Below are 229,481 nucleotides of genomic sequence, written 5' to 3' on the forward strand. Positions count from 1 at the left end.
CGCGGATTTCTCGCCCGGCTTCTCCGTCCAAACTTTCCAGACAAGGCCGGGTTGCTTGTCGATTTCGGCAGCCAGCGGCGCGAAGGCAGTTGCCATGTCAGCGCCGAAGGGGCCCTCAAAGGGGAAGTCAAAGATGACGAGGTTCAACATGAGGAATTTCCTTCTTTCCGGAGCCCCACGTTGGGGTTCCCACTTGGAAAGACGCTGGTATCAGCAAAGTGTGACATCGGTTCGGAGATTATCTTGCCGGGACAGCTCGGCGGCAGTGGGATCATGCGTCGCGAGCTTGGCTCGTTGTGAATGCGAAAGGACATATCCGGTGCCTTGAACGCCGCAAGTTCCTGGGTGCGCAAAGATCTACCCGCGCCGCCTCGCCGGGGCTATTGTGTGAACATGAGCAAGAACTCCGATTATGACGACAAAGACTTGATCAACGAGCCCTCCTCCGCCGATCCCCTGGCTGAGGTCTACTCCGAGATGGTTTCCCCGGACATCGAGGAAATCAACGAGCACGCAGCTGCGCTGGAAGAAGAAGCCGAGATCGAGCCGGACTCACTGTAAGAGTCAGGACCCGACCACCGCCGCTTGTTAGCTGGCCTTGAGCCGTGACTTTGTGATGCTCGCCGGGTCGGCCAGGAGCGGGGCGAATGCCAGCTGTGCCGCGCCAATCATGAGCAGGTCCAGGCCTAGCTCGGCGCGAGCAAACCTGACGTCTTCGCGCGGCCCCATGAGCACGCGGCCGCGAACACCCGATTCCAATAGCTTCGGCGCCACCGCATACAAAAGTCCGAGGAAGCCACCCAAAATAACCAGTTCCGGGTTGAAAATGTTGACGGTTCCCCGCAGGGCCTCAGCCAGGAACCCCACCTGCCGGGTGACAAGTTCCAAGACGGCAGGCTCTGCACCTTCCTGTCGAGCAAATTCGGCCAGCAAAACGCTCTCCAGCTGCTCGCTTTCGGCAGCGTCCAAGCCAACTGCGGCAAGCAGTGCCGACTGCCGAACCTCGGTTTCCAGGCAGCCGTGCGCCCCACAATGACACAACATCCCGGCTGAATTCACCAGAGTATGTCCAAACTCGCCTGCGAATCCACTCAGTCCCCGGTAGAGCTCGTTGTTGATGACAATGCCGCCACCAATACCGCTGGCACCGCCGTTGAGATAAATATGCTGGCGTGCCCCGCGGCCGGAGCCAAAGGTACTTTCCGCCGAAATTGCGGCGGATGCATCGTTGGCGGAGACAACGGGAAGACCCAACGCGTCACCGAGCATCGCCGAGAAAGGCACGTTGTGCCAGTCGAGGTGAGGCGCCACAACAACCTCGCCGTCGGTTCCGCGAACCAGTCCCGGCACGGCAACTCCCACACCCACTGTGCGGTAGGAACTATCCAGTTCTCCCCGCATTCCGGCCACCACGGCGCCAACAATATTGACCACTTCATCAGGGGTGGGGACGCGGGCGGTGTCATAGCGGATACGTTTGAGCACCTGGCCGGAGAGTGAAACCAGCCCAATGGTCACGGCATCGACCTCAGGGTTAACTGCGATGGCCACGATGTCTTCTCGGGGCACGATGATGGCGCTGGGCCGGCCGGCATGGCTGCTAGCGCCGGGTTCGCGTTCATCGACCAGGCCAAGCTCCACCAGCTCAGCAACCAGCCCGCCAACGGTTGAGCGGTTCAGTCCGGTCATCTTGGTGACCTCCGCACGGGAAACCCTCCCCCGGACATGGGCCAGCCCCAGCACGATCGCGAGATTGTTGCGCCTCACATCATCGAGGTTGTTGCCTCTTTGCCCCGGACGCGTCTGTTCCATGGTTGCCACTGAACTCACCTCTTTCACTGCCAATAAGCGTACTGTGCTGCACTCGATCAGGCCCTTCGCCGCCTGCGCAAGGTGCTGGGCAGCCGCCGGTCGCCACCTGAGCCGTGGTCCGGCGTCGTTCTTGAAGGACGTTGGCGTGACACATTTGATTACATTAGCAACTTAATGCCCGCTTTACACCGAGTATGGCACTTTGTTCAAGAATTTACCGGAACTCAGCTCACGGCAATTCCCATGGCAATTCGCTTGACGTAGGCCACTTCCTGCAATATGTTCTTACTCAGAACTTATTTATTTGAGACTCACATCACCCCGGAGGTAACCCATGGCATTGCAGCCAACCCGCGAAGACAAATTCTCATTCGGTCTCTGGACCGTCGGATGGGAAGCACAGGACCAGTTCGGATCGGCAACACGCCCCAAGCTGGACACCGTTGAGGCCGTCAACCGTCTCAGCGATCTGGGCGCCTATGGCCTGACGTTCCACGACAACGATCTGTTCCCGTTCGATGCCACGGCAGCAGAGCGCCAGCACGAGATCGACCGCCTCAAGGGCGCCCTGGACTCCACCGGCATGATCGTGCCGATGGTGACTACCAACCTCTTCAGCCACCCTGTCTTCAAGGACGGCGGATTCACCTCCAACGACCGCGGCGTGCGTCGCTATGCCATCCGCAAGGTCATCGAGAACATTGACCTGGCCGCCGAGCTGGGCGCGGAAACGTTCGTCATGTGGGGCGGTCGCGAAGGCAGCGAATACGATTCCGCCAAGGACATCCGAGGCGCCCTGGAGCGTTACCGCGAGGCCGTGAACCTGTTGGGCGATTACGTCACCGACAAGGGCTACAACATCCGCTTCGCGATTGAGCCCAAGCCGAACGAACCCCGCGGCGACATCCTCCTGCCCACCCTTGGCCACGCCATGGCGTTCATCGAAACGCTCGAACGCCCCGAAATGGTGGGCATCAACCCGGAAACCGGCCACGAGCAAATGGCAGGACTGAACTTCACCCACGGCATCGCCCAGGCGCTTTATCAGGGCAAGCTGTTCCACATTGACCTCAACGGCCAGCGCTCCATCAAGTTTGATCAGGACCTGGTATTCGGCCATGGCGATCTGCAAAACGCGTTCTCCCTGGTTGACCTGCTTGAAAACGGCGGCCCCAACGGTGGCCCGTCCTACACCGGCCCGCGCCACTTTGACTACAAGCCCTCACGCACCGAAGACATCAACGGCGTTTGGGATTCGGCCGCCGCCAACATGCAGACCTACCTGCTGCTCAAGGAACGCGCCACAGCATTTCGCGCCGATCCCGAGGTTCAGGCCGCGCTGCTCGCCTCCCGCGTGGATGAAATCAACGAGCCCACCCTGAACCCGGGTGAGACCTGGGAAGCCCTCCGCGCCGACAAGGCCTCCTACGAGGAATTCGACACAGAATCGTACTTCGGCGGCAAGGGCTTCGGCTTCGTCAAGCTGCAGCAGCTCTTCATTGAGCACCTGCTGGGCGCCCGGTAACCCCATGGCACTGGTTGCCGGGATCGATTCCTCGACCCAAAGCTGCAAGGTTGTCATTCTCGATTCCGACACCGGAGCCACCATCCGCACCGGCCGGGCACCCCACCCGGACGGCACGGAAGTCAGCCCCACCTTCTGGTGGACTGCGTTGTTAGAAGCCATGCACGACGCCGGAGGGCTGGCTGATGTTTCCTCCCTCGCCATCGCTGGACAACAGCATGGAATGGTCCTGCTGGACGCAGAGGGTCGTGTGATTCGCGACGCCCTGCTGTGGAACGATACCCGTTCTGCGGTGTCCGCCGAGGCCCTCATTGCCGAGTTTGGTGCCGCAACATTGGTTGAGCGTGCCGGCTCGGTACCTGTTGCCTCGCTGACCATCACCAAGGTTCGCTGGGTGCGTGACAACGAAGCGGCCAACGCAGCACACGTGGCCGCCGTTGCGCTCCCCCACGATTGGCTGTCCTGGCGTTTGCGTGGCTATGGCCCCGCAGATGAAAGTCCGCTGGGTCCGGACCTTGAGCAATTGGCAACCGACCGTTCCGATGCCAGCGGCACAGGCTATTGGTCTCCAGCGCGGGGGGCCTATGACCTTGAGCTGTTCGAGGCTGCCTTTGGGCGGCCCGGCCGCGAAGCCGGCTCCCCCAGCCAGGCTGGAACGCACGTTGTGCTGCCCAAGGTGGTGGCACCGTCGGACGTTATGGGCACGGTGCACGCCGACCATTCAGGCGGCAATGAGATTGTGATCGGCGCCGGGGCAGGCGACAACGCAGCGGGCGCCCTGGGACTGGGGATCACCGCCGGGGACGTTGTCATTTCCCTGGGTACCAGCGGCACGGTGTTCGCTGCGGCAACGGCCGCCGTGAACGACCCCTCGGGGACGGTTGCAGGATTTGCCGACGCAGCCGGTGCGTACCTGCCGATCGCCGTCACCTTGAATGCGGCGCGAATCCTCAGCTCCGTGGCCGATCTACTGGATGTGTCCTTTGACGACTTCGCGGAGTTGGCCCTGGCTGCGAATCCCGGCAGTGACGGGGTGGTGCTGGTTCCCTACTTTGAGGGCGAACGCACCCCCAACCTGCCAAACGCCAAGGCAAGTTTCCATGGTCTTTCAATCGCCTCAACAACTCGGGCCAACACGGCCCGGGCCGCAATCGAAGGAATGCTCTGCGGCCTGGCTGATGGGCTCGACGCTGTGACGGCCTCCGGAGTCAACGCCCAGCGATTGCTGTTGATTGGCGGCGCAGCGCAAAACCCTGCCGTGCAGGCAGTGGCGGCACAGGTGTTTAGCGTGCCGGTGATCGTCCCGGCGCCCGGCGAATACGTGGCTCGGGGCGCGGCTGTCCAGGCAGAGTGGGCGCTGAATGGCGTACGTCCAGATTGGGAACTGGAACTCGATGCCGCTCCGTCAGCGGACCATCATCCGATTATTAGAGAACAGTACGGCAGCTATTCAGGTTCCTGATTTTGATTGGGCACCACTCAGCGATCCCGGCGGGCCTCACCACCTTTTATAGGTGACGGGGCCCGCCGGGATCTATTTTTTGCCTACGTGAGCGCACACAATGTTTCGCACCAGAAACGCCCTGCCGAGGTGCCCCAAACGCCGTTGGGTCAGTTTCAATCTAGTAGTTGACAGCTTTCATGTGTCGTGAGTTACACTTGTCACGAATGTTAGCGCTAACAATGTTGATCGGCGCAACTTCCCTTGTTGGGACTCTTCGTCAACAACTCGCTGAACCTACTATCCCGTGGCAATGACGCTCACAGGGCGTAAAGGAATTCACCATGAAATTCAAGACACTAATCGTTGGTGCCCTGGCACTCGGGCTGGCACTCGGTGCCACAGGTTGTGGAACCCGCGGCGGCGGAGCAGCAGATGCCAACGCGGCAGGCGATAACAGCGGAGCACTCATTGGCATTGCGATGCCCACGAAGACCTCAGAACGCTGGATCAAGGACGGCACCGCCATCCAGGAATCACTGGAGAAGTTGGGCTACAAGACCACTCTTGAGTACGCCGATGACAAGATCCCGCAGCAGGTCCAGCAGGTCAGCAACATGATCACCAAGGGTGCCAAGGTTCTGATCATTGCCTCGATCGACGGAACCGCTTTGAGCGATCAGCTGGACGACGCAGCGAAAGCCGGAATCAAGGTCATTGCTTATGACCGTCTGATCAACGGCAACGCCAACGTGGATTTCTACACCACCTTCGACAACGAAAAGGTGGGTGTTGATCAGGCCACGTCACTGTTGACCGGTTTGGGCATCCTTGACGATGCCGGCAAGGAAACCGGCAAGACCGGCCCCTTTAACGTTGAACTGTTCGCGGGCAGCCCTGATGACAACAACGCCACCTTCTTCTACGACGGCGCCATGAAGACGCTCAAGAAGTACATCGACAACGGCACCTTGGTTGTCAAGAGTGGCCAGACCGGCTTCACTCAGATCGCAACCCTGCGCTGGGACCCGGCCACGGCTCAGAAGCGTATGCAGAACCTGATCGCCAGCGCCTACTCCGGCGGCGAAAAGGTTGACGGCATTCTCTCCCCCTACGACGGAATTTCCATCGGTATCATTTCCGCCCTTGAAGCCTCCGGCTACGCAGCCAGCGCCCTCCCGGTCATCACCGGTCAGGATGCCGAGGCTGCGTCAGTCAAGTCCATCATTGCCGGCCAACAGTACTCCACGATCTACAAGGACACCCGCAAGCTGGGCGACCAGGCCGTGACCATGGCGGACGACCTTCTCAAAGGCAAGACCCCCGAGGTCAATGACACCACCAGCTACAACAACAAGATCAAGGTTGTTCCGACCTTCCTTCTGCAGCCTGTAGTCGTCACGAAGGCCAACTACTCGAAGGAACTCATCGACAGCGGCTACTACACCGCCGACGACCTCAAGTAGCGAGACCTTTCGGTGGGGGCGGCAGGAGCTGCCCCCACCGAAACGAATGACATTCCCATCACGAACGCGAAATGAAGGTCCATCGTGACATCAACGATCCTTGACATGCGTGCCATCACCAAGACATTTCCAGGGGTCAAGGCCCTCCAGGATGTTTCGCTCGAGGTCAAACGCGGAGAAGTACACGCCATCTGTGGCGAAAACGGTGCCGGCAAATCCACTCTCATGAAGGTGCTCTCCGGCGTATACACGGCAGGCAGCTTTGACGGAGAAATCTGGTTTGAGAACCATCTCTGCCAGTTCAAGGACATCAAGTCCTCAGAGGCTGCCGGCATTGTCATCATTCACCAGGAACTGGCACTAAGCCCGTTTCTTTCCATTGCCGAGAACATTTTCCTGGGCAACGAACTCGCCAAGAATGGCTTCGTTGACTGGAACAAGACCAATCTTGAAGCATCAAAGCTACTGGCCCGGGTAGGGCTGAACGATCACCCCACCACCAAAGTTTCTGAATTGGGTGTTGGCAAGCAGCAGCTCGTGGAAATCGCCAAGGCGCTCTCCAAAGAGGTCAAGCTACTCATTCTGGACGAGCCCACGGCAGCCTTGAATGACAGCGACTCAGAGAATCTCCTGAATCTGATCAAGCATCTGCAGGGCCAGGGCATTACCTCGATCATGATCAGCCACAAGCTCAATGAGATCAAGGCCGTTGCCGACAAGGTGACCATCATTCGAGATGGCCAAACGATTGAAACATTGGACATGCACGCTGATGACATTTCCGAGGAGCGGATCATCAAGGGCATGGTGGGGCGCGATCTGAACAGCCGCTACCCCGATCACACCCCGACGATCGGTGAGGAACTCCTGCGCATTGAGGACTGGACCGTCCATCACCCGGTGGATCAAAGCCGCCAGGTGGTCAAGGCTGCAAACCTTAAGATTCATGCTGGAGAAATTGTTGGCATCGCCGGACTCATGGGCGCCGGGCGAACCGAGCTTGCCATGAGCGTTTTCGGTCGCACCTACGGAACTAATATCAGCGGAACCGTGTACAAAAACGGTGTCGCCATTGAGACAAAAACCGTCGCCGCAGCCATCAAGCACGGCATCGCGTACGCAACTGAGGACCGTAAACACTATGGTCTGAATCTTTTGGACAACATCCGGCGCAACGTTTCCGGCGCCGCCCTCGCCAAACTGGCCCGCTGGGGTTGGGTGGACCGCCACAAGGAACATGTTGTCGCGGAGGGGTTCCGCAAGAGCATGAACATTAAGGCGCCCGGCGTTGGTTCCATCACTGGAAAGCTCTCGGGCGGAAACCAGCAAAAAGTTGTTCTTTCAAAATGGATGTTCGCCAACCCGGATGTCCTCATCCTGGATGAACCCACGCGTGGCATCGATGTTGGTGCCAAATACGAGATCTACGGCATCATCAACCAACTGGCTGACCAAGGTAAAGGCATCCTTGTCATTTCCTCTGAGCTGCCCGAACTGTTAGGTATCTGCGACAGGATTTACACCCTGGCCGAAGGCCGTATCACGGCCGATGTACCCAGAGCCCAAGCAACAGCAGAATACCTAATGCGTTTCATGACCCAAGCAAAGGAGCAGGACATCTGATGACTGCCGTAAATTCCGCCCTTCAATACCTCACCGGACAACTCCGGCAGGTGGGGCTCTTCATCGCCTTGATCGTGATCATCATCTTCTTCCAGATCACCACCAACGGCATCACCCTGGCACCCATCAATGTCTCCAACCTGATCGTTCAAAACAGCTACATCCTCATCTTGGCTGTTGGCATGGTCATGGTCATTATTGCCGGGCATATTGACCTTTCAGTTGGCTCCGTGGTGGCGTTTGTTGGCGCCATGGCCGGCGTCATGATTACCCAGTGGCACATGCCTTGGTGGCTTGCGATCATCGCCTGCCTCGTACTCGGTGGCCTGGTTGGTGCGTGGCAGGGCTTCTGGATTGCTTATTTCGGCATACCGTCCTTCATCGTCACTCTTGCCGGCATGCTCACGTTCCGTGGATTGGCGCAGATCGCCCTGCAGAACCAGCAGATTTCACCTTTCCCAGATGAATTCCGGGCTTTGGGCAGCGGCTTCCTCCCCGATCTTGGCGGCGGAACATCATTCCTTGAACCGCTCACCATGGTGCTCGGCATTCTTGCCGCCGCAGCGTTTGTCATCGCCGGAATCAAGCAGCGCTCAAACTTGAAGAAGTACAACCTGGCCGACGAGCCCACCGCATGGTTTGTTGCCAAGCTGGCCTTCACGGCTGCCTTGATCTTGCTCATCGCATTCCTGCTGGCCAGCTACCGCGGCACACCGATCGTCCTGCTGGTCATGGGCGTGCTCATGGTGGGTTACTCGGCCGTCATGGCAAACTCCATTTGGGGCCGTCACATCTACGCGGTTGGTGGCAACGCCCACGCAGCCGAACTCTCCGGTGTGAACACCAAGCGCGTGACATTCACCTTGTTCATCAACATGGGTGTTCTGGCAGCCCTGGCCGGGCTCGTCTTCACCGCCCAGCTCAACCTGGCCAACCCGAAGGCCGGTGAAGGTTTTGAGCTAGATGCCATCGCCGCTGTCTTCATTGGTGGCGCGGCCGTGACAGGCGGCGTCGGAACCGTGATCGGTGCCATCATTGGTGGCCTGATCATCGGTATCTTGAACAACGGCATGTCCATCATGGGTGTTGGTACCGAGTTCCAGCAGCTCATCAAGGGGTTGGTCCTGCTTGCAGCCGTCGCGTTTGACGTCTTCAACAAGCGCAGGGCCAAGGCAACCCTCAAATAGTTTCAAGACGCGCAAAGAACTGTGTGGTTCCGAGGAAACTTCGGAACCACACAGTTTTTTCTTGCCCAAAATTGCGGCTCTCAGCTCTGGGCGGGCGGGGCCGTTGACGCACGGATAATGAGTTGGGGCTCCACAACAGCAGTCTGAGCGGGTGACGCAGTTTCAAGCTGGCTCACCATGATCTCAAGACAGCGCAGGCCCAGCTCCTGAAATCCTTGCCGGACCGTTGTCAGCGGAGGCACAAGGTAGGCGCCCTCTGGCAGGTCATCAACACCAACAAGTGACATATCGAACGGGACGCGGATTCCTTGCTCCGTGAACGCCCGCAACAATCCCACCGCCATTTGATCGTTCGCCGCGAACACGGCAGACGCATCTGAGCGTCTGGCCAGCTCCAGCCCGGCCAGGTAACCCGAAGCTGCGGTCCAGTCCCCCGTGATGAGCGGACCCTCCTCCAGTCCTGCCTGAGCAAGAACGTGGCGCCAACCCGCTACCCGTGCCGCTGAATCGATGAACCGGTCAGGGCCGGCAACGTGGGCGATTCTGGTGTGGCCAAGATCCACGAGGTGCTGAACGGCGTCGCGGGCGCCTTTTTCCTGGTCAACCATGACGCCGCTGAGCCGTCCGTCCGCGGCTGTTCCAACAATGACAACAGGCACTCCCAAATTGAGCTCCTGAAGCATGGCGGGAATATCTGCATGGGGGACCTGCACAACGATCCCGTCCACGCCCTGGTCCAGGAAGCGTTGCAGAGATTCGGCAATGCCCTCTTGTGAAATTTCTCGAATGCCCGCAATGCTCACGAAGTATCCGGCCTCACGGGCGGCTTCTTGGACGGCCAGCAGAATGTTGGACGGCCCATATTCGTTCATGCCGTTGGCCAGCAGCCCGATGGTCTGGGATCTGCGTGTCACCAAGGCCCGGGCTGCGGTGTTCCTGCGATATCCCAGCTCCAGTATTGCCTGCCGAACTTTCTCCCTGGTCTTCGGGCTGACGCTGGGGCTGTCATTGAGAACCCGGGACACGGTTTGATGCGAAACTCCGGCACGTCGAGCCACATCCTCCATGACGGGGGCACGGTGTTGATCCGTTGGCGGGGGAGGCATGATTTAAACCCTATGTCCACGAATCAGGGGCAGACCCCGCGACACTGCTTCGAGAACAAGAATCCAGCAGATAGAGAAGGTCAAAGATGTCGGGGTCATGCGGGTATTCGTTCTGCTGTAGGGGCAAGACTGCCTCTAGCGGAGTGCCTGGTAGCCGACCAGCACAGAAAACAAGGCCAGCCGGCTTCATCCATTGAAGCTGGTATTGGGGTATTTAGCTGTCGATGCTGGCCATATTCGCGTCGTCATGGCGGGCACCGGCTGCAGGCGTGAGATCGTTCAGGCGCTCAATTTGTGCCGCGCCAAGTTCGATACCGTCAGCTGCTGTGTTTTCCTCTACGCGGGCGACTCGCTTGGTACCGGGGATCGGGGCGATATCGTTGCCTCGGGTCAGAAGCCACGCCAGAGCAGTCTGAGCGGGGGTTGCCCCAGTTTCAGCGCCGATGGCCCGGACTTCGTCTACGATCCGCAGATTTCGCTGGAAGTTCTCGCCGGTGAAGCGCGGGTTGGTTTTACGCCAGTCATCATCTGCAAAGTCGTCAATGGTGCGGATCTGTCCTGTCAGGAGTCCGTGCCCGAGTGGAGAGTAAGGCACGAGGCCGATGCCGAGCTGGCGAAGAAGCGGGAGGATCTCTGCCTCGGGATCGCGTGTCCACAGGGAGTATTCGGTCTGCAAGGCTGCCAGTGGGTGGATGGCATGGGCACGGCGGATGGTGCTGGGGCTAGCCTCCGACAGACCGATGTGGAGGATTTTTCCTTCGGCGACGAGCTCGGACAGGGTGCCGACGGTGTCCTCGATGGGGATGTTCGGGTCCACACGGTGCTGGTAGTAGAGATCGATATGATCTGTACCGAGGCGCTTGAGGGATCCTTCAACCGCGATTCGGAGGTTGGCCGGGCTGCTGTCGATGAGTCGGCGTCGTTCGGAGTGTGAAAACAGGCCAAACTTTGTGGCTACGACCACTTCATCACGGCGGCCCTTGATCGCGCGGCCAACGACTTCCTCGCTGTGGAACGGTCCATAGATTTCTGCTGTGTCGATGTGAGTGGCGCCGAGTTCAATCGCGCGGTGAATGGTGCGGATCGACTCGTCGTCGTCGTCGAGCCCGCGACCTGTGGTGTAAGTCCCGGCCATGGTCATGGCGCCTAGCCCGATACGGGAGACGCTCAATGCGCCAAGTGCTGCATTCTTCATGGGTTATCTCTCTTCTGTGGCGAAGGTACTGGTGTTATGCGCCGTTGTGGGCAAGGTTGGTGGATAGTTGGCGATAGGCGTCGGACTGGCTGATCAGGTCCTTGGCCTTCAACTCGAAAGTTTCTACTGCATCGGCACCGGCGGCGAAGTGCAGGGGCGGATTGTCCAGCTCAGCCAGTTCAATGAGAGCCTCGGCGAGTTTGGCCGGGTCCCCACCCTGTTGTCCGTTCATGCTGCGCCAGCCCGTGATGGTCTGTTCAGCACGCGGGGCATAGTCCTCGATGGTGGGTGCGGCGTAACGGGTGGATTCCGGGCTGAGTAGCTCGGTGCGGAAGAATCCTGGCTCAACGAGCATCGTGCGAATGCCGAACGGTGCGATTTCCGGGGCCAGGGATTCCGCCCAGCCCTCCACCCCGAACTTCGAGGCTGCGTAAGCGGAGCAGAATTCTTGTCCAGTGATGCCGGCTGTGGAGGAAATCGTGACGACCAGGCCGGAGCGCTGGGCCCGCATAACCGGGAGAACCGCACGTGTAACGTTCATGGGCCCGAACAAGGTAGTTTCAATTTGAGCTCGGAAGTCCTCTGCTGTGATCTCCTCGAAAAATCCGGCGTAGAAGTTTCCTGCGTTGTTGACAAGCACGTCGATTCGGCCGAAGCGGTCGACGGCGGCCTGGATGGCTGCCGTCGCGTCGTCTGGGTTCTTTACATCGAGTTTCACGGCGAGCAGGTCCTGCTTTTCACCCAGGGCCTGAAGTACTTTTTCTGTGCTGCGCCCGGTCGCGACGACGGCGTGGCCGGCGGCAAGTGCTGCCTTCGCGATGTCGGTCCCCATGCCACGGCCGGCTCCGGTGATGAACCAGACCTTTTTCTGCGTCGTTTTTTCAGTTTGTTCACTCATGCGATCATTCATTCTTTCTTGGGGTTCGTGATCCCGGCTGGGCCGGTGATTTCTTGCCTGGGACAGTGGATCCACTGGCATGACTGCCTGCGCTGATAGTTGCGGCAGGAGCCTCCGCCCAGCTGGCTAGGAACGCCAACGCATTCTCAGAGGCGGTTCCGGGCTCGGCAGTGAAAGTGAAGAGAGTCTGTCCCTCATCCCCGGGGAGATCAAGTGCCTCGTACTGCAGGGACAAATCCCCGGCTACAGGGTGGTGGAAGCGTTTGGTTCCCGTGGTGTGGATTCGGACATCGTGCCCTGCCCATAAAACGGCAAACTGTCCGCTTCCCGTGGTCAGCTCACCAATCAGCTCGTGCAACGCCCGGTCATGGGGATTGCGACCGGATTCCGTCCGCAACATGGCCACAGTGGTCGCCGCAATGGCCGGCCAATCGGGGTAGAAGTCCCCTGCACCAGGATCGAGGAAGAGATAGCGGGCCTGATTGGGTAATTGTGCCGGGACGCCCGTCCCAGAGGGGGTGGCGGAATTGAACACTGGCCCGTAGAGGGCGCGTCCCAGGTGATTTGCGGCCAGGACATCCGATCGGCCATTGTGCACCGTGGCGGCCACCTCGGTCATGCCGTCCAGCAGATGCAATACACCGGGACGGACCCTTTGCTGTGGTGGCCTCCGTGACGCCCGACTTGACGGTATATTGGCCGCCCGTGCCAAGTCCATCAAATATGCCTGCTCTGCTTCGTCGAGTTGAAGAGCGGCTGCAACGGCACCGATGACCGAGTCTGATACACCGCGCAGGTTGCCTCGTTCCAACCGCGTGTAGTAGTCAGTACTCACTCCGGCGATCTGCGCCACTTCTTCGCGGCGCAAGCCCGGTACACGGCGCAGTTCTCCGTAACTGGGGATTCCGGCCATCTCAGGATTGATCTTGGCACGACGCGAGATCAGGAACTCACGAATATCATCTCTTTTTTCCACATCCCCCACGCTACGCAAGCCCGGCCCTCGGTGGCAGTGTCTATCAAACACCCCCATCCGCCAGAACCGCAGTATCCGAGTCTCTTCTCATGCTGCTCCATTGCCTACTCGGCTGTGGTCTGAGGAATAATGCCTACTATGGAAGCCACCACGTATCGAGTCCACTCACCCCTGAGGTGGTTCGCCCGAATACTTGGTTTGACGCTGATGGTTACCGGCACTTGGAGCTCGGTCGATGTGGCGGGCACTTGCGATGTAACAGCATCCCGCCCCGCATCCTCGAGTTGTGGTGGCTTGGAGCCCATGGCCTTCCTGCTACTTCTGGCGGTGGGGATCCTCATCTATGTTGGGGCCTTCCGAAAGCTCACGAACAAGCAGCTCTCGAGTCCGCTCATGGATGTGCTGATTTCCTTGCCACCTGCCGCCTTTCTGCTTTCGACTTGGGCCGCTGCCAGCTCCTTATCAAGGTGGAGCCAGAATCTCCCGCTTGCCTTCACCTTGATGGGACTCATTGCTCTGGCGGGCACCGTGGGCCTTTCGATATTGATACACAAATACATGTCAACCACGACTGATTCGAATAGCGCGCCAACAGCTAGTTGAGTCCGCTCGGACAGGGTAAATCTCTGGCATTCTTGAAGGACTATGGAAACTGCCCCAGAAACTCCGCCCTCCAGATCCCTCTACTCCACGCCGACACGCATATTGTCCGTGGTGGCAGTTGTAATCTGCGGCGCACTTTCCGCGAATCTGGTCCTGACGGGCACCCCGAGTTCCATCTGGGAATTCCTGCCCTGGCTGCTCTTCGTCGCTTGGGGAATTTATGTTTTGCTGTGGCGCCCGTGCTTGTTGATCCGCCCGGACGGCCTCTTCATCCGCAACATCTTGCGGGATCACGAGATCCCCTTTCCGGCGCTCAAGGCCATGCGCGTCATCCAGAACGTCAGCTTCGACACCACGACCGGCCGGATTCCCAGCTGGGGCGCTCCCGGTGCCGGAAAATTGGGCCCGAAGCTTTCGGCTGGCCCTGGCGGGTTGCCCTTGCTGCCGCCAACTCAGGCTGCCGTCCAAAGCGCCTGGGATGCGTGGGAACGGCGCACCGAATCCATGCCTGGGCGCGGGCATAGCCAAGAATCAAGGGTGACGAGCAGCTGGAACCTGCCATCCGGCGTCGTGGGCGTCCTTTTATTGGTGTTCAGCATAGCCAGTGTGCTGACGTAAGTTTCGACAAGCTCAACCAACGGTGGGGACGGCAAAGGGCCCGGCCCCTGAGGTCTCGACAATCTCGACCTCCGGAACCGGACCCTTGTTTAGCCGGGTTAGGACTTGAAGCCCACAGCTGTCCAGTCGATGGACTGGAACTGCGCGGCACCGTAGTTGACCAAACCGTTCGTTACACCAAAGGTGTTCGGGGTCGGGGTCAGCGGGATGACGGGGGTGTATGCGAAGATGGCCGCGTCGATCTTGTTGGCCAGTTCGATGCGCTTTGCGGGATCAAGTTCGGCATTGGCCGCAGCCCACATCTCGCCGAGCTTGTCATCGGTGACGCCGGAGAAGTTCTGGCCGGCATCCTTGGGGTAGAAGATCGATTCCGTCGAGGCAACCGGGTAGGCGGTGCCGGACCAGGCGAATCCGGTCATCTGGAAGTTGGACTTGAGCACGTAGTCGGAGAAGAACTTGTCCTCCGGAACGGTGTCGTTCTTCAGGGTGATGCCCACAACTTTCAGGTTGGCCTGGATCTGCTTGAAGATCTGCTCTGACACTGGGTTGTTGGCATCGAGGGTGTAGGTAAGTTCCAGCTTGGCGCCGTCCTTTTCGTAGGTGCCATCGGAGCCCTTGGTGTAGCCGGCCTCCTTGAGCAGCTCCTCGGACTTGGCTGTGTCGTAGCCGATCACGGACGTGGCGTTGTCGGCGTAGCCCTTCTGGCCAGGCATGTAGATGTAGCTGTTCTGGCTGGACACCGGGGCGCCGATGGGGCTCAGGCGGCTGGCCGAGATCGTGTCGCGGTCAATGGCGCGGCCCACGGCCTGGCGGACCAACGGATCAGCCAACGGTCCCTTGGAACCATTCAGCGTGACGTGGTTCCAGGTCAGGCCACCGGACTGCTGGACGGTGCCGTCCGTGCGCTTCTTGGCGGTGTCATAGTTGTTCTTGTTGGTGCCGATGCTGAAGGCGTCGAGTTCCTTGTTGGCGTAGGCCTGGGCCAAGCCGTCGCGGGAAACAACCTTCATGATGATTTTTTCCAGCTTGGGCTTCTGCCCCCACCACTTGTCGTTCGGGACCAGGGTGACAACCTGTCCTGCGGTGTCAACATTGGAGACCTTGAACGGTCCGCTGGAGGGAAGCGGCTTGGACTTGTAACCTTCGTTGAAAGCAGTCACGTCGGCTGCAACAGCTGCCGGGAGAACGGCGGCCTGAGACTGGCCGGCCGTGCTGCCGCCCAGGATTGAGGCCCAGTCAGCGTTCTTGTTCTTGAAGGTGATCTTGAAGTTGAAGTCTGTGTCGCCCTTGGTCACCGATTCGATGTCCTTGTAAACGTTGTCTCCAACAATCTGGTAATCCTTGTTACTCCCGTTATTCGCCTTGATCGTGGCGTCATAGTCCTTGTAGGTGATGGGCGTGCCATCCTCCCAAACGGCCTTCGGATTCAGCTTTATCTCAACAACCTGGGGGTCCTCGCTCACAAGTTTCACGTCTGTGGCGTAGTCCGGGTTGAGTTCCCATTGGCCGTCAACAGTGTTGCGGACCGGCCCACCTGTGGTGGGGTCCATGATTTCTGCGCCCGACTTGACGTTTCCATCGACCTGCAAGGTGTTCCAGTTATCAGGCAACTGGTCCACTGCCAACGTCAATGTTCCACCGTCCTTGACGGAGCCGTAATCGGCCGCCGTCCACGCCGTGGTGGGCAGGGCAGCCGTTTCCGCGGCGCCCTTGCTGCTGTCAACGGTGGCATTGTTCCCGCCACCACCGCCGGCACTGCAGCCGGTGACTGTGAGGGCAAGAGCCAGGACTCCGGCTCCCACCATCTTGTTGATGTGTTTCATTTCTTTCCTCCCATTGAAAGATCCCGGCGGGTCATTTGTGGTGTCCCGAGGGCTGTGGTTGCGGTGATTATGCGGGGGTCATGAGGTCTATGCGTTCGGCGTGGTGACAGGCCACTTCGCTGCCGTTGACGGAACGCTGTTCGGGGTCTTGATTCCGGCAACGCTCCTGGCCGGTCTCATCCATGAGCCGGTACAGGGGGCAGCGGGTGCGGAAGTTGCAGCCCGTGATGTCTTCCGTGGGGCTGGGCAGATCGCCGTCCAAAATGATCCGGCTACGGCTGCGCTCCACGGCCGGATCTGGTACGGGCACGGCAGAGAGCAGCGCTCGGGTGTAGGGGTGCTGCGGGTTGTCGAAGATCTGCTCCGCCGGACCGCTTTCAACAATCCTGCCCAAGTACATGACGGCAACATCATCGGCGATCTGCCGGACCACGGCCAGATCGTGGGCCACGAACAAGTAAGAGAGTCCAAGTTTTTCTTGCAGATCCTGCAGCAGATTGATGACACCGGCCTGGATGGAAACATCCAGGGCCGAGACAGGCTCATCCAGCACCACAATCTTGGGGTCTGTCACGAGCGCTCGGGCAATGCCGATGCGCTGGCGCTGACCGCCGGAAAATTCATGTGGATACCGCGATGCCATGGACGGGTCCAGGCCTACCAGCTCCAGAACGTCCGCCACCTTTTTCAGCCGCTCCGTCGCCGGAACGCGGTGGACCGTGAGTGGTTCGCCCACAATGTCCTGAACGGGAAGCCGAGGATCCAGGGATGCCATGGGGTCCTGGAACACCACTTGAATGTCTTGGCGCAGTGCACGCCGTTCCTTTGCCGTTAGGGTCGCCACATCCCTGCCGTTGATGATGACCTTGCCGGTCTGGGGCTTGGCCAGTTCCAGAATTTCCATGATGGTAGTGGATTTTCCACAGCCGGATTCACCCACCAATCCGAGTGTCTGACCGGCCTTGATCTCGAAGCTGACACCGTCCACGGCGCGCACCGTGCCTATGGTGTGCTTGAAAATGGAGCCCTTGGACAGCGGGAAATGCCGCTTGAGCGAGTAAACCTCCATGACATTTTCAGGCACGACGTCGGCCCGCTCGGCAGCTGCCACAGGCGCGGGCACGGGGTAGATTTCTCCTCGTTTGAGCTGTCCGGCTTCAATTTCGGCGACCCGCAAGCAGGCCGAGGCGTTCAACGGGTCATCGTTGATCTTGATCAGTGGCGGTTCTGTGGTGAGGCAGGCATCGATGGCCACGGGGCAGCGCGGTGCGAATGGGCAGCCTGGTGCAAGATTGCTTAGCTGGGGCGGACGCCCCTCCAGCGGCACCAACCGGGTATGGCCGGCCGTGGCCAGATTCGGCATGGACCGCAACAGGCCAATGGTGTATGGCATGGACGGCGCGCGGAACACCTGCTCCACGGTGCCTGTTTCCACAATCCGTCCCGCATACATGACCGCCAGCCTGTCGGCATTGCCGGCCACCACACCCAGATCGTGTGTAATGAGCACCACCGCGGCACCGGTCAACTCCTTCGCCTTCTGCAACACCTCCAGGATCTGCGCCTGGATGGTGACATCCAACGCCGTGGTGGGTTCATCGGCGATGATCAGGCGGGGGTTGTTGGCAATGGCGATGGCGATCATGGCGCGCTGGCGCATGCCGCCGGAGAATTCGTGCGGGAAGGCTTGGGCGCGGCGCTCCGCGTTGGGGATGCCCACGATCTTGAGCAGTTCCACGGCGCGGGCGTTCGCCGCCAGCTTGGACAATTTGCCGTCGTGAAGCTGGAGAGCCTCAGCAATCTGTGTGCCGATCGTGTACACAGGGGTCAGTGCGGACAGTGGATCCTGAAAGATGATGGAAATACCTTCGCCGCGCAGCTTGGACAAGTCCTTGTCGCTGCGGCCCAACAGGGATTTTCCCTCGAAGAGGATGTCGCCGGTGACCTTGGCCGAAGATGGCAGCAGCCCCATGACAGCCAGCGAGGATACCGACTTTCCTGAACCGCTCTCCCCCACAATGCCAAGGAATTCGCCCTTGTCCACGTGGTAATTGACGCCGCGAACGGCCGTGACTGCACCGCCGGGCTGCGGGAAGGTGACGCTGAGATCGCGCACCTCAAGCAGGTGGTTGGACTGCACGGTGCCGCGCTGGGCGGTTGAAGACGAGGTGAGAATGTCAGTCACGGTTGACTCCGGAGGTTGGGTCCACGGCGTCGCGCAAGGCATCGCCAACAAGGCTGGCCGAGAGCACCGTAAATACGAGGATGGCCGCGGGGAAGACGAACAGCCACGGGCGGGTTGCGGCGGCGCCTTGGCCGGCGGAAAGCAGTGTGCCCAGGGAGACGTCCGGGGCTTGGATGCCGAAACCGAAGAAGCTCAGGGTGGTCTCACTCAAGATGGCTGCACCAACACCCAACGTCGCGTCGATGATCAGCAGCGATGACACATTCGGCAGCACGTGGCGGCGGATGATGGTCCAGGTGTCCACGCCCATGAAACGGGCCGCCTTGATGAAGTCGCGTTCGCGCAGTGACTTGGTCTGTGCCCGGATGACACGGGCCATGATCATCCAGCCGAAGCCGGCCAAGAGGAAAATCAACGCCACCCAGGACAATGACTTGAAAATGGGGCTGAGGAGGATGAACAAGAACAGGCTCGGCAGAACCAACAGCAGGTCAATGACCCAGATGATGGCCCTATCCCACCAACCGCCAATGTAACCGGCAATGGCGCCCACAATTCCGGCAATGATGGCGGCCAGCGGCCCCACCAACAGTCCAATGATCAGCGACTTGCGCAGGCCAACAACGGTTTGGGCGTAGATGTCCTCACCAATATCGCTGGTGCCAAACCAGTGGAGGGCCGACGGGCTCGAACCCATGTTGTACACGTCAAGGTCGGTGTAGTTCCACGCATTGGGCACCAAACCAAAGATGGCCCACAGGCTGATGAGGGCAAGGCCAACAAAACCAACCCAGAACCGCGGGGTGGAACGCAGCCGGGACACCACCAGCCGGAAGCGGGACACCGGCTTCTTGGACTGGACAATCTCGGCGCTCGCGGCCACGACGTCGGGGACTGCAATTTCTTCAAGCATTGACATGGCTACACCCTCACTCTCGGGTCAAGGGCTGCGTACACAACGTCCGCCAAGGTTCCCGCTATCAGGATCAAGATCGCATTGAACAAGATGGCACCGGTAAAGGCGTTGATGTCGCTTTGTTGGATGGCCTGCACCAGCATCTCGCCCATGCCATGCCAGCTGAACACCAACTCTGTGACGGCGGCGCCGGCCAGGACGGTGGCGAAGGAGTACGCAAAGTAGGTGGACATGGGGATCAGTGCCACCCGGACGCCGTGCCGGACAAGGGCCGAGCCGCGGGTGCGTCCCTTGGAGCGGGCAGTACGGATGTAGTCGGCCGAAAGGACGTCCAGCATGGCGCTGCGCTGGTACCTGGAATATCCGGCCGCCCCCATGAGCGCCAGGGAAATTGTTGGAAGGAGCAGGTGGGCGGCGCGGTCCCAGAAGTGAACCCACCAACCGCCGTCGAGCCCTGCCGTGTATTCACCCGTGAAGTTGATCAACTGCATGCCCAGAACGTTGTTGAACGAGGTGGCAAGGATCATCAGCAAGATGCCAATGACGAACGAGGGCATGGCCAGAACCGTGAAAGAGGCGTAGGAAATGATCTGGTCGCTGGCCTTGTACTGCCGTACGGCACCCCATACACCCAGGATGACGCCCACGAGTGCGGCGATGATGGTGCCCAAAATCAGCAGGCGCAGGCTGGTGCCGGCGCGTGCCGTCATCTCGCTGATGACGCTGGTGTTGTGAATGGTGTCGCCGAGGGATCCATGGGTCACCAGATTCACGATCCATGCCCAGAGCCGCTCAATGACAGGAGTGTTGGGGTTGACGCCCAAGCCGTCCAGGATTGCTCCGATGGTTTCATCGGAGGGGCGGGGATTGCGGCCAAGGTACCTGCTGGCCGGGTTCAGGATGACGCTGGCCAAAACGTATGCACTCAGGGTCGCGATGGCCGAGAGGATCGCGTAGTTGATGAATCTTTTTGCGATGAAGCCGATCATCTGATCAGCCTCCGCAAAGCAGCGACGGCGGCATCGCAGTCTTGATGCGCCCTCCGCTGCGTGGGTGAGTGCAGTGGCATTAAGTCATCCTTCACGCTGGCCCGCTGCGGTGGCCAGGGGTGGCGGCCGGTCCTCAACGAGGGTTGTACATTTCCTTGGCGCTGCAGGGAATGTTGTCCCCGTCACACACCGTGAGGCAAATGTACCGCAGCTCACACAACAAAATGCCGATCAAACTGAGCCCCCTATCCAAAAGGACTACTAGCCGGTAACTCGCTAATATCCCGGTAACGAGAAAACTGCAGGATCCCGCGGACCCCATACCGTCCATCCGGGCAAAACCGTGACCCAAGCGTTATGCGCTTAATGCGCGTGCCGCGGGGAATGTGGCCTCCGCAGCAAGAGTCACACAGGACTTCATCGTGGGGCGCGAGTTCAAAATTCTCTCCCTCACTGCGTAACCCAAGGAAGTTTGACGGGTTCGTTCCGCGCCGTCGTTGTAAGGTAAGTCACTAGCACCCTCCGACAAGGCTGACGGAAAGGAACCTCATGCCTGCGCAGAAAAACAGGAACAGGTTCCACCCGCCCGAAGAAGCGGTGCAATCTGTTCCTGTTGTCGCAGAGGTTCATCACTTGGGCGGCAGCGCCTTGGCCCGCCATTTGGTGGATCCGCATCGCAGCCACACCGCCGTAATCGTTTCCTATAAACTCGGCGATTCAGTCCGCATCGATGCCGGGGCAGTTGCCGCCCAGGTGGGACCCGAGACCGAGGTTTTTGAGATCGCCAACGGCTTTGAAACCCGCCAGTTGGAACGGGGGTTGCCGGATGAATTGCACATCTACGGCACCGGCGCGCGCGTCTATCCACACGGACTCCAGTGGGCAGCCAAGACACCACGACCGCACTTGATCCACCGTGCGTCTGAGCTGGCCGCCCTGTACCGCGATCTCGAGAATGAGGTGCTTGCGGCCGTGCCCGTTGAGCCGCCCCAGTCATTGGTCACCGCCCAGCTGCCCATCATTACCGAGGCCGTGGTTCAGGGATTCGCCGGCACGGACAGGGCCATGGTCACGATTGCGGCGGGCGGCGAGAATGCCCTCATCCGGGGCGAGGACCTCCTGCCCGGGATCCCGCTCGACTGGCTCATCAGCAAGGGCCAAAAGCTGTCCGGTTTGCTCGACCCGAGCACGAATGTTTTGGACATCAAGGCTCTGCTGCTACCGCGCGCCTCACCCGTGACCGTCTACAAGCACGGCGATGTGGCGCTGGCCCGCGTCAAATTCGTCTGCCCCACCCACGCCACGGTGTACCTGTGGCCCAATAGCGATTTCCGCATCGGCGTGGAAAGGATCTCCTCCAACGATCTGGACTCCGCCGAAGACCTCCTGACCGAAGGCGAAGTGGTGCGGGTCCGGGTTCTCTACGAACACGGCGCCGTACGGCTGTCCATGCTTGACGTGGACGACGACGAACAAGCCGCCCCAGCCCCACCCCTCCTCCGCGGCGGGCCGCCATGGCTCGAAAGCCGCAGGCCCTACGCGAGCCTTTTCACGAGCGGCATGCCCGTGGTGCAAGGCACCCTCAGCGTGCCCGAGGCCAACCGCGAAAGCGGACCCTCCGGCGTCGAACATGAAAAAACGGAGGTGGTGGCTACTTCCGCCGAGCGGCGCACGGCCCTGCAAAGCACCCAAATGCAGCTGGAGACGGCGCGCCGAACCATCGCTGAGCTGATGTCCGCCGCCAAAAAACAAGGCGCAACCGACCAGGTGGCCCGGGCATTGCAGGATCAATTGGAAGACGAACGCCAAGCGGCTGCGGATTTGGCGCGGGAACGCAACACGGCGATCCACCAGATTGATGCGCTCAAGGGCGAACTGGCCAAGGCGAAGGCCTCCCTGGTGCAGTTGAGGCAAAAGCGGCGGTCGGCCAGTTCACGGACCGAAAGCGCCCCGGAGACGTTGTTCCTGGACCCGGCAGAGCAGTTCAACTTTGACTTGGTCAACGCGTGGGCGCAGGTTGTTCCTGCCGCGGACAAGTCCGCCCATCCGCTGCGGGAATACAGCTGCAGCCCGCAATTTCTGGCGTCGTGGGAACAGCTGACGGAACAACAGCGCGGGAAAACGTTGCGTGCCGTGCTGGATCTGGTGGCCGATCGCAAGGGCCCGCTTCGCAAACGTGAACCGCATCTGCTCAGGGTCAATGAAGGTGCCCATGCCGGCGTCACGCTGCGTGGCGAGGATGTGTGTTGGCGCCTCTACGTTGAACAGGGCACCGCGGCGGCGCTGAGACTGCACTATTGGAAACTGGGTTCCGGCGGCCTTGAGCTCCATGAGGTGGTCCCGCACGACGTGGTGAAACCATAGACTTAAGGGACACGCGCTAGAAGGAGCTGGTCCCACCATGGGTGAAAACATTGAGCTGGTCAGGTTGTTGGACGACGCCGGTGAAGAAATTGGGACCGCTGACAAGGCCCTGGTCCACACCACCAACACTCCCCTGCACCTGGCCTTTTCGTGCCACCTCTTGGATTCGCAGGGGCGCACCCTCCTGACCCGCCGGGCACTGTCAAAGCTGACCTGGCCTGGGGTATGGACCAATTCGTTCTGCGGCCATCCCGCGCCCGGGGAATCCTTCGAGGAAGCCATCATCCGCCGTGCCGCCGTGGAATTGAATATCACGGTGACCGGTATCCAGCCCGCGCTCCCCCACTTCCGCTACCGCGCCGTGGACGCCTCGGGCATTGTTGAGAATGAAATCTGCCCCGTGTACACGGCCATCTACGAAGGCGATGGCACCATAGACCCGAACCCCGATGAAATCTGTGATTGGGCCTGGGCGGATGTGGTTGACGTGGAAGAAGCCGTCTCGGCAACGCCCTTCGCCTTTAGCCCGTGGCTCGTGGAACAACTCTCCGAAGGCGTCTACACCGGCGGGCGTTTCCCCACACAGCGAGGCTAAACGGCGTCGTTCGTTTCGAAGGCAGCAATCATGGCTGCGCTACGATCCCACAACTGCACGGCCAGCGTGGGATCAGCCGCCGTCTTCGTCACGCGAGTGACCTTGCGCTTGGAATAGTATTCGCCCGCAGTCCAGTCCACGCCGGGCTCACTGTTGGCCAGCCAGATGAGGGTGTCAGCGCCTTGCACCGGGCTGATCATAAAGCTCTGGGACATCAAGCCATAGGCAAACTTGATGAACCCGGCGGCTTCGGAGGCAAAATTGCTTCCTACGATTCCCGGGTGGAAAGCTGCTGCATTAATACCAAGGCTTCCATAGCGACGCTGCAATTCCTTGGTGAAGAGGATATTGGCCAGCTTCGCGTTCCCATAGGCGGCGTTGGCGCTGTAGCGTTTTTCCGCGTCTAGATCGTCAATGTTGAACTTGGCCATCAACCTGTGCGCGGCGCTGGAGGTGTTGATGATTCTCGCTTGGCTGGCCACCAAGGTATCCATGAGCGCCGTGGTGAGCAGAAAAGGTGCCAGGTGGTTGACCTGAAAAGTCTTCTCATGCCCATCCACCGTCACCTCATGCGGACCCATCACGCCGCCAGCATTGTTCGCCAGCACATCGATGCGCGGATACTTTTGCTCAAGTGCCAACGCCAGCGTCTTGACCTGGGACAGATCCGTGAAATCGGCCAGGAAGTAATCCGCTCCCAGCTCGGCTGCAATGGCCTTGGTTTTCTCCGGCGAACGGCCCACGAGAACCAACTCGTCACCAAAACCGGCCTGAATCCTTGCTGCAGCGGCACCGATCCCGTCGCTGGCCCCCGTGATAACAATGGTGCGTGACATAGCGTTGTCCTTACTTGGAACCGTCAATCATGCGGGCTACTTTTTGTTCTAGTGCGGCAACGGTAACATCCGGCAGCACGATCAAACCGTCCAGTTCCTTGCGGGCGCGTTTGTATGCCGTTTGGCGTTCAGCCGGGCTGGCACCTTCGTTTTCGGCGATCTTGACTAGTTTCCTGGCCGTTCCCAAACGCTGGCGTTCAGCCTCGCTGAAGCCCGAGTCCTTGATCCTGTGAGCTTCCTTCTCTGCCACCTCAAACGCCACCACATACGCGTTCACGGCATTGCGGTAATCGTCCCAGCGGCTCTTGGCAGAGATCTCGGCGCCATCGAGCGGCCGCAAGGCATCGGCGTCGCGCTTTGCCCTGAGAAAAGCCACTGTCAGCGGCTCGCGAACATCACTCATCATGGGGAAATCGATCATCTTGGCAACATCGAGTTCGTAGCTGAGCCAACGCCTGTTGACGGCGTCGTGCTCGGTTTTGATGTTGGCGACGTCGGCGGCCGAGTAACCATCAGACGGCGCGGCAAGTTCGACGGCGGCAGGCTTGTAAGAGGAGACGTCCAGACCCGCGACTTCCGGATGCTGCAACTTGTACAACTCAATTTTTCGCTGATGGACGCGCTCCCGGCTGGCGGCCAGCGCCCTGAAACCTCCAGCAGCCATACCGCCAAGGGGAATGAGAACCCACCAGTAACCAAGAATTTCGGGAAAGGGCATGGCTTCATCGTGCCACTTGGCGGACGGTGCGCCAATAATTACCGGCGGCGCGTTGACACAATTGACGGGCCCACTATTTACCTGCGAGAACCCGAACTCCGGTGGACGCGTTGGAAATCAACTGATACGCCGCTTCCGTGATCTGTTTGGTGTTGGCGGTTGTCCCCCCACGCAATGCATCCAGGAGCATGTTATTGACCCCGCCCACCATGGCGACTCCTGTCAGCCGGGCAAGTTCAAAGACATCGGCAAGGGAATCGTCCTCGTCGCTGGCATCTTCGGCAGCCTCAGAATCCACCCCTCCGAGAAGCAACACCAGCCGGCTCGACTCCGCAGCGAACTTGGTCATTGAATGGTGGCGTTTAGCTTCCAACTCTGGGGAAATACCCACGATCTCCACCAAGATGATCTGGGCGTGGCGCGGATCAACCAGGTTGAAGTTGACCACGGTTTCCATTCCCGCGCGAACGGATTCGGTCAGCGTCCTACCCGGCAGCCGAGTTACGTGGATTACTTGGCGCATCAGTTCAGAAGACAGATGGTCATAGACCGAGGTGAGCAATTGTTCACGGGATGCGAAGGATTCGTAAAAGTAACGCTCACTCAGGCCCGCACTTTGACATAACGTCTTGATCTTGGAGGCGGCATAGCCAATGGTGCCAAAAACCTCGATGCCTGCCTCAATCAGGCGTCCGCGCCGTTCCAGGGCCCGGTCCTCGGATCGCAGGCCTGAATATACCCTGCCAAAAGCAACACCGGCGGCCTGTTCATCCGGGGTGGTATTACCTTGCCTTGGCGCCTGGGGTGTCATCTGCCCAATCTTAGTGGACGTTGCCTTGCTCCGCCGCTGCCAGCGCTTCATCAAGAACTGTGCCAAAGTTTGTGGCATCATGGGCAAATCTGCCAAGGAACAGCCCCGAAACTTGGTCCAGCTGTGGCAGGAGCCCCGGCTTGGCCGATCCCCCATAAATGATGGGCAGCTCCCCCACTCCCTGTAATTGCAGAAGAGCCCGCAGGGCCTTAACCACGGCAGAAATGTAGGCGGCCTGGGCCGGTTTGTCCGCACCGATCGCCCACACGGGCTCGTAGGCGATGATCAATGATCCGGTTGCCGTCCAATCCCCTCCTGTTGCAGCGGAAATTTGCCCGTACACCACAGCAGCAGCATCCGCCGGTTCCGCACGCTCCAATTCGCCCACGCACAGCAACGGTGTGATTCCGGCTGCCACGGCGGCTGTTACCTTCTTGGCCACCATGGCGTTGTCCTCATGAAAATAACGACGCCGTTCGGCATGCCCCAGTTCAACCAGGGAGACACCAAGTTCGGCCAACATCGAGGGTGCTACCTCGCCGGTCCACGGCCCGTCAGCCCACCCCGCATTTTGTGCGCCCAGAATGAGCGGGGACCCGGCAATGACCTCCGCCGCGGCAGGCAAGACTGGGTGGGAAGGGATCACAAACGGGACCACCCGCCCGGCTGCTAGAGCCGGGCGGGTGTCCACCTCATGACGCACGGCCCGCAACCAGCGCAGGCTCTCTGCATAGCCCATGTACATCTTGGTGCTGACACCTACGTACCGGGTTGTGGGCCGGTGGTGGGAGTCTGCGGGAACGTTGTGCGCCACTGTTTATCTTCTTTCAGGATCCTGGTTGCTGCGATTTACTTCTCGAGCAGGTCATCAGCCTTGCTCTTGAATCGGCGGGTTCCCCACATCATCAGCGCTGCCACAAATGGCAGGATGCCCAGGGCAACAATTCCCATGGCTCCGGATTCTGAAGCAAACGTTTCATTGATGCTGTTGCGCATGATAGGTGCCACGAAACCGCCTAGGTTACCCAAGGAGTTGATGAGGCCAATGCCGGCCGCCGCGGCCGTTCCGGTAAGGAATGCCGTGGGGTAGGACCAGGTGATGGGTCCAATTGCGAGGAAGCTGCAAACTGCGAGGGTGATGAAAATGATGCCCATGGCAGGGAGGTTGTTGGCCCCGGCCCATGCCGAACCAATGATGCACACGCCGGTGGAGACGAACAGCCAGGTGCCCAATACCCGCCGCCGGATAACCGTTGTTGCGTACCGGCCGATCAAGATGCAGGCGAACATTCCGAAGAACCACGGCACGGCCGCGAGCAGCCCAACTGTCATGCCCACTTTTTGGCCGGTCAACTGGGCCACCTGCTGCGGAAGGTAGAAGGTCACACCGTAAACGGCGATCTGCAGGCAGAAGTAGATGATGGTGAAGTACCAAACGCGGCCGCTGGAAAGTGCCGCCCGGACGCCCGTGGGGCCGGATTCCTTCTTGATGGAATCTTCCTGTTTCATGGCATTCGTAAGGGCGTCCTTCTCATCTTGGCGGAGCCACTTCGCCTTCTGCGGTCCATCGATGAGCAGGAAGAAGGCAAAGACGCCGGCAATGATCGCCAGAGATCCTTCAACGAAGAACATGACCTGCCAGCCGTGAACGCTGGGCACCTTGTCGCCAATATTGATCAGCCAGCCCGAGAGCGGCGAGCCAATAACCTGCGAGAACGGCTGAGCCAGGTAGAAGATGGCGAACATCTTCACCCGGTGCTTGTTGGGGAACCACTCGGCCAGGTACATGATGACGCCTGGAAACAATCCGGCTTCGGTCACACCGAGAAGGAAACGAAGGACAATGAAGGACGTGTCGCCCTGAACGAAGGCGAAGCACGCTGACACGATGCCCCAGGTGATGGCAATGCGGGCCAGCCAGAATTTGGCGCCAACCTTCTTCATCATCAAGTTGCTGGGGATTTCAAAGATCGCGTAACCGATGAAGAAGATACCGGCACCGAGGGCATATGCTCCGGAGGAGATGCCCCGGTCCATCTCAAGTGCGGCTTCTGCGAAGCCAACATTGGTGCGGTCCAGGAAAGCGACGATGTACAGGATGACCAGCATTGGCATGAGCCGGAAGGTCGCCTTGGAAATTGCTGATTTCAACGCCGGTGATTCCAGCGCCTTCTTATCGTGCAGTAGTTCAACAGCCATAGGAAACTCCTCATTGAGTCAAAACTTTGAAAACTTCTTCTCTCACGCGTGTAGTGATGAACGCGGATGGGGTGGGTTAGCGCGGGTAGGTCATCATGACGATGGCGACGCCACAGATAAGAATCCCAACCAGCAGGTATACCTTGCGGGACATGCTCCACTTGGTGGAGTTCGGCTCATTCATGGGCACTCCTAGTGCATGTAGAGTCCGCCATCCACATTCAACGTCTGCCCGGAGATGTATCCGGTGTCCTCGCTGATCAAGAAGTGGATGGCAGTGGCGATGTCGCGGGGGGTTCCCACACGGTTGACGACCAAGTCCTTGACCAGGTCATCCTTGCGTTCTTGAGAAAGGGTCCCGCCCATGATGTCTGTGTCGATGGGGCCGGGTGAGATCGCATTGACGGTGATGTCGTAGGGGCCCAGCTCGCGTGCCGTGGATCGGGTCAATCCGATGACGCCGGCCTTGGCAACGGAGTAGGGCGTCTTGGAGAACGTTCCGCCGCCGCGCTGGGCTGAAACGGAGGAGATGTTCACGATCCGGCCGATCCGGTTCTTCACCATGGTCTCGGCAACGCGGCGGGTGGCGTAGTGGACACCGTTGAGGTTGATGCCCATGACGCGGTTCCACTCGGCCGGTTCCAGCTCCAGGTATCCGACGGGCGAGCTGACGCCGGCAACGTTGGCCAATGCAACGATCTGCGGCAGCTGGGCCTCCAGCTCGTCAATGGCACTGCGCACGGACGCCTCATCACCGATGTTGGCGCCAACACCATGAGCCTTGACGCCGAACTCGGCGGCGAGCGAAGCGGCAACGCTCTTGCAGGCGGCATCGTCGAGGTCGATGATGCCAATGTTCCAGCCGTTTTCGGCCAAATAGTTGACAGTGGCCCTGCCAATACCGCGTTCAGAGACCGCGCCGGTGACGATGGCGGTGCGTTGTTCGGGGAACTTTACGGAAGTTTCAGACATGGTTGCTCCTAAGAATGTGTTGTGTTGCCGGCCTGTTAGTGAATCGGCGCGGGGCCAAGGTCTTCCAGCAATGCCGACATGGCTACATAGGCCTTGTTCCGGTAAGCGATGAGTTCGGCAGTCCGCTCGGCCGGGACGTTCAAGAAGCCGGCGCCGGTTTTGGTGCCCAGCTTCCCGGCGTCGACCAGGTCACTGAGGATTTTCGGTGTGGCAAAGCGTTCGGGGAACCCGGTCTGCAGGGACTTGTAGCAGAAGTCGTAGACATCCAGCCCTGCCATGTCGGCAATCGCGAAGGGGCCAAAGAACGGCAAGCGGAAGCCGAAGGTCGTGCGGACCAGGGTGTCGACGTCGTCCGCTGTGGCAATCCCCTGCTCAACCAACTGGGCTGCCTCGTGGAACAGCGCGTACTGGAGGCGGTTCAGGACGAAGCCAGTGACATCCTTGACCACGGCGGTTTGCTTGCCAGTTGAGTGGACCATGTCGCGCGCCGCACCCACCGTGGCACTGGAGGTTTCAGCGTGAGGGATGATTTCCACACCGGGGATGAACGGTGAAGGGTTGGAGAAGTGAACGCCAAGGAAGCGCTCCGGGTTGATCACGGGCTCGGCCAGGTCCGCGATGGAGATGGTGGAGGTGTTGGAGCCGATGATGGCGTCCGGGCGGGCAGCTGCGCTGATGCGGGCCAGCGTTGCATGCTTGATTGCGAGAACTTCCGGCACGGCTTCCTCGATGAAGTCCGCGTTGGCGACAGCTTCCTCGATGTCCTTGGCAGCCCAGAGATTTTTGCGCAGCGTCTCGGTGGCACCCTCCGGGAACAAGCCGTCGGCCACGAACTGGTCGGACTCCACCAGCAGGCGCTCGTAGTTCTTCGCCGCGATCTCGGCAGAGACATCGGCGAGCGCCACGCGGGCACCGCCCAAAGCCAGCACCTGGGCGATTCCGCCGCCCATGTAGCCTGATCCCACAACGGCGAACTGCAACTGCTTTTCGGTGTTTTCTACGTTGTTACTCATGGTCAGACTGCTTTCGTGTAAATGGGTTCGTATGAGCAGATGGCTTCAACTTTTTCCGCCGATGCCGATGCACTGTCAAAGGTGTAGGACAGCCATTCGGTGACCAATTTCTTGGCCAGCTCCAGGCCGATGACTCGCTGCCCCATGGTGAGAACCTGGGCGTTGTTGCTCAGTACGGACCTCTCCACGGAATAGCTGTCGTGTGCTGTGACCGCCCGAATTCCCGGGACCTTGTTGGCGGCAATGGCGACCCCCAGCCCGGTGCCGCAAACCAGCAGCGCCCTGTCCGCTTCTCCGTCAGCAACCTTACGTGCCGCATCCACGGCTACGTGCGGGTAGGCCCGGGAATCGTTGCTTCCCACCCCAATATCCACCACGGAGTGGACGCGGGGATCTGCTTCGAGCAGGGCCAGGAACGCGTTCTTGTATTCGACGCCGGCCTCATCGTTTCCGACAACAATCCGGTAGCCGGTTTCTTTCGTGGTGCTCATGCTGGCATCCCACTTTCCAAGAGTTCGTTTTCAAGGTGTTGACCCAATCGCTCGACGATCAGGCCGAAGGAGACTGCCCCGGGATCGGGGTGTCCAAGGCTTTTTTCTGCCAGGGGGCGGGCCCGGCCCTTCAAGGGACGCAACAAGGATGTGGCCTTGGCGGCCTCCTGAGAGACTCCGGCGGCTTCCTTGAGTGCCTCCACCAAGGTGGCTCCCATGGACAGGGAGGCGATGAAGGAATCGCGGAATGGCACAATCGCATCCACCATGGTCTTATCCCCTGGCTCTGCCTTACCCAGGGTGGTGATGGCGTTGGTAAACGCGCCAACCACCACGGCAGCATCTTGGCTGGAGTAGGAATCCTTGTTTCCCAGCGCGGTTGCGGCGGCGATGAATGCCGTGCCCCACAAGGCACCGGAGGTTCCGCCGGCCTTTTCAGACCAGGCTTCACCGGCCGCTGTCAGTACCGCGGCAATGGATGCGCCGCCGTCGAGCTCGGCCGTCTTTTGTGCCGCAGCGGTAGCTGCGTCAACGCCACGGCGCATACCGATGCCGTGGTCGCCGTCGCCGGCAATGGCATCCAGGTTGCCCAGGGCTTCTTCGTGTTCCATGACAACGTCCCGGATGGCCGAGACCGCTGTGACGGCCTGCAGGCCCAACGCGGCGGCGGCCGGAGTAGGGACGTCCAGCTGGGCAGCGGCGGCTTGGGTCTGGGCAGCCAAAGTCCGCTGCGCACGGGGCGCCGCATTGCCCTTGCGGAAGGCGGGCGTGTCAGCCGGTGCGGCCCAGTATTCCTTGAGTTCGGTATCCAGCCACAGCAGCGTCAGGGACAGCCCGGACATGTCCAGGCTCGTCACCAATTCACCACATTCGGGCTCCACAACGCTCAATCCTGCCGCGCTGAGGAGCTTCTCGACCTTGCCAAACAAGAGGAACAGCTCGTCATATTTGACTGTTCCCAATCCGTTGACGATGGCAACCACTTCGGTGCCGGCGTCGTCGGGCTTGTCCGCCAGCAGTCGTGAAACCAGCAGCTCAGCCAGCTCGGACGCCGTCGGCATGGGGTGTTCGGAGATGCCCGGCTCACCGTGAATGCCCAAGCCCAGCGCCATCTTTCCTGCGGGAACTTCGAAGAGCGCTTGGTCCGCGCCGGGCAGGGTGCAGCCGTCAAACGCGACGCCGAGCGAGCGTGTGCGGTAGTTGGCCTTGATGGCGAGGCGTTCCACCTCATCCAGGTTCAGGCCCGCTTCGGCAGCAGCTCCTGCGATCTTGAAGACGGTCAAGTCCCCGGCAATGCCCCGGCGCTTCTGCCATTCGGTGATGGGTGCACTGGCGATGTCGTCTGTCACCACCACGGTGCGGGTTTCGATGCCCTCGGCGTTGAGCCGCACCTGAGCCTGGCCAAAGTGCAGGACGTCGCCTGCGTAGTTGCCATAACTGAGCAGTACGCCGCCGTTCATCGCGGCCGCCTTGGCCACCCGGTAGATCTGTCCGGCAGCTGGCGAGGCGAACATATTGCCGCAGGCCGAACCTGCCGCAAGCCCGGCCCCCACCAAACCAGCGAACGCCGGGTAGTGGCCGGATCCGCCACCAACAACCAAGGAAACCTGTCCCGGGGTCATCTCGGTGGAACGAACCACACCGCCATCCACACGTGCAACATAGTGCCGGTTTGCCGCAACGAAACCGTCAAGGGCATCGTCCGCAAACTCCGCGGGGTTGTCGAATATTTGAGTCATGATTCCTCCTTATGTCCTAGACGGTGAGCAGTGTTGCGGCAGAGAGGGGAAGCTGGCGTCCCTGTGCGACCTGGCTGGTGCCCAGTGTGTAGCCGTCGGTCTTCGGCAGGACCTGTGAGCGCAGGTAGTCCTGGTTGCTGGCCGTCACGCTGAGGCCGTCTCCGCCGTAGTGCTCGGTGCAGATGATGCCCTGGTAACCAACCGAAAGCGCCACCTTGAACGCGTCGCGGTAGCTGATCAGTCCGCTTTCCATGGGTGCCGGCATGGCGGTGTAGTTGCCGCGGGCCACGTTCTCGTCACGGATGTAGTTCTTGACGTGCCAGTAGTTCGCGTACGGCAAGGTCTTGGCAACAACTTCACGCCAGTCCTCAATGGGACGGTGCAGGCGAATCAAGTTTCCAATGTCCGGGTTCAGGCCAACGTTGGCCAGATCGATGTCCTGGACCAGCTGAACCGAGGAATCGGCGGTGCCCAGGTAGGTGTCCTCGTACATTTCCAAGGAGAGCAGAAGTCCTGCGTCGGCTGCGTGCTGGCCCAATTCGCGCAGGCGGGTCACGGCCTTGTTCCAGGTTTCCGTGTCTCCTACCGGATCCGTATGGCCCTGAACTGTCCAGAACCAGAGCTGCTTCTGCTGCTCCGCAGTCAGCGCCTGGTGAAGGCCAAAGGAAACCACTTCACAGCCCAAGGCGGCGGCCGCATCTATGGTGCGGTGACTGTAGGCCAAGTTGTCTTCCCAGTTGGCCTCATCAATGACGCTGCGGCGAATCGCGGAGATCACCGGGATTCCGATGCCCACATGATTCGCTGCTGCCTTGAATTCCTCAAGCCGGGATTCGCTCAGATCGCCGGGGCGCACCCAGCTGTCGGTGAGGTCGGCGTTGGCAAAGCCGGCATCCTTGACCTCTTGGAATACGTCACCCCAGACGGAAGCCTCTGCATCGTTGATGTGGACGCCGGCTGCGCTGGTGCCCGGGAACTGCAGCAGGGCTGCGGTGATGGGCCAGTTCTCTGCGGTGTAAGCCATGTCTTTCACTCCCTTGTGATGAATCCTGTTTCCTATAGGATCTACTATTGTGAAGGCGAGCGGATATGTCAAGCGTCACAGTCATCTGGGCTTTTGAAGGTTCGGCATTCACCCTCTCAGGGCGGGTGCCGCTGACTTTCACTGCGTAGTGAACGAGGGAAAATACGCGTCCATCCGCGAAATCATCGGCTTCCAGGCCTTGATACGGCCTCGTGGAAGTGTTGAGCCGCGTGGCCTCGTCACAATTGGGTTTGTGGGCGCTCTGGGACTGCTGGCTGCGCCACGGCACAAAAAAGCCCGCCGTGTCATGTTTACACGGCGGGCTTGAAGAATTAGCGCGCAGTTTTACGCGCCAGCCGCTCCAGACGCATCTGGAGCGTCCGCCATGGCTCGAGCGCGGACGTTGCAGACATGTTCAGCCATCTTGGCAGCAGCATCGTCCGCGTCACCCCGGCGCAAGGCATCGAAAATTGCGTGGTGCTCCGAGATCGCATGATTGGCATCCGTGATGCCCACGCCGCTGAACAATCGGAATCGCTGCACCTGACCACCCAGCGCGTTGTACGCCGCGAGCAAAAACGGATTTCCGGCATTCTCGGCGATCAAGCGATGGAAGCGTTCATCGGCATCAAAATAGTCGCGAAACTCGGCAAATGAGGGTCCCCGTGGCGCTGTTTCCAGAGCACGGATGGACTGCTCCAGGGCAGCCATGGTCTGCTCCGTCATCCGCTCACTGGCCAGCTTGGTGTTGACAGGTTCAATCACCAGCCTGGCTTCCATGAGCTGGGCAAGCTCCTCCGCGGTCGACACCGGAGCCACTTTGTATCCCTTGAGCGCCACGCGCTGCACCAGCCCCGTGTGCTCCAACCGCGCCAACGCTTCCCGAACAGGCGTGGGCGAAACCTCTAAATCGCGGGCGGTGCCATCGATACTCACCGAATCGCCCGGCATCAGGCGCCCGTCCATGAGCGATTCCAGGATCTCGTCATAAACGTGGTCTGCCAACACTTGGCGGTTGACAGCATGGGATCCGGGGGATGACTTCATGAGGCAAACCCTATAGGATTCAACGCCACTTGGCGGAATTGGCAATCGCCGTCGCAGAGCATGTGACCACTTGCTGATCACAACAGCGGCACCGGCGGTCGGCACCCAACGCCGCGGCCGGCGTCGCACCTTGGAAAATGGGGCTGGCGATCGTGGAAGAATGGCAGTGATTCACGATGACAGCGAGCACAGTACCAACCCAGAAGCAGCAGGGCGGCCAGCCGGAGAAGCCGCTCCCTGCAGCCAAGCGCACCCACCAAATTCCGGATGTGCCACGGCGGATGTTCTTCCTGACTATGGGTACGGCGGCCGTAACCACCGCCTTCCAAGGCAATATCACCGCCGATGCCATGCTCACCGATCGCACCCAATATCGCGTAACAACGCCGAACAACGAGGAAAACAAGACAGCGGCCGCACGCTTCCCTGGCAAAACCTGGTACCTGTTGGGCGGGTTTCGGGTCAGTTACCGCGACACCGGGAGGAAGCTCGACGCGCTGCAGCCGGCCATGAATGAGCGCGCCCCCGCCTCCTACATTGGCTACTCCAATGACGGGATTGATATTGCCCAGCTCTTCATTGCCATTCGACGGGATGTGTTTGAGCGGAAAATCGACACGGTGTACTTCTACGGCGACAGCTTTGGCGGCATGGTCTCGGTGGTGTTGGGGTCGTTACTGACCCAAATTGGGCTCACCGTGAAGCTGATTGTGATGGGTTCGAGCCCCAGCAATGTGGCCGACACCCTTGATCCGGGCAAGGAATACATCTCGCTCGCCGGCCAAGTTGTCCCGTATCTGGGCGTGCTGGGGCGATTGGGGGCGGGGCTGTGGGCCGGGTTGGCCAACCCGAATGGTCAGGGCATGTACAGCGCCGCCCGGCATGGGATCGCCAACTCCTTCGACCTGAACAACAATTCGCTCATCCTCAGTACCAGCCAGGCCACCTTCTTGCAGGCTTTCCCGAGACAGTACGACGGCGGAATCCCCACGTCCACCGGCATCGGGCTTCTGTACGACCCCGAGGACTTCATTGTTGATGCCGCAGCGGCAACCCGCGGCTGGGAAGCCCTGCTGCCGAGGAATCCACGGTTTGCCTACAACGTCTCCCATACGGGGCACGCTAGTCCGGAGATCAATCCCGAGCTCTACCGGACGGCGTTGAGCGTGGTGCTGGATCAGCTTGACCCGCCCCCGATGACCTCCAAGCCGGTCCAGCCGATCTTCTAGCGCGAACCGCACGTCAGCGTGGATCAACACAAAGGGCAACCCTCGTTAGCGGCGTTGAGTTTGTGCCAGCAGTTCCTCGAAGGGCAGCGACGTCATCTCGCTCATTTCTCGCTGGGCACGCTTTTCCTTGTGGTCCACGAACACTGCCTGCGGCCCCTCCTGTGCAGAACCCTTCGCAGATCCGGCCGAAGCACCGATGGCCAGCACGGCGGCCAACTCCCCCGCACCCTGGCTAATGCGGCGTTCGAGCGTGTTGCTACCGGCGCCACCCCAGTCCTCGGGCGATGCGTAGATGGCCGTGGGCATGGTGTTGGCGCGAAGGTAGCTGAACAGCGGCCGGATGGACATGTCCAGGACCAGTGAGTGGCGCGATGACCCTCCCGTGGCACCAAACAGCACGGGCATGCCGTCAAGGAACTTCGGGTCCAGCACATCGAAGAAGGACTTGAACAGCCCACTGTAGGAGGCGCTGAAGGTAGGGGTCACGGCAATCATGGCGTCCGCGGCTTCAACACGCTTAACCACCTCGGCAAGCGCGGGCCCTGCATATCCGGAGACCATGTTGTTGGCGATGTCCGTGGCGTAGTTGCGCAGGTCAATCACGTCCAGGACGGCCGTAACACCCATTGCCTGCAGCTGCGACTGGACCTCGGCGCCCAACTGATCCGCCAACATGCGGGTGGAGGAAGGGACGCCGAGACCTGCCGAAATGACTACTACGGTACGCTGCATTATGACTCCTTAGTTCATGCGTTTGCATCTAACTGAGTCAACAGCGCCCTCGCCGCAGTTATTCCCCGGTGCTTGTGTGGTGGGCCTTGACGGGGTGCCCGTGGGTATCGGTGTGGCGGGCCGCAGCGATTTCATTGATCCGGCCTCGACTGAGGTACCAGCCAATGATGAGTGCCGGAATGATCACAACCACAGAGCCAATGGTCCAGGTTCCAACCGGGCTGTCGAACGCCATCAGAACCAGCACGGCCAGCAGGAACGCCAGTGTCAGGTAGCCGGTGTACGGGGCGCCGATCATCCGGAATGCCGGGCGAACAGCCTGCCCCTTTTGCGTCAGCCGGAACAGCGCCAGCTGGCAGAGCACGATCATGCCCCACGAGGCGATGATGCCCAAAGCGGCCATGTTCAAAACAATCTCGAACGCCTGGGCAGGAACCACGGCGTTCAAGATGACACCAAGGAACGCTACCGCGGCCGTGAGCAGGATGCCACCATAAGGGACGCCGCTCTTGTTAAGTTTGGCCGTGAACTTCGGCGCCGAACCGGACAACGCCATGGAGCGCAGGATACGGCCCGTGGAATACAGCCCGGCGTTCAGAGAGGACAGTGCCGCGGTCAAGACCACCAGGTTCATGATGGAGTCGATCCCCTCAACACCGATGGAGCCGAAGAAGGTCACGAACGGACTCTCCCCAGCCTTGTACGCGGTGTACGGCAGCAGCAGTGAAAGCAGAACAAGCGAACCAACGTAGAAGACGGCAATGCGGATGATGACCGTGTTGATGGCCTTCGGCATGACCTTTTCGGGGTTCTGGGTTTCACCGGCCGCCGTACCAATCAACTCAATCGATGCGTACGCAAACACCACGCCCTGCATGACCACAACCACCGGCAGGAGCCCATTCGGGAAGAATCCGCCATTGTCAGTAATCAGGCTGAAGCCGACCTGCTGACCCTCAACGGGGGTTCCGAAGATGACGAAATACGTGCCAACCAGCAGGAAGGAAACCAGTGCCACCACCTTGATCAGCGCAAACCAGAATTCCAATTCACCAAAGACCTTGACCGAAACCAGGTTCAGCCCCAGCACCAGCAACAAGGCACCGAGCGCCCACACCCACTGCGGCACGGACCCGATCCACGGAACATATTTGGAGAAGAAGTGCATGTAAAGCGCGACGGCGGTGATGTCAACGATCGCTGTCATGGCCCAGTTCAGCCAGTACAACCAGCCGGAGACGAAGGCGGCCTTCTCACCGAAAAACTCACGTGCGTACGAGACAAACGAACCCGAGGAGGGCCGGTGAATAACCAGCTCACCCAGCGCCCGCAGGATCAGGAAGGCAAAGAAACCACAAACCGCGTAGCTAAACATCAGCGCCGGGCCCGCTCCGGCCAAGCGCCCACCGGCGCCCATGAACAGCCCGGTACCGATGGCGCCACCAATGGCGATCATCTGGATCTGGCGGGACTTCAGGCCCTTGTGCAGCCCGGCGTCCTCAGCCGTCAATGCTGCGTTGGGCGTATCTTGAACCAAGTCAGAAGTTTTTGTTTTTTCCGTGTGTTGCATGGTGGAAATCCTTTTCGTGAGGCGCCGCCGGCATCATTGCCGTGCAGCAGTGTCAGTCGCCCAGATTGGCGAGGTGTTCCGGTCGCAATAATTCATTGAGTTGTTCGGCGGTGAGCAGCTTGTGCTCCAGGACGAGCTCGGCAACACCTCGTCCGGTGGCCAGCGCCTCAAGGGCAATGGCCGTTGAGGTGGTGTAGCCCAGACGCGGGTTGAGCGCAGTGACCAGGCCGATGGAGTGTTCCACCTGGGCCCGCAGCTTGTCCTCGTGGGCGGTGATGCCGCGGATGCACTTGTCTGCCAGGGTGATGCACGCAGCCTCAAGGTGGCGCATGCTCTTGGTCAGGCTGTGCACAATGATGGGCTCAAAGGCGTTGAGCTGGAGTTGCCCGCCTTCGGCCGCCATGGTGATGGTGACGTCGTTGCCAATGACCTCGTAGGCCACCTGGTTGACCACTTCCGGGATCACCGGGTTGATCTTGCCAGGCATGATGGAGGACCCTGCCTGCACGGCCGGCAGGGTGATTTCGCCAAAGCCTGCGCGCGGTCCTGAGGAGAGCAGCCGCAGATCGTTGCAAATCTTGGACAGCTTTACTGCCACACGCTTGAGGACGCCCGAGAGGTGCACGAAAGCGCCGACGTCGGACGTGGCTTCGATGAGGTCAATGGAGGTTGTCAGCGGAAGACCGGAGATTTCAGCCAGATGGCGGCACGCCAAGGCCGAGTAGCCCACGGGAGCGTTGAGCCCGGTACCAATGGCGGTGGCGCCGAGGTTGATCTCGTGCACCAGCAGCGTGGATTCGGCCAGGCGCGCCCGGTCCTCCCCCATGGTTACCGCATAGGTGTTGAATTCCTGTCCCAGCGTCATGGGCACGGCGTCTTGCAACTGTGTGCGGCCCATTTTCACAACGGTCCGGAATTCCACGGCCTTCGCCGCAAACGCGTCGCAAAGGTACTCCATGGCAACCACCAAAGACTTCGCACCAAAGATCGTCGCCACATTAACAGCTGTTGGGTACACGTCATTGGTGGACTGGCTCAGGTTGACGTGGTCGTTGGGGTGCAGGAACTGGTACTCGCCTTTTTGGTGGCCCAGGATTTCCAGGGCCCGGTTGGCGATGACCTCGTTCGCGTTCATGTTCGACGACGTCCCGGCACCACCCTGGATAACGTCCACCACAAACTGGTCATGCAGTTTCCCGGCAATAATTTCCTTGCAGGCGGCGATGATGGCTCCTGCGCGCAGATCATCCAACAAACCAAGCTCATGGTTGGCCTGGGCGGCTGCCTGCTTGACCATGGCCAAGCCGGTGACGAGGTGGGTGTTGCTGCTCAGCGTGGTTCCCGTAATGGGGAAGTTCTCTACAGCCCGCAGGGTGTGCACGCCCCAATAGGCGTCCACGGGGATGTCTCGATCGCCAATGAGATCGTGCTCACTGCGGGTCAGGACAGGATCGGATACCGGGTTGTTGGAAATGCTCTCAGACATGGTTCTCCTTGGTGGTGGCGCATCGTTGCGCGACAGGAATCTTGCTTGGAATTTTGTGGAAAATTAGCTGGTGGGTGGAAGTGCGCGCAGTTCGCCCACACGGAGGCCGCCACCGTAGACGGGCAGGTGGTTGAAGGGCGCCAAGAGCACCGGATCCACTCCCATGGCCAACAAGGCCGGGACTGCCGCGGGCATCCTGGCACGGTCGCCGCCGTCGGAAATCTTCAGCGCCAGCGCGGCACCATCGGCGAGGGCAATGACCTGAATACCCTCGAAACCGTCTTTGGCCAGCAGCCCGGGAACGGCATCCATCAGGGCTGTGACGTCGCGCCCTTCTCCGGCCACCATCACCGGGTGGGCACGCATGGCATCGGCCACCCGACGCTCGGGCGTGCCAGGCTCGGCGGTCACCATGCGGCTGAAGGCCCTGGCCATGCCTGTCAGTGACAGCCCAAAAACTTCGGTGCCGCAGCCGTCCGTGCTGGTCACGGTCAGTTCCTCACCGGTCAAATCGGCGACAACCTCGCGAACGAGTGTGGGCAGCGGGTGCTCTGGATGCAAATAGCTCTCCAAGGGCCAGCCATTCTTGACGCAGGTGGCCAACAACGCGGCGTGCTTGCCGGAGCAGTTCTGGGCCAGCTGGGTGCGTCCCTTGCCGGCGTTCAGCCAGGCCGTCTGTTCGGAGACACCGTAGGGCAAATCCGTGGAGTTGCGAAGATCCCCAGGCACCAGCCCCGCATCGGCGAGGATCTTGGCGGCTGTCTCCTGGTGCCGGTCCGAGCCGGAATGGCTGGCCGCGGCGAGGGCGAGCTGATCAGCAGGAAGGTCCAAGCCGGCGCGCAGCATGGCCACGGCCATGAGTGGTTTCAGCGCCGATCGGGGATACACGCGGGCACCGGGCTCTCCGCGCGAAACCAGGCTCCCGCCGTCGGCGGCGATGGCAGCAAGTGAACCGAAGTGGACGCTTTCCACCATGTCGCCGCGGGTTTGCACGGCGAGGGGTTCGTGGGCGGGAAATTGCTGGTTCGTCATGCTTTTTTTGCTCCCGTAATGATGCTGAGTGCGGCATCCACCGCGTTCAGGTGGACGGCCATGGCGCGGCCGGCCGCTTCGGTGTCACTGTTGGCGATTGCGTCAAAGATCAGCTTGTGTTCGGTGTTTGATGTGCTTGCGCGCCCGGTGATCAGGTTGATGGTTTCGGACTGCTTGGCCATGGCGTCGCGGATGTCATTGACCACGCGCTCGAAGACGTCGTTGCCGCTGGCTTTGGCGATGGCCGCGTGGAAGCTGGCATCCAGGTTGACCCAGATTTCAGGATCGTCTTCCTCGGCCATGAGTGCCAAGATGCCGCGCATCTGATCGAGTTCCTCGGCGGTGCGTCTGGTGGCGGCGAATTCGGCGGCGGGCACCTCAATATGAGGGCGGGACTCCATGAGACTTCGCGCCGAGTACTGGCCCAGGACCAGATTACTGGTGGCCCGGTTGGCAATGACAAAGGTTCCCTTGCCGGTGAGGGTTTCCGTCAGGCCAAGTGCCGTACAGGATCTCAACGCCTCGCGGATAACGGAGCGGCTGACACCGTATTGCTGGGCCAGCGTGGTTTCGGAGCTGAGTTTGCTGCCAAGGTGCAACTCACCGCTTTCAATGGCTGCGCGAATGGCCTTGAAGACGGCTTCGGCGGCACTGACCCGGACAATGGGCCCTTGTCCTGCTGTCCAGTTGTCTGACAGGTTCATAATGGAAACTATGACACGCCTCACAACTGCCTGTCAATACAGACGCTCGCTCACTAGCGGGGACTTTTCGGGCAACGCTCGCTCAGCAATGGGCGGAAATGGCGCAACGCTCTCGCGCTATGCTGAGCGAGCGTTCCGGAAATACGCCCCTCTACTGAGCGAGCGTCGAGAGGAAAGATGCCGGGCTAGAGCATGCTGAACTGGTACTCCGGCGGAACCTCCTCGCCCGGGCATACCCGGCGCCACAGATCCGTAAGCGAATTGGCCCCTTCGCGAAGATCCGCAACTACAATTCCGTCTCGGAGAAGCTCCGCCGCTTCCTCGTCCCGATCAAGATCTGCCAGCGCTCTCGCCCGTAGGAACTTGACGCGCCCGATGGCCTTCAGACGCTCCGGAGCCTGGCCAAGCAACGTCAACACCATCTCGGGTCGGCCGTTGTCCGCTGCACAGGCCATTGCTTCCACCAACAATTCTCGACGGTCCGGTTCCAAGGCGCAGGCTGCCTCCAACTCGGCCAACCCTGCTTCAATTTCGCCAGCCGTCAGCAACGCTTGGCCAAGGCCACGGCGCGCAACCGCCATGCTCCACGGGCTCAGCGGGATTTCATCGGCAGAGGAACCATCCAGCGCCCACCGGTAAGTCTCAATCACAGCGACCATCCCCACGGCAGTAGGCGGCGTTTGCGCGTGAAGCATCGTCGCCAAGTGCATCGCCGCCTCGGCGCTGGGAGCCGCCGTCAGCAATTCTTCCCAATCCGCCCCTCGAACAAACGATTCCGCCCCGAAAAACGGCTCCCCGATTTGCTTCGCGAGCAGTTCCAGCCATGGTTGCTGGGCTGCCGTCAGCGTTTCCGTCCCAAACGGCGTCCCGGTCTCGTCGATCCACTCCATCTGCGCATGCCGGCGGCGCTCCCGCTCCAAGGCACCCCAACCGTTGCCAGCCACAAGGAATTCCGACGGCGGCAGATCGGCCCAGCGGCCGGCGTCGGCCATGGCATTCGCCAACGCCTGCTCAGAAATCAGCGCCGCCACGCGCTCGGCCCCGTGGGCTACGGCCGTTTCCCAGGGTCCGGCTGCGAGCGCGGGATCCAGCTCCGCGTTGCCATAGGCCTCAACCCATTGCCAGCTGGCACCTGCGGGCATGGGCACATGCTCGAATTGGGTTTGCGCCAGTCCGGCTTGAATCTCGGCGTAGTGACGCGGATGGCCGTCCATGGAGGGTGTGAGCCATTCCTGCCACCGATGCCCGCCAGTGTTCTCGCCCCACACGAACAATTTCCGCCCGCGCAGTTGTGCCGAGGAAACCAGTGCCAGGCCGTCCCCGTCAGCGTCGGTGGCCACTTCTCAACGCCGCTCCTCGGGGGCAATGTCGAAGAAGAAGTCGGCCGCCCGCTTGTTTCGGTCCGGCCAGGTGGCATCGGAACCGTGGAAATCGGTGGGCTTCAGCCTGGTCATGGACCCGTCGTAATCGGTGGCGTAGGCGTGGGTTGCGGGGGCCAGCACACGCGTCTGCGGAGTCTGCGGCACGGCGGCGTTGGTCCACCAGTACATGGGCACGGTTTCGGCGTTGGGGTTGCGGATGCGCACAGCCACAAGTAGCACCTTGGAATCCTCCGGCAGCCACGCGTCGATCTGAAAAACAACCTCACGCAGGCGGTCAAACTCCCACATCCGCAACAAATCCAGGCCGTCGGGCGTGCGGACTACGGCGGCATGCAGCGGGGCACACGTGGTGGGTGAGTGGCCCCGCGTGCCGATGTTGTACTCAATCCCACCGGCAAACCAGGCGTTGCGCAGAGCCAGGTTGGCAAACTGAATCCGGTCTTGCGTGTGAAGCAGTGACTTGCCGCTCGCCTTGTCCGTCAGCTCCCAGAGCCGCCCGCCCAGTTGCGGCAGGAAGCTCGCCTTCACATGCTCGTTTTCAAGCACGACGCCGGTCAGCGCGGTTGCGCTGGTATCCCTCGTGTAGTTCTCCTGCATGGGATAGGGATAAATATTGGGGGCCTTGCCCCACCGCACTCCCGCGGCAACCTCCTCCGGTATCCCGTCCCCCAGTGTGTAGGGCGGTTCAAGCAATGCCTGCACCGACGGCATGAACGACTCCTCGCCCAGCTCTGCCAGTTCGATGGTCAGGGATGTGACGGTGAGAGTGGAGGCAAGGCTCATTCGGAGCTCCAATCACGGGGCAAGTGTCAGCGGCATGAAATTGTTGATGCGAGCCTATCGGATCCGTGGACAACAGGTGCCGGATGTCCAGCTAACTGGTGATCTGACGGCTAAAGGCCGTAACGAGCTCTCATGGCTGGATTCGATTGGTTCACCAGCGCATTCTTCCGCGCAACAAGCCTCATGACGCTCGCCCGGCCGATTGCCGCGCTGAGTGCAACCGCGAGGATTGTTACCGTGGACTGCCGTACTGCTTCGACTCCCCCAATTAGCAGCATCGAGAGCGCTGTTGCCAACCCAATCCCCACGGCGAAGGCAAGGACATGGATCCACTGGTTCCGCACCCGCCGCAGCGGCCACGCAATGAAGAGTCCAAGCGGCAGACCAACGGCGACCGCCACAGGAAAGCCGTACATGAGGGAAATCGGCAGTAGGTACCAACCCATGGCCGAGTCGTATCCACTGAAGACAACTGATGCTGTGTACCCCACACAAAATACAACGAAGGTGACCAGCCATCCGATCAGTACGGCCGGGGTGCCGTAATGCATGTTGAACCTGGGCTCACTCATGAGAGCCACTGGCAATGTCTGTGAGCGCCCCTGCCAGTTCCGGATGCCGCCATTCAAAGCCGGCCTCCTGTAGCTTTCGCGAGGAGACCCAGCGGCTTTTCAAGACAAGTTCGGTTTCGGTTCGGATCAGCACGGCCCCCATTTTCAATGGCCAAGCCGGCGTGGGCAATCCGAATGGCGCCCTGTTCATGAGCCGAACAGCTGCCATGAGTTCGGCATTAGTCACCACCTCGGGTGCGGCAAGGTTCACGGGTCCGGTGATGTCCGGCCGACCATGAAGAAACACGACCGCCCGGAAGAGATCGCCAACATGTATCCAGCTGTACTTTTGCCCGCCATCCCCCATGCGTCCACCCATCCCCAACCTGGCCAGATTATTGAACGGACGCATGACGCCACCGCCGGGGCCCATGACAATGGTGATGCGCAGCGGGATCTTTCGCGTGGCCGGGGTTGCCGCGGCAGCCAAGGTCCCTTCCCAACCCCGCGCCACATCCACGGAGAAGCCGGCGCCAAGTTCGCCGTCGCACTCATCTTGGGGACGGTCCCTGGCGTCACGGTAGATGGTTCCGGTGCTCGCGTTGAACCAGTCGCGGGGTGGATGCGTGCAGGCGGCGATGGCACGGCCCAGTTCAGCCGTGGTCTCCAGACGTGAGCGGAAAATCTCGGCCTTATTGGCGTTCGTGTACCGGCAAGAGACCGATTTTCCTGCCAGGTTGATCAAAAGATCGACACCCTCCAGAAGTGCCGTAATGGCGGCGGTGTCGCCCCAGATCGCGTCCCCGGCCCTGCCAACCGTCTGCACGCGCCAGCCTAGGGCGGCGAACTGACGGCGAAGGTGGGCTCCGATGAAGCCCGATGCCCCGGCAATGACCACCTTGTTCACTGCTGCACCTTCTTCTTGAGTGCAAGCGCTTCCTCTACCATGGGCTTGACCACGGGCAATCGCGACAACGAGACGAGCCTGGCAATCAGTGGCGCGGCTCCGTCAATCAGGGTGCGCGTGCGGCGTTGATGATCGGAGCGGTCATAGACCCAGAACAACACCACACCCATGTACGCCAGCCACAGAAGCTCCGGGAGATGAGGGCGGAGAAATGGTGGCACCTTGGCGCCCTCGATGACATCACTGAAAATTCCGACGGCGTTCTCCCGGGCTTGGCTGGATGCCTCGCCGAAAGGGTTCGTGGCCGATTGTGGTGGCAGTGCACTGCTTATGAAGGCGCCACCAAAGCCGTGGTACGGGGTCAGCGCGTCAACACCGGCATGAATAGCCAACCTAAGCCGGTCCACCAATCCCTGGGTGTTCGCCAAAGCCGCCGATGCCGCCGCGCGTTGTTCGGCGACGGACTCGCGGTACAGCTCCAAGACAAGTTCATCCTTGGAGGCGAAGTAGTAATAGGCGCTGCCAAGTGACACGTCGGCTTCCGAAGCAATGGCCCGCATGGTGGTCTTGGCGAACCCTTTGCTGCGGAACATGCTCAGCGCCGTCTGAAGCACCAACGCCCTGGTTTGCGCACTCTTGCCCTCTGTTGCCTTGCCAGCCATGCCGTTTCCCATCTTTTGAACGTGTTCAATAATGAGTTAAGCACTTCTTTTGAACATGTTCAAATAGCCCGTGAGCCTGCCCCTTCCAGATGGGCGGATCGGGAGCCTGGTTGACTATGCGCGGGTAGCCAGCTCGGCAGCCAGTTCTTGGACCCTTGCCCGGATGTCGTCCCTGACAAGGCGCATCCTTGCCATGCCTTCGATACCGCGCTTGGACGGTTCGTCGGTGTCCCAATTGCGAATCTCGACCCCGGGCACAGGCTCAACAACGGCTTCACTACCCAGGGTGATGATCAGCGTCACGTGAGCCAGCATGTCCTGCGTGATGGCCTTGGTGCGCTCGTCACCCAGATCGATCCCGAGCTCCGCCAAAGACTCCACGGACTGCGCATTTAGAGATGTTCCAGGCCGTGTGCCTGCCGTAAATACAGTAACGGCGTCTCCTGCCAGATGGCGCATCAGGCCACCTGCCATTTGAGACTTGCCGCCGTTCTTGACACAGACGAAGAGCACACCGGGTTTGTTGGGCATGGGTTGTTCCATTTTCTGCAAGTCCTAGGGTTTTTGGCTTAGTTGCGGGATCACGGCGAATCGGCCGTGAGCCAATCCGGTGGGAATGCCGATTAATACTGGCTCTGGGGTTCCGCAGCAGGACCCGGCGGGCTCTTCCTCCATGGTGCTTGCTTCGGCAGGAGCATCGCAACTACCGCCCAGATCGGTGGAGCAGACCCCGGTTTCAGGCAGGACCAGGTGAACTTGATTGGCAGCGTCCTTGTCTCCTGCCAATGCGGCGACGATGGAGCGGACCTGCTCGTAGCCGGTGGCCAACAAGAAGGTGGGTGCCCGGCCATATGACTTCATCCCGGCCATGAAGAAGTCCTTGTCCGGGTGCGCCAGGACCGCGGCCCCATGTGCCGGAACCGTGCCGCAGGAGTGGAAATCCGGATCGATCAGCGGACCCAGCTCTCGGGGCGCTTCAACAACTGGGTCAAGTTCCAAGCGAATTTCGCGCAGGATGTCCAGGTCTGGGCGGAACCCGGTGGCGGGAATCAACAGGTCAACGTTCAGGGTTACGTCCCCGTTCGGGGTGCTGCCGGTGACAGCCAACCCATCACCAACAGTGAAGGAAGTAACGGTGAAGGAGGTGTGCAGTTCGATGTGTCCGTCCTCGACGAGCATGCGCAGCCGGGTGCCAAGCTGGCCGCGGGCCGGCAGGCCATCAAGGTCCCCTCCGCCGTAGAGGCGGGACGCGTCAGCGCCGCGGACGGCCCAGCTAATTCTTGTTCCCGCTTCGTTTTTGGCCAGCTGTCCAAGAGACAGCAGGGTGTTGGCGGCTGAGTGGCCGGAACCAATGACGAGCACGTGCTTGCCTGCGAATGTGGTGCGGTCGACACCTGTGACATCCGGAAGGGGTCGCGAGACGAGGCCGGCGGCGATCGCCTCGGTTTCCCCAGCCGCCGGCAGACCAGCCTGGCCAAGCGGGTTGGGCTGCGCCCAGGTGCCCGAAGTGTCAATGACGGCCCGGAAGTGGTGGTCGGTTACTGTCCCGGCTGGCCCTTCAACGCGGATCAGGAAGGGGCGTTCATCGCGGCCGCGAGAATGGGTCTTGTCCATTCCAATTCGGCTTACCGCAGTGACGCGAGTCGATGTGCGCAAGGCAGCCTTGATGGCAGGGACCTCGGCCAATGGTTCCAGATACCGTTCAACGAGTTCAGAACCGTAGGGTAGGGATGTGAGCCGGGGTTCGGTCCACCCAGCAACTTCAAGGAGACGGCGTGAGGCCGGGTCAATGTTGTGTTCCCATTGTGAGAACAACCGAATGTGGCCCCACTGCCGAATAGCCGATCCCACCTTCTCCCCCGCTTCAAAGATGACAACGGATATGCCGCGCTCCACAAGGTTGGCGGCCGCCGCCAGTCCCACGGGGCCTGCTCCGATAACGGCAACGGGTAGCAAGGTGGGCTGTTCAGTCATGATCTGTTCCTTCTCTCGTGACGCGGGTCTAGCTGGCGGGGAGGAGTTCGGCGATGAGGGCCTGAATGCGGGTTTTGATGTCGTCGCGGATGGGACGGACGGCGTCCACACCTTGGCCGGCGGGGTCAACAAGCTCCCAGTCTTCGTAACGCTTCCCGGGGAAAATTGGGCAGGTGTCGCCGCACCCCATGGTGATGACGACGTCGGACTCCTTCACGGCATCGGTGGTGAGGATCTTCGGGATCTCGGTGGACATGTCGATGCCCTCCTCGGCCATCGCGGCTACGGCGGCGGGGTTGACCGCTGCGGCGGGTTGGGAACCGGCGGAGCGGACCTCGATGGCCCCGTTGGAAAGGGTGGTGAGGTACGCGGCTGCCATCTGGGAGCGTCCGGCGTTGTGCACGCAGACGAACAGGACAGAGGGCTTCTTGGTGGTTTCGGTGAGGCTCATTGTCGGGGCTCCTGCAAGTAGTTGGGGGTTAGTTGGTGAAGAAGCGTTTGCGTGCCCACAGGGCAACATAGACCAGGGCCACCAGGACCGGCACCTCAATGAGTGGTCCAACTACGCCGGCCAGGGCCTGGCCACTGGTGACCCCGAAGGTGCCGATCGCGACGGCGATGGCGAGCTCGAAGTTGTTGCCCGAAGCGGTGAAAGCCAGGGTGGTGGTCTTCGCATAGCCCAGGTTCAGGAGCCGGCCGATCACCATGCCCGCGGCGAAGACCACCAGGAAGTACACCAGCAGGGGCAGGGCAATCCGGGCCACATCCAGCGGGTTGGAGGTGATCGAGTCGCCCTGAAGCGCGAACAGCAGCACGATCGTGAACAGCAGACCGTACAGGGCCCACGGCCCCAGCTTGGGAAGGAACTTGCCTTCGTACCAGTCACGACCCTTGGCCTTCTCACCAATCGTTCGGGTCAAAAAACCCGCCAGCAGGGGAATGCCGAGGAAGATCAACACCGAGGCGGTGATGGCCCAGAAGGAGAAGTCGGCCGAGGTGGTCGGAAGTCCCAACCAGCCCGGGAGAACCTGGAGGTAGAACCAGCCCAAGGCACCGAAGGCGAAGACCTGGAACACGGAGTTGATCAACACCAGCACCGTGGCCGCTTCCCGGTCCCCACAGGCCAGGTCATTCCAGATCATGACCATGGCAATGCAGCGGGCCAGGCCCACAATGATCAGCCCGGTCCGGTATTCGGGAAGGTCGGGCACGAAGATCCAGGCCAGGGCAAACATAAACGCAGGCGCCGCCACCCAGTTCAGGACCAGAGAGGTGATCATCAGCTTGCGGTCCGCCAGGACACGGCCGGTCTCGTTGTAGCGAACCTTCGCCAGCACCGGGTACATCATGACCAGCAGGCCAATCGCGATCGGCAGTGACACCGACCCAATCTGCACTGCTTCCAGTCCGGTGTTCAGCCCGGGAACAAAGCGCCCCAGCAGCAGGCCAACGGCCATGGCTGCGATGATCCACACTGGCAGAAAGCGGTCCAAGGTGGAGAGTTTGCCGACGACGGCGGTCTCTCCGGACATGGCGGGTGTGACTGTCTTGATACTCATACGGCTCCCGGGCAGTGGATCAAAGATTGATGATTGTCGATATGACGAGTATCGACCGATATATCGACAATTGTCAATCTATGGGCATAATGAATACATGACCACTGCACTAACACTGGAGACAACCACCGAGCAAGTCTGCTGCGAACCCAGCGGCCGGCCCGCACTCAGTGCCGCAGCGGCCCAGGAATCGGCCCGGACTCTCAAGGCACTCTCAGATCCCAACCGGCTGCGCCTGCTGTCCATCGTCAAAGCGGGCGACGGCGACGGAACCTGTGTTTGCGACCTCACCGAACCACTGGATCTGGGACAACCCACCGTCTCCCACCACCTGAAGATCCTGGTTGATGCAGGCCTTCTGGAGCGTGAGAAGCGCGGCACCTGGGCATACTACTCACTGGTCCGAGGAGCCTTGGACCGGGCCGCGGCGATCATCACCGCGCTGTGAGCATTCCGCACATCCGCCTCATGGTTGACGCCGATTGGGGCGCGGTGGAGCGGATCTACGCTTTGGGGATCAGCACGGGCAGTGCCACCTTTGAAGACAGCGTTCCGGCCAAATCAGATTTTTTCGGCGCTAAGATTCCTGAACTGAGTCTCGTGGCCGAGGATGCTGATGGCACCGTGGCCGGATGGGCGTCCGCGTCACCCTCCTCCGGCCGGGCCGCCTACCGCGGCGTGGTTGAGCACTCCATTTACGTTGATCCGGGCCAGAGCGGCCGCGGCATTGCAAAACTTCTGCTCCAGGCCCTGATCGAACAGGCAGGCATCCACGGCTACTGGACCATCCAATCGGGTATTTTCGCCGAGAACACCCCCAGCCGCGCCCTCCACCTCAAGATGGGCTTCCGCGAGATTGGCTACCGTGAGCGCATCGCACAGCGGGCTTCGGGGCCGCGTGCCGGCGAATGGCAGAACACCTTTCTCTACGAAATAAGGCTTTAGCCGGCATTCCCGAGCACCCTGGGCACGTCACAGAACGTTTCGAATGCCGCTGAAATAGTTAGAATTCAGGATGATCTCCGAAGCCGAACTCTGGCCGCCCTTCGACCTGCAACTCGCAACGCCCCGACTGCTGCTCCGCCCTGTTCGAGATGAAGACCTTCCCGCCATGGTTCAGGCCGCTTTGAGTGGAATCCACCCAGTTGACGCCATGCCATTCTCTTTTCCCTGGACTCAAGCGCCCGCGCACGAGCTGCCGGCGAACACCGCACGTCATGTTTGGCGCACGCGGGCCGAAATGACCAAAGAGCAGTGGTCGATTCAACTGGGAATCTGGCATGCCGGTGAATTCATCGGCTGCCAGGATTTAGGTGCCAACAACTTTCAGGCTCTCCACACCGTCACGACCGGTTCATGGCTTCGCCAGAGCGCGCAAGGGCACGGATTTGGCAAGGAAATGCGCACTGCCGTCCTCAGCTATGCCTTCGATTGGCTGGGTGCCCAGGTCGCAGAAACCGAGGCTGCCGTATGGAATTCGGCGTCCCTTGGCGTTTCAAGATCGCTGGGATACACCCAGAACGGCGTCTTTAGGCACTCCTGGGAACCGGGCAAAGTCACTGAGGTTCAGCAGCTCCGCCTGGCACCAACTGACTTTTTGAGACCCGATTGGACAGTGACAGTCACAGGAAGTGACGCCACCGCGGCCCATCTGGGAATCGTACCGGTGCGCTCGGCAGGTCACAGCCCATCGCACCACGGCTGAACGACCACTTTCGTGACCCGTGGCAGTCACCCCTAGTATGGTTTCCGTGTCTTCAGACCCTCTTCGCACAGCCGTGTGGCGCAAGCTTGTCCTTCAGCCCCTCGTGTGGGCCGCAGCGCTCCTTGGCACAGCAATCCCTTGGTATCTTTCTGGCCATGGCTTGGACTTTGTACCGTATCTGCTGGTGTTGGTAGGCGGTGCCCTGTGTGGGATGACCTTCGTCAACGCAACACTGGGCATGAAGCGCACAGGCCTTGGCGCAGTGATCCACTTCGTCGTTGCAGTTGTTGCGGGCGGGGCGATGTGGTGGTTGGTCTTCCGCGGAAATACCATTTTTGACGACTCCCCCCGGTGACCTCAAATCGGCGCTCCTCTTGGTACAAATGGCGGGCATTCCGGCTGTGGGCTGGATGTGGCTGGGGATCATCAGCCGGCTGAGTTCACTGGCCGGCCAGCCCTCAGCCAAGGCTCCGGAACGCGTGGCACCCGTGTGGGAGGAACAGCCAACCGGAACCTTGGTGCGCTTTGCTGCGATCGCGATGGCGATGCGGACACTCATAGTGATCATGGTTGCCACGATTGCCGCGGCCGGGTCACTAACAGCCCTGGCCCTGATTGCCGCCGATTATCATCTGGGGATTGTCAGCGTTCGATTCACCCTGATCGTGGCGGGCGCCCTGGTTGCCCTGCCCGCCTACCTATTTATCAAGGCCCGTCTTAGCCGGCGAACGGTGCCCTGCACGGCTGCGTTCACACAGACTCAGCTACTCGTCACCACCGGTGCCCAGCAGCACGTGTTCCGCTACGGCCAGATTGAAAAGCTCCTCTGGCGGTGCACCAGCGATTACGCACGCATTGAGGTGCACACGCAGGATTCGACGTTGACCCTCATAACCGGCATCGCAAAAGCCCCTCGTACCGTACTTGGGCAACTTCCGGCGCTTTCGCGGCGCACCGTCCGCAGCTTGAACGAGGCCGGACTGGCAAAGGAGCGAACAAAACGCCCAGGCCTCACGGAGTTTCGCAGAGCCCCCTCGACAATCACTGGCTCCAAGGATTTACTGAGACCATGACACCGCCAACAATCGCCGTCACTGGCGCCACCGGTTTTCTTGGTGGCCAGGTAGCCCGCACCTTGGCCGACGCCGGAACTCCCCAACGCTTGATTGTCCGCGATGCAGGCAGAGCCCCGCAGCTGCCCGCCACGCAAGTGGCGGTTGCAGCGTTCGGCGACACCTCCGGCGTCGAACATGCCCTTAAGGGCATACAAACTGTCCTGATGGTTTCCGCGTCCGAAAGTGCCACGAGACTCGATGAACACAAGGCGTTTATCGATGGCGCCGCGGCCGCGGGGGTTCGACACATCGTCTACACATCATTCGTGGCAGCAGCCACGGATGCCGTCTTCACATTGGCGCGAGACCACTTCGCCACGGAGGAACACCTCAAACGGTCCGGCATGGCGTGGACGTTCCTGCGCGATAACTTCTACCTGGATTTCATGCCCATGATGGTAGGGGACGACGGTGTCATCCGCGGCCCCGCCGGTACCGGCCGTGCCGCGGTGGTCTCACGCCGAGACGTGGCTGCCGCGGCCGCCGCCATTCTGCAGGACCCCGGCCGCCACGCCGGAAAAAGCTATGAGCTGACCGGCCCGGAAGCGCTGACGATGGCCGAAATCGCAGCCATTCTCAGTGCCGGTTTGCGACGGGACATCTCATTCCACAACGAGAGCATCGAGGAGGCCTACGAGTCTCGTAAAGCGTGGGACGCCCCGGCATGGCAATACGACGCCTGGGTTTCAACGTATACGTCAATCGCCTCAGGGGCCATGGAGTCCGTGAGCTCCGCTGTGGAGGAACTCACGGGACGCCCGCCTCAATCACTCGGTGACTTCCTCGCCACCCAATCCGGCTGACGCAAGACGGCAGGGAGCAAGGGGCCAGCCTGTTGGAAAATGGGAAGCTACAGAATGGCAGCGGTGGCAATCAGGACAGGTGATTGCTGCCCTTCCCAGACTGCTGTCAGGCCGTATCCCGGTGTGGTTACACCGCCCAGATCCAGCTCCCGCAGTACCCGAAGTTCAAGATTTCCGGAGCTGATGGTGCTCACACCGGCTTTCGTGACCGTGGCGATCGCGCCGAGCGCTGGAACCTTTTCGAGTGGGATTCCCGTGGCTGTGATGGTGGAGGTTTCCTGTATTACTGTTGTTTCGCCGTCGGCCTCACGCAGTTGCACCGCCTGCGGGGCACCTGCCAGAAGTGCGGCCGCAAGAGTCGCCGCGTAGACGGGATCGCCCGTGGCGTCATACGCCCAGCGATCCCCCAAAACTGAATGATCCATGGTCCCGATCAGGAACTCCTCCGCACCCTCCAACGGCGCTCCGCGGTACGTCATGGGCACGTGGTAAACGTTCTTTCCAGCGCCGACGAGCTGGGTTTCCACGCCCACCTCACCGGCCGGATCATCAAAGCGGAACGAGCCAAGGCGAACCAACTCCTCCTCGCTTGCCACAAACCAGGGCTGTTGGGGCAGCCAAAGGGCCAGGAGTTCCATTTTGGACGGGCGCAGCTGCGCAGCATAAACAATAGCCATGCCACCCAGTGTAGGGGCCGAGGCAAAACCCTCGGGACAGTGCCTGCGGCTGCTTGACTTTGGGACCTGCAGAAGCTTGGTTTATTGCTGGTGCCGACCGGCCTCGGCCTCCGCCTGGGCTTCGGCACGCACAGTGGCGGCTTCAGCCGTCCGGCCAGCCGATTCCAGACAATCCGCCAGCTGGTGCCGGATCACTTCCTGGCCTTGCAGATCCTGGGCCAAGGAATCGATGACCTGACGGTACAGCGCAACCGCGTCATCATAGCGAGTGGCGTTATCGAGCATGTGCGCTGCCTGCAGCAAGGCCCACGCAGTTTGTTGCTGCGCGCCGTCGAGCTTCTCAAAAGCACTGGATCCCTGCAGGGCCTGCGCCACGGCACCATCAACATCACCGCTGCGGAACAGGTGCGTTGCCCGGATCATGTAGATCTCAGCACTTTGGTGCTCAGAGGCGATCTGCTCCGCCAAGGCCCCGGCGGCCTCGATGGCGTCCGGCGCCCCATCGTCCCCGGCCAGGCTCATGGCTCCGGCCAGCTGCATGCGGGCTGCCACCACCGAGCGCGGATCAATCTCCTGGGCCTCATCCGCTGACAAAAGCACATCAAGCCCGGCTTGCGCTTCCTCCATGGCAGCTTCGAAGTGCCCCGCTTCTTGATAGGTAGACCCGATGGCCACATGCAGTTCGGCAATGCGGGACTGTTCATCGCTGGCCGAGAAATGTTGCAGGCCCATAGTCCACGCGCTCACGGCTCCGCCGAGTTCACCGGAGTTCCGCAGTGCCGACCCCAAGAGGTCGTAAAGTTCGCCGCGGTCGTGATCGCCGATCTCCACCACCGTGCTTCGCAGCGTCTCGTCGATGAGCTCGATGGCTTCCTCGGTGTCTCCATGCTCCACCAAGTCCTGGGCCAACGCGTAGCTCAAGCTCACCAAGACGGGTGCTTCCGCCATCTGGGCCTGTTGAATTCCGAAGCGCAGCAGGGCCCGGAGCTCGCCCGTGCGTCCCATTTCCATCAAGATCGCGGCGGAGAGCTGAATGGTTTGAAGTGCGGCACTACGGGCACCCAGGCTCAATAAGAGATCCGTGGCTGCATCCGCGTCGACGAGGGCTTTGGCAGGCTCACGCGTTTGAAAATGCACCCGGCTTCGCATTGCCAACAGGGCGGCCCGCCCAACAACCGAGGTATCGAGTTCCAGATTTTTCTCGAGCCATTCGCTAGCGCCGTCAGCGTCCTGCTCCTGGGTGCACAACTGCAACATGAGGCCCGCATGCCTGGTCCGGGCTCGGCGCAGGGCTTGTTCACTGGAGTGCCAGGGGCCCGCTTCCCACCCAGCAATGGCGTTCTCCATGCCATCGAGAGTTGCCCGTGCCGCCTCCAATTCACCAGCCGCCAAGAGGATGCCGCCAAGAGCGGAGCTGAGAATGTACTGGGCTTCCGGATGGGGGGAGGCGGTATCGAGTTCGCTGTGGATGAGCGCCAATTTGGCTGGATTGGTGTCTTCACCATCCGGCGCGGCAAGCAATTCCGAGGCCCGCTCAGTCAACCCGGCCAGCACTTCATCACCGGCCTTCCGAAGAGCGGCGGCTCGGAGGGCAACAGCGTTTCGCATCGCCGCGACGTGCTCCTCTCCCGGCACATGCGCGTGAATGGTGATGGCAGCATTGTGCAGCACCGCGAGCTCGCGCGGGTCGTCGGTGCTCGCCACACCTTGCGCGTAGGCGGCCAAGGCGGCGTCAAACTGCCCCACCGATCCCAGGTCCAAGGCTCGGCCCCGCCATTCTTCGCTGTTTTGCGGTTCTTCCGGCTGCGGCGGTGCCGTGGTGTTGAACTGCTCTGCACTGATCGGAAAATCGTGGGCTTCGGCGATCATTGCGCGGCGATTGGCGACAAACCGGGCATGCCAGTCGTTACCGTTGCGCACATCAAATTCTGCGGCCAGTGCATCAGCGGCTGCCCAACACAGTGGCGCCAATTCCTCGGCGCTTAGAACGCTTTCGCGTTGACCGAAGAACGCGTTGAGCAGTGCGGTGTCTGACCCGCGGACGGGAACCTCGCCATGGCCGGCGGCCATGACTTTTTGGAGAAGCAGCCCCAACGCGGTCAAGAAGTTCAGGTGGCTGCGGTGGGCCAGTGGGTCATGGGCCAGCCAGGCCAGATGCCGCTCGGCCATGGCCAATCCCCTGGCCTCATTGCCGGTGATTGCGCAAAAAACCAAGTGGTTGGCGATGATGGCAATGTTGTCAGCGTTGTCCCGGGCATCACGGTAGCTGCGCATGTGGAGCGAGCGCAGGTTCTGGTGGTCCTCCGCACGCAGCAGCTGCACAATGGCATGCGAGATGGCATGTTCAGGCTCTTCGCCGCAGCTAAAGCCGCCGTCCATGAGCTCTGCGAATTCCTTGAGACCCTCCTCTACGGCACCGGTTCTGAAGTGATAGTCCATGGCCACGGACCGGACGCAGGCATCGCAGTGGGAGTACTCATCACGTTCGGTAGCCGCGAGAACAGCAAAGGCGCGGGCGGCTTCTTTCTGGTGCCCGTTGTGGAAGGCTGATTCAAAACGGGCCATGGCAACCCCCGAAAGCCCAAGGTTGGCTCGCTTGTAGTGCTCCTCCATGTCCGCCAGAACGGCCTGGATTTGTTCCGTGGAGAATTGGGGATCGCCCCCTAAGATCCCGACCATCCATTTGAATTGCCACATGAGGTCGCTGCCGGCGTCGGGCTCGTTGGGGAATCGCGCCGGATCGTCGTCATGCTTGGCCAGGCACCAGGCAAAGTTTGTCAGCAGCGCGTCCGTGTCGCCCGTCATTTGTGCATTGTTGCCCAGAAGCAGGCGCACCCGGTACTCGCCGGATTCGTTGCCTTGTTCCTGCGCCAGACCCAAGGCTTTCTCCAGCACTGCCGACAGCTCCGGTCCCCACATGGTTTCCGTTGCTTGATCGATCAGCTCTGAAAGCAATTCGCTCGTGGTCATTGTGTTAGTCCCCTCAATACGTGCACCGGGCACGTGAATACTTCCATGGCAGCACTGGCCGGGTGAATTAGTGGTTCAAGCTCAATTGCACAAGATCGCCCAGCGACTCGCTCAACAGATTGCGTTGGGCAACTCCCAGCGGCAGATGGGCGGCCAACATGGCTTGTACGTACAGCAGTTTGATGGTCCGGTTGAAAACCGCCTCGTCACTGCTCTGCGCCAGCGTCCGGATCAGCGGGTTGTCCCAATTGGCGCACAGCGTTGCCTTGGCCAGTTGACCGTTGAGTTCGGACGCGGTTTCCAACGATTTCTCGGCCTTGGCCAAAACGTCATTCCACAAGGAGCTGGCCACCCTCCGGGCTGCGCTGCGTTGCATACCGCGCAACACGGCATCGTCGGCCAGGTACAAGGCAGAGACGTCCGACGGCGTGAAGCTGCGGACACCCACCTGAACGTCAAAGGCGGTCAATACGGCACTGGCGCGCTGCTCAAAGTCCAGCACTGCCGCCCGTTCTGACAGTGCCGGAACCGCCAAGGAATCCAGCAGTGACGCCAGCTCAACCTTGTCAACGCTGGTGCCTTCAAAGAGGAATGGGAGGCGCCGGATAATCTCCGCGTCATACACGTAGCCGCCGTTGACCACCGGATCCTCGGCAGGAACAATTGCCGCGATCTGGCGGAATTCCTCCAATGACTCGGTGTAGCGAATGTGCTTTTGGCGCTCGATAAGCTCCTCGATGCTCATCCGTCCGGCAGTTGTTTCAACGCTAAGCCAGCGCGTCAGGAATGAAGCAAGTTCGTCGTCGTGCGCTACCAGCGATTTCAGGCCCAACTGGTGAATGGAGACAAACTCAGCCAGTTTGTGCGGGGCACTGGTCCCCACCCGGATAATCCATGCCCGCAGCGCCGCGCCCAGCTCCTCACGGGTCGCTTCCAAGGATTCATCAGCAACCAGCGATTCGCGGGAGGCCGTGGGCTTGAGCCCGTTCGAATCCACCACGGCGCGGACAAAGAATGCCCACTCCGGCAGCAGATCCTGGTTGCGCGCATCCACCAACATGCCACCGAGATAGACGGCGTGCGCGGCGCGCGCCGAAGGCGGCGGTGCATAGGGCAGGATGTAGGCGGTTCCCCGGGTTCCGGTGGCAGGCCCGCCAAGTTCAATCACATCCAGCGGCCGAGCCCCGAGCAGTTGCGTGCCAAGCTCCAAAATATCGCCGCGTTGTTCCAGGCGTGCTTCTCCGGTCAAGGCAAAAACGGGCGGCCGGTTTATGGCATCGAAGCCGCCGGAGGCGTTGGCAATCAGGATGGGGACCGGCAGGTATTGAGCAAAGCGTGTGGCCAGTTCGGTAACCTTCGCGTGACGGCACAGCTCAGCCTCGTCGGCACGGGGCCGCAGCCGGACACTGGTTCCCACAGGAAGATCGAGGTCATCCAGCACCGTCACGCTGAAGGTGCCGGCCGCCAACCCGACCCACCGCACGGCGCTTTCACCGGCCTTGCGCGAAACTACCTCGATCTCATCGGTGACCATGAAGCAGGAAAGCAGCCCGATGCCGAACTGTCCCAACCGGTCCTCGCGGGGAAGGTCAAAAATATCGCGTTTGGAGCTGCGGCCCACGGTGGCCAGCAACTGACTCATCTCATCAGCGTTGAGCCCCACACCGTCATCATCCAGGCGAAATACCGGATTCTCCGTGGTGACCGGGAAGATCCGGATCTCTCGGCGACCGGCCGGTCCCTCGTTTTCACGCCGCGAGGCGATGGCGTCGCGTCCATTTTGAATCAGCTCGCGGAGATACACCTGCGGCCCGGAATAAATGTGACGACTCAACAGGTCCACGACGCCGTGCAGGTCAACTTGGAAAGGGCGGTTCTCGGAACCAACGGCAAAACTCATGGGAACCATCCTATCGGCCGCCACCCACACGCGGCTGCGCGACCGACCCCTCGCCACCTGCCGCCGAACGTCCAGTAGATGCCGATGTTTCTCGACAATATCGGCATCTACTGGACGTTCGGAGTGAGGGAGTGGGCTAGATATCCAGGTGGGTGGGACCGAACATCTTTAACAACACATCGACCACGACGACGTTCGGCCCGTCCGCGGCAAAGCCGGCCTTGAGCGCAGCACCCACGTCTTCGGGCTTCACACGCTGCGCAGGGACGCCGAATGCCTCCGCCAACGTCACGAAGTCAGGACGGGCCAGCTCGGTGTGAGTGGCCTTTCCGAAGGCATCGATCATGTACTCGCGCAGGATGCCGTAACCACCGTCGTCAACAATCAACCATGTGACAGGGGCGTTGTGCTGCTTGGCCGTGGCCAGTTCGGCGATGGAGTACATGGAGGAACCATCACCGGCAACCGCCAACACGCGTGAGGGCTTGCCTTGGCTTTGCAGCCCCAGCGCGCCACCAATGGCAGCCGGGAAGCCATAGCCGAGACCGCCGGCACCCTGGGCCGAATGGAACTGTCCGTCCTTGGAATCCCAGCAGCTCCAGCCCCAGTAGGCGGAGATGGTCATGTCCCAAAACGTCTGCATGTCCGCCGGGACCGCAGCACGAATATCAGCCATGAATGTGCGCTCCAACGCCAGGTCCTGGCCATCAAGCCGGGCCTGGACCTTGGCGAGGGTCTCCTTGACCACGGTTTGCGGGGAGACGCCGTGCCAGTTGGCCTTGTCGCCGTGCGGCTCCGTCAGGGCCTCGTCCAACGCACTCAATGCCTGGCCGGCGTCGGCCCGGATACCCAAGGCTGGACGGTTGGATTCCAGAACCCGCGGCTCGGCGTCGATCTGGATGATGCGGCCGCGCGGCTCCATGGTGAAGTAGTTGCTGGACACCTCCCCTAGTGAGGAGCCGATAACCACCAGCACGTCGGCATCCTCGAGGACCTCGGTGACGTATCTGTCCTCAATCCATGACTGCAGCGAGAGCTCGTGCGTCCAGGGGAATGCGCCATTGCCGCCCGGGGTGCAGATGACGGGCGCGTTCAGTTTTTCAGCGATGGCCAGCAACTGCCCCTCTGCCCTGCCCCTGCGCACTCCGCCGCCAGCCACGATGGCAGGACGTTCGGCGGAGGAGAGCCACTTGACCGCTTCCCGGATAAGTTCCACGCGCGGCGGGTTGTCGAACGGTTCGGCCAACGCATCTTCCACGGCAGGCACAAAAATGGGGTCCAACAGAACGTTCTGCGGCACCTCGATCCAGACCGGGCCTTGCGGGGAGGACACGGCTTCGGTCCAGGCGTCCTGGATGGCGGAGGGAATGCCCGAGGCGTGCTGGATGAGCCGCTGGCTCTTGGTCACGTTGGCCGCGGAGGCCTTCTGGTCATCAAGCTGGTGAAGCATTCCCTTGCGGCGCGCACCCAATCCCTCCAACGGAATCTGGCTGGCCACAACAATCATGGGCACGCCGGTTGCGTAGGCTTCCTGCAAGCCTGCCAAGGCCGTCAGGGCGCCGGGGCCGGTGGACAGGAACAGCACGCCAACCTCGCCGGTGGCCCGAGAGTAGCCATCGGCGGCAAAGGCCGAGTTGTTCTCCACCCGTGAGGAGACAAAGTGCAACGGCGAACGGCTGAGCGCATCAAAGAGGCCCAAGGCGTGCTGTCCGGGGATGCCAAAAACAGTCTTGGCACCGAGTGCTGTCAGGGTCTCGACGACGAGGTCGCCACCGTTGCGCTGGACTGTGGCTGTGCCCGCGGAAGAGTCCGTCACTTGCTCTCCCCCTCGGTGGTGGCGGTCGGCGCGAACCCGGCCGGCCGGCGTCGTGCTTCTGCATCCAGGGCCTGGGCGGCGTAGCCGTTGGGGGTGCCGAAGCGGTCCCCCTCAACGAAGTTGTCAGCCATCAAGGTCACCAGTTCATAGCCCACGTGGCTGGCGGCGATGCCCGTGATCTCAGCGTGGTCGTAGGCCGGGGCCACCTCCACGATGTCTGCTCCCACCAGGTTCATGCCGCGGAAGCCGCGAATGATCTCGATCAGCTCTCGGCTCGTGATGCCGCCGGCCTCTGGGGTTCCGGTGCCGGGGGCGTGCGCCGGGTCCAGGACGTCAATGTCCACGGAGATGTAAAGCGGGCGGCTGCCGATGCGGTCGCGGATCTTCGCTACTGTCTCGAGGACGCCCTGGTAGTAAACGTCGGCGGCGGTGACGATGCCGAAACCGAAGCGGTGATCGTCGTCGAGGTCCTTCTTGCCGTAGAGCGGACCGCGGGTGCCAACATGCGAGATGGCTTCGGTGTCCAAGATGCCTTCCTCCACGGCGCGGCGGAAGGGGGTGCCGTGCGTGTATTCGGCACCGAAGTAGGTGTCCCAGGTGTCCAGGTGCGCGTCAAAGTGCAGCATGGCCACGGGCTCGCCGGCGCGCTCGGCGGCGGCGCGCAGCAGCGGCAGGGCAATCGTGTGGTCGCCACCGATGGTCAGCAGTTTGGCGCCGCCGGCGGTCAGATCCAGCGCGTTCTGCTGGATGGTCTCAATGGCTCCATTGATATTGAACGGGTTCACGGCCATGTCGCCGGCGTCGGCAACCTGGCAGTTTTCAAAGGGGGAGACATCCCAGGCCGGGTTGTAGGGGCGCAGCAGGCGGCTGGCCTCGCGCACATGGTTGGCGCCGAAGCGGGCACCCGGGCGGTAGGAGACGCCGCTGTCGAAGGGGACTCCCACAACGGCAACATCGGCCTTGGCAACCTGGTCCAGTCGCGGGAGGCGCGCGTACGTCGCAGCGCCCGCATAGCGCGGAATTTGGGAAGAATCGATCGGGCCAAGGTTCCCGTTCGCCTCGATACGGAGCTCTTTCATGGATGTCCTCATCTCTAGGGCAGTGACTCGGAAGATGCGGCGCAGTTGACGTGCGTCACATCCGAGTAGTTGTTCACCATCGTACAACTCAAGTTGCCTAATGTGAACCAAATGTTTCACATTAGATACTTTTGCCGCGCTGGCCGCCCGGACTGTGACCCAGAAAATAGCGGCGTATAGATTCCGTTAAGAACCCGCTCAGACCCCCCTTCCCGGTGCTAGTCTCCATATGCCGGGCGGTGGAACCCCAATTCATCGCCCGGCACTCGGCCGTCCCTGGACGGCATCACACCGAAAGGCCTCGCGTGACCTCGCTGACCAAAGCTCCAAGCGAACCCTGGGATACAGGGAAGCTCCACGGAAAGGCAGCCATGCATCAATGGCTGCTTGAGGGCATGCCGGAAAGTTCAGGCAAACGGCAAGGACCACACGGTCGCCCTGCTGCCAACCACAAACCGCATTCGTGGTGGCGCGTCATGTGCCTGACAGGTCTGGATTACTTCTCCACCCTTGGCTACCAGCCGGCCATCGCCGCGTTGGCCGCTGGAGTGCTGGCACCGCTAGCCACAATTGTGCTGGTGCTGGTCACCTTGCTCGGCGCCCTTCCCGTCTACAAGCGCGTAGCCAGGGAAAGTCCCAACGGAGCCGGTTCCATCGCCATGCTCGAGCGCCTGCTCCCGCGCTGGTGGGGCAAGTTGTTTGTTCTGGCACTGCTGGGATTTGCCGCGACCGACTTCATGATCACCATTACGCTTTCGGCTGCTGATGCCACAGCGCACGTCATCGAAAATCCCTTTGCACCTGATTTCCTTCATGGACAGAACGTCATCATCACCCTTGTGCTGGTTGCCGCCCTGGCGGCGGTCTTCCTGCGTGGATTCAAGGAGGCCATCGGCATCGCCGTGGTTCTTGTGGCCGTCTTCCTGACATTGAACCTTGTAGTCATCACCATTGCACTGATCAAAGTGGTGCACAGCCCGGTCCTGACGAACGATTGGTGGACGGCGCTCACCACTCAACACGGCAACCCCATCATGGTTGTGGCCATTGCCCTCCTGGTGTTCCCCCGGCTGGCGTTGGGTCTCTCCGGATTTGAGACGGGCGTTGCCGTCATGCCTCAAATCAAGGGCCCAGACACTGACACTGAAGATAACCCGAAGGGCCGCATCAGGGGCGCCCACCGTCTGCTGACCACGGCCGCGGTTATCATGAGCACGTTCCTGATCACCTCATCCCTGGCCACCACCATATTGATCCCGGCGGCCCAGTTTCAGCCCGGCGGAGAAGCCAATGGCCGAGCTCTGGCCTTCCTCGCCCACGATCTCCTGGGTGAAGGCTTCGGCACTGTTTACGATGTCAGCACCATCGCCATCCTGTGGTTTGCCGGGGCAAGCGCCATGGCAGGATTGCTCAACCTGGTCCCGCGTTATCTGCCGCGCTTTGGCATGGCACCCGAGTGGGCCGGTGCCGTCAGGCCGCTGGTCCTGGTGTTCACCGCCGTCGCACTTTTGATCACCATTATTTTCAAGGCCGACGTCGATGCCCAGGGAGGTGCCTACGCCACCGGCGTGCTGGTGCTCATCACCTCGGCGGCGATCGCCGTAACGCTTTCCGCCAAACGCAAGGGCGAGCGTGGCAAGACCATCGGCTTTGGCGCAGTCTCGCTGGCGTTCCTCTACACCACCGTGGCGAACTCGATCGAGCGGCCGGACGGGCTCAAGATCGCCCTGATGTTTATTTTGGGCATTGTGGTGGTCAGCCTGCTCTCACGCATACGCCGCTCCTTTGAGCTGCGGGCCACCTACATTCGCATGGATGAGGCCGCGATGGGCTTCGTGGCCGCCGTGGATGAGGGCAATATTCGCATCATCTCCCACGATCCCAAGAAGCGCAGCGCTGCCGCGTACCGACGCAAGCTGACGCAGGCCACGCAGGTCAATGAAATGGGAGATCCGCGTTGCGTGCTGTTCATGGAAGTCATTGTGGATGACTCCTCGGACTTTGAAACGGCCCTCGAGGTCCGCGGCATCACCCGGCACGGCTACAAAATTCTGCAGGTGCACAGCTCCAACGTCCCGAACACCATCGCCGCCGTGCTGCTGCACATTCGCGACGCCACGGGCATGATCCCGCACATTTACTTCCGCTGGACCGAGGGAAACCCCATCAACAATCTGCTCAAATACTTGCTGATCGGTGAGGGCGAAATTGCCCCCGTCACGAGGGAAGTGCTGCGCGAAGCCGAACCCGAACTCACCCAACGCCCCTGGGTCCACGTCGGCTGACACCGCCCATGCCTGAGGCGTCGCGCAGCGGGGTGGGTTGAACGTCAGCTGTTGCCGGAACCCGATGCTGCGGGGACCAGAATCCACAGGGCTTCCACGGGGTTATGCGTGCGGTTTTCCCAACTGTGCGGCTCGCGCCCGGGGAAGGAGAGCGTATCCCCGGACTTCAGGTCATAGGACTCACCCGTCATGATGAGAGTCAAGTCACCGCTGATGATATGCAGCACATCCACGTCGCAGTCCACGGCATACAACTCGGACTCACCGCGGCCATAAGGTTCGATCGTCGCACTGAGGACTTGGAGCCTGCGTTCCGAGCGGGAGGTTAGCAGCCGCTCAACAATTCCCTCGCCACCCAAGGAAATGCGCGGCCCCTCTCCCCTGCGGCTTAGGTGAGTTTCCGGAGCGGCGAACAAATCGCCGATGGAAATGGAAAGAACCTGACACATAGTCACAAGCGAGGCCACGCTGGGTGAGGTCAGGTCCCGTTCAACCCTGCTAAGAAAACCCTTTGTCAGGCCAGTGGCATCAGCCACCTGCTCAATGGTGAGCCGCTGATCTTGCCGAGCAGCACGGATGCGCGATCCAATCGCAACCGGCTCGGAGCTCGGTTCCAGGGGCAATGCTTTCATGACGGCTCCTCATAGTTGCCCAATTTTTCACGCGGCACATTGACTGTAACTACCATCACAGTTTAGCCTAATAGACAACAAATGTTGCTCAAGAGGCAATTCCCGTTGGATGGAACCCAACTACCATTTTCTTAGGGTAAATCCCATAACTTTCGCACACTGGAGCATCACGTGGACTTAAACATCGGCATAGTTGTCATATATTTAGTGGCCATGTTGGCCTTTGGCTGGTGGGGTAAATCCCGTACCAAGAACAATAGCGACTTTCTCGTCGCCGGCCGCCGCCTCGGCCCGTTCCTCTACACCGGAACCATGGCCGCCGTCGTGCTTGGCGGGGCCTCCACTGTTGGTGGCGTGGGTCTTGGCTACAAGTTCGGCATCTCCGGCATGTGGCTGGTGGTCGCGATCGGCGTAGGCGTATTGCTGTTAAGCGTGCTCTTTGCCCCAACGCTGCAGAAGCTGAAAATCTACACGGTTTCCCAAATGCTGAGCCTGCGCTACGGCCAGGAGACCACCAAGGTGTCAGGCATCGTCATGCTGGCCTACACGATCATGATCTCGGCAACTTCCACCGGCGCCTACGCCACCATCTTCGTGGTGCTGTTCGGTTGGGATCGCTGGCTGGCCATCGCCGTCGGCGGTGCGATCGTCTTGGTCTACTCGACCATTGGCGGCATGTGGTCCATCACCCTGGCCGACCAGGTTCAGTTCGTCATCAAGACCGTGGGCGTCTTCTTCCTCATGCTCCCGTTTGCTTGGAACGCCGCGGGCGGCATTGACGGCATCCGTGAGCGCGTGGATGCAAGCTTCTTCCAGTGGGACGGCATCGGCACCCAAACCATCATCACCTACTTTGTGGTTTACACCCTGGGCCTGCTCATTGGCCAGGACATTTGGCAGCGCGTCTTTACGGCCCGCACCCCGGAAGTTGCCCGCTGGGGCGGTGCCACCGCCGGCATTTACTGCATCCTCTACGGTGTGGCCGGCGCATTGATCGGAATGGCCGCCTCCGTGGCCCTATCCACCACTGTGGAACTCAAGGACGACGTCTATGCCCTCGTCGCCACGGAACTGCTGCCCATCGGCATCGGTGGCATCGTGCTGGCCGCCGCCGTTGCAGCCATGATGTCCACGGCATCCGGTTCGCTCATTGCCGCCGCCACGGTGGCCCGCAAGGACGTCATTCCCTTCGTCGCCAGCTGGTTCGGCAAGGACATCGACAACTCCGATTCCGCCAACCCGGAGCACGACATCAAGGCAAACCGCTGGTACATCCTGGTGATCGGCCTGCTTGTGGTGCTGATTTCCATCGTGGTCAACGACGTGGTGTTCGCCCTGACCATCGCTTACGACATCTTGGTAGGCGGCCTGCTCGTGGCCATCATTGGCGGCCTCATCTGGAAGCGCGGCACCGGCCTGGGCGCAGCCTGGTCCATGGCCGTTGGCTGCGTGGTCACCATCGCCTCCTTGGTCATCTACGCCACCGGCATCATCCACAGCGTCGATGGCATCTACGCCAACGAACCTATCTACTTCGGGCTGATCGCCTCGTTGGTTGTCTACGTTGTGGTTTCGTGGCTTACCCCGGCCACCCCGGCCCACATCCGCAAAGTCTGGGATGACCGCCTGGCAGCGGCCGCCACCGATTCCAACACCGATGAGGTGCCTGCGGACCTGCAGAAGTAAGGGCCCAATATTGTTGGTGGTGGGTGGTGACGTAATTTATTACGTCCCCACCCACCACCAGCCGTTTAAGCAGTAGCCTTGATTACAGCTTCATGAGATGCGGCGCCAAGCTCCGACTGGCCGCACACCAACCCCATGCTTCACGGGTGGTTCGGATGAGGAAGTGACCGGTGGAAAAGTTCCACGGTAAGAGCATGCAAAGGCATTGACCATGACCCTGACTTCTGTTGCCCCCGCAATCAAGCGCCCGTCCACCCGCACCTCCGGAATTCCGGTGCTGCCCGCCGTGGACATCAACCTCGGTGCCGTCACCTTTTTCACCCCCACCGGCCACCACGCCTACTTCTCACCCGAGGCGGTGGAGTTGGTTGATGCGCTGGAGCGTGCAGTGCGCCCGGCCCTGTGGATCCCCGAGATTGGCACCCTGGTCATCACCGTGGCGCAAACCGGTGTGCGCGCCGGCCGCGGCCTGGGCTTCCGGCTGTCCGCCTACTAGGTCTCCCCCAACCACGCACGACGCCGGGTACCCGGCTAGGACTGACCCGCTCGCCAAGGTGCGGAGCTTAGTACGCGTGGCCCAGCGTCAACGACCTAGAAGTATGGCTGGGTAATGAGCTCTTGACCGTGCCCCGCCGGATCCTTCACGTAGAATCCGCGTCCGCCGTGCTCTGTGTTCGTCTCGCCCGCACGCGTCATTTGCGGGTCGGCCCAGTACTCCACGTGCTGGTCATTGAGGCGCGCCACGGCTCGATCAAAGTGGGCATCGTCGACCAGAAAAGCGTAGTGCTGCATCTGAATTTCCACGGGCGGCTCTGCAAATTGCAGCATCACGCCTCCGTCGAGAATGATGTTGCTGAACGGCCCCCAGGACTGGGCAGGTTCGGCTTCGATCAGCTCGCAATAAAAGCGCGCGGATTCGTCACGATCCTTGGCGGCAATGATGGTGTGATTGAAAATTGCTGACACGTTAGTCTCCTTCATTTGCTGAAAAGTCGCTTGTTCACATAGGCCCATTGCGTGCGTGGTGCATCGCGGGACATGGCGCAATTGCTTCAGGGCGAAGGAGGCGCCCTGCTGCGCGAGGGAATCAACGCAGGGCACGGGGCGGAACTCAAGAACCAGCCGGTTGGCCAATCCGTGGTTGGCGCAAGGCCGATCCGGTAATCACCCGTTTAGCCTACAGTTGGCGGGAACTCTTATTCAATGGTGGCGATCACGGCACCCTGAGCCACCTCGTCTCCCTCGGCAACCACCCACGCCAAGGTGCCGGCAACCGGGGTGTTGATCTCGGCGTCGAATTTGTTGACAGTAACCTCGGCAATGACCTGGTAGGCAGCCACGGCGCTACCGTCTGGCGCACGCCACTCCAGGAGGACGCCGGGTTCGGCAGGATCACCTGACATCATCGGGAAGAGGATTTCCATGCCCCACCGCCTTTCGGGCCGGCTGCGCGACCCTGCAACGAAAGCTTATGCGAGTCCGGTCCCTCAGGGAATGCACAGCGGAACCCCGGCCTAGGAATGCCGTTCAATTCACGCGCCGGGGGCAGCTTTTTTCTTCACGGCCATGGCGGTTGCACTCCACGCGGCGGCCAGCGCTGCGGCGGTGCTCGATGCCATAACCACCATTCCAACATTGCCTTTGATCAGCCCGGCAACAACCAACGCGGCCATTGAGACCAGTCCCAAGGCAAACCCCAGCCACGTGTAGCGGGCTCCGCTGTTTGCGGTGGTGGCGTTCATGGGTGGCTCCTTGGAGATGGAAAGTGGATGAATTGAAGCGATGCCATGACCCTACGCAAGTACTTTCTGTAATTGCTTCATACTTTCCGGTGGGCCGAAACTTTTTCGCTAGGACAACCAGCCGAAAAACCGCGATAATCCGCGCTAAAGTTGAGGCTGACTTTGAGGAGCAAGACCCGTGGCAGAACGCATCCCCACCCCAGCCGAGATAAAGCGGTGGCGTCAGTACCTGGCCGATGAACGGGCCGAGGCAGCCGTGTATCGTGATTTGGCCAAACGCCGAGAAGGCGAAGAGCAACAAATTCTGTTGTCCTTGGCTGAAGCTGAAGGACGTCACGAACAGCACTGGCTCAACCTCCTGGGTTCGCATGCGGGCCCACCGGTGCGGGCCTCCTTGCGCAATCAAGTGCTGGGTCTGCTGGCCCGCCGCTTCGGATCTGTCTTTGTCTTGGCGCTGGCCCAGCGCTCAGAATCGCGCTCCCCCTACGCTGGCGACGTTGATGCCACCGATGCCATGGCTGCCGATGAATCAATCCACGAAGAAGTGGTCCGGGGCCTTGCCACTCGCGGCCGGATCCGCCTTTCAGGATCATTCCGCGCCGCCGTTTTCGGTGCCAATGATGGCTTGGTCAGCAACCTTTCCCTCGTTGTCGGCATGGCGGCCACCGGCGTTTCAAGCCAGGTGGTCCTCTTCAGCGGCATCGCCGGGCTCTTGGCCGGAGCGCTGTCCATGGGTGCCGGCGAATTTGTTTCCGTCCGTTCCCAACGCGAACTCCTTGACGCGTCCCAACCAACCCAGATCACGCTGACGGCCGCAAAGTCATTGGATCTGGAAAACAATGAACTGGTACTGGTTTACCTGGCACGCGGCATGTCCCACGAAGCGGCCGAACACCGAGCCGCCGAACGAATGGGCCAGTTCACCTGCGATTGCGATCCGAGCCTGTCGCTGCAGCCGGAGAATTTTGAGGCCGCTGACGAACACGAGACTCTCGGCACCGCCTGGGGCGCCGCGAGCTCAAGTTTTTGCTTCTTTGCCTCCGGCGCCATCATCCCCATCATCCCGTTCCTCTTTGGCATGACCGGCGTTGGATCTTTGATTCTGTCCTGCGTTTTGGTGGGCGTCAGCCTAATGGGAACGGGCGCCATGGTGGGCCTGCTCTCCGGCGCTTCCCCCATGTGGCGCGGTCTGCGCCAGCTGGCCATCGGCATGGGCGCAGCCGCAGCGACCTACCTCTTGGGCCTGGCATTTGGCGGCGTGATCGGAGGATAGGAGGCGGCGGGTCAGGCTGCCAGAACTGCTACGGCTTCGGCCACGGTGTCCACGACATGCACGTGTGGCGCCATGGATCGGCCCACCGACAACGTCCGCAGCAACGGCAGGGCGGGAACCTGCTCCTCCCAGAAGTGGCGACCCACCAACACCATCGGAACCACGGCACCTTCTGCCGCGTAGTAGTTCTCGCAGGCATCCTGGAAGATTTCCTGAACAGTCCCGGCCGCACCGGGCAGGAACACGATCCCGCCCCGCGAACGGTCCAGCAGGACTGATTCGCGCAGGGCGTTGGTGAAATACTTCGCGATCTTTGTGGCAAGGATATTGGGCGGTTCGTGCCCGTAAAACCAGGTGGGAATCCCCAGGGTCTGGGCCCCGCCCGGATGCGCGTCAACCACGGCCAAGGCGGTCCGGGCCCACTCGGTCACCGAGGGGCGAAATCCGGGGACGGCAGCCAAGGCGAGAAGGGCACTTTCCAAGGTCCCGGCGTCGTACGTTGACAGGTAGGCGCCAAGATTTGCCGCCTCCATGGCACCCGGACCACCGCCTGTCGCTACCAAGAAGCCGGCCAGGCTCAGGGACCGCCCAAGTTGCGCAGCCTGGGCGTACTTCGCACTTCCACGCGGCGCATCGTGACCACCCATAACTCCCACAACGGGAGCTGTCAGCTCGCTCAAAAGGTCATCGAGGGCGTCGGAAATGGCGTGATCATGCATGGCCGAGGCGAGGGTGGCGTGCAACGATGGGGCCCGGCCGGCTTGCAGGCTCCACTGGTAAATGCGGGCGTCTGACACGTCCTCGTAGTCGGCCTCCGCGATGCCAGCGTAAAGCTCGGCACCGGTGTACAGGTGGCCGCGATAAGGGTTGAAGGGAAGATGCGGCAGGGTGGGGAAAATCAATGCACCCCGCGCACGCAGCAACTCCTCGATCCCCGGATCAAAGACACATCCCATGAACACCGAACCAGGCGCCCGCAACACCACCAGCACCGAGGACCGTCCACGCAGATCCACCGATTGAAAGTGCCAGCCGCGCATGGACTTCGCACCACCTGCCACCAGCTCGTCAAATCGAGGCAGCGATTCAATCTCAAGATCGCGGGGAGCAAGGGGTGCGTTCACTCCTCCAGCCTAGTCGCGGCCGTCCGTGTCAACCTCAAAATCCCGTTACGGTTGAAGGGAAACGTTCAGGCGCCCCACCGGCGTCCAATCACGAGGAGCACCCATGCAGGAAATCAACACCGCCGATGTTTTGGCCGCGGATTCAAACGTCCAGATCATTGACGTTCGCGAATCCGCGGAGCTGGCCACCGGCATGATCGAAAACGCCGTGCACATTCCTTCAGGTTCCGTGCTGGACCGCGCTGGCGAACTCGACAAGTCGCGGCGCGTCATTGCGGTCTGCCACGGCGGCGGGCGCAGCGGCCGCGTTGCCGCGATCCTAACCGAGCTTGGATTCAACGCCGACACGCTTGGTGGCGGCATGAGCGGTTGGGAAGCCGAAGGCCTGCCGATGGTTTCACCGGCTCAGTAACTACCCAAAAACACGGAAATGGTCTTTCGCTGTTGATAAATCAACGGCGGAAGACCATTTCTGTGTCACGGAGCAGTACTGCCAGATTTAGCCGTTGAACTCGGCCGGGTTCGGGCCCGTGCGGCCGTCGCGCTCGAGCGCATCGATCGCAGTGAGGTCCGCATCGCTGAGTTGGAAGCCCACAATATCCAGGTTCTCGGCAATGCGGGCAGGGGTGACCGACTTGGGAATGATGACCCGACCCTGCTGCAGGTGCCAGCGCAGGATGACCTGAGCGGGTGTGCGGCCATGCGTTTCGGCGATGGCGAGCACGGCAGGATCGCTCAGGACGGCGCCCTGGGCAAGCGGGCTCCACGCCTCGGTGGCAATTCCATTGGCAGCATCAAAGCTGGCAATGGCGCGCTGCTGGAGGGCTGGGTGGATCTCAACCTGGTTCACGGCCGGGACGGTTCCGCCCAGGGCAATGATCTTTTCGAGGTGCTCAGGCAGGAAGTTGGAGACACCGATGGCTCGCACACGGCCGGCCGACAACAGTTCTTCCAGCGCCTTCCACGAGTCCAGGTACAACTCCTTGGCGGGTGCCGGCCAGTGGATGAGGTACAAATCGAGGTAGTCAAGGCCCAACTTGGCCAGGCTTTCCTCATACGCAGCCAAGGTTGCCTCGTAGCCAAGATCGGCGATCCATACCTTTGAGGTGATGAACAGTTCCTCGCGCGCCAGTCCGGAAGCGGCCAACGCGCGGCCGACCCCCTCCTCATTGCCATAGATGGCGGCAGTGTCGATGCTTCGGTAACCGGCCGCCAACGCTGCTGTTACCGCAGCCTCGGTCTCGTCGTTGGGCACCTGGAAGACGCCGTATCCGATTTGCGGCATGACCACACCGTTGTTGAGCGTAATAGTGGGGATGGAATTCATGATGTTCTCCTTTTATTCGGTGATTTAGAGGACTTGGGCAGGTTCGCCTGCAGGGGCCGGAAGAGGTTCGACGCGGGATGGCAGCTTAGCTTCTTCTGCGGGGAGTTTTCTCCCGTTCGCTGCCGCGTAGCTCATGACAATGACTGCCAGCACTGTCAGCCCGGCACCGGCCCAGATGGGTGAGGTGTAACCGAGCCCCGCAGTGATGGTGACGCCACCGAGCCAGGCGCCCAGCGCATTGCCCAGGTTGAAGGCGCCGATGTTGGCACCGGAGGCAAGCGTTGGTGCCGCCGCAGCGTATTTCATGACACGCATCTGCAGACCGGGGACGGTTGCGAAGCCAAATCCACCCATGAGGAAGAGGGAGGCGATGGTCATGGGCTGGTTGGAAGCAGTCAGTGCGAACAGGGCGAGAATGATCACCAATGCCGAGAGGACGATCAAGAGCGTCTTATCCACGTTCTTGTCAGCAGCCTTGCCACCAAGCGTGTTGCCGATGAACAGGCCCACTCCGAAGAGGATGAGCAGCCACGGCACGGTGGTGGCGGCAAAGCCCGTCACGTCGGTCAAGGTAAAGGCAATGTAGGTAAACGCACCAAACATGCCGCCGTAACCAAGAACCGTGACCGAGATGGACAGCCATACCTGGCGGGACTTGAAGGCCCTCAGTTCCCCGCGCAGTCCGGCTCCGCGTTCATGGTGCAGATTTGGGACCAGGGCCAGGATGCCAATGAGCGAGATCACGCCGATGACCGTGATGGCCCAAAATGTGGAGCGCCACCCGGCATGTTGGCCCAACAACGTACCAAAGGGCACGCCCAGCACATTGGCTGCCGTCAGCCCGGTGAACATGATGGCGATGGCGCCAGCTTTCTTGCTCGGGGCCACCATGTCGGCTGCCACGACGGCGCCAATGCCAAAGAACGCCCCGTGACAAAGGGCCGCGATGATGCGCCCGATCATCATGGTGGTGTAGTCCGGCGCCATGGCGGAAACCAGGTTTCCCACAATAAAGAGAACCATCAGGCCGGCAAGTACGGGCTTGCGCGGAAGCCGGGTCACGGCCGCCGTCAGGAACAGTGCACCAATAACCACGCTCAAGGCGTATCCGGAGATCAGCCAGCCTGCGGTGGCCTCGCTGACCTGGAAATCTGCAGCAACGTCAGGGAGCAACCCCATAATGACAAATTCGGTGAGTCCGATGCCGAACCCGCCAAGTGCCAATGCGATCAGGCCGAGAGGCATGATTCTCCTTCAAAGACTTGGGGATGTGAAATAAGGCGCGTAAGCTAGTAGTTGCAGACGCTTTATAAATTGTTGCACACGCAATTAGCAGGCGCAAGCAACTAAATTGGTTTGTGCCACATCACACATTTCACGAGGGGACCACGCATGGGAATCAAGGACGACGCCGTCGAAATTCGCGCGCAGGGTTGGCGGACTCTGGCAGCCCTCCACGGCCTGATCGAAGCGAGCATGGAGAAAGCTCTCCAAAACGACGCCAAGTTATCCGTGGTTGAGTACACGGTTCTGGACGCCCTGGCTCGGCAAGATGGATGGCACATGCGCATGCAGCAGTTGGGACGCGCCACGGCACTGAGTCCCAGCGCCACCACGCGGCTCGTCAACCGACTTGAGGACCGAGGTCTGCTGACTCGCATTCTGTGTGCGGATGATCGCCGCGGCATCTACACCGAACTGACTGCCGCCGGCTCGCAATTGCTGGCCACGGCACGCCCGGTCCACGACGAAGCCTTGGAGTGCGCCTTGGCCGAGGCCGCTTTGCTGCCGGAACTGGCGCCCCTGGTTGAGGCACTCCCCCAGCTCCACGCCGTGGTGCCTGTAGCTTAGAACGGCATTTTCGAGCTGCCATGGCCACCCAGTCCCACCGCGGCCGAAGGCCGTCGAATTTTCCACGTCATGGACGCTCCTTTCCCCTTGTTGTGCGGCCAGCTCGGTGCTTGGATTAGTCCATGACGCGCGTAGTGCAGGCAGACTACCTCGTGGTCGGGGCCGGAGCCGCGGGCATGGCGTTCACAGATGCACTGATTGACCACTCCAATGCCCGCGTCGCCATCGTGGACCGGCGTCACGGGGTTGGCGGTCACTGGCTCGATGCTTACCCGTTTGTCCGCCTGCATCAGGCCTCTGCCTTCTATGGCGTCGCCTCGACACTGCTGGGCCGCGGCCAAATTCAGCATCGGGGTCCGGAAACCGGGCTGCACGAGCGGGCCGATGCGGCAGAGATCTGCTCCTACTACAGTCACATCCTGACGGACCGAATGCTGGATTCCGATCGGGTGGAATTCCTCCCTAACTGCGAATACCTGCCCACCCGTCAAATTCGCTCACGCGTCTCCGGCCAGATTCTGGAGGTGTCCCCGGATTGCCGCGTTGTGGATGCCCGCTACCTCTCCCCCGATATTCCGGCGCAGACTCCTGCGCCGTTCGAGGTGGCCGTCGGCACCCGGGTCATTCCCGTCAGCGATCTATCCCGCATGGATGAGGCACCAAGCCAGTACGTCATCGTTGGCTCGGGCAAGACGGCAAGTGACGCCTGCGTCTGGCTGCTCAACCATGGCGTGGACGCCGGGAACATCTGCTGGGCCAGGCCTCGCGACCCCTGGATGCTGAACCGGGCAGTGGTCCAGCCGGATCCGGCAGTCTTCCTTGGCATGGCCGCCGACATCATGGAAGCGGCTGCTGCGTCGTCATCACTCGAGGCACTGTTCCTGCGGATGGAAGACGCCGGCATCATGATCAGGATCGACCGTACTGTCACGCCGACCATGGCGAAAACTCCCACCCTGGCCACTTGGGAACTTGAACTGCTCCGTACGATCGAGAACGTGGTGCGACTGGGGCATGTTCGCCTGGCCGAGCCGGGCCGCATCACCTTCGACGAAGGCACCGTTTCAACAGCGAGTGACGCCGTCGTGGTGCATTGTGCGGCATCCGGCCTGAAATACCCACCCACCATACCCATCTGGGGGCGTTCGGCCATCACCTTGCAGCCCATCCGGGCAGGTTTCCCCTGTTTCGGGGCGGCACTGGCCGGGTATGTGGAGGCTACCCGCGATGACGACGCGGACAAGAACCGGCTCTGTCCGGCAACCCCGTATCCGAACAGCCTGGCGAGCTGGGCCACCATGAACATGTTGGGAACCAGGGCCGCAATGTCCTTCGGATCCGAACCTGACATCAGGGCCTGGGCCGACGGCGTCGCCATCAACCCCGCGGCCCTTCCACCAGAGCAGGACAGGTCGTCAGCCCTGCAAGAAGTGCTAGGCCGCCTGAAAATTCAGGTCCCGCGTGGCCTGGCTGCATTAGCCGAACTCGTCTAGCTCTCTTCGCCGAGTCAGATGCAAAGCCGCGAAACAGCCTCAGGGCAACGTCTGATTCGGCGGCTTTCGGTCTGACTCGGCGAAAGCAACCGAAGAGGGCACAAAAAAGGGCCCCGTGGAAGTCCACGGGGCCCCAATTCAAACCGGGTTACAGAGCTGCGAAAACTTCGCGCAGCAGTGTTGCGGTCTCGGAAGGCGTCTTGCCAACCTTGACACCGGCAGCCTCGAGGGCTTCCTTCTTGGCCTGTGCAGTTCCTGCGGAGCCGGAGACGATGGCGCCAGCGTGGCCCATGGTCTTGCCCTCAGGAGCGGTGAAGCCGGCAACGTAGCCAACAACGGGCTTGGTGACGTGAGCCTTGATGTACTCGGCTGCGCGCTCTTCAGCGTCGCCACCAATTTCACCAATCATGACGATTGCCTTGGTCTCCGGGTCCGCCTCGAACGCAGCAAGTGCGTCGATGTGGGTGGTGCCGATGACGGGGTCGCCACCGATGCCGATCGCGGTGGAGAAGCCCAGGTCGCGCAGCTCGAACATCATCTGGTAGGTCAAGGTACCGGACTTGGAGACCAAGCCGATCGGACCCTTCTGGGTGATGTTGTTCGGGGTGATGCCAACGAGTGCTTCGCCGGGGGTGATGATGCCGGGGCAGTTCGGGCCGATGATGCGGGTGACCTGCTTGCCTTCGGCGTCAACCTTGGACTGGGCCAGTGCCCAGAACTCAGCTGCATCCTGAACCGGCACGCCTTCGGTGATGACAACTACCAGCGGAACGCCGGCTTCGATTGCCTCAACAACAGCGTCCTTGGTGAATGCCGGGGGAACGAACACGATGGAGACGTCTGCGCCGGTCTCGGCAACAGCTTCCTTCACGGTGCCGAAAACGGGCAGTTCAACTGCGCCGTGAACAACCGTGGTGCCGGCCTTGCGTGCGTTCACGCCGCCAACTACCTGGGTGCCAGCCTTGAGCATCAGAGCGGTGTGCTTGGTGCCTTCGCCGCCGGTGATGCCCTGGACGATGACCTTTGAATCTTTGTTCAAGAAAATAGACATTAGTTTCTCAACCTCTACTTAGCAGCGTGGGCGAGCTCGGCAGCCTTGTCGGCGCCCTCGTCCATCGTGGCGGCCAGGGTGACCAGCGGGTGGTTGGCTTCGTTGAGAATGCGACGGCCTTCTTCAACGTTGTTGCCGTCGAGGCGGACGACCAGCGGCTTGTTGGCAGCTGAGCCGAGCTCGGCCAGTGCGCCGACAATGCCCTTGGCGACAGCGTCACACGCGGTGATGCCACCGAAGACGTTAACGAAAACGCTCTTGACCTGGGGGTCGTTGAGGATGACGTCCAGACCAGCGGCCATGACCTCTGCGGATGCTCCACCGCCAATGTCCAGGAAGTTGGCGGGCTTGACGCCGCCATGGTTTTCGCCAGCGTAAGCAACAACATCCAGCGTGGACATAACCAGGCCGGCACCGTTACCGATAACGCCAACTTCGCCGTCGAGCTTGACGTAGTTCAGGTCCGCAGCCTTCGCCTTGGCCTCCAACGGGTCAGCTGCAGCGGCGTCTTCGAGCTCCAGGTGGTGCGGGTGGCGGAAGTCAGCGTTCTCATCGAGTGAGACCTTGCCGTCCAGGGCCACGATGTCGCCCGCGCCGGTACGAACCAGCGGGTTGACCTCAACCAGGGTTGCGTCTTCCTTCTTGAAGACGTCCCACAGCTTGATGATGGTGGCGGCAACCTTCGGGGCCAGCTCGGCGTTGAAGCCTGCGGCGGCAACGATCTCGTCAGCCTTGGCTGCGTCGATTCCAACGGCCGGGTCAACAGCAACGCGGGCAAGGGCCTCGGGGCGCTCTACTGCAAGCTCCTCGATCTCCATGCCGCCCTCTACCGAGCACATGGCCAGGTAGTTGCGGTTGGCGCGGTCCAGCAGGACGGAGAAGTAGAACTCCTCGGCAATGTCTGCACCCTGGGCAATCATGACCGTGTTAACGGTGTGACCCTTGATGTCCATGCCCAGAATGTCTGATGCATACTGGAAGGCTTCGTCAGCGGTCTTGGCGACCTTGACGCCGCCGGCCTTGCCTCGGCCACCGACCTTTACCTGTGCCTTGACGACTGTGACGCCGCCAATTTTCTCGGCTGCTGCCTTTGCTTCTTCAGGGGTGTGCGCCACGATGCCGGCCAACACGGGAACGCCGTGAGCCTCAAACATGTCGCGCGCCTGGTATTCAAACAGGTCCACGGGTTTGTGTCCTTCTACGTCGAAGTAGTGATTTTGAGGGGCGTTGACCCCTTTTTACACATTACCGTCTAGATCCAAAAGCACATATTTGGCGCGTTGACCACAGTATATTGCGGTTATTCACCTCACAATTGCTTGCTTTCAACGCAACACGAGGATCCTTTTCTTGCGTTCTTGGCTCGCCTGGCACGTCCGGCCAGCTTTCCTTCTGTGAACCTGCATGTGATTAATGCCGTATCTGGCGCGGCTTCGCAAAGCTGCGCCAGAGACAACAACCATGCGCAGCTTGCGAAGGGGATGGATCAGGGCCCGAATATCTCATACTTCTGTGCGGCGATGAAGAAGCCGATTCCGCTGGCCAGATTGGCGCAGGCCACGCCGTCGTCCAGGGGTGCGCAGCGGTAGCCTTGGGCTTCCATGGCAATGCCCGGTGCCAGAACTGGAACGCTCGCCATCTCTTGGCTCACAGCGCCTTGGGGCCCGAAGGCCGCCTCAACAGCCGTGACTCCGGCGCGGCAGCTCCCATAGATGGCCTTATCCGGGTAGAGCACGGCTGTGCCGCCAAGGTATCCAACGTTGGTTCCTGCACAGTTGTCGGCCTGGTCGGCATCATTGACCTGCGGGTACTGCACCATCTGGCAGTTCACCACGGGAATGGAGGGCGCTGGCGCAATGGCGGAATCGGCAAAGTTGTTGGGTTCCCACGGCTGATTGAGATTGCCCGCCTTGGACGCTGTAAAAACGCAGGCGATGTTGCGTGAGTCCGTGACGAATTGGGGCAACTCAGTTGTCATAGCCCCCTCGGTGGCCTGGCCAACCGGCGTGGCCTTGAGCCTGTCAACGTAGCCCGGCGCTGCGGTGGGTCCCTGGCTGGCGGTTGGCGTCCCGCCACCCACTGGGACGGTGATGCAACCGGTCAAGGCAAACAACGCAATCAGCAAAACAACAAAGTCTGTGCTGCGCCTTGGAAGTCCAGGTCGTGCAGCGCTCCGTGTCAGAGGCATGGCACCCTACTCTTCTTTCACCAGCGGCGCGTACCGCAGCAGGAGCCGCTTTTCACCGATCTCGAAGCGGACCTTGGCTACCGATTTATCGCCCGCGCCGCTGACTTCCAGCACGGTACCGTTGCCAAAGCTCGTGTGGTTGACTTTGTCTCCCACGCTGACAGAAACAACTTCTTTTTGCGGCTGGACGCGTCCGGCCACGGCTCGGGCAGAAATGCTCGGCGGAAGAACGCCGGAGTCGCGACCACCCACGGCAGACCCTGCACCCCACGACGACCCCGAATAACGGCTGCTGCCAAAGTCACCGCTCACAGGAGCCACACGTGCCGTGCCTTCGCGCTTCCACTCAATGAGTTCGGCCGGGACTTCCTCGATGAACTGGCTGGCAGGGTTGTACTGGCTTTGGCCCCACAAGCTGCGTACTTCCGAACGCGTCAGGTACAGGCGCTGGCGTGCGCGTGTCAGCCCCACATACGCCAAACGCCGTTCCTCAGCCAGTTCCTTGGGATCCGTGGCTGAGCGCGAATGCGGGAACAAACCGTGTTCCATGCCTGTCAGGAAAACCACGGGGAATTCAAGACCCTTGGCCGTGTGCAGCGTCATGAGCGTCACCACGCCCAGTCGCTTCGCCTCCGCCACAGCCGCCGCGGCCTCCGCTTCGGAGCCGCCGGGGGCGTCGGGGATCTGGTCGGCGTCGGCCACCAGCGAGACCTGCTCGAGGAATTCCCCCAGCGTGCCTTCGGGGTTCTCCTGCCCAAATTCACGCACGACGGCGAGAAGTTCCGCCAGGTTTTCCACGCGCGACTCATCCTGTGGATCAGTGCTCTTGCGCAACGCTTCCAGGTAGCCGGTCTGCTCCAGCACGGCTTCAAGCGCCGTTGCGGGGCTGGCTGTTGCGGCCACCTCACCAAGATCGGACATCATCTTGGCAAAAGTGTTGACGGCGTTGAGGGATCGTGAAGCGATCCCTGGCGCCTCGTCTGCTCGCGCCAAGGCAGCCGAGAACGAGATCCGTTCCCGCTCCGCCAGGGCCGCCACGGCACCTTCTGCACGGTCGCCGATGCCACGCTTTGGTTCGTTGAGAATCCTGCGCAGGTTCACGTCGTCGTCCGGGTTGACCAAGGCGCGCAGGTAGGCCAGCGCATCCTTGATTTCCTTGCGCTCGTAGAACCTGGTGCCGCCCACCACACGGTACGGCAGGCCCACACGCACCAAAATGTCCTCGATAGCGCGGGACTGGGCGTTGGTGCGGTAGAAAATGGCCACATCGCCGGGACGTATGTCCGTCTCATCCTGGAGACGGTCAATCTCCTTGGCGATGAAACGGGCTTCCTCGTGCTCCGACTCGGCCACATAGCCGACGATCTTTTCGCCGTCGCCCTCGGCTGTCCACAACCGCTTTTCGCGGCGGTTGGGATTGCGTGAAATCACGGCGTTGGCGGCACTGAGAATGTTCTGCGTGGAACGGTAGTTTTGCTCCAGCTTGATGGTGTCCGCATTGGGATAGTCCTGCTCGAACTCCACAATGTTGCGAATATCCGCGCCACGGAACGCATAGATGGACTGATCAGAATCGCCCACAACCGTAAGCTGCGCAGGTGCCACGGAATCGCCAGCGTCAGTGCCAACAATCTCCTTGACCAGCGCGTACTGGGCGTGGTTGGTGTCCTGGTACTCGTCCACCAAAACGTGCCGGAACCGGCGCCGGTAGTAATCGGCAACGCCCGGGAAGGCCCGGAACATGTAGACGGTCTGGGCAATGAGATCGTCAAAATCCATGGCATTTGCTTGGCGAAGGCGCTGCGCGTAGCCCTTGTAAACCTCGGCCACGGCCGCCTCGAATGGCTCATTGAAGTTGGTGTTCATGGAGTTTTCATCGTCGTCGATGAGCTCATTCTTCAACGATGAAATCTTGTGCATAATGGCCTTGGGCGCAAACTTCTTCGGGTCCAGGTCCAGGCCCTTGGCCACCAAGGTGATCAGGCGCAACGAATCCGCTGAGTCGTAGATGGAGAAGTTTGAGTTGAGCCCAATGATCTTGGCTTCGCGCCGCAAGATCCGCACACATGAGGAGTGGAAGGTGGAAATCCACATGCTCTTCGCGGCGTCGCCGATCAAGGCCTCAATACGTTCACGCATTTCGGCGGCGGCCTTGTTGGTGAAGGTGATCGCCAGGATCTGGCCCGGATGTGCCTGTCCCGTTGCCAAGAGATACGCAATCCGATGGCTCAGGACGCGGGTCTTGCCCGAGCCAGCACCGGCAACAATCAGCAGCGGGCCTCCCGTGTGAACCACGGCCTCTTCCTGCTGGGGGTTCATTCCCTCAAGCAGTCCGGCGGGGTCCGGCCAACGCGAGGACGAGCCAGCGCCTTCGCTGCCATAGTCAGCATCCGGGGCGCGGTTTTCTGCGGCGTCGCCGACGGCTGGGGGTGCCGGAACGGCCCCGTCTGCGCCGAATTCGGGCATGTCGGCGCCCGGGTCGTCCTGTTCAAAGGGCTGCCAGACGGGCAGACCGGCACCTGCGCTGAGCTTTGGTTTGGACTTTTCGGGGTAAGGGTCAAACAACATATCCATGGTTCATCCAGTCTAGTTCGCCCCACCGACAATCCCGCTTTCCAGGGCAGCCGTGAGTTGTGCCACGGCACCCTGCGGCCCGGCAATGAACCAGTTCAGCCCGTTAATACGTACGACGGCGGTGTCCCCGCCTGCCGCTCGAACGATCCCTTTGCCGGGGAGCCAGTCCCAGGACGGGCAGCTGTGCTGGAACCAGGCACCCAATTCGCCCTGCGCCACGCGTGAAAGATCACAGGAACCCGATCCCATCATGCGTAGCGTGGCGGGCAGTTCCGCGGCGGCCTGCCACGGCACCGCAGCCTGTGGTTGGGCCAGCCAGCTGGGGTGGATATACGTGCCGGCGGACAATTGGGCAATGTCATTTCGGGAATCCACGCCGATCGGTTCTCCGTTGAGCGTGGCCGCGTGCGCCGTCCCGCCCATCCACAATTTGTCCTCTTGCGGTTGGTAGACGGCGCCAAGCAGCACCTCGGCATCGGTGAGGGGATCCGGCGTCGTAACTGAGCCCGGGACCGCGGCAAGTGCCAGTGCCGCGCACCAATAACTTGAACCAGTGGCAAAGTTGAAGGTGCCATCAACGGGGTCGATCACCCACCATCGGCCAGAGGACCCAACGAACCCGGCGCCCTCTTCGCCAAGGATCGAGTCCTCGGGCCGGGCTGCGCGCAACTCCTCGAAGAGGTATTTCTCTGCGGCGAGATCGGCGGCGGTGGCGAAATCGGAGACGCCGTCTTTGATGCGGCTGCCGGCCCGGAGTTCGGCCAAGCCGCCAGCGCGGATTCTCTGGGCCAGGGCGCCGGCGTTGCGCAGTAGTTTCGTCGCCAAATCGCTGTCGGTGAGCGCTGAGAGGGATTCGTTAGACATATCTCCACCCTAGTCGGGGCGATAATGGATGCATGGCTAAAACTCCCGCCCAGCGCGCTTCAAAACATGGCACGACTGCAACTCCGCCCAGCTCCCCTGTGGTCAACACCAGCACACGGCGCACTCCCCAGAAGGCTCAGGGCAACGCCAATTTGATCTTGATTGCCGGATCCGTGGCCAGCCTGTTCCTCTTTGCCTACTTCCACCTGATGACGCTGAACCAGATGACGGCTCTGGCGGACGGCCTGGCCATGCCGCAGTCGTTCGTGTTCGGATTCGATGTGGCCCATGTTCAGGCGCTGCGGGCGGCAATGGATGCCGATGCCCTTGGCCAGCTGAACTACGTGGGCAAGACCGCCGGGACGCTGTTTGCACTAATTTTTGCCGTGACGGCGCTGACGTTGATCGCCGCCAATGTGGCCAAGAAGCCGCTGCGGTGGGCCCTCTGGGCCCTGCCGTTGGCCTTTGCCGCGATTTCCCTGTGGGCCAACGCCGCCGTCGATTCCATGCTGGGCGCCGAGACCCTCAACGCCGGCGCCGTGTCGCTGACCTCTGGCCTTGTCACCGCGTCGTGGATGCTGCTGCTGGCCTCCCTGCTGGCCATCGGCGCCGCCTTGTTCCTGGGCCGGAAGAAAAAGTCGGCTCCTGCCGAGGGCTGAGCAGCCCCCGTTTTTTGCTTGCCTGCCTGTTCCGCTAGGCTTGGTGACGCGCCTCTGTAGTCCAATGGATAAGACAGCCCTCTCCTAAAGGGCAGATCCGGGTTCGATCCCCGGCGGGGGCACTCTTTCGATCAGCAAGGATGGGGCCATGACCTCTGGCACCCTCCCCGCACACACGGCCGGGCGCGGTGTGGCGGTTTCGCTGGGCGCTTCCTTGCTTTTCGCCGTTATCTTCCTCATCGCGGGCCTCCTTCCCGGCTGGGGTGCCGAGGAAATCTTCGGCAGGCGCGTGGTGCTGACGCTGGCCACCCTCTCCTGCATTTTGCCTTTCCTGCCCTGGGCGCGAGCCGATGCCCGTGCGCTGGCAGTGAGGGTACGACGTCGGCCATCCCTCCTTGCGCTGGGCCTGGTGGCCGCCGGGCTGGTTGCCGTGCAGCTGTGGCTGTTCATGTGGGCCCCGCTGCACAACATGGCCTTGTCCGTCTCGTTCGGCTATTTTCTGCTGCCCCTGAGCATGGTCTTGGCGGGGCGGTTCTTCTTTGCCGACAAGCTCAGCGTGCTGCTCAAACTTGCCGTGGCTGCGGCCGGGGTGGGTGTGATTCATGAAGCGATCACGGCTGGCGGCCTGGCATGGCCAACACTTGTGGTGTGCCTGGGCTATCCCGTGTACTTTGTTTTGCGACGCAAGTTGGGCTTTGATTCCCTGGCGGCATTTGCCGGCGAACTCTTGCTCTTGCTTCCGCTCGGAATCTACTTCATTGTGGTGGGTCCACATGGGATTGCCGGCAGTGGATCCTCTGGTCCGGGCGGTTCTGGGGGAATCTGGGGAGCCCTCTCCATCGGTGTCCTGGGCGGCCTGGCCATGGCCCTGTACTTGTTGGCCAGCAAGTGGTTGCCGTTATCCCTGTTCGGCCTGCTGGGCTATGTGGAGCCGGTCTTACTGGTGGGCGTTTCCCTCTATTTGGGCGAGTCGCTGGGTTGGTCCGCGTTGTTAACCTACGGCCCCATCTTGCTGGCCCTCTTTTTGCTTTGCGTCGACGGGCGGCGTTCTTCGCGGCCCTTGGGCGAATGACTACGGGGAGTTTGGGACCATGGCAATCGTTAGAACCGTGATCCTGTTCGCCTTGGCGGCCGCGGCTGAAATTGGCGGCGCCTGGCTCGTGTGGCAGGCCGTTCGCGAGGACAAGGCTTGGTGGTGGGCAGGGCTCGGCGTGGTGGCCCTTGGCGCCTACGGGTTCATCGCCGCGCTACAGGCCGACGCCAACTTTGGCCGGGTCTTGGCCGCATACGGGGGCGTTTTCATTGCGGGATCGCTGATCTGGGCCATGATTTTCGACAAGTTCAGCCCCGACCGCTGGGACGTGATCGGAGCCCTCATCGCGTTGCTGGGCGTTAGCGTCATCATGTTCGCCCCGCGCGCAGCCTGACGAGTGGACCACTGCCGCGGGTAGGATCAAACACGTGAAAAAGTCTCTGTTGGTCTCCGCCGTCTGCATCTACGATCCGGAGGGACGGCTCCTGACAGTCCGCAAGTCCGGCACCACCAAGTTCATGCATCCCGGCGGCAAACCGGAGCCCGGCGAAACAGCGGCCCAGGCTGGTTCCCGCGAGCTCGCCGAGGAGGTGGGCATCCTGGTTGACGCCGCCGATCTCGAGCTCATGGGAGTCTGGACGGGAACTGCCGCCAACGAATCCAACACAGACATCGTCGCCACCGTCTATACAGCCCCCGGCCGCTGGGACTCCAAAGCAATACGTCCGACGGCGGAAATCGCCGAGCTGCGCTGGATGGACATCTCACGGGCGGCCGAACACGACGATCTCGCCCCGCTGTTGACCGAGTACGTCCTGCCGCATCTGCTGGCGAGCTGATGCGGCAGCTGCCGCACTAGAGGCGGTTATGCGTCTTCTGCCTCCGTCACGGCCGCCACGGCTTGGGCGAACTGGGTGTCATGCAGTTCGGCGTAGCGCCCGCCACGCACAATGAGTTCATCGTGTGTGCCGCGTTCCACGATGCGTCCGGCCTCGAGCACAAGGATGACATCGGCGGAGCGGATGGTCGATAGCCGGTGCGCAATGACCAACGCCGTCCGGCCTTCCAGGGCCTCACCGAGTGCGGCCTGAACAGCGGCCTCATTCGTGGAATCGAGGGCTGCGGTGGCTTCATCCAAGATCACTACGGCAGGCTGCACCAGCAGCAACCGGGCAATGGTCAGGCGCTGGCGCTCACCGCCGGAGAGCCGGTAGCCACGCTCCCCCACGACGGTATCCAGCCCGTCGGGCAGTGCGCGGGCAAAGTCCTGGAGCCGGGCACGCTCCAGCACGTCCCAAATCTGTTCGTCCGTGGCGTCCGGCTTAGCCAGGCGCAGGTTGGAACGGATGGTCTCGTGGAACAGGTGGCCGTCCTGGGTGACCATGCCAACACCGGCACGCAGCCCGTCGAAGGACAGGTCGCGGACGTCAACCCCACCCAAGCGCACGGTGCCGGAATCGACGTCGTACAGCCTGGAAAGCAGCTGGGCAATGGTGGATTTTCCGGCGCCGGAGGAACCCACCAAGGCGATGGTTTGGCCGGGCTCGGCGCGGAAGGAGATCCCGTGCAGCACATCCTCGCCACCGCGGGTGTCCAGCACGGCCACGTCTTCCAGGGACGCCAAGGAAACCTTGTCGGCGGACGGGTAGGCAAATTTCACATCATTGAACTCCACACCCAAGGGCCCGGGAGGAAGCGCAACGGTGCTGGCCTTCTCGGCAATCAACGGCTTCAGATCCAGGATCTCAAAGACCCGGTCAAAGGAAACAAGAGCACTCATGATGTCCACGCGGGCGTTGGCCAGGGCGGTGAGCGGGGCGTACAGGCGGGTGAGCAGCAGTGCCAGCACCACGACGTCGCCCGCGTTGAGCGTCCCGCCGATGGCCAGTGCGCCACCCAGTCCATAGACCAGCGCCAAGGCCAGGGAAGAAACCAGCATCAGGGCCGTGAAGAACACGAATTGCATGATGGCCGTGCGCACACCAATGTCGCGGACTCGGCTGGCCCGTGATGCAAACTCGCGAGATTCCTCCGCGGGGCGGCCAAAGAGCTTGACCAAGGTGGCGCCGGGGGCAGAGAAACGCTCGGTCATCTGCGTGCTCATATCGGCGTTCAGGTCTGCGGCCTCGCGGCGCAGCCCGGCCAGTCGGCGGCCAAAGCGGCGGGCCGGCATGAGGAAGATCGGCAGAAGCACCAGGGCCAACAGCGTCACCAGCCAAGAGGTGTTGAGCATGACGATCAGCGTCAAGATCAGCTGGACGGAGTTGGACACGATGCCAGAGAGCGTTCCGCTGAATGCCTGCTGGGCGCCGATCACGTCATTGTTGAGCCGGCTGACCAGGGCGCCCGTGCGGGTCCGGGTGAAGAACGCGATCGGCATGCGCTGCACGTGATCAAACACGGCCGTGCGCAGGTCCAGAATGACGCCTTCACCCAGGTTGGCCGAGATCCAGCGGATCACCAGCGACAGCCCGGCGTCGAGCACCGCAACAACCGCGATCAACACGGCCAGGCGCACCACCACGTCAACGGCCGACTGCGCAACAATCGCGTTCACTACCTGTCCGGCCAACACCGGAGTGGCCACAGCCAAGGCCGCAGAAGCTACCGAAAGGGCCACGAAGACCAGCAGTTTTCGGCTGTAGGGCTTGGCAAAAAGAACTGTGCGGCGCAGGGTGTCCTTGGAGATGCCGTCGTTGGATTTGTCCGAGCGCATGGTGCTCCATAGTGAGCTCCAGGCCGCGCCTTCCATACTCATGCGTGTATTCCTTACTCATCAAGAGGGCAAGGTACAAGCTTAAGCGTCCAGCGCAGCCATGGGAATTCCCCCGCTGGTAATTCCGCTGCAAGCCTTGCACTTGGGCAGCTATTGGTTCAGCCGCCGCGCGTGGGTCAACTCACAACCTTCAAAGTCAAGCCATTTAGGGAAATATTTGGGCTGGTATTCGAGTTGCCCAGTGGTAGCGTCCAGTAATGGATTACCGCGAGCTGAACTCCTCGCGGCTCAGTGGATTTCTCACCTTGAGCGGTCCTTCACAGCAAAGGAACACAGTTATGAATCGTCGCAGCTTTGGACTCGTTGGCTTGTTGGCCGCAACTTCATTGGTTCTCGCGGCATGCGGTGGCGGTGCTGGGGACGGCTCGTCGTCCGCCGGTGGCGACACTTCCTTGAGCAGTGTGAAGGATGCCGGTGAAATTGTTTTTGCCACCGAAGGAACCTACAAGCCGTTTACCTTCCACGAAGGTGGCGCGGGTGAGCTCACCGGCTACGACGTGGACGTGGCCAAGGCCGTGGCGGAAAAGCTGGGCGTCAAGGCCAAGTTCGAGGAAACGCAGTTCGATTCCATCTTTGCCGGGCTCGAAGCCAAGCGTTTTGATGCGATTGCCAACCAGGTGACGGTTAACCCAGCCCGCCAGGAAAAGTATGAACTTTCCACCCCTTACACCGTGTCGCGCGGGGTGGTTGTGACCAAGGACGACAACACCGAGATCTCCAGCGTCGCCGATCTCAAGGGCAAAACCACTGCGCAGTCCCTGACCAGCAACTGGTACGTCCTGGCCAAGGACAGCGGGGCCAATGTTGAGTCGGTGGAAGGGTGGGCACAGTCCGTTTCGTTGCTCAAGGACGGTCGTGTTGACGCCATTGTCAATGACAAGCTCACTGTTCTGGACTACCTGAACACGACGCCCAACTCAGGGTTGAAGATCGCCGCCACCACCGAGGAATCCTCCGATTCTTCCTTCGCCTTCCGCAAGGGATCCATCGCCCTGAACGATGCCGTGAACACCGCACTAGAAGATCTCTCCGCCGACGGCACGCTGACTACCCTGAGTGAAAAGTACTTTGGCGAAGACTTCAGCAAGTAGCCCGGCGCGGCTCGGCGGGCAAGCCGACCGGCACAGTGAGCGCGCGTTAGAGTTCAGCCATGGACTTTGATCTTTTTTGGAGTTCCCTGGGCCCGCTGCTCTTAGGCGCGGTCCAGGGAACCATTCCACTGGCGCTGGCATCCTTTGCGCTGGGGTTGGTGATTGCGCTGCTCATCGCGATGATGCGCATCAGTTCCAACAAGCTGGCCAACGGCGTGGGGCGGGTTTATATCTCGCTCATCCGCGGCACTCCCCTGCTGGTGCAGTTGTTCGTGATCTTTTATGGACTTCCGGCCATCGGCGTGAAGATCGATCCCTGGCCCAGCGCCATCATCGCCTTCTCCCTGAATGTGGGCGGCTACGCCGCCGAGGTCATCCGCGCTGCCATCCTCTCTGTGCCCCAAGGCCAGTGGGAGGCCGGCCACATGATCGGCATGTCACGCAATCAGACGCTGCTGCGGATCATCCTGCCCCAAGCTGCCCGGGTGTCCGTCCCGCCGCTGTCCAACACCTTCATCTCACTGGTCAAGGACACCTCCCTGGCCTCCCTGATCCTTGTCACGGAAATGTTCCGTGTTGCCCAACAGGTTGCAGCGTTCAGCCAAGAGTTCATGCTGCTCTACCTTGAGGCGGCCCTGATCTACTGGGTCATCTGCCTGATTTTGTCCACTGCCCAAACCCGTGTGGAAAAGAGGTTGGACCGCTATGTCGCCCACTGAGTCAGTTCTGCAGGTTCGCGGCCTGACCAAGGCCTTCGGCGCCAATACCGTGTTGCGCGGCATTGACCTGGATGTGCCCCGCGGCAAGGTTGTTGCGCTGATCGGCCCGTCGGGTTCCGGCAAGACCACCATCTTGCGTTCCCTTAACGGCCTTGAAATGCCCGACGCCGGATCGGTCACGGTGGGTGCCTCCGTAGAAAAGGCCCGCGGAATGGACCAAGCCCTCACGGTGGATTTCGATGCCCCCCAGCTGTCCAAGAAGGCCCGTGCCGCGCAGCTTGCCGCGTTGCGCGATCGTAGCGCGATGGTGTTCCAGCACTACAATCTCTTTCCCCACAAGACTGTCCTGCAAAATGTCATCGAGGGCCCGGTACAGGTGCAAAAGCGGCCCCGGGCCGAGGCCGTCGCCGAGGCCGAGAAGTTGCTGGCACGGGTTGGTTTGCTGGAGAAGAAGGACTCTTATCCCTTTGAGCTATCCGGCGGACAGCAGCAGCGCGTTGGCATTGTGCGTGCACTGGCTTTGCGGCCACAGCTGTTGCTCTTCGACGAGCCAACCTCGGCACTGGACCCCGAGTTGGTGGACGATGTCCTGGCCGTCATCAAGGAGCTGGCTGATGAAGGTTGGACCATGGTGATCGTGACCCACGAACTTGCCTTTGCTCGCCAGACCGCCGACGAGGTTGTCTTCATGGACGGCGGCGTGGTGGTTGAACGCGGGCCCGCCAGCCAGGTGCTGCGCAATCCCAAGGAAGAACGCACACAGGCGTTTGTCCGCCGCCTCCTCCACGAGATCTAGCCGCGCTCTTCCTTCCTTTTGGATCCATGTCGCAGTTGTTGGACCGGATATCGTTCTCCCTCGCCGTTTTCGTCCAACAACTGCCACACCGAGTGTCAGGGAAGGCGCGAAGGTTCAGAAGGCGGGCATGAAATCGGCTGGAACGGGACGGCACATGAATGGGGAGCGCACCCCATCGCCAGCCGCTCAGTGGTGACGTAGCGTGGTGCAAAGTTGATCCACATCGAGTAGGACCTTGCACCGGGGGAACCACATGAGCGAACCAGCAGCAGCACCGCGTCCCATCGTTTTGCGGCGCGCCCAACTCAGCACAGCTGCATGGCAGCTAATGTGCGAATCGACCAGCGCCGCCTTGGGACTCCAAGAAGCGGCAGCCGCGGGAGGTCCTGAGCAGCCCGCTCCCTTGGATGAGGCAGCCGCGGCCGCGGGTTGGGCCGAACTGAGCAAGCTTGAGATGTCACCGGCGGTCGGCGAGGTGAAGCGAGAGTGGATTGGCGCCGTCGCACTTCTGCTGACCGCCCCCATCACTGTCACGGCGCGCGCAACCTTCAACGACGTCAGCACCACCAGTGTTTTGGGACTGCGTGCGGGGCGCGGCCTGGCCGTCCACCAGCGGCACCTTTCCGAGCGCGACGGCAAATCCACCGTGATCACCGGCAGCGAAGACAGCGTCGAGGTCACCTTGTTCGACGAGGAAAATATCTGGGGTGCAACGGCCCGACTGCTGCCACCCTTGGATCTTCTGCGAGCCGCCGCCACGGCAGCCCCCATGGGTCAGCAACCGGCCGCGGTAGTCAGCGCCGGAGCGGATCCAGACCAACTACCGGAACCGGCGGCAAGCCTTGTCCACGCTGAGGACGCCAACGTCACCCTCAGCGTCGTCACCTCTACCGCCGGGCAACCGGCCCGCGTGTGGGCCGGCATGTGGTCGGTGAAGGACCAGCACCTGTATTCGGTGACAACCAAGACCGGTGCTACCCCGGAGCTGCACCTGACCGAAGTGCCGGCCGGGCATGTCGCCAATGAACTGGTGTTCGCAGTTGTCGGCGCGCACGAAGCCTTGGCCGCCGCTGGGAAGTACGGTGCGCAATGAACACCGGACTTCAAGGCCTCGATCCCCAGGACTGCCATGAACTGGTCAAACTTCTCAAAAACTCCGCACATCAACTTGAACAGACCAGCGGACAGTTGAGCCAGACGGTTGCCCGCACCGGGTGGCAAGGGCCGGACAGCCAGCAGTTCCGCGCCCAGTGGCCGGGTAACCGGACGCGCCTGCACAACACTGCCCGGGCCCTGGAAGACATGGCCCACGTGGTTCTGCGCAATATCGCCGAGCAGGAACGCACCAGTGCCGTCGATGACGGCGGCGGATTCCTCGGCGAGCTGCTCGACGCTGGCAAGGACCTGTGGGACGACTTCACGGAGGGTGCGGGCAATGTGCTTGACGGTGTTGTCGATGGCATCGGCGACGGCTTTGAATGGCTTGGCGGCGTCATCAAGGGGAACATTGAGCAAGCCGGCGGATCGTTCCTCTCCAATCTGGCCCACCTGGGGAAAATGGGTGTCGATGTTCTCTCCGGCAACCCTCCCTCGGTAGCGGGTTTACTGTCCCAGCTCGTACTTACAGGCGGTACCGGACTCAACCAGCTCATTGTGGCGTCTACCGGCGGGCTCATCAACCCCCACATTTTCGACGACGGGACTCCTTACGCGGGCGAACCTCAAGCGATCACCCGTGGCTCTGACAACCCTTTGCAGCTACCCACCTCCGCCAGTGCGATCTTTGGCAGCGTCGAGGACGCCTATGCCATGGGCCACGTGCCGGGCACCGAAAACGGCGACATTCGGATCGTCAAGGTGGAACAAGCCGACGGCACATTTGCCTATATCGTCAACATCCCAGGAACGGAACAATGGGTTCCCAACGGCAGCGGCCAGGCCCGTGATTTGACTAGCAACATCATGCTCGTGGCCGGACAGTCCACCACTGCCCAACGCGATATTGTCCTTGCCATGGAACGGGCCGGCATCCCGGCGGACGCACCTGTCATGCTGGCCGGGCACAGCCAAGGTGGCATGTTGGCGGTGCAACTGGGCTCGGATCAGGAGTTCCTGTCCAGGTACAACGTCACCAACATCATGACGGTTGGCTCTCCCATCGACATGAGCAATGTTGATCCGCGAATCAGCGTCTTGGCGGCCCAACATGGGGGCGATCTTGTCCCGAAACTGGACCTGGGCGGGCTGGACACCAACCTCACGATGCCGGGTGCATCCAGCAACGTCAGCGTTGTCACCATGGACGACCCGCCTCGTGACACGCTGGGAAACATTCTGCATTACGCGCCCTCACCACTGGGCAACCTAGTCCAGGATGCCAGGGACGTTGTGGGCAATCATGCAACGGACAGCTACAGGGACGATCTGGCCAACACGGACAAGTACCCTGAGATAGCGCAGTACGAACAAGGCCCTTCCATGAGAGTCTTCCTCAGCGACGACCCGTCCAGGGTCACCGGTGTGGATGTTCCCGTTGGCCGCAAGTAACCAGGAATGGACATGATGACCCGCAGACTAAGTATGGTTCTTATTATGGGACTCTTTGCAATGCTTCTGGCCAGCTGCGGTGGTGGCGCGTCATTTGCCAAGGATATGGATGCGGCCCTTGGCAAAGTTCCCGGCGTGGTCTCCACAGCCACGGAATACAACAACAGCGCAGGTGTGAGCACCCGCATCAATGTGCGCATCACGGCGTCCACCGACGCCGATCTGCAAACGGTCTTGGACGATTCTCTGCGCACCTTCGCTGCTGCTTCGGGCGACACCAGGGGCAGCATCTCAGTGTCCTTCTACGTCTTCGCTGAGGGAGCTGAGGAAGAAGGGCTCCGCCCGGACGCCGTCGGCTTGACCATCACACCTTCAGTGGATGAGATCCGCCAGTATGCCGAGTCCGGCGACTAGCCAACCCTTCCTGCGTGTGTGTACACATTCATGGTGTTCCCACGGCTGAAGCCCACCAGCGTGACACCGGTGCTGTGGGCCAGCTCAACAGCCAGGGACGACGGCGCACTTACGGCCGCGAGGATTGGCACCCCTGCCATCGCAGCCTTTTGAACGAGCTCAAACGAAGCCCGTCCGGAGACCTGCAGGACAGTTGTGGATAGGGGAAGTTGCTTCTCACGGAATGCGGATCCGAGGACCTTGTCCACGGCGTTGTGCCGCCCCACATCCTCACGCACCAGAAGCAGTTCCCCTTCGGGTGAGAACAATCCGGCCGCGTGAACGCCACCGGTTTTTTCAAAAAGCTTCTGCTGTTGGCGCAGGGAATCGGGCAGCGCCGCCAGCACGGCAGCCTCGATCAACGGCTCATCGACCGCCGTGGCCATGTGGAAGTGTGAGGACTTCTGCACGGCATCAATGGAGGCGGTCCCGCAAATTCCGCACGCGCTTGATGTGGTGACGTGCCGTTGCGCAGCAGGGGCCGGCGGCGTGACATCGGGACGCAGCTGCGCCTCAACCACGTTAAAAGTCTGCCTCCCGTTCTCGTCCTCTCCGGCACAGAAGCGGAGGGAAATCAGCTGCTCAGGCTCGTGGATGATGCCTTCGGACAGCAGGAATCCTGCCACCAAATCAAAATCGTCGCCAGGTGTGCGCATCGTGACGCTAAAGGATTCGTGCCCCAGCCGGATTTCCAGTGGCTCTTCCACGGCCAGCGCTTCCTCACGCACCACCCGGCGCGCCCCTGCGACATCAATCTTCGTAGCTTTAACCCGTTGGACCAGTCGTCCCATGCAATCCTCCAAAAGAAGCAATACGTCTAGGATCAGACTAGATGCTTCACGCTGAAGGGAACGATCATGGCTGGCAAGGCGCCCCGCGAAAACATTGATGAGAGCCAACTTTCCGTTGGACCGGTGAAGAAAACTGCCGTGGGCATTCCCGGCGTTGTGCACGCTTTGGAGGTCTCCTTCAATCAGATGGGCGTTGTCCGCTCGGCACAGGCCTTGCTGCAGATCAATCAAAAAGATGGTTTCGATTGCCCCGGCTGTGCCTGGCCAGAAGAAGAGAAACGCCACAAGGCTGAGTTCTGCGAGAACGGGGCCAAGGCGGTAGCCGAGGAAGCCACCAAGCTACGCGTGCCGCCGTCGTTCTTTGCCGAAAACAGCGTCAGCGAGCTCCGCGGTTGGGACGATTACCGGCTGGGGCAACAGGGGCGGTTGACGGATCCCATGTTCCTTGCCGAGGGCAGCGATCACTACGTCCCAGTCTCCTGGGATCGCGCGCTGGGCATCCTGGCTGATGAACTGCTGGCATTGAAGGACCCCAACGAAGCCATTTTCTACACCTCCGGGCGCACCTCCAACGAGGCGGCGTTCCTGTACCAGCTCCTGGTGCGCGGGCTCGGCACCAACAACCTGCCCGACTGCTCCAATATGTGCCATGAGTCGAGTGGATCCGCGCTGACTGAGACCATCGGCATCGGCAAGGGCTCTGTCTCCCTTGACGACATTCACCATGCTGAGCTCATCCTGATCGCCGGACAGAACCCTGGCACGAACCATCCGCGCATGCTCAGCGCGCTGGAGAGAGCCAAGAAGAACGGTGCCGTGATCGTTGCCATCAATCCGCTCCCCGAGGCCGGGCTGATGCGTTTTGAGAACCCTCAGACCGTGCGTGGCATGGTGGGCGGCGGCACGGCATTGGCCGACGACTTCCTGCAGATCAAGCTCGGCGGCGACCAGGCGCTGTTCCAGGGTTTGGGCAAGTTCCTGCTCGAGGAACAACGCCGTCCAGGATCCGCCCATGCCGGACGCGTGTTTGATACTGCCTTCATCGAGTCCCACACGACAGGCCTCGGCGAGTATTTGGCGCAGCTTGGGGCGGTCACGTGGGAGGAAATTGTCATTGCCACTGGGCTCACCGAGGCTCAGATCCGCAGCACCGGCGAGAAGCTGCTGGCGTCCAAGGCCACTGTTGTCTGCTGGGCCATGGGCCTGACGCAGCACAAACACTCCGTTTCGACTCTTCGCGACGTGGTCAACGTACTGTTGCTCCAGGGCAATATTGGCAAGCCCGGCGCCGGCGTGTGCCCGGTGCGCGGCCACTCCAATGTCCAGGGCGATCGCACCATGGGCATCTTTGAGCGCATGCCCGCCGCCTTCCATGACGCCCTTGATCGTGAGTTTTCCTTTGCTTCCCCTCGCCCGCACGGCTTCGATACGGTCGCCGCCATCTCAGCGATGCGCGATGGCAAGGCCGGTGTTTTCCTTGGCATGGGCGGCAATTTTGTGCGCGCTACCCCGGATTCTTCCGTCACGGAGGCTGCACTGAACAAGCTTTCCCTCACGGCCCAGATCTCAACGAAGCTGAACAAGTCCCATCTGATCACTGGCCGTCAGGCACTGATCTTGCCAACCCTTGGCAGAACCGAACGGGATACCCAGGCTGGCGGCGACCAGCGCGTCACCGTGGAAGATTCCATGAGCGCTGTCCATGCCTCGCGCGGGCGGCTGGCCCCGGCCTCGAGTAATTTGTTATCCGAGGTGGCCATTGTGGCCCGCCTGGCCAAGTTGCTCTTTGAGACGGACGACGGCGGAACCCGCCCGGGCGCGCCGGTTGCCGACTGGGATGCCTTGGCGGGCGACTACAGCCTGATCCGTTCCCACATTGCCGCCGTGGTCCCGGGATTTGCGGACTTCGAAGCGAAGATCGACCAGCCCGGCGGCTTTGTCTTGCCTCACGGGCCCCGAGATTCAAGGTCCTTCTCCACAGCGTCGGGGCTGGCACATTTCACGGCCAACGTGCTGGAATACCCGAAGGTGCCGGCGGGGCGTTTACTGCTGCAAACCTTGCGCTCGCACGATCAGTACAACACCACCATTTACGGCAAGGATGATCGGTACCGTGGCATCAAGAACGGCCGACGCGTGGTGTTCGTAAACCAGACGGATATGGACTCCCTCGGCATTGCCGAAGGCGCCATGGTGGATCTCGTCTCCGAGTGGAGGGACGGTGTAGACCGCCGGGCGCCAGATTTCAGGGTGGTGGCCTACTCAACGCCCGTAGGTTGCGCGGCCGCTTATTACCCAGAAACCAATGTCTTGGTGCCGCTTGACTCCACGGCAGATATCAGCGGCACCCCCACCTCGAAGTCTGTGGTGATACGGCTCGAGCCCGTGGCCTAGACCCGCGGGTCAGTGGGCAGATAATGTCGTTCTGAGCAATCAAAACAGCATTATCTGCCCACTCGAGCGCTTTAGTTCCAGGGCAGGGGCATGGCGGTGAGGGTCTCCCCCATTTTCGTGCCGTGCGGCGGGACCACCATGACGCCGTCGGCCGCTGCCAGCCCGCGCATCATGGCCGAATCCGTGTAAGCACAAGGGGATGCCAGCCCATAGACCAGCCGGTACGGCATGATGCGTGTGGGTCCGTGATATTCCTTGATGGGGCTGCCACACGCCACCTCCGTGGTTGCGGGGCGGGGCAGGCTGCCCAATTTGGCGAGCAGTGGGGCCCCAAGAGTCATGAGCCCCACGATCGCGGCGAGCGGATTGCCTGGCAGGCCCAGGATGAAGCGGCCGTCGGGCAGCTCCGCCAGAAGTGTGGGGTGGCCCGGGCGCATGGCAATGTGCGAAATATGCAGGGTTCCGCCCAATGCCGTGATGGCTTCACGCAAGAAATCGGAACTCGAGTGTCCTGTGGCTCCGGTGGTGATGACGACGTCGGCTGGATCATCCTCGTCATCTTCCAAGGCATCAAGCATCGAGGTGAGGTTGTCGGCTGCGCGTTGAAGTCCCACCACGGATCCTCCCATCATGGCCACCATGGAACCGAGTTGGGGCGAAAACGCGTCACGAACAAATCCTGGCTCGGGGACGCCGGAGGCCACAACTTCATCACCGGTCAACACCAGCTTCACGGCTGGTTTCCCGAGAACCCTTAGCTCGTCCATGGCGCCCAAGGCGGCCAGGGAAATATGTGCCGGGTTTAGAACCGTGCCGGCCTTGATCAACAATTCTTCCGCCGCCGCCTCCTGGCCGACCGGGCGGATGTGTTGGCCGTTTTTCGGCTCCCCGGGGCGTGCGGCTCCGCCAAGCACCAGAACAGGTAAGCCGTCGTCGTCCGTGGAAATGACCCCTGACTCGCTACGCAAGACCGATTTGGCGCCCGGTGGAATGAGTCCGCCCGTGACGATTGGCACGGCTTGACCTGGGCTAAGTTTGGCGCCAGGTTCGGCCAAAATCCACGGCGGACTGCCCGCAACGGCCCACCCGTCCATGGCGGAAGACGCATAGTGTGGCATGGCCAGGCGCGAGAAGACGTCCTCGGCAAGGATGCGTCCCAGGGCAGTCGCCAGCGGAACCACATGTGCCGGCAGCGGCAGCGCCACCTCCCAGGCACGCTCACGCGCCTCGTCCCACGTGTGGGGAAGAGTCTTGGCCGCGCTCTCGGGTGCCATAACGGCCTGTGAATCCTCAGCTGGATCCGTGCCGGCGGCGGTCACCATGAAGTGTTAGTTCCCGGCGGGGGCTGCGGAACCCGGGGTGGGCGGTTGATCGGCAGCTTCCGCCGCGGCCAGCGCCTTGGCCATGCCCAACGCCGCTGCCATGGCTGTGGCTTCGCTGGTCTGTCCCATGCCGGCGGCGAGTCCGGCCGCAAGTCCGGCCACAAAAGTGGTCACTGGAGCAGCCGGGCGCACGATCGAATGCGCGGCCACACCGGCCAGCTTCAGCACGGCATCAACATCCACTTCAATGTCGGCAATTTCAAAGGCCGCAAGGAGCTTCTGTGTCCATGCCTGTAAAACCTCGTCTTGATTTTCCAATTGCTGTCCTTCCGCATCGGCCGGCCCCGCGCGCAATCCTTGCTCGCGGGCATCCGCCCAGGTGTCTATGTCGGCCGCCAGCCCAGACGGCACGGCACATTCCTTGGTTGCCACATTAGCAATCAGGGAGAAAACCGATGCGTTCTCCAAGCGGTGCGCCGCCCGTGCCGCTTCCACAGCACCTTGCAACAGCGCCTGCGGGTAAATCGCGGCCAATGGCTGCATCCTGCCGTCGGACACAGCCATGACGCCCTCACCCGGCCCACAGCTGCCCAATTCCAGTACCAACAGCTCTGCCAGGGCCTCAGCGTGCGGCATATCGCACGCAAGGACAAGGACGTAGTCCCCACTGTCCGCCAATGCTGACACTCCGGCAGCGATGCCGGCCGCCGGGCCTGCAAAGGGTGGATCTTCCTGCACTGTCACCACATCAGCGCGGCTTGTGGCCGTCCCGAGCCAACCGTTGATGCTCTGGTGGGGGCCAACGACGGCGATGCGGCCACTGCGGGTTCGGTCGCCGTCCGCCGTGGTTGCTGACGCGAGAACTCTTGCGGCCGCGTCTACGGTGCGGGCCAGGAGCGTTTGTCCGTCCAACAAAAGCCCGGCCTTGGGCACACCGCCGAGTCGACGAGATTGCCCGCCGGCCAGAATTACGGCCTGCACGCAGATCCAAGGAGAGTGTTCATGAATGACATATTATCTCTGGGCACTGGACGTCCCAGACAAAAGGCCACAATAGCGACGTCATTGTTCACACTGCACCCTTGCCCTGCCGCCCTGGAATCCAAGCTGGACCTGCGGCGTACAGATTAAATAAATGAACCCCGTCCAAGGACGGGGTTCATTGGGTAAAAACGTTCTTAGTGACCCATCGCAATGAAAACGGGACCTGAACCGACGTTGGAGGAGAAGATTGCGGTTGTGCCGCCACCCCATCCACCGTGTACGGCCTGGCCGTTGCCAATGTAAACAGCGATGTGAGCCATGCCCATGCCGCCGTCTGCGTAGTAGATCAAGTCGCCGGGCTGAGCTTCGCTCTGGGAAACCGTGCGGCCCAGGCTCAGGTAGCCAGCGGGCCAGTCGTGGAAGTTAATTCCAGCAGCGGCCAAGGAGTTGCTCGCAAGTGCGGTGCAGTCCTGGGCAACGCCAATCTGCGACAAGGCAGCGCTGGCGATTGTGGCACCAATTCCGCTTGCAACTGCAGGCTTGGCAGCAACCTCGGGGGTGCTTGTGGTGACTGTAGGAGCTGCGGCTACTGCTACTTCGGCTACCGGTGCGGCAACTTCTGCGGCGGGAGCGACATCGCTGCTCTGGGCCTCTACAACTGCCGGCGCTTCAACAACAGCCGGGGTGGAGGTGATTGCGGGGGTAGCGAAGGAAATCTTCACCGTGGACGCTGCCGTGATGTTGGAAGCGAGTTCCGTGTTCAAGTTCAGCGTGGTAGCACCATCAGAAGCTCGCTCCACAGTGGGAGTAGCCGCGTTTGCTGCGATACCGGATGTCAGAACCAGACCAGATGCTGCTGCGATAACAGCTGCCTGACGACCAACCCCACCGACATTGGAACTGACGGCTTTCGTGAGGGTGGAGATCGGACTGGTCTTAGCAACCTCGGCGCGGTGGCGCCCAAGAGCAATATTTGAAGCCAAGAAGGTTTCCTCTCCCAATGCCTGCGAGGTAAGCTGTCGGATTCGGATGGGAGTCACCCGGCCGCTCCACATTTGAACAGCGAAGGAATTTCTTCCTCCGCGTGAACTAACGCTTCGCGGCTTCACCCCAAGGTCTTCGCGCAATGCGCTCAAACCGATAATTGGTTCCCCCGCCCCTGCCAGACGATTGATACGAACGGACCATGGGCAGTGGCAGAGCTAGGCAATCTGCGCATGGGCGTCGACTTGATTCGAAGTTGACGCGATTACGAATCTACAACAGATTTTTCTCAATGTCACGTTCAGGTCACGGTCTTGTGACTTATCCGTAACTAAAAGTGGGTTGTGGAGGAGTTAAAGCCAGCCGAGGGGGTCGACGGTCTCGTCGTCGACAATCACTTCAAAGTGCAGGTGGGGGCCCGTGGAGGCTCCCGTGGAGCCGCTAAAGCCTACCAGCTCGCCACGTTCAACCTTTTGGCCAACCTTGACGGCATTGCTGCTCATGTGGTTGTACGACGTTGAGAGGCCGTTACCGTGGTCCACGACCACGCGGTTGCCTCCACCGTAGGTGTGCCAGCCCGAGAAGGTGACGGTTCCACTGGCGGCTGCGAGGACATCGGTGCCGCTGGCGATGGCAAAGTCCTGGCCGGTGTGGTGTTCATCCACCTGGCCCGTAATGGGGCTGATCCGGTCACCGAAGGGTGAGCTGGGGACCAGATTCTTCAGCGGAGCCGAGAGGGTTCCCTTGGCGGCTGCCGGTGCGACATTGGAGGCTTCAACCTTCAATGTTTCCTTCAGCTGGCCATCCGGGTTCAAGGAGCTGCCAAGCTGCGGGGAAGCGAAAGTGATGGGGATTTCGGCCGCTGCGCTAACAACGGTCTCAACCGAGGACGCCGAAGCGGCCTGAATACTGGGGGTTTCCGCGGCTTGGCCGGTCGGCAGGGTCACTGCCAAGACCAAACCGGTGGCAGCCATGGCTACGCCGACTTTTTGCCCGGCACCGCTGGCGGCACCTGCACGCATAAGTGCGGCCATGGAAAGACTGGGAACTGAATTTGCACGCTCTGCTGCAAGAGCTTCGCGGCGGCTGCCTGCATGAGCAGCAAGCTCATGAGTTGCCTGCGACGACGCACGGCGGCGGCCCCGCTGTTTATCCTCTGACACTAATTACCTCTCTGTGGTTCACCTGCGGAGTTAGCTGTCGGATTCGGATCAGAGAGTGTAGCTTTTGATCCGGCCCAGGCTCTTGGCACACGTCTATCCATGGCGCTTTCCGATGGAAAGCGTCACGACGTCGTGATGCTTAAGAGATTGGGCTTCACCCCAAGACTGGCCATATGGCTAGCCAAAAGTGGTTCCCCCGCCCTTGCCTGTTATTTATTGACCATTGTGCGAAGGCAAGGTTCGGTGTCGCAAAATGGTAACGCTTTGATTACGGCGCTATTTGTTTACTATACGGCACATGCGGTAAACGTGATAATTCCGTTACCAGTATTGTCGATAACTGAATGTCATCACGAGCTAGCCGAGTGAGCGCCGTGATTAGCTCATGGAGACGAAAACATGCGAGGCAACTTCGGGCGGCAATTCCAGCGCCCCTTCGATGCCCGGCACACGCACGGAGATGTACTCTCCCACTTGTTCTAGGGAAATTCGGGCACCCGGGCGCAAGCCGCCCTCATCGAGCTGCAGCAGCAATTCAGGCTCAACCTGAATACGTTCGGACAAGCGGTGGATGATGACTTCCTGGCCCGGCGCATAGCTCGTCATGGCCTCAACCAGTGTGACCAATCCCGCAGCAAATAGCGGCGAAATTTCCCCACCAAGCTCTTCGAGCCCGGGAATCGGATTGCCGTAGGGAGACTCTGCGGGCTTGCCGAGGAGATCGAAAAGACGTTGTTCAACGCGCTCACTCATGACATGTTCCCAGCGGCAGGCTTCCTCGTGCACATAGGCCCAATCGAGGCCGATGACGTCGGAGAGGAGGCGCTCGGCCAGCCTGTGCTTTCGCATGACCCGAGTGGCCTTGTCGCGGCCAGTAGGAGTCAATTCCAGGTGCCGGTCGCCTGAGACGATGACCAGGCCGTCACGTTCCATCCGGCCGATGGTTTGAGAAACAGTGGGCCCGGAATGGTGCAGGCGCTCCGCGATACGGGCGCGTAGGGCAACGATGTTTTCTTCTTCCAACTCCAGGATGGTCCGCAAATACATCTCGGTCGTGTCTATCAAGTCAGCCACGTCAGCATCCTCCTGTTTTTGGGCAAGTTTTGGGTACAAAGACCTTTACGTCTACGTTATCCTGATTGCCGCGATCCGGGTAAACCCCGCCACCTAGTTGAACCTGCCGCCCGGGCAGAATATTTCTTACGGTACGGACGCTTTTCCCCTAGGCCGGGATGTACGGCAGAATTGGCAACAGCCCTCGGCAACCAATGAAACTTCCATCGCATAATTTTTGGAGTAACTCGTGAGCGAATCCACGCCCCTCACCATTCCCGCCAACCTGCTTCCGGCCGATGGCCGCTTTGGCGCCGGCCCGTCCAAGGTTCGCGCCGAGCAGGTAGCCGCACTGTCCGAGGCAGGCGCATCCCTCTTGGGCACCTCCCACCGCCAGGCGCCCGTCAAGAACCTTGTGGGTGACATTCGCACGGGCCTGAAGGAGTTCTTCAAGGCTCCCGAAGGCTACGAAGTGATCTTGGGCGTGGGCGGATCCACCGCGTTCTGGGACGTTGCAACGTTCGGCCTGGTTGAGAAGAAGGCCCAGCACCTCTCCTTTGGTGAGTTCGGCTCCAAGTTTGCTGCTGCCACCAACAACGCACCGTTCCTGGACGCCTCGTCCATCATCAAGGCCGATCCCGGCACCCGCCCGGTCGCCGTGGCCGAAGCCGGCGTGGATGCTTACGCCTGGCCGCAGAACGAGACCTCAACTGGCGTGGCTGCTCCGGTAAAGCGGGTAGCCGGGGCCGACGACGGCGCCCTGGTTTTGATCGATGCGACGTCTGCCGCTGGTGGTTTGGCTGTAGACGTAAGCGAGAGCGACGTTTACTACTTCGCGCCACAGAAGAACTTTGCGTCCGACGGCGGGCTGTGGCTTGGACTGTTCTCCCCCGCTGCGCTGGAACGCGCCAAGCGCATCGGTGCCTCCAACCGCTGGGTGCCGGACTTCCTGAACCTGAACACGGCCATTGACAACTCCCTGCTCAACCAGACCTACAACACTCCGGCTCTGTCCACGCTGGTCACCTTGAACAACCAGGTCCAGTGGCTCAACCACAATGGCGGTATCGACTTTGCCTCGGCCCGCACCGCTGATTCCGCAGGGCGCGTGTACTCCTGGGCCGAGGAATCCGCCGTCGCCAGCCCTTACGTGGTTAGGGCAGAGGATCGCTCAAACGTCATTTGCACCATCGACTTCGATGATTCCGTTGATGCCGCTGCCGTTGCCAAGGTGCTGCGCGCCAACGGCATCGTTGACACCGAGCCCTACCGCAAGCTGGGCCGCAACCAGCTGCGCATCGCAACGTTCGTTGCCATCGAACCCGATGACATCACAGCACTGACCAAGTGCATCGACTACGTGATTGAGAACATCTAGCACCCCATGAGTAAGGGCCGCTTCCCGGTTGGGAAGCGGCCCTTACTCATAAGGCGGTCAGGCCTGATAGATGTCTAATTCGACTCCGCGGATTCCTCGCCCTGTGGCAGCTCGGCTGCCCCGGCGGTCAAGTCGGTGTCAGCAGCGTCGTCATCCTCGCCGTCGGGCTCTTCCTGAGCCGACTCCTGCGCGTTCGAGTCCCCATGGACGCCATGGTTTGCCGCTTCATCGGCTGCCTGCTGATCCTCGGGTCGGACCCGTTCAGACCACGGAACCCAAGCCGGGGCCAGCACGGAATCCTCGGTCGGCAACATGCCTACCTCGTTCACGGTTGCCTCCTTGCCACGGGAGATCCGCGAGAGCGTGGCGAACCACACCCAGCCGCGGTACCCGGGCTTGTTGGACTCAAACAAATGCGTTGCGCAGCGGACGCCCTCACTACGGACCCCCACATGCTTGCCGATCTCTTCTCCGGCAGCAATGGTCAACACGGCAGTGCGGGCAGCCGTCACCTCGGCGGCCAGGAATGCATCGGGCTTGCCCACACGCCAAACGGGAATGCCGGGGCGCTGATCAACCGCAGCACCAGCAACTGGTGCATCGGTTGACGCGGTGGGTGAGGTTGATTCACCGGAAAGTTCGGTCATGTTGGGCACCGTTACGCGTCGAAGTTGTCGGCAACCTTGCGCAGCGCTGCGGCAATCTTGCTCGCGTCACCGTCAGGATACTTGCCGTTGTTAAGGGACCCTATGGAGTGTTCCAGAAGGGAAACGAGATCCTGCACAATCGGGGCCAGGTCCCTGGCCGGCATCCGCTTGGCCTTGGCCACGGATGCGCTGCGGTCAAGAATCTTCGCAGCCATGGCCTGGGCACCCTTGCGGCCATCGGCCACGCCGAATTCCATGCGCATGCCGGGCTTGATGTCGGTTGCGTCGGCGGGCAGGGCATTGGCGCGCAGGAATACTTCGCGTCCGTCATCTGCTGCGATGATGCCGAAGCCTTTTTCGTTGTCGTACCACTTCACTTTGCCGATTGGCACTTGCATTACCCCTTTAAAAGTCGTTGGCGTGATTCACGATCCTGCTGTGTGGCTGCTCTTCGCCGTACTCGCGGCCGGGAATCTTGCGGCCGGTACGTGCAATGGCGGATCGTATAGCTCTACTAGTGTCTAGGTTACCGTGTTGGCCAGGGTACCGCGGCTTTGTGCTGAAACTGTCCGCTGTTAGCGTTATGGCATGAGTCCCCTTTATTCCGCCCCGCAAACCGTCGGCCGCGGTTGGCAGATCTTCAATTACACAGCCATGATCATGGCCCTGGTGGCCCTCGTGGCCCTGATTGTGGTTCTGATCAGCAAGTGGGCTGGCGGCACACCGTGGCCCGGATTCAACTGGATCTCCATGATTGCCCTGCCGCTGGCTTTCCTGATGATGGGCGCCAGCGTTCTGCATTCGGTGACAGCCCGACGCCGACTCTGACGTCCGCGTCGATGAGCACCCTCGCCGAGTTCGCCGAGGATTTGGCCCGGCGCTCCGACGCCCAGCTTGCGCGCCTGTTGGTTCGGCGCCCGGATGCCATGTCGCCGCCGGTGGCCAACCTCGCCGATCTCGCAACGCGCCTGACCTCGGCACACAGCATCTCCCTGGCGCTTGAAAGCCTGAACCTTCCAGCACTTCAGACCCTGGCTCGCTGGCCCTTCCCGCCGGGGCACGAGTGTCTTCCCACGCTCCACGAGCTCGCGCTGGTGATTGCCGCCCCATCGTCGGCGGACGACGCCGATCCCCGCCGCTGCATGCCTGTCACGGCCGTGACGCTCGCCTTGGGCGAAGCCTTCGCACTGGAATCTGGCGCCTTCGAATCTCAGCCACCAGCGCCGCAGCTCATGTCCGTCAGCCGCGTTCTGCGTGACAATGCCGCTGGCAGTGCCATCGAATCACTGCTGCGGCATGTAAACGTCCTCATGGAGCACGTTTACATCTCCCCGATTGATTCGCTTCGAGGCGGGCGGATTGGAGTGCGGACGGTCCGGAAACTGTCAAAAGACCTCGGGGTTGAAGAATCGGGGCTGAGTTTTTACCTGGAGCTCGCGGCCGAGGCCCGGCTCATTCACTTCCACCCGGCAGAGCAGCAATGGTGGGCTGCGGACCATAGTTGGCCCCACAGAGACAGGGCTGAACAATGGCTGCGGCTCGTAGGAGCGTGGCTGCACTGCACCCATTGTCCGGGCGGTAATCCGTTGGATGGCATGCGTGCCATCGCCCCGGTGCATATCCGCAGTGTGGCACTCTCCGCCGTCCTTGCACTGGCCGGCAAGGACCATGTGGCGCCAGCGCCCGAGTCCGTCGTGGATCTGCTGAGGTGGCGGCATCCACTCCACATCGATTTCTTGGCCCAACACGTTCCGGAGATCTTGCACGAGATGGAGATTCTGGGCATTACGGGAGCCGGGTCCCCGAGCGCCCCGGGCCGGGCACTGGTGGCCGAACTTGACGGTGCCGCTTCTGCCACCCGCCCCGGCGTCACTGTTGGCACCCTCGCAACTAGTGCCCCGGCAACGACAACCGCTCTGGCTGCCTTATTGCCGGCACCCATCAAGCACTTTGTGGTTCAAGGGGATCTCACAGCTGTTGCCCCGGGATTCCTCTCCCCTGAGGTGTCCAGCAGCTTGCGACGCATGGCGGAGCCGGAGGGTCACGGCGCGGCTGGCATTTTCCGCTTCAGCCAAAACTCGCTTGAGGCCGCCATGACCAGCGGAATGCGGGCTCATTCAATCCGCGAGTTCCTCAACACGCATTCCAGCACAACTGTGCCACAATCCCTTGACTACCTGATCACCGCAGCGGCCATACGCATCGAGGCAACCGGGCCGTTGCTTCCCCAAGCACCCCGCCCGGAGGCGAGGAAGCGGCACAAGCCGGGACCCGGCGTCGTACATTCCCGGCCCGCCGGCCCCACCGAAGCCGAGATCGCGGCCCAGATCACCCGTTTGCGCAGCCAGCCAACGTGGGGTGCGCGCGATACTGGGGAATCGGGGCCCGCGCTGGTCATGGAAGAATTGCGGCAGGCAGTCCGGACCGGCTCCGCCATATGGTTGCGGGCCGTGACGGGGCAGGGCGAGGTTGAGCGGGTGCTGGTGCGGCCTGTGTCGCTGGCGGCAGGAATGCTCCGTGCCCGGACCGTGCTCGGGGATCGAGAGCGGCGGTTCAGTATCCACCGAATCATGGCAACAGAAACAACGGAACAGGATCAGGAAGGGGCACCACATGGCTGACGGTCCCTTGATCGTGCAGGGCGACAAGACCATATTGCTGGAAGTGGCGCATCCGGACTCAACCGAGGCCCGCCATGCCATCGCCACCTTTGCCGAGCTGGAACGGGCTCCGGAGCACATGCACAGCTACCGGATCACGCCGCTGGGATTGTGGAATGCCCGGGCCGCCGGGCTCGACGCCGAGCACGTGGTTGACACCCTGCTGACGTTTTCCCGCTACGCCGTGCCGCACGCGCTGCTGCTGGACATTGTTGAAATCATGGCCCGTTACGGCCGCCTGCGGCTGGAAAAGGACCCGCACCATGGCCTGGTGTTGCGCAGCGACGACGAGTTGATTCTGACCGAGGTGCTGCACGTAAAGAAGATCGGGGCACTGCTGGGATCCCGGATCGATGCGCTGACGGCCGTTGTGCACGGCTCGGCCCGCGGTGAGCTCAAACAGCTGTTGCTCAAGGCCAGCTGGCCCGCAGAGGATCTGGCCGGTTACGTTGACGGCACGGCACACCCTATTGCCCTCAACGACGATGAAAGCACGTGGACGCTGCGCGATTACCAACGCACAGCCGTGGAGAACTTCTGGGCGGGCGGGTCAGGCGTGGTGGTTTTGCCCTGTGGGGCAGGAAAAACCATTGTGGGCGCAGCAGCCATGGCCGTCTCTGGCACCACCACCCTGATCCTGGTCACCAACACCCTTTCGGCACGGCAGTGGAAAGCCGAGCTGCTCAAACGGACCACCCTGACGGAGTCCGAGATTGGGGAATATTCGGGGGCCGTCAAGGAGATCCGCCCGGTCACGATCGCCACGTACCAGGTACTCACCACGCGCCGCAACGGCGCATACCCGCACCTTGAGCTGCTCGATGCCAACGATTGGGGGCTGCTGATCTATGACGAGGTCCATCTGCTGCCCGCACCGATTTTCAGGATGACGGCGGATCTGCAGGCTCGGCGCCGCCTGGGCCTGACGGCCACGTTGGTGCGCGAAGACGGCCGCGAGGGCGAGGTGTTCGCACTCATCGGGCCCAAACGGTATGACGCGCCGTGGAAGGACATCGAGGCACAGGGCTACATTGCCCCGGCCGACTGCGTTGAGGTTCGGGTATCCCTTTCCCGTGCGGAGCGGCTTGCCTATGCCACCGCGGACGACGCCGGGCGGTACCGTTTGTGCGCCACCTCCCCCGCGAAATCGGTGGTTGCCCAGGCACTCGTGGAGGCCCATCCCGACGAGCAGATTTTGGTCATTGGACAATACATCGACCAGCTCGATGATTTGGCTGCGAGGCTCAATGCCCCACTGATCAAGGGCACCACCCCTGTCAAGGAGCGGGAGCGGCTCTTTGAGGAATTCCGGCGTGGCAACATTTCGGTGTTGGTGGTGTCAAAGGTAGCCAACTTCTCCATCGACCTGCCCGAGGCCTCTGTTGCCATTCAGGTGTCGGGAGCCTTTGGTTCACGTCAGGAGGAGGCTCAGCGGCTGGGGCGGCTCATGCGCCCCAAGGCCGACGGCCGCACAGCGCGTTTCTATACGCTTGTTGCCCGGGACACGGTGGATTCCGATTTTGCGGCCAAACGCCAGCGCTTTCTGGCCGAACAGGGTTACGCCTACAGAATCACGGACGCCACCGGCTAGACGCCGCATCACTTTCCGTCCGTTTTCGGCCAACGCCGCATCACTAAAGTTCCGCGTGCCCCGCCGGCCGGTCCGGAGTAGGATCAAAAAATGAGGCTTCACGGGCGTGCGCGAACGCCTTTTACCAAATGCGGGTCCATGCACACGGAGGCGTCATGAGCACCGAAGAGTCAGTTGCAGCACACTACAGTCGCGGCAATGTTGAGGATGCTTTGTTAGGCATGATCAAGGCGGCCGGCGGAAACCCAGACAGCTTTGCGCCCGCCGATCTGCGCGGTGCAGACCAGCTCCACATCGGAGGGGCAGCGGCCACCACCCGCGTGGCCACCCGGGCCGGCATCAACGCCGGGAGCCACGTGGTGGATCTGGGTTCCGGAACGGGCGGCGTGGCCCGGCATTTGGCACATGATTTTGGCGCCACCGTCCATGGAGTGGACCTGACACCGCAATTTGTTACTGCCGCCCGCTCCCTCACAGAACGCACTGGCCTGTCCAACTTGGCCACATTCAGCCAGGGCAGCATCCTGTCATTGCCGTTCGGGGACAACTCCTTCGATGTGGCGCTCATGGTGCACGTGGGGATGAACATTCAAGACAAGGACAGGGTGTTTGCCGAGGCTGCTCGGGTGGTGCGACCCGGCGGCATCATGGCCGTGTACGACGTCATGCTCATGGGTGGCGAAGTTGAGCAGTACCCGCTCCCGTGGGCGGCAACACCAGCCACCTCGTTCGTTCAACCGCCGCTGGCCTACAGCGACGCACTGGCGCAAGCCGGGTTTGAAGTGGACCAGGAAGTGAAGCCGCTGGCAGAAGGCATTGAATTCCTGGAGAAGGCAATCTCCTCAGGTGGACCCGTAGGTGTTGATTCGTCGGCCTTGAAAAACCTCATAGCCGCCTTCCGGTCGGGCTTGTTGGCACCTGTGGAGATCTACTCTCATCTTCCTTAGGCGAGCACGTTTTTCAGCGCCGCCAGGGCAGCGGACACGGGCGGCAGTTCCGGATGCCATGTACGTTCCCATTCAAGGGAAACCCACGGATCTGCAATACCCTGTGCGGTGGCGATGCGCGTCGCCAGCGCCTGCATCTCTACCAACGGCAGGGCACCTTCACCCGGCAAGGTGAGCGTCACCGCATTCCCTTCGGCATTGCGCACACCGTCCTTGAATTGCGGGTAGGCCAAGGATTCTGCCAAAAGTTCAGCCGTGCGCCCCGGTGCCTCATCATGACGCCAAGGATGCATGAAATCCCAAATAACCTTCACGGGCGCATCCGCGTCAACGTGCGCCAAAATACGGGCGATGTCTTGGCCCCGAGGGTGCGAATCATGTGTCTCCAACAAGAGCGTCACGCCACGTGTCCGTGCATGCCCGGCGGCAGCATTGAGCCGAGCTGCACCCCGCAGATCGGCCGCTGCCATCTCCACAGACAGCTCCTCGCCGGACAAGTCTGCTTCCAATCCGGCACCTGGAAATACGCGCACGGCGGCGCCTGTCTGCCCCAGAGCGCCGTTCCCGGCTGACAGATCCGCGGCAAGATCGACGGCGGCCAACAGCTCGGCGAGCACCGGATCCTGCGCCGTGGCGAAGGCGGCCACGCTGCCGCGGCTGGCGGCAGCTCCGCCGTCGTCCGTAGGCGAGGTGGCCACGGGCGGCTCAGGCAGGGGCGCACACACTTTCACATAGCTGGCCAGGGCAAGGACTGAAAGTCCGGCGGAAGTGAGCTGGCGAGAAACCTCAGCGCGCTCGGCGGCCGTCATGCTCGAGTGAACAAACTCGCCCTCCGCCGCGCGCAGTTCAAGGCCAATGGCACCGCTGTCGTGTGCGGTGGCGATGACCTCGGCAAGTGAATCTCCGGGGCATCCAAGCGTTGAAAATGCCAAGGGCATGGTGAACCTTTCGGCCTCGAGTGGCGATGAATCTCAAGAGTATCTGGGAAACCGCTTTCCATCAAGGTTTCGCCAGCCGGCACTTCCTTGGCTGCGAAATTTTGGCACGTTCCGCACACTTACATACCCGGCGACACTGGTGGCTGGGAACTCTCTGGGCGTAAGCTGACAGTACTTACCCACGGAATATCCAGCATATTCCCAGCCAATGGTCGGAGACTGAAATGGTGAAAAAGACCGCACCTGAAGCCAAGTTGCTTGTTGTTGACGACGAGCCCAATATTCGTGAACTGCTCTCCACCTCCCTGCGCTTTGCAGGTTTTGAGGTCATTGCGGCAGCCAACGGCCGCGATGCCCTGGCCGCGGCCGAGGAGCACAACCCTGACCTTGCCGTCCTGGACGTCATGCTCCCGGACATGGACGGGTTCACGGTCACACGACGGCTGCGCGCGGCGGGGCGGCACTTCCCCGTCCTGTTCCTCACAGCACGCGACGACACCGAGGACAAGGTCACGGGCCTGACGGTGGGCGGCGACGACTACGTCACCAAGCCCTTCAGCCTTGACGAGGTTGTGGCCCGCATCCGTGCCGTCCTGCGCCGGACCCAGCCCATGGAAGATGATGACGCCGTGTTGCGCGTTGCCGATCTGGAGCTCGACGACGACGCCCACGAGGTGCGCCGCGCCGGCAAGACCGTGGAGCTCTCCCCCACCGAGTTCAAGCTGCTGCGCTACCTCATGCTCAATCCCAACCGGGTGTTGTCCAAAGCGCAAATCCTTGACCACGTGTGGGAGTACGATTTCAACGGCGACGCCTCAATCGTGGAGTCCTACATCTCTTACCTGCGCCGCAAGGTGGACATTGATTCCACCTTGCCAGCCCTCATCCAGACCAAGCGGGGCGTGGGCTACGTGCTGCGAACGGCTGACAAGCGCTAGCTCACAGGACCGACATTGATTACGTTGTGGAAAAACGCCTCGCTGCGCTCTCAGCTGGTGGCCATCATCAGCGCCCTGTTGAGCGTGTCACTGGTGGCGTTGGGTGCCACAACGTTTCTTTTGCTGCATTCCGTCTTGGAAGACCAGATGGATACGCAGCTGAAAACGTTCCAAAATTCCATCATTAGTCACGGAACGGTTGATTCCAAAAGTACGGGTCAGACACCGTTCACTTTTGACTACTATGTAGGTTTTCACTTCGACGATGGCTCGTTGGCCGATCAGAACCGTTCGGGCCATGACAAGCCCGCCTATCCCGCCTACTCTATGGCGGAGGCCAAAAGGCTAAATGGCACATCGTTCACTGTACCCAGCAGTGACGGCGGCGCCCCTTGGCGCATCACCGTTCTTGCTCCTCAAGGATTCGACTACAAGCCAGCAATCGGCTCCCTGAATGCCGAAACCTACACAGGGTTCGTGGTTGTGGGAATCCCCTATGAAGCCCTGAATCTGACAATGGAACGGCTCGCGGTGGTGATTGCCGGAGTGGCGATTCTGACCATCACGCTCGGAACCATGATTGCGTACTGGACGGTTACCCGATCATTCCGGCCGTTGAGCCGGGTGGAGAAAACGGCCGCCGCCATTGCCGCCGGCGATTTGTCCCGGCGCGTGGACATTGAGAACCCGGCCACGGAAGTGGGACGATTGTCAGGGTCCCTGAACTCCATGCTTGCCCACATTGAGCATGCTTTTGCGGCTCGGACGGCGTCCGAAAGGAAGATGCGCCGCTTTGTTGCCGACGCTTCGCATGAACTGCGCACGCCGCTCGTGACGATCCGCGGTTTCTCCGAGCTGTACCGGCATGGCGCACTGCAGACTCCTGAAGATGTTGGTACGGCCATGGGTCGGATCGAGAGCGAAGCCAAACGCATGGGAGAGCTCGTTGAGGATCTGCTCATGCTGGCCCGCATCGACGAGCAGCGGCCCCTTCAGCTCAAGCCGGTGGACTTGTTGATCATCGGTCACGACGCAGTTCTGGATGCCACGGCGTCGGCTCGGGACCGCACCTTTGCCGTTGTGGGGCTCGACGGCGGACCCGGAACCTCAGCGCCAAGCCTCGGCGACGATGCCAAGTTGCGCCAGGTGGTGACCAACTTGATGGGAAACGCGCTGCGTTACACCCCCGAAGGATCCCCGATCGAGATCATGGTGGGCACCCGCACCGAAGGTGCCGGCACGTACTCCGTCATCAAGGTTCGCGATCATGGTCCGGGCATCTCCGAGGAAGAGGCTCCACGGGTCTTTGAGCGTTTCTACCGGGCGGATTCCTCTCGTGACCGGAACACCGGCGGAAGCGGACTGGGGCTTGCCATCGTTTCGGCCATTGTGGCCTCCCACGGGGGTACCGTGCGCCTGGAAAACACCCCTGGCGGTGGCGCCACGATGGCCATTGAACTCCCGTACCACGCTCCGGCAGGAGATGACAGGGACGACGCTGAATCCGACGGATTCGACGATTCCCTCATCGACTAGTTCCTCCACATGCCGTGTGAGGCGGCATGTTGTTCACTTCCTGAAGTCCGCGGGTTTCCATGCCAGAATACGGATCCTAGGCTGATCCTTGTCAGCAAGAATTCAACCTTTTTCACTCCAAAGACAAGGATCTTCCCATGGCACAGTTCAATGTCAACAGCGATGACTTGGCCCTCAAGAGCACGGCCGTCAGGGGTTCGGTGGACCGGATCCGGATGGAGGTGGATGCCATGAAGCGAAATCTCTTGGACCTTCAGTCCACATGGACGGGCGCGGCCGCCACCAACTTTCAGGCCCTGCTCCAGGAATGGCACGCCACCGAACTCAAGGTGGAGGCGTCCTTGGAGAGCATCAACGGTGCCTTGTCCACGGCTGCGACGCAGTATGCGCAAGCTGAGGATGCGAACACCCGGATGTTCACCATCCGTTAGCCCCTGTGGGCGTCTCTGGCGCGCCGACGCGGTGGCGCTAGCTTTCCCGCGTTCCTTGGTGATGGCGCAGACGCCACTGTCCATTGTGAAGCTGCCAGAGTGAACTGCGCAGCGCGCTTCCGGCTGGCGATACGCTCCGGTACGTCAGGAGGGCACTGTCCGTGCCCAGCAGGTCCAGGGAGAGGACCTGCAGGTCAATGCTGGCCGGTTCCTCGTCGGCGAACATGTCCAGGATCTCCTGACGGGACCATCGCCGCCCCGAGACTCCGATTTCGGCAAAGTTGGGGTGCAACAACTCACCTGCTCGCAACGGATCGGCGCGAACCTCGGGATTTAGAAGTTCCCGTTCCAGCCCCACAACGATCTCGAGGGATTCCGGCCCGTGGGCCGCGAAGGCGGGATCGGCTTCGTCTTCCAACATGGAGAACAGATCTGGCTGCTCCAGCTCATCCAACAGCAACCGTTCTTGGACAGGTGCAGCTGCGGCCTGCCGTACGGGTGTGACGGGAGATTTGGTGTTGGTCGTGGCGGCCACCGTCTCTTCGGCGGCACCGGCACTGGTGTCGGGTGTACTGGCGCCAGGGAAACCAGGCCCGGCATTTGGGGAGCGCTTGGCCTGGTAGGCGGTGGCCGCATCGCGGGCTCGGTCGTCGGCCGCTTCATTGAGGTGGTGTCCGGCGTGGCCCTTGACCCATTCAAACGTGTACTTGCGTCCCACCAGTGCTGCGTCGATTTCCTTGAGCAGCTCTAGGTTCAGAACCGGCTTACCGTCGGACTTTTTCCAGCCTTTGCGCTTCCAACCCGGCATCCATTTGGTCACGGAATTGATGACGTACTGGCTATCGCACAAAATGTGAAGCGGCTCAGCCGGCATATGAGCCGTCGACTTGAACAGGTCAAGGACAGCCATGAGCTCGCCCATGTTGTTGGTGCCGTGTGGCCAACCGCCGGCCCGCCAGCAGGTTTCGTCAACGTACCAGGCCCAGCCAGCAGGACCGGGATTTCCTAAAGCCGAACCATCGGCAGCAGCAACAATTGTCATAACTCCATACTTTCAGACTCTACCGACATCCAATTGCAGGTGCGTCGCCTTTCGCAGCCTAAGCGGGAATAGAAAAAACACCCCTGCCCGCGGGGGCAGAGGTGTTTTTTCTAAACGATCAAACGTTGGGGGTTAGAAACCGCCCATGCCGCCCATGTCGTCTCCGCCGCCGCCAGCCGGGGCAGCCTTTTCGGGCTTGTCGGCTACAACAGCTTCGGTGGTCAGGAACAGGCCAGCAATGGAAGCCGCGTTCTGCAGTGCAGAGCGCGTTACCTTTACCGGGTCGTTGACGCCTGCGGCCAGCAGGTCTTCATAAACGCCGGTTGCAGCGTTCAGGCCGTGGCCCACGGGCAGGCCGCGAACCTTGTCCACAACAACGCCGGGCTCCATGCCAGCGTTGAAGGCAATCTGCTTCAAGGGAGCGTCGATAGCAACCTTGACGATATTGGCGCCAGTGGCCTCGTCGCCGGTCAGGTTCAAGCCTTCGAATGCCTTGACGCCAGCCTGGATGAGGGCAACGCCACCACCGGGGACGATGCCTTCTTCAACAGCAGCCTTGGCGTTGCGCACTGCATCTTCGATGCGGTGCTTGCGCTCCTTGAGCTCAACTTCGGTAGCGGCACCGGCCTTGATGACTGCAACACCGCCGGCCAGCTTGGCCAGACGTTCCTGCAGCTTCTCACGGTCGTAGTCGGAATCGGAGTTCTCGATCTCGGCACGGATCTGTGCAACACGGCCTGCGATTGCTTCAGCATCGCCGGCACCGTCCACAATGGTGGTCTCGTCCTTGGTCACAACAACCTTGCGAGCCTTGCCGAGCAGATCCAGCGTGGTGTTTTCCAGCTTCAGGCCAACTTCTTCAGCGATGACCTGGCCACCGGTGAGGATTGCGATGTCAGCCAGCTGGGCCTTGCGGCGGTCGCCGAAGCCCGGAGCCTTGACGGCGACAGACTTGAACAGGCCACGGATCTTGTTCACAATCAGAGTTGCAAGGGCTTCGCCTTCAACGTCTTCGGCGATGATCAGCAGCGGCTTGTTGGAAGCCATGACCTTCTCCAGAACAGCAACCAGGTCCTTGACGCTGGAGATCTTGGAGTTGACGATCAGGATGTACGGGTCTTCAAGAACCGTTTCCTGACGCTCGGTGTCGGTCACGAAGTAAGCGGAGATGTAACCCTTGTCGAAGCGCATGCCTTCGGTGAGTTCCAGTTCCAGGCCGAAGGTGTTGGACTCCTCGACGGTGATAACACCTTCCTTGCCAACCTTGTCCAGGGCTTCGGCGATGAGGGCGCCGATCTCGGGATCGCCGGCAGAGATGGAAGCCGTTGCGGCGATCTCTTCCTTGGTCTCGATTTCCTTGGCGGAAGCCAGCAGCTGCTCGATAACGGCTGCAACAGCCTTCTCGATGCCGCGCTTGAGTGACAGCGGGTCGGCGCCGGCAGCTACGTTGCGCAGGCCTTCCTTGACGAGAGCCTGGGCCAACACGGTTGCCGTGGTGGTACCGTCACCGGCGATGTCGTCAGTCTTCTTGGCGACTTCCTTGACCAGCTCGGCGCCGATCTTCTCATAAGGATCGTCAAGTTCAATTTCCTTGGCGATGGAGACACCATCGTTGGTGATTGTGGGGGCGCCCCACTTCTTTTCGAGAACAACGTTGCGACCGCGCGGGCCCAAGGTGACCTTGACGGCGTCGGCGAGGATGTTCAACCCACGCTCGAGGCCGCGGCGTGCCTCTTCATCAAATGCAATGAGCTTGGCCATGGAGGCTTCAGTCCTTTCGGGACAGTCATTTTGGATACTAAAGTCCTCATGTGGGTGCCCGCGACGGACGGATTCGAAGGCCGTTGATCTATGTACATCGACCCTGAACCCTCACCCAATAAGGAAAGTTCATTACCCTGACGGCGGGTGGACAGCCAATAATTAGCAGTCGCCACCTCAGAGTGCTAATTCAATAATTAGCACTCGACACCCCAGAGTGCAAGCGGGATTCAAGGTATGAGCTTGCGGCGAACACTAAGAATGGGTGACGAAAACCGCTGCCAGAGGGCTATGTTGGCCGCTCACGCGACATATTGGGCTTGCAAGCCGCGGCGCACTTTCGGCAAAGGTGGCAAACGGCTAGCGTGGTGAACGTACATATTTCGATTCACACAAAAGCTCTGGACCCTGCCTCCCGGCAGCGGCTAGTGACTCATCACCAGCACCAGGAGACACCATGACTGAAAATATCAACCCCGAGAAGACCCCTCCGGTTACTCCGGACGTCCCGGCCGGTTACGACCAGCCTGAGGCGGCCGCACCGAGTTACCAGGCACCGCCGAGCTACGACGCGCCCGCCTCTTTCGAGCCACCGGCCGCTCCCAGCTACCAGCAGCCCGCAGAACCGCTGGCCCCGGCATACCCCGAGGCCAGCGCACAGCCCGGCTACCAGCAGGGTTACCCGCAGCAGAATGTGCAGCAGGGCTATCCTCAGGCTTACCAGCAGCCTGCCTATGGCATGGCCGGTGTTGGAGAACAAAAGTCCAAGGTAGTTGCCGGCATCCTGGGAATCTTGCTCGGTTCATTGGGAATCCACAACTTCTACCTGGGCAAGACCAAAATCGCCTTGATCCAGCTGCTGGTCTCGGTCATCAGCCTGGGCTTCCTCGCACCGTTTATGGGTATCTGGGGCCTGGTCGAAGGCATCTTGATCCTGGTCGGCCACGAGAGCTACCGCACTGACGCCAAGGGCGTCCCGCTGAAGGACTAGTCCAGAGCAACCCAAAGTACGACGGCGGCGGGTCACCTTCCCAAGGAAGGTGACCCGCCGCCGTCGTACTTCAAGTTTGTTTACGCTCCGGGGCCCAGAACCACTGCCAGGGGAAGGCCCAGATCGGCGGTGTCAACCACCGTGGGAATGTTCAGCAGTGCGCTCAGTGCTTCTGCGTTGGCCTTCTGTTCGATCCCGTTGTAGAAGATGACCGATGTTGTCTGCGCCTGACCGGCCCAGTTGGCCGACTGGGAAACGCTCCAGCCATCGTTGATGACCAGTCCCGAGTACCGGCCCGCCAGACCCGGTGTGCCCACTGCGTTGAAAATGGCGACAGGAGTAGCCTTGTTGACTACCGAATCCGGGGTGGGAGTCGGTGTGGGCGTTTCGACCGGCGCCGTAGTGGGATCCTGGGTCGCGGTGGGCTCCGCGGACGGCGGCGCGCTGGGGGAAACCGAAGCACTCGCGATGGCAGTTTCCAAGGCCGGAGCGGCGGTGTTGTCCAACACCTTGGGCATGATGAAAAATGCCAGTGCACCGACGCAAAGTGCAGCCACGCCCACGATCATCAACGGCATCAACGAGCGCCGTTGCGGCTCGAGGGAAGAGCGGTGAACGCCATGTCGTGCCGAATTTTCTTCAACGGCGTCAAATTCATCCCGCGCGTATTTACTCATTGTGCAGTGCTGTCCTTGTGGGTGCGTTGGGTGTTGGGCGCGTCAATTGCCCAGCCGGCGAGCCGAACGGGCTTGTTGGCGGGACGTACGTAGTCTACGCAACCGCTTGACCAGCATGGGGTCATGAGCCAATGCTGCATCCGTGTCGATCAACGCATTGAGCACCTGATAATAGTGCGTTGCAGACAGATCAAACATGTCCCGGATGGCCTGTTCCTTGGCACCGGCGTACTTCCACCACTGCCGTTCCAGGTCAAGCATTTGCTCGTCACGCTCACTGAGCGCGCCGGAGGATGCTGTGGTGCCGTCCACGGGAGCCTGCCCGTGCTGGACTGCTTCGGCCACAGCGCGCCTCCCTTGAATTCAATGCTTATGCGGCCACGATCCGTAACCTTCACTGTCCATAATAAGGGCGAATCACAGCAATGTCATTTGAGGTTCGGTGGACGATGGGCTCGGCAGCCCTGCCTGTGGAGGAATGAAGCAAGCGGCGATCATGGCACACAATGGACACTATGGACAGCGCACCCAGCCTCTTTGACCTCCCCGCCCCGGCTCCATGGAGTGAACCCCAGCTACACGCCCTGACCGCCTTGGGCACGGCTCCGCTGACGTTGATGGCCGCCGATTGGGCGGAGGCGCTGGCGCCGCAGGAAAAGACGCTCAAACACTTGGGTGCCATGCTGAGAGATGAGTACGACGACGGAACTCGCTTCCTGCCCCACCCCACCCAGGTGTTGCGCGCCTTGAGCGCCCCCATGTCCGAGGTCAAGGTGTTGATGGTGGGCCAAGACCCGTACCCCACCCCCGGTCACTCCGTGGGTCTGGCATTTTCGGTGGACAAGAGAACCCGACCACTCCCCCGCAGCCTAAACAATATTTATAAGGAACTCGCCACGGATCTGGGCATTGCGCCGGCCCCACACGGCGATTTGGGAGCCTGGGCCACCCAAGGGGTTCTCCTGCTCAACCGGGTCCTCACGGTGGCGCCGGGTGCGGCAGGATCGCACCGCAACCGCGGCTGGGAACAGGTCACGGAGGCTGTCATTACGGCGTTGGTGGCCAGAAACAAACCCTTGGTCAGTGTTTTGTGGGGCAAAGATGCCCAACGCCTAGCCCCAATGTTGGAGGGGACGGCCGTGATCGAGTCCGCACATCCGAGCCCGTTGTCAGCATCGCGCGGCTTCTTTGGCTCCAAACCATTCAGCCGCGTCAATGAGCTGCTCGTTGAGCAAGGCGTCGCTCCGATCGACTGGGCCCTACCCATGAACTAGACTCCTTAGGACAACCTAACTTGGCGCGACGATTGCGGCCGAAGGCCGGCCTGCGCCCACACGAGGAGTTTTTTGTGACACCCGCTGACACCGTCCCTGCCGAAGCGCCGATCAGGGCTCCGCGTCCCCAACGGCCCCGAGTTCAGCTCACACTGCAGGTTCTGCGCAAGGAGCAGTTGAGCTCGCACATGGTCCGCATCATTGTTGGCGGTCCGGACATGGCCAAGTTCGAGGCCAAGGATGCTACGGACATGTATGTGAAGATTCATTTCCTGAACCCGGGCGTTGACTATGCCGAACCGGTAGATATCTTCGCGATTCGGGATACCATGCCGGCCGAGCACTGGAGCGTCACCCGCACCTACACGCTTCGCTGGGTTGATGTTGCCGCCCAGGAAATTGCCATCGACTTCGTGCTGCACGGTGACTCCGGACTGGCCGGCCCGTGGGCCGCCGCCGCACAGCCGGGCGACCGCATCATCGTCACCAACCCCGGCGGAGCCTACAAGCCCAACCCCGACGCCGACTGGCACCTCTTCGCCGGCGACGAGGCGGCTCTTCCTGCCATCGCGGCCAGCCTTGAAGCTCTCCCGTCCGACGCCCGCGGCCAGGCCTACATCGAGGTGGAGGATGCCGCGGATATCCAGCCGCTGGTGAAGCCCGACGGCGTCGAACTCAGCTGGGTTTTCCGCAACGGCGCAACCCCGGACAAGTCCACGGTCCTTCTGGACGCGGTCGCGAACGGCGTCTGGCTCGATGGCACTGTCCACGCCTTTGTCCACGGCGAACGCGAATACATGAAGGCCCTGCGCGATCTCCTCATCAAGCAGCGCGGACTTGACCGCTCACAGGTCTCACTCTCGGGCTACTGGGCCTACGGCCGCACGGAGGACAACTTCCAGGCCGAAAAGAAGGAACCGATCGGCAAAATCCTGTAACCGGTGGTTGCCGGATTCGTGAGTTGATGCAGTCACCGGCAGATTCGGGCCGGGTGTCCCGGAGCGAGGATGGATTTTGCTCGCGAGGAACGAGCGGCAAAATCTTACTGCTCGCGAGGGATTCCCGGCCCGAATCTGCCGCGAATCAGGCCAGAATCAATTAGCGACGCCGGTTCCGGCGCCTGACGTTTTGGCCGCCGCTGCGGGTGAAGGGCCGTGCAATGTTGTCGCCGAGCACTACTCCGGCGGAGACAGCCAGGATGACGACCAGCGCGTTGAAGATACCAACGGCTCCGGAAACAGAGTCTTCGGGCGTGAGCGTCATGACGAACATGGCCCGGAAGATGGACAACCCCACGAGTAGGAAGATGATCGAGGGTACGGCCACAACGAGCTGGGGCGCACCCAGCCGCAGCGCAACGACGCGGGCCAGGATGCCCACCGCCACGGCAGCAACGGCGGGTGCAAAGCGTCCGCCCAAGCCAATTTCCATGCCGAAATAAAACACCACGTAGCCGACCAGTGCAACTGCCGTGGTGGGCAGTAGAAGTTTGATGGCGGTTTGTTCGGCAATGCAAATGGCCACCGTGGAGATAGCAACAAGAATCAGCACCAGATAGAGCGGACGAGTCCCAGTAATGGTCTCCGCGACGTTGATCCTGTCAGCGCCAAATAGTGCCGCAGTCACGAGGCCCACCGCGATGCCGGACACAATGGCGCCAAAGGTAAGAAAAGCGGAGAGGAATCGGCCCGCGGCTGTCACGGGGAAGCCGTTGATCGCATCCTGTACGGCCGAGACGAGTCTGCCTGAGGGCAGCATCAGCAAGATGCCACCAGCCACCACCACAGAGGGGCTCAGTGCTACCTGGGCCATGAAACACAGCACGGCCACGATCGTAACGATAAAGGAACTGATGGCTGTGACGAAGAAGTCCGGCACACGCCATTTACCCATCATCCTGGCTACCTGTCCGGCCAAAAGAATGGTCAGCAGCGCAACCAGCATTCCGAGAACTGTCCCGCCAATGACGCCAACCACGGCCGCGGCAAACACGGCCTCGGCGACGGAAACCATCCAGCGCGGGAATGGCTTGGGTTTCTTGACAATGACATCGAGCCTGCGGGCCGCATCGTCCCGAGCGACACCGCCGCTGGCGATGTCTGTCACGAGTTCGTGGATCTCCACCAGGCCCGCGTAGTTGTTGGTCCAGGATCGCACCACCCGCAACAGCGTAATGGGAACAGCATCCACTGGCGCGTAGTTGAGGATGACCGACTGATTGGTGATATCCACCTCGATGTTGCGCAAACCCAGCGCCGCCGTGACGGCAATGATGCTGGTTTCAACTTCGAGGGCGCCGGCGCCATACCGAAACATCGTTTCGGCGAGGCGCAGGGCAAAGTCAATGGTCTTGCGGGCTGATTCCTCTGCCTTGCCCACCTGGATGGTGAAGTTTGCGTACGGACTTCCCGCGAGCCGATCCACAATGTTCATGGGTGCCGTGGGTGGCGACTCACCTTGAACAAGTTTGCGCAGCACGCTGCGAGCAGCCTTGTTTGGGCGTCCGGCAGCCACAATGGGGATCATGCCCACGTCGTCATAGTTTCGGCTACTGGGATTGTTACTCATTCTGCTCCCTGTGGCCGTGTCTGCGGGCTTGGACGGCAGGATCCGCTGCTGTTCCGTACCGTTAAACCGTGCCGTTGAATCTCTTAGTAAAACTGCTTACCGGTGCGTCGAGTGTACAACTGACGGAACACTCGTTCACCGGCCATTGACCACAATTTATACCGCATGGGGCTGAGCACAAGGTCATAGCAACCCACGAAGTCCGTGACAGTCTTGGAGAAGCTGGTCTTGAACAAACCCAAACCGTGGTGCGGGTGAGTGGGATCCTTCAGCCGGTCCGAGGGCGGTGTGCCGCAGAAATCGTACTGCTGCGCACCCAGCTCCTTCATGTCGTTGATGGCCACCCACTGAACCAGGTGTGAATCCCCGTATTGGTTTCGCTTCTGCAGCGACCCACCGTCCTTGTACGTGGCCTTGGAGCCGTAGTTGATGACAAACGCACCAACGGAGGCAACACCGTCTTCAAACACAAAGTAGAAACGGCCTTGGCCGCGTTTGCAGAATTCAGTCCAGAATTGCTTGTAGTAGTCAAAATCACGGGCCTGGCTGTTGGACTTTGCAGTGATGGTGCCAACCATGAGGTCATACATTGTGCGCATGGTCTCTTCGGTGGGCTCCATGCGCACCACTTCAACTTCTTCGCGGAGGGCGCGGCGCACGGCGTTGCGACCGCGCGAATGCAACTTGCGCAACAGCTCATTGGGCTCCGGGGAAATGTCCAGCAGAGCAGTATTGTCATTAGGCTGCAGGTCCGGGACCTTAACCAGACCGGCACCCAGAAGCACTGCGTGGGCGGCTTCGCTGGATACGATGTCAGGTTCGATCTTCGCGGCAAAAACGTTGAGTTTGGCGCGTTTCACGAAGGCCCGCAGCGCATCGAGCATGGCCGGGATCTGCGCAACGTCGGCAGCATCGGGTCCCTTAATGAGGTACCAGAGCTTGCCCAGGATGGGGAATGACTTTTGCAGCACCAAGTTGTAGCTGGTGTAGCTGGGCCCTTCAAACGCTATGAATTGGGTATCCCAGCCATAGTTCTTCTTGACAGCGGCAAACGCTTCAGACTGCAGTAAATTGCCACCGTTGGGGTTCGCTGTGACCAGCGAATCCCACTGTGCAATTTCGGCGGCAGTGGCAAAGCGGGCGGTAAATTCTGGCAAGTGACCCTCAATTACGTTGGCATGTGTTAGCTGTATTTAGTCTAGCGGGGAAGAATCTCACAGCCCATTCACAGCCCCTCCATAAAGAATCCACCGAACACGGGCACACGATTGCTTCTGAGCGGCTGACGTCAGTGCAGCCACATAGTTGGGAGCAATTTATGAGTGTGGTGTCCCGAAGCGTGGGCAACGCCTTCCGCAACAAAATCCGGACCGTTGCCGTGGTGGTCATTTTGGCTGTCGCAATTGGTCTGGCCCTGTCCATGCTCGTTGCCAATCAGGCTGTTGCCAGCAAGGTTGATTCGCTGAAAGCGTCAGTCGGAAACAGCCTCACAGTCAATCCGGCAGGATCCCGAGGCGGCTTGGGCGGCGGTGAACCATTGACCTCAACAGATCTTGGCAAGGCCGCCGCCGTGGAGCATGTGAGCGAAGTGACCGGCTCGCTGAGCGTACGGTTGAGCAATGCTGCCGCGGCAACAAGTACCGCCACCAATGCTCCTCAGGGTGGCCGTGGTGGAGGCTTTGGCGCCAGCGGCACCACCAGCCTGGAATCGGCCGTGGAGCCGGGTTCTTTGGGCCAACGCAACAACGGCACTGGCAGCGGCAGCGGCGACGGTACGGCCGCGGCTCCCCCGTCCTTCAGCATTCCCGTCCAGGCCACGGGCGTTTCCGCCTCCACAACAGCCACCGGCTCGGCCATCAACATCACCAGCGGCACCCAGCTCACCGACTTTGACGCGGCCTCCACACAGGCCTTGGTGGGTACAACGCTTGCCACCAAAAACAGCTTGACAGTGGGTTCAACTTTCACCGTGCAGGACCGGACCATGAAGGTCACGGGCATCTTCGACGCCGGCACGGAGTTCGACAACAACGCCATCTACCTGCCACTGGCGGCAACACAAACCCTGACCGATCAGGCCGATCAGCTGAGCAGCTTCACAGTCACCGTGGACAGCATTGAGAATATGGCGTCCACACAAGCAGCACTGACTGCCGCGCTGGGTGCTGACAAGGTTGATGTCACCTCGGGCTCCGCCAACCTGGACTCGGCCATCACCTCTCTGGGCAGTGTGCAGAACATTTCACTCATTGCCTTCATCGCGTCGCTCGTGACGGCTGGGCTGATCGTGCTGCTGATCATGATCATGGTGGTGCGGGAACGGCGCCGTGAAATTGGCGTACTCAAGGCCATCGGCGCCTCCAACCGCACCATTGGAGCGCAGTTCGTGATCGAGGCCCTGGTTCTTGTTGTCATGGGGTCCATGGTGGGCGCCGTGGTGGCATCGTTTGCCAGCAACCCGATTGTCAATGCGCTGGTTGCCGGAAACACGGGCACCAGCACCGCCACGGCAGGCGCAGCCGGGGCGGGTCCAGGAAGCGGCGGCTTCGGTGGCGGCGAAGGGTTCACCCGCACCCGCGGCGCCTTTGCGGGTGCAGAACAGCTCATCGGCACTGTCAGCACGTCCCTAGGTTGGCAAACTCTGCTGTTTGGCGTGGCCGGCATCCTGCTGATTGCGGCACTGGGAGCCCTCATTCCTGCCTTGCTGACAGCCAAGGTGCGTCCCATTGAAGTTCTGCGAGGAGAGTAAGCGATGTTAACAGTCACAGATGTGGTCAAGTCCTTCAATTCGGGCGAGCGCACCATCAAGCCCGTCAATGGGGTCTCCTTCAGCCTGGAGCAGGGAAGTTTTGCCGCCATCCTAGGAAAGAGCGGCAGCGGCAAGAGCACCCTGCTCTCCCTGCTGGGTGCCTTGGACAAGGCAACCTCAGGGGATGTCGTGGTGGACGGCGTGAACATTTCCACCCTCCCGGATGGAAAGTTGACCGCGTACAGGCGCGACGACATTGGTTTTGTGTTTCAGGCTTACCACCTCATCCCCAACCTGTCCGCCAAGGAAAACGTCATGCTGCCCATGGAGTTTGCCGGGGTATCCCACGCAGAACGGGGCCAACGGGCGGCCGAGCTACTCAACCAGGTGGGACTGACGGAGGAGATGCACTCCCGGAAGGCCAATAAGCTTTCCGGTGGCATGCAGCAGCGCGTGGCCATTGCCCGCGCCCTGGCCAACAAGCCCAAACTGATCCTGGCCGACGAGCCCACGGGCAATCTGGACGACGAAACGGGTGAGGTGATCATCGCACTGCTGAGAAAGCTGGCGCATGAGAAGAGGACCACCATTCTGGTGGTCACCCATGACCAGGCGCTGGCTGCCCAGACGGACAGGAAGTTCCGGCTGGCCCGCGGCAAGATCACCGAAGACAGCAAGAGGCCTTAAACATCCATGACGCAGTTGTTGCACGGATTTTGCCCAGATAAGGGCCTTCCCGTGCAACAACTGCGCCATGGATCTGAGGTTCTAGCTGCGTCCGCGCGGCGGCGGTTCCCTACTTGCGCGGCGCAGGAGCTTCCGCAGCGGACTCTTCTGAAGCAACGGCGTCGTATTGCACTGCCGCCTCAAACTCAGCCATCCCCTCGGGGCTGACGTCCAGAATAATCTCGCGGTCGGCCTTGGTTTCCAGGGGCACTTCCTTCACGAAGCACAGCACAATTGCTGCCAGAACGGCCAGCGGCACCATCCACAGGAAGACGGGGATCAAAGCCTCGTTGTAGGACTCAATAACCAGCGCCTTGATGGGCGGCGGCAGGCTGTTGACCAGGTGCGGGGTGAACGAGTTGGCCCCGCCACCGCCCGTACCACCCGGGAGCTTCTCGGATACCAGTTCATGCAGCCGGGTGGCGAAAACCGAGCCAACCACGGCTGAGCCCAGCGTGGCGCCCACCTGGCGGAAGTAGTTCTGCCCGGCCGTTGCCGTTCCCACAAACTTCAGCGGGAACGAGTTCTGCGCCACCAAGGTCAGGATCTGCATGCTGGCACCCAGGCCAACACCCATGACACCCAGGTAGATGCAGATGACGTAGATGGGAGTGCCCACGGAGATGGTGGCCATCAACATCAGCGCCACTGCCAGAATCAGCGAACCAACAATGGGCGACACCTTGTACCGGCCGGTGCTGGAGACGCGGCGACCGACAACCACCGAGACAACCAGGAGGCAGGCCATCATGGGGATCATCAACAGCCCGGCCTCGGTGGCCGAGTAGCCGGTGGCCATCTGCAGGTAGGTGGGCATGTAGCCGATGGCACCAAACATGGCGATGCCCGTGAGCAGCCCGGCAATGGTGGTCAGGTTGAAGTTGCGGTTCTTGAACAGGCTCATGGGCATGACGGGTTCGGAGACGCGCAGTTCCACCACTACAAAGAGCACTGCCGTGACAACTGCCGCGATGGCCAGGCCAATGATTTCAGGTGAATTCCAGTCGTACTGCGATCCGCCCCAGGTGCCCACAAGCACAATCGCCGTGGTGGCGAGGGCAATGAGCATCATGCCCAGGTAGTCGATCTTCGGGCGGGTGGCGTGCACCTTGCGCGGCACATGCAGCAGGAAGACGGTGGCAAGGATGGCCAGCACGGCCAGCGGAACGTTCATCCAGAATGTCCAGCGCCAGCCGGGACCCTCCGTGAGCCCGCCACCAATGAGTGGTCCGGCCACCGAGGAGAACGCGAAAACGCCGCCCATGATGCCCATGTATTTGCCGCGTTCGCGGGCTGGGACAACGTCGGCAATGGTGGCCTGCGAGAGGATCATCAAGCCGCCACCACCGAGGCCCTGAACCACGCGGGCCACGATCAAGGTGTTCATGTCCGGCGCCAGTGCACCAATCACCGAGCCCACCATGAAAATGGAGATCGCAAACAGCAGCATGGGCTTGCGGCCCAGCAGGTCACCCAATTTGCCGTAGACCGGCATCATGACGGTGGAGGCCAGGATAAAGGCTGTGATGATCCACGCCATGTGTTCGACGCCGGACAGCTCACCAACAATGGTGGGCAGCGCACTGGAGAGCACTGTCTGGTTCAGTGAGGCCAACAGCATGGTGACCATCAGACCTACGAACAACAGTACGATGCTGCGCTTATTGCCGGTGTCGCCCGGCGTTTCAACTATGGGTTGTGTGCTCATAGGGTTGCTTTGATTGCCTCTCGAAAAATTTCAATGGATTCATCCACGACTTTGGTGTCACCGGCAGAAACAGAACCGGGATCGCGGGAAAAGGCGAAGCGCATGGCTGTGCTGGCCATCATCAGTAGGGCACGGGCGCCATCACGACCTCCTGGCAGTCCGGCCTGCTCAAACTCGGGGTCAGACTCGTCATAGCGGTCCACAAGGATCGACTCGACCAGCCGCTCGGACGCGGAAACGTACTCGATGACATTGCGCGCCAGCTCCGGATACTTGCCCCGCAATTCCTTGCGTCGCTCGGTTTGTGATGCTTCCGGGAACATGGAACGGACCACGGTGACAATGAGTCGAACGGTCCGGCTGAAAAGGTCCTCGTCGCCATCGAGCCGGAACCTGGCCACCGCCTCATCCGAAAGGGTTGGCGGCTGAGTGCCCATGATGGCGTCTTCCTTCGTGGCGAAGTAATTGAAGAACGTCCGCTTGGAAATCCCCGCGGCATCGGCAATGGCCTCGACAGTTGCCTTGGTCAGGCCCTCTTCAAGGGCCAGGCCCGAGGCCTTGTCATGAATCAACGCCCAGGTGTCCAGACGATTCCGCTCACGGAGCGGCACAGCTGTTTTTTGCATAACTACAGTTTATGCACTCAAGCAAACTTTGCACAAGTGCAAAGTTTATAGTGATGCATGTTTTGCGTCACGCAGGTCGGCGGGTCGCGGCACCCTGAACTGCACGCATCGGCCCCTGACGCCAAAGGATCCCGAGATAGTTGACGTCGAATGGGAGTCCCATACCCACTCCATGGCAATTAGGTTCCCACCCCATGGGAATTAGTCCTTTTCGTCTGTGATTGGAGACACTAATGTCGCTTGCATGGTTGAAACAGAACAGGACAGCGGCAGGGGCGACGAGATTGCACAGCCCCGGCAAAATTCCGTACTCAAGCCGCCTGGCGGATTAGGGCGAGCACTGGAAATTCTGCTGCAGTTCGCCTCGTCCCAGGTGCTGACTGCGGCGCAGCTGTCCTCACGGACGGGCATCCCGGTCAGTGCCGTGTATCGGCACCTGTCTGCACTGACCCAGTCCGGTCTGGTGACTGCTGCCAACAACCGCGGACAATTCTCCGCAGGCCCGGCCACGCTGCGTCTAGCTGCGAACTACCGGCAGGAATCAATTGTCACCAGCCATATCAGCACTAAGTTGCGTCAGCTGTCCGACGAAACTCAGGAACTCGCTGCCTACCTGGTAGTCAGCGGCAACAAGGCCTTGTGCGTCGAAGCCTTCGAAGGGCCACAAATGCTGCGGTGCAGCTACTCCGCGGGCCGGGCTCAACCGCTATATCGCGGAGCAAGTGCCCTCTCCTTGCTGGCCAATCTGCCAGCCACCGAACAAACCGAGGCCATGTCCGCACTGACGCTGGATGGAAAGGATTACGAGGAGCTGCGCCGTGACCTGGAGATCACTGCAGCCCGCGGCTTTGCCATAAGCCAAGGTGCCGTGGACCCAGGAGTGTGGGGCGTCAGCTTTCCCATCTTCGACGGCAGCGGCCGACTTACCGGAACGCTCAGCACCATGGCCCCGTCAGTCCGAGCTATCCGGAGCGAGAAACGCCTTATCTCCGCCACTCGTGCGGCCGCCATCATCCTCAACTCAGCAGAAAATGGAACGTCATGACCCCCGATCTCTCCCCCACCCGTTGGGCAGGCCGCGACGACGGCCCCGGCCCCGAGCACCGAAGGTGGCATCACGCCGTCAACGATTCACTGGCCACCGCGGCAAAAACAGCGCCAGGACAGAAAGCGGCGCACGCGCCATCCTCCGCCACCTCCCGAGGTATCGCCCTGATGGGCTTCCGCAGCGACGAGGGCGTGCGCCGCAACAGGGGGCGCACCGGCGCCGCAGAAGCCCCCGCAGCCATTCGCGCCGCACTGACCTCCCTGTCAGCGCCGAAAGCTTTGGTGGTCCGTGACCTCGGCGACGTCACTGTTGTCGGCGATGAATTAGAGGAGGGTCAGGAACGGCTCGGCCGTGAAATTTCCGATGCCCTGCAGGCCGGCAACTTGCCTGTCGTGCTCGGCGGAGGACACGAGACCGCGTTCGGCAGCTATCTAGGTCTGGCTGCTTCCGGAGCCTTGGCTGGCCAGCGCCTGGGCATCATCAACCTCGACGCCCACTTCGACCTACGCGCCGATTCCATCCCTTCCTCCGGCACACCGTTCCGGCAGATCGCCGAACTCGAGGCCGCCGCCGGCCGCCCCTTCACGTACCGCGTGGTGGGCATCAGTGAAGCCAACAACACCCTGGACTTGTTTCAGACCGCGGCAAGGCTTGGTGTAGAGCATCTCCTTGACGAGGACTGCAGCGCATCGGCACTGCCCGCCGTCAAGGATTTTGTGGACCGGTTCCTGGACGGGGTCGACGCCGTCTACCTCACCATCGACTTGGATGTCCTCCCAGCGCATACAGCTCCCGGGGTCAGTGCCCCCGCCGCACTCGGGGTGCCCATGGAAGTCATCTTGGCAGTCTGCCGTCAGCTGTCCGCATCTTCAAAGTTGGTGCACGTTGACGTCGTGGAACTGAATCCACGCTTTGACATCGACAATCGAACTGCCCGCGCAGCAGCCCGTCTGGTGCACGCCATCGCCTCTGAATACACGGCACTCCCGCGGGAGACGCCAGCCGACCCGGCATCACTCCTCAAATTAGGAATCGAGCTCCCGTGAAACAACTCTTCACCCGACACCGCTTTTGGGCGGTCCTGCTGGCCGCACTGATCGGCCTCACAGGCGTGGCCGCCTCGGCAGCAACCGCCGCACCGACCACCGACCCGTCTGCGCCCGGCGCACCGGCAACCTCCGCCAAGCTCAACGATCTCCAATCCGGGAAACTTTCGTTGCGAGTGGGCACCGATGCCACTTTCCCGCCGTTTGAATTCACCGATGCCAACGGCGACAAGATGGGCTTCGACATTGACTTGGTCCGGGCCCTGGCCAAGGAAGCCGGCATCAAGAACGTCGAGTTCATCCAAATGCCGTTTGGCAACATCGTCCCGGCGCTCCAGGCCAACCAGGTCGACGTCGGTGCTTCCGCCATCTACATCAGCGACGAGCGGGCCAAGGCCATTGACTTCTCCGGCGTCTACTACCCCGGTGGGCTGGCCGTCTTCGTGGCGGAGGACAACACCACTGTGACGTCCCTGGCCGATCTTGCCGGCAAGAAGATCGCTGTGCAGGTGGGCACCAAGTCCGTGGAGTGGCTGGAGCAGAACCAGCCCAAGGCGCAGCTGGTCCAGGTCCAGACCAACGACCAAATGTTCTCTTCCGTGAAGCTGGGCCAGGCAGATGCAGTGGTCACCGGCCAGCCGGGCGGGCGCTACTTCATTCACCAGCAGGGCGGCCTGAAGCAGGTGGGCGAAAGACTCACCAATGAGAACTACGGCTACGCCTTCCAAAAGCAGGATCCTGCCATCAGGGATGCCTTCAATGTTGCACTCACCTCACTGAAGTCCAATGGCGGCTATGACAAGCTCACCGCAAAGTGGTTCGGCGACGAATCCACTGCCGCAACCGGCCCGGCCAAGGCCCACGGCCTGATCAACATCTCCTCCATCACCAACTCCGCCGGCCCTCTGTGGAACGGTTTTGTCACCACCATGCAGATCATCGGTATGTCCTTGGTGTTGAGCCTGGCTTTCGGCATGCTGGGCGGGTTCGCCAAGCTCTCCAAGGTCACCCCGATTCGCTGGCTGGGCACCGCTTACGTTTCGGTCATCCGCGGCACGCCGTTCATCGTCCAGTTGTTCCTGATCTATTTTGGCCTGCCGCAGCTGGGCCTGCAGCTCTCACCCATGGTGGCAGGTGTGTTTGCACTGGGCCTGTACAGCGGCTCCTACGTCACCGAGATTGTGCGCGGCGCCATCCAATCCGTGGACAAGGGCCAGATGGAGGCCGCCCGCTCCTGCGGCATGAGCTCCGGCGCCGCACTGCGGCACATCATCATTCCGCAGGCATTCCTGCGCATGCTCCCGCCGCTCGGCAACGAGTTTGTCTCCCTGACCAAGAACTCCGCGCTGGTGTCCTTTGTGACCATCAGTGAACTGTTCCTGGTGGGCCAGACCATCATCTCGCGCACCTTCGACGCCCTGACCGTGTACATTTTCATCGGCCTGGTCTACTACGTCCTCACCAACGTCATTGGCTTCATCGCCAACACCCTGGAAAAGAAACTGGCGGTTTACATCTAATGGCACTCCTAACAACCCAGGCCATCACGAAGACCTTCGGCACCGTCCATGTCCTGAAGGGCATTGACTTCACCATCGAACCCGGCGAGGTGGTCGCCGTCATCGGCCCCAGTGGCGGCGGCAAGTCCACGTTCCTGCGCTGCCTGAACCTGCTGGAGACCCCCACCTCCGGGCATGTCCTCTTCGACGACGAGGACCTGCTGGCCCCCAATGTGGACCTGGACCGGCTCCGTTCCCGCATGGGCATGGTGTTCCAGCAGTTCAACCTCTTCCACAACCTGACTGCCCTGCGCAACGTGATGCTCCCGCAGATGAATGTGCTGGGCAAGTCCAAGGCAGAGGCCGAGGCGCACGCCATGGAACTGCTGGAAAAGGTGGGCATGACCCACCGCGCCAACGCCTACCCCAGCCAGCTTTCCGGTGGCCAGAAGCAGCGCATCGCCATTGCCCGCGCGGTGGCCATGAACCCCAAGCTGATGCTCTTCGATGAGCCCACCAGCGCCTTGGACCCCGAGGTGGTCAATGACGTCCTGGATGTCATGACGGACCTGGCAAAGCAGGGCATGACCATGATCGTGGTGACTCACGAGATGGGCTTTGCCCGCAAGGTGGCCGACCGTGTGGTCTTCGTGGACGGCGGAGTCATTGCCGCGGACATGCCTCCGGAGGAATTCTTCGCCGACGACAACGCCAACCCGCGTGTCCGGGATTTCCTGAACAAGGTTCTCTAGGACGCCGCTTCGATGGACGACGCCGGGTTCCCACCCGGCGCGTCCGGCCCGCCTGCGCGGCGGTCAGTCCTCGTGGGGGCGCAGCCAGGTGAACTTGGGTGTTTCCTTGGCCAGAAATGCTGCGACACCAATCGCGGCGTCCGCACTGATGGCCATCTGGCCCTGCCAATAGGCACTTAATTCATCGACCTCGGTTGAGCCAGCACTGATCGCATTGACCAAGGCCTTGTGCCCATGTGCGGAGAACTGCGAGCGCGCCGAAAGGTGGAGGGCAAAGTCGTTAACCGCCTCCCAGAAGGTGTCTGCGGCGAGGATCTTGGTTGCCAGGCCCAACCGCAAGGCCTCCTGGGCGTTGACGAAGTCGCCACTGAAGAGCAGGTACTTAGCCGTGGCCGGGCCGGTCAGTTGCACCAGGCGCTTGATGCCAGAGAGGGGGTAGACGATCCCTATCTTGGCCGGGGTGATGCCGTAGGTGGCCCGTTCGGAGGCCAACCGGATGTCGCAGGCGCCGGCGATCTGCCAGCCGCCGCCCACACAGTAGCCGTCGATCGCGGCGATGGTTGGTTTCCGAAAGCGGGCCAGGGCGTTCTCGGCGACCGTGATGTCGCCGCCGTCGCTCTGTCCCGTGGCGGGGTCGTGGAGGATCCTTTCCACGGAGGCAATGTCGGCGCCGGCCGAAAAGTGTTCTCCGGCCCCACGCACCACTACTACCTTGACGGAATCGTCGGCATCGAGCTGCGCCAGCAGGTCCTCGAATTGCTGCCACATTTCCTGGGTGATGGCGTTGCGCATCCGGGGATTGTCCATGATGAGCATGGCCACCGGCCCGGACTGTTCAATTCGCAGCATGCCTGCCCTCTCCCCTGCCGTTGCCGTTCTGGATCCATGATCCACAGTCATCGTACTCATGCAGGCAATTCCTCCCTGGCCGCCGTCGCAAGATCTGGAGCAGGCGCAGCCAGCACGATTCCCGCCTCAACCAGCCCCGCAATTTGCTCTTGGGTGAGCGACAACGCCGCAAGGACGGCTTTGGTGTCCTCCCCCAACTGCGGCGGTGCCTTACGAATGCGCGGGGCCTGCCGATTCACCGAAATCGGTCCCCGGACCAAGGGCAGCTCCGTGCCGTCGGCCCGGTGCACGGTCTCCACCATGTTCAGTGAGCGGACCTGCTCGTCGGCAAATGCTTGTTCGTAGTTGTAGATGGGTCCGGCCGGAATGGCCGCAGAGCGCAGGAGCGGCAGCCACTCGGCAGCGTTCCTACCGGCCAGCAGGGCTTCCAACTCACCTTTGAGAACGGCCTCATTGGCGTGGCGAATTTTCCCCGTGGCGTACTCGGGGCGCTCCACCAGTTCCGGGGCTCCCAGCAGTACACACAACTGCTGCCACTGCTTTTCGTTACCCACGGCGATGATGACGGGAATATCCGCCGTGGCGAACACTCCATAAGGTGTCAGCGCGGGGTGGGTGTTGCCCAGCGGCACGGGAACCTCGCCCGTGCTGAGGTACTTTTGGCTCTGGAATGCACCCAGCGCCAACCCTGTCTCCAGGAGCGAGGTCGATACCTCCATTCCAGCACCCGTCCTGGCCCGGCCCACGAGTGCCGCGGCAATGGCCAATGCGGTGTTGATGCCGGAGACCATGTCGATCATGGGCACGCCCACCCGGTACATGTGCTCCGCGTCGGGCCCCGTCACGGACATCAACCCGCTCATGCCCTGCGCCACCTGGTCAAGCCCGGGGGCCTGCGACAGCGGGCCGGTGGCACCGAAGCCGCTGACAGAGGCCAGGATCAGCTCCGGCTTGGCGGCACGCAGCTCCTCGGGGTCCAGCCCCATGGTGGCGAGAACCCCTGGCCGGAAGTTTTCAACAACGACGTCGGCGCTCATCGCGAGCTTCCACAGCAGCTCCCGCCCTGGTTGGCTGTAGAAATCGATGGCGATCGACTCCTTGCCCCTGTTGGCCGAATCGAAGTACAGGCTGTGCTCGTTCTCGAACGGCGGCCACGCCCGGCTGGAGTCCCCGCCCTTGATGCTTTCGGCCTTGATGATGGTGGCGCCCAGATCCGACAGCAACGCCGTGGCATACGGCCCGGCCAGCGCCCGGCTGAGGTCAAGGATGCGGACACCCTCCAGTGGCAACTCCTGCCGACTACCCATTGGGCACCCCGCGCAGGCGGACGTTGATCTGCTTGGTCTGGGTGAACCCGGCCAGCATGCCTTCCAGGGACACCTCACGGCCCATGCCGCTTTGCTTGTAACCGCCATAGGACTGGCCCACCACTTGGCCGCCGCCCTGATTGACCTGCACCCACCCGGCCTCAACCTGATGGGCCGTGTTCAGTGCATCATCAAGATTGTGGCTCCAGACATATGCGGCCAGGCCGTAGTTGGAATCGTTGGCCATACGAATGACATCGGCGGTGTTCTTCCACGGGATAGCCACCAGAACGGGCCCAAAGATCTCCTCCTGGGCCAGCCGAAAATCGTTCTTCACGCCGCTGAACACGGTGGGCAGGTGGTAGTAGCCCTCGGTCAGCGCACCCTCGGTGGGAGCACTTCCGCCGAGCACGGCCTTCATCCCTGCGGTGGCGCGGCCTTCGTCGAGGTAACCGGTGATGGATGCGTGTTGTTTGGCATTGATGATGGCACCCATATCGCTGGCCTCATCCATCGGATCCCCAACCTTCAGGGCGCCGAGCTTGGCACTGAGCCGCGTCAGCACGTCGTCGTAAATGTCTTCGTGGAGGAACAGCCGCGATCCGGCGGTGCAGCTTTGGCCTTGGCGGGTGAAGCGCGAGGCAAGCAGCAGGCCGTCCAGGAGTTCGTCGTCGACCGCGTCCGGGAAGACGATGGAGGGATTCTTCCCGCCCAATTCCAGCGACATGTGCGCCAGTCGCGCCCCGGCAGTGGCCGCCACCCCGCGACCCACCTCGGTAGAACCGGTAAAGGAGACCTTGTCCACGCCCGGGTGGTGGGCCAGCGCTTCACCGATGATGGAGCCTCGCCCGGTCATGGCATTGACGACGCCGGCCGGCAGATGTTTGTTGCAAACTTCCGCGAGCAGCAAGATGGTGAGCGGGGCGTCGTCGGCGGCCTTCATGATGACGGTGTTGCCCGCGGCCAGGGCGGCAGGGATCTTGAACGCGGCGATCATGAGCGGCGAGTTCCACGGCAGGATCGCCGCGACAACACCCAGGGGCTCGAGCCGTGTGTACTGCAACTGGTTCTCGCCTGCGGGAAGTGTGGTGCCCTTGACCTCCCCGGCAATTCCGGCAAAGTAGCGGAACATCGAGACCATGGTGGTGGCTTCAGGGCGGGCCTGGGTGCGCAGGGCGTTGCCCGTGTCCAGCGCCGTCAGCCTAGCGAATTCCTCGATGCGTACCTCTAGCTCGTCGGCGATGGCGAGAAGGGCCTTCGCGCGGCCGGTGAAGTGCTGGGCACGCCACGCAGGGAATGCGGCCCGGGCTGCCGCAACGGCCCGGTCCACATCGGCCACGGTGCTGGCAGGGACGCGGGCGATGACAGTTTCGCGGTGGGCGGGATTCTCCACATCCCGCCATTGGCCGCTGGCCGAGGCCACTTCCTCGCCACCAATCCACATGGGCCAGTCGCGAACAGCTGGCATTGTTTGAATCTCTGTCATGGCGTTTCCTTATCCGATTGCTGTGGCGGGGGTCTTGAGGGAACCATCCACGAGGGAGACAATCTGGCTGCAGTCCTTGCCGCCTTGGCCTTCATCAATGAGGCGCTGGAACAGCTGCTGCACGTGCTCGCCAATCTCCAACGGGGTGTCGGTGCTGCGGGCGGCCGCGATGGCCAGACCGATGTCCTTATTGGCCAGTTCGGCCGTGAACGAGGGCGCGAAATCGTTATTGGCTGCCGAGGTGGGAACCACGCCTGCCAGCGGGTACCAGGTGCGCAGCGCCCAGCTGTCCCCCGAGGATACGGAGGCGATATCCCAGAAGACCTGCTTGTCCAGGCCGAGGCGATCTGCCAGCACGGCGCCTTCGGCGGTTGAGGCGAGGTTGATGAACAACATCAGGTTGTTACAGATCTTGGCGGCCTGGCCCGTGGTGGCCGCGCCTGTGGGGATGATGTTCCCGGCCATCGGCTCGATGTAGGCCGAGGCATCGGCCACGGCGCCACTTTCGCCGCCGATCATAAACGTCAGCGTCCCGGCAGCCGCGCCGCTCATGCCACCGGAAACAGGGGCGTCGACAAAGCGGAAGCCGGCGGCAGCGGCGGCGTCGTGCACGGCCTGCGCGGACTCGATGTCAATTGTGGAGGAATCGATCAGGAGAGTTTCCTTGGCCGCGTTGGCCAGAATGCCGCCATCGCCGAAGTACACGGCCCGCACGTGATCGCCCTTGGGGAGCATGGAGAAGACGACGGCGGCGCCAGAGACGGCGTCCGCGATCGAGTCCGCGGGGATGACGCCCTTGGCGACGGCCGCATCGAGGGCGGCTGAGCTCAGGTCAAAGCCGCGCACGGTGTGACCCGCCTTGACCAAATTAGCCGTCATGGGTCCGCCCATGTTGCCCAAACCAATCCATGCCACAACCGCCATGATGAAAGCTCCTTTGCTTACGTTTCCCATTATGTCCCAGGGCCAGCCTTTAGCCGGATATGACCAGCATCACATCCTGTTAGAGTGCAAACAAGACATATAAAAGCAGAGCGCATGTGCATAAATGCAGACTTGCCGGCACCGTTTTTTGAAAAGGAGCAGTTCCCCCGTGGATTTCAAAAGGTTCCCCAGCCCCGATGACCTACTCATCCTTCTCACGGTGGCAAGGCTGGGGCGTTTTACCGCGGTGGCGGACGCCCTGGACACCACGCACACCACCGTCTCGCGGCGGATTCTGGCACTGGATAAGCAGATGGGCGGGCGAACGCTGGAGCGCACCCCGCAGGGTTGGGAGTTGACGGACCTGGGCAGGGCCGCGGTGGCCGCCGCCGAAGGGATTGAAAAGAGCCTCAGTTCCCTCACCACGGGCCTGCGAGACGGTGTGGACATCATTTCAGGGGTGGTCCGGGTCAGCACCTCCGACGGCTTCGGCGCCCGCATTGCCACACCTGCCTTGGTTCGGTTGCAAAAGAAGCATCCCCGGCTGCGGGTTGAATTGCTCAGCTCCACCCGACGGCTGAGTCAAAACCGTTCCGGCGTGGATATTGAGGTGGTCCCCGGCAGCGTCGAGGCCGGGCGGACCGAGACCGTTTTGCTCACCGATTATGCGCTGCGGCTGTATGCCGGATCCGGCTACGCCGCCGAGCATGAGATGCCAAGGACGGTGGCCGACCTTGCGGAGCACCCGTTCATCTCTTACGTTGATTCGACCCTCCAGGTCTCCGAACTGGCCCTCCAGCGCGGCGCCCTGCCGGCGGGTTCGGCGCATTTTCAATCAACCAGCGTGTTCTCCCAGGTTGAGGCCGTGCGGTCCAACGGCGGAATCGCCATGATCGCCGCGTTCATGGTCCACGGACAGGAGGACTTTGTGCGCGTCCTTCCGGATCAGGTGGAGCAGATCGTGCAATATTGGGCCGCCGCACGCCCTGAATCGATGCGGTCGCCCGCGGTGCAGGCGGTCCTGGCTGCGTTCATACAGGAAACCCGGCGCATGAAGGGCCAGTTGCTGCCGGAGTGACCAGCGCAGGTTCGCAACGACTGCAGGAGCGTTGGGAAATAGTGCCCCGTTACTGCAGGAGCGTTGCTACACCCACCGACGCTCGCTCTCTTCCGGGGCGTTTTTTGCGAACCCTCGCTCATCTCGGCACAACGGACAGGACGAACGCTTGCTTACTACGCGGCCCAGCCGCCATCCATGACGTAGGAGGCCCCGGTGACCATGGCCGCCTGATCTGAGGCCAGCCACGCAACGAGCCCGGCGATCTCTTCGGGTTCAATGAGGCGCTTAATGGCATTCTTGGCCAGCATGACCTCCCCCAACACTTGATCCTCGGGAATCCCGTGACTAGCCGCCTGATCGGCAATCTGCCCTTCCACCAGAGGTGTCCGAACGTAGCCGGGATTGACGCAATTGCTTGTCACTCCGCGCACTCCACCTTCCCGGGCCGTGACCTTCGAGAGTCCCTCAAGCCCGTGCTTTGCTGCCACATAGGCTGATTTGAAGGCCGAGGCCCGGAGTCCATGGATGGATGACATGTTGATGATTCGGCCATGGCCTTGCTGATACATATGAGGCAAGGCTGCCCGAATCAGCAGGAAGGGGACCTCCAACATAATGGTGGTGATGCGCCGGAAGGCGGCCGGATCAAAGTCTTCAATGGGAGCGATGGTCTGAATCCCGGCATTGTTGACCAAAATATCCACCTCAAGCGTCAACAATTCCAACGCCGCGGTATTGAGCAGATCCACCTCCCACGATTCCCCACCCACCTCGGCTGCGATTGCTGCGGCGGCCGCACCGTCACGGTCTGCCACGATGACATGGGCACCTTGGGCTGCAAGCGCCCGCGCACAGGCCGCCCCCAAACCGCCAGCACCACCGGTAATCAGCGCCCGGCGCCCAGCCAGAGAACCGGGCCCAAGCAATGAACCAGACAGCAGTCCATTTACAGTCACGCCCTAGCCAACCTTTGTTGCGGTCTTGGCCGCGGCGGCACGGCCCAGGGCCAGCGTTCCGGCAGCATCGGCGTCGTCAATGTCCTGCAGGGAAACACCCTTGGTTTCCTTGAGGAAAACGACGGCGACGGCGGTCACCATGCAGGCGCCGAGCAGGTACAGGGCCACGGGGACGGAGGACTTGTAGTGTTCCACGAGCCCTGTGGCGATGAAGGGCGCCATGGAACCGGCCACGATCGAGGTGACCTGGTAGCCCAGCGAAACACCCGAATACCGCATGCGGGTGGGGAACATTTCGGCCATGATGGCGGGCTGGCCGGCGTACATGAGCGCATGGAATAGCAACCCAATGGTGACGGCGGCAAGGATCATGAAGTTGTCCTTGGTGTCCATCATGGGGAAGGCGAAGAATCCCCAGGTGGCACCCGTGACGGCACCGAGCATGTACGTTGGGCGGCGGCCGATCGCGTCGGAAAGCTTGCCGACCAGCGGGACAACAACAAAGTGGATGGCGTGTGCCACGAGCAGGAGCAAGAGGATCCGGGAGGTATCGATGTCGACGATAATCTTCAAATACGTAATGGAGAACGTGACCACCAGGTAGTACAGGATGTTCTCGGCAAAGCGCAGTCCCATGGCGGTGAAGACACCGCGGGGGTAGCGGCGGAGCACTTCCAGCACACCGTAACCGGCTTTGGGGTTCTCCTCGATGTGCTCGCGGGCTTCGAGGAAGATGGGGGCGTCACTGACCTTGGTGCGGATGTAGTACCCGATCAGGACGATCACGGCCGAGAGCCAGAAGGCCACACGCCAGCCCCAACCAAGGAACGCGGCTTCGCTGAGCACGGAGGCCAGCGTCAGCAGGACACCGGTGGCCAGCAGGTTTCCGAGCGGAACGGCAGATTGCGGCCACGAAGACCAGAATCCGCGGGACTTGTTGGGGCTGTGCTCGGCAACGAGCAGAACCGCGCCGCCCCATTCGCCGCCAACCGCGAAGCCCTGGATGAAGCGCAATCCCACCAGAAGCGCCGGCGCCCAATAGCCCACCTGGGCAAAACTGGGCAGGCAGCCCATGAGGAACGTGGAAACACCCACAAGGATGATGCTCAGCTGAAGGAGGTTCTTGCGGCCGAACTTGTCGCCGAAGTGGCCAAAAACGATTCCGCCGATGGGCCGGGCCACGAAGCCGACGGCGTAGGTGAGGAATCCTGCCATGATCCCGTCGAGCTCGGAGCCGGAGTTCGGGAAGAACATCTTTCCAAACACCAAGCTGACGGCAGTGGCGTAGAGGAAGAACTCATACCATTCCACCACCGTGCCCGCCATGGACGCCGCGACAACTTTGCGTAGTCCCGATTCCTTCGCCGTCTGTGATGACCCAGCCCGTGATGATCCAGCCTGTGAACTCATGTTTGCTCCTCCGCGCCGGGGCGCGCTTGTCGACGTTGACAATGTGGCCAGCCCGGCGTGAGTTGTGATTCACGCCACTTGAACCGGTTTTCACCGAGTATGTCAGGGTCCACGAAGGAACAACAATGACCATTGATGCAGAGTTGGTGCGCATTAATGCACAGTGAACATGGCCAGGCTGTTGAACTATCAGGTGATGCGAAAACAGACCGTCACCAATTCGAACCAACAGGTGATGCGATGAAATCTACCGATTCATCGCATCACCTGTTGCCTGGAATCGTGCGGAGCAACAATCAGGCAGAATACAACCCGTTCAACCAAGCACCCCAAGCCTCGCCGGCAGCTTCGGCATCCGCTCCCTCGGCGAAAAGGTGGACAGTCATGCCCACCACGGAACCGAAGGCATTGCGGCCAAAGAAGCGGATCATGGCGTCTTCGGTGCGCAGCCCCACGAAGTTTTCATCGAGGTAGTCCACCACGGCATCCACGGTTCCGAGCCCCGCAATGGCGACGCTGACATGTCCCCCGGCTCCGGCGTCGTCGATTCCCAATGCATGCTTGACGGCGACGAAGGCCTCCGGTGAACCCGACGCCGCGGGTCCCTGCACGTCGGCGAATTCCGCCTGCTTGCCGGAGAAGTACTTCACGTATTGCCCCAGCGTGTGGAGGTAGAAGGCGGTGTGCTTCGCGGCGCCGTCGTACTGGTTGTCCCAATCCTCGAAGAACACCCCGCTGTGCACGTACCGCAACCAGGAGGTTCCGTCGGCTAGCTCGGAGATGTCGAAGTCAAGTTGGTTGAAGAAGCCGCCCTCGCCGTCCATGCGGTTGGAGTAGCGGTGCGGCGGCTCCCACACGGTCACGGTGCTGCCAAACGGGCCTGCGCCGCCGAGTTTCAGTTCGATCTCCATGGGCCACATCCAGCCCGAGGTTCCGCCGGTCGCTGCGTCGAACACCTGGGCCGGGGTACCGTCAACCTCGGTCTCGTGCACGATCTTGAATTCCTTGGCCATCATGACTCCTTGAGTTGAGATTCTGCGGTTACTTTGACGCTTGGGTGAAGTGCGACGACGAGACGGTGCTTGCGCCCGCCCGTCGCGGATCCGCTGTGGTACTTTTGCGCCAGTTGCGCCGCGCTGGCTGCGAGTTCGGCTACAAACGCGGCCCGGTCGGCCGCCGTGGCGAAGGTGATTTCACCGTCCAGTGCGAACGTGGCGAGGCGTTGGTTGGCGCGATCTGCACCTGTGATGAGTGTGCCAACGTCCTTGACCAGGCGGGCCGCTACGGCCAACATCCACCGCGCCGAGAGCCTGTTGGGTTCGTAGGCGGGATCCGGCGCCACCTCGGGAAGTGCGGCGGGCGAAATTACATAGGAACGAGCAGTAGCCCCCATGATCCGCTCGGTGACATTGCCCCGGCGCTTCTCGTCCACCAGGGTTACCAGGCCGTGAAGTTCCAGCATCTTCAGGTGGTAATTGACCTTCTGCCGAGGCAGCCCCATCCGTGCTGCCACGCTTGCCGCCGATGCGGGAACGCGTAATTCCGCAAGTAGGCGGGCCCGAATGGGATCCAGCGTGGCTTCGGCAGCCGCGGCATTCTCGATCACTGCAACGTCCAACATAGTCCAAGCATCTCACCGACAAATTAATTTGTCCAGTGACTATTTCCGGGGTCCACTTTCACCGCGAAGCGACAGCGACGTTCAATTAGAGAAGGTGAATAACCGGCGCACAACACGGCCATCGGCGAGCGCATCCAGGCCTTCGTTGATCTCGGCGAGCGGTTTAGTGTCGGTGTGCAGCAGCTCGATGGGCAGGCGGCCATCGCGCCACATTTGGATATAGGCCGGGATATCCCGGGCCGGATCCGCATCTCCCATATAGGAACCGATCAGCCGCTTGCCCGTGCCGGCAAATTGCAGCGCCTGCACGTTGAGCGTCTGATCCGGGTGGGGCAGCCCCACCGAGACGAGGGCGCCACCCCGATCCAGCAGACCCAGGCAGGTTTCCATGACGCGAGAACTCCCCACGGCCTCGATCGCCACATCAACGCCGTCGCCGGCGTGTTTGGCTACGAGATCGGCAGCCTCGGCTGGTGACCCGGCGAAGTGCGCGCCGCACTTCAAGGCCAACGCCTGCTTTTCCGATAGCGGATCAATGGCGATGACGGTGGTGCGTGGAATCTGGACGGCAGCCATGACGGCGGCAAGACCCACGGCGCCCATACCAAACACAATCACGGACTGCCCCGCAGCGACCTTGGCCGAGTGAACCACGGCACCGATTCCGGTGAGGGCGGCGCAACCGAACATGGCGGCGATATCCAACGGGACGTCGTCGTCAATCACCACCACTGATTCGCGGGCCACGACCGCGTACTCGGAGAACGCGGACACGCCCAGGTGGTGGTTGATCCGCTCTCCTGACTGCGAGCGCAGGATCGCCTCGCCATGCAGCAGATCTCCTGTGCCGTTGACCTCGGCGCCACGATGACACAGCGCAGGGCGCCCGTTGTTGCAGGCCTTGCACGTGCCGCAGCTGGGAACAAACACCAGGACCACGCGATCTCCGGGCTTCACCCCTTCCACCTCAGGCCCGACGCCGGACACGGTTCCGCTTGCCTCGTGCCCCAGTGCCATCGGAAGTGGGCGGACGCGGGAACCGTTGATGACTGAGAGATCGGAGTGGCACAGGCTGGCGCGATCGATCTTGACCAGCACCTCGCCCGAACGCGGAACCGGGACGGGGAGCTGCTCAAGAATGAGCGGCGCACTGTCCGCATAGGGCCGGCTCGCGGGGGCCGTTCGAAGAATGGCGCTTGTCATCATCGTTGATTCAGTCATCCGTGGTTCCTTCGAGAGTTTGAATGCGCAGGGAAGCCAGTTTCGACAAATGGGATGAACCACTCCGATGACTTTGACGTGATCATACTCGCGATGCACGGCGGCGCCGTGGGCTTATGCCGCGTCGTGGTCAGTTTCCAGGATCTGGACCAAACGCTCCAATGCTTCATCGGCGCCGGGCCCCTCCGCGCGAAGGACCACCGCATCGCCGTGGGCTGCGCCGAGGCTCATGAGGGCGAGGATGCTGTCGGCCTCCATGGCGTCCTCGGCCGGCTCGCCGGCCAGGGCGATGGTCACCTCAAGATCAAGCTCAGCCACGGCCGCGGTGAAAATGGCTGCCGGGCGGGCGTGCAGGCCAACGCGGCTGGCAATGGTTGCGGTACGTTCTGACATTGAATACTCCTTGGTTGTTGGAAAACAGGTGGTGAAAACCGTTGAAATTTACAGGCCCAGCTCATCCAGAATGGGCAGGCCGGCACGGACGGCGGCGCGCGCTTCGGTGGCCGAGGGTGCAGCCAGAGCCGTGAACGCCAAGTGCCGGGCCTGGTCCAAGGTGACTGTCGGTAGCACAGCAGAGACGGCGGCCAGCGCGCGAGCACTCATCGAAAGCGACGCCACGCCCAGTCCCACAAGAACGACGGCGAGCGCCGGATCCGCTGCCGCCTCACCACAGACACCGACGGGCTTGGGAAGTCCACTGGCGCTGCTGGCCAGGGCGGCGCCGTCTGCCGTCAGTTTGACCAGCTGCAGCACGGCAGGCTGCCACGGGTTGTTGAGCGCGGCCAACGGACCAAGCTGCCGGTCGGCGGCCATGGCGTACTGGGTCAGGTCGTTGGTGCCCAAGGATGCGAAGGCGACTTCACGCAGCACGGTGGCTGCGGTCAACGCGGCGGAGGGAACTTCCACCATGACGCCGGGAGTCTTGAGCCCGGCCGCGGCACACAGTGCGGCAAAGTCGGCCGCCTCATCCGACGTCGAGATCATGGGGGCCATGACCCACACCTCGGCCTGGTGGACGGACTCGGCCGCGGCGATCGCAAGCAGCTGGCGTTCAAGAACCCCGGGTGAGGTCAGATCGGTGCGGTAGCCGCGGACACCCAGCGCGGGGTTGGGCTCATCGGCGTTGGTCAGGAACGGCAGTGGCTTGTCGGCGCCGGCGTCCAGGGTTCGAACAACCACCTTCTTACCCGGGAACGCGGCGAAAACTGCCCCATAGGCGGCTATTTGTTCCTCCACTGTGGGCTCTTCATCGCGGTCAAGGAAGCAGAATTCGGTGCGGAGCAGGCCAACACCTTCCGCGCCGGCGGCCGCAGCCTTGATGGCATCCGCCCCGGTGCCCACGTTGGCCAGCAGCGGGATCCGGAGACCGTCGGCCAAAACGTTGGCGCCGTTGAAGGCCGTGAGCGTTGACGCCTGGGCTGCCCACGCTGCCGCGGCCACGATCAGCTCGGCATCAGGTTCTGCCGTAATGGAACCTGCTGCGCCGTCCACGTAAACTTCCGTGCCATCGGCAATCCCGTCAACACCGCGGGCAGCAACCACGGCGGGCAGGCCCAGCGCGCGGGCCAAAATGGCGGTGTGGGACTGCGGGCCACCACTGGAGGTGATGAGGGCGATGATTTTGGCCGGATCCAAGGTGGCGGTATCGGCCGGCGCCAGGTCCTCGGCAGCGAGAATGAACGGTATGTCAGAGACCGGAATGCCAGGAGCAGGCAGCCCACGCAGCTCCGAAACGATGCGCGCACGGACATCCAGAACATCGGTGGCACGCTCGGCCATGTAGCCACCCAGCGCCCGGAGCTTTTCGGCCACGGCTTCGCCGGCTTCCCAGATGGCGCGCTCGGGAGTGCGCGCCCCGCCGGGCACCTCAGGCGCGAGCAGCTTGATGGCCGATTTCACCAACATGGGATCGGCGGCCATCAACGCTGTGGCCTCCAGAACTTCCCTGCCCTCACCCTCGACGGCGGCCGCCCGGGATCGCAGTTCGGCCTGGACGGCCTTGGCCGCATCCTTGATGCGCTGCCCCTGCACAGCCAGGTTGACGTCCGCGGCCACGGCTGCATTGGCACGAGGTTCCTGCACCGGCTTGGGCATCTGGCGCACCTGGCCAACAACACGTCCCGGAGCAACACCTACACCTGAAAATTGCTGCCGCCGGGTCGCGGGAATCAGGACCTCGTTGTTCATTTCTTCTCCTTGGGTGAATACCAAACCGCACTGTTTTGGCCAATAAAAAAGGACCCGAACAAGGAGCGGTGGTTCGCTCAATGATCGGATCCTGCCCAGTTGCCCAGTTACATATCCTTTAGATAAGTGTGCGCAGTTTCTGTGACCTTCGTCAAATCCGCAGCCCACCATGCCGTTCCGAAATGTTCGCCTGGCCCCGGTAGACTCCCTGACCATGACCCCCGAAGCAAACTCCATGACCATCCACGCCATCTTCCTCGACGTTGACGGCACGTACGCTGACTTCGGAATTGTGCCCGAAGCGCATGTTCTGGCCGTGCAGGCTGCACGCGCCAACGGGCACAAGGTGTTCCTGTGCACGGGGCGGCCAGTCTCGATGTTGCCCGAACACATCCTCGATGCAGGTTTTGACGGCCTGGTTGCCAGCGCCGGCGCTTATGTGGAAGTTGCTGGTGAGGTGCTGCTGGACACCCGCTTCTCGGCGGATTTGGCGGGCCGAACCGTGGCTGTTTTGGACGCCCACGATTCCGTCTACGTATTGGAAGCCCAAGAATCACTTCACGTGGCACCGGCGGCCGAACAACGGTTGCGGCGCATCATCGAGGCGCACTTCGACAAATCATCCAACGGCCCAGGCAAGGGATCCTCCGCCATCTTGGGGTCATTGCTTCCCTGGAGCGCACAGTCACCACTGTTCGCCAAGGTTTCCGTCTTTGAATCCCCGATCCCCATGGAGCTGATTGCCGCAGAAATCGGTGCGGAGATCGCCGTCGTCGCCAACTCGATTGCCGACGAGGGAGCTCATGCCGGAGAGCTGTACCAGCGAACCATCAGCAAGGCCGACGGCGTGGCCGTCGCCATCGCGAAACTCGGGATCGAGCAGGGCAACACCATCGCGTTTGGTGATGGCCAGAACGATCTTGAAATGGTTGCCTACGCAGGCATAGGTGTCGCCATCGAGGGATCTTCCGCCGAACTCTTGGCCCTCGCCGACCGCACCACCGCGCCGCCGTCGCGCGATGGAATTGCCACTGCCTTCGCGGAACTCGGGCTGATCTAGCCCGAACACCGGCCTCGTCGATTTCCGCGCCCGCCTCCCAGAAATGCGCCCCGTAGACGGGGCGCATTTCTGGGAGGCGGGCGCGGTTTTGTGGGGGATGGGGTGGGCCCGCCAAGACAAAACTTGTCCGTGACCTCAATCACGTGTACAGTCTCAGCAGCAGGCAATGCTGCCTGTAAGGATTGTTACTCGGTTACGAGGCAAGACCTGAGACTTACGTCAAACGTATGTCTTGGGTCTTTTTTTGTGCCCGAAAGACGAAAGCGGACAGAAAGGACTGCCATGGCTTCCGTGAATTACCGGACATTGGCCGCAGACATCCTGGAGGGTGTTGGCGGAGAAGAGAACATAGTGGGAGCCACCCACTGCGCAACCCGGCTGCGGCTCACCCTGCGCGACGACGCCAAGGCCAACACGGCCGGCGTTGAGAAGCTGCCCGGCGTGATCACCGTGATGAAGGCCGGCGGCCAGTACCAGGTGGTCATCGGCAACGAGGTCCCCACCGTGTTCGCGGAACTTGGCAAGATCAGCCGCTTCGGGGGCGAAGAAGACTCCGCCGAGGCCGCCCCGGCCAAGGGCAACATCTTCAACCGCTTCATCCAGATGGTCTCCTCCATCTTCCAGCCCATCCTGTGGCCCCTGGCGGCCGCCGGATTGTTCAAGGCCTTCCTGAGCCTGGCCGGAACCTTCGGCTGGATGTCCGCCGAGGACTCCACATACGTCATCCTGAATGCCTCAGCGGATGCCCTGTTCTACTTCCTGCCGCTGTTCCTGGCCATCACGGCCGCCAAGCGCTTCAAGGCCAACCAGTTCACCGCCATGGCCATTGCCGGCGCCCTGGTTTACCCTTCCATTGTGGCTTTGAACGGCACCCAGGCGAACTTCGCCGGAATCCCGTTTTCCGTCATGAACTACACCAGTTCCGTCATCCCGATCATCGTGGCCGTCTGGCTGCTGGGATACCTGGAACGCTTCCTGCTCAAGGTGCTGCCTTCGGCCATCCGCAACTTCATGACCCCCCTGCTGGCCATGGCCATCATGGTTCCGCTGACGCTGCTGACCGTCGGTCCCGCCACGATCTTCCTGGCCAACGGCCTCTCCTCCGGCATCACGGCCATGTTCAGCTTCGCACCGTGGCTGGCCGGAGCGGTCATGGGCGGCTTCTGGCAGGTCTTCGTGGTGTTCGGCCTGCACTGGGGCCTGGTTCCCGTCATGCTCAACGACATCGCCACGACCGGCTCCTCCGTCATGATGGCACCCCTGCTGCCTGCTGTCCTGGCACAGTCGGCCGCCATGCTGGCCGTTGCCCTGCGCAGCCACAGCGCCAAGCGCCGTGAGGTTGCGGCACCGGCGGCGTTCTCCGGCTTCCTGGCCGGCGTCACCGAGCCCGGCATCTACGGCGTGAACCTGCCCCTGAAGAAGCCGTTCTACTTCGGCATAGCCGGCGGTGCCGTGGGCGGTGCCATCGCAGCCATGGGCGGCAGCGCCGCCAACGCCTTCGTGTTCCCGTCCTTGATCGGACTGCCCGCCTTCACCGCGATCGGAAGCTTCACCACCCTTCTGCTGGGCACCGGCGTTGCCATCGCCATCGGCTTCCTGCTGACCTACTTCTTTGGCCCCCGCGAAACCCCTGACACTCTCGACGCCGACGCTGCGGCACCCTCCGCCGCGACGATCGCCAGCGGCAGCGTCAAGGTCCTCGCCCCCGTGACCGGAACCGCCGTCGCCCTTTCCGATGTGCCGGACAAGGTCTTCGCCTCAGGCGCCATGGGTGTTGGACTGGGCATCATCCCCGACGAAAACACCATCCACTCCCCCGTGGCAGGCACCATTGCGGTGGCCATGAAGACCGGTCATGCCTTTGGCATCAAGACCGACGACGGCGTGGAGGTGCTGGTGCACATCGGCATCGACACCGTCCAGATGAAGGGTGAGGGCTTTGCACCCGCCGTGACTCGTGGCCAGCGGGTGGAGGTCGGCGATCTGCTGGCAACAGTCGACCGGGCCAAGATCAAGGACGCCGGCTTCAGCGACATGACCATCATGGTGGTCACGAACACGAAGAATCTCACGGCCGTTGTTCCCGTCGGCCAGGGCCACCTGAACCACGGTGTCCCCGCACTGGACATTGAACTCTAAACACGTCGAACCCCACCACCGAAAGAGGACCCAAGCACCATGAGCAACGCAACTTTCACGCCGGCCACCGGAGCCTTCCCGCAGGGATTCCTCTGGGGCGGCGCCACTGCCGCCAACCAGATTGAGGGCGCCTACGCCACCGGCGGCAAGGGCCTGTCCATCCAGGACGTCATGCCCAAGGGCATCACCGAGCGGCCCACCGAGGGCCCCACGGCCGACAACCTCAAGCAGGTGGCGATTGACTTCTACAACCGCTACGAAGAGGACATTGCACTCTTCGCCGAGATGGGTTTCAAGGTCTACCGCTTCTCCATCGCCTGGAGCCGCATCTTCCCCAACGGTGACGACGCGGAGCCCAACGAAGAGGGCCTGGCCTTCTATGCCCGGGTGCTTGACCAGCTGGAAAAGCACGGCATCGAACCCATGGTCACCATCAGCCACTACGAGACGCCGCTGAACCTGGCACGTACGTACGGCGGCTGGACCAACCGCGCCATGATTGCCTTCTACGAGCGCTACTGTGAAGTCCTTTTTGAGCGTTTCGGCAGCCGGGTGAAGTACTGGCTGACGTTCAACGAGATCAACTCGGTGCTCCACGAGCCCTTCCTCTCCGGCGGCATCCCCACACCGAAGGATGAGCTGACGGAGACGGATCTGTACCAGGCAATCCACCACGAGCTCGTGGCCTCGGCCCGCGTGACCAAACTGGCCCGGACCATCATGCCGGAGGCCAAGATTGGCTGCATGATCCTGGCCCTGCCGGTCTACCCGCTCACGCCGCACCCGGACGACGTGGTCAAGTCCATGGACACCGCCCACGGCAGCTACGCCTTTGGCGACATCCACTGCCGCGGCGCTTACCCCGGCTACCTGCTGCGCTACTTCCGCGACAACGGGATCGAGCTGGACATCACGGAGCAGGACACTGCGGATCTCACCAATACGGTGGACTTTGTCTCCTTCAGCTACTACATGAGCATCTGCGACACGGCCGATCCGGCAGCGGAACAGGGTCCGGGCAACATCATGGGCGGCGTGCCCAACCCCACCCTTGAGGCCTCCGAGTGGGGCTGGCAGATTGACCCGCAGGGTCTTCGCGTGGTCATGAACGACTACTGGGAACGCTGGCAGAAGCCGCTGTTCATCGTGGAAAACGGCATTGGCGCCAAGGATGTTCTGGTGGAGCTCGACGGCGTTAAAACAGTTGAGGATCACTACCGCATCCAGTACATGAACGACCACCTGGTGCAGGTCCGCGAGGCAATTGCCGACGGCGTCGACGTCACGGGATACACATCCTGGGGTTGCATTGATGTTGTCAGCGCTTCCACCGCCCAGATGAGCAAACGCTACGGCTTCATTTACGTTGACCGGAACGACGACGGAAGCGGCACCTTGGAACGCCATAGGAAGAAGTCGTTTGACTGGTACCAGAACGTCATTGCCAGCAATGGCGCAACGTTAAGCTAGGAACAAACGGGGCGGAGGCCACAGGCCTCCGCCCCACCCATCACTCCCGCCAAAGTCGCAAAGAGGAGACAACGGCATGAAGATCCTGCGTGTATTCAATAACAATGTTGTTCTCGCTCGCGAAGATGGCGACGATGGCCGGGAGGTCATCCTGACCGGCCGCGGGCTGGGCTTTCAAACAGGACCCGGCCAGCCCATCGACCCGGCAAATATTGTGCGCACCTTTGTGCCCGACGACGGCCGGGACCCTGACAACTTCGGGGCCATGGTGGCAGCCATTCCGCCCGAACACCTTGCCCTTGCCGAGCAGGCCCTCGAGGCGGGTCGGGCTGAACTGACCATTCCCAACAGCACCTCACTCTCCGTAGCTCTGGCAGATCACCTCAGTTTCGCCATCAAACGCCTGCGGGACGGGATCGCGTTTGAGTACCCTCTTCGGGCAGAGGTCTCTCATCTGTACCCGGCCGAGTTGCGGGCCGCCAAGCGCATTCTTGACCATGTCAACGCCACCCTCGAGTCACCCTTGGACGAGGGCGAGGCAGTCTCGATCGCCCTGCATCTGGTCAACGCCGGCTTTACCGTGGGAGATCTTTCCTTCACGTATCAAATGACGGGGGTCTTCACACAACTTTTTGAGGTCCTGGAACAGGCTTCCGGACGCCCGATCGACCGGGACACCGTCAACGCCGCCCGCTTTATTACTCATCTGCGCTATTTCTTTGTGCGGGCAGGTTCCGGAAAACAGCTGGCCGAAGGCGCCACCAAACTGCGCTCCGCCATCCGGGATTCCTACCCTGACGCCTATGCCACGGCTTTGCGGCTCCAAAGTGTGTTGGAGCTGCGCCTCGGGGAACCCCTGGCCGAAGACGAGGTCACGTACTTGACCTTGCATGTTGCCCGCCTGATCGACGAGCAACGCGACTAAGCAGCGGGGCCGGTTGAGCTGCGCTCCACAAGGGTGGGCGCCTGCGCCGCTCGGCTCGTGACCGGGTCCCCGGCCAAATTCCCCAGAAGCAGGTCAGCGGCCAGCACTCCGTAAGCGGCGACGTCGTGGGAAAGCGCCGTGACACCGGCCAGCTGGCACTGCAGGGAATCGTCCCACGCCAACACAGATACCTGCCCTGGAACGGCAAGGCCCATGGCGGCCAGTGCTTCCAAGCCGCCTATGGCCATGACGGCGTCATCGTAAATAATCGCCGTGGGCATCTGTGCACCGGCGTCCCCGGAAAACAGCTCAGCTGTCAGGTCTCGTCCGCTTTCATGCCCGTATTCGCCATTTCGCTGCAATCCGTCACTACCGAGTCCGGCAAGCACCTCATCGTAAACCTCGGTGCGCTGGGCCGTGTGCAACAGCTCCGCAGGACCGGCCACGCGGGCTATCCGCCGGTGTCCCAGGCCAGATAAATACCGCAGGGCCTCGGCCATCGCTGCCCGCTCATCCGTAAATGCAGTGGGATGGACGGAGCTGATCTGCCGGTCTCCGATGACCACGGCCGGCAACCCAATTTCCTGCAGCAGCGGCACACGCTCATCCCCCAACCGCAGGTTCATGAGCAGCACACCGGCAATCCGCTGCTCGGCAGCCCAGCGGCGGTAGGTTTCAAGTTCTTTGTCAGGCTCGGCCTGCAACATGACCAGCAGGCTCCGCCCGGCCTCGGCCAGCCGCGATTCCGCACCACGAACAAAGTCCTGGTGAAAGGGATCGAGCTGGCCGGGCTGGGCCGAGCGCAGGAGCACCAATCCAACCGGCGCTGAGCCCGGAATCCCGGACCGCGACGTCGACTCTGTGGCACTCCCATGGCTGATCATGAAATTAGACTACCCGTGCAGCAGATCATTGGCGCAACGCAGAACAGGGGCAGTAACCAGCGCCGCCATATCCAACGCAGAACCGCTAATGAAGAAGGTGTGTTCCTCGCCCGCACTGAGCGTAATCAGACCGGAGTCCACGCTCGCCGCGGCATCGAGGCGGTCCGGGAAGAGCGCAATGTCCTTCACCAATGCCGTGGCACGCACCGTCACTGCCACGCCGTCGTCCGTGGGCTTGGCCGACGCCGAAAGCGCCTGCGCCGGAGAGACCAGGGCCAACGCCGTATCCTCAACGAAATAGCCGAAAGCGGCGGCCACATCGAGGCCGGCATCCTCTGCGCGCATCTGGATGTATTCCGCCGTGGCGTCGCCCGGACGAGCAATCGCCTCCGGCAAGGTGTACGTTTCGGCACTGCGAGCAGGCACGGAAACGCTCAGGGGCTCCTCGGCCAGCAGCTCCCCTGCCGTTGTCATCCGGCGCAGGCGCAGCGCACCGGCCAGGGGCGCATCCGTGTCGTTGTGAAGAACCACGGCAAGTCCCCCCTCGCGCGGCTGAACCGTCGCCAACCGCGGTGCGTACACATGCTTGAGCGCGTGCCATAGCGGCTTGCGGATGCCGTGGCTATCCACGGCGGCCCACGACACCACGGGCCAGGAATCGTTGAGCTGCCACATGACTGTGCCCTGGTTGAGCGGGAAGAGGCTGCGGAAGTGCTCAATACCAAAGACCAGTGCCCGGGCCTGGTTGAGCTGTGTTGCCCAGTGCCAATCCTCAATGAGCTCCGGCACCGGCAGGTGTTCACCCAAACCTCGCTCCAGCTTCAGATTGCCTTGATCCGCTTTTTGGTGGACCAGCATCTGCTCGCCATAGGGAGCCAGCGGCTCGTCGTGGACAACGCTGGTGAGAGTTGACCAGGCCGGCGGACCCTGGAAACCAAATTCGGAGGCGAAACGGGGCTGATAGCTGGCGTAGTGGGTGTAATCCTTCTGGTTCCAGACATCCCAGATGTGGGTGGTGCCGTGGCGAGGATCGTTGGGGTGCATATGATCGCCGTAGGAGAAGGGGCTGCCGGATGAGTACCGGGTCCGGGCGTCCAACTCGCCCACAATCTCGGGCAGGATCTGGCGGTAGTAGCCTTCCCCCAGGTGCGCCCGGCCAAGGGAACACGCCAATCCCACTCCACCCAACCCCAAATGTTTTCGTTGCAGCCATTCCACAAGGCGAGGGAGGCGTGCTTGCTCAGGCGGGTCACGGCTTCACGGGCCTCGGCGATTACCTCGGAGCGCAGCGGTTCCTCCTCCGAATAAGCGGCGCAGGCGAAGAGGAAGTCCTGCCAGACAAGGAGACCCTGCTCGTCGCAGATGTCATAGAAGTCCTCGGATTCGTACATGCCACCGCCCCACACGCGCAGCAGATTCATGCCGGATTCGACGGCATCGCCAATGGAGGATGCGAGGCTTTCGCGGGTGATTCGGGTGATTAAGGCGTCGTCCGGGATCCAGTTGGCGCCACGGATGTACACATCAACACCGTTGACCCGGAACTTAAAACTGGTCCCATCATGGTCAGCTTCGGTCACGACCTCAATAGTGCGGAAGCCGACGCGGGATGACCATCTGTCGTTTCCCACTCCGCTGAGCTCAACACGTACCTCATGCAGCGCCTGCTCGCCGTGCCCGCGCGGCCACCAGGGCGCCACCTCGGGAAGCTGCAGGACCAGGGAGGCAACGGCGTCGTCCGAGCCAACCGTGACATTCCCTGCCACACCGGCAACGGAAACGCTCAGCTCGGCCGTGCCCGCAGCCGCTGGACCGCCGTCCCATTCAAGCTCAACATGGGTTTCCAAAACACCCGTGCCAGCCGCATCCAGCGTGGCCAGCGGCCGCACCGAGGCAATGCGTGCGCCGGTCCAGGATTCAAGCCGGATCGCCTTCCAAATTCCGGCGCCGGCAATGTCGATTCCCCAGTCCCAGCCAAAGCTGCAGGCCATCTTGCGCACGGCGTTGAACGGGTGGTGGTTGGTGTGCGGGCGGTCACCAATAATCTCCCGCTGTTCGCGGGCAAATGTCACGGGAGCACGGAAATCGATGACCAGCTCATTTTCGCCCTGCACCAGGAAGTCCCGGACATCGAAGCGGTATGACCTGTGCTGATTGGCTGTGCTGGCCACCACCTTGCCGTTCAGGCGGATCGTGGCGGCCGTATCCAGTCCATCGGCCACCAGATCGTGCCGCGCGTGCTCCGCGTCACTGAAGGTAAAGACCGTGCGATATTGCCAATCCGTCAGCCCGATCCACGCCAGCGCGCTTTCGTTGTTGCCGTCAAAGGGATCAGGAATCAGCCCGGCCCGGAGCAAGTCCGTGTGCACCTCGCCGGGTACGACGGCGGGAATCCCCGCTATGCCCAACGCCGCCTCCGCGGGCACGTCGGTGGTGGGACGGAGCTCCCAGCTGCAGCCGCCTGCGCTGCTCAGGTCAGTCAGGGTGGGTGCGGGCAGAAGGTCGGTGGTGATGGTCACTGTGCAAGTCTCTTTTCCGGGTTGGGGGCTGCCTCGGCGAGCAGCTGGGTGTAGGGGTGTTGGGGATTGAGGATGACCTCATCGGAGGGTCCGGCTTCGACGATCTCGCCCTGATACATGACCAGGATTTCATCGGAGAAGTGCCGGGCCGTGGCCAGGTCATGGGTGATGTAGAGGACTCCGAGGTTGTCCGCACGCTGCAGGTCCGCCAAGAGATTCAGCACGCCCAGCCTGATGGAGACATCCAGCATGGACACCGGTTCGTCGGCAACAAGGATGCGCGGCTCCGGGGCCAAGGCCCGGGCGATCGCCACGCGTTGCCGCTGCCCGCCAGACATTTCGTGCGGGTGTTTGGCTGCGGCTTCGGGATCAAGCTGAACGCGGGTGAGCAGTTCCGCCACTGCGGCGTCGGTCTCCTCGGCTGTCTTCGCCTTGCCATGCAGTTTCAGCGGCCGGGCCAGGTGGTGACCCACGGTATGGAAGGGGTTGAGCGAGGCGAAGGGGTCCTGGAACACCATCTGGACGTCGCGGCGGTACTGGCGGAGCCCGGCACCGCGGCGCTGGACGGGCACGCCGTCGAGCATAATCGCCCCGGAGGTGGGCCGCTCCAGCTGCATGAGCAGCTTGGCGATGGTGGATTTTCCGCTGCCGCTTTGACCAACCAGCGCCACCGTCTTGCCCGATTCCACGGAGAAGCTCACGTCATTGACGGCCTTGAGGGTGCGCCCGTGCCAGCCACCGCGCAATCGGTATTCCTTGACAACGTTGTGAAATTCAAGGGTGCTCATGCGGTTCCTTTCAAGGTGCGCCCGTGGCGGATGAAATCTCCGCGTTCGCCGGTCAGGCTGGGGAACGAGTCCAGCAACTTGCGGGTGTATGCGTGGGTTGGGTTGCTGTAGACCTGCCGGGCATCGCCCAGCTCCACAATTTCCCCTCCGCGCATGACGGCGATCCTGTCGCTGATTTCCAGCAACAGCGGAAGATCGTGGGTGATGAAGATGACCGCGAAGCCCAGCTCGGCGCGGAGCCTGGTAATTTCGCGCAGGATCTCGCGCTGCACCACAACATCCAGTGCCGTGGTGGGTTCGTCCATGATCATGATCTGGGGATCAAGTGCCATGGCCATGGCGATCATGACGCGCTGGCGCATGCCGCCGGAGAGCTCGTGCGGAAAGGACCGGACCCGGTTTCGGTTGACTCCAACACGTTCCAGCAGGTCGCCACAGACTTGACGACGTTCCACCTTGCCCATGGCCGGACGGTGCGTGGTGAAGATGTCTTCCAACTGCGCCTGAACGTTCAGCACGGGGTTCAAGGAGTTCATGGCGCCTTGGAAAACCATGGAGATCTTGTCCCAGCGGAAAGCGCGCAGGGGTTCACCCTTCAGCTCACTGATGGCGATGTCCGTCCCGCTCTTGTCGTGGAACGTGGCTTGGCCGCTGACAATCCTTGCCGGAGGCTTGAGCAGTTTGTTGATTCCGTAGGCCAAGGTGGTTTTGCCGCAGCCACTCTCGCCGGCCAGGCCAAGAATCTCGCCCCGGCCCAGGGCCAGGGTGACATTCTTGACGGCGTGGACAGTAGTTTCGCCCTCGTAATCGATGCTGAGGTTTTCAATGGACAGGACCGGGCCGGGCCCCGTTGATTTGGGGGCCGGCGAGGCACTCGCTGCGGTGTCCACGGTTATTGAGCTCATGGCGTTGCCTTTCCAGTACCAGCTGAGGCTGTTTTGCCAGCTCGCGGCTTGTTCCAGCGTTTACGTGCCGCCAGCGTCTGATCGCGCAGTTTCGGGTTGATGATCTCGTCAATGGAGAAGTTGATGAGGGACAGGGCTGCACCAAAGACTGCGATGAGCAGGCCCGGTGGAACAAACCACCACCACGCACCGAGCCTCAGGGCAAGGCCATTCTGGGCGTAAAACAACATCGAGCCCCACGTCCAGGTGCCGGAGGCGCCCAAGCCAATAAAGGCCAGTCCGGCCTCACCGAGGATGGCAAAAATGACGGCGAAGACCATTTGGGACGCAAGGATAGGCATTAGGTTGGGCAGGATTTCAACCAGCAGAATTCGCCACGTCTTCTCCCCCGAGACGCGGGACGCTGCGACGTAATCCCTATTGCGCAAGCTCAGCGTGACGGCGCGCAACACGCGGGCACCGCCAGCCCAACTTGTCAGGGCCAAAACGCCAGCGATCAAGAACAAGCCCTTATCCGGGACGTAGCTGGAGATGACGATAACCAGGGGAAGACCCGGAATCACGAGCATGACGTTGGTGATGAGTGAGAATGCCTCGTCGGTCCACCCGCCAATGTAAGCGCCAACGATCCCAAAGAAGGCGGAGGCCGCAATGGCCATGGCCCCTACCAGCACACCGATGGTCAGGGACCCGCGGGTGGCGTGCGCCAATTGTGCCAAGACGTCCTGGCCGGTTTGGGTTGTGCCCAGCAGCATGCCGTTGCCGGGGGCTGCCAGCGTCTCATTGCTGATGGCGTTGGGGTCGCCCAAGAGCATGGGTCCAAGGATGCCAAATAGCGCAATGGCACCTGCAATGCTGAGTCCGGCAATGAGTTTGGCTGAGCGGGGGCGTCGCTGGCGGTTTCGGTTTTTCTTCGGCCGCCCCGACGCGGCGGCCGCAGGACGTTGTACTTCAAGAGTTGTTTCCATCGTGTTCCTTCCGTCCTTAGGCACGCACGCGCGTGCGGGGATCGATGAGTGCGTAGAGGAGATCAACGAGCAGGTTGGCACCCAGAACCGAGATGGTGATGACCAAGAAGATGCCTTGCATGAGCGCGTAGTCATTGCTTTGTACGGCTGTCAGGAGGGCTGAGCCAATGCCCGGGTAGGAAAACACCATTTCCGTCACGATGGATCCGGCCACCACAAATCCCAGGGAGATTGCGAAGCCCGACAGTGACGGCAGTACAGCATTGCGGGCGGCGTAGTTTGTCATGATCCGGCGTGGGTGGAGGCCCTTGGCCTCGGCGGTGACAATGTAATCCTCCGACAGAGTGGAGACCATCATGTTGCGCATGCCCAACATCCAGCCGCCAATCGAGGAAAGGACGATCGTCAGGGCCGGCAAGGCACCGTGGTAGATGACGCTTGAGATGAAGGCCCAGCTCAAGCCCGGCTGCACGGCGTAGACATCGTAGCCACCGCTGAGCGGGAACAGCTGGATCTTGCTGGCCAAAAAGTACAAGAGCACCAGTGCCAGCCAGAAGTACGGTACGGCCTGGAACATGGTTGTCACCGGAATGAAGTTGTCCAGCCAGGAACCACGCTTCCACCCGGCCAACTGGCCCAGCAAAATACCCACCACAAAGGAAATGACGGTGGCGATTCCAATGAGCCCCACTGTCCAGGGCAGAGTCTGGGCAATAATATCTGTGACATTGGCCGGGAAGTACGTCACGGACACCCCGAGATCACCACGGAAAACACTGCCGAGGTAGCTCAGGTACTGAACAAATACTGGCTGGTCGGAGTTGGTGCCGAGCAACAGTTCCAAGGCATGCCGGGTGGACTCCGAAACGGGGCCTTTGGCAGAAAGCTTGGAGATCAAGATGTCCACCGGATTACCCGGCATCCATCGTGGGAGGAAAAAGTTCAGTGTCAGTGCAGCCCAGAGAGCCACCACATAAAACACAATCTTCTGGAGATAAAACCGCACGATTGCTCAACCATCCATTCTGCTGCTCGGCGCCAACACCACGGCTACTTGCCGGCCGGGGTCAGTGACTTCAGGACAATGCCGTTGTCCCAGGACTTCCAAGAGGCCGGGAAGGCGTACTTGTTCTCGTTCGTGGGCCAACCGGTGGCCCGATCGGTGTTGAACTCGGACAGCGTTGAGTTGACGTAGATGGGGATGTACGGCAGATCGCGGACGATCTCTTTTTGAATGGCCGCATAGGCAGCCTTCTGAGCCGATTCATCCGATGTGGCTGCAGCCTTGACCAGTTCGGCGTCGACCGTCTTGTTTTGGTACCGGGAGTAGTTGCCGCCGGTGGAGGCATCCTCGCCAACCTTGGCAGATGTTGAACTGTTGAAGCGTGGCTGGTAGGTGTAATACGGGTTATCCGAAGCCCCGAGCCCGATCGAGTCCAGTGTCAGCTCGAAGGTGCCCTTGGTCTGGTTGCCGCTCCATTCGTTGTACGAGAGCTGCACGGACTTCAGCTCAATGCCGGCCTCCTTCAGCTGGCTGGTCATGACCTGGACAGCCGAGATGTAATCGCTCCAACCGGCCACCACCTGAACCGTGAGGCTGACACGCTGGCCGTCCTTGGCGTAGATGCCGTCGCTTCCCTTCCCGTAGCCTGCGGTCTCGAGGATGCCGGCGGCCTTGGCTATGTCGGCCGTCTGCGGAACCTCAACGTCGTCGGCGTCGGCAATCCACTTCTTGTCCCGCTCCGGCAGTAGCAACGTTGGGGAGGCGGGGGCGGCAAAGTCGCCACCGGCCAGCTTGTTCAGCTGAGTGCGGTCCATGGCGGCGAAGATGGCCTGGCGGACAGCAACATCGGTCTGTGGCCCCTTGCAGCCGAGGGCCGCGTTGGAGCAGGTGAACAGGGAGGTTGTCATGACGGGCGTGTTGACGTAGCTGAGGCTCTTTTGGCTGCCAATCATCTCCTTCAGGTTGGGCAGGAAGGAGCTCATCCAGTCAACCTTGCCCGCAACCAGGGCCGCGCTGGCAGCATCTGCTGTAGCGAGTGAAATGTACTGAACGCTGTCAATTTCGGGCTTTCCGGCTTCCCAATAGGTGGGGTTCTTCTCCAGCACGTAGGACTGGGCGTTGAAGGACTTCACCTTGTAGGCGCCGGTGCCTACGGGGTTCTCGTTGATGGTGGTGGTGGGATCGGCAATCTTGGACCAAATGTGTTCCGGGACGATCGCCTGGTTGCCTAGAATCTGTGGTTCCTGCATGAAGGAGCTGGTCTCAAACTTCAGGATCGTGGTCTTCTCATCCGTGGCGGTTGCGGTGGCGTTCAGGCCGCTCGTGTTCAACGCAGGGTTGTCATGAATCATGTTGAAGGTGAAGGCCACGTCCTTGGACGTCATTGCTTGGCCATCGTTCCACTTGACGCCTTCACGATTGGTGATGGTCAGCTCGGTGCCGTCTTCATTCCAGCTGAACGCCGTGGCAAGGATGGGCTCGGGCTTCGATTCTGCCGCCAGGTTGTAATAGTAAAGCGGTTCGTAAATGACACCCTGGGTGGGCTGCAACATGGTCGGGGAGAACGGATTCCAGTTTTCCGAGATGGCGCCGGTGGCCCCGTTGAAAACGGTGATGGCAGATTCCCCTGGGTTGCCCGAACCGTTTGCGCCGCCAGTTTCACTGCTGCAACCGGACAATGCCAAGAGCCCTGCCGTGGCAACTGCCACGACAGCCTTGGCAAGGCTGTGCTTCTTGAGATGAGACATCATTGACCCTTCATAGTGATTCACAGCACGTCCAGACAAAGGTGAGCCACGGCACTGTGTGCGCTCTTGGGAACGCCTAGGTACTTTTATATGGGACTTAATTAAGTCTGTCAACAATGTTTTTGGAATGTTATCCATATGGATGGAAAAGCATTGAATGTGACGCGCGCCACGCCGCTTGGAGAGCTTATGTGACGTGGCTCGGCCCGGTGCCCAGGCCGCGCAGGCTCGGGGCCGAAGCTACGCCGGTGGCTACTTCCCTACTGCGGCCGCGGGCTTTCGATCCAGCTTGTCCTGCAGCGCAAGGGTGGCCGCACCCAACGCAGCGGCGTCCCGCGGACTAGCCGACATGACGACAGAAACGTTGTGAACGCCCCTCGCCAAGGTGCGTGAATCCAGGGCCTTCTGGGCTTCTTCCAGATAAAACGCCTCACACGAGGAGAATCCGGGGCCGGCTAGAACCACCATGTCCACATCGAATAAGTTGACCAAGGTGACGATGCCGCAAGCCAGGGACTCGGCTCCTTCACGAATAATTTGCTTGGCCGCTTCATTGCCGCGCGCCGCAAGAATGCCCAGTTGAGACATGCCGTCCTCAACGTTGCCGCGCGCCACCTCGGCCAGACCCGCCGACGCCGGCGCCAACCTGGCCTGCTCCATCAAAACGGGAGGCGCCGCAAACAACTCCAAACAGCCCCTATTGCCGCACGGGCATTCGGGTCCACGGAAATCTACGCTGATGTGGCCCAGCTCCCCAGCGTTCGAGCTGCTGCCACGGTATGGCATCCCGTTGACCACCAAACCGCCGCCAATGCCCGTTGCCAGATACACCGTTGCGTAAGCCGAATGCGCCTCGGTGGTTCCCAGCCAGTACTCCCCCACGGCAGCCGCCGTGGCATCGTTGTCAACAATGACCGGCAGGGACGTTGCCGCCTCGAGCTCATTGGCCAAGGCGAAGCCGGAGAGATTTTTTAGGTAGGCAACGTTGCGCAGGTAGCCGCCGGGTTTGTCCAGAGGCCCGGGCATGGCAACACCGATCCCCGCTATGGTGGCGCGCGTCAGGCCCAGGTTGCCAATCAAGTCCTCGACCGCCTGGGCGAGAAACGCCACAATGACTTGGGGATCCAAATCCTTGGCGCCACGCAAGATCTGCCGGCCCACAATGTTACCGGCCAGGTTGGCCGCAACGATGCCTACCGAGGCCGCACCGAGCTGGATGCCGATGGCCGTCATGGAGTCGTGGTTCAGGCGCACCAGAGTACGCGGCTTGCCGCCGGTGGATTCGGCCTGGCCCACCTCACGAACCAAACCCTCTGCCAACAAGTCACGCACCAGGTGCGTGATCGAGGCCGGAGTAAGTGAGGTTTCCCGAACCAGCTCAATCCTGCTGGTGGGCTCGGTGGCCCGGATAATATCCAGCACCCGGCTTCGTGAATCTTGCCGCAGAGGAGCCTTCACCTTGATCATGATTCGATCCTAGCTGTCCGCAAGAGGTGCTTGAACGTGATCGGCGGCCTCGAGATGGACCACTACCGAATGCTCCGGTTGCAGTGGCGGCATGGCGAGTCCGGCGGCGGCCAGCATGGCCCCGGAAAGGCGGATGCCGCCGTCGTTCATCCAGGCTGGTGAATTGTTGTTCGTGCCCAAGGGTGGCGTGGGGCCCAGCTGGCGGATGCTGTAGCTACGCTCCGGGTCAAGGCCGCGAAGGCGCACCGGAACCGGAGGCCAACAGGAGGGCCGGGACAGGACCGTGAACTCAAACAGCGCGGCGGAACGGTCACTGGCAATGACACCGTGTGCGCTGATTTCCGGCGTGGGGTGATCAACGCGCACCACATCGCCCTGGTGGAGCAGTGTGCGGTGTTCCTTGTAGACGCCAATCCAGTGCGCCAACTCCTGCTGCTCCGCGGCGGTCAGCAGGGTGATGTCCCACTCGATGCCGTAGTGGCCAAAGAGCGCCGTGGCGGCCCTGAAGGACAGATCATGCGTGCGCCCGGTGGTGTGGGAGTGCGAACTGCCCACGTGGCTGCCCACCAATTCGGGTGGCAGGAGCTGGGCGGTCCAGCGCAAAATCTGCTGGCGTTCCAGCGGATCGATGCAATCGCTTGCCCAGACCCTGTCTGTATGTTCCAGGATGCCCAAATCAACTCGGGCGCCACCTGAGGAGCACGATTCAATCTCAAGTCCAGGGTGGCGATCCTTCAACTCCGCCAGGAGCCGGTATGTGGCCAGTGTCTGTTCGTGGACACCCGCGCTCCCGGTTGCGGTAGAACCGGCGTCCACGAGATCCCGGTTGTGATCCCATTTGATGTACCCAATGTTGCACCTGCCCACCAGCTCGCTAATGCGGTCCCGGATGTAGTCGTACGCCTCGGGAATGGCTAGATTGAGCACCTGCTGGTGGCGTGCCGGCAAAGGCATTCTGCCGACGGGCTGCAGGATCCAGTCGGGGTGTTCCCTGGCCAGATCAGACTCGGGATTGATCATCTCCGGTTCAAACCACAGGCCAAACTCAATTCCCAAGGTCGCCAGGTGATCGGTCAGCGGTTGAAGCCCCTGAGGCCACACATCTTCATCGACATACCAGTCCCCCAGCCCGGCGGTGTCGTCACGGCGCCCGCGGAACCATCCGTCGTCGAGCACAAACCGCTCCACACCAAGCTCCGCCGCCTTGTCTGCGAGCGCCAGGATCCGTGTGAGGTCGTGGTCAAAGTACACGGCTTCCCAAGTGTTCAAGGTGACGGGCCGCAAGGTGGTGGGGTGCTGAGGGCGGGAGCGCAGGTGGTTGTGGAACTGCCGTGCTGCGGCGTCGAGTCCCACCCCGTGGCAGGCGTATACCCAGGGCGTGGAATAGCTGGACCCGGTTTTGAGCACAATCTCCCCTGGTAGCAGAAGCTCGCCGCCGCCCAGGAGGGTTTTCCCTGCGGAAGTGTGTTCCACGTACGTGAGGTGGTTTCCGCTGAAACCGACATGCAAGCCCCAGACTTCCCCGTGTCCAAAGCCGAAGCCTTCCTCGCCGGCGAGCAGGACAGTTGCCGCGTCGGCACCCGTGCGGCCGCGGCGGTTCTCCCGCAGGTGCGTGCCAACCGTGAGGGGGCGGCGCTGCGGTGTGCGTTCCTTGCTCCACCGTCCTGCCTGATCCATGGTTTCCACGGCACTGCCGGAAACGGGCAGCGCCACCACCAGCTGTTCCAGGTTGTAGTCGCTGGAACCCAGATTGGTCACGGACGCGCGCAGGCGCAGCAGACCCGAGTCCAGGAGCTGTATTTCCACCTCGAGTTCGAGTTCGCTGTTCCGGTCAACGCCGCGGGAGGTGACAGTGTTTCCTTGAACAGTGTGGTTCAGGTGACCCACTTGCGGCGTCCACGCCTGTCCGCTGCGATGGCCGCGCAGGCCGGGGGCACCCATCCATCCGGCGGCGTGTTCGGGAACCACACTGATGCGGACAGGAACATCCACCGAGTTATCCAGTGCTGGTTCGGCATTCGCAGCGAACTCCCGGAGCTGCTCGTCACTCGCCGCACCAAGGTCGGCACCCCAATGGAGTATTTGCGGAAGCTCGTCGCCGCTCAGGCGAAGGACAACGCCTGTGCCCGCCGCGCGTAGTTGGAGGTGTACGGGAGTCGCGGACGTTGCCTCAGGCATTAACGGCTTCCAACCAGATAGCGGCAAGTTGGGCGTGGCCCAGCTCCGTGGGGTGAACGCCGTCGTCGGCCAGGGCAGCATTGCCGCCAAGGCTGCCTGCCAGAGCGTTGAGCTTGTCATGGGCTGGGACCAAGATGGCATCGAAGTCTGTCGCGAGGCGAGCCACGGCTTCTTGCTTGGCCTGCAGGTCATCGGCCCAATCCAGTTGGCCCTCCGTGACGGGCAGCAGAAACGGCTGGACCAAAACGATGCGCCTGAAGTGCGGCGTGGCCTGTGTGAGCAGCTCACGGTATCCAGCCTCGAAGTCCTCCGCGGAGGTGGGGTCGTTGTTGTCAAAGCGGCGCCAGGTGTCATTGATGCCGACCAAAATCGACAGGGTCTCGGCGTCGTTGCCCAAAACATCAACAGCCCACCGCGCCTGCAGATCAACCACACGGTCCCCGCCGATGCCAACATTGGCAACCGTCGATCCTTGCGAAGCCAGCTGCGCGGCGATTACTTGGACGTAGCCATCCCCCAACCCTCGTGGATCCTCACGGCGCACAATCGGTAACGCTGTCTCCGGCAAATAGGACACTTGATCCCTGCGACTTGTCCACACTGACTCCTCAACCCTTGAACTTTATTTAGTGACTAATCTAAGTCAGGTTGAGGGCCAGCGGAAGCAATCTCGCCACTATTACGCGCAGAGTCACACTGGCCTGCGGCCCCGCATCCCACTATTGGCACCCTCAATCATCCAGATGCGGCAGGCAGGAGCACCTGACCTGGAAAATGGGTACCCCCGTGGGTTCCGCACCGTGGCCGGTGGCCACAAAGTATCCGTGGTCCAGCATGTACACGGGATACTGCGGCGACAAGGCGAGGTTGTACTTGCTGGGATAAACCCACGCGCCGTCAATTTCATAGGCCGGCAACGCGTAGGTGTCTTGGCGGTTGTGGACGGTGGGATAAAGGTGGTTGTCAATCCAGAGATAACTGGCCAAGCCGTAGAGATGGTTGTCATTGTTCACGGTGGGAAAGATAACTGCGCGCATGATTGGCCCCTGGTGCTCCTTGGATTGACACGGCCAGAGGGAGCACAGAGCCACTCCAAGCGACTTCCCCATGCACCGATCCAGCCAACTTAGGTGAGCCTAGCCTAACAACTCATGAAGCTCCAAGACATGTGAAGCATAAAGTAACCAACGGGTCCGGCCGTCAGCATCTGCCGCACAGGAGTAGGGTTGGAAAATCATTGGCTTTTACGCACCACGGGGGCACGCACACAAGCGCATGGCAAACAAAAATAACAGCACACTGTTCCAAACTTTGAGCCGTCTGGCCCCGCAGCTTCGGCCCATAATGTGGCCCCTGATCTGGGGCTTCCTCTCGGCCCTCGCGGCCAGCGCCGTAGCCTTGGCCGTGCCTCAGGTGTATCGCTCCCTCGTTAACAAAGCCTTGCTCCCGGGGACCGGAACACAGGCGCTGTGGGTCGGGGCCGGCGTCGTACTGGTCTTGGGATTGCTTGAGGCCGCGCTGATCTCCTTGCGCCGACAGTTTGTGATTGTCCCGGTCACCACGGTGGAAACCCGCATGCGGACCTCGTTCTACCGCCACCTGCAAAACCTCGCCGTGGAATTCCACGACCGCTGGGGCTCGGGACAACTACTCAGCCGCGCCATGAGCGATCTGAACTTCATGCGCCGCTGGATGGCCTTTGGCGCCATCATGTTGGTGGTGACGGCGTTGACAGTGGTGATCGGGGTGGTCCTGATGTTCTCCATGAGTTGGGAGCTTGGCCTGATTTTCCTGGCCGCCGCCGTCCCCATTTCCATCTTCGGTTTCCGCTTCAGGCGATCCTACGGGCGTGTCAGCCGCAAGAGCCAGGACCAGGCCGGGGACCTCGCCACTACGGTGGAGGAGTCCGTCCACGGCATCCGCGTGCTCAAAGCTTTTGGCCGCGGACAGGAGGCACTGGATGCGTTTGCCGGGCAGGCTCAAGAGTTGCAGGCCACCGAGATCCACAAGGCGAAATCCCTGGCCGTGTTCTCTCTGGTTGTCACCCTCCTGCCCGAGCTGGCCCTGGGTTCCGGCCTGGTGGTGGGTATTTTGCTTGTCTCCAACGGAAGGCTCGACGTCGGTGCCTTGGTTGCGTTTTTCGCAACAGCCGCAGTTGTGGCTGGCCCCGTGGAATCGATGGGCCCGCTGCTGGCCATGACCTTTGCAGCCAAGACAGCCCTGGACCGGCACTTTGAGGTTATCGACGCCGTCACCACGATCGAGGACCCGGCCGTCCCTGTTGAGCTTGCGGCGGTGCGTGGTGACTTGGAATTCCGCGGTGTCCACTTCCGTTTCCCTGACACCCCGTCCGGGACGCCGGATTTGCTCAATGGGATCGACCTGACGCTGCACGCCGGCGAAACCATGGCCCTTGTTGGCGTCACGGGCAGTGGCAAGAGCGCCCTGTTGAACCTGGTGCCGCGCTTGTTTGATGTCAGCTCCGGCGCCGTGCTGTTGGACGGCACCGACATCCGTCTGCTGCGCCTGGCGGAACTGCGCCGTCATGTTTCTGTCGCATTTGAGGACACCACCTTGTTCTCGCACTCGGTGCGCGAGAACGTGTTGTTGGGTGCACCGGAGCAATCCGGTGAGTCGTCCCATCTCAGCGGCGACGAGGCGCTGGAACGGGCTTTGGAGGTGGCGCAGGCAGGATTTGCCCACACCTTGGGCAACGGCGTGGACACCTTGATTGGCGAGGAGGGGTTGAGCTTGTCCGGCGGGCAGCGCCAGCGCGTCGCACTGGCGCGCGCCATCGCGGCCCGCCCCGCCGTGTTGGTCCTTGATGACCCGCTCTCCGCCTTGGATGTCAACACCGAAGAGCGCGTCATGGACAGGCTGCGTGTAGAACTCGCCGGGACCACCACCTTGATCGTGGCCCACCGCCCCTCCACCGTGGCCATGGCCGATCGTGTGGCGCTGCTGCAAGATGGCCGCATCACGGCCGTGGGTACCCACTCCGAACTCCTTGCCGGCAATAGCCATTACCGCTATGTTTTGGCCAGCCTCACCGAGGAGCCCCGCGACTTGGACACCGGCGTTGACGATGACTTGGCCGATGATTTTGGTGCCGAAAGCTTGGGCACCAACCTTCCCATTCACAAACCCAAGGGAGCCGGCGCATGAGCCGCAGGGACAAGCGCACGGCAGATCCGGCGTCGAACATTCGAGGCAGGAAGAATCCCAAAAAGGCGGCGCCCCAGGGGACCGCGGATGAGGATCGCGTGGACCTGAGCCGCGCGGACAGCCGGGCTGTGCGGCGGCGTTCGGTGAGGTTGCTCGGGACTCTGCTGCGTCCGGTGCGGGTACGTTTTGCCATCACGGTGGCGCTGGTGGTTCTCTCGCAGGCGGCAAAGGTGGCCGGTCCGTTGCTGATTGCCTACGGAATCGACACCGCCCTGCCAGCACTCACGGCGAATTCCGGCGCCAATCCCCTGCCCCTCATTGTTACTGGTGGCGGCTACATTCTTGCCGCGGTGGCCTCGGCTTGGCTGACATCGGCGTACCTGACGGCCACGGCGCGGCTTAGCCAGGCCATGCTGCTGGACCTGCGCATCCAGGTCTTCCGGCACACGCAGCGGCTAAGCATGGAATTTCATGAAAGTTACACCTCGGGGCGCATTATTTCGCGGCAGACCTCAGACCTGGAGGCCCTGCGCGAACTGCTGGATTCAGGCATCTCTTCGCTGGCGTCCGGACTGGTTTTTATGGCGTTGACGGCCGTGTCCATTTTCTCGCTCGACTGGATCACCGGCTTGCTGGTGCTTGCCACGGCCGTACCCATGCTGATGCTCTCGCGCTGGTACCAAAAGCGTTCCCAGGCCGCTTACCGATCCTCGCGTGTGGTTTCGGCCGGGTTGATTGTGCACTTTGTTGAGACCATGACGGGCATCCGTGCCGTCAAGGCGTTCCGGCGAGAGGAGGCGAATGCCGCCCGTTATGAGGAACTGGCCGAGGACTACCGCCGCGTCACTGTCCGTTCCATCAACCTCAACGGCGTTTTCCAGCCCGGTTTGGTGCTCATTGGAAATGTGGCAGTGGCCGTGGTGCTGTTGGCAGGCGGCTTCCGCGTGCTCGGCGGGGCGCTGGAAGTGGGCGCCCTTCTGGCGCTGCTGCTGGCGACCAAACGCTTCTTCCAGCCCGTGGGCCAGATGGCCATGTTCTACAACTCCTTCCAGTCAGCGCAGGCCGCCTTGGAGAAAGTCTCAGGTTTGTTGGAGGAGGTGCCCACGGTTCGGCCACCGCGCCATCCTGTCCCGCTGCCAACGGCAAACGGTGAGATCCGATTCACCGGCGCCGAGTTCCATTACGGCAGCGGTCCTCTGGTGCTGCCGCGGCTGGATCTGCATATTCCCGCTGGTCAGACGGTTGCCGTGGTGGGTGCAACGGGTGCCGGAAAATCGACCCTGGCCAAGCTCATGTCGCGTTTCTATGACGTCACGGCCGGATCGTTAAAGCTCGACGGCGTGGAGTTGCGCGATCTTTCCAGCGCCGACCTTCGCCGTGCCGTTGTTATGGTGACGCAGGAGGCGTTCCTGTTCAGCGGGACGGTGGCCGAGAACATTGCGTTGGGCAACCCCGGCGCCACCCGCGAACAGATTGAGGCTGCCGCCCGCGATGTGGGAGCCGACGAATTCATCAGGGCCCTGCCCGACGGCTATGACACGGATGTCAACAAACGCGGCGGCAGGGTCTCCGCCGGACAGCGGCAGTTGATCTCCTTTGCCCGCGCCTTCCTGGCCAATCCGGCCGTGCTGATCCTGGACGAGGCCACCTCCTCACTGGACATCCCCTCCGAACGCCTGGTGCAAATCGGATTGCAGAAACTTCTGGGCGCACAAGGCGCCGCCACGGGACGGACCGCTTTGATCATTGCGCACCGGCTTTCCACGGTGGCCATGGCGGACCGCGTGTTGGTGGTTCACGAGGGCCAGATTGTGGAAGACGGCTCCCCTGCCGAGCTGATTTCCGATGGCGGCCGCTTCGCCAAGCTGCACGGTGCGTGGCAGGACTCGCTCGTTTAATGATGCTGTTCGCCTCGGCACTCGCGCCGGTAGGCTGAAACTGTCCACCTATTCGGCTGTCGCGGCAGGGGCATGACAATGGTAACTTTTCGTGAACTTCACTCCTCCGGCACACCTTTGGTGCTGCCCAATGCCTGGGATGTGGGCTCGGCCCTGGCCTTTGTGGCGGCGGGCTACCCCGCCCTCGGAACCACCAGTTTTGGCATCTCCTCCAGTGCGGGAATGCCCGACGGCGGCCGGTCAGGCAGGGCGGCAACGCTCGCCTTGGCCGCGAAGTTGTGCCGGCTGCCCGTCCACGTCACGGTCGACTTCGAGGACGGCTACAGCGACGATCCTGTTGAGGTTGCGGAGTCCGTGGCCCAGCTGGCGGCGCTGGGCGTGGCCGGAATCAACCTTGAGGACAGCCTGTCAGGGCAACTGGTGGAGCCACTGGCCATGGCCGCCAAGGTCGCAGCTGTCAAGGAGCGCAATCCTGGGATTTTCATCAACGCCCGGGTCGACAACTTTTGGTTTGCCGAGCAGGCGACGCCGGAAGCGGTTGTGGCCCGTGCCCGGATGTACGCGGATGCGGGGGCTGAGGGGATCTTTGTCCCCGGTGTTGCGGCGGCGGCGGACATCCGCAGCATTGCGGCAGGAATTGGGCTGCCGCTGAATGTTTTGGCGCACCCCTCGCTGACTGTGGCGCAGCTGGGGCAGCTGGGTGTCAGCCGGGTTAGCTCGGGCTCCCTGCCCTACCGCGCAGCGATCGATGCAGCCGTTAGTGCCGCCGATTCACTGCGTAACGGCTCCCAGACGCCGGCCGCCACGTCTTATTGGGATATGCAGGCCCGCCTCGTGGCTTTCGAGCAGGGAACTACTCCCACGCAATAAGGTGAAAGTCGCGCAGGAGTTTGGCGCCCCGGTCAGGGTTGAGCGCCGTGACCCAGGAAATTCGACCTAGGAGTTGGGCGCGGAAATCAGCGTGAGCCTCCCGGTTTTGTGACTCGGGTCCGTGCCGGAGGCAATTGTGGAGGGTGGCCTTGAGCCGGTCGAAGTCCAGACGGTTGATATTGGTGCGTTGATTGACCACCACCGAGGTCACCACCTGACGCACGGCGGCAGGACGTACCCTCGATTTGAGCTTGTTGACGCCATGCCCCTCGTTCTCAATGATGCCCGTGGCCGTCCGCATGAAGGCATCCGCTCGCCTCGCCAATTCCCTGCCACCGCTAAAGGTGAGGTCATCGGCGTATCTGGTGTATCCGGCGTCGAAGGTGTCCGCGAGTCCGGCCAGACGGGAATCCAGCTTGCGCAGGGCCAGGTTTGCCAGCACGGGTGAGGACGGTGCGCCTTGGGGAAGATGTGGTTGTGAGAGTGCCCGGCGCAGGGCAAAGCGTTGATCGGCATCACCGCCGGGCGGCATCTGGGCGAGTATTCGTGGTGGCACAACGTGGGTGCAAATACCTGTTAAGCGGTGCGCCACGGACTCCGTGAATCCAGCTTGCCGCAGGGTGCCGAAGACCCGACCGGCGGTGACCTTGGCGAAGAACGTGGTCAGATCCAGATTGACCACCACCTCCTTGCCGGTGTGGCGTGCCGCGCCGGTCACCACGCTTCGCCCTGGCACAAATCCGTGCGCAGCGTCGTGCAATTCAAGCGGATAAAGCAGCTCCGTAAGGACAGTGCGTTGAACATTGCGCAGGCGTAGACCAGGTATTTCCAGGAGGCGCGGCAGCCGGCCGGGACGCGCACGCCACACGTAGCGGTAATGCTGTAATTTTCGCGCGGCCGTCCGGTTCCAATGCTGTGGATCGGAGAACCAGTCCAACTCTCCAAGCGTGAGGTGTAGTTTGTCGGCGAGAGCGGCCAAGGTGTCGATCCGTGGCACCCTCGCCTGCCTGTTCTCACGGGCCGTGGCTGGTGCAAGGGCATAGCTGGACAAGCGGATCGGCTTGTACTGGCTCGCAGCCTTGGCAACGGCATCGACGAAGGGCTCGGACGCCAGAATCGTGGCAGTGAGCTCGCGCGGGGCATCCACCGGAGGACGGGGATAGCTCAGCAGCACGTGGGCGGCAAGCGGCCCCAGCCAACGCCGTCGCGCTCCCAAAACCTGCGCCCCTGCCACAGTCATCTCCGGCTTGGACCACTGCGGGGAGTTAAGAAAGGCCTGCGCCAAGGTCGCCGCAATGGCCGACGTCGAGGGGCGGGGTTTGCGCTTGAGGGTCGCGGATGCGGGTGTCACTTGGGTGGTCTCAGTGGTCATGGCTGCGATGGTTTCTTCGATGACCTGGCGCTCTGTCCGGGTGCCCAGCTGCGCGGAGCGCAGCGCCGCACCCGAGGTGCTTCGATCAGGCAATACTGCGTACCCCGGGGTAGCCCCGGGGAGGGAGGCGCGCCAAAAGCCGCTTCCCGCCTCATCGAAGAAACCATCGCATGGTGCCATGCTAACCGACGCCGCGGCGGTGACCTCGGAGCCACAAAGAGAACCTTGGACCTGTTGTGTTCCAGCCCGTGGACTTTGCGGTGTGCCGGGAATAGATCAACAGCAGAAGCTAATTATCAATGGTGGTACCGCAACTTCCGTGCAACACTGCGGCGGAATGAACCAGCGGTGCCTTCGAAGGAAGCAATGCGCAAAGCTAGATCCGTCACCGTCGACCAGCGGTCATGGCCCCTCATTGCCGTCTTGGCAATCACCGGCGCGTGTGCGTCCTTCATGTTCACCCTCGTGGTGCCGATTCAGGCCCAGCTTCCTGAGTTACTAAATTCCTCTAGGCAGGCAACTGCCTGGGTTGTGACCATCACCTTGCTGACCTCGGCCGTGGCCACACCCATTTCCGGCAGGTTGGGCGATCTTTTTGGCAAGCGCAAGGTCATTATTTTGCTGCTGATCGCCTTGATTGTCGGCAACATTCTGGCGGCTGCCTCCACCGGGTTGACCATGCTGCTGGTGGGCCGGGCCCTGCAGGGTCTGATGACAGGCGTCATTCCCCTGGGCATTGCCGTTCTCAGGGACCAGTTGCCCGCCAAGCGCATTGGTGGTGCCGTGGCCTTGATCAGCGGTTCGTTCGGGTTTGGGTCCGCGCTGGGGCTCCCCATCAGCGCCTTTATTGCCGAAACCATGAACTGGAACGCACTGTTCTGGACCGCCGCGGTCCTGGGGCTGGCATTGTTGGTCCTCGTGGCCCGGATCGTACCGAAGGATACGGTTTTCGCTACCGGTGGCTTTGACTACGTTGGCGCCGTTGGCCTGTCGATCGGTTTGTCCGGCATTATCGTTGCGATTGCTCAGGGCAATGCTTGGGGGTGGACCTCACCGGGCACTCTGGCTTTCGGCTGCGGCGGCATTGCTGTGCTCCTGGCGTGGGGTGCTTTTGAACTGCGCCTGAAGGATCCGGTGGTTGATCTGCGGGTGGCGGCACGTCCCACCGTCCTCATGACAAATCTGGCGTCGATAGCTCTTGGTTTCGCTTTCTTCTCTTCTGCTGTGCTGTTTCCGCAAATTCTTCAACTTCCTGTCAGCACGGAAGTTGGCCTGGGCATGTCCCTGATGGCAATCGGCTTCATCCTTGCCCCGGCCGGTTTGGTGCAGATCGCCATGGCACCGGTGGCCGCCCGGCTCAACCGCACTGTTGGCGGGCGTGCCACTTTGGTGACCAGCGCCGTAGTTATTTCCTTCGCTTACGTCTTGGCGTTGCTGGGCGCCACGGAACTTTGGCAAATCCTGGTTGCCAATGCACTGGTTGGGGCTGGGATCGGCATTGGCTATGCCTCAATGCCGATGCTGATCATGGGGGCCGTCGATTCCACCGAAACAGGTGCAGCCAATGGATTGAACTCGCTGATGCGTGCCCTGGGCACGGGTAGTGCGGCCGCCGTCATGGGCGCCATTCTCGCGGCGTCCAGCGCCGGCACTTCGGCCCCCACGGCGGCTGGCTTCCAGTTGGGGTTCGTCATAGCTCTCGGCGCCACAGTGGCCGCCGGAGTGCTTGCCTTGTTCATTCCAAAACCGCGGCCCGTACACGCAGTGGTCATCGATGTGTCGGCAGGGATGGCGGATGAGTCGCGTCGCTGAGCCCGGCGCCTTCACATGGCTCATGAAGTGACCTGAACACCGCCACGTCAGCTATCCTCTTCAGGTATGCCACGCGGAAAAGCATGACTTCCACCCGCGATTCCACTTCCCAACGAACCGCGAAGAGCCAACTTTCCCATGGACGCCTCACGCCTGCCGCACTATGCAAAGACGCCCGGCAGCCAGGCTTCTCGGGTTCTGGGCCACACCAGCCCGTGCTTGGCTCGGGAACCAAAGCTGCCGAGGAAAACACGGCGCCCCAAAGTTGTTGTTCCGCTATTGGCACTACTTGCCGTGATGGCTCTTACGGCGTGCGACCAGACGATCCAGTCCGCCCGTCAACCCGATCAAGGGCAGATGGGAAGTTGCCACGCCCTCATGTTTTCCGAAGAGTTCGACGCAACCAGTGATTCCCGCCCTGCCGTCCCCTGCACGGAACCGCACACCACCGAAACGTTCTCCACCAGCACGGTAACCGGAGCCTTGACCGAAGGAATCTGGGCCACACGGAGACCCAACCAGCAACAACTCAACGCACTCACGGATCAGCTATGCGGTGGAGATGCTGTCCGAAGTTACCTCAACGCCGGTGAACGTGATGCCTGGATTGGTCTTGACGTTCGCGCTTACTTTCCCACTCCACAGGCGTGGTCCGAGGGCGACAGAAGCGTTCGCTGTGATCTGGTCGCCAACCGGGCCAAGGGAGTCGCCGCTGCCCCGCAGCTGAACCACTCCCTACGCGGCATCATGGCCACCCCGGACGCTGCCCAGCTTCGTCAATGCTTCATGGCCGGGGCTCAGCCCGAACAACAAGATACCGTGTGCAGCGAGCCGCACACGGCCATCTCGGTCAACGCGTGGTTGAGTGTTACGACGCCGGATCCCGCACCCGAGCTTGTCCAGGACCTGTGTGAACCGTTCGTCCTCCAGTACGCCAACGACCACAATCTGCCCCTTGGCGCAGTGACTGGCCTGACGACCGGCAGCCAGGAAACATGGACTCTCAAATGTGCCATGGAGGACCACCTATGAGCTTGACTCCCCCTCCCCTGAACCGCCGCGGGACGCCATCTGTTTTCCGCCGGATTTTGACTCAGTTGAGTCCCGGCAACGTGACCCATGACGGCGCCGTCCGGTCATGGATTCCTTGGTTGGCTGGGTGCGTCAGCACGGCTTTTCTGCTGTTCCGACTCCTCGTTCCAACGACGGTTGGCATGGGAGACCAGGGCGACGGTCGGCGTCTGCTCTGCCCCTTGGGAGTCGCCAATCTCAGGCCGTGGGCTTATGGCGATTTCACCAGGTACATCTATCCACGGTGGGAGCCGCACGAGTGGTTCGGAGAGGCTTGCGGAGCCGATGGCTCCGGGGAACCGTACTACTCGTCCCAGACACTGTTGCTGTGGCCAGCCAAAGCACTGAGCGCACTTTTGGGCTGGGGCCCAGGATTGGATACCCGCGCAGTTGCCATCATGTGCTGCATTGTTTTCGGTGTCCTGACGGCATTTCTCATCACCCAGTTGCCGGGGCGGGTCGGATTCCGGCTCCTTGCCGCGGCACTGTTCACTTTGGTCAGCGCGGACGGGATCTTCGCCGACTTTTTCGTCTCAGGCTACAGCGAGCCCGCCGCTTTCCTCGGCGTGTACGCCACCGTCATTGCTTTGTTGTACTGGTGGCGGCACCCGCGCCACCGGCTGATTGGGTTGCTGTTGGTGCTCGCGGCCGCGGCATTCATGATTGCCGCAAAAACCCAGACGGCATCCTTTATCCCGGTAATTGTCCTGGCCTTGTGCTGGCAACCAGAATCGGACCGGCCCCTAAGGTTCCGCGATTCGAAGGTGCCCGGAATCGATGCGCGCGTCCGTCGCCGACGTCCCGGACGCGCAAAAGTAGGCCGCTATGCCCCTGCCTTGGCCGGGTTGCTCTTGTTGGGCACTTTCACCGCGGCGTTCTCCAACGCCCAGCCGCAACGATTTACCGAGCTGAACCTCTATAACGCTGTCTTCACTGAGATGTTGCCCCACAGCCCGGCCCCTGATGCGGATCTTCGCTGGTTGGGTTTGGACCCGTCATTCATAGACTCCAGCGGCACTACAGTTGCATCGGACAATGCCGCGGTTTACAACCCTCATTACGAGCAGTTTATTCAAAAAGTTTCCCTGTCCAAGATTGGCCTGTTTTACATCAGCCATCCCGACCGGCTCGCCTCAATGGCCAGCAGGGGGCTGGACGCCATGACCCAGCCAGAGTTGGGCTACCTGGGCTCTTACGAAGATGGGACCGGGCACGCACCCCACGAAAAAGAGCGGCGGTTTGCCCCCGTTCTCCTCATCTTTACGGCCTTCCGCGACGCGCCTGGGCTGCTGGTGGGCCTACAGCTGACCACGTTGTTCCTTGGCTTTGGTGCCGCCTTTTCTGCCCGGTCTTCACGGGCAGGACGGGCCGTAGGCAAAACCGCCGTTGTCCTCGTTCCGGCAATCTGGCTGCAATTTTGGGCTGTCATGATGACAGAGGGCCAATCGGAAACTTACAAGCACCTGATCATCGCCGACTACATGACAGCGCTCTGCCTGCCGCTGCTCTTGATCTTGATTGTCGTCCAACTTCGAAGCCAGATCCCAGCACCTGCTCTCAAGCCTGATTCCAGGAGTGAAAGCCCACCTCAGGTCTCCGCCGATGTAAAAGTCTAAGTCTCGGCTTTTTCTCGTTCCAGGGCAAGCAATTTTCCCGGCCTTTATCGTCCTCGCCAAAAACGACGCCGAGCTGTTGCTACTCGCTAGAACCTCCGGTTTCGTGGGACAGTAAAACCATGGTCACGACATCGCACAAACCCCAACTCGGCACCAGCGATCGGCAGGATCACAGGCACGTCGCCGATCCCCCGGCTCGGGCTCTTCTCAATTCGGTCATGCATGTTGCAGATGCCGTCCATGCCCTTCGCTCACGGATTGCCAGCGCAACGGGAGCCGTCCCAACCGTCGTCGCCTACCGCGGATACGGCACCACCAAGTGGGTGCGAGTCCTGGCACGCGTTGTCCTGACCGGCAAGTCCGGCGGCGCCACCAGCGGAACGGTGCGAGGTTGGCAGTCATTCACCAGCGTGCCCATCCGCTATAGCCACGTGGACGTAGAGATCGACGGCGTCACCCACTCGGTTCAGGCCGACTCGGGCGGACTCGTGGATGTTGTTTTGGAGGCCTCACTTCCGCCCGGATGGCACACGATCATCCTGCGTAGCGCTTCAGCTGCCCCGGCCCAGGCGCACATACAGATTCTCGAGCCGGAAGCCACCTTCGGGATCGTTTCCGATATTGATGACACGGTCATGGTCACGGCCCTGCCCAGGCCGCTGCTGGCGCTATGGAACACCCTTGTCCTCAGTGAGCGGGCCAGAACCCCCACTCCTGGCATGGCGGTTCTTCTTGATCGGGTCGTTGCCCAGCACCCCGGGGCTCCGGTCTTGTACCTCTCTACCGGCGCGTGGAACGTAGCCCCTGCCTTGGCACGTTTCCTGGCCAGGAATTTGTATCCCGACGGCGTTCTCCTGCTCACTGACTGGGGTCCCACAAGGCGCCACTGGTTCCGCAGTGGACGTGAACACAAGCTCGGAAACCTGAAGCGCCTGGCCCAGGAGTTCCCAGGCGTGCGGTGGCTCCTGGTGGGCGACGACGGGCAGCACGATCCGGAGATCTATGCCGAATTTGTCCGTACCCACGCCGAGCAAACGGCAGCCGTTGCTATCCGGCAGCTTTCCACCGGTGAGGCACTGCTGGCAGGCGGGCGCACTCACGAGGGCACCCTCGCCTCGGACCACAACGCCGTGCCCTGGGTGTCCGCGCCAGACGGTGCCGGCCTTGCAAAGCAATTAAAGGATCACGGCGTTCTCTGAATCAGCGAACCGGCCCCTGGAGGGTACTCCCCTGCAGCAATTCGGGTTAGGATTCAGTTCCTAATCTACATTCGCTTCGTTACGAGGGACGCAATGGCAGAGCAGCAACATCAGCAAGATAAACGTGCCGCCGTGGTCATCAATCCCATGAAAGTCCCGGACGAGAATTTCAAGGAAAATTTCATCCAACTGTGCACGGACGCTGGTTGGGCCGAGCCGTTGTGGCTGGAAACCACCGAAGAAGATACCGGTGCCGGGCAGACCAGGCAGGCCCTTGAGGCAGGGGTCGACGTCGTTATTGCCGCAGGCGGCGACGGCACCGTCCGCTGTGTCGCTGAGATCATGGCCGGCACGGACACTGCCATGGGTTTGGTGCCGTTGGGTACGGGCAACTTGCTGGCCCGCAACCTCGGAATAGACGTCACGGATCCCCTGAATGCCGGCAAGGACGTTTTAGCCGGATCCGAGACCAAGATCGACGTCATCAACGCGGTGGTTGATCACGGCAAACATGAACAGCTGTTCCTGGTTGCCGCTGGTGTTGGATACGACGCCGCCATCATGGGCGACACTATCGACGGGCTCAAAGACCGGGTGGGCTGGCTGGCTTATGTCGAATCCGGCCTGCGGAAACTGCCAGGGAAGTCCGTAACAGTCAAGGTTACTGTCGACGGAAAGCAAACGATCCACCACAGGGTTCGGAGCGTAATGGTGGGCAATTGCGAAAAATTGATGGGCGGCGTTGAAATCTTCCCCGACGCCTTGGTCACCGACGGCGCCTTGGATCTTCTGATACTTGCACCCAAGGGCCGGTTTGGTTGGCTTGGTGTCATCGCGGGCGTCTTTGGCAAGGGTCGCAACAGAAACAAGTTTGCGCAGAGCCTCGCGGGGAAGACCGCGGAGATTGAATTGGATCGTCCGCAGGAATTCCAGCTCGACGGCGATCATCTAGGCACGGCAACACATTTGCAGGTCACCGTCGCTCCCCTGGCACTGACGATCAGAATGACGGGGTCACCTAAATAGCACCGGTGTGTGCAAGCTTAATTGTCACGGTCGGAAGGAGTTACCGATGAGTCATGAAGGCGCTGCCGCAAACAGTCCGTCCAACAGTCATGGGCAGCCGTTGCGCTGGCGCGAGAAATTCATCGTAGAGGAACGGCTGGTTCCGGCCAGCACGCGCCGACGCCTGTACCGCATCTCGCTAGTGCTGATGGTGGTGGGGATGGCACTGTTTCTCGTACTCCTTTTCGGGGTCCTGAGCCGGACAGGGTTGCAACGTTTTGATCAGCCGGTCTCAACGTGGTTCATGTCCTTGCGCTCCCAAACACTGACTTCCGTCATGATCGTCTTGGCAGTGGCTTTTGGACCCACGGCGCTTCCCATCGTCGTGCTGGTGGTCATTGTTGGATGGACGGTCCTGGCCAAACATGCCTGGCGGCCACTTCTCTTAGCGGTTAGCATGACCACCGGGCTGCTGTTGGCCAAGATCCTCGCGCCGCTCGTTAAACATCCCCGACCGCCGATCGATCTCATGCTCTTTGGTGCCGACAGCTCGTTCTCGTTCCCTTCCGGCCATGTTCTTGGCACCTCAGATTTCCTCCTGATACTTGCTTTTTTGATCGCGAGCCGACGCCGGAATAGGGCCCTTACGGTGGCCCTCTTCACGATTGCCGCCCTGGTCATCCTGGCCCAGCTAGCAAGCCGGCTTTATCTGGGCTACCACTGGCTCAGTGATACGACGGCGTCCGTCGCCCTATCTCTTCTCGTTCTAGGAGCAATTATGGCCATCGACACGGCGAGAACGGTTCGCGTTCCCGGTGAACTTATCCATGGTGAACAATCACAAGCCCAGGTGGACGGAACATGAACGCCGGCCAGGATGCCCGGAGTGCCGCCGGTAAGGCCGGAAACAGCCCTGCCCTGACGATTGTTGCCAGGATCGGATTCGCGGGCAGCGGACTCATGCACTTGCTCATGGGGTATCTCGCCATCAGGATCGCGCGTCACCACGGCGGCGAGTCGGATCAGTCCGGTGCGTTCGCTGAGATGGCGAAGTTGCCGGGCGGACTGATCCTTGTGTGGATCTCCGTGGTGGGTCTGGCAGCGTTGGCTTTGTGGCTCCTCTTGCAGGCGGGGCTGGGCATCGGGTCTTCCTCGAAAAAGAGGTGGGCTCGCAGCCTGGTTTCGTTCGGGAAAGCCGTTGCCTATGCTGCCCTCGCCGCCACTGCTCTAGCCTTGGCTCTCCGCCATCCCACCGATTCAACGGCCAGCGCTCAACAGGCCAGTGGAACCATCCTCTCGCTTCCAGGAGGGCAGGCGCTGCTCATCGCCGTGGGACTCACCACCGCTGGTATTGGCGGTTACTTCATTTACAAGGGCGCGCGGAAAAAATTCCGCGAGGATATCTCCTTGCCTGCAGGCCGGGCCGGGAAGGCGGTGGACCTGATGGGGATGGCTGGCTACATAGCCAAAGGCGTCGCGATCGTGACTCTGGGAATCCTATTCGTTGTTGCAGCCGTGAAGGTAGACCCGAATGATGCCTCCGGCCTTGACGGTGCGCTGAAGGCTCTCGCCGCCCTGCCGCTGGGGGAAGCCATCTTGACCCTGATCGGTGCGGGGCTCATTGCCTTCGGGCTCTACAGTTTCGCCCGGGCCAAATTGGCACGGCTCTGACCAACCGCATCGTCGGCTCCTTGACTACATGGGAGCCCGGAATGGCCTAACGCGGTGGCATGCAGGCTACGGCATCAACCTTGAATGAGGCCGCCACGTTGCTGGATCGGCTCGAGGAGAAACGACCTCCACCTACCCAGGTCACACACTTGACGCATGTGACTGGGATCACTATGTTTGTTGGACGTTCTACATCCGACATGGTAACCCTCTTTTCTTCGGGCCCCTCACGTCGGGCGCGGAACCTCATGGAACGTAGTTTGCACCGAATCCACGCGCCCCTCTACGGGCGCGGATCACTTGCGTCCGGCTCTGCCGGATGCTTCGAGAGGACTGGGATGTATCGGAACCACCATCGAAAAATCGGCCACTTGGGCCGCACGGCAACAACCGCTCTTGGCGCGGTCGTCATATTGGCGGGTGGTCTGCTCGCATCTACGCCCGCCACCGCGGCTCCTGCCGATCCGCCGGGAACTTTCACTGAGCAGAATCTGGCCCCCACAGTGACCAGCCCCTTTGCGGCCTACCGCATACCAGCTTTGAGCTACCTTGGAAATGACGTTGTCATTTCAGCATGGGACGGCCGCCCCACCAGTGCGGCGGATTCACCCAACCCCAATTCAATAGTGATGCGCCGCAGTACCGACGGCGGTGTCAGCTGGGATGCACAGCGCACCGTGTTGGCCGGGTTCGAAGACACTCCCAATGGCGGTGCGGCCAAATATGGATACAGTGATCCGAGCTTTGTTTACGACGCCGAGATCAACAAGCTTTTTCTCTTTTCCGTGTATTCCAAGAACGTCGGCTTCGTGGCCAGCACGTTTGGCAACGACGATTCCAACCGCAACATCATCAGCGCCCAGGTTTCCGAGTCCAGCGACGGCGGCCTGACTTGGAGCGCACCCAGGTTGATCACCAACATTGTCAAGCCAGGCACCAACGCGGCCAGCCCGCAGGCCGGGGACGTGCGAGGCATGTTCGCCAGTTCGGGCGAGGGCATCCAGCTAAAGTACGGCAGCTACGCCGGCCGGTTGATTCAGCAGTTCGCCGGGGATGTTCGCCAAAGCGATGGCAGCAACGCGATCCAGGCCTACAGCGTCTACTCCGATGACCACGGTGCAACGTGGACCAAGGGAGCCAACACCGGCACCAAAATGGATGAGAATAAGACCGTCGAGCTTTCCGACGGCAAGGTCATGCTCAACTCGCGCTCCAACAACGCCGCGGACAATGCCCGCAAGGTGGCCATCTCCACCGACGGCGGGCACAGCTACGGGCCCGTAACCTTGGACGCAGGATTGAGCGATCCTGCCAATAACGCCGCAATTACCCGGCTCTTTCCAAACGCCGCGGCAGGCACTGCCGACGCCAAAAAGCTTGTTTTCACCAATGCCAACGACGCGAACACCCGGCAAAACGTCTCCGCCCGGGTCTCCTGCGATGACGGCCTCACGTGGGGCGTTCCGCGCACCATCCGGTCCGGTTTTTCCGCCTACTCCACCGTTAGCCGTTTGGAAGATGGCCAGCTCGGCGTCTTGTATGAGTCCAGCTACACCAACGGAATCACGTTTGCGAAGTTCACCGACGACTGGTTGAACAGCTGCATTCCGCCGGTCCCTGCGGAGGTCACCACGATTGCCGGCGTGACAATCTCAGGAATGGCCACCAATATGTCCCGGAATCTCGACACAAATCCTTACACGGCCGGTGAAAAGGTTTCCTACAGCTTCACGGTCACCAACAAGAACGCAGGGGCCGTGACTGTCACCCCGACGGCGGGCAATGTCGAGCCGTTGGTGGCCCCGGCAACCGGCAACTGCCGATACCTATCCCTGGCGGCCGGCGGCTCCTACAACTGCAGCACTCCCTCGCACACCATTACCAGTGGAGAACTGGCCCAGGGATATTTTGTGCCTGGCACCAGCTGGGCAATCTCCGGCGCAGCTTCCGGAAGCGGAAATATACTGGGCCGCCCCGTTCCACTAGTGGACGGAGTTCAGACTCCCAGCGGATCCCTCGCCGGCGTCACCGTCACGGGTACACGCACGGATACGTCACGTAACTTGGCGACCTCCCCTTATGCGGCCGGTGAAACAGTCAGCTACAAGTTCACAGTCAAAAATACGACGGCGGGAACACTCACCGTGACGCCTACGGCCGGAATCTTTACCCCGTTCCTGCCGCCGGGCACAGGGAACTGCCGCTATACCAACCTCAGCGCGGGGGCATCGTACGTATGCAGCACTCCGCTGTACACAGTCACGGCAACGGACGTTGCCCGGGGTTACTTCGTTCCGGATACCTCATGGAGCGTGACCGGAGCCACATCAGCATCGGGCCGCCTCTTGGGTGAGGTGGTGCGGGTCAAGTAGTTCCTCACCGCCAGATCCGCGAGGGCCCATCCGCAGCATGCGGCTGGGCCCTTGGCGTGCCCGGCGGGATGCTCGAGAACCGAAGCTCAAAGCCAACCCTGATATGATGAATTCATCAAGTCATCATTTTGTGGGTTCATCGGAACAGAAACAAGGAGAGCTATGACATTCGGCGCTGACGAGCGGCCCCTGTATGAGATCAAGGCGAACCTGTTCAAGGGCCTCGCCCATCCTTATCGCATCCGGGTCCTGGAAATTCTTGCCGGCGTACAGGAGGCTCCGGTGTCTGCCTTGCTCGCCGAGACCGGCCTGGAGGCCTCACATCTCTCCTCTCATCTTGCGGTGCTGCGCCGTTACGGACTGGTGATTTCGGAGCGGCGCGCAAGCGTGGTTTATTACCGGCTGGCCTTCCCTCAGGTCGCGGAGCTTTTGCAGGTGGCCCGGTCGCTCCTTGGTGAATTGCTCCAGGATTCGCAGCGGCACCAGGCATCGGCATTGTCGCTGCCTGAAATTGCCCCGGTCCGATGAGTACTTCCTCCCGTTCCCTGTGGTCGTTGCTGCCGCAGAAGCAGGACTACCATGAGCTTCGCCGAAGCTGGCGCGGCGATTTACTGGCGGGCATCACTGTCGGCATCGTGGCGCTGCCCCTGGCACTGGCCTTCGGCGTGAGCTCCGGGGCCGGCGCCGAAGCGGGCCTCATTACCGCCATCATTGCGGGTCTCGTCGCCGCAGTTTTTGGGGGCTCAAACGTCCAGGTGTCGGGCCCGACGGGTGCCATGGTGGTGGTGCTTGCTCCCATCGTTGCCAGCTACGGAGTAGCTTCCGTCATGATTGTCAGCATTCTGGCTGGCGCTATTGTGCTCGTTGCCGGGGTTCTGCGACTGGGCCGAACCGTCAGTTACATCCCCTGGCCGGTGATCGAAGGGTTTACCGTCGGCATCGGGGCCATCATTTTCCTCCAGCAACTTCCGTCCGCAGTCGGCGTGAGCGGTGCCGGCCACAGCACCAACGCGGCGGTGGCCGCCGTCGAATCCGTTCGGGATGCCGCCTGGCCGTCAGCGCTGCTGCCCCTTGGCGCCGTCGTTGTTGTGGCCGTCGTCATGGTGCTGTTGACCCGTATCAGCGGCCGCCTTCCGGCTTCTTTCATGGCGATCGTGGTTGTCACCCTTGGCGCATCCCTGTTGCGGCTGCCCCTGGCCACAATCGGGGAGCTTCCGCAATCCCTACCGTTGCCGGCGCTTCCGGAGATCACAACAGACACCCTGCTGAACCTCATGGGGCCAGCCTTCGCCGTGGCCGCCTTGGCCGCGATTGAATCGCTGCTCTCGGCCAGGGTTGCCTCATCCATGGCAGATACCGGCCCATATAACGCTGACCGCGAGCTCGTAGGCCAAGGCCTTGCGTCAATCGCCTCGGGCTTCTTTGGTGGCATGCCCGCCACGGGAGCCATTGCTCGAACTGCTGTCAATGTCCGGTCGGGTGGGCGAACCCGGCTCTCTGCCATCGTGCATTCCTTGGCGCTTCTCGCCGTGATCTATGTGGCGGCAAATGTGGTTTCCGTGATCCCGCTCGCCGCACTCTCCGGAGTTCTCATGGTCACGGCCGCCAGAATGATCTCTCCGCGCATCATCAAGCAAGTGCTGCGATCGACTCGCTCAGATGCCATGGTTTTTATTGTCACCGCAATTATTACTGTGAGCTTCGATCTCATCATCGCCGTCGGGATCGGCATCGCTGCCGCCGCATTCTTCGCCCTCCGGGCACTGAGCAGGGCCAGTGGCGTGCACCGCGAAGAGCTAGACGGCGCCGCCGCGGCCGGCGATGAACGGATAGCCCTGTTCCGGATCGACGGCTCATTGTTCTTCGGCGCCGCCGAACGCATTCTCGAGCGCATCAGCGACCATGAGGGAATCGAGGTGGTCATTCTGCGTCTCTCCCAGCTCCAACTCATCGACGCCACCGGCGCCCACACACTCACCGAACTCGTGACGGCGCTGGAACGGCGGGGAATCACGGTCCTCATCAAGGGCATCAAGGATGAGCACCTGCAGCTTTTGGAACGCTTGGACGTGATCACCTCGCTCCGCCACCCCAACCATCTGTTCGCCGAGCTGGAACCCGCCATCGGCCATGCCCGATCGCACATCAGCCGAACTACGAAATCTCGCGCATGAGCAGCGACTCCCACAATCGTCCGACGCCGACCACCGACGGCCCGCCACCGATCCAGATCAAGCGCCGAACGCTCCTGATTGGCTTGGGCGCGCTGGGTGCCATGGGCGTGATCGGGTACTGGGCCACGGCGGCGAAGCCCAACAACAACGGTTCCACATTTGCCACTGCGCTGCGGATCCCACCGCTGCTGGAATCAGAAATGCTCGACGGCGAACGCGTCTTCCGCTTGAGCGCCCAGGCCGGTGAAACCGAGCTGGTGCCCGGTGTCTGGTTTGCAACGATGGGCTTCAACGGCACACACCTTGGGCCGACGCTTCGGGCTGTTCGCGGGGAGAAAGTTCGCGTGCACGTCACGAACAACCTCCCGGTTGCGACAACGGCCCATTGGCACGGCATGCTGTTGCCCGCCAGTCAGGACGGGACGGCCCATCAAGCCATCGCCCCAGGCGCCACGTGGAAACCGTCGTGGCAGATAGACCAACCGGCCGCGACACTTTGGTACCACCCGCATCCCCACGGACAGACCGAGTTGCAGGTCGGCAGTGGCATGGCGGGCGTGTTCCTGATCGATGAACAGACACCGTCCGGCCTGCCGTCGGACTATGGTGTGGACGATATCCCGCTGATTATTCAAGACGTCACCGTGCAGTCCGGTGGCCAACGCCCGGGAACGCCCACCACCGCACCCATCGGGCGGATCGGCAACACCGTGATCGTCAATGGCACCCACGAACCGCACTTTGCCGCGACAACCCGCCAGCTGCGATTGCGGGTTTTGAATGCCTCGGCCGCTCGCTGCTACAACCTTGAGCTCTCTACCGGGGAGCAGTTCCACCTCGTGGGCACCGATGGCGGGCTGCTTCCGGCCCCATCACCGATGGGCAGCCTGCTGCTCTCCCCTGCCGAACGCGCCGAAATCGTGGTCACCGTGCCGCAGGATGCCGATCTGGTCCTGCGCTCGGTCCCCCACGATCTCGGCATGAGCAAGGGCGATGACATGACCTCCGGCGCCGAGGACACGTTTGGAATTCTGCGCATCACCGGGGCGGGCGCCGCCACCGCTGGCGGGCTGCCCACGGCGCTGCCGTCGGCCAGACATCCTGGGCGGGCGTCCGGCATCGAACGTCATTTCATCCTCGGTGACACAACCATCAACGGCAAGTCCATGGACATGGACCGCATCGATACCGTGGTTGCGGCCGGCTCCACCGAGATGTGGATGCTCGAGAACACCTCCAAGCGGGCCCATAATTTCCACGTTCATGGGACGCAATTCGTCGTGGCCGCGGAGAATGGCGGCACTCCGGAGCCTCGGAATCGGGGGTGGAAGGACACCATTTTCATCGCACCGGGTGGCACTGCCGAGCTGATGGTGCCCTTTGGTGGCTACGCCGATCCCACCACCCCGTATATGTACCACTGCCACATGCTCTGGCATGAGGATCAAGGCATGATGGCCCAGTATGTCCTCACCGACGGCGAGCCTTCATCCGAGCCCGTCATGCACCCTAACGCGATGCACCACTGATGACTCACTCGGCGTCCACTGCAGGAAAACGACCAACGCCCTAGCTGATTCTCCGGCCGTCCGCCAACCTCATCACGAAGTCGGCGGCGGCGATCGATTCCTCGTCGTGGCTGACGCACGCCACCGCCGCACCGCGGCACGCTTCCTCGGCGAGCATGGTGCGGGTGCGTTCCCGACTCTGCGCATCGAGGCCGGCCGCCGGTTCATCGAGAAGGAAGATGCGCGCCCTGCGGGCAATCCCCTGGGCAAGCAAGGCGCGTTGGCGTTGGCCTCCGGAGAGGCTATTGAAAGAGACTGCCGCGAAATCGGCGAGCCGGACGCGGTCCAGAGCCTCGGCAACCCGGGCTTTACGCTCCTTGGCGTCGATTTTCCCTGAGCCGCGCGGCGAAACACCCCAGGTCCCCATCGTGACCACCTCCCTGACAGTGAGGGGCAGCGAGTCCGGGGTTGTCACCCGCTGGACAACCAGCGCCACCTCGTCGGCGCGTTCCACCGTGCCCATCAGGGGCTGGCGAACGCCCGCAAGAATCTCCATGAGGGTTGATTTTCCAGCACCATTAGGGCCGGCGATGGCGGTCACCGCTCCCCATTGCAGATCAACATTGACATTCGTAAGAACGGGAAGATCCCCGAAGCTAAAGGATAAGTCTCGCCCGCGCAGGGCATAGTCAGAAGAAATCACAGCTCAGTCTAACCCTATTTGATAATCATTATCATTAGCATCTAGGGTGGTGACATGCACTGGCTTATGGAACCCTTCTCGGCAGACTTCTTTCTGCGAGCACTGCTCGGCGGCGCCCTGGTTGCGATCATCTGCGGGGTGATAGGAACCTGGGTTGTTGTCCGTGGCATGGCATTTCTAGGCGAAGCGATTGGCCACGGCATGCTACCGGGCGTTGCCCTGGCGACGATTGCCGGGGCTCCCGCCGTCGTGGGCGGTGCCATAAGCGCCATTGTCATGAGCGCACTGATCAGCGCTTTGCAGCGACGTGGTCGCCAGTCCTATGACACGAGCATTGGCCTGCTGTTTGTTGCGATGTTGTCCCTCGGCGTCATCATCGTCTCGCACTCGCGATCCTTCGCAACCGACGCAACGGCCATGCTTTTCGGGGACATCCTCGCCATGAGCAAAGGGGACCTGATGGGCCTGCTGATTGCTGCGATCGTGACGATAGTTGTTGCCGCAGCCCTGCACCGCAGCTTTGTCGCCGCGGCGTTCGATACCCGTATAGCCAAAACACTGGGACTCCGGCCGCACATCGCGCAGCTGGCCTTGGTGGGCTTGGTGACGCTTGCCGTCGTTTCCTCGTATCAGGCAGTCGGGTCCTTGTTGGTGGTTGGCCTGCTGCTGGCGCCGGCCGTTGCAGCCACCCCGTGGACCTCCAGCATTCCCACCCGCATGACCTTGGCATCCGCGTTCGGCATGCTCGCCGTCGGCCTGGGCCTGCTCTGTTCTTGGTACGCGGGCACGGCGGCAGGGGCTTCCATTGCCGCGGCCGCCATCACACTGGCTGCCCTCTCGAATGCGGTGGCAGGCCTCATCGCCAGGCGTCGCCCGGCGGCAAACACCACTGCTGAAGAACCCACTCCCCTCCCCGTTTCCGCATCACGCCCTGGAAAGTTGTCATGAATACCCGAACACCACAGGCGGTACTATCCGCCCTGACTTTGCTTGCTCTGACGGGCTGCACCGGCGCTCCCACCTCGCAACCGGATGCGAGCGAAACTACTAAGTCTGAACACGGCGGGATCGCAGGAGCAGCCCAAGTCGCTGAGCCACAGCTTCATCTGGTGGCCATCGACGCCGCGGGCAAAGCCTCCATGCTGGATCTCTTGAACGGCACCAAGGCCCAGCTTGACCCAGTACAGCCGCCGATCAATGTCACCAGTGATGGGCGCTATGTTTTCGCGGCCAACCCCCATGGCGTGGAAATCATCGACAGCGGTGTATGGACGTGGGATCACGTGGACCACTTCCACTACTACCGTGCCGAACCCGCGGCGCTCGGCACGGTGGCCGGCGAGGGTGCGGCGACCGTCGCCACGGGGTTGCTCTCCACGGCTGGCACCACGGGCATGTTCTTCCCGTCTTCCGGTTCTGCCGTCCTCGTTGATAACTCGGCCCTTTCGGAGGGAACAATCTCCGAGACTCTCCGGCTGGAAGTTGCACCCCACGCCGGTCTCATTGCCCCGCTGGGTGACGGCGCCGTCGTCACCGAAGCTGACGCAAACGGCAAGGCCGCGCGCTTGCGCGCCATTGACGCCGGTGGCAAGGAATTGACCGCGGCGGAGTGCCCCGCGGCCGCGGGCACCATCACCACGCGCGCGGCTTTGGTCATCGGATGTGCCGACGGCGCGGTGATCGCCACAAGCGACGGGGCGGCGCCGGCCCTGGACCATGTTCCCTACCCGGCAGGAGCGGCCGCACCGGCAACGGCCTTCGACGCACGCAAGGGCCGCCCCACCGTCGCCGGCATCGGAAAGGATGCAGGGGTGTGGCTGCTCAACACCCGTGAACGGGAGTGGGACTGGATTCCCACAGCTACCCCCGTGCTTGCCGCCGCCACGGTGGACGACGACGCCGGGCACGTCGTCGTCGTCGGTACCGACGGCACAGTTCAGGTGTATGAGGAAAGCACCAAGGAACGCATAGCAACAACGACGCCGCTGATGCCCAAAACCCTGGCCAGCCCGGAACTGACGGGGAAGGTCGAGCTCACGGTTGACGGCGGGCGCGCCTACGTCAGCGCACCGGCAGAGGGTGTGGTGTTTGAGATTGATTTCGCCGATGGCGCCCGCATTGCCCGGACCCTTGAGTTGCCAACGCAGCCTGTGCATCTCGTGGAGACCGGCCGATGAGGCGTCCGGTGCTGCTGACCATGGCGGCGGTGATGGCCATGATCGCGTCCGGGTGCTCGCAAGCGGCACCGTCACCGGGTCCGCAGATCGTGGTCACCACGAACATTCTGGGCGACGTGACCCGGCAGGTCCTTGGCGACCAGGCAACCGTGACCACCCTCATGCCGCCCGAGGCCGACCCGCACTCCTTTGAAATTTCCGCCCAGGAGGCGGCCCTCATGGGCGATGCGGATCTGCTGGTCTCCAATGGTCTGGGTCTGGAGGAAGGGTTGCAGCAGCATCTCGACAGGGCTGCCGCAGCCGGTGTCCCCATGCTTGCTGCCGGCGAGGTGATCGACGCAGTACCTTACAATTCCGGGGACGCGGAAGGTGCGCCGGACCCCCATTTCTGGACAGATCCGGCCGCCATGCTCAGCGTTGTCAACGCGGTTGAGGCGGCCGCGTCCAAGATCGACGGGGTCGACGCCGGGAAGCTGGCCACCAGCGCGGCCGCCTACCGGGCCCAGCTGGCGGAACTCGACGCTGAGATGACAACGGCCTTCGCGGCGCTCCCTGCGGATCGCCGGGCCTTGGTTACCAACCACCATGTCTTTGGCTATCTCGCCAAACGGTTCGATTTCCAGGTCATCGGGGCCGTCATTCCCGGCGGAACCACGCTCGCCGCACCCAGCGCCGCCGATCTACGTCAGCTCAGCGAGGCGATCAGCAGCGCCGGAGTGCCCACTATTTTTGCCGAATCATCCCAGCCGGACCGCCTGGTTCAGGTCCTCGCCAGCGAGGCTGGCATCGATGTGGAGGTCCGCGAACTGTTCACGGAATCACTGAGCCGCCCCGACGGCGAGGCACCAACGTACGTGGACATGATGCGCACCAACACCCAACGAATCGTCCAGGGACTGTCACCCTGACCACGTTCACGCAATTGCTCTTGCACCCAACAGAAAATGAGGAATCATCACATGCTCCGCCAAAGAAATAACCGCTTGGGAGTTACCGCCGCAATCGCAGGAATTCTGCTTGTGGCCACCGGCTGCGCCAACGGTTCCGGCACACCCGGCGCCACAGCCGAGGCCCCCAGCACTACCTCCGCAGATGCGAACGGACGCGTCGCCGTTTCCTACAAGGGCGGCATCAGCGTCCTCGACGCCAATACTCTCGAGACCGTAAAGGCCTTTGACTCCGAAGAGTTCACCAGGCTCAACGCCGCCGGGGACGGCAGGCACGTCTTTGTCACCACAACGGCCGGCTTCCAGCTGCTGGACATGGCCGAGCCCGAACTCACCGATCTGGTGGTCGATGCGACCGCGCCGGGCCACGTGGTCCGGCACGCCGGCAATACTGTCCTCTTCGATGACGGAACGGGTACCACCACCATCCTGAAATCCAAGGACCTCACCAACCTCAATGGGGCACTGCCGGAGGCGCAGACGTACAAGGCCGAATCAGCCCACCACGGCGTGTCAATCGTGTTGGAGGACGGAACGCTCCTCACCACTTCGGGAGACAAGACCTCACGGTCTGGGGCCGTTGCCCTCGAGGCTCACGAGGACCATTGGCACTCGATCGCTGAGAGCAAGGAATGCCCGGGGATTCACGGTGAAGGTACTGCATCCGATGAAGCAGTGGTCTTTGGTTGCGAGGACGGTGCGCTCCTGTACCACCACGGAAAATTCGAAAAGTTCACCGCTCCGGACAAGTACGGCCGGATGGGGAATGCGTTTGTCTCCGAAACCAGCCCGATCGTGGTCGGTGACTACAAGAATGATCCGGACGCCGAAGGCTACCTCCTCAACTCCGTTGCCCTGATCGATACCGAAAAGAACAGCTACAACGTTGTCAAGCTTCCCGACACCGTCAACTACACCTTTCGCGACGTGGCCCGGGGCCCCGGCGACCTGGCCTACATTCTGTCCACGAACGGATCCATTCACGTGCTGGACCCCAAAGACGGAAAGATCGTCAATGAATTCCCCGTGATCGGTGCGTGGGAAGGTCCCGCCGAATGGCAGGACGCCCACCCCGCCATCACGGTCAACGGCGACACCGCCTACATCACCGAGCCTGCCACCAGCACGATTCATTCAGTGGACCTCACCACCGGCAAGATCACCGCGTCCAAGAAAATGGACGCAGTCCCCAACGAAATCGCCATCAACGTCAGAGCACACTAACCCCTCTTAGCAAGGCAGGTGTCGCAGCTTCCTAGCTGCGACACCTGCCTTGTCTTAACCGGCCGCAGCGCCATCCATGCAAATGGCAGGGGCCGCTTTCACCGACTCAATTTTGGCTTTTAGTAACTCCGCCCCGTTTTTTCACTCCGGAATCCGGTGATGTGTCCCATAATCAAGGAGTCGCATGCGTTGGGTGGGGTGTGCGGCGAACGGACTGGGCGATTGCCCAGCCTTGCAGGCAAGCCGGACCAGGCCGGATTGCCCACCACGGGACCATAGCGGTCACCGGGTTACCGAACAGCGGAGGTCTCGGCAATGTCACGGACTCTAACGGCGCTTCTCCACAGGAGAAACAAATCAACATCCCTGAGCGGGCGACACTTTTCAAAGAGGGGAAAACACCTTGCCATCTTTGTGGCAGTGAGCATGTGCATGGTCGCCGGAGCGATTCCTTCCCACGCTGACGGCACCGCCTCCATGGCGGAGGATCCCGGTCCGGTGGGAAGTTTTGCATGGAAGGGTTTCAACTGGCAAAAACGTTTCTGGGGCGGGGCCCCGCAGTACAACCAAAGTTTTGATCCGGCCAACGTCAGCAACCCGGACGCGAATGACTATGTCACTCTAAAATTGTCCAACCCCACTGGATCTGCCCCCGCGGGAGCTGAACTGCAGTCCACGCGTCAGGGTTTCGGTTACGGAACGTACAGCACCACCGTTGAGAAGAACATCAACCTGCTTCAAAAGGAAGTGGTTTGGGGGTGCCTTTTCCCCTACGATCCAGATGCATCACCTGGTTTCAACGAAATCGACTTGTGCGAGGCCTCTGCTTGGGGCGGTGGCGCTAGCTATGGTGAATCCTGGCCCGTGACCCAAGGGCATGGCTACTGGTTTGATGCCAGCAAACCGGCCGGCGAGGGCAACAGCACCATCACTTTTGACGTGACCAACGATCTCATCCTGACCCACAGGTTGGTGTGGGAACCGGGCAAGCTGACCTTTGAAACATTTGCGGGTGAAGGATACTCCGGCACCCTGCTCAAGAGGACTGTCATGGAGGGCGCCACGGTCCCAGTGCCGGCAAAGGAGGCAATCCACTTCAATCTCTGGGTCACTGGGGGCGGTGGCGGTGACCCCGCACATGTGGTGCCGGAAACCGTCGTCGTCCGTGACTTCACTTTTACCCCGCGAGACGTCCCACCCCTGACGCTCACGGCACCTGCCCCAACCATTGGCGGCACGTTGCGGACGGGCTCAACCTTGACGGCGAACACCGGCGCTTGGACGGCTGGGACAACCCTGCAGTATCAGTGGTACCGCTCGGGAACAGCCATCGCTGGAGCCACGGCCAAAACTTACAAGTTGGATAAGTCGGACAAGGGCGGCACCATCATGGTGCGTGTGACGGGTTCCAAGACCGGTTACACAACTGTCTCGAAGTCCTCAGCGTCTACGTCACCTGTAGGTTAACAGGCGGCTGCGGACGGGAATCGTGACGGAAACTCACGGTTCCCGGCCGCAGCGAATGGAGAGCTTTGCGGCTACGGTTTCTGCGCACGGACGGGAACAATGCGCTTGATTGCCAAGCCCAGTGCCAGCATCGCGAAGGCTGCGAGCGCCAGCCAGAACACCTGGCCGGCTCCGGTCATGGCCAGGGCCGCCGATCCCACACCTGCGGCCATGGGAGCTGTTGGGTTGTTGTACATGGTTATTACCAAACTTTCTTCTTGTTAAAAATTGCATCCGTGTAAGCCTTGGCGTGAACCAATTGCAAGAACAGGTCTATGACTGTCTCGTACATGGTCGCGGCCAGCAGCATGTATTTCCATCCGCGCAGTCGCACGGTCACGACGCGCTCAATCACGAACACTCCGGTCACGGCCATCCAGAAGGCGTGGATGTGAAGCCCCTGTCCGGTACCAAGTGCGACGCCGATCGAGGAGAAATACGCGATGGTGACGAGGACGCCAATCATCGAAAGGACTTGGCGCCCCCAGTATGGCCGGGTGACCTTGGTCCAGCCGTATTGCACGCAGTTCTCCACGGCGCCCCTCTTCCACCGGAGACGCTGAGCCCACAGTTCTCGCCAGGTGGGCATCACTTCCGTGACCAAGGTGCAATCGGCCGGGGAGGCAATGCTGTAACCCAGGGTGAGCAGCGCGAAGGAGAGTTCGTTGTCTTCGGTCAGGACCGAGGTGTCATAGATGCCACCCTGGCCGTTGCCTGCTGGCAGAACCCCCGAGGTCCTGGCCATTGACACGCCCTTGAGCGTGCGTACCCGGAACAGTGCTGCCGTACCGGTGACAACCAAGCATTTCCCGTGGAGCCGCTTCACATCCCTGGCGTATCGGGCGTATTCATTGCGTTGCAGGTGGCCAACGAAGCCGCCACCGGGACCGCCGCGAAAAACGCCGCCGACGGCGCCAAGGTTGTCGTTGGCGCTCAAATGACGCACGGCGTTCTCAATAAAGTCCGGTGACAGCTGGGAATCGGCGTCTTGCACCAGGATCAGGTCATCCGGGTCGGCATCCGCTAGGAGGCCGCTCAGGGCGAAGTTCAACGCCCCGGCCTTTTTGTCTGTATTTCCCACCGTGCTGATCACTTCGGCTCCGAAATCCACGGCAAGCTGCTCTGTAGCGTCCGTGCAGTTATCTGCAATGACAATCACTCGGTCCGGACGGCGTGTTTGCTGTCCAAGCGATTCGAGCGTCTCGATGATGGCTTCGGCTTCATTGTGCGCGGGGACCAGAACAGTCACTACTCCTCCACGGCCCCTATGGGCACCCTGGGAGATTTTCGCTATGGATTCCTGCGACTCGATGGGGAGTTTCCCTGCGTCAATCGTGTTCTGGTGTCGCATCGGATTCCTCCCCGTGGTCTTGTTTCGCTGCCGTTTTCTACTTTGGCAGCGGCAACTTAACCAACGGGCAAGAAACCGTCAGGAATGAAACAGGACTAGCTCAGGACTGGCTCAGGGATTGCTCAAGAAGGCACGGGATTACTCGATGGTGGGCAGGACTATATAAACGCTGTGACCATGGCCTTCGTGAATGAGGATAGTCCCAGGCTCGATCTGCCGGTGACCAGCATCCATCCGTGGTCAGGGCAGAACCGGACCTCTTCGTCCATCCAGATTCCCCCTGCTTTCACGATCTCGGCCTCCATCCCGGGCCAGCTCGTCAGCACTTTTCCGGCTAGTACGCCGGCGTTGACCAAGATCCCAGGACCATGCGAAATGGCTGCCACAGATTTGCCAGCCCGAACAAACTCGGCAACCGCACCAATCGCGTCCGGCTGCTCCCGTAAAGTAACTGAATTGTCCAACCCGCCTGGGAGCACCAATGCAGCGCACTCACCGATATTTAGCTCCTCGATGATGCTGTCGACGTGAATAGTCTCGCTGGTCCGGACTCCGCGATGGACGGCCTGAATTGGGCCGTGGCCGGTGGAAACGAGGATCGGATTTCCACCGGCTAGCTTGACGGCCCGCCACGGGTTCGCCAGCTGTGCATGTTCCACACCGAAAGGAGCCACAAGAAAAGCTATCTTCTTGCCGCTCAGTTCATGAGACATCGAACGCCTCCCTTCCATCCTGAACGTTTCTCAACGCCAATTCACATCAACCCACCATCCCTTGTCGAGACTGGCGGCAGGTATTGTTCCGTCGCGCTGTTGCTAGACCGGACGGCTGCTGGGCGGTTCGTCTATGGCCGACCGGTCTGCGTCACCGAACACGGCACCGAGTCCTTTGGAATCCGCGGTTGCTTCACCTTGGGGAATGGCCTCGCCGTGTCCGCGCGAATTTTCAGCTTCCGCCGTGGTGCTCCTGCCCAGGTCCGCAAATGTTTGGCCACCCGTGCGACGCCAGCTGACGTGAACCTTGGCCGAGCCGTCTTCAGGCGTTTCCACCAGAGTCTCGATCTCGTCATCGGGCGCGCCCATGTCCCGCAGCTTCTGTTGATATGAGAGGAGAAGTTCGGCGAGGTTCTCCGGGTTCCATTCACCCTCCGGCATGCGTGTTGATATTTCCACTGGTTCATTGGTGCTGCTCATCTCATCCTCCTGATGGGGCGGGCTTATTCTGGTTGCACAATGAGCGGATCAGCTATGAATTCCGCAAGGACTTGATCAGCTCGTCCTTGCGCTTCCTCGAATATCCCCTCAGTCCAATCTCCTTGGCCTTATCCTTCAGTTCTGCCACGGTCCATTCTTCATACGCCTGTGACTGGCCTCCTCTGCGTCCCACTGCCGAGCGGCCCTCCTTCGCGGCCGCGTTGGAGATCCTGGCCGCTTTTTGGGCCGATGCGCCGTCGTCCCGGAGCGATTCATACAGCTGGGGGTCCTTCAAACTTGGATTCTTTTTCTCAGGCAAAGTTCACATCCTTTCCTTGCATGGCCGATAACGAGGTTGGCTAGATGCTCCCCGGCGGCAAGTATGGTGGCACCTCTATTTCAGGCGCAGGCGAAGCAGCGGTATCCGCTTGAGCCGCGGCGTCTTCTCGGGCAATGGCTTCGGTGGCCGCGAGGAGCTTGCCGATCATCGACTTTTCCTGGAGCAGGTTCTGGTTCAACAGTTCAGCTACTCCTGCCACACCTCGCGCCTTCGCCTGAAGGATGAGGGTTTCGTAGACGGCCACTTCATAGTGTTCGGTCTCGATGGCCCCGGAAAGTACGACGCCGTCTGCAAGGGAGCTGTCAACCTTGCCCAGGAGGGACTTGAGTTCCTTCGCCAAACCCTTGGTGGTGGGAGACGGTGACCTACCGGCTTCAGTACTCAATAGTGCAAAGCACTGATGCAAATTCTCGATTTGCTGCCTTGTTTCATGCGTGTGCTCCTGAAACAGCTCCTTTACTTCGCTTCGCATGGCGGCTTTTCTCATGTCGTGAAGCAGTTCCTGGGAATCGTGCTCCATGGTCAGCGCCAGCCCGAGCTTGAATCGGAAAATTTCTTCGGCAGTGTTGAAATGTTCAAACATGGTTTGTCCTCCGCGTTCGCGTTGGGAAACTTGGTGAAACTTTCATTCCGTTCAGTGATGGGCAATGCCAGAACCACGGATTCGCCGCGACAAGCACGGCGGCGGCTGGTTCACCTACCAATTCGACTCTAGCGAGGACTCACGGGAATTTCCATGGTGCTCTGAACACCGATGAATAGTGCTCTCATTGCTGCCACCAGCTGTCCCAACAATGAGCTGTTGGACGTGCAACAACTCGCTCGCTAGCATGGAATTATGCCCAGTGCAGGCGGTCACAAACTATGCACCGAGTTCTTTCCCGATCTAGCCACAGCGTACGAAAACCGACGAGAGGCAAGAGAAATGAACGAGCACGAACCTGCGGAACCACAGCCGGTGGTTCCCGAACCATTCCCGTCAAGTCCCGAACCGGGCGATCCCCCAGTACCGGCTGACCCTGACCAACCGGACCAACCCATCCCCCCGGTCCCCCAGCCGCACAAGCCCATCAACCCTGACCCGTTCTTCCCGCCAGCCCCTCTTGTCATTTAGACCTGGAACCTTCTTCGCTGGCTGCAATCAGCGCAACGGGCCACTCTTCAGAGGTCTGGGATCGTTCGGGCCAAGATGGCCGGCAACGGGTTCGTGTGCCGAGGAACTATTCTTGATGGCGCGGAACAGATACGCAGCAAGCCCTTGCTGACCACCGTGAGTGAAGGCACGTCGCTGGCGATCCGCGCCGGTTCCCACGAGGAGTAGTTGCTCTGTTAATGCCGTGACAGTGGCTAGGTCGCCAGCGGCCTCCAAGGCCCGATGGGTTTCATCCAGCAAAGACTGCACCACCTCCGGCGCTGGTGCCAGCCTGTTCACACAAGGGTCAACCAAGTCGCGGGCAAGTCCATGGCGAGCCGCGTGCCACAAGGCTGCATCCAACAGCTCCGGGCCGGCCGAAGCTGGCGTTGGCTGCGTCATGGAAGTCATCACCAGTGCGCGTCCCAGCAGTGCAAGCAACAGCGTGGTGGAAGGCTCCAATTGAGCATCTGTAACGCGAATTTCCAGTGTGGGGTGACGGGCAGAGAGCCGCGCCGACCACGAAATGGATCCTTTGTCCATGGTCGCTCCGATGCCAATGAGCGCTTGAGTTCTGTTTCTGTAGTCGGCGGCATCGACGAATTCGGGCGGGCATCCTGCCGTGGTCCACCGCCGGTACTGAATGGCACGCCAACTGCAAAAGGCTGTGTCACGGCCACACCAAAACGGCGAATTGGCCGACATCGCCAACAAAACTGGCAGCCACCGGCGCAGGTAGTTCAATGCCACCACACCTTCGTCTTGGCTGGGGATGCCAACATGGATGTGGAGGCCATTGATGTAATGTTCGAACGCCAATAATCCGATGCTGTCCGCAATCCCTGCGTATCGATTGGTCCCCGTCACCGTTTCATGTGCCGACTTCATGAATGGTGTACCAACCCCGGCCACCAACACCCCGCGTTCCTCAGCGCATTCAGCCAAGGCTGTCCGAAACCCCCAAAGCGCCTGGGCCGCCTGCTGAAAGTTCGAGAATATTGGCGAGGAGTATTCCACTTGAGAGAGCAGGAACTCACCATGAACGAGCCCAGGACCAATATTGAATTCTTCGAGCTCCCGCTGAATATCCGCCGCGACAGGAACGGGCACCAGGGTCTCCCGGTCAAGAAAAATGAACTCTTCCTCAACTCCAAAAGTTAACATTCTCCACGCCTACTTCCGTCGATCGATCTCAGGGAAGCTATGGAATTCTCAACTGCCTCCGTCCGACAGCCAGTTACCCGGATGCCCCGACTCCAGGTAGGTGTACGCCTGTGAACGCCATGACGGCTTCCACGGAGACATCGTGGGCATAGTACGACTCGCACTTGCCGCAGCTATAGTCCACTGCCATCCAGCCGTCCCTCTTGGACGAGAGCGCCTGAATTGATTCCATAGTCAGGTACTCTGCGGTGTTGCACTCCGAACAGTGGATCTCCGGTGCTGGTGCTTGGAGAATTTTCTCGGCGTCACCAAAAGTGGGGCCGGTTTTCATGGCAGGCTCTCCTCACTCAGATCGCTATGCAGATATGGCAGTGACCTGGGCCACACATCAACGTGCATGCGCCGATAGAACTGATCAGCAGATGATGAGATGAATATTAAGCCGATTCCCAACCCCTGTCCACAAGAATCTCACCGGGCTTGAGCGGCCCGAGAGAGTTCCTCTGCTTCTGGGCAACACCGTATCCGGTGTTGTGAACGCAGCTGGCGAAAGTGGTTTAACAACGGGGCCGCGCTCGATGCGCAGCCCCGTTGTTGTCATTTCAGCGTTTACGCGCCCGTGGCAGCTAGCTGCGGGTAGAGCTTTTCGATGGGGGCGCTCAGGCCGGCCTTGAGGTTGACGGAAGTGTCGTCAGCCAACACCTCGTATTCCCCCGCCTCGACGGCGTCGAACACTGCGTGAACCAGCTCCGCCGGGTCCTTCTTCGGATCGTTGGAGTGGGCGGCCATGGGCGTGTCTACATAGGCGACGTGCACTCCCATCACGTGAACGCCGGCCGGCGCCAGCTCCAGGCGCAGGGAGTTAGTTGCCGACCACAGGGCCGCCTTCGTGGCGCTGTAAATCCCGGCGACGGCGTACCAGCTCAGCGCCGAGTGGATATCGATGATCACGGCTCCGGTCTTGCCCGAGAGGATCGGCACGAATGCGCGGGCCAAGAAGAGCGGGCCAAAAAAGTTCGTTTCAACGTTGGCCCGGATTTCCTCCTCCGTGTGGCTCAGAATCCCGGGTGTGGGTGTGGAGGCTCCGGCGTTGTTGATCAACACCGTCACATCCCCTGCTGCCTCGACCGCGGCCTGAATCGACGCCGAATCGGTGACGTCCAGGGTCAGCGGCACAATCCGCTCGTCATCCCACGCACGCGGGGTGCGGGCGGAGGCATAGACCTTGGCAGCACCACGGGCTAGGGCTTGATGGACAAAGTGAGTGCCGATGCCACCGTTTGCTCCGGTGACAAGGACAACTGCTCCCTTAAGTGAGGGCATGGAATTTCCTACTTTCTGAATTTAAGGGATATTAGGCGTTAGCCAGGACGGGGTAATCGGTGTATCCGGACGCGCCGCCAGCATAGATCGTGGCAGGGTCCAACTCGTTCATGGGAGCTTGGGCACGCAGGCGCTCGACGACGTCGGGGTTGGCCAGTGCCATCCGGCCCACAGGAGCAATGTCGGCAAAGCCGGCGTCGATGTCGGCGGCAATCTGCTCGCGGGTGCGGCCATAGCGGACCACCAGCACCGCCGTCGGCCATACCTCACGGAAGGACTGCAACAACTCATCGTCACCGACGTGGTGCAGGTGCAGATAAGCCAAGTTCAGGCCGGCCAGCTCACCGACCAAGTGTCCATACTGCGCCCGCACATCGGCAACTTCACCTTCATTGATGCCGCCCAACAGCATTGACGGTGACAGGCGGATGCCGACACGGTCAGCGCCGATCTCCTGCGCCACGGCACGGGCCACCTCAATGACAAAGCGGGAGCGGTTCTCCACCGATCCGCCATAGGCATCGGTGCGGTGGTTCGCGTTCGGTGAAAGGAACTGGTGCAGCAGGTACCCGTTCGCACCATGGATCTCCACGCCGTCGGCACCGGCAGCAATCGCGGACGCAGCGGCGTGAACAAACTCGGCGATTGTGGCCCGAATATCCTCGATGCTCAGTTCACGCGGTACCGGCGTCTGCTGCTGTCCACTCGGGGTCGCAATGTCCACGCCGGCTGAAATGGCCGACGGCGCTACCGGCTGACGATGATGCGGGGTGTTGTCCGGGTGCGAGTTCCGGCCCGCGTGCATCAGCTGGATGAACAACGATCCGCCACCGGCATGCACGGCATCGGCGACGTTCCGCCACCCTGCAATGTGCTCCGGTGTATAGATGCCGGGCGTGTTCACATACCCCTGCCCATCGGCCGAGGGTTGGGCACCTTCGGTGATCAACAGCCCCAGGGATGAGCGCTGGCCGTAGTATTCGGCGACAAGATCGCCGGGGGTACCGTCAGCGTGAGCCCTGTTACGGGTCATCGGTGCCAGTGCGAGCCGGTGTGAAAGCTCTACACGGCCCAGGGTGAATGGTTGCCACAGAGAAGACAAAGTCATGGGGAAAATGTTCCTTCTATAGAGGGAGGGCACTGCGTCGGCGCTACGGTCCGCGAAGCTGGGAGCTCCGGGCCGTCATGGGAGAATGAGTTGACCCAGATCCGATCCCAAACAGTACCGACTACACTCATAACTGAGTGTGATCAGACTTTATTCCTGAAGGGACCATCGTGCCAGAAACTTCCCCGCCCCTCGGACGACGCGAACGGAACAAGCAAGCCAAGCTGGACCGCATCGTGGCAGCCGCTGGCGAGCTCTTTTCCGAATATGGGGTCGACGATGTCACCACACAGCAAATTGCCGACAAAGCCGACATCGGAGCAGGCACTCTTTTCCTCTACGCCAAATCCAAGGGTGAGCTGCTCCTGATGGTGCAAAACTCCAGCTACGCCGATTCACTCGAACGGGGCAGGGCTGCCGCGGAGAAGACTCCCGACATGCTCCAAGCCGTTATGGCGATCCTCACCGAAGTGGTCCACTGCAACCGAACCCAGGTCGACAACGGCCGGACCTACCTTCGCGAAATGGTCTTTGGCGACCCGGAGGAACCACACCGGCGCGAAGCGCTCGGCCTCTCGTTTCAGACCGAGGAGGCCGTCGCCGCGGTACTGCAACGGGATCAGCGCATCAATTCCGGGCAAGCCGCAACACGCGCGAAGGTTGTCTCCGCCATTATGTTCCTCACCATGTCCGCCACGGGAAACGCCGCAAAGACCATCGAGGAACTGCTGATCGAGATCAGAACCCAGATCCAGGTCCTGCTGCCTACAGCCTGATCCCCACTTCGCGACCAAAAGCATTGGCGACGGCAGCTATGTCCCGAGGCGTCGTTCGGCAACACCCTCCAACAAGCCGGGCACCAGCGTCCCTCCACGAGCCTGATAGTTCTGCGAGGCTCTGGGTTCGGGCGCCTTCTGCGCCGTCCGCCGCAGGGGCCGGCCCCCACGTCTTGCTTGTCGGGTCATAGCTTTCGCCCGAATTTGGATACGCAATCAACGGCAGGCGGGTAGCTCTGGCCAGTGCTTCCAAGGCTGGTGAAACCAACTCCAGCGGCACGCAGTTCACACCTATGGCCGCCACATGGGAATACCCCTCACAGAGACTGGCAACCTCGGCCAAGGGTGTGCCATCGCTAATATGACCGCCATCGCCGAGCGTGAACGAGAACCAAGACTCAACGCCATACTCTTCCACCAGTTCCAACAAGGCCTTGGCCTCCGAAAGCGATGGCAGAGTCTCGCAGGCTAAAAGGTCCACGCCAGCGCCTACCAAGGCTGCGATCCGAGGCCTGTGAAAGTTCTTAAACTCGTCCTCCCCCAGGATGTAGTCGCCCCGGTACTCCGATCCGTCGGCGAGAAATGCGCCATAGGGACCAACCGAGCCGGCAACCAGCAACGGGGTCACCTGGGGATTCTCAGCCAGAAACTCACCTCGGGCTTCCTGCGCCAGTTGCACACTCAAGGCCACCAACTCCAGGGCTTCCTCCTCTAGGATGCCTCGTTGCGCAAACCCCTGGGGCGTGGCCTGGTAACTCGCAGTGATGGCTATCTGGGCTCCGGCGGCAAAGTAGTCGCGATGAACCCGCTTGATCAATTCCGGCTGCTCCAAGAGAACTTTGGCTGACCAGAGCGAATCATCCAGGTCGCACCCATGCGTTTCCAGTTCCGTGGCCAAGGCCCCATCCACGGTCAGATCGGCGCCGACAAGGAGCATACGGGAAAGCAAGTTGTTGAGCGGCATGATGTGATCTCCAGGCTTTTTGGCTCTTCGCCAAAGTTGTTCGTGATCTTTATAAGCAAGTTTTCATGCTTGTAATGATTATCACAGTGTGTCACTATGGCAGTCAAGCAATCCAGCGAGAACCTTAAGGAAGAGGCATCCCTATGAGCATTCAGATGAAGTCCGTTCGCAAGCTGCGCGTGCATTGGCCCATAGAAGCAACGTCCTTCTCCCGGCTGGCGATGGGTGAGGCTGAAGCCATCCGGGAGGACGAAGGCATAGCAACACTCCTGCAGGCATTGGCCGAATCACCTGAATTGGGCGATTTTGGAAATTACCGGCATGTCTTCGAATCGGGTGTCGGCTTCGAAGGATTCACCGTGACGGCCGGAGCCAACCCCACCCTGGGTCAAGTGGGGCATCGGACATTGTCGCCGACATTCGTTTTTACAACGTACTTCGACGCCGCCCTCGATGACGCCGCGGTGGAATCCTTCATGCGTCGCATGATAGAAATCCACCCCTGGGAAGTGCCTGTCATCGAACTCTCCAGCCCCGTCACTATCTCCGGCAGCGCGCCTTCAGCGGTCCGTGCCGAGAAGGTCGCATCATGAGAGAAGTGACGGCGAACAAGCTTTGGGATGACCTCGGTCCCGTCCTCGCAGGCCGAACCTTTACAGACTTGACGCATGCCTTCCATCCCGGACAACCACATTTCCCGGCCTTCCCGGATGAGACCCGCGAGGCCTTGTTTGATCTCGAAAAGGGAGATGGATTCACCGCCCACCGCTATTCGATCGTGGGCCAGTGGGGCACGCATGTGGATCCGCCGTCGCACTTTATCCGCGGCGGGCGGACCCTGGACCAGATACCCGTCGATGACATGGTCCTGCCGCTGGTGATACTGGACATCACCGAGCGAGTTCGCACTAACGCCGATGCCACTCCCACCATGGCCGACATCGAAGCTTGGGAGAAGCGCAACGGCACCATCCCTGCGGGCTCGTTCGTGGCATTGCGGACCGGCTGGAGTCAGCGATGGCCGGATGTGGATGCCATGGCCAACAAGGATGACGAAGGCATCAGCCACACTCCAGGATGGTCGCAATCGGTCCTCACCTTCCTCCTTGAGCAGCGATCCGTTTCGGCGGTAGGCCATGAGCAGACCGACACAGATCCGGGCGGGGCCACCTCCCGCAATGATTTCAGTCTGGAAACGTACGTATTGAAGCAGAACCGGTGGCAGATCGAGCTCTTGGCGAACTTGAGTGGAATCCCGGAAACCGGTGCTGCCCTCGTCGCAACATGGCCAAAGCCACTGCACGGCAGCGGCTTTCCGGCCCGGGTTTTTGCCATCCACTAGGAAGCCCCAATCCACGGCTAGAATCAGATCCATGCCAAAGACATCAAGTATGGGGCGTGGCATTCAGGCCATCCTCGCCGTCGGTACTCGAAACGCCCAAGGCCTCCCCGGCGGAACAGTTGCCGACATCGCAGCCGATCTCGACAAGGACCGCAGCCAGGTTTCCCGAAGCCTGCGCGGCGCACAACTGGAGGGTTTTCTCGACCGCACAGATCAGCGGTCCTACACCTTGGACTGGTCCCTGTTCACCGATGCCCAACTCCTCACCGAGCAGCGCTTGCAGGCCGACGGCGCAACAGCATTGGAGGGCCTGGCTGGCGAGACGGCCGAAGGTTGTTTTTTGGGAGTGCTGAGCGGGGACAGCACGGTGACCATCGGCGAGCAGGTACCCGCCAGCAGCAATATGATCGGCTCTTGGCTGGGCCGGCCATACCCTGCCTACTGCAGTGACGCCGGCCAGGCACTCCTGTGGGAAGCCACGGACGCCGAAGTTCGAACAGTTTTTCCCGTCGCAGCCTTCGTCCGTCACGGCCCCAACACACCCAACGACGTCGAGGATTTTTTGGCACGGCTCAATGACGCGCGGGCACGTGGATACTCGATCGTCGACGAGGAAGCAGAACCCGGCCTCTATTCCATGGCTGTCCCGATCCGTGATTTCAAGGGCGACGTGGTGGCTGCATTGCAAATAGTGGGCCCAAAAACGCGTCTAGAACCCCGGACAGAGCACTGCGCCGCCGCCCTGACGAAGTGGGGAACGTGGCTGGAGTCCAGGCTTGGCTATTCGCTGCCGCAGCAATAGAACCAGCCGGGCATTGCCCTAGGCGATGCATCTTGCCCTAGTTGGCGTAGGCGGTGAGCCGCTCGGCAGCATCGATGAGAGTCTTCGCGATCTTTTTCTCCTTGGAACGAACCTTGGCGCTGTCACCCAGGACGCTGATCGCGGCCAAAATATTGCCGTTCGGGGTCCGGATGGGAACGGCGAGCTCGTGGACGCCATGCTCGAACTCCTCGGCGGCCACAACAAAGCCGCGCGATCTGTCACGTTCCATAAGCTCGTTGACTTCAGACGGTGCATGAGCGGCACTCGGACCGCCGACGCCGATAAAGTTGACGTCCTTGAGGAGCGTTTCCAGGGCCTCCTCGCTGTGGTCCCACAAGAGCGCCCGGCCCGATCCGGTACACCAGACGGGGGTCACCATGCCGGGCTTTACAAAGCTTCCTGGCAGTCCCTGGTTGGTGGATGATCGCAGGAGAATGACGCGGCAGCCGTCCCGGACCGAAACTCTGCCTTTGAGACCAAACTGGGCCACAAGGGAAACAAGTTCGGCTCGGGCTTCGCGGATCCAGCCGGAGTTGAGTGAGGACGCCAAGGTGAAGAAGCGGGAACCGGTCCGAAACGGGCCCTTGTCAACACGTTCCAACAGTCCCAAGTCGCACAATTCGCGCGTCAGCCGAGACACCCTGCTTTGTTCCATGCCCAGCTCTGAGGCGAGCTGCGAAACACCGAGGAGCCGCCGTCCCCACTTTTCCCGGTCCGCAACGAGCCTCACAATCCGAAGGCCCTGTGACATGGACGATGATTCTGAGGAAATTTCCACTCTTCACGCTCCTTCCGTCCCATTTAGCCCAGCCTATTCTGACATGCCCTTCTCAGTGAGCAGGAAGCGGTGGCCACCAGCCCACACGGTGTAGAGGTCCGCCAGGATTGCAAAGTTGGCTTTTTCCAGTTCGGAGGGCGTGATCTCCTCGTTTCCCTGCCGACCGAAAAGCACCACTTCGTCACCCGGAGACACCCCGGCCAGATCTGTAACGTCCACCATCATGGAGTTCATGGAAACCAGGTCCACGATGGCGGCACGTTTGCCGCGGATGAGCACGTCGCCACCAACTGCCAGTGCTCGCCGGTATCCATCGCCGTAACCCACGGTCACTGACGCCAGCAGAGAGTCCCGTTTCAAAGTATGGGACTGGCCGTATCCCACGTTGCTGCCGGCCGCATAACTATTGACCGAGGCCACCCGCGCCTTGAAGGTCAGGCACCGCCGAAACATCCCCACCAAAGGATCCGAATCCCCATAAATAACCGCGCCTGCACGGACCATGTCCAGCCAAGAGGCGGGCACATGCTGCGCGGCATAGGAATTTGCGCAATGAAGCAGGACATCCTGCCGGCGCGTCCCCGTGAGCCGGAGCAGGGTCATGGCTTGGTCTTGAAAACGCAGGATGGCCTGTTCTATATGCTGTACGTCGTCGCGGGGGAAGTGAGTCATAATTCCAGCCAGCTCAAGCCCCGCTTGGCTGAGAATTTCCACCGCGCAGGCCTGGCCCGACGCCGTCGAAACATCCAGGCTATGCCTACTGATCCCGGATGCGTTGATGTCCAGATGGATCTTGATTGTTCTTCCCGATGTGGCAGCGATGTCCTGCATTGCCCAGGCGCTCTGCGGGTCCGCAACGAGCTCTTCGATGTCATGCTCCATCCCCGCTTTGACCTCTTGCGGGGCGGCGGCCCGGACTCGCATAATCCGGCCCTTGTGGCCGCAGCGGCGGGCGATGGCTGCTTCCTCATTACTTCCCACGCCTATGTACGGAACCTCCAACCGCACCAGCGATGGCATGAGCAGCTCGGCTCCGTGGCCATAGGCATCAGATTTGACTACTGCACAGAGGAGAGCCTGACCTTCAATCATGGAAAGGACGTCGCGGACATTTGATTCGAAGGCACCTGCATCAATTTCCAGCCACGTGCCGACGTTGTGGATCGAGGTACTTACGTCTGTCAAAAGGTGTTGTGGATTCATATCTTGTCATTCGTCAAGCAGCCTCGCGCCTGGGCCAGCAAAGCCCCAGGCGCGAGGCTGGGTAAGTGATGTGGAGGGGCGTGCTATGCCTTTTCGCTTGCTCGTGACTTGCGGCCGTACTTGAAGTAGAAGAAGGCGTAGCATGCTCCCACGAAGGGAATTCCAAAGTAGAGTGCGGCTATTTGATTCGGGTCAAAGGCAATGCCAATGAGGGAAATCAGGCATAGGGAGAACGCCAAGATCGGAACCAGAGGAAAGAACGGAGCCCGGTAAGGAAGCTCGGCAACATTGCCACCGTTCCTCACGAAGGCCCTGCGATGGAAGAAGTGTGATGCGGTGATGGACATCCAAACACCGACGACGGCGAAACCGGCCACTGAGACCAGAACCAGGTACACCGTTTCGGGAGCCACCACGCTGCTGATCAGCGAGGCTAGGCCTCCGAGCATGCTGACGGAGAGCGCAACAAGCGGGATTCCTCGTCGGGTCAACTTCTTGAGTTTGCGCGGTGCATGCCCCTCATCGGCGAGTGAGTAAAGCATCCGGGCGCATGAGAAGAGTCCGCTGTTGCCCGCCGATAAGAGGGCCGTGATGATGACGAAGTTCATGATGTCGGCAGCATAAGGAATGCCGATGGATGAAAAGACCGTGACGAATGGGCTCTCGTCCAGTCCCGTCTGCTCAAAGGGAACGGTTGCGGCGATAACTGCAATGGCTCCAACAAAGAAGATCAGCAGGCGTATGACTGTGCTTCGCATGGCTTTCGGGATGTTGGTGGCCGGGTCCGAAGTTTCACCCGCGGCAACACCAATTAGCTCCGATCCCGAGAACGCGTAGAACACCGCTAGTGCTGTGACGAGCACGCCGGTGAAGCCGTTCGGGAACAGACCGCCGCTGGTATTGAAGTTCTCAAACAAGAATGGATGATCACCGCCGCTGCTGAGCGGGTGGAAGCCAAACAATGCCGCGCCACCTAAGACGATGAGGGCAATGATCGCAGCGACTTTGATGATCGCGAACCAGAATTCTGACTCGCCAAAGAACTTTGAGGAAATTGCGTTGAGACCGAACAGGAGAGCGGCAAAAATTATGCACCAGACCCAGACGTCAATGTCTGGAAACCACCGGCGCATGAGCAGGCCGGAGGCTGTGAACTCGGATCCGATAGCCACGGCCCAGCACAGCCAGTAGAGCCACGCGGTTGCAAATCCGGTTGCGGGCCCAATCGACCTGGCCGCATAGATGTGGAAAGCACCCGAGACAGGGTAAGCGATGGCAAGCTCACCCAAGCAGGTCATCACCAGGTAGACCACGAAGGATCCTATGAGATATGCAATGACGGCACCGAGTGGCCCGGCCTGGGAAATGGTGTACCCGGAACTGAGGAACAGCCCGGATCCGATCACCCCACCCATGGCGATCATGACCAAATGTCGAGCACCCATGGACCGGCGAAGCCCGTTTTCGGCCGGCGGCGACGATGCCTGCGGGGGTTCTAGTATGACGCGTGCTGATGGTTCCATGGTGTCTCCCAAGTGTGATCAGGTCCAAAACTAAAGAAGTTGTGTAGTGCCCCGGGTCGAGCGACCACAAGATGGTTCGGCTACGCGACGGGATAGTGATGAAGGTAACACAAAACTACCCCTTTGGTCATTAAGAACATTTAATCATGCGCATGCTGCACAGTAATGATTTGTTGCGATGCATGTCGGATCGGCATGTGGATGGTCAGATTGCCCTGCTCTTCGGTCACAATCACATACTCAAACTGACGCGGAATGCCATCAAGCTTGGATAACCGAGCTAATTGATTACTTGAAGGAGCATCATGACCACCTATGACATTGCGTTGATCGGCTTTGGCGGCGTCAACAGGACCCTGGCCGAACTCATTGCCACACGCGGTGAGCAGTTGCAAACCGAGTTGGGCTTTGGCTTGAGGATCGTTGCCATCACCGACCTTCGGCTTGGATCCCTGCTTCAGCCCCAAGGCATCGAGCTTGGCATGGCGCTGAATCTAGGCAACGGCACCGAAACCTTCGCCGACCACGGTGGATCCGCAGATACAAACAATGAATCCGTCATTCGCACCAGCACGGCCGAAATTATCTGCGAGGCCACCTTCACCAACCCCCTCGACGGAGAGCCAGCCGTGTCCCACGTGCAGTGGGCCCTCGAATCGGGCAAGAGTGTCTGCACAACGAACAAGGGCCCGGTTGCCCTTCGTGGCGCTGAACTATCCGCTTTGGCGAGGCAGAACGGTGTCCACTTCGAATTCGAAGGAGCCGTCATGAGCGGCACACCGGTAATCCGCTTGGCCAAGACCATGCTGGAAGGATTGAAACTCAACGGCTTCGAAGGAATCCTCAACGGCACCAGCAATTACGTTCTGGGGCGGATGGAAGCCGGCCTAACCTTCGAGGCGGCCATCAAAGAAGCTCAGGGCCTTGGGTATGCCGAGGCCGATCCAGCCGCAGATATCGAAGGCTTCGATGTGCAGCTCAAGGTTTTGATCCTTGCAAATGAACTTCTCAATGCCGGCATCGAGCTCAAGGACGTTCAGCGACAAGGAATCTCGTCAGTGACCCCTGCTGACATTCAGAAGGCAGCCGTGGAAGGGCGGCGCTGGAAGCTGGTTGGTTCCGCGCGCAAAAACCCCGATGGGACGGTCTCGGCCGGAGTTGCTCCCGTTGCCCTCCCCTTGGATCATGGACTGGCGGGAATCTCGGCAGCCACGAACGCCGTGTCATTCGACACCGACCTTCTTGGCCCCGTCACCGTGTCAGGCCCGGGTGCTGGCCGAATCGAAACAGCTTACGCATTGCTTTCTGACATCATTGCCATCCACGCCGCCAAGACGGGTGTGGCCGCCAATGTCTGAATCAACCCTTTGCCCGCCACAAACCACGCTCCCCCAGTTCCGAATGGTGACGAGCCCCTACGATGGCGGAGTTGTCGGAACAGTTGCGCTGACCGAGGCCGGTGCCGGCGAGGTCGTCTTGGAAACCGCCCGATCCGGCGCCAGGAAGGCGCGATCGTTATCTCGGAACTCGCGTGGAAAGATTCTGGACGGAGCCGCAACAGACATCGAACACCGCAGCGAAGAGTTTGCCCGCACCATTGTTGCCGAGTCCGGCAAGACCATTCGGCAAGCCAGGAAGGAGGTCCTGCGCGCGGTCAACACCTTGCGGCTCTCCGCAGCAGAAGCTCGACGGAATTCTGGCGACGTCATCCCGTTTGACTCCTATGAGGGTTCGGAGGACCGGACAGGCTGGTACTCGCGAGAGCCGCTGGGCATCATTGCAGCAATCACGCCCTTCAACGATCCACTCAACTTGGTGGCACACAAAATTGGGCCGGCAATCGCCGGTGGCAACGCGATCATTCTCAAGCCTTCTGCCCTGACCCCCTTGTCCGCCCAGTTGCTCACGGATGCCCTCGTGGACGCCGGGCTCCCCTCGGAGGTTCTCACGATCGTCCACGGCGATCGGGAGGTGGCTCAATCCATCATCCGCTCACGCGATGTTCGCATGGTTTCCTTCACCGGTGGATTCTCCACCGGCGAGAGCATCGCCCGGACGGCCGGCCTGAAGAAACTCTCCATGGACCTTGGCGGGAACGCACCGGTCATCGTGATGAGCGATGCTGACCTTGACGCGGCCGTCGAATCTTGTGTTTCCGGAGCGTTCTGGGCAGCCGGACAAAATTGCGTGGGCGTGCAGCGGATCCTTGTTGCCGAAGCTGTGTACGTTGAGTTCCGCCGCCGATTCCTTGAGGCCACGGCTCGTCTGCTCAGTGGAGATCCTTCAGATGAGCGAACCGATGTTGGGCCCATGATCAGCCAGACTGCCTTGCATGAACTTCGCACGAAATTGGATGAAGCAATCGACGCCGGCGCCGTCTTGCTGGCCGGAAACGAAGTTGATGGCAATGTGCTGTATCCAACGGTTCTGGAGGATGTCCCTGCCACAAGCAGGCTGTGGATGGAGGAAGCCTTCGGTCCCCTTGTCATGCTGCAGGCTTTCCAGACGTTCGACGAGGCCATCGACATTGCAAATGCCATCGAATTCAGCCTTCATGCAGGCATTTTCACCAATTCCCTGAGCCAGGCCATGCAGGCCGCCCGCCGCCTCGAGGCCGGCGGCGTGATGATCAACGATTCCTCGGACTACCGCTTCGACGGCATGCCATTTGGAGGATCCAAATACGGCAGCATGGGCCGGGAGGGCGTCCATTTTGCCTATGAAGAGATGACCCAGCCGAAGGTCATCTGTATCAAGGACTAAGGAGTTGGGAAAGGGGCTGGCAGAAGGCCCGGCCCCTTTTCCAACTTCCACGACCCAGCAGCATCGAACGTGTCCCTGCAGCAATTTTGCTTACGAATGGAAACCATGTCCACCCGCATCGAGACTGATTCACTCGGCAGCATTGCCGTTCCAAGTACCGCCTACTGGGGCGCACACACGGCCCGCGCGTTGGAAAATTTCACCCTCAGTGGCATTCCAGTATCAAGCCACCCGCACCTGGTTCGAGCCCTGGCCATGGTCAAGAACGCCGCCGCACAGGCAAACGCTGAACTTGGGATACTCACACCCCAGCAATCATGGGCAATCCAAGAATCCTGCCAAGAAATCCAGGACGGCCAACACCACGAGCAGTTCTGTGTTGACGTCATCCAAGGCGGTGCCGGAACCAGCACCAACATGAACGCCAATGAAGTGATTGCGAACCTTGCCCTGGAAAAACTGGGCCATGGTCGCGGCGAGTACCAGCACCTGCACCCCATTGACCATGTCAACCGGTGCCAATCAACCAACGACATCTATCCTTCCGCGATCAAAATTGCCTTGATTCACGCCGTGACCGGGCTGCACAGCGAACTTGGCAAGCTTGCCGAATCTGCCAGATCCAAGGGGACGGAATTCGCCACCGTCGTAAAAATGGGCAGGACCCAGCTGCAAGACGCCGTACCGATGACGCTCGGACAGGAATTTGGCGCCTTTGCCGCAACGCTGGAGGAAGACCGCACCAGGCTCATGGAGTCCGCAACGCTCATGCGCGAATGCAGCCTGGGGGCAACCGCCGTCGGCACCGGGATCACCGCAGACCCGGGATATCAGCACCTGGTTCTCCAAGCATTGTCGGCGACTTCTGGTGTCCCGGTTGTTCCTGCGCTTGACCTCATCGAGGCAACCTCGGATGTTGGGGTCTTCATGCACCTCTCCGGCATGCTGAAACGAACTGCCATCAAGCTGTCCAAAATCAGCAGTGATCTGCGGCTGCTCTCCAGTGGTCCGCAGAACGGATTTGGCGAGATCATCTTGCCACCTCGGCAGGCAGGGTCATCCATCATGCCCGGGAAAGTAAACCCGGTTTTCCCGGAAGCCATGAATCAGATTGCTTTTGCCGTGGCCGGGGCTGACACCACTGTCACGATGGCGGCAGATAACGGCCAGCTCCAACTCAATGCCTTCGAGCCCGTCATTGCCCATGTGCTCCTTCAGAGCATCTCGTGGCTCGAAAACGGGGTCCGCGCTCTTCGCACGCACTGCGTGGATGGGATTGCAGCGAATACGGAGCTGCTGGCCCGTCAGACGGCGGCCTCGGTAGGTTTGGCAACCGCACTCATTCCGGCCATCGGCTACGCGGCTGCAGCGGCAGTTGCCAATGAGGCCCTCCGGACTGGATCATCCATCATTGACATCGTCACCAGCCGGGACCTCCTGAGCAGGGCTGATGCACACGCCCTCATTGGATCGGCAACACTGCCGGTTCCCGCCGCTGTCATCGCCGCGGGTCGTTGACTCACTGGGGCTCGCCGACGCCTCCTGCGTCTCGGCGAATAACGCTGGACAGCGTCAGGGCCGTCACCGTATTTGTTACCCCGGGAAGTGCCGCCACCTGCTCCCAAATCTCTTGAATTCTCTCCAAAGTCCGGGCTTCAACCCGCAGCAAAAGATCGAAATCACCGCTGACAACATCGCACAGAATCACTTCGGGTATGGACCGCAGTGCGCTGATGACATCCGCGCCACGGACTCTGTCTTTCCGGTACACCATGAAGAACGCCGAGACGGGGCTTTGGCCCGAGGCCCCGGCAACAACCGTGTACCCCTGGATGTGGCCGTGCCGCTCCATCCGATCGATCCGTTGCCGAACTGCATTGCGTGAAAGGAGCACCTTCGTGGCCAGCTCAGCGTGGCTAATGCGCGCATTCTTCGAGAGCTCCGCAAAAATCTTCTGGTCTATCTGGTCAAGACTGGCTCGCTCCATGTTCGCCATTCACCTCAATTGCTCCCTTGGCGCAAGCCGATTTAAGCCACTCTCAAGACAGAAAGTTTTCAAGATAATGATACTTCCAGATCAAATCCATTCGTTTCTCATCGACATAACGTGCGTCCTGTTCGACATGGATGGAACGCTGCTGGATTCGGCCCCCGGAGTTACCTCAAGTGCTGCCGAAGCCCTGACTGCCGTCGGTGCCCCGGTCCCGCCACACAATGTGCTGCTTAAGTTTGTAGGTCCACCGATGCTCGAGTCATTCAGGACTGTCGCGGCTTTGGACGAAGCAACCGCTCGGCAGGCCCTCCAACACTATCGCCGAGCCTATGCTGATCACGGCGCCGAACAGTCCACGGTCTACGAAGGAATCATTCACTTGTTGGATCAGCTGGATGGCGCCGGGATCCCCATGGCTGTAGCCACGTCAAAGGTGGAGGATCAGGCCGTACGGCTGGCAGAACACTTTGATCTCGGCGGCTATTTTGTCAACATTTGCGGAGCCTCGGATGAGCTTGGGCGAGCAGACAAGACGGAGGTCATTGCAGAACTATTGCACCGTCTTGCTGCCCAGGGCATCGACGTATCCAACCCCGTGATGATTGGGGACCGTGAATATGATGTCACGGGTGCAGCCGCCCACGGCATCGCCTCGATATTCGTAACGTGGGGATACGGACAGCCGGAAGAATCCGTGGGCGCCGCGGCTATTGCATCGTCTCCGGAGGCGCTCCTGCCGATGATCTTGAACAGCAGCCCGAACCGAAATCATGCGGTACGCCGCTAACGCATAATCCACTTATTGATGTGGCGGCCACGCTGACACCTACCGGAACGCGGCGATTCCGGTGAGCTTGCGCCCCAGAATCAGCGTGTGGACCTCATCCGTCCCCTCGTAGGTCCGCACCGATTCCAGGTTGTTCGCATGGCGCATGGGCGAGTAGTCCAGGGTGATGCCGTTGCCGCCAAGGATGGTGCGGGCCTCCCGGCAAATCTCGATGGCCTCGCGGCAATTGTTCAATTTGCCAACAGAAATCTGGTCCGGCTGCAGCGTGCCGGCGTCCTTCATGCGACCCAGGTGGAGGGCCAGCAGGAAGCCTTTGCTGATTTCCAAGGCCATGTTGACGAGTTTCTGCTGGGTGAGTTGATACCCGGCCAGTGGTTTGTCGAACTGCAATCGAGTGCCGGAGTAGTCAAGGGCAACCACGAAAGCATCCCGCGCTGCCCCCATGGCTCCCCAGATGATCCCGTAGCGCGCCTCGTTCAAGCAGGAAAAGGGACCCTTGAGTCCGGAAACGTTGGGCAGCACTGCCGTTGACGGCAAGCGAACGTCAACGAGTTCCACATCGCACTGGATGGAGGCGCGCATGGACAGCTTCGGCTCTATGGGTGTGGCCGTAAATCCCGGAGTCGCGGTCGGCACCACAAAACCGCGCACACCCTCATCGGTCTGCGCCCAGATGATGGCAACGTGAGCCACGGAGGCGAGCCCAATCCAGCGTTTGGTGCCGTTGAGCACCCAGTCACCCTTGTCCCGGCGCGCGAAAGTCGTCATGTTTCCCGGGTCCGAGCCCGCGCTCGGTTCGGTCAGTCCAAAACACCCGATCGCCTCCCCCTTGGCCATGGCCGGAAGCCACTGCTGCTTCTGCTCCGAAGAACCGTGCTTGTAAATGGCGCTCATGGCCAGGGATCCTTGCACCGAGACGAACGTCCGCAGGCCGGAGTCCCCCGCTTCCAGCTCTGCGGCGGCCAGACCATATTCCACGGAGGAACGGCCGGCGCAACCATAGCCTTCCAGATGCATCCCGAGCAGGCCGAGCCTGGCCATTTCCGGGATGATTTCCAACGGAAAGACGGCCTTTTCATACCAACCGGCAATGTTTGGCTTGATCTCACTGTCCACGAACGACCGGACGGAATCGCGCAGCCCACGCTCTTCCACGGTGAGCAGGGAATCAAAATCAATGAGGTCGCTGGGATCGGTCATCGTGGGGCCCTTCGAGGTGATGGTCAAGTTATTTTGGGGCCACATTAACTGCGATCGGGGAGGCACCGGTTCCGCTATGAACCAGTGTCGCGCACAAGGCCGGGTAATCAGCGCATATTCGCAATCCTGCAACAACAATCAGACCAGATTTCAAAAAACCCACTGTCATCGCAGATGGATAATGAATCGGCGGAGTCCGATCCCTGCGGTCCGCCATGGCGGCATTCATCGCGTTCGGTCAGCTGCTCGGCGAACGGGGCGTGTGCTGCCCACCGCGCGTAGCAAGGCCTCGCCAGTGCAGTCCAACTAGCCAGTTCAAGGATCAGACCAATAAGAGGTGTACTGGCAGAGACTCCCTCCATTGCCGAAGGTGTCATAGTGTCGAACACGTGGATAACAGGATTGAAGCACGTGACTTCCTCATGTCGCGCCGGGCAAAGCTCACACCCGAGCAGGCCGGGCTCAGAACTTCCGGTCATCGCCGGGTGGCAGGGCTGCGGCGCAGCGAGGTCGCCATGCTGGCCGATGTCAGTGTGGAGTACTTCGCGAAGATCGAGCGGGGCAATTTGGCGGGCGTTTCCGATGGAGTGCTCGACGCCGTCGCACGCACTCTCCAGCTCGATGACGCCGAACGCGAGCACCTGTTCGTGCTGGCGCGGGCGGCCAACGGCGCCGCCGAACCCGTGCGGAAACGTAAACCGAAGAATTGGGCCCCGCGGGAAAGTCTCACCCGCACCCTGGACGCGATCACGAGTGGACCGGCGTTTGTCCGCAATGGCCGGATGGATATTCTGGCCAGCAATGCCCTGGGGCGCGCCTTCTACGATCAGGTATTCAACGGACCGGGCAGGGGAAACCTTGCCCGATTCGCCTTCCTGGACGATCGGTCCCATGACTTCTACCCCAATTGGCCCGCTGCCGCGGATGTGACAGTAGCCATTCTGCGCACCGAATCAGGCCGCGACCCGCGAGACACGCAACTGCACGAATTGATCGGCGAGCTGTCCACGCTCAGTCACGCGTTCCGCACCCGCTGGGGTGCCCACGATGTCCGCCGCCACGGCAGCGGCACCAAATCTTTTCGCCACCACATAGTGGGTGAGGTGACCTTGAGCTATGAGGGCCTGGAACTCACAGCGGAACCTGGACTATCGTTCCTGATCTACACCGCAGAACCCGACTCAGCCAGCGAGGAACGCCTGAGGTTGTTGGCCAGTTGGGCCGCAACGGCGGCAAATACGACGCCGGCTGCCTCACCTAAGACCGCAGCAAAAACCACCACTTCGGAGGCCTGACATGCACACAAGAATTCTGGGACAAGGATTGGAAGTTTCGGCGATCGGAATGGGCTGCATGGGAATGTCCCAAAGCTACGGCCCCAACCCCGGCACCCGGGGTGAGATGATCGCGGTGCTGCGCTCCGCCGTCGAACACGGCGTGACGTTCTTCGATACAGCCGAAGTCTATGGGCCGTACGTCAATGAGGAACTGGTGGGTGAGGCCCTGGAACCAATCCGGGAGAGCATCACCCTCGCCACCAAATTCGGGTGGGACATTCAAGGCGGCCAGAGCGTGGGGCTTAACAGCCGTCCGGAGCAGATCCGTCGTGTTGCCGATGAATCACTCAAGCGGTTGCGCACCGATGTGATCGACCTCTTCTACCAGCACCGGGTTGATCCCAAGGTGCCCATTGAAGAGGTTGCCGGCACTGTTGGCGAGCTGATTCAGGAGGGCAAGGTCCGACACTTCGGCCTGTCTGAAGCCTCCGCCAGCACCATCCGTCAGGCCCATGTTGTGCAGCCGGTCGCCGCCGTGCAGAGCGAATATTCCTTGTGGACACGCGATCCGGAGGTGGAGGTCCTGCCAACACTGGCGGAATTGGGCATCGGATTTGTCCCCTTCAGCCCGCTGGGGAAAGGTTTCCTCACCGGCACCGTGACAAGTGCTTCGGCGTTTGCCGCCGGGGATGTGCGCGGCAGGATTCCGCGGTTCAACGAGGACAATCTCTCCGCGAATCAGAACCTCGTCGAGCACGTGGCGGACCTTGCGCAGGCCAAGGGCGTCACTGCTGGGCAGATCGCTTTGGCCTGGCTGCTGGCGCAGCAGCCGTGGATTGTCCCGATCCCGGGAACACGCAGGACCTCGCGCATCGAGGAAAACGCCGGCTCCACGGCAGTCACTTTGTCCGCCGACGAACTCGCCGATCTTAACACCATGGCCAGCCGCCTGGGCGTGCACGGCGATCGCTATGACGCCACGCACATGGGCTATGTGAACAAGTAGGGTCACGGAGCCCGTCCCTGAGAGACGGTTCGCATCTGGCTCGTCAGGATTCGGACGGGCCCGCCGGTGCTTCATCAGTGTCGCCGACGCGCACAAAATCCACATCCCCGTGCCCCACATTCTGACCGCGGGCACCGACCAGGACCGCTCGCACACGCTCTTGGCCGTCACGTGTCACGGGACGCATGCTCACTCCTGGCCCGCGAGGAACATTTGCGTCCCCCCACTGCTGCATGGCCACGAGTACCAGCTTTAGTTCATTGCCGGCCGCGGTCAGCTCGTAGGCATCGCGCGTCCGGTGTCCCTGTTCTTGATACGGCACCTTTTCCAAGACGCCGTGTTCCACGAGTGTGTTGAGCCGCGTACTGAGCACGTCACTGGCGATGCCCAAGGAGTCCCGGAACTGCGCGAAGGTGCGTTTCCCGAAGAGGGCCTCGCGGAGTAGGAGAAAGCTCCAGGAATCACTGAGGACACCAAGTGATCTGGCGATACCGCACTGGCTGTCGAGTGCATTCATGAGAGTTGCTGACTTACGAGGCATGTTCCAACCGTAGCTTGAATCTGCACAACCAATCCAGCCTCAATATTTGCGCGTGTGCCGCGTCAGCCCATTTACCTCGTCGACCCACCATCCCCGCCTCGGATTTATTGAGGCTGGGTTGCCATAACCAATTTAGCCCCGCTATGGTTGATCCAGCCCGTCCTGCCATGTGAATGGCATTTGTCGCCCTCGCAATCATTCCAGTTTCGAGAAACCGAAGGATAGCCCGTGACTCTACAGCCAGAGATGCCGACGAACCGCTCGCGCACCATTCACTACCAAAGCCCGGAACCGGACAAGAAGAAGCTGTTCGAACGGACCGGTCTCGAGCAGCTGCGAGCGCTGATTGACGGAACCGTATCGCCGCCACCCATTAGCAGCCACATCGGGCTCGACTTCGTTTCGGTCGCCGAGGGGGACGTGGTGATGACCGCGCAACCGGATGAATCGCACTACAACCCCATCGGGTCCATTCACGGAGGGTTCTTTGCCACCGTCCTTGATTCAGCCTGCGGTTGTGCCGTGCACAGCACGCTTCCGGCGGGAGTGGGCTATACAAGCCTGGAGATCAAGGTGTCCTTCCTTCGGCCCATCACCGCGGAGACGGGAACCGTCACCGCCCACGGCTGGGTCACCCGCCGCGGCAAGAGCGCATCCTTCGCCGAGGCCGACATCCGCGACAGCGAGGGCCGCGTACTGGCCACCGCATCAAGCACCTGCTTGATCATCCAAACTGGCCGGGCGCAATGAGCCGCCAAGCAGCAACCGCACTTCAGCTGCCGACCCGCAGGCGAGGACAACTAGGAAAGCGGGGCGCATTCCTGGCCGCCGCATCCGTGCTCGCACTGGTGCTTTGGTCCTCCGGCGCCCCGAGCACGCTGTACCCCAGCTACGCCGAAAAATGGGATCTCGCTCCGGTGGTGATGACCAGCGTCTTCGCCACCTACCCCCTGGCCCTCATCGTGGTGTTGCCACTCTTCGGCAACCTCTCTGACCTCTACGGACGTCGTTTGGTCATGATTGGCGGAGTCACGCTCATTGCACTCTCCACGCTGCTGTTCGCCTTCGCACCCAACGTCGGCTTTTTGTTCGCCGGAAGGGCGTTGCAGGGCATTGGTTCCGGCTTGGCCATGGGTGCGGCAACCGTGTCACTGATTGAGAACAATCCCCGAATCAGCCCACGCTTTGCCAGTACGACGGCGACAGTTGCGACAGCCATGGGGCTCACCCTGGCCCTCTTCGTCAGCGGATTGATGGCACAATATGCGCCCCTGCCGTTGACGTTGAGCTACATTGTCTTGCTCGTGCTGGCCATCGCAGCGACGGCGGTCTTGCTCATGACCCCGGGTGACCGGCCCGAAGTCAGGCTGCGGTGGCGTCCCCAGTCCCCCAAGGTTCCGCACGGAATCAGGATGAGTTTCCTGATCGCCACATTGTCGGTGGCCCTTGCATATTCCATGGGCGCGATTTTCCTTTCCCTTGGAGCGCACATGATCGACCAGTTCGCCCAGACCGATAACCGGGCGGTTGTCGGTTCGCTGTTGGCAAGCTCATCTGTGGCGATCTGCCTCACCGCGCTTCTGGCGGTACGGGTTCCTGCCCGTACCCAGGTGTGGGCCGGGGCCGTGCTGACGGTGGTCAGCCTGGCCCTGATGGTTGGTGCGAGCACGTTTGGATCAAGCGCCTTGTTTCTGAGCTGGTGCCTGGTGGGTGGCAGCGCCTATTCCCTGGCATTCACCGGCGGGCTCGGCCTCATCAACAGCGTTTCACCCGCACGCCACCGAGGGGCAACGCTCTCGTTGCTGTACCTCATCGCTTACGTTTTCCAGGCAGCCACGGCCATCGGGGCCGGCGCACTTGCCACCTCGGGAACCCTGGGCACCGCGGTGGTAGCCGCGGCCGCGACCCTGGCTGGCCTGTGCATCCTCGTGGTTGTTCTGCTCAAGATCTCGACTCGCATTGCCCCGCAGACTGCGAGCACCGTCAAGGCCTAACGACGGCGGCAGCGTCCCTCCAATCTTTCCGCCGAGTTGTCGGTGCCTTCGCATTGCCGGATTCAAATCTATTGAAGGCCAAGGATGGCCGTGGCATGCTGAAATGAGTCACTTCGAGGAGGAATCATGCAACGGATTGTGCCCAACGTATGGTGTCAAGGCAACGCAGTGGAGGTCGGAGAGTTCTACTCTGCGGTGCTTCCGCAGACATCTGCCGAGACAACGATGAACTATCCAACGGAAGGCTTGCTGGACTTCCAACGCGATTTTGCGGGGAAGCCCTCGTGGTGGATGTGACAGTCAGCGGATACCAGATCCGCCTCATCAATGCGGGAAACGAGTTCCGCCCCAACCCTGCCATCTCGTTCATTTTGAACATGGATCCGCTCCTGTTCGACGGCGCCGAGGATGAGGCACGCACCCGCATCCAGAGCATCTGGGAGGCCTTCGCAGAAGGCGGCCAGGTGCGCATGGAATTGGGCGAGTATCCGTTCAGCAAACTGTATGGCTGGGTCGAGGACCGCTTCGGGGTGAACTGGCAGCTGATGTTGAGCGACCCGGCCGGAGACCGGCGGTCACTGGTGATTCCACAATTTCTCTTCACCGGCCCTGTCGCCCAGGCCCTGCAGGCAATCGAGCTTTACACCGGGCTGCTGGCGGGTTCAAGCACCGGAATGGTCATGCCCCATCAAGATGAGGCGGCAGGCATCATGTTCGCCGACTTCCAGCTTGCCGGGCAATGGTTCTCCGCCATGGATGGCGGCACCGATCACGAGTTCACGTTTACACCTGGGCTGTCGCTTGAGGTTTCCTGCGCAGACCAGGCAGAGATCGACAGGCTGTGGGAGGTGCTGTCCAGCGTGCCAGAGGCCGAACAATGCGGCTGGGTGGTGGACCGCTTTGGTGTGAGCTGGCAGATAGTGCCGGAGAACATGGGCGAGCTCATGCAGCACCCGGGCGCCTTCGCGCGGATGCTCGAGATGAAGAAACTCATCATTGCCGAGCTGTGAGATGGAACCCCTGATGAGCGCCACTGCAGGGCGGCACTCATCGGGGGCCGCGTCTTCAACCTCGTCAGTTGGAGGCGTCGATTTCTCGGATGGTGATGCCGGTGAAGGTTGCTGCTCCGCCGTCGGAGTAGAACGATATTCCGGTGTCACCTTCGGCGAAGTGCACCTGCTGGGAAAGAACAGTGTGTCCGGCATTGACGAACACTTCAACGCTTTGGGTGTCCACAAAGATTCTCAGGTGCATGGAGCGGGCATTCGCATCGATCGGCGCCGCGGCCCGCGTATAGGGTGCCAGTGAGTAACCGCTGAGGTCCGACGGCGCCCTGTCAACGTAGAGTTCGTTGCCGTACTTGCCAATGTTTGTGTGCCGGGAGCCGGTGGCGGAGCGTCCCACGGAGACTCCAACGTTGTTCGCAGCATCCCAACTGATGTCCAGTTCCAGCTCGTAGGCGCGGCCGTTGAATGGCAGGGTGAAACTTCCGTTGACCGTCTGGGCGGGCACAGTTGTGGTTGCTGTTGTGTAGTTCGTCAATGATTCAATGGGGTTGCTGAGGAGGCTGTATCGGCCGTCGGCCTGATGCGCCAGGCGCAGTTCGCGCACAATGGAGTTCTGTCCGTTGTAGCCGTCTGTTGCGTCCGTGGGTACGTCGCGTGCGGCGTATTTCCAGTTGTTCATCCACCCGATCGCGAGACGGCGTGTTTCCGGCTCTTCGATGGATGGCCAGGTTACGGCCCCGTACCAGTCCCAGCCCCAGTCCAGCCATTGCGGTGTGAGGTCGTCGGCAATGAACTCATCACCGTCCCAGACGCCCAGCCAGTAGGCGTAGGTCATGGGCAGGCCAATGCTGTAAGCATCCATGCTGGCTCCGAGCACCCAATGACGGGTGTTGTCGTCGGCTGTCATTTCGAACAGGTCGGGGCATTCGACGCCGCCGAGGGCGTGGTTGGGGTAGTCGAAGTTGAGCTTGAGGTTCCAGTCGCGCAGGTTCGTTGAGGTGTAAAAGTTTGCATAGCGTGCCCGCCCGATCACGCACACCCATTCACTGCGGGCGGTATCCCAGTGGATCTTGGGGTCACGGCACCACTCGGCGTTTTCAATTTCGGCCGGCGTTGTTGCGGTGCGACCGTCGGTGTTCACAATGACCGGATCGGGAAGCGCCGTGAAGGTGAATCCGCCGTCGGTTGACCAGTAGAGGTATTGCTCCTGGTATTTGCGAATGCCATCGGTTGGTTTCGTGGCCAAGGCGATGACTGCCCCAGCACCAAACCCGGCCGTGTTCGCCGCATCGACCACGGCGGATCCCGACCAGACGGGGAAGTCGGGCTCCAGCGGCATCACGGTGCCGTGGTGTGTGAAGGTGACTGCGTCGCTTGTGGTGGCGTGGTCCCAACCGCCCGGACCATTGTTCTGGCCCGAGTGCAGGTAGTAGAGCTGGTAGGCGCCGTTGGTGGTGACGGGTCGTTGCGGGTCGCAGAGCCATCCGGACGGCGGGGTCATATGATATTTGGCGCGGAGTGAGACCTGGGCTTGCGCAGCGGTGGGCAAGCCTCCGCTCATCAAGAGCGCCAGGGCGCCGGTTCCTGCGCCTTGCAAGAGACTGCGGCGGGAGATTTTGGGCATCATGAGTTGCTTCCTTTCAAGGCCTGGCGGGCGCGCGGGAGCGCCCGCCAGGGTCAATTGGCAGTTGCAGAACAGGGGTGGATCAGAGGCGGGCTGGTGAGCTACCTGGCAGAGAGAGCTGTGCCGGCGTTTCCGATTCATGGACATCGCGCTGAACAACCGAGATATGTCCTGGCAGCTCGGCTGCAAACTGAGCCGTCACAGGGCCGGAGCCCAGGACAACAAGGTTTGATGCGGTGGCTTCGCCGTCGTTGATGAACAGTTCCAGCAGCGGGCCGTCAAGGCTCAGGAGCAGCCGCACCGGCGCCAACACATCGAGGGCAACGGTGCTCGTCGACGGGAAGGCCGCATGGACCGCTTGCACGGCGGCGCCCTGGCGGGTGACGCGCAAGGCGCCGGTTTCGGGCGAGTGCTCAATGACCACCTCGGACTCGGCGTCACCTTGCAAGGTCAGCCGAAGCCGGCCTGTGATGCTCGGATCCCATTGAAGTTCCATGAGCGAATGTCCGCTCAAGGCCAGGTGGATGGGTTGGGCCAGGCTCATTCTGGCTGCGGGATCTGCCGCAACGAGCTGTTCCTGGATGAATTTTGGCGGTTGTTGGATAAGCCGCGGGGTTCCGCCGACGGTGCGCAGCGACAACCGGCGGGGTAACGACATGGCGCCGCGCCACGGTGCTGAGGGAATCTCGTGGGCGTAGCTCCAGTTGCTCATCCAACCGAGCATCACCGTTTCGCCAGCTGGTGCGTTGTCGAAGGTGACGCCCGCGTAGAAGTCTCGCCCGTGATCAAGGCGAGTCAGCTCGGAAGAGTCCGCGGTAAACGTAGTGCCGTCAAAGTCGCCGATGAGATAGCTCATCGAGGAACCCTCCGGATCCGGGTCTTCGCCCACGGGGTTGGCGCTGATCAGCAGCACCCAGCGGATGTCCCTTGGATCCCCATCCACCGGCAGCGGGATGAGATCCGGGCATTCCCAGACCACCCCGTCCACGCCCAGCGGACCAAACGAACTCTGGTACTCCCAGGTGTGCAGGTCGGTGGATGAGTAAAAGAGCACCTGCCGGTCATCCGCCTCGACGGCCAGCAGAATCCATCGGACATCTCCCCCGGCATCCGTATAGCGGATCACCTTGGGGTCGCGGAACGCGCTGGTGTTGCGATCCAGGACGGGGTTGTTGGGGTCCGTCTCCCAGGTGAAACCACCGTCGGTACTGCTCGCCCGGGACTGAGCCTGGTGTCCGTCGTCGTAGGCGCTCGTATAGTAGGCGGTCAGAAGCGATCCGACGTCGGACGGTGTGGCCACGATGGAGCCGGAGAAGATCTGCTCCCCCTCGCGATATGGCAGCGCCACGGGGTGCTCGGTCCAGTGCTGCAGATCGGGGCTGGTGGCATGACCCCAGCTCATATTGCCCCAGTCCGGACCCTCGGGGTTGTATTGGTAGTAGAGGTGCCAGAGGCCGCCGTCGTAGACAAGACCGTTGGGGTCATTCATCCAGTTGCGTTGCGGGGTGAAGTGGAAGGCAGGCCTGCGCATCAGGTGATCTGTTTGATTCATGGGGGCTTCCTTAGATCGACTGCCGCGAGATGGGCGGACAGGCAATGCGCGTGGGAACGGTGTCGGAGGAACGCTCGAGGCCCAGGAGCATGCGGACCCCGGCTGCACCCAGCTCGTAGTGCGGCAGCGCCACTGTCGATAACGGGGGGCGCAGGTGGGCGGCGATAACGTCCTGGTTGTCGAAGCCCATCACGGCAATGTCCTGGGGAATGCGCAGCCCCTGTTCGCGCAGCCCGTCGTAAAGTCCCATGGCCACGCGGTCGTTGTGACAGAACACTGCAGTGGCTCCGGATGCAATGACGCTGGGCGTGGACGCGTATCCTCCTTCTTGCTCAGGAGCTGCTGGAAACACAAGTGATTCGTCGTAACTGATGCCGGCCGTTTCCAGGGCGGCGCAGTACCCGGCGAGGCGTCCGCTTTGCGCCGGTGAGGGCGTGGTGGTGTTGATGAAGGCAATCTTGCTGTGGCCGGCGGCAAGCAGTTCCTGGGTGGCGGTACGCCCGCCTTCCTCCTCATCAGGGACGACGGCGGGTAGGCCGCTTCCAGCCGCAAAGCAGTTCACGAGCACGGTATCCGTTTGGTGAAGCGTGGCAGGAACCGTGATCTCGCGGTGGTACCAGCTCGAGTACAGGATTCCGTGGACTTGGTGCTCCAGCATCATGGCGATGGCCTCGTCCTCGGCCGCCTGGTTGCCATCGGTGTTCGCCACGAGGAGGACGTAGCCGTTTTTCCATGCTTCGTCCTGGGCCCCGTGGATGATCTGCCCAGCGAAGGGGGTGGTGGCAATGGCGTCGGCCACCAGACCGATGAAGCGTGACGTGCCGTTGGCGAGGGTTTGGGCCAGCATGTTGGGCCGGTAGCCCAGCTGTGCCACGACGTCCAGCACGCGGTGCCGGGCTTCGTCGCCAATGCGGGCACCAGGCTTGTTGTTCACCACCACTGACACCGTGGCAACGGAAACTCCAGCTGCCTTGGCGACATCCCGCATCGTTACGGTGTGGGCGCCTTTGCCCGGTTCTACGCTGGTCATCCCTTGGTTGCTCCACTCTCGAGACCGCTAATCATGGCTTTGTTCAGGACAAGGAATACCAACAGCAGCGGCGTGACTGTTACGCAAACGGCGGCGAAAGTCGCGGTCCAGTCGGTATTGCCCATCGCTCCAATGTAGTTCTGCAAACCCAGCGGGATGGTCTTCAACCCGTCGGAGAGAACAAACGTGTTGGCAAAGATGAAGTCGTTCCAGATAAAGATGCTGTTGACCAGCACCACGGTGATGATGGTATTCACCGACAGCGGGAACGTGATTTGGCTGAAAATCCGGAACGGGCCGGCACCATCAAGGGATGCCGCCTCGTACAGTTCCCGCGGGATGTACTCATAGAAGGAGCTAAACAGGTACACGGCCATGGGCATCGCGAAAGCAGCGAGTGGGATGATCATGGACATGTGGGTGTCCAACAGGCCGATCTTGGAATAGTCAATGAACAGCGGGACGAGTGCAATCTGCACGGGAACAATGATGCCCAGCAAGAACAGTGCGCGGACAAGCCCGCTGAGCCGGAAGCCCAGAACTTGCAGTGCGTAGGCCGCCATCATTCCGGCAATGACTATCAGCACGCTCGATCCCAGCGTGACGATGAAGCTGTTGAGAATGTTCAGCCACAGGTTGCCAGTAGCAAAAGCGCGGGAGTAGTTTTCCAGCGTGAATTCTGAAGGCAGCGCAAACGGATTTCCGGAAGCAAAATCCGAGGCCGTTCGGAAGCTCGTCAGGAACAGCCACGCCATGGGATAAACCTGCACAACAACGATCAGGACGATGGTCGCCGTCAGCAGCATCCGCTGCACGCGAATCCGCCTGGGTTTCTTGGCTTGTACGCGTGGTTTTACTGGCATGGGCGTGGTGGGCGCGGTGAGAACTGGCGCACTCATGAGTCGTCCCTTCGACGAAGGAGTAGGAAGATAAGGCCCACGGCGATGAGGCACTCAACAACGATGAAGACTGAGATCGCGCTGGCGTAGCCATAGTCGGTGTGCACAAAAGCTGTCTTGTACATGTAGGTGGTCAGCAGTTCCGAGGACTGCCCGGGGCCTCCGTTGGTGAGGAGGTAGGGGATGTCGAAGCCGCGAAGCGCGAAGGTCGTTGCCATGATCGTGGTCGTAATCCAGACGGGCCGGATGTACTGGAAACGGATTCGCCAAAATACCTGCCACCATGAGGCGCCATCCAGGCGGGCTGCTTCCTCGAGCTCACGAGGAACGGCCAGCAGTGCGGCATAAATGATGAGCATGTACAAGCCCGTGAAGCGCCAGCCTTCGGGAATGGATACCGCGGCAAGGACTGTCTGGACGTTGGAGAGCCAGGCTGTTTGCAGCCCGCCCAGACCAACCCAGTCCAAGACTTGGTTAAGCAGGCCCACCGGTTCCAGCGAGTAGATTCGCTGGAATAGAAAGGCGATGGCCACCGTGGAGATGACGGCGGGGAGCAGGTAGAGCGTCTTCACCACTTCGCGGGCTCGCTGGATTCCTGTCAGGAGCCCGGCCACCATGAGCGCACCGCCGAGTTGCAGCACCAGGCAGATCACCAGGTAGCCGATCGCGTTGCCGAAGGCTGTCCAGAACACGTCGTCGCGGGTGAACATCTTGGCGTAGTTGTCCAAGCCGATGAACTTCATGTCGGTGATGCCGTCCCAGCGGAAGAAGCTCAAGAAGAGCGACTGCACGATGGGGAGCAGGACCGCCAGCCCGTACAACACCAAGGGCGGGATGAGGAAAACGGCAACGGCGAGCTTGGAGCGGCCCGGCAGCATGGTGGCCATGGGCTTGCTTTTCCGTGGTGGCCGGAGAGCCTTTCGGACTCCGCTTGTCTGCGCTGTACTAGCCATTGTTGTTCTCCGCCAGGCTTGCATCCATGGTGGTGATGAACTCTTCGGGCTTGATGTCGCCTTGGACGAGGAGGGTCAGTTCCTGCTGCAGGCGGGTGTTCGTGGCCGGGTCCAGCTGGGTGTCCCACGGCATGGCGATGGATTTGCCCACGGTGTTGGCCTGTTCAACGGATCGTTTGTACAGCTCTGTGGCGTCGGCAGGGATGGTGGTTTCGGCCGTCGTCGTCGGGGAAAGGGCGCCGGTGCCGGCATAGACTTCCGGGTACTTCTTGAGGGCGAAGGCCAGGAAGTCGCGGACCAGCGGGTCATAGGTCTTGGCGTTGATGGCCATGCCAATGCCCGACGGCGTCACGTACTCATTTGCCTCGGTGACGGCCCCATCGATGCCAGGAAGGGTGAAGTAGTCCACGGAATCACGGACGCCGGCGTCAAGCTTTTGGGTGGCGAGGTTGCCCAGTTCCCAGGTGCCGATGTTGTAAACGGCGGCTTTGCCAGAGGTGAAGAGTGCCTGCGCATCAGCGTAACCGGTTGATGAGAAGCCTTCCTGGAAGCATCCTGCCTGGCCCAGGTTGTACAGCCATTCGGCTGCGGCTTTGCCTGCCGGATCGGAGAAGGATGCTTTGCCGTTCTTGAGATTTTGGATGAATTCGGGGCCGGCCATCCGGAAGGGGTAGTACGCCATGTAGCGTTCCAGCGGCCACTGATCCTGCCCGTCCAGTGCGATGGGCGTGATGCCTTTCGCCCGGAGTGCCTTGCACATCTGGGGGAAATCATCGAGGGACTTGGGGGTTTCAATGCCGGCGCTCTTGAACAGTGCGGAGTTGTACCAGAAGAACTCGAGCTGGAATTCAAAGGGAACCATGTATAGGGAGCCGTCATCGAAGCGCTGGTAGTTCAGGGCTGCTTCCCTGAAATCCTTTTTCAGGTCAAGGTCCGTTAGCAGCGTGTCAACATCGATCATGCGGTCCTGGCTGGCCAGCTTCTGTGCAAACGGGGTGGCGTCCGTGTCGAAGAGTTCGGGCAGCTTGTTCGCGGCCGCAAGTGTTTCGTACTTTTGGATGTACGAGGGCCTGTCGGGGGTGGTGATGAGGTTGAGGGAGAATCCCGGATGGTCGGTGGCGTATTCTGCGGCGATTTCCTTCATGGCCGTGATGACGCCGCCGTCGGCGGGCCGAGAAAGGAGCCAGGAAATTTCGCGGGGAACAATCTCGCCCTGAGGGTCGACGTCGTTTGGCTGGGTGCCGCTGGCTGCTCCCGAGCAGCTGGCCAGGGCCAGTGCGGCGGCAACGGCGGCGGCCAATAAGGCGGTTTTGCGCTTGGTAATTGTCATGGTCTTAATCTCCATTGATTGATCGATGGCACAGTTGATAAAACGTTTGGTGGTCTAGCTCAGGGCGGAAACGAGTTCGACCTCCGGGATGGACGGAGCCGCGATGGCGTCACGGGTGAACAGTGAAAACCCGGTGACAGTGACGTCTCCCTCGCCGACAAATACACCAACGCGGCCTGTTGGCCGGTCGTAGATGCGGGTGCTCAGGACAGTGGAGTTGTCAACGGTTGCTACGCAAAGGTCGCCGTCTACGATGACTTCCAGTTCGTGTTGGCCGGGTTCAAGAGTGACGGGCCGCTCAAGTTCGACGGCGTGGGGAACGTCGCCGGAGATCTGCCACTGTTCGGTGCCGGTGGAGCGGCGCGGCCACCGGTCGAAGACAAGCCGCCCGCGTTTCGGTTCCAGGCGCAGGCTGTACCCTTCGTCGCCGTCGGAACTTGCCCGCAAGAGGATGCCGCATTCGCTCGTATTCTCGGCAATGTCAAAGCGGGCCACCACCCTAAATGTGTCCGGAGCGTCCTCGTCAGTGAGAATGTCCGCGTAGCTGTCAGGGGCGGTGAGCTGGGATGCGGGGACGATGTCTTCCACCTGTTCGGTGAACGTCTCCCGCAGTTCCTGGGCAGGATGGAACGCCAGCGTACCGTCGTCGCGCTGTTCGGCCTCGAGAACTGACATGGTGCCGGCCCATTGCCAGGCACCGTCGTCGGTGGCGCCTTCGCGGGATGCGATCCAGCCAAAGAAGAAGCGGCGGCCGTCCCGGGCGGCCGACTTCGCAGCATAAAAGGCGCGCCCATCCAGGGAATCGTGCTCCGGCACAATCCACGGGCCGGCCAGGCTGCGTGCCATGCGGTAGCGGGTGGTGAAAGCTTCACTGAACTCTGAATAGACGAGGTACCACCACTCCCCCCACTGGAACACCTCGGGGCATTCATGGGCAATGTAGCGGCGCGGATCATAAAAGGGCGCGGCCGGCTTCCACTCCAACAGGTCCTCGGACGTGCACTGGGCAATCACACCTCGACGCCGTGCAGCTCCGTGGGTGTGGCGGGCAGTGATGAGCATCCGCCACAGCTGGGCATCCTCATCCCAGAAGACGAACGGGTCGCGCCAGTCTGCTGTTTCGTAGCCTGCGGTAGCCCCGAAGGTGTGTTCATCGTGTCGCTGCCAGGACTGCATGCCATCGTTGCTTGTGGCATGCATGACGAGCTGGAGGGCAAGGCCGTCGGCGCCGGTGTTGGCCGGATTCTGGCCCGTGTAGAAGGCGTGGTGCACGCCATCTACATCGCGCACAATGCTTCCGGTGTAAATGTTGAAGTCCGCAGATGCCGGTCCGGCCGACGGGATCGACTCACCTGTCTCACGGAAATCCACAACATTCTCAGTCACTACACGATGCCAGGGCATGCCCTCTTTGGGGACTCGGCGTGATTCGTTCAGGTAGAACAAATGGAACACACCATCTTCCTGCCAGGGGATCACATCCCCCACCCAAGCCTCGGTTGGTTTGTAAAAGCCGCGCTGCTTCATAGTCGCCTCAAATAGTTGGTTAACCGCTTATTCATGACCATAAGGGCACTCAGAAAGGTTGGTCAAGCGGTTAAGCAAATATTTCCAGAAAAGATTCTTGTTGGCCTCAATGTGATTCATAACATGCACACCATGGGCCGTTGCGGCCCTCAGAAGCTGGGAAGGGCACCACCCATGGCTATCTGGGCTTCCACGGCCGGCATCCGCTGGAGGTAAGCTTAGCCTTACATTACTTACTGAAGTCGCCCCCTGAGGTGCGCGCTTGAAACGAGCAAAGGATCGGCATATGTCTCTGGCGGACGTGCAAGAGGAGCACCCTATTTTCGCCGAGCCGTTCCATCTCCGCACAAGTTTCTTCGACACTCACGGCGCCGTGAGCTGGTCGGATCATTCGCACCACGAGCACGAGCTGTTGTGGGTCGAACGCGGATCGGTTCAGGTGCGTGTGCAGTCACGGCTCTGGCTGTTATCACGTGGCCTGGCGCTATGGTTGCCGTCGGGGACAGTTCACAGAGTGAGTTCAGATGCCGCCGTTGCCCTCGGCGCAACCCACTTCAATCCACTCTCCTGCACCGATGCATGGGATGCTCCCATGCTCATGAGCGTTGCCCCGGCGCTGCGCGAGCTGTTGCTGCACGACACCCAGAACGACATGCCAGATGAATACCGGGCCAGGGCACAGCAGGTTTGCATCGACCTGTTAACTCCCGCTTCCGTTCGCCGACCCGAGCTGCTCATCCCGACCGACTCTCGGGTATCGCGCCTGGTCAATGAGGTGCTCGCCCGTCCCCGTGACTCCCGGTCACTCGAACAATGGGCCGCTGTCCTCAATGTCAGTCCCCGAACCATCACGCGTATTTTCTCGGTCGAGACACAGATGAGCTTCGCACAATGGCGCATCGCTGTGCGCATGCGCGAGGCCGTCACGCAGATCATGCGCGGCCGGGCCGTCCAGCAGGTCAGCAGGCATCTTGGGTATTCCTCCGTCTCGTCCTTCGTTGCGACCTTCCGCCGCACTATCGGGGTCACCCCTGGCACAATTGCGGCCGCTGGAGAGTCGGCACCATTGCAGCTGTCCCGATAGGGACACTGCCCGGCCACCTGACGACGAGGTCACCCGATAGCGTGATTGAGATGGTACATGGAGCTGCATAGCGCACTCGGAGTCCACAACTTAGCCGGTTGTACGCGCCGCACTGCGCGCACAGATTAGAGGAAATTTTCAATGAACAAAAACCCACGTACTGCCCGCCGTTCGGCGAATCTAACGCTCGTGGTCGCGAGCATACTCGCGCTGGGCCTCACGCTCACTGGCTGTAACACTGCAACAAAAGCTTCGTCGGAATCAACCGCATCGACGGCTCCTGCCTCTAAGGTGCCGGTCGAAGCGGGCGCATATCCGACAACGATCGCTCACGCCTTCGGAAAGGCCGTCATCGACAAAGAGCCCGAGCGGGTCCTCACGATCGGCATTTCCTCGGAAGACACCGTCATCGCGCTGGGCGTGGTTCCGGTGGCAGTTCCCGACGAAACTTGGGCCGGCGATGCCGAAGGCTACCTGCCATGGTTCCGTGAAGCAGTCGCGGACCTAGGAGCCGAAATGCCCGTGACACTCAACGCCTCCGACACCGGCGAGCTCGACTACGAACAGATCCTGGACCTCGCACCCGACCTCATCCTCGCGCCCTACTCGGACATCAACGACGCCGCCTACAAGCGGCTCGAGTCGATCGCCACCACCGTGGCATACGCCAACGAGCCGTTCGGTATCACCTCGTGGCAGGAACAGGCCAGAATCGTCGGCCAGGCGCTGGGCCGTCCGGCTGCCACCGAGACCCTCATCGAAGGGGCGGAGACCAAGCTGGCGGACGCAGCAGCGGCTCATCCGGAGTTCAAGGGCAAGACGTTCGCTTATGGGATGGCACTCAATGAGGGAAGCACCGAGCTCGGCTTCTACGACAAGAAGGATGGCCGGGTCACGTTCACGGAGCAACTGGGACTGACCATGGATCCTGATGTCGCCGAGATCAGCGCCAACCGGCCCAAGGACCTCTGGTATGGGGCCGTCAGTCTCGAAAAGCTCGATACCGTGACACCCGATATTTTCATTGCCTGGGGCGATGATCAGGCCACCGTTGACAGGAGCCTGGCCAACCCGCTGCTGGCTCAGTGGGCTCCGCTGAAGTCCGGTGGCGACATCTGGATCACCGACAAAGAACTGGCCCGTGCCACCACCAGCGTGAGCATCATCAGCATGGGTTGGGCACTGGATCGCTACGTGCCGCTGTTAGCCGACGCCATCGCGAACACGAAGTAGGTTCCACGCCTGGAACGGGGCCCTGTTCAGATCTGAACAGGGCCCCGTGATTGCACTGCGAGTCAGTGCGCTGCGTCGGGTGGTGTTCATCGTGCCCGACGTGACCGAGGCGCTCATGAGGGCGGAGTTCCTCGCCTTGTCAGATTCAACGAGCAAACGCTGCGACCGGTCCTTCGGAAAGCCCGTGCCAAGTGCCCGAGGGAAATTTGGGCGAATGTGCGTCACGCCGTCAAGGCTGACGGTGTGGATGAGTCCCCCGAAAGGTAGGGGCGATCGGCCAGACTCCTCGGCCAAACCGTACACGTGCCCTCCCATTACAGTCCCCTTTGCCGCCCCGTGTTCTTGTAGGGAACCACCAGCGGGCCTCCGGTGATGGGGTCGGCGATGACCACGGAGTCGATGCCGAACACCTTGGCCACCGTCTCGACTGTGACAACTTCTTCGGGAGGGCCTTCGGCGACCACCTTCCCGTCCTTCATGGCGATCAGGTGCGTCGCGTACCGTGCGGCATGGTTGAGGTCGTGGAGAACCGCCACCAGGGTGTGCCCGTCGGCGTGCAGGTCGCTGAAGAGTTCCATGAGTTCTATCTGGTGGGCAATGTCCAGGAACGTGGTGGGCTCGTCCAGGAGCAGCAGCGGGGTTTGCTGGGCCAGCACCATCGCCACCCAAACTCGTTGCCGCTGCCCACCGGAAAGCTCATCGACCAGGCGGGAGGAGAGCTCGGTCAGGTGTGTGGCGGCGAGCGCGCTGGCCACTGCCAGCTCGTCCGCGTGGGACGACTGTTGCAAAAGTTTCTGGTGTGGGTAGCGGCCGCGGCCCACAAGATCCGCGACCGTGATGCCGTCGGGTGAGATTGAGGACTGCGGCAACAGGCCGATGCGGCGGGCCACCTCTTTCGCGTGGTACTTCGAGATCTCCTTGCCATCAAGCATCACGGACCCCTGGCTCGGGGTCAGAAGACGCGAGAGTGCGCGCAGCAGGGTCGATTTTCCACACGCGTTGGGGCCGATGATGACTGTGAAGGAACCGGGTGGAATGTTGACGCTCAGGTCAGCGGAGATGGTTCGCTTGTCGTAGCCAATGGTGACCTTGTCGGCGCGGAGTTCTGTCGAATCGACGGTGGCGGTCCGGGTCTCGGTGAGAGTGTTCACGAAGGTGCTTTCTGCAAGGGTGGGGGCGGGGCTATTTTCTGCGGCGGTATTCGCGGACCAGAAGCCAGATCAGGTACGTTCCGCCTATGGAGACGGTAATGATGCCCACGGGCAGCTGGATGGAGTTCGCCACCACGTCCGCCGCGGTGAGCAATAGTGCGCCCACCAGGGCCGCCGGAATCATGCCAATCCCTGCGGCGCCGGTGAGCCGGCGGGCAATCTGCGGGGCGGCGAGCGCAATGAAGGAGATGGGTCCGGCCGCTGCGGTCACCAGCGCGGTCAGGGCAACACCGACCACCACCACGCCCAGGCGTAGCCGTTCGGTGCGCAGGCCCAGTGCCTTGGCAGCGTCGTCGCCCATCTCCAGTTGCCGCATCCCGGGGCCCAGGGCCAGTGCCATGGGTACCAACAGCACCAGGATGGTGAGCATGGGCCAGAACTGGTCAAAGCCCAGTCCGTTCAGTGACCCGGAACCCCAGGCGGCTGCGGACATGGCGTCCTCCAGCTTGGCCTGAAGCATCAGGTAGGAGTTGATGGAGCCGAGCACGGCGCTGACGCCGATGCCCATGATGATGAGCCGGAACCCTTCCACACCGCGGCGGTAGGCCAGCAGGTAGACCAGTGCCGCCGTCACGATGCCGCCGATGAGCGAGCCCGCGGCGACCATGTAGTAGCCGGTGCTGCCTGCCACGAGCATGACCAGCAGCGCCCCGGTGTAGGAGCCGGCCGCGAATCCAATGACGTCCGGACTGCCCAACGGGTTGCGGGTCAGCGACTGGAACAGTGCACCGCTCATGCCCAGCGCCACGCCGGAGAAGATGGCGAACAGCAGGCGGGGCAGCCGCCACTCCGCCACCAGCATCTCGGTGCGCCGGTCCCCGTTGCCCAGCAGGGCCTGCACCACATCGGCGAGCGGGGTGCGGGAGGCGCCTGCTGTCAGCGTGTACGC

Annotated in this window: 213 protein-coding genes, 1 tRNA gene and 3 riboswitches (2 of these 217 running past the window's edge); of the genes, 92 read left to right on the forward strand and 122 right to left on the reverse strand. The window is 61.3% G+C overall.

All coding sequences use genetic code 11. From position 1 onward, the window contains the following. Positions 1-150 carry the 5' end (the start) of a monooxygenase gene (locus BLV41_RS11025; RefSeq protein WP_074711673.1) on the reverse strand. Its footprint begins 162 nt before the window's first position, so 150 of the gene's 312 nt are visible here — the first part of the coding sequence; it begins with the start codon at positions 148-150; the stop codon falls past the left edge of the window. Between the two features lie 243 nt (positions 151-393). Between BLV41_RS11025 and BLV41_RS22075 the strand changes: the two genes are divergently transcribed. Then, the gene (locus BLV41_RS22075) at positions 394-561 is read left to right on the forward strand and encodes a hypothetical protein (protein WP_170835460.1); all 168 of its coding nucleotides are present in this window, start codon (positions 394-396) and stop codon (positions 559-561) included. Positions 562-588: 27 nt separating this feature from the next. Here BLV41_RS22075 and BLV41_RS11030 read toward each other — a convergent pair whose 3' ends face one another. Next, on the reverse strand, positions 589-1,812 hold the full coding sequence (locus tag BLV41_RS11030) for an ROK family protein (RefSeq protein ID WP_074713269.1): 1,224 nt from the start codon (positions 1,810-1,812) through the stop codon (positions 589-591). Between the two features lie 334 nt (positions 1,813-2,146). On the opposite strand from BLV41_RS11030, the gene xylA reads away from it, so the two are divergent. From xylA to mmsB (BLV41_RS11055), 5 genes are all read left to right on the forward strand, one after another. Beyond that, positions 2,147-3,337: a xylose isomerase gene (gene xylA / locus BLV41_RS11035; protein ID WP_074711674.1), complete on the forward strand. Its 1,191-nt coding sequence runs from the start codon at positions 2,147-2,149 to the stop codon at positions 3,335-3,337. 4 nt (positions 3,338-3,341) lie between these two features. Further along, entirely contained in the window at positions 3,342-4,799 is a 1,458-nt protein-coding gene (gene xylB, locus BLV41_RS11040) for a xylulokinase (RefSeq protein ID WP_074711675.1), read from the forward strand. A 323-nt stretch (positions 4,800-5,122) separates the two neighbouring features. Further along, the gene (gene chvE / locus BLV41_RS11045) at positions 5,123-6,244 is read left to right on the forward strand and encodes a multiple monosaccharide ABC transporter substrate-binding protein (protein WP_074711676.1); all 1,122 of its coding nucleotides are present in this window, start codon (positions 5,123-5,125) and stop codon (positions 6,242-6,244) included. Positions 6,245-6,349: 105 nt separating this feature from the next. Continuing rightward, on the forward strand, positions 6,350-7,867 hold the full coding sequence (mmsA, locus tag BLV41_RS11050; RefSeq protein WP_425284293.1) for a multiple monosaccharide ABC transporter ATP-binding protein: 1,518 nt from the start codon (positions 6,350-6,352) through the stop codon (positions 7,865-7,867). Beyond that, positions 7,867-9,054 (forward strand): multiple monosaccharide ABC transporter permease, encoded by a 1,188-nt coding sequence (gene mmsB / locus BLV41_RS11055; RefSeq protein ID WP_044577118.1) that lies wholly within the window; start codon positions 7,867-7,869, stop codon positions 9,052-9,054. The genes mmsA and mmsB (BLV41_RS11055) overlap by 1 nt, the downstream gene beginning before the upstream one ends. 80 nt (positions 9,055-9,134) lie before the next feature. Here mmsB (BLV41_RS11055) and BLV41_RS11060 read toward each other — a convergent pair whose 3' ends face one another. From BLV41_RS11060 to BLV41_RS11075, 4 genes are all read right to left on the reverse strand, one after another. Further along, complete coding sequence (locus tag BLV41_RS11060) at positions 9,135-10,160, reverse strand: LacI family DNA-binding transcriptional regulator (protein WP_074711678.1); 1,026 nt, start codon at positions 10,158-10,160, stop codon at positions 9,135-9,137. 214 nt (positions 10,161-10,374) lie between these two features. Continuing rightward, entirely contained in the window at positions 10,375-11,355 is a 981-nt protein-coding gene (locus BLV41_RS11065) for an aldo/keto reductase (protein ID WP_074711679.1), read from the reverse strand. Positions 11,356-11,389: 34 nt separating this feature from the next. Then, positions 11,390-12,253, reverse strand: coding sequence for an SDR family oxidoreductase (locus BLV41_RS11070; RefSeq protein WP_074711680.1), 864 nt, complete (start codon positions 12,251-12,253; stop codon positions 11,390-11,392). A gap of 4 nt (positions 12,254-12,257) precedes the next feature. Then, on the reverse strand, positions 12,258-13,229 hold the full coding sequence (locus BLV41_RS11075) for a helix-turn-helix domain-containing protein (protein ID WP_244516861.1): 972 nt from the start codon (positions 13,227-13,229) through the stop codon (positions 12,258-12,260). Between the two features lie 645 nt (positions 13,230-13,874). Here BLV41_RS11075 and BLV41_RS11085 point away from each other — a divergent pair. After that, on the forward strand, positions 13,875-14,450 hold the full coding sequence (locus BLV41_RS11085) for a hypothetical protein (protein WP_074711683.1): 576 nt from the start codon (positions 13,875-13,877) through the stop codon (positions 14,448-14,450). A 98-nt stretch (positions 14,451-14,548) separates the two neighbouring features. Here BLV41_RS11085 and BLV41_RS11090 read toward each other — a convergent pair whose 3' ends face one another. From BLV41_RS11090 to BLV41_RS11105, 4 genes are all read right to left on the reverse strand, one after another. Continuing rightward, positions 14,549-16,273 carry an ABC transporter family substrate-binding protein gene (locus BLV41_RS11090; RefSeq protein ID WP_083360734.1) on the reverse strand — a complete coding sequence of 575 codons (1,725 nt, stop codon included), beginning with the start codon at positions 16,271-16,273 and terminating at the stop codon, positions 14,549-14,551. A gap of 67 nt (positions 16,274-16,340) precedes the next feature. After that, positions 16,341-18,458 (reverse strand): ABC transporter ATP-binding protein, encoded by a 2,118-nt coding sequence (locus tag BLV41_RS11095; RefSeq protein WP_074711684.1) that lies wholly within the window; start codon positions 18,456-18,458, stop codon positions 16,341-16,343. After that, positions 18,451-19,377, reverse strand: a complete 927-nt coding sequence (locus tag BLV41_RS11100) for an ABC transporter permease (RefSeq protein WP_074711685.1) — start codon at positions 19,375-19,377, stop codon at positions 18,451-18,453. The genes BLV41_RS11095 and BLV41_RS11100 overlap by 8 nt, the downstream gene beginning before the upstream one ends. Before the next feature lie 2 nt (positions 19,378-19,379). Beyond that, a complete protein-coding gene (locus tag BLV41_RS11105) occupies positions 19,380-20,363 on the reverse strand; it encodes an ABC transporter permease (RefSeq protein ID WP_074711686.1) in 984 nt (327 codons plus the stop codon). Positions 20,364-20,912: 549 nt separating this feature from the next. On the opposite strand from BLV41_RS11105, the gene BLV41_RS11110 reads away from it, so the two are divergent. Together BLV41_RS11110 and idi are read left to right on the forward strand one after the other, a co-directional pair. Beyond that, the gene (locus tag BLV41_RS11110) at positions 20,913-22,727 is read left to right on the forward strand and encodes a hypothetical protein (RefSeq protein ID WP_074711687.1); all 1,815 of its coding nucleotides are present in this window, start codon (positions 20,913-20,915) and stop codon (positions 22,725-22,727) included. A gap of 37 nt (positions 22,728-22,764) precedes the next feature. After that, on the forward strand, positions 22,765-23,322 hold the full coding sequence (gene idi, locus BLV41_RS11115; protein ID WP_074711688.1) for an isopentenyl-diphosphate Delta-isomerase: 558 nt from the start codon (positions 22,765-22,767) through the stop codon (positions 23,320-23,322). Here the strand turns inward: idi and BLV41_RS11120 are convergent. The 12 genes from BLV41_RS11120 to BLV41_RS23035 all read right to left on the reverse strand — a co-directional run bounded on the left by BLV41_RS11120 (position 23,319) and on the right by BLV41_RS23035 (position 34,605). Beyond that, positions 23,319-24,158: an SDR family NAD(P)-dependent oxidoreductase gene (locus BLV41_RS11120; RefSeq protein WP_074711689.1), complete on the reverse strand. Its 840-nt coding sequence runs from the start codon at positions 24,156-24,158 to the stop codon at positions 23,319-23,321. The genes idi and BLV41_RS11120 overlap by 4 nt on opposite strands. A 10-nt stretch (positions 24,159-24,168) precedes the next feature. Continuing rightward, on the reverse strand, positions 24,169-24,876 hold the full coding sequence (locus BLV41_RS11125) for a hypothetical protein (RefSeq protein WP_074711690.1): 708 nt from the start codon (positions 24,874-24,876) through the stop codon (positions 24,169-24,171). A 73-nt stretch (positions 24,877-24,949) separates the two neighbouring features. Continuing rightward, positions 24,950-25,687 carry a TetR/AcrR family transcriptional regulator gene (locus BLV41_RS11130; protein ID WP_074711691.1) on the reverse strand — a complete coding sequence of 246 codons (738 nt, stop codon included), beginning with the start codon at positions 25,685-25,687 and terminating at the stop codon, positions 24,950-24,952. Positions 25,688-25,697: 10 nt separating this feature from the next. Then, complete coding sequence (locus tag BLV41_RS11135; RefSeq protein ID WP_074711692.1) at positions 25,698-26,501, reverse strand: triose-phosphate isomerase family protein; 804 nt, start codon at positions 26,499-26,501, stop codon at positions 25,698-25,700. A 35-nt stretch (positions 26,502-26,536) separates the two neighbouring features. Beyond that, on the reverse strand, positions 26,537-27,886 hold the full coding sequence (locus BLV41_RS11140; RefSeq protein WP_044577096.1) for an MFS transporter: 1,350 nt from the start codon (positions 27,884-27,886) through the stop codon (positions 26,537-26,539). 192 nt (positions 27,887-28,078) lie between these two features. Then, entirely contained in the window at positions 28,079-28,858 is a 780-nt protein-coding gene (locus BLV41_RS11145) for an SDR family NAD(P)-dependent oxidoreductase (RefSeq protein ID WP_044577095.1), read from the reverse strand. A gap of 35 nt (positions 28,859-28,893) precedes the next feature. Continuing rightward, complete coding sequence (locus tag BLV41_RS11150) at positions 28,894-29,871, reverse strand: 3-hydroxyacyl-CoA dehydrogenase family protein (RefSeq protein ID WP_044577094.1); 978 nt, start codon at positions 29,869-29,871, stop codon at positions 28,894-28,896. A gap of 2 nt (positions 29,872-29,873) precedes the next feature. After that, on the reverse strand, positions 29,874-30,362 hold the full coding sequence (locus BLV41_RS11155) for a ribose-5-phosphate isomerase (RefSeq protein WP_074711693.1): 489 nt from the start codon (positions 30,360-30,362) through the stop codon (positions 29,874-29,876). Beyond that, positions 30,359-32,101: a dihydroxyacetone kinase subunit DhaL gene (gene dhaL, locus BLV41_RS11160; RefSeq protein ID WP_074711694.1), complete on the reverse strand. Its 1,743-nt coding sequence runs from the start codon at positions 32,099-32,101 to the stop codon at positions 30,359-30,361. Before dhaL ends, BLV41_RS11155 begins: the two co-directional genes overlap by 4 nt. A 16-nt stretch (positions 32,102-32,117) precedes the next feature. Continuing rightward, the gene (locus tag BLV41_RS11165) at positions 32,118-33,125 is read right to left on the reverse strand and encodes a sugar phosphate isomerase/epimerase family protein (protein WP_074711695.1); all 1,008 of its coding nucleotides are present in this window, start codon (positions 33,123-33,125) and stop codon (positions 32,118-32,120) included. A gap of 345 nt (positions 33,126-33,470) precedes the next feature. Further along, positions 33,471-34,172: a GntR family transcriptional regulator gene (locus tag BLV41_RS11170; RefSeq protein WP_074711696.1), complete on the reverse strand. Its 702-nt coding sequence runs from the start codon at positions 34,170-34,172 to the stop codon at positions 33,471-33,473. Positions 34,173-34,191: 19 nt separating this feature from the next. Next, positions 34,192-34,605: a hypothetical protein gene (locus tag BLV41_RS23035; RefSeq protein ID WP_425284274.1), complete on the reverse strand. Its 414-nt coding sequence runs from the start codon at positions 34,603-34,605 to the stop codon at positions 34,192-34,194. 76 nt (positions 34,606-34,681) lie between these two features. Here BLV41_RS23035 and BLV41_RS11175 point away from each other — a divergent pair, with 76 nt between their 5' ends. Beyond that, entirely contained in the window at positions 34,682-35,401 is a 720-nt protein-coding gene (locus tag BLV41_RS11175; protein WP_425284275.1) for a hypothetical protein, read from the forward strand. A gap of 45 nt (positions 35,402-35,446) precedes the next feature. Here BLV41_RS11175 and BLV41_RS11180 read toward each other — a convergent pair whose 3' ends face one another. From BLV41_RS11180 to arsB, 14 genes are all read right to left on the reverse strand, one after another. Continuing rightward, on the reverse strand, positions 35,447-36,136 hold the full coding sequence (locus tag BLV41_RS11180) for an FMN reductase (protein WP_139244301.1): 690 nt from the start codon (positions 36,134-36,136) through the stop codon (positions 35,447-35,449). Positions 36,137-36,191: 55 nt separating this feature from the next. Then, positions 36,192-37,703, reverse strand: coding sequence for an amino acid permease (locus BLV41_RS11185; protein WP_074711699.1), 1,512 nt, complete (start codon positions 37,701-37,703; stop codon positions 36,192-36,194). Between the two features lie 52 nt (positions 37,704-37,755). Beyond that, positions 37,756-39,189 (reverse strand): aspartate ammonia-lyase, encoded by a 1,434-nt coding sequence (aspA, locus tag BLV41_RS11190; protein WP_139244302.1) that lies wholly within the window; start codon positions 39,187-39,189, stop codon positions 37,756-37,758. A gap of 63 nt (positions 39,190-39,252) precedes the next feature. After that, entirely contained in the window at positions 39,253-40,221 is a 969-nt protein-coding gene (locus BLV41_RS11195) for an asparaginase (protein WP_074711700.1), read from the reverse strand. Then, a complete protein-coding gene (locus tag BLV41_RS11200) occupies positions 40,218-40,925 on the reverse strand; it encodes a FadR/GntR family transcriptional regulator (protein WP_074711701.1) in 708 nt (235 codons plus the stop codon). Before BLV41_RS11200 ends, BLV41_RS11195 begins: the two co-directional genes overlap by 4 nt. Positions 40,926-41,110: 185 nt before the next feature. After that, positions 41,111-42,265 (reverse strand): tetratricopeptide repeat protein, encoded by a 1,155-nt coding sequence (locus tag BLV41_RS22510; protein WP_244516862.1) that lies wholly within the window; start codon positions 42,263-42,265, stop codon positions 41,111-41,113. A 3-nt stretch (positions 42,266-42,268) separates the two neighbouring features. Further along, the gene (locus BLV41_RS22515) at positions 42,269-43,090 is read right to left on the reverse strand and encodes a DUF5107 domain-containing protein (RefSeq protein ID WP_244516864.1); all 822 of its coding nucleotides are present in this window, start codon (positions 43,088-43,090) and stop codon (positions 42,269-42,271) included. Positions 43,091-43,200: 110 nt separating this feature from the next. Beyond that, positions 43,201-43,662, reverse strand: coding sequence for a hypothetical protein (locus BLV41_RS11210; protein WP_139244303.1), 462 nt, complete (start codon positions 43,660-43,662; stop codon positions 43,201-43,203). Further along, a complete protein-coding gene (locus tag BLV41_RS11215) occupies positions 43,655-44,539 on the reverse strand; it encodes a TIGR01777 family oxidoreductase (protein WP_083360955.1) in 885 nt (294 codons plus the stop codon). The genes BLV41_RS11210 and BLV41_RS11215 overlap by 8 nt, the downstream gene beginning before the upstream one ends. Before the next feature lie 5 nt (positions 44,540-44,544). Beyond that, complete coding sequence (locus BLV41_RS11220) at positions 44,545-45,210, reverse strand: TetR/AcrR family transcriptional regulator (RefSeq protein WP_074713272.1); 666 nt, start codon at positions 45,208-45,210, stop codon at positions 44,545-44,547. Positions 45,211-45,324: 114 nt separating this feature from the next. Then, positions 45,325-45,741, reverse strand: coding sequence for an arsenate-mycothiol transferase ArsC (locus BLV41_RS11225; protein WP_083360736.1), 417 nt, complete (start codon positions 45,739-45,741; stop codon positions 45,325-45,327). Positions 45,742-45,765: 24 nt separating this feature from the next. Then, on the reverse strand, positions 45,766-47,184 hold the full coding sequence (locus tag BLV41_RS11230; RefSeq protein WP_074711705.1) for an NAD(P)-binding domain-containing protein: 1,419 nt from the start codon (positions 47,182-47,184) through the stop codon (positions 45,766-45,768). Positions 47,185-47,212: 28 nt separating this feature from the next. Then, positions 47,213-47,635 (reverse strand): arsenate-mycothiol transferase ArsC, encoded by a 423-nt coding sequence (locus BLV41_RS11235; protein WP_074711706.1) that lies wholly within the window; start codon positions 47,633-47,635, stop codon positions 47,213-47,215. 28 nt (positions 47,636-47,663) lie between these two features. Then, positions 47,664-48,743 carry an ACR3 family arsenite efflux transporter gene (gene arsB, locus BLV41_RS11240; RefSeq protein ID WP_074711707.1) on the reverse strand — a complete coding sequence of 360 codons (1,080 nt, stop codon included), beginning with the start codon at positions 48,741-48,743 and terminating at the stop codon, positions 47,664-47,666. 97 nt (positions 48,744-48,840) lie between these two features. Between arsB and BLV41_RS11245 the strand changes: the two genes are divergently transcribed. The 6 genes from BLV41_RS11245 (at position 48,841) to BLV41_RS11270 (ending at position 52,366) form a co-directional block, all read left to right on the forward strand. Next, complete coding sequence (locus tag BLV41_RS11245; protein ID WP_074711708.1) at positions 48,841-49,191, forward strand: ArsR/SmtB family transcription factor; 351 nt, start codon at positions 48,841-48,843, stop codon at positions 49,189-49,191. Next, positions 49,188-49,688 carry a GNAT family N-acetyltransferase gene (locus BLV41_RS11250; protein WP_342028194.1) on the forward strand — a complete coding sequence of 167 codons (501 nt, stop codon included), beginning with the start codon at positions 49,188-49,190 and terminating at the stop codon, positions 49,686-49,688. Before BLV41_RS11245 ends, BLV41_RS11250 begins: the two co-directional genes overlap by 4 nt. Before the next feature lie 70 nt (positions 49,689-49,758). Continuing rightward, on the forward strand, positions 49,759-50,448 hold the full coding sequence (locus BLV41_RS11255) for a GNAT family N-acetyltransferase (protein WP_074711709.1): 690 nt from the start codon (positions 49,759-49,761) through the stop codon (positions 50,446-50,448). 46 nt (positions 50,449-50,494) lie between these two features. Further along, positions 50,495-50,803, forward strand: a complete 309-nt coding sequence (locus BLV41_RS11260; RefSeq protein WP_139244304.1) for a hypothetical protein — start codon at positions 50,495-50,497, stop codon at positions 50,801-50,803. Next, positions 50,784-51,521: a hypothetical protein gene (locus tag BLV41_RS11265; RefSeq protein WP_139244305.1), complete on the forward strand. Its 738-nt coding sequence runs from the start codon at positions 50,784-50,786 to the stop codon at positions 51,519-51,521. The genes BLV41_RS11260 and BLV41_RS11265 overlap by 20 nt, the downstream gene beginning before the upstream one ends. Beyond that, positions 51,518-52,366: an SDR family oxidoreductase gene (locus tag BLV41_RS11270; protein WP_074711712.1), complete on the forward strand. Its 849-nt coding sequence runs from the start codon at positions 51,518-51,520 to the stop codon at positions 52,364-52,366. The genes BLV41_RS11265 and BLV41_RS11270 overlap by 4 nt, the downstream gene beginning before the upstream one ends. Before the next feature lie 47 nt (positions 52,367-52,413). On the opposite strand, the gene BLV41_RS11275 is transcribed toward BLV41_RS11270, so the two are convergent. From BLV41_RS11275 to speB, 5 genes are all read right to left on the reverse strand, one after another. Then, positions 52,414-53,043, reverse strand: a complete 630-nt coding sequence (locus BLV41_RS11275; RefSeq protein ID WP_074711713.1) for a CG0192-related protein — start codon at positions 53,041-53,043, stop codon at positions 52,414-52,416. Positions 53,044-53,124: 81 nt separating this feature from the next. Beyond that, a complete protein-coding gene (locus tag BLV41_RS11280; protein WP_074711714.1) occupies positions 53,125-56,013 on the reverse strand; it encodes a tetratricopeptide repeat protein in 2,889 nt (962 codons plus the stop codon). 67 nt (positions 56,014-56,080) lie between these two features. Then, positions 56,081-57,913, reverse strand: coding sequence for an HSP90 family protein (locus BLV41_RS11285; RefSeq protein ID WP_074711715.1), 1,833 nt, complete (start codon positions 57,911-57,913; stop codon positions 56,081-56,083). Positions 57,914-58,049: 136 nt separating this feature from the next. Next, positions 58,050-59,729 (reverse strand): thiamine pyrophosphate-binding protein, encoded by a 1,680-nt coding sequence (locus BLV41_RS11290; RefSeq protein ID WP_074711716.1) that lies wholly within the window; start codon positions 59,727-59,729, stop codon positions 58,050-58,052. Next, the gene (speB, locus tag BLV41_RS11295) at positions 59,726-60,808 is read right to left on the reverse strand and encodes an agmatinase (RefSeq protein ID WP_074711717.1); all 1,083 of its coding nucleotides are present in this window, start codon (positions 60,806-60,808) and stop codon (positions 59,726-59,728) included. Before speB ends, BLV41_RS11290 begins: the two co-directional genes overlap by 4 nt. A gap of 305 nt (positions 60,809-61,113) precedes the next feature. On the opposite strand from speB, the gene BLV41_RS11300 reads away from it, so the two are divergent. After that, positions 61,114-63,093, forward strand: coding sequence for an APC family permease (locus BLV41_RS11300; protein WP_074711718.1), 1,980 nt, complete (start codon positions 61,114-61,116; stop codon positions 63,091-63,093). Between the two features lie 44 nt (positions 63,094-63,137). Here the strand turns inward: BLV41_RS11300 and BLV41_RS11305 are convergent, their stop codons facing one another. Then, positions 63,138-63,725 carry a helix-turn-helix domain-containing protein gene (locus tag BLV41_RS11305; RefSeq protein ID WP_074711719.1) on the reverse strand — a complete coding sequence of 196 codons (588 nt, stop codon included), beginning with the start codon at positions 63,723-63,725 and terminating at the stop codon, positions 63,138-63,140. A gap of 213 nt (positions 63,726-63,938) precedes the next feature. Here BLV41_RS11305 and BLV41_RS11310 point away from each other — a divergent pair, with 213 nt between their 5' ends. Together BLV41_RS11310 and BLV41_RS11315 are read left to right on the forward strand one after the other, a co-directional pair. Beyond that, positions 63,939-65,411: a sodium:solute symporter family protein gene (locus tag BLV41_RS11310; RefSeq protein ID WP_083360956.1), complete on the forward strand. Its 1,473-nt coding sequence runs from the start codon at positions 63,939-63,941 to the stop codon at positions 65,409-65,411. 88 nt (positions 65,412-65,499) lie between these two features. Continuing rightward, positions 65,500-65,610: riboswitch (SAM riboswitch) on the forward strand. A 12-nt stretch (positions 65,611-65,622) separates the two neighbouring features. Then, positions 65,623-65,907, forward strand: a complete 285-nt coding sequence (locus BLV41_RS11315; RefSeq protein ID WP_044577007.1) for a hypothetical protein — start codon at positions 65,623-65,625, stop codon at positions 65,905-65,907. A gap of 95 nt (positions 65,908-66,002) precedes the next feature. Here the strand turns inward: BLV41_RS11315 and BLV41_RS11320 are convergent, their stop codons facing one another. After that, positions 66,003-66,377 carry a VOC family protein gene (locus BLV41_RS11320; RefSeq protein ID WP_074711721.1) on the reverse strand — a complete coding sequence of 125 codons (375 nt, stop codon included), beginning with the start codon at positions 66,375-66,377 and terminating at the stop codon, positions 66,003-66,005. Between the two features lie 72 nt (positions 66,378-66,449). Here BLV41_RS11320 and BLV41_RS22780 point away from each other — a divergent pair, with 72 nt between their 5' ends. Continuing rightward, a complete protein-coding gene (locus tag BLV41_RS22780; RefSeq protein WP_280138608.1) occupies positions 66,450-66,575 on the forward strand; it encodes a hypothetical protein in 126 nt (41 codons plus the stop codon). Positions 66,576-66,607: 32 nt separating this feature from the next. Here the strand turns inward: BLV41_RS22780 and BLV41_RS11325 are convergent, their stop codons facing one another. Next, positions 66,608-66,835: a biotin/lipoyl-containing protein gene (locus tag BLV41_RS11325; RefSeq protein ID WP_044577000.1), complete on the reverse strand. Its 228-nt coding sequence runs from the start codon at positions 66,833-66,835 to the stop codon at positions 66,608-66,610. 108 nt (positions 66,836-66,943) lie between these two features. Next, positions 66,944-67,153 carry a hypothetical protein gene (locus BLV41_RS11330; protein WP_074711722.1) on the reverse strand — a complete coding sequence of 70 codons (210 nt, stop codon included), beginning with the start codon at positions 67,151-67,153 and terminating at the stop codon, positions 66,944-66,946. Between the two features lie 178 nt (positions 67,154-67,331). Between BLV41_RS11330 and BLV41_RS11335 the strand changes: the two genes are divergently transcribed. Further along, positions 67,332-68,426, forward strand: a complete 1,095-nt coding sequence (locus BLV41_RS11335; protein ID WP_044576993.1) for a VIT1/CCC1 transporter family protein — start codon at positions 67,332-67,334, stop codon at positions 68,424-68,426. Positions 68,427-68,437: 11 nt separating this feature from the next. Here BLV41_RS11335 and BLV41_RS11340 read toward each other — a convergent pair whose 3' ends face one another. Beyond that, positions 68,438-69,550, reverse strand: coding sequence for an LOG family protein (locus BLV41_RS11340; RefSeq protein WP_074711723.1), 1,113 nt, complete (start codon positions 69,548-69,550; stop codon positions 68,438-68,440). A gap of 103 nt (positions 69,551-69,653) precedes the next feature. Between BLV41_RS11340 and BLV41_RS11345 the strand changes: the two genes are divergently transcribed. Beyond that, positions 69,654-69,962 carry a rhodanese-like domain-containing protein gene (locus BLV41_RS11345; protein WP_044576988.1) on the forward strand — a complete coding sequence of 103 codons (309 nt, stop codon included), beginning with the start codon at positions 69,654-69,656 and terminating at the stop codon, positions 69,960-69,962. An 87-nt stretch (positions 69,963-70,049) separates the two neighbouring features. On the opposite strand, the gene BLV41_RS11350 is transcribed toward BLV41_RS11345, so the two are convergent. Both BLV41_RS11350 and BLV41_RS11355 read right to left on the reverse strand, forming a co-directional pair. After that, entirely contained in the window at positions 70,050-70,877 is an 828-nt protein-coding gene (locus BLV41_RS11350; protein WP_275425688.1) for an aldo/keto reductase, read from the reverse strand. A gap of 24 nt (positions 70,878-70,901) precedes the next feature. Then, positions 70,902-72,122: an MFS transporter gene (locus BLV41_RS11355; protein ID WP_074711724.1), complete on the reverse strand. Its 1,221-nt coding sequence runs from the start codon at positions 72,120-72,122 to the stop codon at positions 70,902-70,904. 147 nt (positions 72,123-72,269) lie between these two features. On the opposite strand from BLV41_RS11355, the gene BLV41_RS11360 reads away from it, so the two are divergent. Together BLV41_RS11360 and BLV41_RS11365 are read left to right on the forward strand one after the other, a co-directional pair. Further along, positions 72,270-72,728 carry a MarR family winged helix-turn-helix transcriptional regulator gene (locus BLV41_RS11360; protein ID WP_074711725.1) on the forward strand — a complete coding sequence of 153 codons (459 nt, stop codon included), beginning with the start codon at positions 72,270-72,272 and terminating at the stop codon, positions 72,726-72,728. Between the two features lie 122 nt (positions 72,729-72,850). Further along, a complete protein-coding gene (locus BLV41_RS11365) occupies positions 72,851-74,221 on the forward strand; it encodes an NAD(P)-binding protein (protein WP_074711726.1) in 1,371 nt (456 codons plus the stop codon). Positions 74,222-74,369: 148 nt separating this feature from the next. On the opposite strand, the gene sucD is transcribed toward BLV41_RS11365, so the two are convergent. The 5 genes from sucD to BLV41_RS11390 form a co-directional block, all read right to left on the reverse strand. Then, on the reverse strand, positions 74,370-75,272 hold the full coding sequence (gene sucD / locus BLV41_RS11370; RefSeq protein ID WP_044576971.1) for a succinate--CoA ligase subunit alpha: 903 nt from the start codon (positions 75,270-75,272) through the stop codon (positions 74,370-74,372). A 14-nt stretch (positions 75,273-75,286) separates the two neighbouring features. Beyond that, entirely contained in the window at positions 75,287-76,456 is a 1,170-nt protein-coding gene (gene sucC / locus BLV41_RS11375) for an ADP-forming succinate--CoA ligase subunit beta (RefSeq protein ID WP_044576968.1), read from the reverse strand. Between the two features lie 302 nt (positions 76,457-76,758). After that, positions 76,759-77,460, reverse strand: coding sequence for a hypothetical protein (locus BLV41_RS11380; RefSeq protein WP_074711727.1), 702 nt, complete (start codon positions 77,458-77,460; stop codon positions 76,759-76,761). 6 nt (positions 77,461-77,466) lie between these two features. Then, positions 77,467-80,034, reverse strand: a complete 2,568-nt coding sequence (gene pcrA / locus BLV41_RS11385) for a DNA helicase PcrA (RefSeq protein ID WP_074711728.1) — start codon at positions 80,032-80,034, stop codon at positions 77,467-77,469. Between the two features lie 12 nt (positions 80,035-80,046). After that, positions 80,047-80,898: an inositol monophosphatase family protein gene (locus tag BLV41_RS11390; protein WP_074711729.1), complete on the reverse strand. Its 852-nt coding sequence runs from the start codon at positions 80,896-80,898 to the stop codon at positions 80,047-80,049. A gap of 32 nt (positions 80,899-80,930) precedes the next feature. On the opposite strand from BLV41_RS11390, the gene BLV41_RS11395 reads away from it, so the two are divergent. From BLV41_RS11395 to BLV41_RS11415, 5 genes are all read left to right on the forward strand, one after another. After that, a complete protein-coding gene (locus BLV41_RS11395; protein ID WP_074711730.1) occupies positions 80,931-81,557 on the forward strand; it encodes a hypothetical protein in 627 nt (208 codons plus the stop codon). 50 nt (positions 81,558-81,607) lie between these two features. Next, positions 81,608-81,679: transfer RNA gene (locus tag BLV41_RS11400), tRNA-Arg, on the forward strand. A gap of 26 nt (positions 81,680-81,705) precedes the next feature. Beyond that, positions 81,706-82,629: an EamA family transporter RarD gene (rarD, locus tag BLV41_RS11405; RefSeq protein ID WP_074711731.1), complete on the forward strand. Its 924-nt coding sequence runs from the start codon at positions 81,706-81,708 to the stop codon at positions 82,627-82,629. 19 nt (positions 82,630-82,648) lie between these two features. After that, positions 82,649-82,984: a YnfA family protein gene (locus BLV41_RS11410; RefSeq protein WP_044576957.1), complete on the forward strand. Its 336-nt coding sequence runs from the start codon at positions 82,649-82,651 to the stop codon at positions 82,982-82,984. 34 nt (positions 82,985-83,018) lie between these two features. Continuing rightward, positions 83,019-83,429: an NUDIX hydrolase gene (locus BLV41_RS11415; protein WP_074711732.1), complete on the forward strand. Its 411-nt coding sequence runs from the start codon at positions 83,019-83,021 to the stop codon at positions 83,427-83,429. 26 nt (positions 83,430-83,455) lie between these two features. On the opposite strand, the gene BLV41_RS11420 is transcribed toward BLV41_RS11415, so the two are convergent. Further along, positions 83,456-85,348: an ABC transporter ATP-binding protein gene (locus BLV41_RS11420; RefSeq protein ID WP_044576953.1), complete on the reverse strand. Its 1,893-nt coding sequence runs from the start codon at positions 85,346-85,348 to the stop codon at positions 83,456-83,458. Positions 85,349-85,644: 296 nt separating this feature from the next. On the opposite strand from BLV41_RS11420, the gene BLV41_RS11425 reads away from it, so the two are divergent. The 6 genes from BLV41_RS11425 (at position 85,645) to BLV41_RS11450 (ending at position 90,933) form a co-directional block, all read left to right on the forward strand. Continuing rightward, positions 85,645-86,457, forward strand: a complete 813-nt coding sequence (locus BLV41_RS11425; RefSeq protein ID WP_044576951.1) for an amino acid ABC transporter substrate-binding protein — start codon at positions 85,645-85,647, stop codon at positions 86,455-86,457. 59 nt (positions 86,458-86,516) lie between these two features. Next, the gene (locus BLV41_RS11430) at positions 86,517-87,176 is read left to right on the forward strand and encodes an amino acid ABC transporter permease (RefSeq protein ID WP_044576948.1); all 660 of its coding nucleotides are present in this window, start codon (positions 86,517-86,519) and stop codon (positions 87,174-87,176) included. Further along, on the forward strand, positions 87,163-87,972 hold the full coding sequence (locus BLV41_RS11435; protein WP_074711733.1) for an amino acid ABC transporter ATP-binding protein: 810 nt from the start codon (positions 87,163-87,165) through the stop codon (positions 87,970-87,972). Before BLV41_RS11430 ends, BLV41_RS11435 begins: the two co-directional genes overlap by 14 nt. Before the next feature lie 253 nt (positions 87,973-88,225). Further along, on the forward strand, positions 88,226-89,065 hold the full coding sequence (locus BLV41_RS11440) for a hypothetical protein (RefSeq protein WP_074711734.1): 840 nt from the start codon (positions 88,226-88,228) through the stop codon (positions 89,063-89,065). Further along, complete coding sequence (locus BLV41_RS11445; RefSeq protein WP_074711735.1) at positions 89,062-90,519, forward strand: hypothetical protein; 1,458 nt, start codon at positions 89,062-89,064, stop codon at positions 90,517-90,519. The genes BLV41_RS11440 and BLV41_RS11445 overlap by 4 nt, the downstream gene beginning before the upstream one ends. A gap of 45 nt (positions 90,520-90,564) precedes the next feature. After that, positions 90,565-90,933: a hypothetical protein gene (locus tag BLV41_RS11450; RefSeq protein ID WP_139244307.1), complete on the forward strand. Its 369-nt coding sequence runs from the start codon at positions 90,565-90,567 to the stop codon at positions 90,931-90,933. Here the strand turns inward: BLV41_RS11450 and fdhD are convergent. After that, a complete protein-coding gene (gene fdhD, locus BLV41_RS11455; RefSeq protein WP_074711737.1) occupies positions 90,930-91,763 on the reverse strand; it encodes a formate dehydrogenase accessory sulfurtransferase FdhD in 834 nt (277 codons plus the stop codon). The two genes, BLV41_RS11450 and fdhD, sit on opposite strands and share 4 nt — an antisense overlap. A gap of 66 nt (positions 91,764-91,829) precedes the next feature. Here fdhD and BLV41_RS11460 point away from each other — a divergent pair, with 66 nt between their 5' ends. Then, positions 91,830-94,157, forward strand: coding sequence for an FdhF/YdeP family oxidoreductase (locus BLV41_RS11460; RefSeq protein WP_074711738.1), 2,328 nt, complete (start codon positions 91,830-91,832; stop codon positions 94,155-94,157). A gap of 71 nt (positions 94,158-94,228) precedes the next feature. Here the strand turns inward: BLV41_RS11460 and BLV41_RS11465 are convergent, their stop codons facing one another. The 5 genes from BLV41_RS11465 to BLV41_RS11485 all read right to left on the reverse strand — a co-directional run bounded on the left by BLV41_RS11465 (position 94,229) and on the right by BLV41_RS11485 (position 99,684). Then, positions 94,229-95,479 carry a molybdopterin molybdotransferase MoeA gene (locus BLV41_RS11465; protein WP_074711739.1) on the reverse strand — a complete coding sequence of 417 codons (1,251 nt, stop codon included), beginning with the start codon at positions 95,477-95,479 and terminating at the stop codon, positions 94,229-94,231. A gap of 6 nt (positions 95,480-95,485) precedes the next feature. After that, positions 95,486-96,460 (reverse strand): NTP transferase domain-containing protein, encoded by a 975-nt coding sequence (locus tag BLV41_RS11470; RefSeq protein WP_244516866.1) that lies wholly within the window; start codon positions 96,458-96,460, stop codon positions 95,486-95,488. A gap of 197 nt (positions 96,461-96,657) precedes the next feature. After that, positions 96,658-97,446, reverse strand: coding sequence for an NlpC/P60 family protein (locus tag BLV41_RS11475; RefSeq protein WP_074713274.1), 789 nt, complete (start codon positions 97,444-97,446; stop codon positions 96,658-96,660). Positions 97,447-97,450: 4 nt separating this feature from the next. Beyond that, positions 97,451-97,666: riboswitch (cyclic di-AMP (ydaO/yuaA leader) on the reverse strand. Between the two features lie 134 nt (positions 97,667-97,800). Then, positions 97,801-98,610: a M23 family metallopeptidase gene (locus BLV41_RS11480; RefSeq protein ID WP_083360738.1), complete on the reverse strand. Its 810-nt coding sequence runs from the start codon at positions 98,608-98,610 to the stop codon at positions 97,801-97,803. A 4-nt stretch (positions 98,611-98,614) separates the two neighbouring features. Beyond that, a riboswitch (cyclic di-AMP (ydaO/yuaA leader) is annotated at positions 98,615-98,865 on the reverse strand. Positions 98,866-98,988: 123 nt separating this feature from the next. Further along, a complete protein-coding gene (locus BLV41_RS11485; RefSeq protein WP_044576929.1) occupies positions 98,989-99,684 on the reverse strand; it encodes an iron-dependent transcriptional repressor DtxR in 696 nt (231 codons plus the stop codon). Positions 99,685-99,913: 229 nt separating this feature from the next. Here BLV41_RS11485 and serC point away from each other — a divergent pair, with 229 nt between their 5' ends. Next, a complete protein-coding gene (serC, locus tag BLV41_RS11490) occupies positions 99,914-101,041 on the forward strand; it encodes a phosphoserine transaminase (protein ID WP_074711741.1) in 1,128 nt (375 codons plus the stop codon). A gap of 74 nt (positions 101,042-101,115) precedes the next feature. On the opposite strand, the gene BLV41_RS11495 is transcribed toward serC, so the two are convergent. Further along, entirely contained in the window at positions 101,116-101,688 is a 573-nt protein-coding gene (locus BLV41_RS11495; RefSeq protein ID WP_074713276.1) for a DUF3027 domain-containing protein, read from the reverse strand. Between the two features lie 11 nt (positions 101,689-101,699). Next, on the reverse strand, positions 101,700-102,080 hold the full coding sequence (locus BLV41_RS11500) for a cold-shock protein (protein WP_044577215.1): 381 nt from the start codon (positions 102,078-102,080) through the stop codon (positions 101,700-101,702). Positions 102,081-102,276: 196 nt separating this feature from the next. Between BLV41_RS11500 and BLV41_RS11505 the strand changes: the two genes are divergently transcribed. From BLV41_RS11505 to BLV41_RS11520, 4 genes are all read left to right on the forward strand, one after another. Then, positions 102,277-102,516: a hypothetical protein gene (locus BLV41_RS11505; RefSeq protein WP_044576924.1), complete on the forward strand. Its 240-nt coding sequence runs from the start codon at positions 102,277-102,279 to the stop codon at positions 102,514-102,516. An 11-nt stretch (positions 102,517-102,527) separates the two neighbouring features. Continuing rightward, complete coding sequence (locus BLV41_RS11510) at positions 102,528-104,309, forward strand: helicase-associated domain-containing protein (protein ID WP_074711742.1); 1,782 nt, start codon at positions 102,528-102,530, stop codon at positions 104,307-104,309. Continuing rightward, on the forward strand, positions 104,302-105,939 hold the full coding sequence (locus tag BLV41_RS11515; protein ID WP_074711743.1) for a DNA repair helicase XPB: 1,638 nt from the start codon (positions 104,302-104,304) through the stop codon (positions 105,937-105,939). The genes BLV41_RS11510 and BLV41_RS11515 overlap by 8 nt, the downstream gene beginning before the upstream one ends. A 155-nt stretch (positions 105,940-106,094) precedes the next feature. Further along, positions 106,095-106,886: a class I SAM-dependent methyltransferase gene (locus BLV41_RS11520; protein WP_074713277.1), complete on the forward strand. Its 792-nt coding sequence runs from the start codon at positions 106,095-106,097 to the stop codon at positions 106,884-106,886. Here the strand turns inward: BLV41_RS11520 and BLV41_RS11525 are convergent. Further along, positions 106,883-107,824, reverse strand: coding sequence for a sugar phosphate isomerase/epimerase family protein (locus BLV41_RS11525; protein ID WP_074711744.1), 942 nt, complete (start codon positions 107,822-107,824; stop codon positions 106,883-106,885). The two genes, BLV41_RS11520 and BLV41_RS11525, sit on opposite strands and share 4 nt — an antisense overlap. 227 nt (positions 107,825-108,051) lie before the next feature. Here BLV41_RS11525 and BLV41_RS11530 point away from each other — a divergent pair, with 227 nt between their 5' ends. From BLV41_RS11530 to BLV41_RS11540, 3 genes are all read left to right on the forward strand, one after another. After that, a complete protein-coding gene (locus BLV41_RS11530; RefSeq protein ID WP_044577210.1) occupies positions 108,052-108,762 on the forward strand; it encodes a response regulator transcription factor in 711 nt (236 codons plus the stop codon). Positions 108,763-108,777: 15 nt separating this feature from the next. Then, complete coding sequence (locus tag BLV41_RS11535) at positions 108,778-110,298, forward strand: sensor histidine kinase (RefSeq protein ID WP_074711746.1); 1,521 nt, start codon at positions 108,778-108,780, stop codon at positions 110,296-110,298. Between the two features lie 137 nt (positions 110,299-110,435). Next, positions 110,436-110,729, forward strand: coding sequence for a WXG100 family type VII secretion target (locus tag BLV41_RS11540; protein WP_044576901.1), 294 nt, complete (start codon positions 110,436-110,438; stop codon positions 110,727-110,729). A gap of 37 nt (positions 110,730-110,766) precedes the next feature. On the opposite strand, the gene BLV41_RS11545 is transcribed toward BLV41_RS11540, so the two are convergent. Together BLV41_RS11545 and groL are read right to left on the reverse strand one after the other, a co-directional pair. Further along, positions 110,767-111,771 (reverse strand): ribonuclease HI family protein, encoded by a 1,005-nt coding sequence (locus BLV41_RS11545; protein WP_074711747.1) that lies wholly within the window; start codon positions 111,769-111,771, stop codon positions 110,767-110,769. 132 nt (positions 111,772-111,903) lie between these two features. Next, positions 111,904-113,532 carry a chaperonin GroEL gene (gene groL, locus BLV41_RS11550; protein ID WP_044576897.1) on the reverse strand — a complete coding sequence of 543 codons (1,629 nt, stop codon included), beginning with the start codon at positions 113,530-113,532 and terminating at the stop codon, positions 111,904-111,906. A gap of 457 nt (positions 113,533-113,989) precedes the next feature. Here groL and BLV41_RS22520 point away from each other — a divergent pair, with 457 nt between their 5' ends. Then, on the forward strand, positions 113,990-114,523 hold the full coding sequence (locus BLV41_RS22520) for a TM2 domain-containing protein (RefSeq protein WP_074711748.1): 534 nt from the start codon (positions 113,990-113,992) through the stop codon (positions 114,521-114,523). An 80-nt stretch (positions 114,524-114,603) separates the two neighbouring features. Here the strand turns inward: BLV41_RS22520 and BLV41_RS11560 are convergent, their stop codons facing one another. Beyond that, a complete protein-coding gene (locus tag BLV41_RS11560) occupies positions 114,604-115,200 on the reverse strand; it encodes a LytR C-terminal domain-containing protein (RefSeq protein ID WP_074711749.1) in 597 nt (198 codons plus the stop codon). Positions 115,201-115,242: 42 nt separating this feature from the next. Beyond that, positions 115,243-115,545 (reverse strand): DUF3263 domain-containing protein, encoded by a 303-nt coding sequence (locus BLV41_RS11565; protein WP_425284276.1) that lies wholly within the window; start codon positions 115,543-115,545, stop codon positions 115,243-115,245. 170 nt (positions 115,546-115,715) lie between these two features. Between BLV41_RS11565 and BLV41_RS11570 the strand changes: the two genes are divergently transcribed. Then, entirely contained in the window at positions 115,716-116,474 is a 759-nt protein-coding gene (locus tag BLV41_RS11570) for a uracil-DNA glycosylase (protein WP_083360740.1), read from the forward strand. Positions 116,475-116,548: 74 nt separating this feature from the next. Continuing rightward, positions 116,549-117,412: a siderophore-interacting protein gene (locus tag BLV41_RS11575; protein ID WP_074711750.1), complete on the forward strand. Its 864-nt coding sequence runs from the start codon at positions 116,549-116,551 to the stop codon at positions 117,410-117,412. A gap of 160 nt (positions 117,413-117,572) precedes the next feature. Here the strand turns inward: BLV41_RS11575 and BLV41_RS11580 are convergent, their stop codons facing one another. Together BLV41_RS11580 and BLV41_RS11585 are read right to left on the reverse strand one after the other, a co-directional pair. Further along, positions 117,573-119,000: a threonine/serine exporter family protein gene (locus BLV41_RS11580; RefSeq protein ID WP_044577199.1), complete on the reverse strand. Its 1,428-nt coding sequence runs from the start codon at positions 118,998-119,000 to the stop codon at positions 117,573-117,575. A 125-nt stretch (positions 119,001-119,125) separates the two neighbouring features. After that, positions 119,126-120,199, reverse strand: coding sequence for a lipid II:glycine glycyltransferase FemX (locus tag BLV41_RS11585; protein ID WP_044576883.1), 1,074 nt, complete (start codon positions 120,197-120,199; stop codon positions 119,126-119,128). Between the two features lie 161 nt (positions 120,200-120,360). On the opposite strand from BLV41_RS11585, the gene BLV41_RS11590 reads away from it, so the two are divergent. Both BLV41_RS11590 and BLV41_RS11595 read left to right on the forward strand, forming a co-directional pair. Then, the gene (locus BLV41_RS11590) at positions 120,361-121,791 is read left to right on the forward strand and encodes an ABC transporter permease (protein WP_074711751.1); all 1,431 of its coding nucleotides are present in this window, start codon (positions 120,361-120,363) and stop codon (positions 121,789-121,791) included. A gap of 3 nt (positions 121,792-121,794) precedes the next feature. Further along, complete coding sequence (locus BLV41_RS11595; protein WP_044576877.1) at positions 121,795-122,478, forward strand: ABC transporter ATP-binding protein; 684 nt, start codon at positions 121,795-121,797, stop codon at positions 122,476-122,478. A gap of 109 nt (positions 122,479-122,587) precedes the next feature. Here the strand turns inward: BLV41_RS11595 and BLV41_RS11600 are convergent, their stop codons facing one another. Continuing rightward, positions 122,588-124,225 carry an MDR family MFS transporter gene (locus BLV41_RS11600; RefSeq protein ID WP_044576875.1) on the reverse strand — a complete coding sequence of 546 codons (1,638 nt, stop codon included), beginning with the start codon at positions 124,223-124,225 and terminating at the stop codon, positions 122,588-122,590. Beyond that, on the reverse strand, positions 124,222-124,851 hold the full coding sequence (locus tag BLV41_RS11605; RefSeq protein ID WP_050070328.1) for a TetR/AcrR family transcriptional regulator: 630 nt from the start codon (positions 124,849-124,851) through the stop codon (positions 124,222-124,224). The genes BLV41_RS11600 and BLV41_RS11605 overlap by 4 nt, the downstream gene beginning before the upstream one ends. A gap of 244 nt (positions 124,852-125,095) precedes the next feature. Here BLV41_RS11605 and BLV41_RS11610 point away from each other — a divergent pair, with 244 nt between their 5' ends. Genes BLV41_RS11610 through BLV41_RS11625 form a run of 4 tightly spaced genes read left to right on the forward strand, consistent with a single transcriptional unit; the run spans position 125,096 to position 129,196 of the window. Next, positions 125,096-125,896 carry an IclR family transcriptional regulator gene (locus BLV41_RS11610; RefSeq protein ID WP_083360741.1) on the forward strand — a complete coding sequence of 267 codons (801 nt, stop codon included), beginning with the start codon at positions 125,096-125,098 and terminating at the stop codon, positions 125,894-125,896. Next, complete coding sequence (gene hutG, locus BLV41_RS11615) at positions 125,893-126,945, forward strand: formimidoylglutamase (protein ID WP_074711752.1); 1,053 nt, start codon at positions 125,893-125,895, stop codon at positions 126,943-126,945. Before BLV41_RS11610 ends, hutG begins: the two co-directional genes overlap by 4 nt. Next, complete coding sequence (locus BLV41_RS11620) at positions 126,942-128,465, forward strand: ABC transporter substrate-binding protein/permease (RefSeq protein WP_074711753.1); 1,524 nt, start codon at positions 126,942-126,944, stop codon at positions 128,463-128,465. The genes hutG and BLV41_RS11620 overlap by 4 nt, the downstream gene beginning before the upstream one ends. Next, the gene (locus BLV41_RS11625) at positions 128,465-129,196 is read left to right on the forward strand and encodes an amino acid ABC transporter ATP-binding protein (RefSeq protein ID WP_044572761.1); all 732 of its coding nucleotides are present in this window, start codon (positions 128,465-128,467) and stop codon (positions 129,194-129,196) included. Before BLV41_RS11620 ends, BLV41_RS11625 begins: the two co-directional genes overlap by 1 nt. A 63-nt stretch (positions 129,197-129,259) precedes the next feature. Here the strand turns inward: BLV41_RS11625 and BLV41_RS11630 are convergent, their stop codons facing one another. The 4 genes from BLV41_RS11630 to mmsB (BLV41_RS11645) are packed head-to-tail and all read right to left on the reverse strand — an operon-like array spanning position 129,260 to position 133,762. Continuing rightward, entirely contained in the window at positions 129,260-130,105 is an 846-nt protein-coding gene (locus tag BLV41_RS11630) for an enoyl-CoA hydratase/isomerase family protein (RefSeq protein WP_211481624.1), read from the reverse strand. After that, positions 130,102-131,352: a CaiB/BaiF CoA transferase family protein gene (locus tag BLV41_RS11635; RefSeq protein ID WP_074711755.1), complete on the reverse strand. Its 1,251-nt coding sequence runs from the start codon at positions 131,350-131,352 to the stop codon at positions 130,102-130,104. The genes BLV41_RS11630 and BLV41_RS11635 overlap by 4 nt, the downstream gene beginning before the upstream one ends. Beyond that, a complete protein-coding gene (locus BLV41_RS11640; protein WP_044572751.1) occupies positions 131,345-132,838 on the reverse strand; it encodes an aldehyde dehydrogenase family protein in 1,494 nt (497 codons plus the stop codon). Before BLV41_RS11640 ends, BLV41_RS11635 begins: the two co-directional genes overlap by 8 nt. Before the next feature lie 9 nt (positions 132,839-132,847). Then, the gene (mmsB, locus tag BLV41_RS11645) at positions 132,848-133,762 is read right to left on the reverse strand and encodes a 3-hydroxyisobutyrate dehydrogenase (protein WP_044572748.1); all 915 of its coding nucleotides are present in this window, start codon (positions 133,760-133,762) and stop codon (positions 132,848-132,850) included. Between the two features lie 169 nt (positions 133,763-133,931). Here mmsB (BLV41_RS11645) and BLV41_RS11650 point away from each other — a divergent pair, with 169 nt between their 5' ends. After that, a complete protein-coding gene (locus BLV41_RS11650) occupies positions 133,932-134,840 on the forward strand; it encodes a LysR family transcriptional regulator (protein ID WP_074711756.1) in 909 nt (302 codons plus the stop codon). A gap of 155 nt (positions 134,841-134,995) precedes the next feature. Here the strand turns inward: BLV41_RS11650 and BLV41_RS11655 are convergent, their stop codons facing one another. The 7 genes from BLV41_RS11655 to BLV41_RS11685 all read right to left on the reverse strand — a co-directional run bounded on the left by BLV41_RS11655 (position 134,996) and on the right by BLV41_RS11685 (position 142,217). Then, entirely contained in the window at positions 134,996-135,778 is a 783-nt protein-coding gene (locus BLV41_RS11655) for a 3-hydroxybutyrate dehydrogenase (RefSeq protein ID WP_239437262.1), read from the reverse strand. A 3-nt stretch (positions 135,779-135,781) separates the two neighbouring features. Further along, positions 135,782-137,188, reverse strand: coding sequence for an MFS transporter (locus BLV41_RS11660; protein ID WP_074711757.1), 1,407 nt, complete (start codon positions 137,186-137,188; stop codon positions 135,782-135,784). A 296-nt stretch (positions 137,189-137,484) separates the two neighbouring features. Continuing rightward, positions 137,485-138,204: an SRPBCC family protein gene (locus BLV41_RS11665; RefSeq protein ID WP_211481625.1), complete on the reverse strand. Its 720-nt coding sequence runs from the start codon at positions 138,202-138,204 to the stop codon at positions 137,485-137,487. After that, complete coding sequence (locus tag BLV41_RS11670) at positions 138,201-138,809, reverse strand: winged helix-turn-helix domain-containing protein (RefSeq protein ID WP_074711759.1); 609 nt, start codon at positions 138,807-138,809, stop codon at positions 138,201-138,203. The genes BLV41_RS11665 and BLV41_RS11670 overlap by 4 nt, the downstream gene beginning before the upstream one ends. 81 nt (positions 138,810-138,890) lie before the next feature. Further along, positions 138,891-140,015 carry an alcohol dehydrogenase catalytic domain-containing protein gene (locus BLV41_RS11675; RefSeq protein WP_044572768.1) on the reverse strand — a complete coding sequence of 375 codons (1,125 nt, stop codon included), beginning with the start codon at positions 140,013-140,015 and terminating at the stop codon, positions 138,891-138,893. 129 nt (positions 140,016-140,144) lie between these two features. Continuing rightward, on the reverse strand, positions 140,145-140,423 hold the full coding sequence (locus BLV41_RS11680; RefSeq protein ID WP_044572733.1) for an HPr family phosphocarrier protein: 279 nt from the start codon (positions 140,421-140,423) through the stop codon (positions 140,145-140,147). Between the two features lie 48 nt (positions 140,424-140,471). After that, entirely contained in the window at positions 140,472-142,217 is a 1,746-nt protein-coding gene (locus BLV41_RS11685) for a putative PEP-binding protein (protein ID WP_074711760.1), read from the reverse strand. Between the two features lie 214 nt (positions 142,218-142,431). On the opposite strand from BLV41_RS11685, the gene BLV41_RS11690 reads away from it, so the two are divergent. The 4 genes from BLV41_RS11690 (at position 142,432) to BLV41_RS11705 (ending at position 147,811) form a co-directional block, all read left to right on the forward strand. After that, positions 142,432-143,277, forward strand: a complete 846-nt coding sequence (locus BLV41_RS11690; protein WP_083360961.1) for an HAD-IIB family hydrolase — start codon at positions 142,432-142,434, stop codon at positions 143,275-143,277. 282 nt (positions 143,278-143,559) lie between these two features. Beyond that, on the forward strand, positions 143,560-145,416 hold the full coding sequence (locus BLV41_RS11695) for a beta-glucoside-specific PTS transporter subunit IIABC (protein ID WP_074711761.1): 1,857 nt from the start codon (positions 143,560-143,562) through the stop codon (positions 145,414-145,416). Positions 145,417-145,455: 39 nt separating this feature from the next. Further along, positions 145,456-146,886: a glycoside hydrolase family 1 protein gene (locus tag BLV41_RS11700; protein WP_074711762.1), complete on the forward strand. Its 1,431-nt coding sequence runs from the start codon at positions 145,456-145,458 to the stop codon at positions 146,884-146,886. A 76-nt stretch (positions 146,887-146,962) separates the two neighbouring features. Next, complete coding sequence (locus BLV41_RS11705; protein ID WP_074711763.1) at positions 146,963-147,811, forward strand: PRD domain-containing protein; 849 nt, start codon at positions 146,963-146,965, stop codon at positions 147,809-147,811. Here BLV41_RS11705 and BLV41_RS11710 read toward each other — a convergent pair. The 12 genes from BLV41_RS11710 to BLV41_RS11760 form a co-directional block, all read right to left on the reverse strand. Further along, positions 147,808-148,695, reverse strand: coding sequence for a LacI family DNA-binding transcriptional regulator (locus BLV41_RS11710; RefSeq protein ID WP_074711764.1), 888 nt, complete (start codon positions 148,693-148,695; stop codon positions 147,808-147,810). The two genes, BLV41_RS11705 and BLV41_RS11710, sit on opposite strands and share 4 nt — an antisense overlap. A gap of 9 nt (positions 148,696-148,704) precedes the next feature. Next, positions 148,705-149,553 carry a hypothetical protein gene (locus tag BLV41_RS22525; RefSeq protein ID WP_244516868.1) on the reverse strand — a complete coding sequence of 283 codons (849 nt, stop codon included), beginning with the start codon at positions 149,551-149,553 and terminating at the stop codon, positions 148,705-148,707. Then, positions 149,517-151,214, reverse strand: coding sequence for a glycoside hydrolase family 2 protein (locus BLV41_RS22530; RefSeq protein ID WP_244516870.1), 1,698 nt, complete (start codon positions 151,212-151,214; stop codon positions 149,517-149,519). Before BLV41_RS22530 ends, BLV41_RS22525 begins: the two co-directional genes overlap by 37 nt. Then, complete coding sequence (locus tag BLV41_RS11720; protein ID WP_044576858.1) at positions 151,211-152,002, reverse strand: ABC transporter ATP-binding protein; 792 nt, start codon at positions 152,000-152,002, stop codon at positions 151,211-151,213. The genes BLV41_RS22530 and BLV41_RS11720 overlap by 4 nt, the downstream gene beginning before the upstream one ends. Beyond that, positions 151,999-152,907 (reverse strand): ABC transporter ATP-binding protein, encoded by a 909-nt coding sequence (locus tag BLV41_RS11725; RefSeq protein ID WP_083360743.1) that lies wholly within the window; start codon positions 152,905-152,907, stop codon positions 151,999-152,001. The genes BLV41_RS11720 and BLV41_RS11725 overlap by 4 nt, the downstream gene beginning before the upstream one ends. Continuing rightward, on the reverse strand, positions 152,904-153,875 hold the full coding sequence (locus BLV41_RS11730) for an ABC transporter permease (protein ID WP_074711765.1): 972 nt from the start codon (positions 153,873-153,875) through the stop codon (positions 152,904-152,906). Before BLV41_RS11730 ends, BLV41_RS11725 begins: the two co-directional genes overlap by 4 nt. 16 nt (positions 153,876-153,891) lie before the next feature. Beyond that, entirely contained in the window at positions 153,892-154,881 is a 990-nt protein-coding gene (locus tag BLV41_RS11735; protein ID WP_044576852.1) for an ABC transporter permease, read from the reverse strand. A 44-nt stretch (positions 154,882-154,925) separates the two neighbouring features. After that, entirely contained in the window at positions 154,926-156,629 is a 1,704-nt protein-coding gene (locus tag BLV41_RS11740) for an ABC transporter substrate-binding protein (RefSeq protein ID WP_083360744.1), read from the reverse strand. Between the two features lie 249 nt (positions 156,630-156,878). Then, the gene (locus tag BLV41_RS11745; protein WP_083360745.1) at positions 156,879-158,093 is read right to left on the reverse strand and encodes an ROK family transcriptional regulator; all 1,215 of its coding nucleotides are present in this window, start codon (positions 158,091-158,093) and stop codon (positions 156,879-156,881) included. Positions 158,094-158,102: 9 nt separating this feature from the next. Beyond that, a complete protein-coding gene (locus BLV41_RS11750) occupies positions 158,103-160,271 on the reverse strand; it encodes an alpha-galactosidase (RefSeq protein WP_074711766.1) in 2,169 nt (722 codons plus the stop codon). Further along, the gene (locus BLV41_RS11755) at positions 160,264-160,848 is read right to left on the reverse strand and encodes a GDSL-type esterase/lipase family protein (protein WP_211481626.1); all 585 of its coding nucleotides are present in this window, start codon (positions 160,846-160,848) and stop codon (positions 160,264-160,266) included. The genes BLV41_RS11750 and BLV41_RS11755 overlap by 8 nt, the downstream gene beginning before the upstream one ends. Positions 160,849-161,002: 154 nt before the next feature. Next, positions 161,003-161,308, reverse strand: coding sequence for a hypothetical protein (locus tag BLV41_RS11760; RefSeq protein WP_074711767.1), 306 nt, complete (start codon positions 161,306-161,308; stop codon positions 161,003-161,005). A 238-nt stretch (positions 161,309-161,546) separates the two neighbouring features. Here BLV41_RS11760 and BLV41_RS11765 point away from each other — a divergent pair, with 238 nt between their 5' ends. From BLV41_RS11765 to BLV41_RS11775, 3 genes are all read left to right on the forward strand, one after another. Next, the gene (locus tag BLV41_RS11765) at positions 161,547-163,436 is read left to right on the forward strand and encodes an ABC transporter ATP-binding protein (RefSeq protein WP_074711768.1); all 1,890 of its coding nucleotides are present in this window, start codon (positions 161,547-161,549) and stop codon (positions 163,434-163,436) included. Further along, the gene (locus BLV41_RS11770; RefSeq protein ID WP_083360746.1) at positions 163,433-165,334 is read left to right on the forward strand and encodes an ABC transporter ATP-binding protein; all 1,902 of its coding nucleotides are present in this window, start codon (positions 163,433-163,435) and stop codon (positions 165,332-165,334) included. The genes BLV41_RS11765 and BLV41_RS11770 overlap by 4 nt, the downstream gene beginning before the upstream one ends. Positions 165,335-165,412: 78 nt before the next feature. After that, entirely contained in the window at positions 165,413-166,204 is a 792-nt protein-coding gene (locus BLV41_RS11775; RefSeq protein WP_074711769.1) for an isocitrate lyase/PEP mutase family protein, read from the forward strand. Here the strand turns inward: BLV41_RS11775 and BLV41_RS11780 are convergent. Next, entirely contained in the window at positions 166,188-167,669 is a 1,482-nt protein-coding gene (locus BLV41_RS11780) for a reverse transcriptase family protein (protein ID WP_170835462.1), read from the reverse strand. The two genes, BLV41_RS11775 and BLV41_RS11780, sit on opposite strands and share 17 nt — an antisense overlap. A 273-nt stretch (positions 167,670-167,942) precedes the next feature. Between BLV41_RS11780 and BLV41_RS11785 the strand changes: the two genes are divergently transcribed. The 11 genes from BLV41_RS11785 (at position 167,943) to BLV41_RS11835 (ending at position 182,025) form a co-directional block, all read left to right on the forward strand. Next, positions 167,943-169,388 (forward strand): MFS transporter, encoded by a 1,446-nt coding sequence (locus BLV41_RS11785; protein ID WP_074711770.1) that lies wholly within the window; start codon positions 167,943-167,945, stop codon positions 169,386-169,388. A 138-nt stretch (positions 169,389-169,526) separates the two neighbouring features. Further along, positions 169,527-170,420, forward strand: coding sequence for a septum formation family protein (locus BLV41_RS11790; RefSeq protein WP_083360748.1), 894 nt, complete (start codon positions 169,527-169,529; stop codon positions 170,418-170,420). Then, entirely contained in the window at positions 170,417-172,075 is a 1,659-nt protein-coding gene (gene wsfD / locus BLV41_RS11795; protein WP_074711772.1) for a glycan biosynthesis hexose transferase WsfD, read from the forward strand. Before BLV41_RS11790 ends, wsfD begins: the two co-directional genes overlap by 4 nt. Positions 172,076-172,194: 119 nt before the next feature. After that, on the forward strand, positions 172,195-173,274 hold the full coding sequence (locus BLV41_RS11800; RefSeq protein WP_074711773.1) for an App1 family protein phosphatidate phosphatase: 1,080 nt from the start codon (positions 172,195-172,197) through the stop codon (positions 173,272-173,274). 93 nt (positions 173,275-173,367) lie between these two features. Further along, positions 173,368-174,300, forward strand: a complete 933-nt coding sequence (locus BLV41_RS11805; protein WP_074711774.1) for a diacylglycerol/lipid kinase family protein — start codon at positions 173,368-173,370, stop codon at positions 174,298-174,300. A 46-nt stretch (positions 174,301-174,346) separates the two neighbouring features. Continuing rightward, the gene (locus BLV41_RS11810) at positions 174,347-175,144 is read left to right on the forward strand and encodes a phosphatase PAP2 family protein (protein ID WP_074711775.1); all 798 of its coding nucleotides are present in this window, start codon (positions 174,347-174,349) and stop codon (positions 175,142-175,144) included. Then, on the forward strand, positions 175,141-175,950 hold the full coding sequence (locus BLV41_RS11815; RefSeq protein ID WP_083360749.1) for a DUF1206 domain-containing protein: 810 nt from the start codon (positions 175,141-175,143) through the stop codon (positions 175,948-175,950). The genes BLV41_RS11810 and BLV41_RS11815 overlap by 4 nt, the downstream gene beginning before the upstream one ends. Before the next feature lie 371 nt (positions 175,951-176,321). Then, on the forward strand, positions 176,322-178,322 hold the full coding sequence (locus tag BLV41_RS11820) for a sialidase family protein (RefSeq protein ID WP_244516872.1): 2,001 nt from the start codon (positions 176,322-176,324) through the stop codon (positions 178,320-178,322). A gap of 162 nt (positions 178,323-178,484) precedes the next feature. After that, positions 178,485-178,850 carry an ArsR/SmtB family transcription factor gene (locus BLV41_RS11825; RefSeq protein WP_074711777.1) on the forward strand — a complete coding sequence of 122 codons (366 nt, stop codon included), beginning with the start codon at positions 178,485-178,487 and terminating at the stop codon, positions 178,848-178,850. Continuing rightward, positions 178,847-180,496, forward strand: a complete 1,650-nt coding sequence (locus tag BLV41_RS11830; RefSeq protein ID WP_074711778.1) for a SulP family inorganic anion transporter — start codon at positions 178,847-178,849, stop codon at positions 180,494-180,496. Before BLV41_RS11825 ends, BLV41_RS11830 begins: the two co-directional genes overlap by 4 nt. After that, positions 180,493-182,025 (forward strand): multicopper oxidase family protein, encoded by a 1,533-nt coding sequence (locus BLV41_RS11835; RefSeq protein WP_074711779.1) that lies wholly within the window; start codon positions 180,493-180,495, stop codon positions 182,023-182,025. Before BLV41_RS11830 ends, BLV41_RS11835 begins: the two co-directional genes overlap by 4 nt. Positions 182,026-182,065: 40 nt before the next feature. Here BLV41_RS11835 and BLV41_RS11840 read toward each other — a convergent pair whose 3' ends face one another. Then, positions 182,066-182,707 carry an ATP-binding cassette domain-containing protein gene (locus tag BLV41_RS11840; RefSeq protein ID WP_074711780.1) on the reverse strand — a complete coding sequence of 214 codons (642 nt, stop codon included), beginning with the start codon at positions 182,705-182,707 and terminating at the stop codon, positions 182,066-182,068. Between the two features lie 54 nt (positions 182,708-182,761). On the opposite strand from BLV41_RS11840, the gene aztB reads away from it, so the two are divergent. From aztB to BLV41_RS11865, 5 genes are all read left to right on the forward strand, one after another. Beyond that, positions 182,762-183,655 (forward strand): zinc ABC transporter permease AztB, encoded by an 894-nt coding sequence (gene aztB, locus BLV41_RS11845; RefSeq protein ID WP_074711781.1) that lies wholly within the window; start codon positions 182,762-182,764, stop codon positions 183,653-183,655. Then, positions 183,652-184,884: an ABC transporter gene (locus BLV41_RS11850; protein ID WP_074711782.1), complete on the forward strand. Its 1,233-nt coding sequence runs from the start codon at positions 183,652-183,654 to the stop codon at positions 184,882-184,884. The genes aztB and BLV41_RS11850 overlap by 4 nt, the downstream gene beginning before the upstream one ends. After that, complete coding sequence (gene aztC, locus BLV41_RS11855; RefSeq protein WP_074711783.1) at positions 184,881-185,792, forward strand: zinc ABC transporter substrate-binding protein AztC; 912 nt, start codon at positions 184,881-184,883, stop codon at positions 185,790-185,792. Before BLV41_RS11850 ends, aztC begins: the two co-directional genes overlap by 4 nt. Positions 185,793-185,828: 36 nt before the next feature. Then, positions 185,829-187,055 (forward strand): zinc metallochaperone AztD, encoded by a 1,227-nt coding sequence (gene aztD, locus BLV41_RS11860; protein ID WP_044576799.1) that lies wholly within the window; start codon positions 185,829-185,831, stop codon positions 187,053-187,055. A gap of 432 nt (positions 187,056-187,487) precedes the next feature. Continuing rightward, positions 187,488-188,522 (forward strand): hypothetical protein, encoded by a 1,035-nt coding sequence (locus tag BLV41_RS11865; protein WP_044577163.1) that lies wholly within the window; start codon positions 187,488-187,490, stop codon positions 188,520-188,522. 71 nt (positions 188,523-188,593) lie between these two features. Here BLV41_RS11865 and BLV41_RS22080 read toward each other — a convergent pair whose 3' ends face one another. The 10 genes from BLV41_RS22080 to BLV41_RS11910 all read right to left on the reverse strand — a co-directional run bounded on the left by BLV41_RS22080 (position 188,594) and on the right by BLV41_RS11910 (position 196,172). After that, positions 188,594-188,758, reverse strand: coding sequence for a hypothetical protein (locus BLV41_RS22080; RefSeq protein WP_170835463.1), 165 nt, complete (start codon positions 188,756-188,758; stop codon positions 188,594-188,596). Positions 188,759-188,763: 5 nt separating this feature from the next. Next, positions 188,764-189,912: a glycosyltransferase family 2 protein gene (locus BLV41_RS11870; protein ID WP_083360751.1), complete on the reverse strand. Its 1,149-nt coding sequence runs from the start codon at positions 189,910-189,912 to the stop codon at positions 188,764-188,766. Between the two features lie 158 nt (positions 189,913-190,070). Beyond that, positions 190,071-190,625 (reverse strand): DJ-1/PfpI family protein, encoded by a 555-nt coding sequence (locus tag BLV41_RS11875; RefSeq protein WP_074711784.1) that lies wholly within the window; start codon positions 190,623-190,625, stop codon positions 190,071-190,073. 102 nt (positions 190,626-190,727) lie between these two features. Then, entirely contained in the window at positions 190,728-191,105 is a 378-nt protein-coding gene (locus BLV41_RS22305; RefSeq protein WP_074711785.1) for a hypothetical protein, read from the reverse strand. Between the two features lie 52 nt (positions 191,106-191,157). Further along, positions 191,158-191,424, reverse strand: a complete 267-nt coding sequence (locus BLV41_RS11885; protein WP_044576791.1) for a DUF7218 family protein — start codon at positions 191,422-191,424, stop codon at positions 191,158-191,160. Between the two features lie 40 nt (positions 191,425-191,464). After that, complete coding sequence (locus tag BLV41_RS11890) at positions 191,465-192,028, reverse strand: YciE/YciF ferroxidase family protein (RefSeq protein ID WP_074711786.1); 564 nt, start codon at positions 192,026-192,028, stop codon at positions 191,465-191,467. Between the two features lie 558 nt (positions 192,029-192,586). Then, the gene (locus BLV41_RS11895) at positions 192,587-193,741 is read right to left on the reverse strand and encodes a carboxylate-amine ligase (RefSeq protein ID WP_074711787.1); all 1,155 of its coding nucleotides are present in this window, start codon (positions 193,739-193,741) and stop codon (positions 192,587-192,589) included. A 73-nt stretch (positions 193,742-193,814) separates the two neighbouring features. Continuing rightward, complete coding sequence (locus tag BLV41_RS11900) at positions 193,815-194,072, reverse strand: hypothetical protein (protein ID WP_074711788.1); 258 nt, start codon at positions 194,070-194,072, stop codon at positions 193,815-193,817. Positions 194,073-194,350: 278 nt separating this feature from the next. Then, positions 194,351-195,064, reverse strand: coding sequence for an SDR family oxidoreductase (locus BLV41_RS11905; RefSeq protein WP_074711789.1), 714 nt, complete (start codon positions 195,062-195,064; stop codon positions 194,351-194,353). A 31-nt stretch (positions 195,065-195,095) separates the two neighbouring features. Next, positions 195,096-196,172 carry an alkene reductase gene (locus tag BLV41_RS11910; RefSeq protein ID WP_074711790.1) on the reverse strand — a complete coding sequence of 359 codons (1,077 nt, stop codon included), beginning with the start codon at positions 196,170-196,172 and terminating at the stop codon, positions 195,096-195,098. Between the two features lie 170 nt (positions 196,173-196,342). On the opposite strand from BLV41_RS11910, the gene BLV41_RS11915 reads away from it, so the two are divergent. Next, positions 196,343-196,948 (forward strand): TetR/AcrR family transcriptional regulator, encoded by a 606-nt coding sequence (locus BLV41_RS11915; protein ID WP_074711791.1) that lies wholly within the window; start codon positions 196,343-196,345, stop codon positions 196,946-196,948. Here BLV41_RS11915 and mmuM read toward each other — a convergent pair. Next, complete coding sequence (gene mmuM, locus BLV41_RS11920) at positions 196,938-197,912, reverse strand: homocysteine S-methyltransferase (protein ID WP_074711792.1); 975 nt, start codon at positions 197,910-197,912, stop codon at positions 196,938-196,940. The genes BLV41_RS11915 and mmuM overlap by 11 nt on opposite strands. A gap of 143 nt (positions 197,913-198,055) precedes the next feature. On the opposite strand from mmuM, the gene BLV41_RS11925 reads away from it, so the two are divergent. From BLV41_RS11925 to BLV41_RS11935, 3 genes are read left to right on the forward strand one after another with little or no spacing between them, the layout of a single operon-like run. Beyond that, positions 198,056-198,505 (forward strand): YqfO family protein, encoded by a 450-nt coding sequence (locus tag BLV41_RS11925; protein ID WP_074711793.1) that lies wholly within the window; start codon positions 198,056-198,058, stop codon positions 198,503-198,505. Next, the gene (locus tag BLV41_RS11930) at positions 198,502-199,254 is read left to right on the forward strand and encodes a cyclase family protein (protein WP_074711794.1); all 753 of its coding nucleotides are present in this window, start codon (positions 198,502-198,504) and stop codon (positions 199,252-199,254) included. The genes BLV41_RS11925 and BLV41_RS11930 overlap by 4 nt, the downstream gene beginning before the upstream one ends. Before the next feature lie 31 nt (positions 199,255-199,285). Next, the gene (locus tag BLV41_RS11935) at positions 199,286-200,056 is read left to right on the forward strand and encodes an IclR family transcriptional regulator (RefSeq protein WP_074711795.1); all 771 of its coding nucleotides are present in this window, start codon (positions 199,286-199,288) and stop codon (positions 200,054-200,056) included. Positions 200,057-200,093: 37 nt separating this feature from the next. Here BLV41_RS11935 and BLV41_RS11940 read toward each other — a convergent pair whose 3' ends face one another. From BLV41_RS11940 to BLV41_RS11950, 3 genes are all read right to left on the reverse strand, one after another. Then, positions 200,094-200,855, reverse strand: a complete 762-nt coding sequence (locus BLV41_RS11940; protein ID WP_074711796.1) for an IclR family transcriptional regulator — start codon at positions 200,853-200,855, stop codon at positions 200,094-200,096. Positions 200,856-200,888: 33 nt separating this feature from the next. Further along, entirely contained in the window at positions 200,889-202,040 is a 1,152-nt protein-coding gene (gene alr / locus BLV41_RS11945; protein WP_244516874.1) for an alanine racemase, read from the reverse strand. 101 nt (positions 202,041-202,141) lie between these two features. After that, entirely contained in the window at positions 202,142-203,581 is a 1,440-nt protein-coding gene (locus tag BLV41_RS11950) for an amino acid permease (RefSeq protein ID WP_044578816.1), read from the reverse strand. A 305-nt stretch (positions 203,582-203,886) separates the two neighbouring features. Here BLV41_RS11950 and BLV41_RS11955 point away from each other — a divergent pair, with 305 nt between their 5' ends. From BLV41_RS11955 to BLV41_RS11965, 3 genes are all read left to right on the forward strand, one after another. Further along, complete coding sequence (locus tag BLV41_RS11955; protein ID WP_074711798.1) at positions 203,887-204,939, forward strand: homoserine dehydrogenase; 1,053 nt, start codon at positions 203,887-203,889, stop codon at positions 204,937-204,939. Next, the gene (locus tag BLV41_RS11960) at positions 204,932-206,344 is read left to right on the forward strand and encodes an aldehyde dehydrogenase family protein (RefSeq protein WP_074711799.1); all 1,413 of its coding nucleotides are present in this window, start codon (positions 204,932-204,934) and stop codon (positions 206,342-206,344) included. The genes BLV41_RS11955 and BLV41_RS11960 overlap by 8 nt, the downstream gene beginning before the upstream one ends. Positions 206,345-206,449: 105 nt before the next feature. Then, positions 206,450-207,862, forward strand: a complete 1,413-nt coding sequence (locus BLV41_RS11965; protein ID WP_074711800.1) for an aspartate ammonia-lyase — start codon at positions 206,450-206,452, stop codon at positions 207,860-207,862. Position 207,863: 1 nt separating this feature from the next. Here BLV41_RS11965 and BLV41_RS11970 read toward each other — a convergent pair whose 3' ends face one another. Next, positions 207,864-208,331 carry an Lrp/AsnC family transcriptional regulator gene (locus BLV41_RS11970; RefSeq protein WP_074713287.1) on the reverse strand — a complete coding sequence of 156 codons (468 nt, stop codon included), beginning with the start codon at positions 208,329-208,331 and terminating at the stop codon, positions 207,864-207,866. 76 nt (positions 208,332-208,407) lie between these two features. On the opposite strand from BLV41_RS11970, the gene BLV41_RS11975 reads away from it, so the two are divergent. Next, positions 208,408-209,124, forward strand: coding sequence for an HAD hydrolase-like protein (locus BLV41_RS11975; protein ID WP_074711801.1), 717 nt, complete (start codon positions 208,408-208,410; stop codon positions 209,122-209,124). A gap of 39 nt (positions 209,125-209,163) precedes the next feature. On the opposite strand, the gene BLV41_RS11980 is transcribed toward BLV41_RS11975, so the two are convergent. After that, positions 209,164-210,324 carry an acyl-CoA dehydrogenase family protein gene (locus BLV41_RS11980; RefSeq protein WP_074711802.1) on the reverse strand — a complete coding sequence of 387 codons (1,161 nt, stop codon included), beginning with the start codon at positions 210,322-210,324 and terminating at the stop codon, positions 209,164-209,166. A 389-nt stretch (positions 210,325-210,713) separates the two neighbouring features. Here BLV41_RS11980 and BLV41_RS11985 point away from each other — a divergent pair, with 389 nt between their 5' ends. Both BLV41_RS11985 and BLV41_RS11990 read left to right on the forward strand, forming a co-directional pair. After that, complete coding sequence (locus tag BLV41_RS11985) at positions 210,714-211,619, forward strand: helix-turn-helix transcriptional regulator (protein ID WP_074711803.1); 906 nt, start codon at positions 210,714-210,716, stop codon at positions 211,617-211,619. 1 nt (position 211,620) lies between these two features. Beyond that, positions 211,621-212,607, forward strand: a complete 987-nt coding sequence (locus BLV41_RS11990; protein ID WP_074711804.1) for an aldo/keto reductase — start codon at positions 211,621-211,623, stop codon at positions 212,605-212,607. 43 nt (positions 212,608-212,650) lie between these two features. Here the strand turns inward: BLV41_RS11990 and BLV41_RS11995 are convergent, their stop codons facing one another. Further along, the gene (locus BLV41_RS11995; protein ID WP_044578833.1) at positions 212,651-213,148 is read right to left on the reverse strand and encodes a winged helix-turn-helix transcriptional regulator; all 498 of its coding nucleotides are present in this window, start codon (positions 213,146-213,148) and stop codon (positions 212,651-212,653) included. A 228-nt stretch (positions 213,149-213,376) separates the two neighbouring features. On the opposite strand from BLV41_RS11995, the gene BLV41_RS12000 reads away from it, so the two are divergent. The 3 genes from BLV41_RS12000 (at position 213,377) to BLV41_RS12010 (ending at position 216,152) form a co-directional block, all read left to right on the forward strand. Then, positions 213,377-213,898: a PaaI family thioesterase gene (locus BLV41_RS12000; RefSeq protein ID WP_044578835.1), complete on the forward strand. Its 522-nt coding sequence runs from the start codon at positions 213,377-213,379 to the stop codon at positions 213,896-213,898. Continuing rightward, positions 213,895-215,142: an MFS transporter gene (locus BLV41_RS12005; RefSeq protein ID WP_244516878.1), complete on the forward strand. Its 1,248-nt coding sequence runs from the start codon at positions 213,895-213,897 to the stop codon at positions 215,140-215,142. Before BLV41_RS12000 ends, BLV41_RS12005 begins: the two co-directional genes overlap by 4 nt. Before the next feature lie 284 nt (positions 215,143-215,426). Beyond that, positions 215,427-216,152: a VOC family protein gene (locus BLV41_RS12010; RefSeq protein ID WP_244516879.1), complete on the forward strand. Its 726-nt coding sequence runs from the start codon at positions 215,427-215,429 to the stop codon at positions 216,150-216,152. A gap of 64 nt (positions 216,153-216,216) precedes the next feature. On the opposite strand, the gene BLV41_RS12015 is transcribed toward BLV41_RS12010, so the two are convergent. The 7 genes from BLV41_RS12015 to BLV41_RS12045 all read right to left on the reverse strand — a co-directional run bounded on the left by BLV41_RS12015 (position 216,217) and on the right by BLV41_RS12045 (position 225,064). After that, positions 216,217-217,776 carry a glycoside hydrolase family 32 protein gene (locus BLV41_RS12015; RefSeq protein ID WP_044578842.1) on the reverse strand — a complete coding sequence of 520 codons (1,560 nt, stop codon included), beginning with the start codon at positions 217,774-217,776 and terminating at the stop codon, positions 216,217-216,219. A 79-nt stretch (positions 217,777-217,855) separates the two neighbouring features. Next, positions 217,856-219,325, reverse strand: a complete 1,470-nt coding sequence (locus BLV41_RS12020; RefSeq protein WP_074711805.1) for a glycoside hydrolase family 32 protein — start codon at positions 219,323-219,325, stop codon at positions 217,856-217,858. A gap of 10 nt (positions 219,326-219,335) precedes the next feature. Further along, positions 219,336-220,355: a LacI family DNA-binding transcriptional regulator gene (locus BLV41_RS12025; protein ID WP_074711806.1), complete on the reverse strand. Its 1,020-nt coding sequence runs from the start codon at positions 220,353-220,355 to the stop codon at positions 219,336-219,338. Continuing rightward, the gene (locus BLV41_RS12030; protein ID WP_044578846.1) at positions 220,352-221,254 is read right to left on the reverse strand and encodes a carbohydrate ABC transporter permease; all 903 of its coding nucleotides are present in this window, start codon (positions 221,252-221,254) and stop codon (positions 220,352-220,354) included. Before BLV41_RS12030 ends, BLV41_RS12025 begins: the two co-directional genes overlap by 4 nt. Then, on the reverse strand, positions 221,251-222,132 hold the full coding sequence (locus tag BLV41_RS12035) for a carbohydrate ABC transporter permease (RefSeq protein WP_044578969.1): 882 nt from the start codon (positions 222,130-222,132) through the stop codon (positions 221,251-221,253). Before BLV41_RS12035 ends, BLV41_RS12030 begins: the two co-directional genes overlap by 4 nt. Positions 222,133-222,199: 67 nt before the next feature. Next, the gene (locus BLV41_RS12040; RefSeq protein ID WP_074711807.1) at positions 222,200-223,537 is read right to left on the reverse strand and encodes an ABC transporter substrate-binding protein; all 1,338 of its coding nucleotides are present in this window, start codon (positions 223,535-223,537) and stop codon (positions 222,200-222,202) included. A gap of 54 nt (positions 223,538-223,591) precedes the next feature. After that, complete coding sequence (locus BLV41_RS12045; protein ID WP_074711808.1) at positions 223,592-225,064, reverse strand: glycoside hydrolase family 32 protein; 1,473 nt, start codon at positions 225,062-225,064, stop codon at positions 223,592-223,594. Positions 225,065-225,350: 286 nt separating this feature from the next. Here BLV41_RS12045 and BLV41_RS12050 point away from each other — a divergent pair, with 286 nt between their 5' ends. Continuing rightward, a complete protein-coding gene (locus BLV41_RS12050) occupies positions 225,351-226,148 on the forward strand; it encodes a helix-turn-helix transcriptional regulator (protein WP_050070410.1) in 798 nt (265 codons plus the stop codon). Between the two features lie 141 nt (positions 226,149-226,289). Next, positions 226,290-227,381 (forward strand): ABC transporter substrate-binding protein, encoded by a 1,092-nt coding sequence (locus tag BLV41_RS12055; protein WP_074711809.1) that lies wholly within the window; start codon positions 226,290-226,292, stop codon positions 227,379-227,381. A 314-nt stretch (positions 227,382-227,695) separates the two neighbouring features. On the opposite strand, the gene BLV41_RS12060 is transcribed toward BLV41_RS12055, so the two are convergent. Together BLV41_RS12060 and BLV41_RS12065 are read right to left on the reverse strand one after the other, a co-directional pair. Beyond that, positions 227,696-228,532 carry an ABC transporter ATP-binding protein gene (locus BLV41_RS12060; RefSeq protein ID WP_074711810.1) on the reverse strand — a complete coding sequence of 279 codons (837 nt, stop codon included), beginning with the start codon at positions 228,530-228,532 and terminating at the stop codon, positions 227,696-227,698. 31 nt (positions 228,533-228,563) lie between these two features. Continuing rightward, positions 228,564-229,481: the 3' portion of a FecCD family ABC transporter permease gene (locus BLV41_RS12065; protein ID WP_244516881.1), read on the reverse strand. The gene runs 159 nt beyond the window's last position; the window shows 918 of its 1,077 coding nt (coding positions 160-1,077); its start codon lies off the right edge, out of view; its stop codon occupies positions 228,564-228,566.

Source organism: Arthrobacter alpinus (assembly GCF_900105965.1).
In the GTDB taxonomy this organism is placed as follows: Bacteria; Actinomycetota; Actinomycetes; order Actinomycetales; family Micrococcaceae; genus Specibacter; species Specibacter alpinus.

Excerpts from the sequence above, each read along its gene's own strand:
- BLV41_RS22080 (WP_170835463.1), bottom strand. The coding sequence starts at position 188,758 with ATGTACAACAACCCAACAGCTCCCATGGCCGCAGGTGTGGGATCGGCG.
- BLV41_RS11850 (WP_074711782.1), top strand. The coding sequence starts at position 183,652 with ATGAATACCCGAACACCACAGGCGGTACTATCCGCCCTGACTTTGCTT.
- BLV41_RS22520 (WP_074711748.1), top strand. The coding sequence starts at position 113,990 with ATGACTGAAAATATCAACCCCGAGAAGACCCCTCCGGTTACTCCGGAC.
- BLV41_RS11785 (WP_074711770.1), top strand. The coding sequence starts at position 167,943 with ATGCGCAAAGCTAGATCCGTCACCGTCGACCAGCGGTCATGGCCCCTC.
- BLV41_RS22305 (WP_074711785.1), bottom strand. The coding sequence starts at position 191,105 with ATGAGCAGCACCAATGAACCAGTGGAAATATCAACACGCATGCCGGAG.
- BLV41_RS11930 (WP_074711794.1), top strand. The coding sequence starts at position 198,502 with ATGAGAGAAGTGACGGCGAACAAGCTTTGGGATGACCTCGGTCCCGTC.
- dhaL (WP_074711694.1), bottom strand. The coding sequence starts at position 32,101 with ATGACTCAAATATTCGACAACCCCGCGGAGTTTGCGGACGATGCCCTT.
- BLV41_RS11805 (WP_074711774.1), top strand. The coding sequence starts at position 173,368 with ATGGCAGAGCAGCAACATCAGCAAGATAAACGTGCCGCCGTGGTCATC.
- BLV41_RS11505 (WP_044576924.1), top strand. The coding sequence starts at position 102,277 with ATGAGTCCCCTTTATTCCGCCCCGCAAACCGTCGGCCGCGGTTGGCAG.
- BLV41_RS11895 (WP_074711787.1), bottom strand. The coding sequence starts at position 193,741 with ATGTTAACTTTTGGAGTTGAGGAAGAGTTCATTTTTCTTGACCGGGAG.
- BLV41_RS11935 (WP_074711795.1), top strand. The coding sequence starts at position 199,286 with ATGCCAAAGACATCAAGTATGGGGCGTGGCATTCAGGCCATCCTCGCC.
- BLV41_RS11540 (WP_044576901.1), top strand. The coding sequence starts at position 110,436 with ATGGCACAGTTCAATGTCAACAGCGATGACTTGGCCCTCAAGAGCACG.
- BLV41_RS11100 (WP_074711685.1), bottom strand. The coding sequence starts at position 19,377 with ATGTCAATGCTTGAAGAAATTGCAGTCCCCGACGTCGTGGCCGCGAGC.
- BLV41_RS11235 (WP_074711706.1), bottom strand. The coding sequence starts at position 47,635 with ATGAGCCTCACCGAAACCACCAAGAAGCCCTCTGTCCTGTTCGTCTGC.
- BLV41_RS11800 (WP_074711773.1), top strand. The coding sequence starts at position 172,195 with ATGGTCACGACATCGCACAAACCCCAACTCGGCACCAGCGATCGGCAG.
- BLV41_RS11355 (WP_074711724.1), bottom strand. The coding sequence starts at position 72,122 with ATGCCTCTCGGCCTGATCGCATTGGCACTTGGCGGGTTCGGCATCGGA.
- BLV41_RS11130 (WP_074711691.1), bottom strand. The coding sequence starts at position 25,687 with ATGACACCCCAGGCGCCAAGGCAAGGTAATACCACCCCGGATGAACAG.
- BLV41_RS11280 (WP_074711714.1), bottom strand. The coding sequence starts at position 56,013 with ATGACCACGAGCGAATTGCTTTCAGAGCTGATCGATCAAGCAACGGAA.
- BLV41_RS11560 (WP_074711749.1), bottom strand. The coding sequence starts at position 115,200 with ATGAGTAAATACGCGCGGGATGAATTTGACGCCGTTGAAGAAAATTCG.
- BLV41_RS11960 (WP_074711799.1), top strand. The coding sequence starts at position 204,932 with ATGTCTGAATCAACCCTTTGCCCGCCACAAACCACGCTCCCCCAGTTC.
- BLV41_RS11175 (WP_425284275.1), top strand. The coding sequence starts at position 34,682 with ATGAATGAGCGCGCCCCCGCCTCCTACATTGGCTACTCCAATGACGGG.
- BLV41_RS22515 (WP_244516864.1), bottom strand. The coding sequence starts at position 43,090 with ATGAGCCTTGCCTCCACTCTCACCGTCACATCCCTGACCATCGAACTG.
- BLV41_RS11810 (WP_074711775.1), top strand. The coding sequence starts at position 174,347 with ATGAGTCATGAAGGCGCTGCCGCAAACAGTCCGTCCAACAGTCATGGG.
- BLV41_RS11140 (WP_044577096.1), bottom strand. The coding sequence starts at position 27,886 with ATGGCTGTTGAACTACTGCACGATAAGAAGGCGCTGGAATCACCGGCG.
- sucD (WP_044576971.1), bottom strand. The coding sequence starts at position 75,272 with ATGTCTATTTTCTTGAACAAAGATTCAAAGGTCATCGTCCAGGGCATC.
- BLV41_RS11680 (WP_044572733.1), bottom strand. The coding sequence starts at position 140,423 with ATGTCAGAACGTACCGCAACCATTGCCAGCCGCGTTGGCCTGCACGCC.
- BLV41_RS11635 (WP_074711755.1), bottom strand. The coding sequence starts at position 131,352 with ATGGGTAGTCGGCAGGAGTTGCCACTGGAGGGTGTCCGCATCCTTGAC.
- pcrA (WP_074711728.1), bottom strand. The coding sequence starts at position 80,034 with ATGGATATGTTGTTTGACCCTTACCCCGAAAAGTCCAAACCAAAGCTC.
- BLV41_RS12005 (WP_244516878.1), top strand. The coding sequence starts at position 213,895 with ATGAGCCGCCAAGCAGCAACCGCACTTCAGCTGCCGACCCGCAGGCGA.
- BLV41_RS11725 (WP_083360743.1), bottom strand. The coding sequence starts at position 152,907 with ATGAGCTCAATAACCGTGGACACCGCAGCGAGTGCCTCGCCGGCCCCC.
- BLV41_RS12045 (WP_074711808.1), bottom strand. The coding sequence starts at position 225,064 with ATGAAGCAGCGCGGCTTTTACAAACCAACCGAGGCTTGGGTGGGGGAT.
- xylB (WP_074711675.1), top strand. The coding sequence starts at position 3,342 with ATGGCACTGGTTGCCGGGATCGATTCCTCGACCCAAAGCTGCAAGGTT.
- BLV41_RS11905 (WP_074711789.1), bottom strand. The coding sequence starts at position 195,064 with ATGCCCTCACTTAAGGGAGCAGTTGTCCTTGTCACCGGAGCAAACGGT.
- BLV41_RS11365 (WP_074711726.1), top strand. The coding sequence starts at position 72,851 with ATGACGCGCGTAGTGCAGGCAGACTACCTCGTGGTCGGGGCCGGAGCC.
- BLV41_RS11465 (WP_074711739.1), bottom strand. The coding sequence starts at position 95,479 with ATGGTGACCGCCGCCGGCACGGATCCAGCTGAGGATTCACAGGCCGTT.
- BLV41_RS11580 (WP_044577199.1), bottom strand. The coding sequence starts at position 119,000 with ATGATCCCCATTGTGGCTGCCGGACGCCCAAACAAGGCTGCTCGCAGC.
- aztB (WP_074711781.1), top strand. The coding sequence starts at position 182,762 with ATGCACTGGCTTATGGAACCCTTCTCGGCAGACTTCTTTCTGCGAGCA.
- BLV41_RS12050 (WP_050070410.1), top strand. The coding sequence starts at position 225,351 with ATGTCTCTGGCGGACGTGCAAGAGGAGCACCCTATTTTCGCCGAGCCG.
- BLV41_RS11450 (WP_139244307.1), top strand. The coding sequence starts at position 90,565 with ATGGGACTCTTTGCAATGCTTCTGGCCAGCTGCGGTGGTGGCGCGTCA.
- BLV41_RS11830 (WP_074711778.1), top strand. The coding sequence starts at position 178,847 with ATGAGTACTTCCTCCCGTTCCCTGTGGTCGTTGCTGCCGCAGAAGCAG.
- BLV41_RS11305 (WP_074711719.1), bottom strand. The coding sequence starts at position 63,725 with ATGAAAGCATTGCCCCTGGAACCGAGCTCCGAGCCGGTTGCGATTGGA.
- BLV41_RS11950 (WP_044578816.1), bottom strand. The coding sequence starts at position 203,581 with ATGGAACCATCAGCACGCGTCATACTAGAACCCCCGCAGGCATCGTCG.
- BLV41_RS11975 (WP_074711801.1), top strand. The coding sequence starts at position 208,408 with ATGATACTTCCAGATCAAATCCATTCGTTTCTCATCGACATAACGTGC.
- mmsB (WP_044577118.1), top strand. The coding sequence starts at position 7,867 with ATGACTGCCGTAAATTCCGCCCTTCAATACCTCACCGGACAACTCCGG.
- speB (WP_074711717.1), bottom strand. The coding sequence starts at position 60,808 with ATGAAAGAGCTCCGTATCGAGGCGAACGGGAACCTTGGCCCGATCGAT.
- BLV41_RS11360 (WP_074711725.1), top strand. The coding sequence starts at position 72,270 with ATGGGAATCAAGGACGACGCCGTCGAAATTCGCGCGCAGGGTTGGCGG.
- BLV41_RS11545 (WP_074711747.1), bottom strand. The coding sequence starts at position 111,771 with ATGACAATTGTTGCTGCTGCCGATGGTTCGGCTTTAGGAAATCCCGGT.
- aspA (WP_139244302.1), bottom strand. The coding sequence starts at position 39,189 with ATGTCTGAGAGCATTTCCAACAACCCGGTATCCGATCCTGTCCTGACC.
- BLV41_RS11170 (WP_074711696.1), bottom strand. The coding sequence starts at position 34,172 with ATGAAGTCATCCCCCGGATCCCATGCTGTCAACCGCCAAGTGTTGGCA.
- BLV41_RS11275 (WP_074711713.1), bottom strand. The coding sequence starts at position 53,043 with ATGGCTATTGTTTATGCTGCGCAGCTGCGCCCGTCCAAAATGGAACTC.
- idi (WP_074711688.1), top strand. The coding sequence starts at position 22,765 with ATGGGTGAAAACATTGAGCTGGTCAGGTTGTTGGACGACGCCGGTGAA.
- BLV41_RS11200 (WP_074711701.1), bottom strand. The coding sequence starts at position 40,925 with ATGAACCTGTCAGACAACTGGACAGCAGGACAAGGGCCCATTGTCCGG.
- BLV41_RS12020 (WP_074711805.1), bottom strand. The coding sequence starts at position 219,325 with ATGAATCAAACAGATCACCTGATGCGCAGGCCTGCCTTCCACTTCACC.
- BLV41_RS12015 (WP_044578842.1), bottom strand. The coding sequence starts at position 217,776 with ATGATGCCCAAAATCTCCCGCCGCAGTCTCTTGCAAGGCGCAGGAACC.
- BLV41_RS11255 (WP_074711709.1), top strand. The coding sequence starts at position 49,759 with ATGATCTCCGAAGCCGAACTCTGGCCGCCCTTCGACCTGCAACTCGCA.
- BLV41_RS11570 (WP_083360740.1), top strand. The coding sequence starts at position 115,716 with ATGGACAGCGCACCCAGCCTCTTTGACCTCCCCGCCCCGGCTCCATGG.
- chvE (WP_074711676.1), top strand. The coding sequence starts at position 5,123 with ATGAAATTCAAGACACTAATCGTTGGTGCCCTGGCACTCGGGCTGGCA.
- BLV41_RS11430 (WP_044576948.1), top strand. The coding sequence starts at position 86,517 with ATGGACTTTGATCTTTTTTGGAGTTCCCTGGGCCCGCTGCTCTTAGGC.
- BLV41_RS11980 (WP_074711802.1), bottom strand. The coding sequence starts at position 210,324 with ATGACCGATCCCAGCGACCTCATTGATTTTGATTCCCTGCTCACCGTG.
- BLV41_RS11270 (WP_074711712.1), top strand. The coding sequence starts at position 51,518 with ATGACACCGCCAACAATCGCCGTCACTGGCGCCACCGGTTTTCTTGGT.
- BLV41_RS11520 (WP_074713277.1), top strand. The coding sequence starts at position 106,095 with ATGAGCACCGAAGAGTCAGTTGCAGCACACTACAGTCGCGGCAATGTT.
- BLV41_RS11740 (WP_083360744.1), bottom strand. The coding sequence starts at position 156,629 with ATGATGTCTCATCTCAAGAAGCACAGCCTTGCCAAGGCTGTCGTGGCA.
- BLV41_RS11435 (WP_074711733.1), top strand. The coding sequence starts at position 87,163 with ATGTCGCCCACTGAGTCAGTTCTGCAGGTTCGCGGCCTGACCAAGGCC.
- BLV41_RS11165 (WP_074711695.1), bottom strand. The coding sequence starts at position 33,125 with ATGGCTTACACCGCAGAGAACTGGCCCATCACCGCAGCCCTGCTGCAG.
- BLV41_RS11705 (WP_074711763.1), top strand. The coding sequence starts at position 146,963 with ATGAAGATCCTGCGTGTATTCAATAACAATGTTGTTCTCGCTCGCGAA.
- BLV41_RS11990 (WP_074711804.1), top strand. The coding sequence starts at position 211,621 with ATGCACACAAGAATTCTGGGACAAGGATTGGAAGTTTCGGCGATCGGA.
- BLV41_RS11330 (WP_074711722.1), bottom strand. The coding sequence starts at position 67,153 with ATGAACGCCACCACCGCAAACAGCGGAGCCCGCTACACGTGGCTGGGG.
- BLV41_RS11525 (WP_074711744.1), bottom strand. The coding sequence starts at position 107,824 with ATGCCCTTGGCATTTTCAACGCTTGGATGCCCCGGAGATTCACTTGCC.
- BLV41_RS11125 (WP_074711690.1), bottom strand. The coding sequence starts at position 24,876 with ATGCCCTTTCCCGAAATTCTTGGTTACTGGTGGGTTCTCATTCCCCTT.
- BLV41_RS11720 (WP_044576858.1), bottom strand. The coding sequence starts at position 152,002 with ATGAGCACCCTTGAATTTCACAACGTTGTCAAGGAATACCGATTGCGC.
- BLV41_RS22780 (WP_280138608.1), top strand. The coding sequence starts at position 66,450 with ATGGCGCAATTGCTTCAGGGCGAAGGAGGCGCCCTGCTGCGCGAGGGA.
- BLV41_RS11070 (WP_074711680.1), bottom strand. The coding sequence starts at position 12,253 with ATGAGTGAACAAACTGAAAAAACGACGCAGAAAAAGGTCTGGTTCATC.
- BLV41_RS11225 (WP_083360736.1), bottom strand. The coding sequence starts at position 45,741 with ATGCCCAACAAACCCGGTGTGCTCTTCGTCTGTGTCAAGAACGGCGGC.
- BLV41_RS11390 (WP_074711729.1), bottom strand. The coding sequence starts at position 80,898 with ATGTCTAACGAATCCCTCTCAGCGCTCACCGACAGCGATTTGGCGACG.
- BLV41_RS11195 (WP_074711700.1), bottom strand. The coding sequence starts at position 40,221 with ATGACGAACCAGCAATTTCCCGCCCACGAACCCCTCGCCGTGCAAACC.
- BLV41_RS11345 (WP_044576988.1), top strand. The coding sequence starts at position 69,654 with ATGCAGGAAATCAACACCGCCGATGTTTTGGCCGCGGATTCAAACGTC.
- BLV41_RS22525 (WP_244516868.1), bottom strand. The coding sequence starts at position 149,553 with ATGCTGGTCCACCAAAAAGCGGATCAAGGCAATCTGAAGCTGGAGCGA.
- aztD (WP_044576799.1), top strand. The coding sequence starts at position 185,829 with ATGAGGAATCATCACATGCTCCGCCAAAGAAATAACCGCTTGGGAGTT.
- BLV41_RS11395 (WP_074711730.1), top strand. The coding sequence starts at position 80,931 with ATGGCTAAAACTCCCGCCCAGCGCGCTTCAAAACATGGCACGACTGCA.
- BLV41_RS11995 (WP_044578833.1), bottom strand. The coding sequence starts at position 213,148 with ATGCCTCGTAAGTCAGCAACTCTCATGAATGCACTCGACAGCCAGTGC.
- BLV41_RS22075 (WP_170835460.1), top strand. The coding sequence starts at position 394 with ATGAGCAAGAACTCCGATTATGACGACAAAGACTTGATCAACGAGCCC.
- BLV41_RS11870 (WP_083360751.1), bottom strand. The coding sequence starts at position 189,912 with ATGCGACACCAGAACACGATTGACGCAGGGAAACTCCCCATCGAGTCG.
- BLV41_RS11710 (WP_074711764.1), bottom strand. The coding sequence starts at position 148,695 with ATGATCAGCCATGGGAGTGCCACAGAGTCGACGTCGCGGTCCGGGATT.
- BLV41_RS11030 (WP_074713269.1), bottom strand. The coding sequence starts at position 1,812 with ATGGAACAGACGCGTCCGGGGCAAAGAGGCAACAACCTCGATGATGTG.
- BLV41_RS11700 (WP_074711762.1), top strand. The coding sequence starts at position 145,456 with ATGAGCAACGCAACTTTCACGCCGGCCACCGGAGCCTTCCCGCAGGGA.
- arsB (WP_074711707.1), bottom strand. The coding sequence starts at position 48,743 with ATGAGTATCAAGACAGTCACACCCGCCATGTCCGGAGAGACCGCCGTC.
- BLV41_RS11445 (WP_074711735.1), top strand. The coding sequence starts at position 89,062 with ATGAACACCGGACTTCAAGGCCTCGATCCCCAGGACTGCCATGAACTG.
- BLV41_RS11685 (WP_074711760.1), bottom strand. The coding sequence starts at position 142,217 with ATGAACAACGAGGTCCTGATTCCCGCGACCCGGCGGCAGCAATTTTCA.
- mmsA (WP_425284293.1), top strand. The coding sequence starts at position 6,350 with ATGCGTGCCATCACCAAGACATTTCCAGGGGTCAAGGCCCTCCAGGAT.
- BLV41_RS11865 (WP_044577163.1), top strand. The coding sequence starts at position 187,488 with ATGGTCGCCGGAGCGATTCCTTCCCACGCTGACGGCACCGCCTCCATG.
- BLV41_RS12030 (WP_044578846.1), bottom strand. The coding sequence starts at position 221,254 with ATGAGTGCGCCAGTTCTCACCGCGCCCACCACGCCCATGCCAGTAAAA.
- BLV41_RS11420 (WP_044576953.1), bottom strand. The coding sequence starts at position 85,348 with ATGAGTATGGAAGGCGCGGCCTGGAGCTCACTATGGAGCACCATGCGC.
- BLV41_RS11315 (WP_044577007.1), top strand. The coding sequence starts at position 65,623 with ATGACCCTGACTTCTGTTGCCCCCGCAATCAAGCGCCCGTCCACCCGC.
- BLV41_RS12035 (WP_044578969.1), bottom strand. The coding sequence starts at position 222,132 with ATGCTGCCGGGCCGCTCCAAGCTCGCCGTTGCCGTTTTCCTCATCCCG.
- BLV41_RS11670 (WP_074711759.1), bottom strand. The coding sequence starts at position 138,809 with ATGTTGGACGTTGCAGTGATCGAGAATGCCGCGGCTGCCGAAGCCACG.
- BLV41_RS11965 (WP_074711800.1), top strand. The coding sequence starts at position 206,450 with ATGTCCACCCGCATCGAGACTGATTCACTCGGCAGCATTGCCGTTCCA.
- BLV41_RS11890 (WP_074711786.1), bottom strand. The coding sequence starts at position 192,028 with ATGTTTGAACATTTCAACACTGCCGAAGAAATTTTCCGATTCAAGCTC.
- BLV41_RS11350 (WP_275425688.1), bottom strand. The coding sequence starts at position 70,877 with ATGAATTCCATCCCCACTATTACGCTCAACAACGGTGTGGTCATGCCG.
- BLV41_RS11325 (WP_044577000.1), bottom strand. The coding sequence starts at position 66,835 with ATGGAAATCCTCTTCCCGATGATGTCAGGTGATCCTGCCGAACCCGGC.
- BLV41_RS11770 (WP_083360746.1), top strand. The coding sequence starts at position 163,433 with ATGAGCCGCAGGGACAAGCGCACGGCAGATCCGGCGTCGAACATTCGA.
- BLV41_RS11815 (WP_083360749.1), top strand. The coding sequence starts at position 175,141 with ATGAACGCCGGCCAGGATGCCCGGAGTGCCGCCGGTAAGGCCGGAAAC.
- BLV41_RS11120 (WP_074711689.1), bottom strand. The coding sequence starts at position 24,158 with ATGTCACGCACCATTGTTATCACGGGGGCCAGCGACGGGATCGGTGCC.
- BLV41_RS11210 (WP_139244303.1), bottom strand. The coding sequence starts at position 43,662 with ATGAGTGAGCCCAGGTTCAACATGCATTACGGCACCCCGGCCGTACTG.
- BLV41_RS11085 (WP_074711683.1), top strand. The coding sequence starts at position 13,875 with ATGGAAACTGCCCCAGAAACTCCGCCCTCCAGATCCCTCTACTCCACG.
- BLV41_RS11630 (WP_211481624.1), bottom strand. The coding sequence starts at position 130,105 with ATGAGTACGATGACTGTGGATCATGGATCCAGAACGGCAACGGCAGGG.
- BLV41_RS11145 (WP_044577095.1), bottom strand. The coding sequence starts at position 28,858 with ATGTCTGAAACTTCCGTAAAGTTCCCCGAACAACGCACCGCCATCGTC.
- BLV41_RS11750 (WP_074711766.1), bottom strand. The coding sequence starts at position 160,271 with ATGCCTGAGGCAACGTCCGCGACTCCCGTACACCTCCAACTACGCGCG.
- BLV41_RS11625 (WP_044572761.1), top strand. The coding sequence starts at position 128,465 with ATGGCACTCCTAACAACCCAGGCCATCACGAAGACCTTCGGCACCGTC.
- BLV41_RS11955 (WP_074711798.1), top strand. The coding sequence starts at position 203,887 with ATGACCACCTATGACATTGCGTTGATCGGCTTTGGCGGCGTCAACAGG.
- BLV41_RS12040 (WP_074711807.1), bottom strand. The coding sequence starts at position 223,537 with ATGACAATTACCAAGCGCAAAACCGCCTTATTGGCCGCCGCCGTTGCC.
- BLV41_RS11105 (WP_074711686.1), bottom strand. The coding sequence starts at position 20,363 with ATGATCGGCTTCATCGCAAAAAGATTCATCAACTACGCGATCCTCTCG.
- aztC (WP_074711783.1), top strand. The coding sequence starts at position 184,881 with ATGAGGCGTCCGGTGCTGCTGACCATGGCGGCGGTGATGGCCATGATC.
- BLV41_RS11155 (WP_074711693.1), bottom strand. The coding sequence starts at position 30,362 with ATGAGCACCACGAAAGAAACCGGCTACCGGATTGTTGTCGGAAACGAT.
- BLV41_RS11660 (WP_074711757.1), bottom strand. The coding sequence starts at position 137,188 with ATGAGTTCACAGGCTGGATCATCACGGGCTGGGTCATCACAGACGGCG.
- BLV41_RS11230 (WP_074711705.1), bottom strand. The coding sequence starts at position 47,184 with ATGACTGAACAGCCCACCTTGCTACCCGTTGCCGTTATCGGAGCAGGC.
- BLV41_RS11640 (WP_044572751.1), bottom strand. The coding sequence starts at position 132,838 with ATGACAGAGATTCAAACAATGCCAGCTGTTCGCGACTGGCCCATGTGG.
- BLV41_RS11245 (WP_074711708.1), top strand. The coding sequence starts at position 48,841 with ATGACCACTGCACTAACACTGGAGACAACCACCGAGCAAGTCTGCTGC.
- BLV41_RS11775 (WP_074711769.1), top strand. The coding sequence starts at position 165,413 with ATGGTAACTTTTCGTGAACTTCACTCCTCCGGCACACCTTTGGTGCTG.
- BLV41_RS11220 (WP_074713272.1), bottom strand. The coding sequence starts at position 45,210 with ATGGCTGGCAAGGCAACAGAGGGCAAGAGTGCGCAAACCAGGGCGTTG.
- BLV41_RS11875 (WP_074711784.1), bottom strand. The coding sequence starts at position 190,625 with ATGTCTCATGAACTGAGCGGCAAGAAGATAGCTTTTCTTGTGGCTCCT.
- mmuM (WP_074711792.1), bottom strand. The coding sequence starts at position 197,912 with ATGCCGCTCAACAACTTGCTTTCCCGTATGCTCCTTGTCGGCGCCGAT.
- xylA (WP_074711674.1), top strand. The coding sequence starts at position 2,147 with ATGGCATTGCAGCCAACCCGCGAAGACAAATTCTCATTCGGTCTCTGG.
- BLV41_RS12025 (WP_074711806.1), bottom strand. The coding sequence starts at position 220,355 with ATGACCAGCGTAGAACCGGGCAAAGGCGCCCACACCGTAACGATGCGG.
- BLV41_RS11460 (WP_074711738.1), top strand. The coding sequence starts at position 91,830 with ATGGCTGGCAAGGCGCCCCGCGAAAACATTGATGAGAGCCAACTTTCC.
- BLV41_RS11765 (WP_074711768.1), top strand. The coding sequence starts at position 161,547 with ATGGCAAACAAAAATAACAGCACACTGTTCCAAACTTTGAGCCGTCTG.
- BLV41_RS11695 (WP_074711761.1), top strand. The coding sequence starts at position 143,560 with ATGGCTTCCGTGAATTACCGGACATTGGCCGCAGACATCCTGGAGGGT.
- BLV41_RS11790 (WP_083360748.1), top strand. The coding sequence starts at position 169,527 with ATGGACGCCTCACGCCTGCCGCACTATGCAAAGACGCCCGGCAGCCAG.
- BLV41_RS11600 (WP_044576875.1), bottom strand. The coding sequence starts at position 124,225 with ATGAGCACACAACCCATAGTTGAAACGCCGGGCGACACCGGCAATAAG.
- BLV41_RS11760 (WP_074711767.1), bottom strand. The coding sequence starts at position 161,308 with ATGCGCGCAGTTATCTTTCCCACCGTGAACAATGACAACCATCTCTAC.
- rarD (WP_074711731.1), top strand. The coding sequence starts at position 81,706 with ATGACCTCTGGCACCCTCCCCGCACACACGGCCGGGCGCGGTGTGGCG.
- BLV41_RS11090 (WP_083360734.1), bottom strand. The coding sequence starts at position 16,273 with ATGAAACACATCAACAAGATGGTGGGAGCCGGAGTCCTGGCTCTTGCC.
- BLV41_RS11595 (WP_044576877.1), top strand. The coding sequence starts at position 121,795 with ATGTTAACAGTCACAGATGTGGTCAAGTCCTTCAATTCGGGCGAGCGC.
- BLV41_RS12055 (WP_074711809.1), top strand. The coding sequence starts at position 226,290 with ATGAACAAAAACCCACGTACTGCCCGCCGTTCGGCGAATCTAACGCTC.
- BLV41_RS11665 (WP_211481625.1), bottom strand. The coding sequence starts at position 138,204 with ATGATGGCCAAGGAATTCAAGATCGTGCACGAGACCGAGGTTGACGGT.
- BLV41_RS11185 (WP_074711699.1), bottom strand. The coding sequence starts at position 37,703 with ATGCAACACACGGAAAAAACAAAAACTTCTGACTTGGTTCAAGATACG.
- BLV41_RS11065 (WP_074711679.1), bottom strand. The coding sequence starts at position 11,355 with ATGAAGAATGCAGCACTTGGCGCATTGAGCGTCTCCCGTATCGGGCTA.
- BLV41_RS11825 (WP_074711777.1), top strand. The coding sequence starts at position 178,485 with ATGACATTCGGCGCTGACGAGCGGCCCCTGTATGAGATCAAGGCGAAC.
- BLV41_RS11310 (WP_083360956.1), top strand. The coding sequence starts at position 63,939 with ATGTTGGCCTTTGGCTGGTGGGGTAAATCCCGTACCAAGAACAATAGC.
- hutG (WP_074711752.1), top strand. The coding sequence starts at position 125,893 with ATGACCCCCGATCTCTCCCCCACCCGTTGGGCAGGCCGCGACGACGGC.
- BLV41_RS11495 (WP_074713276.1), bottom strand. The coding sequence starts at position 101,688 with ATGACCGAACTTTCCGGTGAATCAACCTCACCCACCGCGTCAACCGAT.
- BLV41_RS11745 (WP_083360745.1), bottom strand. The coding sequence starts at position 158,093 with ATGATCAAGGTGAAGGCTCCTCTGCGGCAAGATTCACGAAGCCGGGTG.
- BLV41_RS11690 (WP_083360961.1), top strand. The coding sequence starts at position 142,432 with ATGACCCCCGAAGCAAACTCCATGACCATCCACGCCATCTTCCTCGAC.
- BLV41_RS11110 (WP_074711687.1), top strand. The coding sequence starts at position 20,913 with ATGCCTGCGCAGAAAAACAGGAACAGGTTCCACCCGCCCGAAGAAGCG.
- BLV41_RS11515 (WP_074711743.1), top strand. The coding sequence starts at position 104,302 with ATGGCTGACGGTCCCTTGATCGTGCAGGGCGACAAGACCATATTGCTG.
- groL (WP_044576897.1), bottom strand. The coding sequence starts at position 113,532 with ATGGCCAAGCTCATTGCATTTGATGAAGAGGCACGCCGCGGCCTCGAG.
- BLV41_RS11925 (WP_074711793.1), top strand. The coding sequence starts at position 198,056 with ATGAGCATTCAGATGAAGTCCGTTCGCAAGCTGCGCGTGCATTGGCCC.
- BLV41_RS11510 (WP_074711742.1), top strand. The coding sequence starts at position 102,528 with ATGAGCACCCTCGCCGAGTTCGCCGAGGATTTGGCCCGGCGCTCCGAC.
- fdhD (WP_074711737.1), bottom strand. The coding sequence starts at position 91,763 with ATGGGACGACTGGTCCAACGGGTTAAAGCTACGAAGATTGATGTCGCA.
- BLV41_RS11285 (WP_074711715.1), bottom strand. The coding sequence starts at position 57,913 with ATGAGTTTTGCCGTTGGTTCCGAGAACCGCCCTTTCCAAGTTGACCTG.
- BLV41_RS11605 (WP_050070328.1), bottom strand. The coding sequence starts at position 124,851 with ATGCAAAAAACAGCTGTGCCGCTCCGTGAGCGGAATCGTCTGGACACC.
- BLV41_RS11425 (WP_044576951.1), top strand. The coding sequence starts at position 85,645 with ATGAATCGTCGCAGCTTTGGACTCGTTGGCTTGTTGGCCGCAACTTCA.
- BLV41_RS11060 (WP_074711678.1), bottom strand. The coding sequence starts at position 10,160 with ATGCCTCCCCCGCCAACGGATCAACACCGTGCCCCCGTCATGGAGGAT.
- BLV41_RS11910 (WP_074711790.1), bottom strand. The coding sequence starts at position 196,172 with ATGACTTTGTCTTCTCTGTGGCAACCATTCACCCTGGGCCGTGTAGAG.
- wsfD (WP_074711772.1), top strand. The coding sequence starts at position 170,417 with ATGAGCTTGACTCCCCCTCCCCTGAACCGCCGCGGGACGCCATCTGTT.
- BLV41_RS11410 (WP_044576957.1), top strand. The coding sequence starts at position 82,649 with ATGGCAATCGTTAGAACCGTGATCCTGTTCGCCTTGGCGGCCGCGGCT.
- BLV41_RS11150 (WP_044577094.1), bottom strand. The coding sequence starts at position 29,871 with ATGAGTAACAACGTAGAAAACACCGAAAAGCAGTTGCAGTTCGCCGTT.
- BLV41_RS11730 (WP_074711765.1), bottom strand. The coding sequence starts at position 153,875 with ATGGAAACAACTCTTGAAGTACAACGTCCTGCGGCCGCCGCGTCGGGG.
- mmsB (WP_044572748.1), bottom strand. The coding sequence starts at position 133,762 with ATGGCGGTTGTGGCATGGATTGGTTTGGGCAACATGGGCGGACCCATG.
- BLV41_RS11675 (WP_044572768.1), bottom strand. The coding sequence starts at position 140,015 with ATGATGACAAGCGCCATTCTTCGAACGGCCCCCGCGAGCCGGCCCTAT.
- BLV41_RS11970 (WP_074713287.1), bottom strand. The coding sequence starts at position 208,331 with ATGGAGCGAGCCAGTCTTGACCAGATAGACCAGAAGATTTTTGCGGAG.
- BLV41_RS11590 (WP_074711751.1), top strand. The coding sequence starts at position 120,361 with ATGAGTGTGGTGTCCCGAAGCGTGGGCAACGCCTTCCGCAACAAAATC.
- BLV41_RS11610 (WP_083360741.1), top strand. The coding sequence starts at position 125,096 with ATGGTTGAAACAGAACAGGACAGCGGCAGGGGCGACGAGATTGCACAG.
- BLV41_RS11380 (WP_074711727.1), bottom strand. The coding sequence starts at position 77,460 with ATGCCTCTGACACGGAGCGCTGCACGACCTGGACTTCCAAGGCGCAGC.
- BLV41_RS11835 (WP_074711779.1), top strand. The coding sequence starts at position 180,493 with ATGAGCAGCGACTCCCACAATCGTCCGACGCCGACCACCGACGGCCCG.
- BLV41_RS11440 (WP_074711734.1), top strand. The coding sequence starts at position 88,226 with ATGAGCGAACCAGCAGCAGCACCGCGTCCCATCGTTTTGCGGCGCGCC.
- BLV41_RS11900 (WP_074711788.1), bottom strand. The coding sequence starts at position 194,072 with ATGAAAACCGGCCCCACTTTTGGTGACGCCGAGAAAATTCTCCAAGCA.